General features: G+C 58.4%; 204 protein-coding genes and 1 tRNA gene (2 of these 205 only partly in view). 85 read left to right on the top strand and 120 right to left on the bottom strand.

Annotated features, from left to right (window positions below):
* Both ACKPCU_RS09850 and ACKPCU_RS09845 read left to right on the top strand, forming a co-directional pair.
* A protein-coding gene (locus tag ACKPCU_RS09850) for a methyl-accepting chemotaxis protein (RefSeq protein ID WP_321346290.1) crosses the window boundary here: on the top strand, positions 1 to 1,291 show its 3' portion. The gene continues 671 nt to the left of window position 1, outside the view; 1,291 of the gene's 1,962 nt are visible here — the last part of the coding sequence; the start codon falls outside the window, past its left edge; its stop codon occupies positions 1,289 to 1,291.
* A gap of 227 nt (positions 1,292 to 1,518) precedes the next feature.
* The gene (locus ACKPCU_RS09845; protein WP_321346288.1) at positions 1,519 to 2,847 is read left to right on the top strand and encodes a sensor domain-containing protein; all 1,329 of its coding nucleotides are present in this window, start codon (positions 1,519 to 1,521) and stop codon (positions 2,845 to 2,847) included.
* Here ACKPCU_RS09845 and ACKPCU_RS09840 read toward each other — a convergent pair.
* The 6 genes from ACKPCU_RS09840 to ACKPCU_RS09815 form a co-directional block, all read right to left on the bottom strand.
* Positions 2,817 to 4,010 carry an alpha/beta hydrolase gene (locus tag ACKPCU_RS09840; protein ID WP_321346286.1) on the bottom strand — a complete coding sequence of 398 codons (1,194 nt, stop codon included), beginning with the start codon at positions 4,008 to 4,010 and terminating at the stop codon, positions 2,817 to 2,819. The two genes, ACKPCU_RS09845 and ACKPCU_RS09840, sit on opposite strands and share 31 nt — an antisense overlap.
* Before the next feature lie 151 nt (positions 4,011 to 4,161).
* Complete coding sequence (locus tag ACKPCU_RS09835; protein ID WP_321346284.1) at positions 4,162 to 5,316, bottom strand: J domain-containing protein; 1,155 nt, start codon at positions 5,314 to 5,316, stop codon at positions 4,162 to 4,164.
* Entirely contained in the window at positions 5,313 to 7,013 is a 1,701-nt protein-coding gene (locus ACKPCU_RS09830; protein WP_104739669.1) for an Hsp70 family protein, read from the bottom strand. Before ACKPCU_RS09830 ends, ACKPCU_RS09835 begins: the two co-directional genes overlap by 4 nt.
* A gap of 160 nt (positions 7,014 to 7,173) precedes the next feature.
* Positions 7,174 to 8,574 carry an ethanolamine permease gene (gene eat, locus ACKPCU_RS09825; RefSeq protein ID WP_321346280.1) on the bottom strand — a complete coding sequence of 467 codons (1,401 nt, stop codon included), beginning with the start codon at positions 8,572 to 8,574 and terminating at the stop codon, positions 7,174 to 7,176.
* Positions 8,575 to 8,621: 47 nt separating this feature from the next.
* Entirely contained in the window at positions 8,622 to 9,467 is an 846-nt protein-coding gene (gene eutC, locus ACKPCU_RS09820) for an ethanolamine ammonia-lyase subunit EutC (protein ID WP_321346278.1), read from the bottom strand.
* A complete protein-coding gene (locus tag ACKPCU_RS09815; protein WP_321346276.1) occupies positions 9,464 to 10,870 on the bottom strand; it encodes an ethanolamine ammonia-lyase subunit EutB in 1,407 nt (468 codons plus the stop codon). Before ACKPCU_RS09815 ends, eutC begins: the two co-directional genes overlap by 4 nt.
* Before the next feature lie 210 nt (positions 10,871 to 11,080).
* On the opposite strand from ACKPCU_RS09815, the gene ACKPCU_RS09810 reads away from it, so the two are divergent.
* Positions 11,081 to 12,025 (top strand): helix-turn-helix domain-containing protein, encoded by a 945-nt coding sequence (locus tag ACKPCU_RS09810; protein ID WP_321346273.1) that lies wholly within the window; start codon positions 11,081 to 11,083, stop codon positions 12,023 to 12,025.
* A 1-nt stretch (position 12,026) separates the two neighbouring features.
* Here the strand turns inward: ACKPCU_RS09810 and ACKPCU_RS09805 are convergent, their stop codons facing one another.
* From ACKPCU_RS09805 to ACKPCU_RS09700, 22 genes are all read right to left on the bottom strand, one after another.
* Positions 12,027 to 12,464: a hypothetical protein gene (locus tag ACKPCU_RS09805; RefSeq protein ID WP_321346271.1), complete on the bottom strand. Its 438-nt coding sequence runs from the start codon at positions 12,462 to 12,464 to the stop codon at positions 12,027 to 12,029.
* A gap of 63 nt (positions 12,465 to 12,527) precedes the next feature.
* Positions 12,528 to 12,986 carry a GNAT family N-acetyltransferase gene (locus ACKPCU_RS09800; RefSeq protein ID WP_321346269.1) on the bottom strand — a complete coding sequence of 153 codons (459 nt, stop codon included), beginning with the start codon at positions 12,984 to 12,986 and terminating at the stop codon, positions 12,528 to 12,530.
* Between the two features lie 107 nt (positions 12,987 to 13,093).
* Positions 13,094 to 13,624 (bottom strand): hypothetical protein, encoded by a 531-nt coding sequence (locus ACKPCU_RS09795; RefSeq protein WP_321346267.1) that lies wholly within the window; start codon positions 13,622 to 13,624, stop codon positions 13,094 to 13,096.
* The gene (locus ACKPCU_RS09790; protein WP_321346265.1) at positions 13,615 to 13,908 is read right to left on the bottom strand and encodes a hypothetical protein; all 294 of its coding nucleotides are present in this window, start codon (positions 13,906 to 13,908) and stop codon (positions 13,615 to 13,617) included. The genes ACKPCU_RS09795 and ACKPCU_RS09790 overlap by 10 nt, the downstream gene beginning before the upstream one ends.
* Before the next feature lie 558 nt (positions 13,909 to 14,466).
* Positions 14,467 to 14,979 (bottom strand): hypothetical protein, encoded by a 513-nt coding sequence (locus ACKPCU_RS09785; protein WP_321346263.1) that lies wholly within the window; start codon positions 14,977 to 14,979, stop codon positions 14,467 to 14,469.
* An 18-nt stretch (positions 14,980 to 14,997) separates the two neighbouring features.
* Positions 14,998 to 15,558, bottom strand: coding sequence for a hypothetical protein (locus tag ACKPCU_RS09780; protein WP_321346261.1), 561 nt, complete (start codon positions 15,556 to 15,558; stop codon positions 14,998 to 15,000).
* A 94-nt stretch (positions 15,559 to 15,652) separates the two neighbouring features.
* On the bottom strand, positions 15,653 to 16,636 hold the full coding sequence (locus ACKPCU_RS09775; protein ID WP_321346259.1) for a hypothetical protein: 984 nt from the start codon (positions 16,634 to 16,636) through the stop codon (positions 15,653 to 15,655).
* 143 nt (positions 16,637 to 16,779) lie between these two features.
* A complete protein-coding gene (locus ACKPCU_RS09770) occupies positions 16,780 to 17,187 on the bottom strand; it encodes a hypothetical protein (protein ID WP_321346257.1) in 408 nt (135 codons plus the stop codon).
* 107 nt (positions 17,188 to 17,294) lie between these two features.
* A complete protein-coding gene (locus ACKPCU_RS09765; RefSeq protein WP_321346255.1) occupies positions 17,295 to 17,603 on the bottom strand; it encodes a hypothetical protein in 309 nt (102 codons plus the stop codon).
* Positions 17,604 to 17,698: 95 nt separating this feature from the next.
* Positions 17,699 to 18,115, bottom strand: coding sequence for a hypothetical protein (locus tag ACKPCU_RS09760; protein ID WP_321346253.1), 417 nt, complete (start codon positions 18,113 to 18,115; stop codon positions 17,699 to 17,701).
* 89 nt (positions 18,116 to 18,204) lie between these two features.
* On the bottom strand, positions 18,205 to 18,942 hold the full coding sequence (locus ACKPCU_RS09755; RefSeq protein ID WP_321346251.1) for an SDR family NAD(P)-dependent oxidoreductase: 738 nt from the start codon (positions 18,940 to 18,942) through the stop codon (positions 18,205 to 18,207).
* 93 nt (positions 18,943 to 19,035) lie between these two features.
* Positions 19,036 to 19,866, bottom strand: a complete 831-nt coding sequence (locus ACKPCU_RS09750) for a restriction endonuclease (protein ID WP_321346249.1) — start codon at positions 19,864 to 19,866, stop codon at positions 19,036 to 19,038.
* Between the two features lie 457 nt (positions 19,867 to 20,323).
* The gene (locus ACKPCU_RS09745) at positions 20,324 to 20,545 is read right to left on the bottom strand and encodes a hypothetical protein (RefSeq protein ID WP_321346247.1); all 222 of its coding nucleotides are present in this window, start codon (positions 20,543 to 20,545) and stop codon (positions 20,324 to 20,326) included.
* A gap of 107 nt (positions 20,546 to 20,652) precedes the next feature.
* Complete coding sequence (locus ACKPCU_RS09740; protein WP_321346245.1) at positions 20,653 to 21,153, bottom strand: hypothetical protein; 501 nt, start codon at positions 21,151 to 21,153, stop codon at positions 20,653 to 20,655.
* 519 nt (positions 21,154 to 21,672) lie between these two features.
* Positions 21,673 to 22,071 carry a hypothetical protein gene (locus ACKPCU_RS09735; protein ID WP_321346242.1) on the bottom strand — a complete coding sequence of 133 codons (399 nt, stop codon included), beginning with the start codon at positions 22,069 to 22,071 and terminating at the stop codon, positions 21,673 to 21,675.
* A gap of 205 nt (positions 22,072 to 22,276) precedes the next feature.
* On the bottom strand, positions 22,277 to 22,756 hold the full coding sequence (locus tag ACKPCU_RS09730; protein ID WP_321346240.1) for a GNAT family N-acetyltransferase: 480 nt from the start codon (positions 22,754 to 22,756) through the stop codon (positions 22,277 to 22,279).
* A 73-nt stretch (positions 22,757 to 22,829) separates the two neighbouring features.
* The gene (locus ACKPCU_RS09725) at positions 22,830 to 23,339 is read right to left on the bottom strand and encodes a DUF6653 family protein (protein ID WP_321346239.1); all 510 of its coding nucleotides are present in this window, start codon (positions 23,337 to 23,339) and stop codon (positions 22,830 to 22,832) included.
* A gap of 186 nt (positions 23,340 to 23,525) precedes the next feature.
* A complete protein-coding gene (locus ACKPCU_RS09720; protein ID WP_321346238.1) occupies positions 23,526 to 24,032 on the bottom strand; it encodes a TFIIB-type zinc ribbon-containing protein in 507 nt (168 codons plus the stop codon).
* A 159-nt stretch (positions 24,033 to 24,191) separates the two neighbouring features.
* The gene (locus tag ACKPCU_RS09715) at positions 24,192 to 26,045 is read right to left on the bottom strand and encodes a M48 family metalloprotease (protein WP_321346236.1); all 1,854 of its coding nucleotides are present in this window, start codon (positions 26,043 to 26,045) and stop codon (positions 24,192 to 24,194) included.
* Positions 26,046 to 26,211: 166 nt separating this feature from the next.
* The gene (locus ACKPCU_RS09710; RefSeq protein ID WP_321346235.1) at positions 26,212 to 26,481 is read right to left on the bottom strand and encodes a hypothetical protein; all 270 of its coding nucleotides are present in this window, start codon (positions 26,479 to 26,481) and stop codon (positions 26,212 to 26,214) included.
* Positions 26,482 to 26,556: 75 nt separating this feature from the next.
* Positions 26,557 to 27,183 (bottom strand): glutathione S-transferase family protein, encoded by a 627-nt coding sequence (locus ACKPCU_RS09705; protein ID WP_321346233.1) that lies wholly within the window; start codon positions 27,181 to 27,183, stop codon positions 26,557 to 26,559.
* A gap of 504 nt (positions 27,184 to 27,687) precedes the next feature.
* Entirely contained in the window at positions 27,688 to 28,002 is a 315-nt protein-coding gene (locus tag ACKPCU_RS09700; RefSeq protein ID WP_321346231.1) for a cupin domain-containing protein, read from the bottom strand.
* 281 nt (positions 28,003 to 28,283) lie between these two features.
* On the opposite strand from ACKPCU_RS09700, the gene ACKPCU_RS09695 reads away from it, so the two are divergent.
* Together ACKPCU_RS09695 and ACKPCU_RS09690 are read left to right on the top strand one after the other, a co-directional pair.
* Positions 28,284 to 28,616 (top strand): IS110 family transposase, encoded by a 333-nt coding sequence (locus tag ACKPCU_RS09695; protein ID WP_407651739.1) that lies wholly within the window; start codon positions 28,284 to 28,286, stop codon positions 28,614 to 28,616.
* A gap of 24 nt (positions 28,617 to 28,640) precedes the next feature.
* Positions 28,641 to 28,868 (top strand): transposase, encoded by a 228-nt coding sequence (locus ACKPCU_RS09690; RefSeq protein ID WP_407651737.1) that lies wholly within the window; start codon positions 28,641 to 28,643, stop codon positions 28,866 to 28,868.
* A 157-nt stretch (positions 28,869 to 29,025) separates the two neighbouring features.
* On the opposite strand, the gene ACKPCU_RS09685 is transcribed toward ACKPCU_RS09690, so the two are convergent.
* The 18 genes from ACKPCU_RS09685 to ACKPCU_RS09600 form a co-directional block, all read right to left on the bottom strand.
* Positions 29,026 to 29,172 (bottom strand): hypothetical protein, encoded by a 147-nt coding sequence (locus tag ACKPCU_RS09685; protein ID WP_321346227.1) that lies wholly within the window; start codon positions 29,170 to 29,172, stop codon positions 29,026 to 29,028.
* A gap of 235 nt (positions 29,173 to 29,407) precedes the next feature.
* Positions 29,408 to 29,782: a hypothetical protein gene (locus tag ACKPCU_RS09680; protein ID WP_321346225.1), complete on the bottom strand. Its 375-nt coding sequence runs from the start codon at positions 29,780 to 29,782 to the stop codon at positions 29,408 to 29,410.
* On the bottom strand, positions 29,779 to 30,603 hold the full coding sequence (locus ACKPCU_RS09675) for a hypothetical protein (protein WP_321346223.1): 825 nt from the start codon (positions 30,601 to 30,603) through the stop codon (positions 29,779 to 29,781). The genes ACKPCU_RS09680 and ACKPCU_RS09675 overlap by 4 nt, the downstream gene beginning before the upstream one ends.
* Before the next feature lie 1,724 nt (positions 30,604 to 32,327).
* Positions 32,328 to 32,615 carry a hypothetical protein gene (locus ACKPCU_RS09670; protein WP_321346222.1) on the bottom strand — a complete coding sequence of 96 codons (288 nt, stop codon included), beginning with the start codon at positions 32,613 to 32,615 and terminating at the stop codon, positions 32,328 to 32,330.
* A gap of 80 nt (positions 32,616 to 32,695) precedes the next feature.
* The gene (locus ACKPCU_RS09665) at positions 32,696 to 33,064 is read right to left on the bottom strand and encodes a hypothetical protein (RefSeq protein ID WP_321346219.1); all 369 of its coding nucleotides are present in this window, start codon (positions 33,062 to 33,064) and stop codon (positions 32,696 to 32,698) included.
* A gap of 90 nt (positions 33,065 to 33,154) precedes the next feature.
* Positions 33,155 to 34,306 (bottom strand): DUF3800 domain-containing protein, encoded by a 1,152-nt coding sequence (locus ACKPCU_RS09660; RefSeq protein WP_321346217.1) that lies wholly within the window; start codon positions 34,304 to 34,306, stop codon positions 33,155 to 33,157.
* Positions 34,307 to 34,452: 146 nt separating this feature from the next.
* Complete coding sequence (locus tag ACKPCU_RS09655; RefSeq protein ID WP_321346215.1) at positions 34,453 to 34,905, bottom strand: hypothetical protein; 453 nt, start codon at positions 34,903 to 34,905, stop codon at positions 34,453 to 34,455.
* 185 nt (positions 34,906 to 35,090) lie between these two features.
* Positions 35,091 to 35,549: a hypothetical protein gene (locus ACKPCU_RS09650; RefSeq protein ID WP_321346213.1), complete on the bottom strand. Its 459-nt coding sequence runs from the start codon at positions 35,547 to 35,549 to the stop codon at positions 35,091 to 35,093.
* A 62-nt stretch (positions 35,550 to 35,611) separates the two neighbouring features.
* Positions 35,612 to 35,977: a hypothetical protein gene (locus ACKPCU_RS09645; protein WP_104738289.1), complete on the bottom strand. Its 366-nt coding sequence runs from the start codon at positions 35,975 to 35,977 to the stop codon at positions 35,612 to 35,614.
* 37 nt (positions 35,978 to 36,014) lie between these two features.
* Positions 36,015 to 36,386 carry a VOC family protein gene (locus ACKPCU_RS09640; protein ID WP_321346211.1) on the bottom strand — a complete coding sequence of 124 codons (372 nt, stop codon included), beginning with the start codon at positions 36,384 to 36,386 and terminating at the stop codon, positions 36,015 to 36,017.
* Positions 36,383 to 36,931, bottom strand: coding sequence for an isochorismatase family protein (locus ACKPCU_RS09635; protein ID WP_321346209.1), 549 nt, complete (start codon positions 36,929 to 36,931; stop codon positions 36,383 to 36,385). The genes ACKPCU_RS09640 and ACKPCU_RS09635 overlap by 4 nt, the downstream gene beginning before the upstream one ends.
* 289 nt (positions 36,932 to 37,220) lie before the next feature.
* Positions 37,221 to 37,772, bottom strand: coding sequence for an NADAR family protein (locus ACKPCU_RS09630; protein WP_321346207.1), 552 nt, complete (start codon positions 37,770 to 37,772; stop codon positions 37,221 to 37,223).
* Between the two features lie 48 nt (positions 37,773 to 37,820).
* Positions 37,821 to 38,306 carry a hypothetical protein gene (locus ACKPCU_RS09625; protein WP_321346205.1) on the bottom strand — a complete coding sequence of 162 codons (486 nt, stop codon included), beginning with the start codon at positions 38,304 to 38,306 and terminating at the stop codon, positions 37,821 to 37,823.
* 26 nt (positions 38,307 to 38,332) lie between these two features.
* Positions 38,333 to 39,031 carry a class I SAM-dependent methyltransferase gene (locus ACKPCU_RS09620; RefSeq protein ID WP_321346203.1) on the bottom strand — a complete coding sequence of 233 codons (699 nt, stop codon included), beginning with the start codon at positions 39,029 to 39,031 and terminating at the stop codon, positions 38,333 to 38,335.
* Between the two features lie 82 nt (positions 39,032 to 39,113).
* Complete coding sequence (locus ACKPCU_RS09615; protein WP_321346201.1) at positions 39,114 to 41,111, bottom strand: methyl-accepting chemotaxis protein; 1,998 nt, start codon at positions 41,109 to 41,111, stop codon at positions 39,114 to 39,116.
* A gap of 185 nt (positions 41,112 to 41,296) precedes the next feature.
* Complete coding sequence (locus ACKPCU_RS09610) at positions 41,297 to 41,929, bottom strand: FMN-binding negative transcriptional regulator (RefSeq protein WP_321346199.1); 633 nt, start codon at positions 41,927 to 41,929, stop codon at positions 41,297 to 41,299.
* 3 nt (positions 41,930 to 41,932) lie between these two features.
* A complete protein-coding gene (locus tag ACKPCU_RS09605; protein ID WP_104738281.1) occupies positions 41,933 to 42,193 on the bottom strand; it encodes a hypothetical protein in 261 nt (86 codons plus the stop codon).
* 6 nt (positions 42,194 to 42,199) lie between these two features.
* Positions 42,200 to 42,607: a GFA family protein gene (locus ACKPCU_RS09600; RefSeq protein WP_321346197.1), complete on the bottom strand. Its 408-nt coding sequence runs from the start codon at positions 42,605 to 42,607 to the stop codon at positions 42,200 to 42,202.
* Positions 42,608 to 42,771: 164 nt separating this feature from the next.
* On the opposite strand from ACKPCU_RS09600, the gene ACKPCU_RS09595 reads away from it, so the two are divergent.
* From ACKPCU_RS09595 to ACKPCU_RS09570, 6 genes are all read left to right on the top strand, one after another.
* Complete coding sequence (locus ACKPCU_RS09595) at positions 42,772 to 43,392, top strand: hypothetical protein (protein WP_104738279.1); 621 nt, start codon at positions 42,772 to 42,774, stop codon at positions 43,390 to 43,392.
* Entirely contained in the window at positions 43,382 to 44,110 is a 729-nt protein-coding gene (locus ACKPCU_RS09590) for a hypothetical protein (protein WP_321346193.1), read from the top strand. Before ACKPCU_RS09595 ends, ACKPCU_RS09590 begins: the two co-directional genes overlap by 11 nt.
* A gap of 108 nt (positions 44,111 to 44,218) precedes the next feature.
* Positions 44,219 to 44,797: an LOG family protein gene (locus tag ACKPCU_RS09585; protein WP_321346191.1), complete on the top strand. Its 579-nt coding sequence runs from the start codon at positions 44,219 to 44,221 to the stop codon at positions 44,795 to 44,797.
* Between the two features lie 109 nt (positions 44,798 to 44,906).
* Positions 44,907 to 45,950, top strand: coding sequence for a hypothetical protein (locus ACKPCU_RS09580; RefSeq protein ID WP_321346190.1), 1,044 nt, complete (start codon positions 44,907 to 44,909; stop codon positions 45,948 to 45,950).
* A gap of 77 nt (positions 45,951 to 46,027) precedes the next feature.
* Positions 46,028 to 46,870 (top strand): AraC family transcriptional regulator, encoded by an 843-nt coding sequence (locus ACKPCU_RS09575; RefSeq protein ID WP_321346189.1) that lies wholly within the window; start codon positions 46,028 to 46,030, stop codon positions 46,868 to 46,870.
* 47 nt (positions 46,871 to 46,917) lie between these two features.
* Complete coding sequence (locus ACKPCU_RS09570; protein ID WP_104738275.1) at positions 46,918 to 47,505, top strand: LysE family translocator; 588 nt, start codon at positions 46,918 to 46,920, stop codon at positions 47,503 to 47,505.
* On the opposite strand, the gene ACKPCU_RS09565 is transcribed toward ACKPCU_RS09570, so the two are convergent.
* A complete protein-coding gene (locus ACKPCU_RS09565) occupies positions 47,447 to 47,764 on the bottom strand; it encodes an ORF6N domain-containing protein (RefSeq protein WP_104738274.1) in 318 nt (105 codons plus the stop codon). The two genes, ACKPCU_RS09570 and ACKPCU_RS09565, sit on opposite strands and share 59 nt — an antisense overlap.
* A gap of 194 nt (positions 47,765 to 47,958) precedes the next feature.
* Between ACKPCU_RS09565 and ACKPCU_RS09560 the strand changes: the two genes are divergently transcribed.
* Positions 47,959 to 48,171, top strand: a complete 213-nt coding sequence (locus ACKPCU_RS09560; RefSeq protein ID WP_321346186.1) for a hypothetical protein — start codon at positions 47,959 to 47,961, stop codon at positions 48,169 to 48,171.
* 6 nt (positions 48,172 to 48,177) lie between these two features.
* Here ACKPCU_RS09560 and ACKPCU_RS09555 read toward each other — a convergent pair whose 3' ends face one another.
* Both ACKPCU_RS09555 and algB read right to left on the bottom strand, forming a co-directional pair.
* Positions 48,178 to 49,953: an ATP-binding protein gene (locus ACKPCU_RS09555; RefSeq protein WP_321346184.1), complete on the bottom strand. Its 1,776-nt coding sequence runs from the start codon at positions 49,951 to 49,953 to the stop codon at positions 48,178 to 48,180.
* Positions 49,950 to 51,296: a sigma-54-dependent response regulator transcription factor AlgB gene (gene algB / locus ACKPCU_RS09550; protein WP_321351810.1), complete on the bottom strand. Its 1,347-nt coding sequence runs from the start codon at positions 51,294 to 51,296 to the stop codon at positions 49,950 to 49,952. Before algB ends, ACKPCU_RS09555 begins: the two co-directional genes overlap by 4 nt.
* A gap of 230 nt (positions 51,297 to 51,526) precedes the next feature.
* On the opposite strand from algB, the gene ACKPCU_RS09545 reads away from it, so the two are divergent.
* The 4 genes from ACKPCU_RS09545 to ACKPCU_RS09530 all read left to right on the top strand — a co-directional run bounded on the left by ACKPCU_RS09545 (position 51,527) and on the right by ACKPCU_RS09530 (position 53,642).
* Positions 51,527 to 51,937, top strand: a complete 411-nt coding sequence (locus ACKPCU_RS09545; RefSeq protein WP_321346182.1) for a BON domain-containing protein — start codon at positions 51,527 to 51,529, stop codon at positions 51,935 to 51,937.
* A gap of 152 nt (positions 51,938 to 52,089) precedes the next feature.
* Positions 52,090 to 52,263: a DUF1328 domain-containing protein gene (locus ACKPCU_RS09540; protein WP_104738269.1), complete on the top strand. Its 174-nt coding sequence runs from the start codon at positions 52,090 to 52,092 to the stop codon at positions 52,261 to 52,263.
* A complete protein-coding gene (locus ACKPCU_RS09535; RefSeq protein ID WP_321346180.1) occupies positions 52,263 to 52,694 on the top strand; it encodes a GNAT family N-acetyltransferase in 432 nt (143 codons plus the stop codon). Before ACKPCU_RS09540 ends, ACKPCU_RS09535 begins: the two co-directional genes overlap by 1 nt.
* Before the next feature lie 231 nt (positions 52,695 to 52,925).
* The gene (locus ACKPCU_RS09530) at positions 52,926 to 53,642 is read left to right on the top strand and encodes a TorF family putative porin (RefSeq protein WP_104738267.1); all 717 of its coding nucleotides are present in this window, start codon (positions 52,926 to 52,928) and stop codon (positions 53,640 to 53,642) included.
* Positions 53,643 to 53,811: 169 nt separating this feature from the next.
* Here ACKPCU_RS09530 and dcd read toward each other — a convergent pair whose 3' ends face one another.
* From dcd to ACKPCU_RS09515, 3 genes are all read right to left on the bottom strand, one after another.
* Complete coding sequence (dcd, locus tag ACKPCU_RS09525; protein WP_104738266.1) at positions 53,812 to 54,378, bottom strand: dCTP deaminase; 567 nt, start codon at positions 54,376 to 54,378, stop codon at positions 53,812 to 53,814.
* A 78-nt stretch (positions 54,379 to 54,456) separates the two neighbouring features.
* Positions 54,457 to 55,548: an iron-sulfur cluster carrier protein ApbC gene (apbC, locus tag ACKPCU_RS09520; RefSeq protein WP_321351702.1), complete on the bottom strand. Its 1,092-nt coding sequence runs from the start codon at positions 55,546 to 55,548 to the stop codon at positions 54,457 to 54,459.
* A 134-nt stretch (positions 55,549 to 55,682) separates the two neighbouring features.
* Positions 55,683 to 56,837, bottom strand: coding sequence for a TRAP transporter substrate-binding protein (locus tag ACKPCU_RS09515; RefSeq protein WP_104738264.1), 1,155 nt, complete (start codon positions 56,835 to 56,837; stop codon positions 55,683 to 55,685).
* A 237-nt stretch (positions 56,838 to 57,074) separates the two neighbouring features.
* Between ACKPCU_RS09515 and ACKPCU_RS09510 the strand changes: the two genes are divergently transcribed.
* The 3 genes from ACKPCU_RS09510 (at position 57,075) to ACKPCU_RS09500 (ending at position 60,847) form a co-directional block, all read left to right on the top strand.
* On the top strand, positions 57,075 to 57,668 hold the full coding sequence (locus ACKPCU_RS09510; RefSeq protein WP_321351699.1) for a TRAP transporter small permease: 594 nt from the start codon (positions 57,075 to 57,077) through the stop codon (positions 57,666 to 57,668).
* A 22-nt stretch (positions 57,669 to 57,690) separates the two neighbouring features.
* A complete protein-coding gene (locus tag ACKPCU_RS09505) occupies positions 57,691 to 58,971 on the top strand; it encodes a TRAP transporter large permease (protein ID WP_104738262.1) in 1,281 nt (426 codons plus the stop codon).
* 169 nt (positions 58,972 to 59,140) lie between these two features.
* Complete coding sequence (locus ACKPCU_RS09500) at positions 59,141 to 60,847, top strand: methyl-accepting chemotaxis protein (RefSeq protein WP_321351696.1); 1,707 nt, start codon at positions 59,141 to 59,143, stop codon at positions 60,845 to 60,847.
* Positions 60,848 to 60,901: 54 nt separating this feature from the next.
* Here ACKPCU_RS09500 and ACKPCU_RS09495 read toward each other — a convergent pair whose 3' ends face one another.
* Positions 60,902 to 61,519 (bottom strand): alpha/beta fold hydrolase, encoded by a 618-nt coding sequence (locus ACKPCU_RS09495; RefSeq protein ID WP_321351695.1) that lies wholly within the window; start codon positions 61,517 to 61,519, stop codon positions 60,902 to 60,904.
* Positions 61,520 to 61,860: 341 nt separating this feature from the next.
* Here ACKPCU_RS09495 and ccoN point away from each other — a divergent pair, with 341 nt between their 5' ends.
* The 13 genes from ccoN to ACKPCU_RS09430 all read left to right on the top strand — a co-directional run bounded on the left by ccoN (position 61,861) and on the right by ACKPCU_RS09430 (position 73,547).
* Positions 61,861 to 63,288 (top strand): cytochrome-c oxidase, cbb3-type subunit I, encoded by a 1,428-nt coding sequence (gene ccoN / locus ACKPCU_RS09490; RefSeq protein ID WP_321351694.1) that lies wholly within the window; start codon positions 61,861 to 61,863, stop codon positions 63,286 to 63,288.
* A gap of 11 nt (positions 63,289 to 63,299) precedes the next feature.
* The gene (gene ccoO, locus ACKPCU_RS09485) at positions 63,300 to 63,908 is read left to right on the top strand and encodes a cytochrome-c oxidase, cbb3-type subunit II (RefSeq protein ID WP_321351693.1); all 609 of its coding nucleotides are present in this window, start codon (positions 63,300 to 63,302) and stop codon (positions 63,906 to 63,908) included.
* 6 nt (positions 63,909 to 63,914) lie between these two features.
* Positions 63,915 to 64,106: a cbb3-type cytochrome oxidase subunit 3 gene (locus ACKPCU_RS09480; protein ID WP_104738257.1), complete on the top strand. Its 192-nt coding sequence runs from the start codon at positions 63,915 to 63,917 to the stop codon at positions 64,104 to 64,106.
* Positions 64,103 to 64,993 (top strand): cytochrome-c oxidase, cbb3-type subunit III, encoded by an 891-nt coding sequence (gene ccoP, locus ACKPCU_RS09475; RefSeq protein WP_321351690.1) that lies wholly within the window; start codon positions 64,103 to 64,105, stop codon positions 64,991 to 64,993. Before ACKPCU_RS09480 ends, ccoP begins: the two co-directional genes overlap by 4 nt.
* Positions 64,994 to 65,199: 206 nt before the next feature.
* Positions 65,200 to 66,609, top strand: a complete 1,410-nt coding sequence (ccoG, locus tag ACKPCU_RS09470; protein WP_321351688.1) for a cytochrome c oxidase accessory protein CcoG — start codon at positions 65,200 to 65,202, stop codon at positions 66,607 to 66,609.
* A gap of 17 nt (positions 66,610 to 66,626) precedes the next feature.
* Positions 66,627 to 67,145: a FixH family protein gene (locus tag ACKPCU_RS09465; RefSeq protein WP_321351686.1), complete on the top strand. Its 519-nt coding sequence runs from the start codon at positions 66,627 to 66,629 to the stop codon at positions 67,143 to 67,145.
* 3 nt (positions 67,146 to 67,148) lie between these two features.
* Complete coding sequence (locus tag ACKPCU_RS09460; protein ID WP_321351684.1) at positions 67,149 to 69,602, top strand: heavy metal translocating P-type ATPase; 2,454 nt, start codon at positions 67,149 to 67,151, stop codon at positions 69,600 to 69,602.
* A complete protein-coding gene (gene ccoS / locus ACKPCU_RS09455; protein ID WP_321351682.1) occupies positions 69,599 to 69,808 on the top strand; it encodes a cbb3-type cytochrome oxidase assembly protein CcoS in 210 nt (69 codons plus the stop codon). Before ACKPCU_RS09460 ends, ccoS begins: the two co-directional genes overlap by 4 nt.
* Entirely contained in the window at positions 69,805 to 70,533 is a 729-nt protein-coding gene (locus ACKPCU_RS09450) for a sulfite exporter TauE/SafE family protein (RefSeq protein ID WP_321351680.1), read from the top strand. The genes ccoS and ACKPCU_RS09450 overlap by 4 nt, the downstream gene beginning before the upstream one ends.
* An 85-nt stretch (positions 70,534 to 70,618) precedes the next feature.
* Positions 70,619 to 71,350: a fumarate/nitrate reduction transcriptional regulator Fnr gene (fnr, locus tag ACKPCU_RS09445; protein ID WP_321351678.1), complete on the top strand. Its 732-nt coding sequence runs from the start codon at positions 70,619 to 70,621 to the stop codon at positions 71,348 to 71,350.
* Between the two features lie 16 nt (positions 71,351 to 71,366).
* Positions 71,367 to 71,915, top strand: a complete 549-nt coding sequence (locus ACKPCU_RS09440; protein WP_104738249.1) for an adenine phosphoribosyltransferase — start codon at positions 71,367 to 71,369, stop codon at positions 71,913 to 71,915.
* Positions 71,916 to 71,957: 42 nt separating this feature from the next.
* Positions 71,958 to 72,785 (top strand): ion transporter, encoded by an 828-nt coding sequence (locus ACKPCU_RS09435; protein WP_104738248.1) that lies wholly within the window; start codon positions 71,958 to 71,960, stop codon positions 72,783 to 72,785.
* 123 nt (positions 72,786 to 72,908) lie between these two features.
* Positions 72,909 to 73,547 (top strand): response regulator, encoded by a 639-nt coding sequence (locus ACKPCU_RS09430; protein ID WP_104738247.1) that lies wholly within the window; start codon positions 72,909 to 72,911, stop codon positions 73,545 to 73,547.
* Here ACKPCU_RS09430 and ACKPCU_RS09425 read toward each other — a convergent pair whose 3' ends face one another.
* The gene (locus ACKPCU_RS09425; RefSeq protein WP_321351674.1) at positions 73,548 to 75,353 is read right to left on the bottom strand and encodes a hybrid sensor histidine kinase/response regulator; all 1,806 of its coding nucleotides are present in this window, start codon (positions 75,351 to 75,353) and stop codon (positions 73,548 to 73,550) included.
* A 155-nt stretch (positions 75,354 to 75,508) separates the two neighbouring features.
* On the opposite strand from ACKPCU_RS09425, the gene ACKPCU_RS09420 reads away from it, so the two are divergent.
* Positions 75,509 to 76,060 (top strand): hypothetical protein, encoded by a 552-nt coding sequence (locus tag ACKPCU_RS09420; RefSeq protein ID WP_321351672.1) that lies wholly within the window; start codon positions 75,509 to 75,511, stop codon positions 76,058 to 76,060.
* 126 nt (positions 76,061 to 76,186) lie between these two features.
* Positions 76,187 to 77,221, top strand: coding sequence for an NADP-dependent oxidoreductase (locus tag ACKPCU_RS09415; RefSeq protein ID WP_321351670.1), 1,035 nt, complete (start codon positions 76,187 to 76,189; stop codon positions 77,219 to 77,221).
* A 19-nt stretch (positions 77,222 to 77,240) separates the two neighbouring features.
* On the opposite strand, the gene glpD is transcribed toward ACKPCU_RS09415, so the two are convergent.
* A complete protein-coding gene (gene glpD, locus ACKPCU_RS09410) occupies positions 77,241 to 78,791 on the bottom strand; it encodes a glycerol-3-phosphate dehydrogenase (RefSeq protein WP_321351668.1) in 1,551 nt (516 codons plus the stop codon).
* Between the two features lie 205 nt (positions 78,792 to 78,996).
* On the opposite strand from glpD, the gene ybaK reads away from it, so the two are divergent.
* From ybaK to ACKPCU_RS09395, 3 genes are all read left to right on the top strand, one after another.
* The gene (gene ybaK / locus ACKPCU_RS09405) at positions 78,997 to 79,467 is read left to right on the top strand and encodes a Cys-tRNA(Pro) deacylase (RefSeq protein ID WP_321351666.1); all 471 of its coding nucleotides are present in this window, start codon (positions 78,997 to 78,999) and stop codon (positions 79,465 to 79,467) included.
* 36 nt (positions 79,468 to 79,503) lie between these two features.
* Positions 79,504 to 80,985 carry a glycerol kinase GlpK gene (gene glpK / locus ACKPCU_RS09400; protein ID WP_104738241.1) on the top strand — a complete coding sequence of 494 codons (1,482 nt, stop codon included), beginning with the start codon at positions 79,504 to 79,506 and terminating at the stop codon, positions 80,983 to 80,985.
* A gap of 309 nt (positions 80,986 to 81,294) precedes the next feature.
* Positions 81,295 to 82,266 (top strand): IS110 family RNA-guided transposase, encoded by a 972-nt coding sequence (locus ACKPCU_RS09395; RefSeq protein WP_321351663.1) that lies wholly within the window; start codon positions 81,295 to 81,297, stop codon positions 82,264 to 82,266.
* Between the two features lie 145 nt (positions 82,267 to 82,411).
* On the opposite strand, the gene efeO is transcribed toward ACKPCU_RS09395, so the two are convergent.
* The 6 genes from efeO to moaB form a co-directional block, all read right to left on the bottom strand.
* Positions 82,412 to 83,245 carry an iron uptake system protein EfeO gene (gene efeO / locus ACKPCU_RS09390; protein ID WP_321351660.1) on the bottom strand — a complete coding sequence of 278 codons (834 nt, stop codon included), beginning with the start codon at positions 83,243 to 83,245 and terminating at the stop codon, positions 82,412 to 82,414.
* Positions 83,246 to 83,278: 33 nt separating this feature from the next.
* Positions 83,279 to 84,595 (bottom strand): iron uptake transporter deferrochelatase/peroxidase subunit, encoded by a 1,317-nt coding sequence (efeB, locus tag ACKPCU_RS09385; RefSeq protein WP_321351658.1) that lies wholly within the window; start codon positions 84,593 to 84,595, stop codon positions 83,279 to 83,281.
* A 21-nt stretch (positions 84,596 to 84,616) separates the two neighbouring features.
* Positions 84,617 to 85,744, bottom strand: coding sequence for a cupredoxin domain-containing protein (locus tag ACKPCU_RS09380; RefSeq protein ID WP_321351656.1), 1,128 nt, complete (start codon positions 85,742 to 85,744; stop codon positions 84,617 to 84,619).
* 37 nt (positions 85,745 to 85,781) lie between these two features.
* Complete coding sequence (gene efeU / locus ACKPCU_RS09375) at positions 85,782 to 86,624, bottom strand: iron uptake transporter permease EfeU (RefSeq protein ID WP_321351655.1); 843 nt, start codon at positions 86,622 to 86,624, stop codon at positions 85,782 to 85,784.
* Between the two features lie 293 nt (positions 86,625 to 86,917).
* The gene (locus tag ACKPCU_RS09370) at positions 86,918 to 88,126 is read right to left on the bottom strand and encodes a molybdopterin molybdotransferase MoeA (RefSeq protein WP_321351653.1); all 1,209 of its coding nucleotides are present in this window, start codon (positions 88,124 to 88,126) and stop codon (positions 86,918 to 86,920) included.
* On the bottom strand, positions 88,123 to 88,662 hold the full coding sequence (gene moaB / locus ACKPCU_RS09365) for a molybdenum cofactor biosynthesis protein B (RefSeq protein WP_104738237.1): 540 nt from the start codon (positions 88,660 to 88,662) through the stop codon (positions 88,123 to 88,125). Before moaB ends, ACKPCU_RS09370 begins: the two co-directional genes overlap by 4 nt.
* A gap of 112 nt (positions 88,663 to 88,774) precedes the next feature.
* On the opposite strand from moaB, the gene mobA reads away from it, so the two are divergent.
* On the top strand, positions 88,775 to 89,350 hold the full coding sequence (gene mobA, locus ACKPCU_RS09360; protein WP_407651844.1) for a molybdenum cofactor guanylyltransferase MobA: 576 nt from the start codon (positions 88,775 to 88,777) through the stop codon (positions 89,348 to 89,350).
* Between the two features lie 76 nt (positions 89,351 to 89,426).
* Positions 89,427 to 89,503 (top strand) — tRNA-Pro (locus tag ACKPCU_RS09355).
* 128 nt (positions 89,504 to 89,631) lie between these two features.
* Here ACKPCU_RS09355 and acnA read toward each other — a convergent pair.
* Positions 89,632 to 92,361, bottom strand: a complete 2,730-nt coding sequence (gene acnA, locus ACKPCU_RS09350) for an aconitate hydratase AcnA (protein ID WP_321351649.1) — start codon at positions 92,359 to 92,361, stop codon at positions 89,632 to 89,634.
* Positions 92,362 to 92,683: 322 nt separating this feature from the next.
* On the opposite strand from acnA, the gene ACKPCU_RS09345 reads away from it, so the two are divergent.
* The 3 genes from ACKPCU_RS09345 (at position 92,684) to galE (ending at position 97,331) form a co-directional block, all read left to right on the top strand.
* On the top strand, positions 92,684 to 94,243 hold the full coding sequence (locus tag ACKPCU_RS09345; protein ID WP_321351647.1) for a methyl-accepting chemotaxis protein: 1,560 nt from the start codon (positions 92,684 to 92,686) through the stop codon (positions 94,241 to 94,243).
* Between the two features lie 180 nt (positions 94,244 to 94,423).
* Positions 94,424 to 96,250 (top strand): glutamine--fructose-6-phosphate transaminase (isomerizing), encoded by a 1,827-nt coding sequence (glmS, locus tag ACKPCU_RS09340; RefSeq protein WP_321351646.1) that lies wholly within the window; start codon positions 94,424 to 94,426, stop codon positions 96,248 to 96,250.
* Between the two features lie 55 nt (positions 96,251 to 96,305).
* Positions 96,306 to 97,331 carry a UDP-glucose 4-epimerase GalE gene (gene galE / locus ACKPCU_RS09335; RefSeq protein ID WP_321351644.1) on the top strand — a complete coding sequence of 342 codons (1,026 nt, stop codon included), beginning with the start codon at positions 96,306 to 96,308 and terminating at the stop codon, positions 97,329 to 97,331.
* A 75-nt stretch (positions 97,332 to 97,406) separates the two neighbouring features.
* On the opposite strand, the gene ACKPCU_RS09330 is transcribed toward galE, so the two are convergent.
* The 21 genes from ACKPCU_RS09330 to ACKPCU_RS09230 all read right to left on the bottom strand — a co-directional run bounded on the left by ACKPCU_RS09330 (position 97,407) and on the right by ACKPCU_RS09230 (position 121,825).
* A complete protein-coding gene (locus tag ACKPCU_RS09330) occupies positions 97,407 to 99,410 on the bottom strand; it encodes a nucleoside-diphosphate sugar epimerase/dehydratase (RefSeq protein ID WP_321351642.1) in 2,004 nt (667 codons plus the stop codon).
* 182 nt (positions 99,411 to 99,592) lie between these two features.
* Positions 99,593 to 101,242, bottom strand: coding sequence for a glucose-6-phosphate isomerase (gene pgi / locus ACKPCU_RS09325; protein ID WP_321351640.1), 1,650 nt, complete (start codon positions 101,240 to 101,242; stop codon positions 99,593 to 99,595).
* Between the two features lies 1 nt (position 101,243).
* Positions 101,244 to 102,539, bottom strand: coding sequence for a UDP-glucose dehydrogenase family protein (locus ACKPCU_RS09320; protein WP_321351638.1), 1,296 nt, complete (start codon positions 102,537 to 102,539; stop codon positions 101,244 to 101,246).
* Between the two features lie 24 nt (positions 102,540 to 102,563).
* On the bottom strand, positions 102,564 to 103,445 hold the full coding sequence (gene galU / locus ACKPCU_RS09315) for a UTP--glucose-1-phosphate uridylyltransferase GalU (RefSeq protein ID WP_229744391.1): 882 nt from the start codon (positions 103,443 to 103,445) through the stop codon (positions 102,564 to 102,566).
* A 168-nt stretch (positions 103,446 to 103,613) separates the two neighbouring features.
* Positions 103,614 to 104,789 (bottom strand): DegT/DnrJ/EryC1/StrS family aminotransferase, encoded by a 1,176-nt coding sequence (locus ACKPCU_RS09310; RefSeq protein ID WP_321351636.1) that lies wholly within the window; start codon positions 104,787 to 104,789, stop codon positions 103,614 to 103,616.
* Positions 104,790 to 104,848: 59 nt separating this feature from the next.
* Complete coding sequence (locus tag ACKPCU_RS09305) at positions 104,849 to 105,466, bottom strand: acetyltransferase (protein ID WP_321351634.1); 618 nt, start codon at positions 105,464 to 105,466, stop codon at positions 104,849 to 104,851.
* On the bottom strand, positions 105,463 to 106,059 hold the full coding sequence (locus ACKPCU_RS09300) for a sugar transferase (RefSeq protein ID WP_321351632.1): 597 nt from the start codon (positions 106,057 to 106,059) through the stop codon (positions 105,463 to 105,465). Before ACKPCU_RS09300 ends, ACKPCU_RS09305 begins: the two co-directional genes overlap by 4 nt.
* Positions 106,056 to 107,186, bottom strand: a complete 1,131-nt coding sequence (locus tag ACKPCU_RS09295; RefSeq protein ID WP_321351630.1) for a glycosyltransferase family 4 protein — start codon at positions 107,184 to 107,186, stop codon at positions 106,056 to 106,058. Before ACKPCU_RS09295 ends, ACKPCU_RS09300 begins: the two co-directional genes overlap by 4 nt.
* Positions 107,187 to 107,188: 2 nt before the next feature.
* Complete coding sequence (locus ACKPCU_RS09290) at positions 107,189 to 108,343, bottom strand: hypothetical protein (RefSeq protein WP_321351628.1); 1,155 nt, start codon at positions 108,341 to 108,343, stop codon at positions 107,189 to 107,191.
* Positions 108,344 to 108,363: 20 nt separating this feature from the next.
* A complete protein-coding gene (locus tag ACKPCU_RS09285; RefSeq protein ID WP_321351626.1) occupies positions 108,364 to 109,461 on the bottom strand; it encodes a glycosyltransferase in 1,098 nt (365 codons plus the stop codon).
* A gap of 2 nt (positions 109,462 to 109,463) precedes the next feature.
* Entirely contained in the window at positions 109,464 to 110,645 is a 1,182-nt protein-coding gene (locus ACKPCU_RS09280; RefSeq protein WP_321351623.1) for a glycosyltransferase family 4 protein, read from the bottom strand.
* Positions 110,635 to 110,811 carry a DapH/DapD/GlmU-related protein gene (locus ACKPCU_RS09275; protein ID WP_407651843.1) on the bottom strand — a complete coding sequence of 59 codons (177 nt, stop codon included), beginning with the start codon at positions 110,809 to 110,811 and terminating at the stop codon, positions 110,635 to 110,637. Before ACKPCU_RS09275 ends, ACKPCU_RS09280 begins: the two co-directional genes overlap by 11 nt.
* A gap of 388 nt (positions 110,812 to 111,199) precedes the next feature.
* A complete protein-coding gene (locus ACKPCU_RS09270; RefSeq protein WP_321351622.1) occupies positions 111,200 to 111,715 on the bottom strand; it encodes an acyltransferase in 516 nt (171 codons plus the stop codon).
* 9 nt (positions 111,716 to 111,724) lie between these two features.
* Entirely contained in the window at positions 111,725 to 113,077 is a 1,353-nt protein-coding gene (locus ACKPCU_RS09265; protein WP_321351620.1) for a lipopolysaccharide biosynthesis protein, read from the bottom strand.
* On the bottom strand, positions 113,068 to 114,168 hold the full coding sequence (locus tag ACKPCU_RS09260; RefSeq protein WP_321351618.1) for a DegT/DnrJ/EryC1/StrS family aminotransferase: 1,101 nt from the start codon (positions 114,166 to 114,168) through the stop codon (positions 113,068 to 113,070). The genes ACKPCU_RS09265 and ACKPCU_RS09260 overlap by 10 nt, the downstream gene beginning before the upstream one ends.
* Entirely contained in the window at positions 114,165 to 114,752 is a 588-nt protein-coding gene (locus tag ACKPCU_RS09255; protein WP_321351616.1) for an acyltransferase, read from the bottom strand. The genes ACKPCU_RS09260 and ACKPCU_RS09255 overlap by 4 nt, the downstream gene beginning before the upstream one ends.
* Positions 114,749 to 115,699 (bottom strand): Gfo/Idh/MocA family oxidoreductase, encoded by a 951-nt coding sequence (locus ACKPCU_RS09250; protein ID WP_321351614.1) that lies wholly within the window; start codon positions 115,697 to 115,699, stop codon positions 114,749 to 114,751. Before ACKPCU_RS09250 ends, ACKPCU_RS09255 begins: the two co-directional genes overlap by 4 nt.
* A gap of 29 nt (positions 115,700 to 115,728) precedes the next feature.
* Positions 115,729 to 116,751 (bottom strand): NAD-dependent epimerase/dehydratase family protein, encoded by a 1,023-nt coding sequence (locus ACKPCU_RS09245; RefSeq protein WP_321351611.1) that lies wholly within the window; start codon positions 116,749 to 116,751, stop codon positions 115,729 to 115,731.
* Between the two features lie 78 nt (positions 116,752 to 116,829).
* Positions 116,830 to 118,107: a Vi polysaccharide biosynthesis UDP-N-acetylglucosamine C-6 dehydrogenase TviB gene (tviB, locus tag ACKPCU_RS09240; protein WP_321351609.1), complete on the bottom strand. Its 1,278-nt coding sequence runs from the start codon at positions 118,105 to 118,107 to the stop codon at positions 116,830 to 116,832.
* 92 nt (positions 118,108 to 118,199) lie between these two features.
* The gene (gene glmS / locus ACKPCU_RS09235; protein ID WP_321351605.1) at positions 118,200 to 120,029 is read right to left on the bottom strand and encodes a glutamine--fructose-6-phosphate transaminase (isomerizing); all 1,830 of its coding nucleotides are present in this window, start codon (positions 120,027 to 120,029) and stop codon (positions 118,200 to 118,202) included.
* 359 nt (positions 120,030 to 120,388) lie between these two features.
* Positions 120,389 to 121,825, bottom strand: coding sequence for an MBL fold metallo-hydrolase (locus ACKPCU_RS09230; protein WP_321351603.1), 1,437 nt, complete (start codon positions 121,823 to 121,825; stop codon positions 120,389 to 120,391).
* Positions 121,826 to 122,222: 397 nt separating this feature from the next.
* Here ACKPCU_RS09230 and ACKPCU_RS09225 point away from each other — a divergent pair, with 397 nt between their 5' ends.
* From ACKPCU_RS09225 to cysQ, 10 genes are all read left to right on the top strand, one after another.
* The gene (locus ACKPCU_RS09225; protein ID WP_321351601.1) at positions 122,223 to 122,657 is read left to right on the top strand and encodes a low molecular weight protein-tyrosine-phosphatase; all 435 of its coding nucleotides are present in this window, start codon (positions 122,223 to 122,225) and stop codon (positions 122,655 to 122,657) included.
* Between the two features lie 46 nt (positions 122,658 to 122,703).
* Positions 122,704 to 124,926, top strand: coding sequence for a polysaccharide biosynthesis tyrosine autokinase (locus ACKPCU_RS09220; RefSeq protein WP_321351600.1), 2,223 nt, complete (start codon positions 122,704 to 122,706; stop codon positions 124,924 to 124,926).
* An 80-nt stretch (positions 124,927 to 125,006) separates the two neighbouring features.
* The gene (locus ACKPCU_RS09215) at positions 125,007 to 125,321 is read left to right on the top strand and encodes a hypothetical protein (protein WP_321351598.1); all 315 of its coding nucleotides are present in this window, start codon (positions 125,007 to 125,009) and stop codon (positions 125,319 to 125,321) included.
* 95 nt (positions 125,322 to 125,416) lie between these two features.
* Positions 125,417 to 126,535: a polysaccharide biosynthesis/export family protein gene (locus tag ACKPCU_RS09210; RefSeq protein ID WP_321351596.1), complete on the top strand. Its 1,119-nt coding sequence runs from the start codon at positions 125,417 to 125,419 to the stop codon at positions 126,533 to 126,535.
* An 11-nt stretch (positions 126,536 to 126,546) separates the two neighbouring features.
* Entirely contained in the window at positions 126,547 to 127,203 is a 657-nt protein-coding gene (locus tag ACKPCU_RS09205) for a YjbF family lipoprotein (RefSeq protein ID WP_321351594.1), read from the top strand.
* 53 nt (positions 127,204 to 127,256) lie between these two features.
* Positions 127,257 to 127,976: a capsule biosynthesis GfcC family protein gene (locus tag ACKPCU_RS09200; protein WP_321351593.1), complete on the top strand. Its 720-nt coding sequence runs from the start codon at positions 127,257 to 127,259 to the stop codon at positions 127,974 to 127,976.
* A 22-nt stretch (positions 127,977 to 127,998) separates the two neighbouring features.
* The gene (locus ACKPCU_RS09195; RefSeq protein ID WP_321351808.1) at positions 127,999 to 130,092 is read left to right on the top strand and encodes a YjbH domain-containing protein; all 2,094 of its coding nucleotides are present in this window, start codon (positions 127,999 to 128,001) and stop codon (positions 130,090 to 130,092) included.
* Positions 130,093 to 130,094: 2 nt separating this feature from the next.
* Positions 130,095 to 130,484 (top strand): VanZ family protein, encoded by a 390-nt coding sequence (locus tag ACKPCU_RS09190; RefSeq protein ID WP_321351591.1) that lies wholly within the window; start codon positions 130,095 to 130,097, stop codon positions 130,482 to 130,484.
* Positions 130,485 to 130,611: 127 nt separating this feature from the next.
* The gene (locus ACKPCU_RS09185; RefSeq protein WP_321351589.1) at positions 130,612 to 131,241 is read left to right on the top strand and encodes a transposase; all 630 of its coding nucleotides are present in this window, start codon (positions 130,612 to 130,614) and stop codon (positions 131,239 to 131,241) included.
* Between the two features lie 63 nt (positions 131,242 to 131,304).
* A complete protein-coding gene (cysQ, locus tag ACKPCU_RS09180; RefSeq protein WP_321351587.1) occupies positions 131,305 to 132,084 on the top strand; it encodes a 3'(2'),5'-bisphosphate nucleotidase CysQ in 780 nt (259 codons plus the stop codon).
* A 132-nt stretch (positions 132,085 to 132,216) separates the two neighbouring features.
* Here cysQ and grxD read toward each other — a convergent pair whose 3' ends face one another.
* Together grxD and ACKPCU_RS09170 are read right to left on the bottom strand one after the other, a co-directional pair.
* Positions 132,217 to 132,537 (bottom strand): Grx4 family monothiol glutaredoxin, encoded by a 321-nt coding sequence (grxD, locus tag ACKPCU_RS09175; protein ID WP_104738205.1) that lies wholly within the window; start codon positions 132,535 to 132,537, stop codon positions 132,217 to 132,219.
* 69 nt (positions 132,538 to 132,606) lie between these two features.
* Positions 132,607 to 134,700, bottom strand: coding sequence for a molybdopterin oxidoreductase family protein (locus tag ACKPCU_RS09170; protein WP_321351583.1), 2,094 nt, complete (start codon positions 134,698 to 134,700; stop codon positions 132,607 to 132,609).
* A gap of 264 nt (positions 134,701 to 134,964) precedes the next feature.
* Here ACKPCU_RS09170 and argF point away from each other — a divergent pair, with 264 nt between their 5' ends.
* Positions 134,965 to 135,870, top strand: coding sequence for an ornithine carbamoyltransferase (gene argF, locus ACKPCU_RS09165; RefSeq protein ID WP_321351581.1), 906 nt, complete (start codon positions 134,965 to 134,967; stop codon positions 135,868 to 135,870).
* A gap of 6 nt (positions 135,871 to 135,876) precedes the next feature.
* Positions 135,877 to 136,983: an ABC transporter ATP-binding protein gene (locus tag ACKPCU_RS09160; RefSeq protein WP_321351580.1), complete on the top strand. Its 1,107-nt coding sequence runs from the start codon at positions 135,877 to 135,879 to the stop codon at positions 136,981 to 136,983.
* A gap of 96 nt (positions 136,984 to 137,079) precedes the next feature.
* On the opposite strand, the gene ACKPCU_RS09155 is transcribed toward ACKPCU_RS09160, so the two are convergent.
* Complete coding sequence (locus ACKPCU_RS09155; RefSeq protein WP_321351578.1) at positions 137,080 to 138,312, bottom strand: serine hydrolase domain-containing protein; 1,233 nt, start codon at positions 138,310 to 138,312, stop codon at positions 137,080 to 137,082.
* Between the two features lie 179 nt (positions 138,313 to 138,491).
* On the opposite strand from ACKPCU_RS09155, the gene msrB reads away from it, so the two are divergent.
* The 3 genes from msrB (at position 138,492) to ACKPCU_RS09140 (ending at position 140,166) form a co-directional block, all read left to right on the top strand.
* The gene (gene msrB / locus ACKPCU_RS09150) at positions 138,492 to 139,013 is read left to right on the top strand and encodes a peptide-methionine (R)-S-oxide reductase MsrB (RefSeq protein WP_321351577.1); all 522 of its coding nucleotides are present in this window, start codon (positions 138,492 to 138,494) and stop codon (positions 139,011 to 139,013) included.
* Positions 139,010 to 139,612: a peptide-methionine (S)-S-oxide reductase MsrA gene (msrA, locus tag ACKPCU_RS09145; RefSeq protein ID WP_321351575.1), complete on the top strand. Its 603-nt coding sequence runs from the start codon at positions 139,010 to 139,012 to the stop codon at positions 139,610 to 139,612. Before msrB ends, msrA begins: the two co-directional genes overlap by 4 nt.
* 74 nt (positions 139,613 to 139,686) lie before the next feature.
* Entirely contained in the window at positions 139,687 to 140,166 is a 480-nt protein-coding gene (locus tag ACKPCU_RS09140) for an FKBP-type peptidyl-prolyl cis-trans isomerase (RefSeq protein WP_321351573.1), read from the top strand.
* 133 nt (positions 140,167 to 140,299) lie between these two features.
* Here the strand turns inward: ACKPCU_RS09140 and ACKPCU_RS09135 are convergent, their stop codons facing one another.
* Positions 140,300 to 142,177, bottom strand: a complete 1,878-nt coding sequence (locus ACKPCU_RS09135) for an MFS transporter (RefSeq protein ID WP_321351571.1) — start codon at positions 142,175 to 142,177, stop codon at positions 140,300 to 140,302.
* Positions 142,178 to 142,318: 141 nt separating this feature from the next.
* A complete protein-coding gene (locus ACKPCU_RS09130; RefSeq protein ID WP_321351569.1) occupies positions 142,319 to 143,770 on the bottom strand; it encodes an MFS transporter in 1,452 nt (483 codons plus the stop codon).
* A 358-nt stretch (positions 143,771 to 144,128) separates the two neighbouring features.
* Between ACKPCU_RS09130 and ACKPCU_RS09125 the strand changes: the two genes are divergently transcribed.
* The 5 genes from ACKPCU_RS09125 to ACKPCU_RS09105 all read left to right on the top strand — a co-directional run bounded on the left by ACKPCU_RS09125 (position 144,129) and on the right by ACKPCU_RS09105 (position 147,996).
* On the top strand, positions 144,129 to 145,358 hold the full coding sequence (locus ACKPCU_RS09125; protein ID WP_321351567.1) for a YbfB/YjiJ family MFS transporter: 1,230 nt from the start codon (positions 144,129 to 144,131) through the stop codon (positions 145,356 to 145,358).
* A gap of 11 nt (positions 145,359 to 145,369) precedes the next feature.
* Entirely contained in the window at positions 145,370 to 145,837 is a 468-nt protein-coding gene (locus tag ACKPCU_RS09120) for an anti-virulence regulator CigR family protein (protein ID WP_321351565.1), read from the top strand.
* 182 nt (positions 145,838 to 146,019) lie between these two features.
* Entirely contained in the window at positions 146,020 to 146,229 is a 210-nt protein-coding gene (locus ACKPCU_RS09115; protein WP_104738195.1) for a bacterioferritin-associated ferredoxin, read from the top strand.
* Positions 146,230 to 146,349: 120 nt separating this feature from the next.
* Complete coding sequence (gene bfr, locus ACKPCU_RS09110; protein ID WP_104738194.1) at positions 146,350 to 146,817, top strand: bacterioferritin; 468 nt, start codon at positions 146,350 to 146,352, stop codon at positions 146,815 to 146,817.
* Positions 146,818 to 146,940: 123 nt separating this feature from the next.
* The gene (locus tag ACKPCU_RS09105; protein ID WP_321351562.1) at positions 146,941 to 147,996 is read left to right on the top strand and encodes an NAD(P)-dependent alcohol dehydrogenase; all 1,056 of its coding nucleotides are present in this window, start codon (positions 146,941 to 146,943) and stop codon (positions 147,994 to 147,996) included.
* 52 nt (positions 147,997 to 148,048) lie between these two features.
* Here the strand turns inward: ACKPCU_RS09105 and pyrF are convergent, their stop codons facing one another.
* From pyrF to ACKPCU_RS09045, 12 genes are all read right to left on the bottom strand, one after another.
* Positions 148,049 to 148,744, bottom strand: a complete 696-nt coding sequence (pyrF, locus tag ACKPCU_RS09100; protein WP_321351560.1) for an orotidine-5'-phosphate decarboxylase — start codon at positions 148,742 to 148,744, stop codon at positions 148,049 to 148,051.
* Between the two features lie 38 nt (positions 148,745 to 148,782).
* Entirely contained in the window at positions 148,783 to 149,952 is a 1,170-nt protein-coding gene (gene lapB, locus ACKPCU_RS09095; protein ID WP_321351559.1) for a lipopolysaccharide assembly protein LapB, read from the bottom strand.
* 4 nt (positions 149,953 to 149,956) lie between these two features.
* On the bottom strand, positions 149,957 to 150,238 hold the full coding sequence (locus ACKPCU_RS09090; protein ID WP_170063041.1) for a lipopolysaccharide assembly protein LapA domain-containing protein: 282 nt from the start codon (positions 150,236 to 150,238) through the stop codon (positions 149,957 to 149,959).
* Positions 150,239 to 150,325: 87 nt separating this feature from the next.
* On the bottom strand, positions 150,326 to 150,619 hold the full coding sequence (gene ihfB / locus ACKPCU_RS09085; RefSeq protein WP_088273773.1) for an integration host factor subunit beta: 294 nt from the start codon (positions 150,617 to 150,619) through the stop codon (positions 150,326 to 150,328).
* 371 nt (positions 150,620 to 150,990) lie between these two features.
* Entirely contained in the window at positions 150,991 to 152,673 is a 1,683-nt protein-coding gene (gene rpsA / locus ACKPCU_RS09080; RefSeq protein WP_104738189.1) for a 30S ribosomal protein S1, read from the bottom strand.
* Between the two features lie 155 nt (positions 152,674 to 152,828).
* Positions 152,829 to 153,518: a (d)CMP kinase gene (cmk, locus tag ACKPCU_RS09075; RefSeq protein WP_321351807.1), complete on the bottom strand. Its 690-nt coding sequence runs from the start codon at positions 153,516 to 153,518 to the stop codon at positions 152,829 to 152,831.
* Positions 153,518 to 155,761, bottom strand: a complete 2,244-nt coding sequence (locus ACKPCU_RS09070) for a bifunctional prephenate dehydrogenase/3-phosphoshikimate 1-carboxyvinyltransferase (protein WP_407651842.1) — start codon at positions 155,759 to 155,761, stop codon at positions 153,518 to 153,520. The genes cmk and ACKPCU_RS09070 overlap by 1 nt, the downstream gene beginning before the upstream one ends.
* Positions 155,754 to 156,866 (bottom strand): histidinol-phosphate transaminase, encoded by a 1,113-nt coding sequence (hisC, locus tag ACKPCU_RS09065; RefSeq protein ID WP_321351553.1) that lies wholly within the window; start codon positions 156,864 to 156,866, stop codon positions 155,754 to 155,756. The genes ACKPCU_RS09070 and hisC overlap by 8 nt, the downstream gene beginning before the upstream one ends.
* A gap of 91 nt (positions 156,867 to 156,957) precedes the next feature.
* Complete coding sequence (gene pheA / locus ACKPCU_RS09060; RefSeq protein WP_104738186.1) at positions 156,958 to 158,055, bottom strand: prephenate dehydratase; 1,098 nt, start codon at positions 158,053 to 158,055, stop codon at positions 156,958 to 156,960.
* Between the two features lie 5 nt (positions 158,056 to 158,060).
* Positions 158,061 to 159,146 (bottom strand): 3-phosphoserine/phosphohydroxythreonine transaminase, encoded by a 1,086-nt coding sequence (gene serC, locus ACKPCU_RS09055; RefSeq protein WP_104738185.1) that lies wholly within the window; start codon positions 159,144 to 159,146, stop codon positions 158,061 to 158,063.
* Positions 159,147 to 159,148: 2 nt separating this feature from the next.
* Positions 159,149 to 161,908: a DNA gyrase subunit A gene (gene gyrA / locus ACKPCU_RS09050; protein WP_104738184.1), complete on the bottom strand. Its 2,760-nt coding sequence runs from the start codon at positions 161,906 to 161,908 to the stop codon at positions 159,149 to 159,151.
* A gap of 197 nt (positions 161,909 to 162,105) precedes the next feature.
* A complete protein-coding gene (locus ACKPCU_RS09045) occupies positions 162,106 to 163,161 on the bottom strand; it encodes a translation initiation factor eIF-2B alpha/beta/delta subunit family protein (protein ID WP_321351550.1) in 1,056 nt (351 codons plus the stop codon).
* Between the two features lie 115 nt (positions 163,162 to 163,276).
* Here ACKPCU_RS09045 and ACKPCU_RS09040 point away from each other — a divergent pair, with 115 nt between their 5' ends.
* The 5 genes from ACKPCU_RS09040 (at position 163,277) to ACKPCU_RS09020 (ending at position 167,835) form a co-directional block, all read left to right on the top strand.
* The gene (locus tag ACKPCU_RS09040) at positions 163,277 to 164,617 is read left to right on the top strand and encodes a TRZ/ATZ family hydrolase (protein WP_321351548.1); all 1,341 of its coding nucleotides are present in this window, start codon (positions 163,277 to 163,279) and stop codon (positions 164,615 to 164,617) included.
* Positions 164,607 to 165,314, top strand: coding sequence for a bifunctional 2-polyprenyl-6-hydroxyphenol methylase/3-demethylubiquinol 3-O-methyltransferase UbiG (ubiG, locus tag ACKPCU_RS09035; protein WP_104738182.1), 708 nt, complete (start codon positions 164,607 to 164,609; stop codon positions 165,312 to 165,314). Before ACKPCU_RS09040 ends, ubiG begins: the two co-directional genes overlap by 11 nt.
* Positions 165,314 to 165,994, top strand: a complete 681-nt coding sequence (locus ACKPCU_RS09030; RefSeq protein WP_321351546.1) for an HAD family hydrolase — start codon at positions 165,314 to 165,316, stop codon at positions 165,992 to 165,994. The genes ubiG and ACKPCU_RS09030 overlap by 1 nt, the downstream gene beginning before the upstream one ends.
* Positions 165,987 to 166,727 carry a YciK family oxidoreductase gene (locus tag ACKPCU_RS09025; RefSeq protein WP_321351544.1) on the top strand — a complete coding sequence of 247 codons (741 nt, stop codon included), beginning with the start codon at positions 165,987 to 165,989 and terminating at the stop codon, positions 166,725 to 166,727. Before ACKPCU_RS09030 ends, ACKPCU_RS09025 begins: the two co-directional genes overlap by 8 nt.
* 184 nt (positions 166,728 to 166,911) lie before the next feature.
* On the top strand, positions 166,912 to 167,835 hold the full coding sequence (locus ACKPCU_RS09020) for a GGDEF domain-containing protein (RefSeq protein WP_321351542.1): 924 nt from the start codon (positions 166,912 to 166,914) through the stop codon (positions 167,833 to 167,835).
* Between the two features lie 36 nt (positions 167,836 to 167,871).
* Here ACKPCU_RS09020 and ACKPCU_RS09015 read toward each other — a convergent pair whose 3' ends face one another.
* The 9 genes from ACKPCU_RS09015 to ACKPCU_RS08975 all read right to left on the bottom strand — a co-directional run bounded on the left by ACKPCU_RS09015 (position 167,872) and on the right by ACKPCU_RS08975 (position 193,903).
* Complete coding sequence (locus tag ACKPCU_RS09015) at positions 167,872 to 168,606, bottom strand: SapC family protein (protein ID WP_321351540.1); 735 nt, start codon at positions 168,604 to 168,606, stop codon at positions 167,872 to 167,874.
* A 58-nt stretch (positions 168,607 to 168,664) separates the two neighbouring features.
* On the bottom strand, positions 168,665 to 170,281 hold the full coding sequence (locus tag ACKPCU_RS09010; RefSeq protein ID WP_321351538.1) for a ShlB/FhaC/HecB family hemolysin secretion/activation protein: 1,617 nt from the start codon (positions 170,279 to 170,281) through the stop codon (positions 168,665 to 168,667).
* Between the two features lie 44 nt (positions 170,282 to 170,325).
* The gene (locus tag ACKPCU_RS09005; protein ID WP_321351536.1) at positions 170,326 to 188,232 is read right to left on the bottom strand and encodes a leukotoxin LktA family filamentous adhesin; all 17,907 of its coding nucleotides are present in this window, start codon (positions 188,230 to 188,232) and stop codon (positions 170,326 to 170,328) included.
* A gap of 164 nt (positions 188,233 to 188,396) precedes the next feature.
* On the bottom strand, positions 188,397 to 189,299 hold the full coding sequence (gene rluB, locus ACKPCU_RS09000; RefSeq protein WP_104738175.1) for a 23S rRNA pseudouridine(2605) synthase RluB: 903 nt from the start codon (positions 189,297 to 189,299) through the stop codon (positions 188,397 to 188,399).
* 65 nt (positions 189,300 to 189,364) lie between these two features.
* Positions 189,365 to 190,210: an SMC-Scp complex subunit ScpB gene (scpB, locus tag ACKPCU_RS08995; RefSeq protein ID WP_321351535.1), complete on the bottom strand. Its 846-nt coding sequence runs from the start codon at positions 190,208 to 190,210 to the stop codon at positions 189,365 to 189,367.
* Positions 190,191 to 191,066: a segregation and condensation protein A gene (locus ACKPCU_RS08990; protein ID WP_104738294.1), complete on the bottom strand. Its 876-nt coding sequence runs from the start codon at positions 191,064 to 191,066 to the stop codon at positions 190,191 to 190,193. The genes scpB and ACKPCU_RS08990 overlap by 20 nt, the downstream gene beginning before the upstream one ends.
* 3 nt (positions 191,067 to 191,069) lie before the next feature.
* A complete protein-coding gene (locus tag ACKPCU_RS08985) occupies positions 191,070 to 192,248 on the bottom strand; it encodes a tryptophan--tRNA ligase (RefSeq protein WP_229744396.1) in 1,179 nt (392 codons plus the stop codon).
* A 125-nt stretch (positions 192,249 to 192,373) separates the two neighbouring features.
* Positions 192,374 to 193,018: an L-threonylcarbamoyladenylate synthase gene (locus ACKPCU_RS08980; protein ID WP_104738172.1), complete on the bottom strand. Its 645-nt coding sequence runs from the start codon at positions 193,016 to 193,018 to the stop codon at positions 192,374 to 192,376.
* A 30-nt stretch (positions 193,019 to 193,048) separates the two neighbouring features.
* The gene (locus ACKPCU_RS08975; RefSeq protein WP_321351530.1) at positions 193,049 to 193,903 is read right to left on the bottom strand and encodes a PHP domain-containing protein; all 855 of its coding nucleotides are present in this window, start codon (positions 193,901 to 193,903) and stop codon (positions 193,049 to 193,051) included.
* 162 nt (positions 193,904 to 194,065) lie between these two features.
* Between ACKPCU_RS08975 and ACKPCU_RS08970 the strand changes: the two genes are divergently transcribed.
* The 5 genes from ACKPCU_RS08970 to ACKPCU_RS08950 all read left to right on the top strand — a co-directional run bounded on the left by ACKPCU_RS08970 (position 194,066) and on the right by ACKPCU_RS08950 (position 197,288).
* Positions 194,066 to 194,368, top strand: coding sequence for a YciI family protein (locus ACKPCU_RS08970; RefSeq protein WP_104738170.1), 303 nt, complete (start codon positions 194,066 to 194,068; stop codon positions 194,366 to 194,368).
* 15 nt (positions 194,369 to 194,383) lie between these two features.
* Positions 194,384 to 194,788, top strand: a complete 405-nt coding sequence (locus tag ACKPCU_RS08965) for a hypothetical protein (RefSeq protein ID WP_321351526.1) — start codon at positions 194,384 to 194,386, stop codon at positions 194,786 to 194,788.
* On the top strand, positions 194,785 to 195,465 hold the full coding sequence (locus ACKPCU_RS08960) for a response regulator transcription factor (protein WP_104738293.1): 681 nt from the start codon (positions 194,785 to 194,787) through the stop codon (positions 195,463 to 195,465). The genes ACKPCU_RS08965 and ACKPCU_RS08960 overlap by 4 nt, the downstream gene beginning before the upstream one ends.
* A 103-nt stretch (positions 195,466 to 195,568) precedes the next feature.
* Positions 195,569 to 195,934: a Spy/CpxP family protein refolding chaperone gene (locus tag ACKPCU_RS08955; RefSeq protein WP_321351524.1), complete on the top strand. Its 366-nt coding sequence runs from the start codon at positions 195,569 to 195,571 to the stop codon at positions 195,932 to 195,934.
* Positions 195,935 to 195,956: 22 nt separating this feature from the next.
* Positions 195,957 to 197,288, top strand: coding sequence for a HAMP domain-containing sensor histidine kinase (locus tag ACKPCU_RS08950; RefSeq protein WP_321351522.1), 1,332 nt, complete (start codon positions 195,957 to 195,959; stop codon positions 197,286 to 197,288).
* 1 nt (position 197,289) lies between these two features.
* On the opposite strand, the gene ACKPCU_RS08945 is transcribed toward ACKPCU_RS08950, so the two are convergent.
* Together ACKPCU_RS08945 and ACKPCU_RS08940 are read right to left on the bottom strand one after the other, a co-directional pair.
* Positions 197,290 to 197,856, bottom strand: coding sequence for a nitroreductase family protein (locus ACKPCU_RS08945; protein WP_321351519.1), 567 nt, complete (start codon positions 197,854 to 197,856; stop codon positions 197,290 to 197,292).
* Between the two features lie 5 nt (positions 197,857 to 197,861).
* Positions 197,862 to 198,893: an AraC family transcriptional regulator gene (locus tag ACKPCU_RS08940; protein WP_104738165.1), complete on the bottom strand. Its 1,032-nt coding sequence runs from the start codon at positions 198,891 to 198,893 to the stop codon at positions 197,862 to 197,864.
* A gap of 205 nt (positions 198,894 to 199,098) precedes the next feature.
* On the opposite strand from ACKPCU_RS08940, the gene ACKPCU_RS08935 reads away from it, so the two are divergent.
* From ACKPCU_RS08935 to ACKPCU_RS08925, 3 genes are all read left to right on the top strand, one after another.
* A complete protein-coding gene (locus ACKPCU_RS08935; RefSeq protein WP_321351804.1) occupies positions 199,099 to 199,425 on the top strand; it encodes an Mpo1-like protein in 327 nt (108 codons plus the stop codon).
* 106 nt (positions 199,426 to 199,531) lie between these two features.
* The gene (locus ACKPCU_RS08930; protein ID WP_104738163.1) at positions 199,532 to 200,101 is read left to right on the top strand and encodes an HD domain-containing protein; all 570 of its coding nucleotides are present in this window, start codon (positions 199,532 to 199,534) and stop codon (positions 200,099 to 200,101) included.
* 110 nt (positions 200,102 to 200,211) lie between these two features.
* Positions 200,212 to 201,591, top strand: coding sequence for an adenylate/guanylate cyclase domain-containing protein (locus ACKPCU_RS08925; protein ID WP_321351516.1), 1,380 nt, complete (start codon positions 200,212 to 200,214; stop codon positions 201,589 to 201,591).
* Positions 201,592 to 201,597: 6 nt separating this feature from the next.
* Here ACKPCU_RS08925 and ACKPCU_RS08920 read toward each other — a convergent pair whose 3' ends face one another.
* Positions 201,598 to 202,416, bottom strand: coding sequence for a UDP-2,3-diacylglucosamine diphosphatase (locus ACKPCU_RS08920; protein WP_321351514.1), 819 nt, complete (start codon positions 202,414 to 202,416; stop codon positions 201,598 to 201,600).
* Between the two features lie 162 nt (positions 202,417 to 202,578).
* Between ACKPCU_RS08920 and ACKPCU_RS08915 the strand changes: the two genes are divergently transcribed.
* Positions 202,579 to 204,756: a patatin-like phospholipase family protein gene (locus tag ACKPCU_RS08915; protein WP_321351512.1), complete on the top strand. Its 2,178-nt coding sequence runs from the start codon at positions 202,579 to 202,581 to the stop codon at positions 204,754 to 204,756.
* 11 nt (positions 204,757 to 204,767) lie between these two features.
* Here ACKPCU_RS08915 and recQ read toward each other — a convergent pair whose 3' ends face one another.
* Complete coding sequence (gene recQ, locus ACKPCU_RS08910) at positions 204,768 to 206,897, bottom strand: DNA helicase RecQ (protein WP_321351510.1); 2,130 nt, start codon at positions 206,895 to 206,897, stop codon at positions 204,768 to 204,770.
* A 120-nt stretch (positions 206,898 to 207,017) separates the two neighbouring features.
* On the opposite strand from recQ, the gene ACKPCU_RS08905 reads away from it, so the two are divergent.
* From ACKPCU_RS08905 to ACKPCU_RS08895, 3 genes are all read left to right on the top strand, one after another.
* Positions 207,018 to 207,605 (top strand): YecA/YgfB family protein, encoded by a 588-nt coding sequence (locus ACKPCU_RS08905; protein ID WP_104738158.1) that lies wholly within the window; start codon positions 207,018 to 207,020, stop codon positions 207,603 to 207,605.
* A gap of 102 nt (positions 207,606 to 207,707) precedes the next feature.
* The gene (locus ACKPCU_RS08900) at positions 207,708 to 208,376 is read left to right on the top strand and encodes a transglutaminase-like cysteine peptidase (RefSeq protein ID WP_407651841.1); all 669 of its coding nucleotides are present in this window, start codon (positions 207,708 to 207,710) and stop codon (positions 208,374 to 208,376) included.
* Positions 208,377 to 208,393: 17 nt separating this feature from the next.
* Complete coding sequence (locus ACKPCU_RS08895) at positions 208,394 to 210,349, top strand: bifunctional diguanylate cyclase/phosphodiesterase (RefSeq protein WP_321351507.1); 1,956 nt, start codon at positions 208,394 to 208,396, stop codon at positions 210,347 to 210,349.
* Positions 210,350 to 210,427: 78 nt separating this feature from the next.
* Here the strand turns inward: ACKPCU_RS08895 and ACKPCU_RS08890 are convergent, their stop codons facing one another.
* A complete protein-coding gene (locus ACKPCU_RS08890; protein WP_104738156.1) occupies positions 210,428 to 210,766 on the bottom strand; it encodes a tryptophan synthase subunit beta like protein in 339 nt (112 codons plus the stop codon).
* 102 nt (positions 210,767 to 210,868) lie between these two features.
* Positions 210,869 to 217,030, bottom strand: coding sequence for a retention module-containing protein (locus tag ACKPCU_RS08885; protein WP_321351504.1), 6,162 nt, complete (start codon positions 217,028 to 217,030; stop codon positions 210,869 to 210,871).
* 416 nt (positions 217,031 to 217,446) lie between these two features.
* Here ACKPCU_RS08885 and ACKPCU_RS08880 point away from each other — a divergent pair, with 416 nt between their 5' ends.
* From ACKPCU_RS08880 to ACKPCU_RS08870, 3 genes are read left to right on the top strand one after another with little or no spacing between them, the layout of a single operon-like run.
* Positions 217,447 to 218,805: a TolC family outer membrane protein gene (locus tag ACKPCU_RS08880; protein WP_104739833.1), complete on the top strand. Its 1,359-nt coding sequence runs from the start codon at positions 217,447 to 217,449 to the stop codon at positions 218,803 to 218,805.
* A gap of 22 nt (positions 218,806 to 218,827) precedes the next feature.
* Entirely contained in the window at positions 218,828 to 221,005 is a 2,178-nt protein-coding gene (locus ACKPCU_RS08875; RefSeq protein WP_321351800.1) for a type I secretion system permease/ATPase, read from the top strand.
* Positions 220,989 to 222,359 (top strand): HlyD family type I secretion periplasmic adaptor subunit, encoded by a 1,371-nt coding sequence (locus ACKPCU_RS08870; protein ID WP_321351500.1) that lies wholly within the window; start codon positions 220,989 to 220,991, stop codon positions 222,357 to 222,359. Before ACKPCU_RS08875 ends, ACKPCU_RS08870 begins: the two co-directional genes overlap by 17 nt.
* Before the next feature lie 6 nt (positions 222,360 to 222,365).
* On the opposite strand, the gene ACKPCU_RS08865 is transcribed toward ACKPCU_RS08870, so the two are convergent.
* The 5 genes from ACKPCU_RS08865 to ACKPCU_RS08845 form a co-directional block, all read right to left on the bottom strand.
* Positions 222,366 to 222,989, bottom strand: coding sequence for a DsbA family protein (locus ACKPCU_RS08865; RefSeq protein WP_321351498.1), 624 nt, complete (start codon positions 222,987 to 222,989; stop codon positions 222,366 to 222,368).
* 20 nt (positions 222,990 to 223,009) lie between these two features.
* The gene (trhO, locus tag ACKPCU_RS08860) at positions 223,010 to 223,960 is read right to left on the bottom strand and encodes an oxygen-dependent tRNA uridine(34) hydroxylase TrhO (protein ID WP_104739830.1); all 951 of its coding nucleotides are present in this window, start codon (positions 223,958 to 223,960) and stop codon (positions 223,010 to 223,012) included.
* A gap of 126 nt (positions 223,961 to 224,086) precedes the next feature.
* Positions 224,087 to 224,398 (bottom strand): BolA family protein, encoded by a 312-nt coding sequence (locus tag ACKPCU_RS08855; RefSeq protein ID WP_321351494.1) that lies wholly within the window; start codon positions 224,396 to 224,398, stop codon positions 224,087 to 224,089.
* Positions 224,399 to 224,444: 46 nt separating this feature from the next.
* Positions 224,445 to 225,425, bottom strand: coding sequence for a DMT family transporter (locus ACKPCU_RS08850; RefSeq protein ID WP_104739828.1), 981 nt, complete (start codon positions 225,423 to 225,425; stop codon positions 224,445 to 224,447).
* Between the two features lie 102 nt (positions 225,426 to 225,527).
* The gene (locus ACKPCU_RS08845) at positions 225,528 to 226,478 is read right to left on the bottom strand and encodes an HPP family protein (protein ID WP_170063117.1); all 951 of its coding nucleotides are present in this window, start codon (positions 226,476 to 226,478) and stop codon (positions 225,528 to 225,530) included.
* Positions 226,479 to 226,592: 114 nt separating this feature from the next.
* On the opposite strand from ACKPCU_RS08845, the gene ACKPCU_RS08840 reads away from it, so the two are divergent.
* From ACKPCU_RS08840 to ACKPCU_RS08830, 3 genes are all read left to right on the top strand, one after another.
* Entirely contained in the window at positions 226,593 to 226,943 is a 351-nt protein-coding gene (locus ACKPCU_RS08840; RefSeq protein ID WP_321351490.1) for a 4a-hydroxytetrahydrobiopterin dehydratase, read from the top strand.
* A 399-nt stretch (positions 226,944 to 227,342) separates the two neighbouring features.
* Positions 227,343 to 229,313 carry a bifunctional tRNA (5-methylaminomethyl-2-thiouridine)(34)-methyltransferase MnmC2/FAD-dependent 5-carboxymethylaminomethyl-2-thiouridine(34) oxidoreductase MnmC1 gene (gene mnmC / locus ACKPCU_RS08835; protein WP_321351798.1) on the top strand — a complete coding sequence of 657 codons (1,971 nt, stop codon included), beginning with the start codon at positions 227,343 to 227,345 and terminating at the stop codon, positions 229,311 to 229,313.
* A gap of 117 nt (positions 229,314 to 229,430) precedes the next feature.
* A protein-coding gene (locus ACKPCU_RS08830; RefSeq protein WP_321351488.1) for a hybrid sensor histidine kinase/response regulator crosses the window boundary here: on the top strand, positions 229,431 to 230,686 show its 5' end (the start). The gene runs 1,471 nt beyond the window's last position; 1,256 of the gene's 2,727 nt are visible here — the first part of the coding sequence; it begins with the start codon at positions 229,431 to 229,433; the stop codon falls past the right edge of the window.

Here is a 230,686-nt window from a genome sequence, read left to right as displayed (position 1 = left end):
GAAAACCGAACTCGAAGAGATAATGCAGCTACCTGTCTCACAGCAAGTGGCAAGCCGGCAGCGCCTTGCCGTCGAAACACCAATTGGTGAGGCCCTTGGTATGAAGCCTCAGGACTGGTTCAAACTGTCGACCGAGCGGATTGATCTGATGGGGCGGATCGAGGAGGAGCTTGGCCAGCAGGTAAATCAACTGGCAGTTCAAGACCACAAGGCCGCACTCCGAAATGTCTGGCTGGCGGTGGCAGCCCTGCTGGTGGTCATTATCGCCGTGGCGTCACTGACTTATCTGATCATTCGCAATATCAATTCAGGCGTCAGTGACCTCAATGACACCCTGATCGCACTCGCCGGGCGCGACCTCACCGCACAATCGCGTTACCAAGGCAGCGACGAGTTTGGCAAGATCGCGGCCAACCTCAACAACGTGGTACAGCACATCAGGGACGTGATCCAGGACATAGGCAGCGCCGCGACGCAGGTAGCGACAGCGGCTGAGCAAAGCTCATCTGTCGCCATGCAAACCAGCCAGAACGTCGCCCAGCAGCGCCAGGGTACTGACCAGGTTGCCACTGCTATCAACCAGATGAGCGCGACGGTACGCGATGTCGCCTGCAGCACGACAGAAGCAGCCGAAATGTCGCGGCAGGTTAACGATACAACCGCGCAAGGCAAGGCGGAGATTGTGAACACGGTCCGGCTGGTACAGGGGCTGTCCTCGCAGGCCGCCGAGACTGCCCAGCTGATTCAGGAACTGAAGAAAGAGAGCGACGCCATTTCCTCGGTCATCGACGTGATCCGTGGCGTCGCCGAGCAGACCAATCTGCTGGCGCTCAATGCCGCTATCGAAGCGGCTCGGGCAGGTGATCAGGGACGCGGTTTCGCAGTGGTCGCCGATGAGGTACGGCAACTGGCGCAAAAAACCCAAGAGTCCACTGTCAGCATTCAGCACATGATCAGTAACCTGCAAAGCGGATCTGATCGCGCAGCCAACTCCATGAGGGAAACCCTGAGCAAAGCCGAATCGGGTGCCAGTAACGTAGTCAAGGCTGGCGATTTGCTGGAAACCATCGCTGAAGGGATCGCCAGCATCAGCGATCGCAACATTCAGGTCGCGTCTGCCGCTGAGGAGCAAAGCCTCGTATCAGAAGAGATCAACCGGAATGTCAACGACATAAACGATCTGGTGATACAGGTCAGCGCAGGTGCAGAGCAGACAGCGAGCACCAGCCGTGAGCTGGCACGGCTGGCAGCTCAGCAACAGCAGCTGGTGAGCCGCTTCAAAATCGCCTGACGGGTAATCAGCACAGGTTGCATTGGTCATGCCGTTGATATTGCCTATGCAGCCCGTGACTCTCGTGCGAGACCGCACGCCGCCCGTGGCGAGGCAGCCTCAGACGGTGCCTGGTAGGCGCAGGCACATATTATTGGTCGGTCCCTGTCGGGGCTCCGCGTTCAGGATCGAAAAAAACATCAGCGCACGGTAGCAGGCCAAGGCACTCTGCCACTATATTGAGCGGCATGATCCCAGCTCCCCCGATTCCCCACGACAAGCTATTGGATTTGCTGCTGGATGTCGTCTGCGTCGTAAACAAGGAGGGACGCTTTTTATCCGTTAGCGCAGCCAGCGAACGGGTGTTTGGCTATACGCCGGAAGAACTGATTGGCCGCACGACCTTCGAGTTGATGCACCCGGATGATCGGGAGGCCACCCGGCAGATCGTCGAACGCATTACCGCCGGCCAGCCCTCGGGCGACCACGAAAACCGCTACGTCCACAAACAGGGCCATATTGTCTACATCATGTGGTCAACCCAATGGTTCGAGGCTGAACAGGTGCGCGTTGGCGTCGCCCGTGACATCACGGCACGGAAACAGGCCGAGGCCAGACAGGCCGCAGTGTATGCGGTGTCGGCAGCAGCGCACTCGGCAGAGACGCTGCCCGCACTCTACCAGCGCATGCACTGCCTGATAGCCCAGCAGCTGCCAGTCCAGGCCTTTTCAGTTGCACTCTATGATGCTGAGCATGATCAACTGAGCTTTCCATACCATGCTGGGGACGGTCTGACGGCGCCTCGGCCTGCTCCACTTGCCGCTTATCCGTCATTAGCGCGAACGATTCGCTCATATCCACAGTCCACCGCCAAGCCGGAAAAAAGCGGGCAATCGCATCAACTCTGCGTACTGCTGCTGCACGACGGTACCCCCATCGGCGCACTCACCATACGAAGTCGGCGGAGTAATCCAGACTTCAGCGCACGAGACACCGAGTTTCTGAATTTTGTCGCCAGTCAACTGGCCACGGCCATCAACCGGCACCGCGCCCACGAAAAACTCTCCTTCCTCGCCCAGCACGACCAACTGACGCAGTTGCCCAATCGCGCGCTGTTCATGGATCGCCTGCAGGGCGCCCTGATGCGCGCACAGCGCGGTGGCGGGCAACTGGCTGTGCTGTATCTCGACCTGGACAGCTTCAAGCAGATCAATGACACCTACGGCCATGCCGTTGGCGACCACCTGCTGCAACAGGTTGCAGTCAGGTTGCGCCAGAGCGTGCGCGAGTCCGACAGCTGCGGCCGTCTGGGTGGCGATGAGTTTGCAGTCTTGCTCGACAGCATTCGGCAACGGCAGGACGCCGCCAGCGTGGCGAAAAAGATCCTCAGCAATCTAGGGTCGCCCTTCCTGATTGAAGGGCATTCCCTGACCTGCACACCCAGCGTCGGCATCGCGGTCTACCCCGAGCACGGCCAAAGCGAACGCCAGCTGATGCATCATGCCGACAACGCGATGTTCGCAGCCAAGCGCAACGGCGGCGCCGGTTACGCCTTTTTCCCGAATGACCCAGCCTGACTCGCGAGGAAGCCTAGCAGTTTCTCAGCGACTACCGCAGGCTGCTCCTGCTCCACCCAGTGCCCCGCTCCGGCAACCAGATCGACGCTGCGCATGTCGGTGCACACACGGCGCTGCATCAGCTCCAGCGCGCCGGGGCTCTGATAGGTACCCCAGTCACTTGCACCGGAAATAAAACAAGATGGCACCGTAATCTGCCGCCCCGCAAACAGCAGCATCTCCGCCTGCGCGGCGGCCGAGCCCAGCGAGCGATAGCACTGCAGCCCACCCTGCAAGCCAGTGTCAGCAAAGATAGCCGCATAGACAGCCAGTTCAGCGTCGCTCAGCCAGTTGCAGGCCTCAACCTGCGCCTGCGACGGCATCTCAGCGGCAACCGTTTCGGCGATAGTCCTGCCCTGCTCCATGATGTAATAAGTCGGCATGTTAGCCAGATCTTCAGCGCTGGCGGACGCCAAAGGCGCGGGCTGATTGCCCGCCCAGTCAGCGCTCTTCATGTGAAAATAGGCGCGCAGAAAGTCGTGCAGTCCCTGCTCACACGCCAGCATGTGCGCATTGGCATCGGGCTGGCAGAAATAACGCTGGTAATGCAGCCGCGGCGGGGTGAGCGCGGCCAGATCAGCGTGCAGCTGCGCAGCCGCATACGCTCCGTTCTGCCCATCAAAGCGGTAACTGACAGGCCCAGGATAGGGTGCACTCATCAATGCCACCGAGCGGAACACGTCCGGACGCGTCAGTGCGCAAGTGCCAGCAACCGGCGAACCTATATCGTGGCCGACCACCGCCGCAACCGCGTCATAGCCCAGCGCAAACACCAGCCCCAGCGCGTCGCGCACCAGATTGAGAAACCCGTACTGGCTGATGTCGCCGTCGTAACGCGCATCACCGCCTTCGGTCATGCCGTAGCCACGCTGATCGGGAGCCACCACGTGGTATCCGGCTCTCGCCAGCGGCAACATCACCTTACGCCAACTGAACGCCAGCTCCGGAAAGCCATGCAGCAACAGCACGCATTCTCGCCCGGGCTGTTCATAGCCAGCCTCGAGGATGTGGACGTTCAAACCATTGCCGTTGTTAATCTGGCGGGAGCGAATACCTGGCGGCAACTGTGCCAGCATCGCGGCGCGGGCAGCATCGCTGACCGCGCGGGCATTGAATTCGGGCATGGCGCTTCTTCTTGTTTTAGTCGTTATGAAGGCGAGGAAAGCCTCAACCTAGCGAGCCCGCCCAGACATGGCAACCGTCAGGCAGACAGGGTGAACCAAGCGAATTTAACGACATTGGCAAAATGAATTGAGCCCAAGGCAAGTTACCAACTCACACGAGCAGCGCCGCCAAGACTGCAGCGCTGAAAATCGCCAGCATGCCCCAAGTCAGGGACGGCGTCATGCTCATGAAAAAACGCCGCGACCGCTGCAAGCCAGTGTGACGGAAGCCCCCACGAAACAACGTGTTTACCGCTATGACGAGTGGATCAACAAAGGGGGTCCGGGGGTTGCTGTTGCTCCAGCCTTTTTCCGGACTACCAAAAGCATAAAAAAGGTAAACAAATGGCAAGAAGATGCCGATGATCAGTACCAGAACAACGTTACTGCCGGAGTCGGCTATGCGCTTGCAGTAAGCATTCACCAGAACGTACACCAGCATCAGCGTCAACCCTGTACCCAACGCAGTAAAACGGTCTCTGGGCAAAATCCAGAAACCGGCTAATCCAATCAACCACACGATGGCGCCCGTGAGAGCCAGGCCGACAAAAAACTCGGTACGGCTCAAACGCCCGCCCGTGGCGAACATGGCCTTGAAGAACCATTTCCATCCGGTTCGGGGTGGTGTGCTGACAATACTGTTGCGAGCAGCCGCCAACAGCAAACAGAACCTCTGCATTGACTCTTCCGACACGGGCAAGGTGATGCACTGATCCTGAGTCCAGTGGAAACTGTCGTCCAATAGCACAAGCACATCTGCGGGCAGCGGTTGCTGCTGCTTATCTGAGAACAATTGAATCAGTGCAGGCAGCAGCAAGGCTCCGTGACGCAATCGAATATCCAGATTAGAGAGCTCCGGGGTACCTAAAAGCGCTTGCCAGTTACCCAGGTCGTTGCGTCTCTGGGCGTCTTGCAGCAGGTCCTGAAATGCCTCGGCCAGCGTCTGCATTCGCCGGGCAAAGGCTTCGTTCTCAGCAATCGCAAGGCGCTCCTGATCGACCTTTGCCTGCTGCCGGACATCGGGCGCTGGCGGCACGACGGGCTGTTCTGATGCGTTGTTTTCTTCGCTGATCGGAAGGCGCGAGTGGACATTGATCGGGGCTGCCCTGGCGGTGAGCCCTTGCGCCGTTTCGTAAGCCTCACGCAACGCCATGAATTGCTCCGGATGCTCTTCCGGATGCACCTCTTTCAGCTGCCTCGCATAGGCACGCTTGATGGTCCGCAGATCACTGTAGGGTTCGACGCCGAGCGTCTCCCAGCAGCTCACCAGCGCCCCCTGCTGGCCCGCAGCTCTGCCAGACGCTGCTCGACCAGCCCACGCGCGTCGGCGCAACGCTGCAGATCCTGTGAGTCCATTGCGGCTTCAAAGTACTGAATCAACTCCTCCAGATAGTTACGCTCATCACCGAGCGCCTCCGCCCACATCCGCTCGGCCTCTCCCATCAAGGTAATATTGGCGCTGTCTTCCCGTGGGTGAAACTTGAGCTTCTCCATATCCTTGAGCAACTTGGCCAGGGTTTGCTCGTCAATTTCGCTGGTCGTGTTCTGGATCACCAGGCTGCTGCGCATGCCTGTGCTAACGACCCCTGCCTGCACTTCCAGCACACCGTTGATGTCGTAGGTGAAACGCACATCGACGGCCTCCTCACCCGCCCTGGCGCCGGGCACCTGGACTATCAGCTCGCCAATTTTTACGTTGTTGCGCACCATCCGCTGCTCACCTTGATACACCGACAGATTAACCACACGCTGGTTGTCGGCAACCGTGTAGAAGCGGTCCATGCGGCTAGTCGGGATCACCGTATTGCGCGGGATAATCACACTGAAGAAGCCTGAAGAGCGCTGGTCGCCCACCTCTTTAGACACCTCGATGCCCAATGAGAACGGACAGACGTCTGTCAGCACCGTATCGCGCAAACTGGCGTTACGCTCTTTAAGTGCGGCCTGAACGGCGGCCCCCATAGCGACCACCAGGTCAGGATCGATGGTTGTCGCGGGAATGCGGCCGAACAGGCGGCCCACATGACTGCGCACAACAGGCATACGGGTTGCGCCGCCGACCAGAATGACCTCGTCAAAATCCTCGCGGTTCATACCGGCGTCCAGCACCGCCCGTTCTACTGGTCCGCGAATCCGATCGAGCAATACGCTGCACGCCTGCACAAAAGCCTCACGGGTGAACACCAGGCGGTGCTCCTTGCCTCCCAGGCTGACGACCAACGGCACTTCTTGCTGATCGGCCAGCGCCTTCTTGGCCTCATCACAGACACGATACAAATGCGCCCGCTCTTCCCTGCTGAGCGCCTGACGCTCATAGCCGATCTGCTCACATACGGCACCCAGCATCGCTGCGGTAAAGTCTTCACCGCCAAGAAAGCTGTCGCCGCTGGTGGCGTGCACTTCGAGCAGGTCTTCGAACTTTTCGAGAATGGAAACGTCGAGCGTACCGCCACCCAGATCGATGACAATGAAACGGCATTCTTCTTCATTCTCCTGAATGCCGTATGCCAACGCGGCGGCCGTCGGCTCGTTGATCAACCGTTCCACCTTCAGACCCGCCAGACGGGCGGCGTTCAAAGTGGCAGTGCGCTGGTGGTTATTGAAGTAGGCAGGGACGCTGATGATTGCCTCGTCTACCGACTCTCCAAGATAGACTTCGGCATCGGCCTTCAGCTGTTTGAGCACCAGCGCGGAGAGCTCCTCGGCGCTGAACTGGCGTTTGCCCAGAGTCGCCTTTTCGCTGGTCCCCATAAGGCGCTTGAATTGAGCGGCGGTCTGCTCCGGATGGGTGACCAGCCTGTCTTTGGCGGCGCGACCAACCATGACCATGCCGTTGTCATCAACGCTGACCACCGACGGAGTCAACAGCTCGCCAAGCGCATTGGGAATAATGATGCTCTTGTCGTCACGCCAGACACTAACCAAGCTGTTTGTGGTACCCAGATCTATCCCTACAACGGCCATGCCCCAATTCCTTCTGTTGGCGTTTTTTGGGGCCAGTATATACAGAGCGCTTGCAGCAGGAACAGAGCCTGAATATGCCTTGGCCGGCATCGCCGCCCTGACAGAAACACACACAAAAACCGCCCGAAGGCGGCCTTTGCGGTCCCACTCCGAGCTGTTATCAGGCAGCAGCCAGATCCGATTCAGCCTCAGCCAGCATGGCAAACTCTTCGTCGGCCGACTTGGCAACCAGATGCTTGCGGCTGTATCCGAAGTAGTACGCAGCGCCGATCACGAACAGCCCCATGGTGAAGAAAAACGCGCGCGGGTCGAAGGCATACACGCCGGTCAGTGCAATCAGTGACAGCACCAGCGCGATACCCGAGGTCACCACACCGCCCGGAGTTTTGTACGGGCGTGGCAGCTCAGGCTGTTTAACACGCAGCAGGATGTGACTGAGCGCCATCAGTGCGTAAGACACGGTCGCACCGACAACCGCCATCGCCAGCATCAGATCACCCTCACCGCTCAGCGAGGCGATAAAGCCGAAGATACCCGGCACAATCAGCGCACGTGCTGGCACCTTGCGCTCGGTGGTCAGCGACAGCGACTTGGGCAAATAACCGGCGCGTGACAGGGCGAATACCAGACGGCTGTAGCCGTAGATGATCGAGAAGAACGAGGCGACCAGACCTGCCAGACCCAGTACGTTGACCAGTGTAGCCAGACTGGCGTTACCGGTTGCGTTCAGCGCATCCACCAGCGGTACCGCGCTTTCGCCCATGGCTTGCGCCCCGGCGGCGCCGGGCACCAGCACCACAACCATCAAGGCAGTAAACAGCAGAAAGACCATGGCACCGATGATGCCCTTGGGCACGTCCTTGCCCGGGTCCTTGGCTTCTTCAGCCGCCAGCGGCACGCCTTCGACAGCCAGGAACAGCCACATGGCAAACGGCAGCGCCGCCCACACACCGTACCAGCCCAGCGGCAGCAGCTCGCTGGCACCGTTGGCGTCGGTCATGGCGATGTCGAACAGGTTGTTGATGTCAAAGTGCATCACCAGCGCCACGCCGGTGGCAACGATGGCGAATACCGCCAGACCGCTGATCACCATCATTACCTTTAACGCTTCACCCACACCCGCCAGGTGAATGCCGACGAATACCAGATAGAAGATTGCGTAGACCCACGGACCGTTGAAGCCGAGCAGCGCTTCCACCGCCGAACCAATGAAGATAACGATGGCCGCCGGCGCCAGCGCATATTCAATCAGCACCGCCAGACCGGTTAGAAAGCCACCGGTAGGCCCCATCGCCTGCCGGGCAAAGCTGTAACCACCACCCGCAGCCGGAATGGCCGCCGACATTTCCGCCAGCGACAGCACCAGGGTCAGATACATCAACCCCATGAGCACTGCGGCAATCGCAAAGCCTGCCCAGCCCGCCTGCGCGATGCCGAAGTTCCAGCCGGCAAAATCGCCGGAAATAACATAAGAGACGCCAAGCCCGGCGAGCAGAATCCAGCCCGCAGTCCCGCGCTTGAGTTGCCGTTTGGCAAGGTACGCCTGATGGTCGTTAGACATGAGAGATCCTCAGTAGTGTTGCAGATGTGAATGACGCCTCCCCGACGTCACTCGGAAACCAGAAAATTGCGACCGCTGCCGCCGTATTCGATAACCGCGTCTTCGGTGCGATCCTTGAGGTTGACCCCCGAGAGCTTCAACCGCTGCGCCTCACGCAACAGATACAACGCCCGTTTGGCCCCCTCGACATGCGGCAGCCCCGCCGGCCGCACGTTGGAAATACAGTTGCGTGATGCATCGGTCAGCCCCGGTTTGGGTGACCAGGTCAAGTAAAGGCCAAGACTGTCCGGCGAACTCAGACCTGGACGCTCACCAATCAGCAGCAATACCGCGCGCGCGTTCAACAACGCGCCCACGTCATCACCAACGGCCACGCGGCCCTGCTCAACGATGGTCAGCGGCGCCAGTGAGCACTCCGGCAACTCGCCGGCCAACAGCCCCATAAAACGCTGCAGAAACGGCACTGCGTTCTGCGCAATTGCGCGGGATGACAGGCCGTCCACAATCACGATGGCCAGATCGCTCGGCTTGTCGCAGCCCAGTTCGACCAATTGCTCGCGTGAGGCATCGTCCAGCAGGCGCCCCAGATCCGGGCGCTGCAGATAGGTCATGCGATCAGTCGCCTGACTGTGCAGGCGCATCGGCTCACCCAGCGCAGCCAACTGCGGGTCAGCAGCCAGCTCACTACAGAGGGCGTCGATATCCAGCGGCAGATGCACCGCATCACGGGCCTGCGCGTGGGACAGCTGAAACGCCAGCAGCTCGCTGGTCGGTAGGCTGATCCCTGCGCGCCCCAGACCGATACGCGCATCGGTAAATTCGCGCAGCCGACGCCAGGGGTTCTCGACCACCGCACCCGGCTGGTTGCGGGTTTTGTCATTTGACGAACTCATGCTCTGCCTCCCGGCAACGCCTTGAGTGAGCGGGCAAAGGGCTCAGGCAGTGCGTCGTGCAGAATGTGGCGGTCGGCATCGCGCATGATCTGCATGCGGGTCAGCCACTGTTCGAACTCCGGCGACGGCTTCAGCCCCAGCGCACGGCGCGCATACAGCGCGTCATGAAATGAAGTGGTCTGGTAATTGAGCATGATGTCGTCCGAGCCGGGGATGCCCATCACGAAGGAGCAGCCTGCCACGCCCAGCAGGGTCAGCAGGTTGTCCATGTCGTTCTGATCGGCTTCGGCGTGGTTGGTATAGCAGACGTCGCAGCCCATCGGCACGCCGAGCAGCTTGGCGCAGAAGTGATCTTCCAGCCCGGCGCGGATAATTTCCTTGCCGTCAAACAGGTACTCCGGACCAATAAAGCCGACTACGGTATTGACCAGCAGCGGCTGGAACTTTCGCGCCACGGCATAAGCGCGGGCCTCGCAGGTCTGCTGATCCAGTCCATGATGGGCATTCGCCGACAGCGCGCTGCCCTGCCCTGTCTCGAAATACATCACGTTGTTGCCAACGGTACCGCGTTGCAAACTCAAGGCCGCCTGCTGCGCCTCGGCTAGAGTTGCCAGGTTGAAACCAAAGCTGCTGTTGGTCGCCTCGGTTCCGCCAATCGACTGGAACACCAGATCAACCGGCGCCCCGGCCTCGATGCACTCGATGGTATTGGTCACGTGAGTCAGCACGCAGGATTGGGTCGGGATCTCGTATTTTTCGATCACCTCGCCCATCAGCTTCATCAATTTGATCGCCTGCGCCACGTTATCGGTAGCAGGGTTGATACCAATCACCGCATCACCGTTACCGTAGAGCAGCCCATCGAGAATGCTGGCGGCGATGCCATTCACATCATCAGTCGGGTGATTCGGCTGCAAACGGGTCGACAATCTGCCCGGCAAACCGATGGTGTTGCGGAACGCGGTGGTCACATGACACTTCTTGGCGACCAAAATCAGATCCTGATTACGCATGATCTTGCTCACCGCCGCGGCCATCTCCGGCGTCACACCCGCACGAATCGATTGCAGCACCTCCGGGGTCGCGTGGTCGCTCAGCAGCCAGTTGCGAAAGTCCCCGACGGTCAGGTGCGATATGGGCGCAAACGCCGCCGGGTCGTGCTCGTCGATAATCAGCCGGGTGATTTCGTCCGCTTCATAGGGCACCAGCGCCTCGTTCAGAAAGGTCTTCAGTGGTACCTCGGCCAGCGCCATCTGCGCGACCGCGCGCTCCTCGGCAGACAGCGCGATAACGCCAGCCAGCCGATCGCCGGAGCGCTGCGGCGTGGCCTTGGCCATCAGCTCGGCCAGATCGCGGAAGCCGAACGTTCGGCTGCCCAGCGTGTAACGGTAAGAATGCGTCATCGTGTTACCTCAGGCATGCAAATTGCTGCGAATGTCGCGCAAGATGCGCGAAGCAGCGACAGATGCCTGAAATACAAGCCATACCCGTTCCAGCGGACTATCAAGATTTGGCAAAAGTGAATAAGGCAGCCGATTTACGCCCTTCGTGCCATATTCCGCCCGCAAATCCTGCGCTAGGATGCCGTCAATCGAACACGCGAGCGCTCGTCAATGCAGCCCATAACGGAGCACAACGCACCAGCAAGGAGCACACGTGAGGCACAGGACGCCGACGAACACGCCCACAACCTGACCAACTGGCAGCAGGAATACGACCAGTTGGGCGGCGGATGCTTCTATGGGCGAATAGATGAAGTCGCTCTGGACGGCTGCCAGCTGTTCAAGGAGCACACCAACCGCTCCCTGCGGCAGCAATGCAACGTTTGGAAAGACGCACTCTGGCTGGGTATTCCCGCCCACGCTGCGGACTGCCGCATCAACGGCCTAGAGGTCGGCAGCGATCAACTGATGTGCCGCCCCGGTAGCCGCGACTTCGAGTTAATGACGCCAGATGCCTTCGACATCTACGGCATCGTCATCAAGGAAGAGATGTTACTGCGCGCCGCCGAACGTGAAGAACGCACGCTGGACCTGCAATCACTCGAACACAGCCCGCGCCTGACCGTACCGCAGGAGCAGCTCGACCAAGTCCGCGGCCTGCTGGAGCAGGTGCTCTACCGCGGCGCCCTCGGGCTCGACAGCGAACACCAGCAACAACTCGCCAGCCAGGCCCTGCTGGAACTGGTCGCCAATGCCGCCCAACCGTCAGCAGCGCCCAGCTACGCGCATCGGCGCAAGGTAGTCGAACAGGTCAAAACCTATCTGGCCGATCACCCGGACGCACCGCTCAGCATCCCCGAACTCTGCGAGCGCGTACACGTCAGCCGTCGCACCCTGCAATACAGCTTCGAAAGCATCCTCGGCATCAGCCCGCTACAGTTCCTGCGCAGCGCCCGCCTCAACCGCGTTCGCCGCGCCCTCAGCGACCCGCAACAAACCAGCCCCATCGCCGTCATCGCGGCAGACAGCGGCTTCTGGCACCCGGGGCAGTTTGCGCGGGATTACAAAGCGTTGTTTGGTGAGAATCCGTCGGAGACGGTGAAGCGGAGTCAGTAGCTCAAACGCCTCCGCTCAGCGCCATACTCAACGCAGCACGACGCCTTCGCGCCATGCAGTAGAACGTGAAAGCAGTAATTCCGAGCATGGGCAGGCCCGTCACTGCGGCGCTAATCCAGAGATAATCCAGTGCGCCAAGCAACGAAACCGGCTCAACCTCCATCACATAAGGGATGACTCCCAATAGACCGGCAAAGATTGCTCCAAGCGCGACACTGAAAAGGTAGGCAACCAACACCCAAGCGTACGCCATCACCACGCCGCGCAAGCGAATTAACGCCAAACCATAGATTACCGACGTCAACCCCGCCCCAATAAACACAGCAATCAACGCATTGCCGTCGATGCTGGACCACGCACCTGTGGACAAACACCAGAGCATACCTAAGCAGCAGGCAATAGATGCACAGACCGTTAAACCAAGATTAAAGCGACACATCAAGCATCCTTTCGACTCTGTCCATTAAAAACGTACCTCGACCATCTGAGCCGCGGCGCGCTTCTACAACCTGCTGTTCCTCGCCACCATAAATACTTCATCAGCGGAATACAGATCACTGATAGTCGCAACCACTTCCGCTCCCAATGCGTCGCTGTATAGCTTCTGCGCATGATTATCGGCCCGGGTGTTAACGATAATGTGCTTCAACGTCAAACCCTGCTGCGCCAACGCTGCCTTCACCAGCGGCAACGACCGATCAATCAACGCCCGACCAATCCCCTCACCATGCCGCGCCGGCAGCACCGCGATCTGGTCCAGCTCCAGCACCACCTGATCGCGGAACCCGCTTTTCTGCGCCCAAAGGATGTAACCCACAATCCTGCGCTCAACCTCTGCGACGTAGCAGAGAAAGCGTGGATAGGCGTTAAGCGTTGTGGTGAGCCATTCGGCCGATAATTTTTGACGAACAAAGGCGAGGCGATGTACCTGAGCTGCTGAGTTGATGTCTCCCAGAGCCATGGAGCGAATAAACGTGCATGCGCCATTCGTACTACACATATTCAGTGCCCCTTTCGCTGCGAAACCTCACGCGCCAAAACATCGGTTAAACGCTTTATGCACGTCTGCTATTCACAAGGCACCCCAACCGGGTCACCACCATTGATGTCCTCGCCCCAAAATCGGACCGAGTAACTGCCTATTTCTCGTTTTACGATGTAACTTTTTCCCGCTTCAGAGTCCATCAGCAGACAGCCGTACGCGCGCCAGTTCCTGTATGCCAACTGAACAACAACTTTATGAACCCCAGGAGTAACAGACAAAGTCTCTGGATAAAATTCGTTGCGCCTAATATCGAAAAGATCCTCATCATCCAAAGAAACAAAATACATTCGATAGTCAAGCCCGGAAAAGATGCCATGTGACCGATCTGTATCAGCAATAATGACAGAGTGACTAGAGCGATCCAGCTCATTCACCCCCATTTGGACATGATTAGTCGACGCACACCCCGCCAACAAAGCAAGCAACAAAAAACTCAAAAAAATCTTCATAAATCCCATCTCACTTAACGTCATAATTAAAAGAAGAACATCAAAAACCACACACCAAGCAACCGCCGGCGCCGAGCAAAATTCATCCACCGTCTCTATAAGCAAGCTTGCGAGCCGTCTTGCCATATCGCTAAATATTGCGTAGGAGCTCTTCCTGTTTTTTTTATCTTGAAAAGCGCAACTGCCTCCCACACACAAGCAAGCCCGCCAACTACGAGCATCGCATAGCAATTATGCAGATCATTGAGAATTGGGTGAAAGCCACCACCCTCACCAAGGGAAACGCCATACATTCCAAGGCCCACTAAGATTGCGCCTGGCACACCTATGACTTGAGTCATAAGGCGATTTCGCTTCAGCTGCCGCCACTCGTCTTCATGATTGATCACTGCATATTCCTTGCATTAGTACATAACGCCATAAACTACGGGACGACTTATAGCAGCGGAGCGGCAGAAAGGCCGTCCCAGCCCCGCAGGGGCGACAACAGCCGCCTCTTAAATGCTTAACCATGCCGCTACGACCAATAGTGAGGTACCAGGAAGAGCCACAATAATGGGCATCCAATAATGATAGAAACACCCCTCGGGCATAGCATCCTGCCATACGAAGGACACACCTGCGGCAAACCATGCTAATGGAGTAGCAATGATTAAAGCCAATAAAACAGCGCCCAAACTAAGAGCTGCCAGAAAAGCTCCTCCATTCCCCATTCCAGGAGCCAGCAAGACGAGGTTTGAAGCGACAAATACCGCCGCCCCTGCTAGGACGAACACTGCCCACAGAAGACTAATTCTATATATCACTAGCACCAAACTCTCCAAAGATGGGCATTTAACGCCTTTGTAACAGGCGTTTTTTGTATAGTGTAGTTTTGCGGCATAGTGGCGAAGCCACCGCAAAACGGAGCGTAGCAAAAAATGTCCTGCTTACAAACTTGTTAGGCATTAGACGCTCATTATTCCGTCAAACCAATTATTTCTTCTTTCCTCCCAGTGGACAGGGAGCATTTTTATAGTTTTCATCTCGGATTTATCACCATAAATCACTTCGAAGGTAATTGAAAACTCACTATAACCACTGGTTACGCCTTTGATTAAGCCCGCCACCCCTACAGATTTTTCTTTGCGCCCCTTGTAATACGTTGGCTCCGTAAATTCATCAACATTCAAATCATAAGTACTCCAGCCTTTAGCTACGCCGGAAATCTCATGAACATTGATTCTGACTTTTTCACCCTCCAATCCATCGGTTAGTAGCACAACCCTAAATGTAAATGGTTCGGAAAGCTCCGTAATTTCCGGGTCTTTGCTTATTTTAACCCACCGCCCGGATGAGTAGCTCACAGCTAACAGTCCAGCCTCTAATTCAACCTCTACATCTTTGTATGAGTGCATCTTGTACAAGTGCGTACAACCGGATACAAAAATTACGATGCTTAATAGTAGTAATTTCTTCATGATGTGCCTAACGCCGCGCTAAGGGACGCCGCTTTGCGGCGCCCCACTACTTAAGCGCCTTTTTATGCGGCGCTTTATCGGGATGGTATTTTTAGATATGACGATGGATGTCCAATCTAAGCAGTCCTTTAACGCGTTAAATTCTCTAAGGTCTATATGCCGCCCCTTGAGCTCGCGCTGGCAGTCCGCGATGTATTCACTTACAGCTTTTAATATTCCATCATTGGTTTCTTCTCTAATTTCTTTCTCAGCAGCTAGTTTGTGGGTCTTGTATTCAAATTGTTTCTTTCTAGTTCTGACTTTGCGCTTCGGAATCGTGCCCCAATATTCGCCTCGGACTTGGGTGCCCATGAAGTAGAGTTTTATATATCCCATTATTTCATTAAATTCCCAGGCACCTCCATATGAGTCGCGATGGCTGCTTTGCCATCCAGTAACTAGGTCTGGATTACTCTGACGAAAATCATCGGTCCAAACTGCTGAGCATTGTTTTTCAAAGTCGGCCTCCATTGCTGAATAGTATTTTTCTTCGCCTAGTCGGTATACAGGAAGCAAAAAGAAATAGTTATCGAAGACCATGACTCTCCTCAGCCGCATAACGCCCGCATTTGCGGCTGGTTTGGAGCGCAGCGGAAAACCAGTCCGACAACATGCGCTTGTTATAACGGTACATTTACTTACCTTGATTCTTGGCTTCCGACCTCATAGCTTTAGCAAAATGAGTCATAGTTTCTAGCGCTTCTTTTGCAAAACTGACATCGCCACTTTTTAGTAGGTACGTTTCTGGCCACTTTATTTCTTCTTCTAGAATTTTTAACATCGCTTGATATTTGGCCTCTTCACTCCCTTCACTGCCACTTAAACTCTTGATGGCGAGATAGGACATCATGTATTTATCAAATATGGATTTCACTTTGATGTGATAGGTAGATGTATCTACAAAATGACGATACTGCTTTAAAAACCAGGCAGCGAGAAACTCAATAAATATAAAAAGAAGTGAGCAAGAAATTATTCCGTAAATATACTGCTCTTGAAATTCTGTCAGCCAAGCCAAAATTTGCCATGCGATAATAGATGAAATGAAGAAGGTTATTCCACCCTTTGAATAAGCTGTTCCCTTGTCAAGAAGTATGGATGCTTTTTTATCTGATGTATGTGCTTGCTCTAATAGTACTCGACGAATTTCATTAAAGTAATCTTCAAATGAATCATACATACTCTCCTGATCTATCGCTTTAGCCTCAATCATTTTTGACACTATATCTTCAACCCCTTCTGGGGAAAGGCCGTCTGATTTGGCCTTTAACGAATTCAGCTCATTAAGAATTCTCTTTTGAAACTTATACTCTTCACTACCCCTGCTTTCATCAACGTCTACAAATCGATCCTCTCGCCTCAAACGCTTTACCCTGTTCATTTCTGAAAATGCCATTGTAACGCCGATAAAAGCGACCAATACCCCAAGAGTCGTAGGCCCAAACTCTTTAAACAAAGCTGTAATATCCGATTGAGTTTTCAACAAAAACGGAATGCCTATACCTGCATAAATAAGAATTGCACCAAAAATAAACTTGGTGCTAAACATTAATTTAAAGATTTCAGGCCTTTCTACGCTTTCACGATAATCTCGTTCTTCTTCTTTTGTTTCTGTCACCGTAGTTTCCTTGAAGAGTTATAACGCCGTGGTCAGTGGGCCAGCGTAGTGGAGTATTTTTTATGGTAAAAAGAGCGAAGCTATACCATAAAAAATGCGGAGCGTAGCTGGCTCCACTGCACCACCTTGTTAGGCACTGACGCCTAGATTGATAGGAACAAGTTCGCGTAACCTGAGTTTTCATTCAGGAAATCGCGCAAGCCTTCCAAATACTGCCTCAGTGGCTCCTCAGGAGCACCATGAAATTCTTCAATTTCTGACCACCTGCCAATTACTTCAGATATTTCATCATCATTCAGATTCTTAATCTTATCCTGAAGCGCTTCAGGGAAAGACAAAATGAAGGATTCCCCTTCCGGTGGATGAACAGGCTGAAACCCTTTCATTAGCTCCTTATATGAAGAGACACCTAGAAATTCACCAAGCTGGGATAGCGGGATCATGTCGATATTTTTGGCGTTAAACCACTTGCCGTATAAATACGGATCTTCACTATTTACCACTTCCTCAGGGTCATTTCCTTCGAGGAATACTACATCTGAAATCGGCACTGATCTCTCCTTTTATGTACGCCTAACGCCCGGCTTTGGGGCGGGCTTGTAGCCGCAAAGCGGCGGAAAGGCCGTCCTAGCCCCGAAGGGGCGACAACAGCCGGTTGTTAGTTTGCTGTAAGGTCTGTACAAAGTACCCAGCCAAATCGAAGATCCGTTGTTCTGACATAGCAGGCCCAATAATCCTTGCCATAGGTGTCATAAAGTACAGCCACATCTCGCCCATGATCTATCGTGCCGACTACCTCTAGTGGAACGCGCTCATTGCGCCCACCATATGCCGCCGACCTCTCAGATTTATGATATTCCAAAACATGATTAGTTGACGCTTTCCATCCATACCCCCACACCATGTACGCGGCAACAATGCCAAATAAAAGCGTGATAAAAGCCATAGCTAGCAGAAAAATCTTCATGGATAGTTGGCTCTGAAAACTAACGCTTTGCATAAGCGGCGCCCGACTAGGGCGTCCGGTGGAGGCCGCAGGCCGGAACAGATTTAATGCACTTGTTAGGAGGCAGGTCTATTAAATTCATCGTGCGTCCACCACTTTAGCTCATGAACTTTTTCAGTAGATCCGAGGACCCGATCCATACGCTGCTGCAACTCTTCGATCCGGTTCTTGGTTGGGATTTTTTTCCAGAGCTTTCGCACAAACTCCTTGTGAGGCTCTATAAAACACAAAAACCCGTTTGGATATTCTTCGTAATTTCCCACGCCTATCCAAAGACTAAAAGCTGGATTTTCAATAGGAATTACCCAGCCCCAATCCTCAGGTATCGGCTCCTCGACAGGTTCACCCTCATTCTTGAGTCCCTCAAATAAAAAATCAGCCAGCCGTTTTCCGTAACGGCCCGGGTTTATCTCTTCAAACTCTGTTTCAAGAGGCGGGAATTCAGCCGATTGAAATTCAACGTGGGTCAGCACTGCTACCTCCTAACGCCTTGCACAGCGGCGCGAGGTACGAGCGTCCGGCGCCGCAGGCGCGAACTGCTGCAATTTGTTAGATGCTTTCTTCACGTTAAATTTAACCCACCATCTGAAAGCACGATTTCACCAGTTAAATAGGAGCTGTTGATTAACATGCCTGCGACATAAGCAATTTCCTCCGGTTCTGCACCCCGTTTCATAGGAGCTTTGGTTGCCCAAAGTTCTCGGGCCGCTTCCCAGTCTTTGCTCATGGGCGTATGAACTAAACCTGGGGCTATAGCGTTGACTCTAATGTCAGGCCCTAGATTCAAAGCCAGGAGTTTAGTCATATGGTTGAGCGCAGCCTTAGTTACTGAATAAGGAATTGATGCTCCTTTGGGGCGTACGCCTGCATGCGAACTGATATTAAGAATGCAGCTAGTAGCCCCCTCAGAGGAAGAGTTTTTCAATAAATGCTCAGCTTCTGAAATCAGTGTCCATGGAGAAATCACATTAACCTCATGGAGCATTCGCCATATTGCAGGGGTGGCAGCCTTTAGGTCTGAATGGTCAATAACCTCTGTTAATGCTGCGTTATTTACTAAAACATCTAGGCGTCCGTATTTGGAGGAAATTTTCTCAATTAGGCTTTTCGATTCAGCCTGACTTGATAAGTCAGCTTGAAAATAAGAAGCGCCTTCATGCTGTGATGCTAAGCGCTGGCCGACGTCTACAGATGAACGTGAATGAAAAACGACGGAAAAGCCTTCCGAAGCAAGTCTGTTGGCAATAGCTTTGCCTATTCCTGATGTAGAACCTGTAACTAATGCGACTCTATTTTTCATTTATCTCAGTCTTGTGTATATGTTTGGTGATCGGATATCTAACAGTTGAGTGGACCGACGGCTTCATCATTGCATATCAGTGACTTCTTCATATCACCACTCCATGCTCAAGCCGATCGATTGAAAAAATATTTTAAAACAATAGGTTACTGCCAACCCTGCAACACCCGCTGTAATAGCGTGACGTCCACATTTTGTGCATTCAATAAACCTGTATGGCATGTCGATCTGCATTCCATCGCGGTTGGAAAGCGGCTCGGCTGGTGCCTGGGGCTGTGGTTCTGCTTGGCGTCGTTCGGGTACTGCTACTGGGGTGGTCGGATTTTGGCGGACCATCAAGCGCTTGAGACCTGCGCCGTCGATCAGCTGGATATTGCGCCCCTCGGCGGCCATGGCGCCGAAGAATTCGCGTACCACCGGCACGCCGACTTTCAAAGAGCGCCAGTGTTTGCATTGCACCAGGTATTTTTCGTTGTGCTTGCGCAGGATCAGATCTACGCCGCCATCCGGGCCGTTGCCGCCGGTTTCGGTGATGCTGTAGCCCTGTTTGCGGAAGGCTTCGCCGATCAGCTGTTCAAACTGCTGCCAGCTGAGGCCGTCGATGGTTCTGGCCGGTTGGGTGGCGGGTTTGACACTGTCGAATAGGTGCTTGCGTTTGCGGCGTGCGGCAATCGAGCCGATGGCACCGAGGAGGCAGCAGAACGGGATCAGGTAGTGGCCAAACATGGCGAGGGTACGCCACAGCTGCGCGGTGAGGATGCCCCCCATGTCGCCCGGTTTGAGCGCGGCGGGTGGTGCAGGTGCGGTGGCAACGGGGTGCAGAATCAGCCAGCTAACCAGCGCGATCAGCAAGCTCGTCCACCACGGCAGGTGGGACAGAACGACGATGAAATCTTCGACAGCAGAGGTACGTTTGCGCGCCATCCTTGGGCTCCTGAAACTGGCTCAATGCCATATAGCGACGTTAATCCCATCATCGCGTCAGGTAAAGCAGCTTTTCCTAAGCAGCGACCATGACAGCGCTTAGCGATTGGCCGCTTCGACCAGCAAGCGTTTGATTCTCGGTTGCAGAAACCAGATGCCAATTGCGATGAACATGAACATCATCGTTGCTCCACCCCGAGAACGCTGATGCCCCAGCGCAGCCGCCTCGCATGCAACCAACGTTTGCGCAACATGTGCGCTGGTTAGATACAGCAAGGGAAAAAAGGAGTCGGTAGGTACGAGGCCATGCCGACTTCCGCCTCAGTAGGCAGGTGCTACTTTATTCTCGGCTGCAGAAACCAGGTGTCGGTTGGTGTAAAAAACCAACACTGGTATTGTCCAAAACATAGGCTAGCGATGTCTACTGGGGCGGGGGTAGTCCACTATCACAAGACAATTACGGCGCAGAGCTAATCCCGCCTGTCAGCCAAAACAACCCTCCAAATGCAAGAAGAGTGAATAGTGGTCCACGCATACTTTCCTCATAAATTGAGTAAACCAATTGCGATATTGGTGGAAACAGGAAATTCAAAACTGCGCACAGCAGAGATACTTGAACACCTTTAGCCACAGACCAGATCCACGCAGCAGTCATTCCCAAAAACAAAACAACTTCCATATCAAAATTCCTTATATAAATACAATTTTCTTACCAAAAAAAAATACATATCCGCAGCAAGCCTATAATGACTATGCTTATCATTTAGCCATACGTTTTGTTATATTTTACCGACTGTTGCCGACACGAAAAGATCGCAGCAGCAACGGCAAAGGCTTACCACAAAAATGAGGCGGGTACAGCAAAGGCAACAGGATAAAACGAACGAGCCCGACAACTCGGTCTTGAGGAGAATGTGCACACGATTGTGCTGTCAAAGAAGAAAACATCCGCGCCATCCTTGGGCCTATTAAAAGTGGCTCATTGCCACTCTCGAAAAATAACCGCTTCACAGTTCCAGGTAAAGCGAAAATTTCTATCAAGCTAAACCAGCCGAACTCCCCGAACGCAGGCCAATACAGGTAGTCGCCAGCACGCATAATGAAGCCTACGGAATCAAAGGGATTCGTACCGGCAACTTCAGGGAAAAGCACGACGATGAATACGTCGGCATGGTAGCTGAAAACGTAGTACCCAACTGCCGTACCAGCCAAGGCACAGTCCACCAGTAAAGCCAGCGAAAGCTGGCCTTGATTGAGAGCGCAATTAACGCGGGGCCAATCCTTCATCTGCCCTCACAGTCGAGCACAGACCAGCGCAAAGGCTGGCTTAATCGCCTTGTTGGCAAAGCAGCTTTTCGCTCAACTCTTTTTGACGCAGTGTTCCGCCGATACCTGAAGCTCGTGCTTCAATCTCGCTGCATGGTTACCCACCAACTGTTGACAGGAGAGTGATGCCGGCGACTGTTCAGGAACACGAGCGCAAAAGGCTTCGGCAATCACGTTTTCCTTACGCAAATCAATCAGTCGGGCTTTGACACTGTAGATGACACGGTAGTTGTTCCAATCGGAGGGGAAGTATCCAAAGCTCCAGTTGATAGCCTGACATCGAGGGCGAAACCCTAGTTGGCATGTGTCGCAGACAGATAGTCGATATCATCATCGCTGCTCGGAACCGACGACGGCACAAGACTCATGCTTCGACGCGTCGCCAGTTGTGCGGCGATTTCTTCACCGATAAAAGCCGCAGAGTCTTCTACGTTGTGCTTTCGAATGATCTCGTTTCCTAAGCAGCGACCATGACAGCGCCTAGCGATGAGCCGCTTCGACCAGCAAACGTTTGATCCTCGGCTGCAGAAACCAGATGCCAATTGCGATGAACATGAACATCATCGTTGCTCCACCCCGAGAACGCTGATGCCACAGCGCAGCCGCCTCGCATGCAACCAGCTTTTGCGCAACATGCGCGCTGGTCAGATACAGCAAGGGAAAAAACAGCGCGATGAAGGCGAACCATGCAGTCCATGTCTCAGCGGCTTGCCCATTTGGGATGAATACGAGGATGACGAGTAACGCTACCAGCATCGCGACAAACCGATTTTCAGTGCCACTGGATCGAAATCCACAGTGCCGTCCCAGATCCACATTCAACTGATATAACCACGCCAGCTGCAGGGCGTTAGAAAAATCGGCAAGAACTGTAACCACCGCGTGTCCTGCAGGCGTTCCACCCACAACCATATCAGCGAGCCACCAAACACCGAAAAACAGAAAAAACAACGTCCAAGCGGATGCGCGATACAGCTGCCTTAACCCCACAGAACCACCCTCGTTCTAGTCAGCAATATCGCCGATCGCGGTTTTCAATATACTTTCGCGCCCTTGGTAGCAGACTGCCGGGCAGCGTTGTCCCCTACAAAGGCGTATTTCTCGCCACCATAAACACCTCATCAGCAGAATACAGATCACTGATGGTGGCGACGACCGCAGCCCCAAACGCATCGCGGTAAAGACGCTGCGCGTGGTTGTCGGCACGGGTACTAACGACAATGTGCTTCAACGTCGAGCCCTGCTGCGCAAGCGCTGCTTTGACCATCGGCAGCGACTGATCGATCAACGCCCGGCCCACTCCCTGACCGTGCAGATCGGGCAGCACCGCAATCTGATCAAGCTCCAGCACGACCTGATCCCGAAACCCGCTCTTCTGCGCCCAAAGAATGTAGCCCACCACCTTGCCCTGCTCTTCTGCAAGGTAACAGAGAAAACGCGGGTGGGCGTTGAGCGTTGCGGTCAGCCATTCAATAGAGAGCTTCTGGCGGGCAAAGGCTGAACGGTGGACAACGGCGGTAGCAGAGAGGTCAGCTGGAAGCATGGCGCGAATCTTAATATCCATTCACATGTTTCCAGTTCAGGCGAACGCACAACCTACCAACCCGCTGCGACGAGGGAGGCTTAACGTTCATACGTCAATATTCCCACTTCCGATACTCTTCGGTTTCTGACTTCATTGACTCATAGAGCCAGACCATGCGATCCAGGTACCAGCTTTTCCCAAGGTACGCCAAAGCGACCCCGAGTACGGCCCCCCAAACCGAATAGTAGACAACTGCCCAGATGGAAAGGACCATCCCCGTCGCCGAAATAAAATTGAGGATGCTGTATAGGTAAGTGACGTGAATATCCGGGATAGGCACTTTATCCCTATTGAGATAAACCCTCTCCCCCAACACTGATTTGGATGCCCAGTTTTTTGTTGATTTGGGTTTACTAAAAAAAATGGGATTAAAGAACATCCACGAAATGGCGAGCAGACCTGGAATCAAACACCACCAGCCAATCCAGATACGACTCCAGAAAGCGAGAACGATCAAAGGCAAGACAGAGTATCTTGTATACACGCTCCAGGGGTTGGCGTGCTTCATCCAATTTTCATCAGTTAACAAAAAGAAGCTTGCCACTTTTCTTTCGAGTGTCACCTTGGCCCTCACCAGTCTCCAATAACGCTACGATCCCTGCTCCCAATAAAACGTACCAGCAGGTAAAGAACATACACCCACAAAACCCAAATTCACTGAGAGGATAGGCCCCCTGGATCGCCGGTCAATAGCAACAGCTTGCGGATAACTGACAGCCGTGTGGTTGGCTACCAGAAATCCCCGTGCTCACTCAATCGATAGAAAATGCAGTATCTGTGCCCGGTTCGCCGTTGAAGCCAACCATTTCTTCACATCTACAGCCTTTTCTGCGTCAGCATGACCAACCAGCCGTGTGAGCCTTTCAACACGATCCAGTTCGGTTCGCTCCATGCGAACCCGCCGCTGCCACTGATCAGAAAAAACAGCCGGCAGCTTCTGGGCCAGCTCGAGCGCCTTTAGGGTGCTCCATTCTCCACCGTCCAGCCAGGCTTCATCGCAGTTGCCACACAGATCAAGCCGCGTGCCCACTGAGCCGGCAATTGAATACTTGGTCATGATCCGGCTGCATTTTGGGCAACACAGTGCCGCCTTTGCGTCCTGCTCATCGGATAGCTCATTGGTAGTCTGTTCGGGAGATGGCAGCGTCGCCCTCTCTGCCCAGTCACGGTAGTACAACAAAGAAAGAAGCGCTCCATCACACGCCGAACACCCCATCGCAGGCAGCCCCTCTTCCAGCTTTGCGGGCTTGAGCACCTCATTTCTACACTTTGGACAATGCACTCGACCTCCAAATTTTATGACATTTAGTTCAGCAGCCAGGGCAGAATGAGTGCTGGCAGCGTTATGCTGCTCTGCCAGCCAACTCAACTCCCACTTAGCACAACCGCTATAACAGACCGCGCCCAATCCATCTCAAAGTACTTTCGTCCCACGCTTCCAGAAGAACTTGCGGCCGAAACGGTAGTTGTCGCCTTCCACGTTCAGAACAAACACTTCGCCCGGCAGGGAAACGGTATCCACAATGCGTTGAGCAAGCGCCTTGGTCCTTTTGCGATTGCGCAGCCCCCACCACGGCGTGCAGCAGTAGCCGAGAACATAAAGCGGGTGCTCGGGAAAAGCCTCCAGCCGTTTGCGCAAGAGATAAACCCGAGTCAGCCCACGAATACCCTTCAGTTGCGCACGTAGCGTCGCGAGCTGTTCAGCATCCAGCCCATGCGGATCAAACTTGTCCTTCAAGGTAATCTGCGCACGCTCGGCTTGCGCGCATTGAAGCAGGTGGTGGCGCTCAACAAGCTTCGCGTGCCATTCGTGGGCCTGCTGCTCCTGCCCAATGCCCCAATAGTAGTCACGAAGCAGTTCGTATCCGTTAAGCCGTGCGTCGTCATCCAGTTCGATAGCCCGCTTAACCAGCGCCACGCCGTCAGGGTCGTTCCGCTGCAGCAACCGCGCGCCCAAGGCATAACAAGCTACGGGATGATCAGGCGAGGCTTTCTGCAGCGCGCGAAACATTGGCAGTGCCGCATCGGCGCCGTCGCCAAACTCCTCGGTCAGGCACGCATGTTCATACTGCTGCTGATCCGTCAGTTCAACGCCACTGGCAATCTCCGCCGCCAACTCGGCCAAGCGCGCACGCCCTTTTTCGGCAGTCTGGTAGCGCTCCTCCCAGGCAGGCAGGATGCTCTGCTCCCAGCGTGAATCAAGCTCCCCGGTCACAACCGAAAGCGAGTCCCCCAGCAACTTTTCCGCCCTGTCCTGCTCGGCAGGCAAACTCAGCTGTGGTGCTTGATCAAGCGCTTTCAGGCGGTCAGCAAGCGCCGGATGCGTATCTTCCGAACTGGTTTTTCGGTCAAGGGCTAGCGACACCCACTCCTGAACGGGTTGATCTTCCAGCCCCACAGAAACCTTGTCGGCAAGGCTGCCATACGGGGCAAAAGCAGGACGCGGCAAGTCGCTGGCACTCCGGTGGATATCGGCCCAATAGCGCTCATCCAGATAGCGACCAACAACGTTAACCGCCGTCAGCGCTTCAGCGATGGAAGAAGGCGATGTCAGGCGCGCTGCCGCAGCATCGGCCTCATATTCGTTCGCCCGAGCCAGCGGAAACGAATACGCCGTGAAATAAGGCACGTACCAATTGAAAAAGCGGCGAAACAGAAAGGTGCCAAAACGACCTTCGGAGGTAAGCGAGGACATCAGCGTATGCCAACTGAGACGCAGCCGGTAGATCCAGTTGGAAACCCGGCCGTGGCCGCCAGCCAGATGGCCAAATTCATGGGCAAGCACGGCCCTGAATTGCTCCACACTGAGGGTTTTCATCAACGGTAGGCCAATCACAAGATAGTTGCGATGCCAGCCGAAGATCCCCAATCGCGGCGTCTGTACTACGCAGGCATTGAAGTCATGTGTCACTAGCACCCGGTGAAACCGGGGCGCCTTAAGGCGTCTACGCAGATCATCGATCATCGCAAACAGAGCGGGGGCTTCTTTCCGGGTCAGCCGTCGCCCCTCTGGCGCCTCAAGTTTCACCCAGAGTGCCTTGAGCACTGCCCAGATGAGAATAAGCAACGGAATTGCCAGCTTCAGGCCGATACCTTTGAGGGCCGCCAACGACAGCAAGGTCATCAGCAGCAACCCAATCAACATAAAGGTAATGTAGCCATATCCCAGCAGCGCCAGCAGCAGCACGCGCATCTTGTACAGCAAAGGGCGGCGCACCGCCTGACTTTCAAGGCGCGCAACCAGCGCGTCAAACTCGTCGTTGGTCATGTCCATTGACACCGTTTTGTTGTTCCGACAGCAAAGATACCGGTAACTGACTGGCTGAGAAAACTACCTTTTCCCGCGAGTCGGAGTAAAGCAAGGCATAGCAGTGGCTCCGCTGGTACAGCACATCGAGCGTAGCGGTGTCCTGGCGGCGGGCTACAGCGCCTGGTTAAACCCGCTCACTCAGTGCCAGCTCATTGCCACCGTTTTCGTACTGAGTACCACACCAACCCGCGACGTCACCGTCAACCTTGATCCCTCTAACCTTGCAGCCAGCCGTCATATCCACATCTACCTTAGAGGCAATCCAGGCCTCTAAGGTAGCCTCATCAAATGCGTCGTGAGAAACAAGATGCTTGCGAACCCTTTCCTTGTTCACAACGTCAAGCAGCTGCGAACGATTCAGCTCCTGAAAGGCGATGTACTCAACACCACTCATAACTTAGCCCTAGTCATAATCTAGCTCCCGCAACTGCAGCATATGAGAGGTGCTGCGAGTCATCTCTCTGACAGCCTACGGGGGCGTTGCGGCACTCCAGTGATCAATAGTGATGTGCCGTGGCTGTTCACGCACTCGTTGCAGCCATGCGACTACTGCCGGGTACTGCGACAACTCAAAGCCGCCCTCTCCTGCTACATGCGTGTATGCATAGAGAGCGATATCTGCGATGGAGTAACGCTCACTGACGAAAAAAGTATGACTCGCCAGATGCTGATTCATTACAGCCAGGGCCTGATTTCCTGCACGCTGCTTTTGCGTCAGTAACTCCGTATTGAAAGGCGTATCATCCAGGATCCCGGTCTTCAGCCAAAACCGAGGCGTTGCAATATTTGGCTCGTGACTGTACTGCTCAAAAAACAGCCACTGCATTACCTGTGCTTGCGTATACCGTTCTGCTGGCCAATATTCAGTACCTTGTGAAAGGAAGTACAGAATGGCATTGGACTCTGCTAAATGACTACCGTCATCGAGCTCAAGAACGGGAATACGGCCATTCAGGTTTTTCTGCAAAAATGCCTCTGTCCTGGACTCGCCGCGGAGAATGTCGATGGGGATGTACTGATAGGAAAGGCCAAGGTGTGAGAGTAGGAGCCTCACCTTGTAGCCATTACCAGACATTGGATCGTCGTAGAGTTTCATGCATTCACCTTCCTAGCGCTCTAGTCGCCAAGGCTCGCATCAGTCACCGAGATCCGGTCTGACGGATCTCGCTAACCGATATCCAGCGACAGGCAGCCACACAGCAGCTAAAGCACAGAGCTGAAAATAGGCCAAACGGTAAGGATGAGCCCATCCTCCTGTATACCCGACATTGAAAGCCAGCCACACAATGAATAGGCCGGATGTACAGATCGCCGCCATCAGCGCCCTGCCTGGACACCGCAACACAGCGATGCCCTCCAATGCCGACAATAGCGCGAACGCGGCAGTGGACACACTCAAGGTTAACCCCCAGGAATACCCGCCCTGGTATTCCCTGCCGACGCCTTCTGCGACCAGGTGCCCAATATGATAAGCCGCAACCAGAATAGCTACCCTGATCATTGGTTGCAGCAAAAGCAGATAAAGTGCTTGCTTCATAAGCACATTGAGCAACGCTGGCCGTGTGCCGCCGCGCATTGTGCGGCGGAATGGGTACGTTCGTTATGCATCGGACTTAAACCAAAACTCGATCTCATCCGTTTCAACGTCAAACTTCGCCGCATGCTCTACGTTCGCCGGCACGTGATACCACTCACCAACCCCAAATTTTTGCACGTTATCACCAATGATAAGAACCAGCTGCCCTTTAGTAATTACGCCGTAATTATCTGTTTCGTGCTCATGAGGAGGTATATCTGTTCCAGCAGGATACGAAGCGAACAGCACATCACAATTTTCCGCTTCCAATTTGAATGCATCAAATCTACCGTCAAATAACGGGAGCCGCCTGATTTTATCTGGATAATCTCCTGCCATGTCTAAACTCCTTGAAATATATAAGGCTCACCGCGCAGGCGAGCAACCTGTTGCGAGTCCATCGTCTTAGGCGCGCGTCGTAGGCGCGTTGTACTGGCGCGTGTTAACCCCCATTGCGCATTGGCTGGTAATAATTATCGAGTCAACAATGCTCTGGAAGAACAAAGTACCCGATCAGCGTATACTCCGCACCTTCTAGTAGCGGCTTGTTTCTTTGATGCCGTATCTGTCTCAGGATATTCCTGGTCTAGGCCTGCAGTCAGGCCGGTCTACCCATCATTGTGGTCAATCCGATCAGCGTGCGGCGCTATGCCCAGGCTATCGGTGTGCTGGCAAAAACTGATCGCATTGACGCCCAGATCATTGCCAAATATGCCGCTACGCTGAAGCCAGAATTCAAGCCTATACCGGATAAAACTTCTCAAAAAGTCAAAGATCTATTGGCGAGGCGCAGCCAACTCATGGAAATGTCTACCATGGAGAATAACCGCCTGCAGATCTTGCCAAAATCACTTCACAAGTCCATCAATAGTCTACTCAAAGCGCTCCAGCCCCAGATCAAACCCATCACCAAGCAGATCGAGCAGGAAGTCGCCAAGGTCGATCATTGGTAAAGCAAAACAGACATCCTGACCAGCGTGCCAGGCGTTGGCAAAGTCCTGACGTTTACGCTCCTGAGTGAGCTTCCAGAGCTTGGTAAGCTTAACCGGCGAGAAATAGCTGCCCTGGTCGGTGTTGCACCCATCAACCGCGATAGCGGCAAGCTGACGGGCAAGCGTCGGATCCCTGGCGGCCGTCATGACAGTGATATTCATGGCCATGATGTCAGCTATCCAATGCAACCCGGTATTCAAGCAGTTCTATGAGCACCTAAAAGCTCAAGGAAAACTTCCCAAAGTCGCGCTGACTGCCTGCATGCGCAAAATGATTGTGATACTCAATACTATGGTGAAAAACCAAGAACCGTGGCGTGAAAAAACAGCCTGATTTGAGGCATTGACACCACAGTCACTTGTTAAATGCTTACCGCAAATAAACTTTTGCGCCCAATGCAGCTTGCTCTTTTTGTTGCAAAGTGATTAACACGCCTATTGCCTGATTTTCAGCAAAACACTTTGTAAAATAGTCAAAACCGATTATTTCGGTTGCTGCAATTTCACCATTCGGCAACTCCAGCTCCAATTGCTAATTTGACAAAAAAGCAATTTTTGGCACCAAGCAATTCCCTACAAGCACTAAGCCCTTTTTCTCAACAAAGAAGCTGTCTTCCAATGCAAATATATGTGTATTATCCATTTCTGATAACATTTAACACTGTCATAATTTGCAGCCTTGGAGTAGAGGATTTTGTGCTATTTTAAAGCACAAAAGGCGCAACGCAAAAGCTGCCAGATTGACGGCCTTGTTAAATTGCATTTGATTTGCACTTTTGAGCAACGGTTATTCCAATCACCACGATGCCCAAAATGACACTAAGCCCACCAAACAGAGCCATTACAACAGCAAGTGGAACGGTATACCGCAAAAGCAGTTCTTTTGACCTAATTAAATATACTCCAAGAACACCAGCTGATGTGGCGATTAGACAATTAACAAACACCAACCCGGCATATATCCAAAAAGAGTCTTCCGGGGTAGAAAAGGCATCCGCTGTCTGTTTAAGAGCTCCAACATTGTTGATCAACTGAAATACAATATGGACAGCAAAAGCGACTACGGCAGCTCCTATTACTCTCTTTATTGGCACAGTGCCTCCGTTGCTATTTAACTCCGCGTTCACCGGCTTGTCCGGTGCAACGCATTGTTAGGGCTTGATTTAATTAGCCAAAGAGCAGCTACTATTGAAATAACCAATGTTAAGCCAGCGGATAGACCAAAATAATTAATGTATTGCTCAGGCAACCCAAATATAAACGGCAGCATTAGCATACCGGGAACCAAGAGCACTGGACCAAACATGGACATTGGTATGGGTATTGGGAACAGCAACAAAGAAGAGGCACCTGCTAAAATGCAACGCCTCGCACTATAGCTTTTGGATATATAGGTGGTTAGTCTTCTTAACGCGAGCCAGCCTGGGAATAGTATGACAACCCCATAGATAATGAAACTCAGAGCAGCAAGTGCCGCATACTTGACTTTTTCTCGAAACGGCGGCAGTGGATTCTGCTGATTGAATTCTTCGGGACTGACAACAGGGCGAGAAGCTTTAATGTCATCGCGCGTTTCCGAAAGATGTACCAACCCTCGATCAGAAAACTCTCTCTCTAATTGGTAATATAGGCCAATTCCTTCTTCAGAAAATTGACGCTTATCATGCTCATAGAAACTTAAGCGGATATAGCCTAAATTATTCGTCTGATAAAGAACCCCATAAAACACTTCAAAATTGCCTTTGACATATCTTCGTTCTTGCTTTTTTTCAGTCAATCTATCTTGCTCTAGAATTGGCTCCCAAGCTTTCCAATCATTCATTTGCAAGTTAAATCCTAGTGATATAAGAGCCTGATCAATATTTTCGAGCGCAATCAGCCTTTGCTTATCGATTGATGCATCAATCTTATAATTTGCGTGAGGTACCGTGATACTCTTTGTGGCCATGACACAACCCTGCAAAATAAGGCTACAGATTATGATCAAAACATACTTATTTAGCACGTAGCCTCCGTAGCCCTAACGCCCAAAGCACCAACGCCGAAACAGCGCAGCGGTTTCGGCGTCCGAGTGGCTTGACTTGTTACGTGGTGACGTTGCGATCTCTAGCGTGAATTTATTCATTGGTGAGAAACTGAATCTCATTAGCCGGCAAAGTGACCATGTTTGACTCAAAACCGAAGCCATAAATATAGCCGCTAATCTTGAAGCATAGGTCCCGTGGACTAGACCTCAGATCGTATTTTTTATAGAAAACAGCACCATCTCGTTTCGGACGGCCATATATCTCTTGATCTTGGGAAAATGACATCGGCACTAACGCGTAATAGGTGTATTTACCCTCTCCCTCAGCCGTTGAGAAAGAAGAAAAATCGATCTGCTCGGTTTCGATTCGTCGAGAGTACAAGCTGGAAATTTTCGTGAAAAGACCGCTGTTGAACATTGGCGTACTTTGGTCCTCACAAAATCGAACATCGTAGTTCAATGGACAATCATGCTCTTGGACATACTGTATGAGGTCCGTGTTGGTTGCTAGGCCAACGATGAGAAACTCATCGATAATCCACGAATCGTGAGGCGGTACGTCCGTAATTTGCTCTATTTTCTTTCTAGAAGTAATCGAAACCTCGGATAGTATTAAGTCTTGAGGCGTGCTTGCCACGCATCCGGCTATCAACGAGCAAATTACCATAAAGCACAATTTGTAGTTTCGACAATTCAACGAATTAACCTCACCACGTAACGCCCGGTGCAGCGGGCAAATTGAAGCGAGGAACGAGCGGAAATTTGATCCGCCTGCCACCGCTTGTTATGAAAACCCATATACTACCCCGGCCACTACACAAAGACCGCTAACCACCCCAATAGCTCGATGAAACCGCATGAGCTTTGGCCTGCGCCATTTCAAGAAAGCCAAGTAAGAACCAAGCCAACCAACAAGCCCTAATATGCCGAAGTTGACCAAAATTGCGGCAAATCCCTGAACTTCATATGCATTCCCAAACTTATCTCCGTAAACAGCTCTACCAGTAAGCAAGTTGTCGAATGTCAGGAATACCAGAAGACCTACCACGAAGAGGATAGGAACCATTCCAGCAAGATATACGAAGTTAGGTCGTTTACTCATATTCATAACGCCGCGCTAAATGGCTTATTTGAGTTGGCAGCTTTTTTGCCGAAGGCGGAAAAGATGACAGCTTAAATAAATCCACTTTCAGCGCCTTGTTATACCCTTGCCTCGACTATACCACGAACTATTTGCTGAGGAAGCATTGCCGGTACGACGTTAAAACCCAGTATAAAAATGCGCCTATACAGCCTAACGCTTCGATAATTATTAGGGTGATTTTGCTTTTGTATAAAAATTTTGTTTGCCTGCCAAATTGTCGACTTGCCATGCCAAGATTTAATACCTTCTGCCAAGCACTTCTGAAAGTATTTAAACTTATCATCCGTGAATCTGAGGTTATACCAAGTTTTTTGGAAAGAAAGGCCAAAGTTGTAAGAGATGTCGATTTTCACCTCGACTTCATCATCATCTCTTCTGCTTATGTTAAGGCCTACACCCGAACCTTTCATACAACCCTTGATAATTTAATTAGGTATAACGCCGCAAGCAGCGGCGAGCGTTAGCGAGTCCAGCACCGTAGGTGCGATGCTGCCTTGCCTTGTTAAATTTTGTTCCACTCGACATTTAGCGGAACACTAAATTTTGTTTTCTTTGTATCTGCGCATTTTTCAATATCACCATACTGAAGAAAACGCGTACCACCAAAGAACTCTGAAAGAGGCTCGCCTTTCTCAGCGAATTGGGCTGGAGGAAAGTCTACACTAATCTCTTCCAGAGTTAATCCACACCGTTTCATTAACTCCAAGGCATCATTTTCAGTAATGAGCTGAGGATTTCCGATGGTTCCATAAGACCAACCGATAAAACCGTTATATACAAAGTATTCCATCGCTTGCCTATAAATTTAACGCCGCCAGTAGGGGCTGGAGCACGCAGTGCGGAAGCCCCTCTGGCTGGCCTTGTTAAGTTTTATTGCTGCTCGGTGCCCCATGACACACTTACCGTTGGTTTCAATTGCAGAATAAGAGGATGAAGAGTCGTGCCTTCATTAAACTCCACTATCATTTTTTCAGACTCAGCCGTTGCCTCAAACTCAATTTTCTGAATATGGTTGACAGACAAGCGTACCAATTGCTCCTCGCCATTCAGGACTAACAAATCCATATCGCCGTAGCCTGGGCTAATTGTACATTCAACACGAAGACCATTTCGGACGGTAGTGTACGCCGCTGTGTTATAGCACCACGGGACATCACTATCCGTCATTTTCGGCTCGCACTCAAAAAAGCCAACAAACTCGTATTCTTCTGGATATTCTCTCTTCTGCTCGGTAGTCATTTTTGTAACTTAACGCCTTGATCTGCGGCCGCAGCGAAGCGGAGGTCCGGTGGAGGCAACGCAGTTGCCGGAACGAACAGCATCAACTTGTTATATTTGTGCACTCACGAGACTTGCTTTGTGCTCGTCAATGGGAACAATCACTCTATGCAAGAAAAGGTGACACTCTTCGACTGAAGCATCAAGTAATTTTTGAAACAGTACCAAATTATTTTTTTGAAGCGGGTTAAGAGTGGAAGTGAAACTTTCAGCTTCATCGATATCAGAATACTCTAGAAAGTCAAAGTAGATCTTAATGAAGCCTGCGATGACATCTGAAATTTGAACCATGTAGTTCTCTGGCTTATCAGAATCTACAAATACGTATCTGATATTCCTTAACTGATCATCGTGTACACTAGCCTCTGCAATTTTGGGCTCTACCTTATCCTCATTATCCAAAATATGATCTGAACTTGGAAAGTTCTTTAACCTATTTAAATAGAACACTGAAAAGTCATCAATAAGGATGTCTTTTTCGAAGTCAAAGACAAGCTCAAACTCTACTCTTTCACTATATCGCTTGATGCACTTTGCAAATAGCTGTCTTAAATACTCTAGCATTTGATAATCCAGCTCGTCTTCAGCTTGCTCACTATGCAAAAGGTTCATCTTAGAAACAAGATGCTCATGCACAGATACTAAGAAGGCTAGTGAGTCACTCTTCTCTATATTCGGATAGTTAAAGCTCGTCATTATTGACAAAAATTCTTCTTTGTTAATTTTTATCAATCGATATAGACAATCTTTGTATACAAACTGATGTGTTAAATCAGCCGGATCACCCGTACACACAACCAAGTCTTCAATGATGTCTAAGAATGACCAATATGTAGTATTGATCATTTCATAGTGAATGTAGATATTCTTCGAAAGAAGGTGCTCAAACAGAGTTTTGAATCTCTTACTACCAAGCGCGTAACGAAAAGCTTCTGCTGGAGTGTACTTTGCCTTTATTTTTACCATTTGTGAGAATTTTAACTCTTCCTTGCCAGTTGCTTGAAGACAAAGCTTTTCTTTAAGTAAATCAAATTCAATGTCTTCACTGTCGGGTCCTAACGCAGCGCCGGCAAGAACAAAAATCGGAGATGAACTTTGATTAGGATCGTTATCAATGTTGTACGAGTCTCCAGCTAAAACTAACCTTCTAATGTTGTTCGATTCGTCATAGTAGATCTCATACTTTTTGTCGCTAAATTCCATTTCTAGTATTACTCTTGATTAATTTACTCACGTACCGGCTAACAGTTGAGTGGACCGACGGCTTCATCATTGCATATCAGTGACTTCTTCATATCACCACTCCATGCTCAAGCCGGTCGGCTGAAAAAATATTTTAAAACAATGGGTTACTGCCAACCCTGCAACACCCGCTGTAATAGCGTGACGTCCACATTTTGTGCTTTCAATAAACCTGCATAGCATGTCGGTCTACATATAATCGGGTTAAGTATAGAACTGCTGCAGCCACTATCCGCTAATGCATTGGAAGAGCCTCGCTGACAAAAAGCTGCGCCTGGATGTCTGAGTTTTCTCTGGAATACTGCCACGATGATCGCGTCGAACAGGCGCAGGCAATGAACTGAATATTGAAAAATGGAGGAGATGGTATGCACGACGCTGCCCGCCGCCCCATCACAGCGCGCGCCGGCATCAGCCTTGATGTGACGTTTACCGAGCGTTGCTGCGAGAGCTTGCCTGAATGCTCCACTAACCGAGGCAACCAACAAACCGCTGGCCCCGGGCAGACAGGAGAGAATCGTTACGAACTCGTTTGCAGTGTCAGTAGGTCTGCGCTCCATCCTTGGGCTCCTGAGACAGGCTTATTGCCATACCACGACATTAATCCCATCACCGTTGCAGGTAAAGCCGCTGTGCCACTTGAAGCGGCGGCCCTGACATCAGAGGTTACTGCGCCGGGTAGCGCATATCGCTGAATTGCTCGTGCTCTGTGGCCTCAACACGCGGTAATGAGAGCATTACCTTGTCAGTCGCTTGCATCCATCAACGCGGCCGCGGCAGTGCTTCGTGCGATAGCCTGATTGAGCTGCTCGACGCAGCGCTCTCGCGCATGCAGCAGTGGTGCGTCGTTGACTGATAACAGCGCTGCGCGGCGGGCTGTCAGCTCGTTGGCCTGTAGCTGATACTCGTCCACAAAGTCCGGACCAAGCGCAACGATGTTGGTGCAAGCAGCGCCGCGGTTATATTCAACCAACTGAGCAAGGAATACTCCGGGATAAGCCTGAGCGACTTCCCCCAGGGTTTCGTTAATCCATTCCGCCACTGCACCATCGGCGTCTGCATACAGGCTGAACAGCGTGGCCGTTGCATTGGCGTCGCCGCCAAGTGCAGGCTTCCGCGCAGCAGCTACGTCCTGTTCGGTGACGGCAGCCCACACAGGGGCGCAGAATGCCGCTAGGAGGACGAAGCAGATTGGTGTTTTCATGTGTTTACCTTCTTCTCGACTGACATTGCCGAGCTGGCGGTTTATTTGCCATGACGCTGTTGTCAGATGGTGTTCTTAAGCTCAACGGGGACCGACTTCTCTGCCACCCGCCACAACCGAACCCCGTCGACGATCATGGTCCACTCACCATCGACCTCATGGGGCGGTTCACTTACCTCAAACCGGGTGGTCATGAACAGCACGCCGACCACAAAGTCGTCGCCATCAAACCCCTGCATCGGCCCCGTGATGGAGGTGCTCCCGCCCCCTTTCAGGCGCTGGTAGGCCACGGAACCGTCGGTCAGGATCAGCAGGCTCATCTCCTTGCTGCGCCATTCACCAACATAATCCAGCCGGTTTTCCGGTACTGGCTCGGCGCAGCCAACCAGCATTACGGCCAGGGCGATAACCAACAGCCAATTTTTCATTACAGGTCTCCGTTGCGTTCAGGGCGCGGGGTACAGATTACCGATTGACTGCCGAGCGCGCTTCCGACCAGACCGCAAATTCATTGCCGCTGGGCTCGATGAAGTGAAAGCGACAACCGCCGGGGAACTCGAAAATCGGTCTAACCACCTCCCCGCCGCAGGCAACCACCTTGTTCAGAGTGGAGGTCAGATCTGCGCTGTAGAACACCAGCAGCGCGCCGCCGCTGTCTGCGCGATTACAGGTATCTGCCTTGAAGAACCCGCCGTCCAGGCCTTGGCCGGAAAATGCCGTGTATTCGGGGCCGTAGTCTATGAAGGTCCAGCCAAACGCGGAGGAGAAAAAGCGCTTGGTGGCCTCCAGATCCTTCGCCCCCAACTCCACATAGTTCAGTTTTTCATGCTCATTCATGATTCGACAGTCTCCTGATGGGGGGCACCCTGAGTCAGCGCCCGGGTGGAGGTCAGCCCGATATTGGGGTGCTTGAATAACGTGAAACTGTGGTGCGCGATAATCGAGCGAGCATCAAGATGGGGTTTGTCATGGGTGGTATGGGCGTCTTCCACCAGACTCACCTGATAGCCACGACTCGCCGCGCTGAACGCGGTCCTGTCAATACAGAAGTCGCTTGCGTAACCGCAAATAATCAGGTGTTCGATACTCTCTTCCGCTAGCCGGTCGGCAAGGTCGGTGCCCTGAAATGCGTCCGGAGTTTGCTTCCGTATATTGATCCGTTGCTCGGCATCAGTCAGGCCAGCGTACAGTTGCCAGGCAGGGCTATCAGGCTCAAGCATCCCGGGTATTTGATGCTGGATCAGCACGGTTTTCAGCCCCTGCGCGTTGGCATGTCGGACCAGTGCATTGATATTATGGATGACGGCATCGGACTGGAACGGCGGATTGGCCGAACCAAATACCCCACTCTGCACGTCCACTACCAATAGTGCGGACTTCATACCAATTCCCTTTAATAATCGTGCATTAGCTCAAGCTCGGGCGGGTGCCGGGCCAAGAAGAGCGCGAACAGCTGGCAGCAAACCGGGCGCATCGGTAACTGCGCTTGAATCTGCCATTGCCTGCAAAGCCTAATGGATGGCGCTCTAGGTCAACAGTTACAGTTCCGAGCAAATTGTCACTGGCCATCTGCCTGGATTGCCCTTCCCATGGTGCTCCCTCAGCGGCCGGCACCGCTCGGCTTCGCCATTTGCCCGACCTGACTCAAGTTCGCTGGCTACGGCCAGGCCGCTATGACCTGCGCAGCCGTTCACGTACTTCCATCAAGGCAAAACCGAGCAAATTGAGCCCCTTCCAACTGTTGGGGTTTTCCGCCGCGGCGGCATCCTGCGCCAGACCGATGCCCCAGATCCGATCCACTGGACTAGCTTCAACCAGCACCCTGTCTTCGGTGCCCAGCAAAAAAGCCTTCAGCTCGGGATTCTGGGAAAACTTGGCCATATTGGCATCAATCACAATCTCGAATCTGGCCTCTTCCCAGCGATGCTGATCAAATCCGACCACCTCGCGGCCGACGGCTTTCGCCTTTGCCGGATTGCCGGCAGCCAGAACCCGCTCGCACGCAGCGCCATCAGCAAACAGACGCGCCTTCTGGTACATCATGTAATGCTCAGCGGTAAGGAACGACTGCCCATCAACCTCAAACCCGGCGTCATACCACTGGCTGAAGCAGCTTTTGGTGACCTCGCTGCCCTTTTCCTGATGCCCCCAGAAAAAGACGTACTTGACCTTGTTGCCGTGATTGACCCAATCGATAAGCTGCGCTGTGTTTCTGATATTCACTGCTGTTCCACTGTCTGTTTGCCATCCCATGCGCGCCGCCGCAGGTGTTCAGTCAGCCGCACGCAGAACATAAACGGTTGTGCCGTGACGTTCCTTGCTCGACACCGCAAAACGACCACGCAGATGGATGACAACAATCCCGGTCCCGCCGGAGCTGTATTGGTAGAGGGTTTCCGGGCCGGTTTCCAGCACCAGCCGATATTGCTCACAGTCAAGCGCAGACAGGGTCTGATAGGCCGGCAACGCCAGAGGCAGGCCGTTAACCTTGCCACCAATGAGGGCGTCAATATCGACCTTGCACTGTGCCTGTACCCTCTGGTTCTCGGCGCGAGACATGCTGGCGTCAAGGTAGGTATCCACGTCCACCGTTCGGCCATCGTTGCGCTGCAAGAAGCTGATCAGACCAGTTCCGGCATTGCTTGCGGTGAGGTAGATGTTTTCGGTCAGCCGCTCGGGAAGCGGCTGATTCCAGTAGCTGCTGGCACAGCCACTGAGCAGCAGCAAAGCGAACCAGCCCGCTATCAGTCTAGTCATGATCACACCTCCGCTAGCACAGCCACTCACAGTCGGCGGGTCGCAGCCCATGCCTGAATCATTCCCGCCTGATGGAAAACGACGGGAGTCGAAAACCCGCCAGCACTGATGATCGACTCTACCTCTGCCGCTGGCAACACCGCCACATCGTTGCTGTAAACCTGCTGCATGTTATGCAGAGTATCGGCAGTAACCGGCTCGGCAGACATCGCCTGCGCCCATAATGCAATCAGGCGCCGCTGCTGCTCCGGGTCGGCACAGCCAGTAAGGTCTGCATTAGCGAGTAGTCCGCCCGGTTTAAGGCGCCGGGCAATCTGCTGAAAGAAATCCGTGCGGGCGTGACGATCGAGAATGAACTGCGATACCAGAAAGCTGGTCGCCGCATCGAAGCGCGGGTCGTCGGTTAACGAGTCGAGATAGCCATGATGAAAGGTACAACGATCAGCAACGCCCAACCGCTCTGCATTCAGCTGACATTGCTCAAGCATCGCGCCAGCCGGTTCCACCGCGGTAAATCGCAAGCTCGGATGGGCGATGGCCAGGTGCAACAGCTCCTGGCCAGTACCCGCGCCGACGCACAACACATTGGCGTTAACCGGCAGCGGGAAGAACACCGCCTCAAGAAGAAAGTGCAACGCATCACGAATGGGAGCCATGTGCGCCCACTGCTGATCGTATCCGGCAGCCTGCCGGTCAAAGAGTTCACGGAGTGCCTTGTCGTCCATGGTGAGTCCTGATGCCGAGTGGTCACGAGCGCGTGAGGCGCTCTTTTTAACCACCATACAGCAGCTGTCAACCCGCCACGCGCTAGACCCTGAATCCCTGCGCCAAAGCCTGCAACTCACCGGCCAGCTGCGCCTGACTGTCAGTCACCTGGGAAATTTCCCGCGAGCCGCTAAGGGTCTGCAGCGAGGTTTCCCGCACCGAACTCATGCTGCGCGAGATATCGCGTGTTACCGCCACCTGCTGTTCAGCAGCAGCGGCGATCTGTGAAGACATACCAGAAATGCGGTCAACATCCTGCAGAATAGCGGCCAGGGTGTCTTCCAGTTTCGCGGCTTCGTCGGCACTGAGGTTGGCGAGCTTGTGGCTATCGGTTACCGCGCCGCGAACGCTGTCGGTGATGTCCCGGAAACCACTGATCATGCTTTCGATTTCAACGGTGGAGTCGTGGGTCTGCCGTGCCAGGTTACGCACCTCATCGGCAACCACGGCAAAGCCGCGGCCGTGCTCACCCGCCCTGGCCGCTTCAATCGCTGCGTTGAGCGCCAGCAAGTTGGTCTGATCAGCCACCGCCTTGATCACGTCGATAACCCGAGTCATGGACTCACTGCTCGTTTGCAGCCGCTCCATCTGGCCGTTGACCTGTTCGATGGCATTCGCCAGATGACGAATGCGGCCAACACTCTCCTGCACAACCCGTCGGCCGGCTTCATTGCGGGCGGACGCGTGCTGCGCTGCCTCAGCCACCTGCTGGGTATTACGCGAGATCTCTTCCGAGGTGCTGGACATCTCCTCCGCTGCCGCCGCCACCTGATCGACCAGCGTCTGCTGATGGCCTACCTGATCGGAGTTCTGACTGGCCGTTGCGCGGGTCTGCTCCGAGGCGGAGGCCAGCCGGACGCTGGTTTCGTCAATCTGGCTGAGCGCTCCGGAGAAGGTCTCGATCAGGCCATTCAGCGCCGTGCCAATCAGCCCCATCTCGTCCTTTGAGCAAACCCGGGTACGCACCGACAGGTCCTTGCGCTCCATCACCTGACGAAAATCACCAAGCAATTGGTTCACCTGACTGGATACGCCCATGATGATCAGCAAAGCCAGCAACAGCACCGAGCCAATGACCACGCAACCAATAATCGCCGCACGACGCAGCTGCGACCGGGCACCACTCAAGACCAGCTCGGTCCCGCGCTCCATATCCGCAGCCAATTGCTGCTTGACCTGATAGACACCGTCACCCGCCTGGCTGGCGCTATCGAACCACTCAATGTTGGCCATGCCGAGAAAACCGTACTCGGAGCCAATCAGCCGGCTGCGCAATGCGGCAAAGGCAGCGTTTTCAGGCCGCTGCTGCAAGGCTTCCAGCTGGCCCTGCAGGGTCGGGCCAATCAGATCCGCCGCCGAATCAAGCAACGCCTGACTGCGTGCACCGGCAGCACTGACCTTGCTCACCAACGTCAGCGATACAGTGCCCTCACTCAGAACCTGCGCCCCGGCGGCCATTTCACGTGCGCCCCACTCGGTCGCTTCGGTTAGCGCCAGAAAAGCCCCCATCATGCGCGTCAGACGCGGTTCGTTGGAGTGCAGCAGAATCTCGGGAATCAGCGCGATCAAGCGCTCGACCGCAGTGGTATAGACTTGATAGGACTGGTCCGCATCAACGTCTTCGTTGATCACACGCTCACGCAATGGTGCCAGCATATCCAGTGCCTCGTTAATCAAGCCCAGCTGCGCGGCCACAACCGTGCGCTCGCGTCCTTCCAGCGCGGCCATGGCAGAGCGCAGCTCGGCGAGGCTGGCATCCGTCGCCGCGCGCTGCCCTTCCAGTCGCTCGACCACCCGGCCATCGGCACCACCGCTGGCGATGAACAGCGCCGTCAGGCCACGCTCCTTCTGCAGGTTTTCCAACGCAGGGTCGGCGGTCAGCACCAGATCGAACAAGGCCTGAGAAGACTCGGTGCTCTTCAGATGCGTGTAGCGATCAGCGACGGTGGAGCCGGAAAAATACAACGTACCCGCCAACGCAGGCAGGATGAGCAACAGTAATTTACCGCGCATGGACAGATTACGGAGCATGGACAACATGATGGCGGACCCTGAGGAAAACCTGACTGAATGGGCAGATGTCTCAGCAAGAAGAGTGCCATTACTTTGCCACGCAGTTACCGGCCCTGACCGCCACAAACGGCTCTATTGCGCACCAGTTCAGGGCTAACGTGCCGCTTTTCGAGCCAAAAAGGGCTTCCTGACTCACTCGCCAATCGCAGGCGTCAGGGTGTTGATTTGCCCATCGCCCTGGCCAAATCGTGACGCCCGCCAGTTGCAAGCGCCGCTGCGGCACCGGCCACATCCTCCGGCGTCTTGTTTTGGCTCAGCTTGAACTTGCCGATCAGCCGCTCAATCTCGATTTCGATTCCGACGATGGCCGCCAGCATCTGGTTGATGTACTCAGGGCTGGAGTCAGTCATTTTCCAGGGGCGTTGCTGCCCAGAGGCCGCTTCATGCTCGCGGGTCAGCCGCGCGACCACACCACGGACATAACGCTCGTCGTCACGCAGGCGGATACGGCCATGCGCGTGCACCACCTGATAGTTCCAGGTAGGCACCTGACGATGCGACGCCTGTTTGCTCGGGTACCAGTTGGGCGAAATATAAGCCTGCGGCCCCTGAAAGATGACCAGCACGCTCATACCGTCGACGATCTGCTCGACCAGCGGGTTCGCCCGCGCCAGATGCGCCTGCAACGTGCCGTGCTCGCCCTGCTCGGCCAGTAATTCGAAAGGAATGTGATTGGCGTCCAGCCCGCTCGGCCCACAGGTCACCAGCGCGCCAAGCGGATTGGCATTGATCAGCGCGTGAAGTTCTGCGCTGCGGGTCTCGGCAAAGTGAGCGGGCAAGTACATGGGCTATTCCAGTGACATCCAGGTAGACAGATTCTGGTCCAGATAATACAGCGACAGTGCCAACACTAACCAAAACACCATACCAGCCGCACTCTCCAGCCAACCGCGATAAATGTGCGGCTTGAACCAATGCGGTGGCCACAGGCAACGCAACAGCCAGCGCCCCGGTATGCGCAGGCTGATATCCAGCACCGCGCCGGCCTCCAGCATCAACCGTCCGAGCAATAGTAGCCCGCGCGCCAGGGCTTCCAGCAACTCAAGCATGGCCCATCACTCCGCCGCAGGCGCCCGTCCAGCAAAGCATGGCAGATCATCGTTGATCTCGAACCAGTTGGCCTTGTGTGCGGTGAAAAAGTGCGCCTGCATTCTGCTCTCCAGCTCACCATCCAGTATCCCGGCACGCACCCTCAGCACGCCCGGAACCTGCTCGTGGCAGCTATAGATCGGTGAGCCGCAGCGGTCGCAAAAACAGCGCTGCTTACCCGGTGACGAGCTATAGCTTCTGAGCAACTCAGCACCTTCCTGCAGCCGAAAGTGCGCCTCAGCTACGGGAATATTGGTGGCGAAAGCGGTGCCCTGTGCCTTGCGGCATTGGCTACAGTGGCAGACCTGAATCGGTGCCAGCGGTTGATCAATCTCAAAACGAATACCACCACACAGGCAACTTCCGGTAATCATGGCGACTCCTTGCTGTTGTTCAGCTATCGGATAGCAGCTAAGGGCTCCGCCCTCCCTCTTTTCCACATCAGGCCAGCGCAAGCAAAAAATTACCCTCCAGAGGCTAATATTGAAAAATTAGCATTTAAAGGCTAACGTCAGCACAGATGACCCAGAGGCCTCTTATGACCATTGCAGCCGTACTCACCGGCGATCTGATCGACTCTCAAGGTGTCGAGAATACGCAGGAATACATCAATCAGCTACGAAAGGTACTGGAGCAGTTGCTTGACGTCTGTACCTTTAGCCATGAGATTTACCGCGGCGACGGCTTCCAACTGACACTCGAAACAGCCACTGACGCCATGCGCTGCGCACTGCTGCTGCGGGCAGCCCTGATTGCCGCCAGCCCCGAGCACGCGCGCTACGATGCACGCATAGCCATCGGCATAGGCCCCGCGCCGGAAGGCAACCGCTACGGGGAAGCCTTTGTCCTGTCGGGTCAGGGGCTCGACAGCATGAAAAAGGAAACGCTTGGCCTGTTCACTCACGATGCTACCCTGCTCGACCGCGCCGAGCTGCCGACCGCGTTTGTCGCCCGCATCATTGATCAGTGGACGCGGGTAGAGGCCGAAACCTGGTGGCTGCACGCAACCACCAACACCAGTCAAAAAGCGCTGGCCGAGCAGGTCGGCAAGTCCCAGGTCACCGTGCATAAGGCGCTGCAACGCGCCGAAGCACCGCTGATCGACCGCTACCTTACCCGCAGCCGCGAATGGATTCAGGAACTCACCGATGGCCGATAACGTACTGCTGCCGCTGATGCTGGTGCTGCACATGCTGAGTAGCCTCTGGGCCAGCGCCCGGCCACTGCCGGAGCAGGCAACCAGGACACAGCACCGGGCATGGTTGATGCTCAAGGCATTGCCGCTGGCCGTGGCGACGGCTGTTCTGCTGCTGTCGCAGAGTCTGACAACCGCGCTGCTGGCCTTCGTTATCGTACTGGTCAGCCAGTTGATTCTGGAACATCAACGCATCACCAGGCCGCCACGTTTTGCAACCAGCCTGCTGCTGGGCCAGATACTGCCAATCGCCGTCCTGGTTTTACTCTGGAGCGGTGCAACCGGTCGCTGGGACGCACTGGTAGAGGGCGCCTCAGCGCTGCTTCAGCCAGACGTGCTGATAGTGCTGCTGGCAGCACTGTTTCTCCTGCATCCCACCTCAACGCTGATCGCCTTGATTCTGACCCCGTGGCTCAACCACAGCGACCTGCAGGATGAGCGCTCGCTGAAACAGGCAGGCCGACTGATCGGTTTTCTGGAGCGTATGCTGATCTTTGCCTTTGTGGTTATGGGGCAGTGGTCTGCTATCGGCTTTCTGCTCGCAGCCAAAAGCATCATGCGCTTCAACGATACCCGCCAGGCCAAACGGCCGGTGTCCGAGTATGTCCTGCTGGGGACGCTCCTCAGTTTCGGTTTCAGCATCGCCGCCGGGCTGGCAACACGCGTGCTTATCACCAGTTAGCCGCACCAGACTAATCTGGAAAAATTAGCCTCGCGGGGGTAAGATCGACAGCCCTCACGACGCTCTTGCATTGAGCGTTCCCCGCCCCTCAGCTCATCAGGAGAGCCCATGCGTCTGTGCGTTTTCTGCGGGTCCAGCCCCGGTAACAACCCCGAGTATCTTACCGCCGCCCAACAGCTCGGCACCGCGCTAGCCAACGCCGGTATTGGCCTGGTCTATGGTGGTGCTCAGGTCGGTCTGATGGGTGCCGTTGCCGACGCTGCACTGGCCGCTGGCGGAGAGGTGACCGGCGTGATCCCGCGTCATCTGGTTGAACGCGAACTCGCCCACGAAGGCCTGACCACCCTGCACGAAGTCGGCTCCATGCACGAGCGCAAGGCCATGATGGCCGACCTGTCGGACGGCTTTATCGCCCTGCCCGGCGGCGTCGGCACCTTTGAAGAACTGTTCGAAGTCTGGACCTGGGGCCAACTCGGCCACCACCAGAAACCCTGCGCCCTGTTCAACGCCGCCGGTTACTACGACAAGCTGATCGAGTTCCTCAACCACGCCGTCACCGAAGGCTTCATGCGCCAGCCCTACCGCGACATGCTGATCGTTGACGGCGAAGTAAACACCCTGCTCGACAAGGTCCGCAGCTATACCCCGCCAAGCGTGTCCAAATGGGTTAAGGCGGAACAACGCTGAGCAAGGGAAAGGTAACCTGACGCACAGAGCGGCGGCAGGTTGCCTGGCTGAATGAGCACCGCTCCGGCTATGATGCATCCAGACCCGACTCATCAGCATGGATGCATGTATGACCCCATGGAGCGAACAGCCGCCAAGCCCTGATTTTATAGACCTCACGCTTGAGCGTCTGCCGCCTCTGCTGCGCAAGCACTCGACTCTGCTACTCAAGGTCATGCCGCCACTTCTTGGCTTCCTCCTGTTCCTGCAGTACTTCTATAGAAACCAGTTTTACCCCAGCTTTGACCTATTTCAGTTCTCTTCGCTGCTGCTGGCCGCCGCGTGTGTAGGCGTACTGATTGTCGGCTACGTCGTAATACTGCTGACGTTACCTGGCGTTGTGCTCTTTCACGGGTACGTGAACAACCAACAGGTCAAGAGCGGTATTCAGCAAAACCTGCCCAAAGCAGATAGAGCAAGACAGAACAAGGTAATGGAGCTCGCAGCACTGGCCTATTTCGGCCCGTTCGTGACAACGGGCCTGCTTTTCTGGCCAGCCGTGTACTGGTTTCCGGGACACGCTGTGAAGCTGATGATTGCCACAAGCGTCCTCGCCTGTGCGCCTTATGGCCTGCTCATCGCCCTGAGATTCAAGCTACCCAAGCGGACCACCCTGAAGTTCGTATGGACAGTGTTTTTTGCCGCCATGCTATTTATTGGTTTGACCTTTCAGGTACTCAAAGGCAGTGCAGAAGCCTTGGACCGACTACCTCCGTGGTTAATGCTGGCAGCAACGGTCCTCTTGATCTGTGTACTGGCAGCCATCGCCAGCATTTCTGCCATAGCGCATTTTGCTGGCTGGAACGCCAGCCTGCTCTTCGGCACCTTTTTCGGCATCCTGATTTGCGGTTACAGCGGCCTGTTGACGAGCCTGCCGGAAACCGTGGTCAGGGCCGTCGGGCTAGGCGCATACGAAGCCAAGTCAGTCGAGCTGGATTCAGCCTTCTGCGATACCGGGCTAGGCGTAACCAGCGAACAGCGCTGCCGACTGGAATCGCCCACTATCGTCTGGTCTCTTGGCGAAACACTGGTCGTGCGCACGGCTGGCGATGAATCGGTGCAACTACAGATCCCCAGTCATCTGGTGAAAGCCATCGTTCAGAAAGCAAACTGAACCTGTGCACAAATCTTCCAGACACCCGCAAACACTGCGTTATGCTGCACTGACACCCGTCACCCGAAGCCGTGCGCATGAAGACCAGCAACTGGATCGATCTCAAGCAGGATGCCGATACCGGTATTGAGACGATTCGTGCCCATTTCGAGGGCCACGCCTACGATCCGCACTGGCACGACAGCTATCTGGTCGGCTACACCGAGCAGGGCGTGCAGCGCTTTAATTGCGGACACCAGCGTTACGACAGTGTGCCGGGCAAGGTCATTCTGATCGAGCCGGGCGAGGTGCATGACGGCGAGGCAGCGAGCGAAGACGGCTTCACCTATTCCATGCTGTATCTGGATCCAGGCTGGATGGAGCGCGAACTACGCGGGCTGTTTGCCGATGCACCCGAGCACTGTGTGCCGGGCATGAGCATGACCGTAGCGCAGTCGCCAGAGCTGATCTTTGCCATCGCCAGTACCTTTCAGACTCTGCACCAACATGAGCTGCGCATCGTCCGGCAGACCGCCCTGGACTATCTGCTCAGCCAGCTGTCCGCGCACACCCATTGGCGCAAGCGCACCGAAGCGGACCCACGCATGCCGCAAGTCGCGTTGCGCGCCCGGGACTATCTGCACGCTCACCTGCACGAAGATGTTGGCCTGAATGAGCTAGCGATGGTGACTGGCGTGGATCGCTTTCGCCTGAACCGCGCCTTCAAGGCCGCATTCGGCATCGCTCCGCACGCCTATCTTGTTCAGCTGCGACTGGCGCAAGCCCGTCGGCAACTGGCAGCGGGCAAGGCGCCCGCCAATGTCGCTGTCGGGCTGGGCTTTGCCGATCAGAGCCACCTTGGTCGCTGGTTCAAACGCGCCTACGGCTTGACGCCTGCCCACTATCAGCAGCACTGCACAGGCCTTCCAGACCGACGTTGAGACGCACGGCAGACTGACTCTCGAATCCACCTTCGGGAGACCCCGCCTTGAGCCCCCTGTTGCCCTTTCTTGTATTTGCTTTCGTCGCTTCCATCACCCCCGGCCCGACCAATCTGCTGGCGATGAGCAGTAGCGCGCGCTTCGGCCTGCGCGCCAGTCTGCCAATCGTGTTCGGCGGTTGCCTGGCATCGGCAGGTCTGGTACTCGCAGTCGGCCTGGGAGCCGGCGTAACCCTGCTGACTAGACCGGAGATCGCCGCGGTGCTGGGCTGGGCTGGAGCGCTCTGGCTAAGCTGGCTTGGCTGGAAAATCGCCAGCGCCGAGATCGCACAGGACCCAGACGCGGTAACGGATAAACCGCTCGGCGCTGGCGCAGCCGCGCTGATGCAGGTAATCAACCCCAAACCCTGGACGGTTGCGTTGGCGGTCGTGGGCGTATTCATGAGCACCTCCGGCGCTCCGGCCTGGCTGCTCGCTCTGCTGTTCCTGCTGATGGCTATTCCCTGCATGCTGCTCTGGGCATGGCTGGGTCTGAAGACTAGGCACTGGCTGCATTCAGCTGTTGCGATGCGCCGCTTCAATCTGCTGATGGGGGTGCTGCTGGCGGGGTCTGGCTGGTTTGGTCTGCTCGGCTGAGTGCAATCATGCGCTCATAACCCGAGCGGGTCAGCAGCACCAGATTGACGGTAGTGGCGTAGATCTGCCCGCTCGCCTTGAGGCTGTCAATCAGCGCCTTGTGCTCGTCGGCAGCCAGGTAGAAGAAGTCCTGCCCCTCCTGCAGCTGAGCTTCACAACGGCGAAAAACCCGAAAGCTGGTGCCTTTGGGCGCCTTGTTCAGCTCATCAAGCTGGCGAAGACTGAGGGTGTCTGCGTTGGCAAACTGAATAGGCTGCATGTTCACTGTCTGTAGCGGAGGTTAGCCCGGCATTCTGCCAAAACACCGGCTGCGGCCATAGCCATTTCCCGCCGCAGATGTGCCAACACGGCCAGAGAGAGCAGCGCGGAGTATCACGGCAGCACAGCAACAAGGACTTATAGCAGCGTATGCAAGCAGCTATACTCGCCGCCCCAGCCTCCGGAGAGCCGCAAATGAGCGAGCAAAACGATCACAGCCTGAGCGATGAAAACACGGAATCGGTCGGCGCAACGAAACCGACCGGCCTCGGCGCGCTCTTCGCCGCAGCGAGCAAGCAAAACGGCAAAGCGGCATCGCCGCAGCAAGGCAAGGCCGGCTTCGATCCGCATACCAAGCGGGTACACATGCCACCGCGCGGCACTCGTCGCTCCATGGGCAAGCGCTAGGCTGGCCTAGAGCGGCAGCGTGAAATAGAACTGTGCACCCGCCCCAGGGCGGGACTGTACGCCGATGTGGCCACCGTGCAGCTGCACCACCTCCTTGCACAGTGCCAGGCCCAGGCCGGCACCGCCCTTTTTGCTACCGACCTGGACAAAGGGTTCAAATACCCGTACCTGCTGGCTGTAGGCAATACCTTCACCGTCATCGACTACGTTGAACAACACCCGCTCGCCCTGACGCTGTATTCGCACCACCACCTGCCCACCACTGTTGCTATGGCGTAAGGCATTGCCGATCAGGTTATCCAGCACCCGCTCGATCTGCAGTCGGTCGAGCCGCGCATGGGGCACCTCTTCCCCGGCCTCCAGCACCAAGGATATGTCTCGCTCCTCAGCCTGTGCCTGAAAACGCGCGACTGCGGCAGAGGCCAGCTCGACCGGATTGCAGGGTTCGAGCTCCAGTTTCTGCAGGCCATTTTGGTAGCGCGAAAAGTTGAGCAGGTCATTGATCAGGTCTACCAGCCTGCGCATTTCCTCGTCTACCGTATCGAGCAGGTCCCGCTCGCGGCTGCCCTCGGCAAACTGCAACCGCTCTTGCAGCAGAGCGAATGCCATGTGCATGCCGGTAACCGGGGTGCGCAGCTCATGCGATGCCCTCAGCACAAACTCGCGCCGTACCCGCTCGAACGCCCGTTGCTCGGTGACGTCGCGCAGTACCATAACCGCACCCTGGACCCAGCTGTCGGTACGCACGACCGGCGTCAGGCTGTAATCCAGCAGACGAATTTCACCAGCCACCTCGACCGCCAGATCCTCCTGCTCACTGCCAAAGGCATTCCCGGCCAGCACTTCACGCACCTGCTCGTCCAGCTCAGGATGCCCCATTGCCTGGCCAAGCGTCTGCCCCAGCTCACGTGAGTCCCAGTCGAGTTGGCGCCGGGCTACCGGGTTGAAGTGATCAACATCGCCCTGCTGATCGAGGATCAGCAGGCCGTCATCAATGCTGTCGAGCACCGCCTGCAGCCGCCGCTGCTCGGCCTGGAGGGCTTCCAGGTCACTGTTCTTGAACTGACGCAGGGCTTCAGCCATGGCACCAAAACGGCGACTCAAGGCGCTAATCTCGTTGACCGGCGATAGCGGCAGCGTGACGCTGAAGTCCCCCCGCCCGATCTTGTCTGCGGCCTGCGCCAGCGCCTCGATAGGCCGTCCAAAGCGCTGAGCAATGCTATGCGCAGTCAACAACCCCAGCAGCAGCACTGCCATCCCGATCAAGCTAAGCAAGCCCGCGATCAGCCAGGCGCGCTGGTGGGCGGTCGTTTCTGCCTCTTCCACGTACGCCAGATAGCGGTACTGCACTTCGTTGATCCGGTCGCGCATCGCCGCCACGCTGCGGCTGAAACTGTCATCGGCCAACAGGTCGCGACGCATGCTGCGCGGACGCTGAAGAACATTGTCATACACCGCATAGGCACGACCAATCTCGGCTACCGCCCGACGGTCCTCATCTGTCGTAGCCTGGTCACCGGCCTCAGCCAGCCATTCCTTGAACTGCTGATCCGAGGCTTGCAGCGCATCGCGATCCAGCTGCTCGGACAACAACAGCGTGACCTGCTTGCCTATCTCCTGCCGCATGCCGAGTGAGGCTTTGAGAATGCCGATATTGCTGCCGACACTGTAGGTTTGCGACTGGGTCAGGCTCAGCACCCCGAACAGCCCCACCAGCAGGCCGACCAACGCCACGGTCAGCAGCGCGCTGCTGCTGAGAAACAACTGAGTCCGCAACTTCATAAGCCAAGCTGCTTACGCTTGCGATACAAGGTAGAGGCATCGATGCCAAGCGTGCGCGCCGCCTGATCCAGCGTTGCGCTGGAGGCCAGCACAGCGGCAATGTGCGCCCGTTCAAGCTCACTCAGACTGAGATTGGCTCCGACCCGCGGCGCTGCGTTGTCGGGGTCCGGCTCGCCCAGCCCCAGATGTCCGGCACCAACCAGCTCATCGGCACAGATGATACTGACGCGCTCGATGACGTTGCGCAGCTCGCGGATATTACCGGGCCAGTCATGGTTCAGCAGCGCTTCTCTGGCATCGTCGCTGAACCCTTTGGCCGGACGGGCGTATTCCTTGACGAAGCGTGCGAGGAAGCGTTCAGCCAGGTCAATCACATCGTCTCGCCGCTCGCGCAGCGGGGGCAAGGTGAGCGTGATCACATTCAGCCGGTAGAGCAGATCTTCCCGGAACAGCCCTTCCTTGGCCATATCGGCAAGGTCCAGGTTAGTCGCTGCCAGGATTCGCACATCCGCTTGCCGGGTCACCGGATCCCCTACCCGCTCGTACTCCTTGTCCTGAATAAAGCGCAGTAGCTTAGGCTGCAAGGTCAGCGGAAAATCACCAATTTCGTCCAGAAACAGGGTGCCGCCGTCGGCCTGACTGACCCGTCCCAGCGTGCTCTCGCTGGCGCCGGTGAAAGCGCCCTTGCTGTGCCCAAACAGCTCGCTTTCCATCAATTCGGTGGTAAGCGAGGGACAATTGATGGTCACACAATCGCGCTTATGACGACCGCTCCAGCCGTGGATCAAACGGGCCAGCTCACCCTTGCCGGTGCCCGACTCGCCCAGGATCAGGATATTAGCGTCAGTGCCCGCTACCTGGCGTGCGGTCTCGAGTACCGCCATCATCGCCGGGCTGCGGGACTCCGGTGCCACCCGGGTCTGCTCAACGGCCTGCTCGAGACTTTCCAGACGCGCTTCCATCTGACGCACCTCCAGCTGCTTGGCGGCCGCCATCCGGAGCTGGTCCGGGCTGCAGGGTTTGACCAGATAATCGGAAGCACCGGCCTGCATGGCATCTACCGCCGTATCAACGGCCGAGTGCGCAGTCACAATGACCACCCGCATCCAGGGGGCCTGCACGCGCATCCGCGCCATTACATCAAGGCCGCTCTCCTCGCCAAGGCGCAGGTCCAGAAAGCACAGGTCAAAAACCTGCCCCTGCAGCACCGCCTCCGCCTGCGCACCACTGCTGGCGGTAGCAACCTGATAGCCTTCATCCTCCAGGCAATAACGGAAGGTGCGCAAAATGGCTGGCTCATCATCAACCAGCAGAATTCGTCCGTTGCCTTGGCTCGCTTCCATCTTGTCTTTAACTCCAGTCATCCGCCCACGCCTCATGCAAATTGCACGACAACTTTAAAGCAATCATGCAATGCGCATTACCCGCATCATTACAAAAACACATAAGCCATTGATTTAATTGAAATAAAATATCAAACAATTACGGCACAATGCTTGCTCTATCTGTACTGACTTCAGCGAAGTTCGCCACAAGCGACACTCGATAAGGACATTCAACGGAGATAGATGACATGCACAGCGCCATACCCCCAGCCTTGCTTGCCCTGTCCACCAGCCTGCTCTCAAGCCTGGTATTCGGCACCCCCGTTTCAACCGGCCCGTACAGCATGGAGCAGAGTCACCCGGCGATAGTTCAATCACACGACGACGCCAGCATCACCCGCGCGCTGGAGTCACGCCTAGCCTGGCAGGGTAACACGCGAGGCATCCAGATAAGGGTCAGCTGCAACAAAGGCGTCGTAACGCTGAGCGGCACCGTGCTCAACAACAACGACTTCCGCGTCGCCACCGAGACCGCCCTGCACACTCCCGGAGTGCGAAGCGTTGATACCAGCTCCCTGCGTATCGGCAGCGCGCAACCGGTGAACAACCGAGCCCCCCTGCCAGCGGCGTTGGTCGCCAAGGGCCGTCTGAGTCTGTAAATCCGCACGCCACGACCCTGCCAGAGGAAATCAACATGAGCACACCACACAAATCCGCGATCTATTTTCATATAATCGAAACAACCCAGGCAGGCGCACTGGACGCCGGACCGCTTCAAGCCATCAGTGTCAACACACCAAGGAGATCCCCCATGTACAACTGGGCTATCACCTTCACCATCATCGCTCTATCCGCAGCGGTATTTGCCTTCGGCGGCTTTGATCAGGACTACGCCAGTGCCGCCAAGTTGCTGGTCCCCGTATTCCTGGGCCTGGCGGCTGTCAGCATCCTGCTGGGCAAGCGCGGCAGGCAGCGGGAACGCTAGTGCCTGGAGACGATCCACCACGGCAGCCGCTGATCACCCGCCTGCCAGCCGAACAACTGCCGTTGGTAAACCGCCTTTACCGGCAATACCAGCGCGGCATGAAAGCGCGCGGCGACCAGCACGTGTGGGTCGCCAGGAACCCGCAGATCACTGCCAGTCTATGCCTTCAGCCAATCGAACAGTGCTGGTGGCTAACCGGTTTGCTGGTCGCTCCCGGTGAACGTGGCAAGCGCCTGGCCAGCCAACTGCTGCAAACCGTCAGAGCGCACTATCAGAACGACATATGGCTGTTCTGCAATCCGGCCCTTGCGCCGCTCTACTCCCTCAATGGTTTCCAGTCCAGCGACATGGCGCCAGCGCCGCTGCGCGACCGTCTGGCCCGCTATCAACGCAGCAAATCGCTTATCGCCATGGTGAATCCGGGCCGGTAAACCCCTTTCCTGAAAAGCTGGCACAGTGATTGCCACAGAATGCGACACAATGGCAAAACACCCGCACCAATAACGCGCACCGCCTCTATCCCGCCTCATCGACAACTGATCAAACTTTCACCAAACCAACCCCAAGCAATTGATTTAAGAAGAAAATTATTTTTTGGCAAGCAAAATGCTATAGGACCTATGCCAACGCACTTAAATCAAAAACCTACGGGGTAATACGTGATGATGAAGAAACTCGCAGTTGCCGTTGCTACCGCCAGCACACTGTCTTTTGCCAACATGGCTCACGCTGAAGAATTCGATACCGCCATTGGCAAAATTGACTCCAGCATGACCGTCACGCTGGCTACCGATTACATCTGGCGTGGTCAGTCTCAAACTGACGGCGCCGGCGCGATCCAGGGCAGCCTGGACTTCGCACACGAAAGCGGCCTGTACATCGGCGCCTGGGCATCCAACATCGACGGCGACGACTTTGGCGGCTCCAGCGTTGAGATCGACTATTACGCCGGTTACGGCGGAAACATCACCGACGACATCAGCTACGACCTGCAGTGGGCTACCTACACGTACCCGAAAAACAGCTCCATCGACGTTGAAGAAGCCCTGGCCAGCCTGAGCCTGTATGGCTTCACCGTCGGCGCCAAGTACGCCTACGATCCGTCCAGCGCGCTGTACACCTACGTCGGTTACGACTTCGCCCTGCCTTACGACATCGGCCTGGGCCTGCACTACGGCCTGACTGACACCAAAGACCCGCTGGATGGCGTTGATGGTGACGAGAAGTACGCTGACTGGGCCGTTACCCTGGGTAAAACCGCACTGGGTCTGGACTGGGCTGTCATGTACAGCGACACCGACCTGGGTAGCGACTGCGCCTACTCCGATTCCGACTCTTGCGATGCCAACGTCACCCTGTCGGTTTCCAAGTCGCTGTAAGAGCACCATCTGAAAACGGGCGCCCTGCTCCGGGGTTCCCGTCAGCTAACGCAGTACCTTGCGCCGGTTCGCAGCCTGTTCCACGGCAGGCATGCAAACCGGCTCTTTTTTGCCTGAATCACAAGCACAAAAAAACCGGCCCATGGCCGGTTTTTCCTTCCCTGTGCAATCAGGCGCGCGGCAGAGTTACACCGCGCTGGCCCTGGTACTTGCCACCGCGGTCGCGGTAGGACACTTCGCAGGGCTCGTCCGATTCAAAGAACAGCATCTGCGCCACACCTTCGTTGGCATAGATCTTCGCCGGCAGGTTGGTGGTGTTGGAGAACTCCAACGTCACGTGACCTTCCCATTCCGGTTCCAGCGGCGTGACGTTGACGATGATGCCGCAACGCGCGTAGGTACTCTTGCCCAGGCAGATGGTCAGCACATTGCGCGGAATACGGAAGTACTCGACAGTACGCGCCAGCGCGAAGGAGTTCGGCGGAATAATGCAGACATCGCTCTGGATATCGACGAAGCTCTTGTCATCAAAGTTCTTCGGATCAACCACAGCCGAGTGGATGTTGGTGAACACCTTGAACTCATTGGCACAGCGGACATCGTAGCCATAGCTCGATACACCGTAGGAAATCACCCGATCGCCTTCCGCACCGCGTATCTGGCGCTCGACAAAGGGCTCGATCATCCCGTGTTCCTGGGACATGGTACGGATCCAACGGTCGGATTTGATGCTCATGGCGTGTCCTGAAATAGGCGGTGCGAAAAAAGACTCTGCATGTTACCGGGTTATACCCGCCGACAAAAGTCCGGAGATTCAGTCGTCGCTGATACTGATTTCCGGCATCTGTGCGGCGTTCGCCAACTCGACGATACGTGCGGCAGCATGGCGTGCCATATCCTGGTAGACCATGCTGATCTGGCACTCCGGTTCGGCAATGACAGTCGGCTTGCCGCCATCGGCCTGCTCACGAATCATCATCGACAACGGCATCGAACCCAACAACTCCACGCCATAGTCCGCCGCCAACCGCTCGCCACCGCCCTCGCCGAACAGGTGCTCGGCATGACCGCAGTTGGAGCAGATGTGAATGGCCATATTCTCGACCACACCCAGCACCGGAATATTAACCTTCTCGAACATGCCGATGCCCTTACGGGCGTCGAGCAGCGCCAGGTCCTGCGGGGTGGTGACGATCACCGCGCCGGTCACCGGTACCTTCTGCGCCAGCGTCAGCTGGATATCTCCGGTACCCGGCGGCATGTCGACTACCAGATAGTCCAGCTCATCCCAGGCGGTCTGGGTCAGCAGCTGCATCAGCGCGCCCGACACCATCGGCCCGCGCCATACCACCGGCGTGTTGTCGTCAACCAGAAACGCCATCGACATCACTTGCAGGCCATGCGCGCGCGGCGGCACAAACCACTTGCCATCGTGCACCTCCGGACGGGTCCCTTCCGGTAGCCCCAGCATCAGCCCCATGCTCGGACCATAGATGTCGGCATCCAGCACGCCCACCTTGGCACCTTCGCGCGCCAGCGCCAGCGCCAGGTTGGCTGCGGTCGTAGACTTGCCGACACCGCCCTTGCCAGAGGCAACAGCGATGATGTTCTTGACCTTCTCCAGCGCCGGCACCTGACCCTGCACGTTGCCAGCCTGAACGTCACAGCGCACGCTGACCTTCGCTGCAGTCACGCCGTCAATACTCTCGACCGCCATCTGCATCATTTGGGCGATACCACCGATCAAACTACCCGCGGCATAACCCAGCACCAGCTCGGCCTCGACCCGACCACCATCAATATCCAGCCGGCGCAAACACCCGGCGCTCAGCAAGTCGGTGCGAAGGTAAGGATCCTGATATTGAGCGAGGGCCTGCTCAACAGCGGCGCGATCAAGCGTAGTCATGGCGATATCCCGGAAGGACTGGAGGAAACAGGCCGCTATGCTACTGGCTCATCTGTCACGATGAAAGGGTACAGGGCCAAACGCAACGCGGCCCGACCGGTTTCCCGGACGGGCCGCGCATCACTGCCGATTGCTCAGGCAGCGTCTTTCAATGGCTCTTCTGCGGCAGAATCGGCTTCACTCTGAGCCGGTTGCTCGGCTTCTTTGCCCGCCGAGGCAGCCTCGACCTGCTCAATCAAGGTGTTCATCAGACGGGTACCCCGCTCGCCCACCATCTCGGCAAACACATCGCGCACCGGCAAACTGCGCTCGCGAAATACCTCGCGCTCCTCGGGCGTCAGGTAAACCAGTTCGATGTCACTGTTCTCGGTGATGATGTCCAGGCGTTCGGTGTTCAGCCGCGTCTGCACTTCATGAATCCACGGCACCAGCTCAACGACCGCATCATCAATGATGTCCTTGCGCTCTTCGGTCAGGCCGTCATACCAGTCGCTGTTGGCCATGAAGGTGGCGATAAACTGCGCCTGATTGGCAAAGATCAGATAGTCCTGAACCTTGTAGAAGTCCATCTCCTGATGGGCAAATACGGGCTGGATATTGCCGTCCAGTTGGCCCAGCTGCATGCCACTGAACAACTCACCGTATTCCATGGTAGTCGGATCGGCACCGTAGGCGCTGTAAGTCTCGCGCAGCAGGCGGTTGTCCATGGTGCGGATAGCCATACCGTCGAAATCAGCCGGTGACCTGACAGCCTTATTGGCACTCCAGACCTGCCAGCCCTCAGGGACAATGGCCAGCGGCTGCAAGCCGCGGTCACGATAGGAGGCAACCAGATCGTCGTTTTTGCGGAACTCGGGAGCGTTGAGAATTTCCGTGTTGGTCTTTTCGTCATCGGTCAGCACAAAGTTCAGGCTGAACAGCTGCGACTCGGGCACCGTGCCGCCGAGAAAGCCGGAGCCGAAAGCAAACTGGACCGCGCCAGACTGAACCTGATCATAGATGTCGGTCAAACCACCGAGCTGACCGTAGGGGTAAAGTTTGACCTCAACCGCCCCGCCGGTTTTCTGTTTGATCAGCTCTGCAAACTTGGCCCCGTACTCATACTGCACGCTGCCCTCAATCTCTTCCAGAGCGAAACCCCAGGTTTCGGTTTCCACTTCTTCCACTTGGGCAATAGTGCTCTGCTCCGGTGCCGCCGTGCTGCTGTCACCAGCAACAGGTTCTTCCTCGGAACCGCAGGCAGCCAGCAAGACAGCAGCCGCTGCAAGACATCCATTACGCAAATTCATGGAACACTCCTTTTCAATTGTTCTGGATTCCTGTCAGACCCTAACACAGCAAACGCACATGTTCACGTCGTGCAAAGACGATTCATATGCGCTAAGGTCAAAAAAGGAGAGCAAATTCACCATCTGAATCGAATGTGACCAATACGTCCATTTGCACACAGAAGTCGGCGCCTAACTCCCGGAGTTAGCCTTTTCGGTCACAATTTGACCGTTAGCGCCGCGAAAAGGAACAAACCGATGTCCCGACCTGCCGACAGCTCGGCAAACCGTCGTCCCGCTTCCGCTGTACTGCGCCTGCTCGAGGGCGTTGACCGCCTGACCGAATGGCTGGAAAAGGGCATTCTTGGCGCCAGCGTACTGTTTCTGGCGGGCCTGCTGATCATCCACGTACTGGGCCGCCAGTTGCTCGGCAACGGCGTCACCGGCCAGGTGGAACTGACCCAGATGAGCCTGGTTATCATGACCTTCGCCGGCCTTGGTTACGCCGTCCGCCGGGCTCGCCATATCAGCATGTCGGCTTTCTTCGACCAGCTCAGCGGTCTGCCGCGCAAGGTAATGCTGATCATCATTAGTCTCGGCACCGCGGCGCTGATGTTCTACCTGGCCTGGTATGCCGGCGAATACGTAGCCACCATGGCAGAACGGGGTCGAACCTCATCGGCCTTGCAAATCCCGTTGTGGATTCCCTATCTCGCCGCGCCTATCGGCCTGGCCTTGGCCGGTATCCAGTTTTGCCTGACCGCCGTACGCAACCTCACCTCACGCGATACCTATCGCTCCTTCACCGAGAAAGACGAGTATCTGGCCGCGCCCGACGACGGCACTCTCTGAACCGCACCGACACGGACCTCCCATGCTGACCCTAACCCTGATAACCATGATCACGCTGCTGGCCCTGGGTTTTCCGATGATGGTGCCGTTGCTGGTCGCGGCACTGATGCTGCTGTTTTTGGTGATCGGGCTGGGCAATGTCGAACTGCTGATGGGGCAGATGATTAGCGGCGTCCAATCCTGGGCGCTCGCCGCCGTCCCGCTGTTCATCTTCGCCGCCGATCTCATGACCCGAGGGCACACCGCGAATCGCTTGCTGGACCTGGTTCAGAGCTTTGTCGGCCACCTGCGCGGCGGGCTACCAATCACCACCGCAGCCAGCTGTACCCTGTTCGGCGCGGTCTCCGGCTCCACCCAGGCTACGGTCGTCGCGATGGGTGGGCCAATGCGGCCGAAACTGCTGGAAAAGGGCTACTCCGATACCTTCACCCTGGCACTGATCATCAATGCCAGCGACATCGCGCTGCTGATCCCGCCGAGTATCGGCATGATCATCTACGGCGTTATCTCTGGCTCCTCGATCGGCGACCTGTTTATCGCCGGGATCATTCCGGGCCTGCTGATTCTGCTGCTGTTTTCCATCTACTGCTGGATTGCCTCAATTCGCATGGGTATCGCCCCGGAGCCGCGCAGCGACTGGGCGACCCGACTGACCGCACTAAAGAAAGCGTTGCTGCCGCTGGGCTTTCCTCTGGTGGTGGTTGGCGGCATCTATGGCGGCATCTTCAGCCCGACCGAGGCAGCGGCCATCGCTGTGCTGTATGCACTGGTGTTGGAGGTCGTGGTGTTGCGTGCGGTCAAGCTGACCGAGCTGTGGGACGTCGCGCTTTCCACCGGGCTGATTACTGCTGTGGTTTTCATTCTGGTCGCAGCCGGCAACGCCTTTACCTACGCCATTTCCTTCGCCGGGATTCCCCAGGCCATCCTGGAACCGGTGATTGCCAGCATTGGCGACAGCCCCACTCTGGTACTCGGGCTGATTGCGATTTCATTCTTCATCGGTTGCATGTTTGTCGACCCGATTGTGGTGATCCTGATCCTGACCCCGCTGTTCAAGCCCGCCGTGGAAGCCGCCGGCCTCGACCCGGTGCATGTGGGTGTCATTGTCACCCTGCAAGCCGCCATCGGCTCCGCAACCCCGCCGTTCGGCTGCGATATCTTCACCGCCATGGCGATCTTCCGCCGTCCCTACTTTGAGGTTATTCGCGGAACGCCTCCTTTTATTCTCATTCTGTTGCTGGCAACCGCTCTGCTGGTGCTATTTCCACAGCTGTCGCTGTGGCTGCCTTCGCTGGCCAAATAGGCCGCAAAGAAATATGTCGCTAACAATGGCATAAATGCCCTATCGCAAATGGGAAACGGCGCCGATATGCTGGCAAGCAGACAGCAGGGAAGCGCGTAAAAAACCACTGCGAAAGCCTTCCTTGTCACTGCCGAGATAACAACTAATACCAGGCAGCCACGGAGGCCGCATGATATCCGAACAACAAAGCAACGCCCTTGCGGACACCCCCGCATCCAGCTTAACCAGCGGACGTCTGACCCTCAGCGGCCTGCTTGCGTGCGAAGCTTTTTTCTTTGCTGCGGTCCTTGCCAGCACGTCTGGCGTGCTGTTCTGGGTCGCAGCGGCGATGATCCTGCCGACCTTGGCATTTACCTGGCAGGGGCTGGCGCGCCAGCGCAGCAGCAGCGGCCTTGCCCAACTCTTTACCCGCATCAACAGCAGCCAAATCGACCTTCGGCTCAACCCCCAGCAGCTCGAACAGGACGACGCCAGCCAAACCTTTGCGCAGCTGAATAATCGCCTGCGCGGCGTGATTATCGAGCTGCAGCACAACAGCCTGGCCACCGCCCTCGCCTCGGCCAATAGCCGGCTACTGTCAGAGCAGGCGGCGCGGGACGCCCAGGTCCAGCAACAACTGTCCGAATTGATCTTCCAGGCCAGCGAGCAGACCACCAGCGCATTGCAGGATATTTCCCACCGAGCCAGTGGCGTCACCGAAGTGAACGCACGCAACCTCGACGTCGCCCGCGAGTCGCGCGTGCAGATGAATGACGCGCGTACGCAGATGCAGCGCATCGGCGACGTCATGAGTGGCTTCAAGGACAACGTCAGCGCACTGAATACCACATCCAGCCGTATTCGCGAGATCCTGACCACCGTGCAGGACTTTTCCGCACAGACCAACATGCTCGCGCTCAACGCTGCCATTGAGGCGGCGCGTGCCGGAGAGCAAGGCCGCGGCTTTGCCGTTGTTGCCGACGAGGTCCGTAACCTGTCAATCAAGGTAGGCAGCGCGGCTGACCAGATCAGTCAGCTTATGGAAGAGATGTCCAGCGCCATGGCCGGCGCTGACCAGCAAACCCAGGGCATGCAGGAACAGGCGGCATCAGCAGGCGTCGCGGTCAGCAGCGCCGCCGATCAGTTCGACGCCATGGTCGACGACTTCCAGCGCGCCAACGATGACCTGCTGGTGGTCAGCAGCGCGCTGGAAGAGCTGACCGCTACGAATGCCGAGACGCTCAAGCATGGGGGTGAAATTCGCGATTTGAGTATCACCATCAGCCAGCATATGGAGTCCAGCCTCAGCCAGGCCGACTCGTTGCGTGACAACACCAACCTGACGCTGCGCTCGCTGGCCGGGTTCCGGCTCGGTGAAGGCCATATGGAGGCGGTAACCGAACTGTTGATGGCGCGCCGGCACGAAATCGAATCGCAGCTGGATCAGATTGCAGCAACAGGCGTTGATCTGTTCGATCAGAACTACTCCCCCATCCCAAACACCAATCCTCCGAAACACGACGTGCGCTGGGCAGATGCCTTCATCGAGCGCATTCGGCCACTGCTGGATGAGTGGGACAAGGGCGGCAAGGACGGCATTGTCTATATGGCCGCCGTGAACGAAAAAGGCTACCTGCCGACCAGTCGCAGCGCCTCGTCACAGCCGCCTACCGGAGACCCGCGCATCGACGCCGCACGCAGCAACTACAAGCGCTTTGCTGTCGCCAGCGAGAGCGACCTGCGGGTGATGAGCAGTTGCACCTATCTGAACCTGGGGACCTTCGTGCTACCCGGCACCAGCACCGTGATTTTCGTGCTTTACGTTCCCTTGTTCGTCAAGGGCCGCCGCTGGGGCACCATGTCAGCTGCGGTAATGCCGGCAGCGCTTGGCGTGTAACCTTGCCAGCAAGCCTCAGGAGCAGACGCAGTGGGACGGCGACCCGGCCGCGCCTCAAATGCCGCGCATAAACCCGGCCGCCACCTCGGCGGCCTCCGTTATCAGCCCTTGCTGGGTCAACCCGCTGGCCTTGAGCGGCTTGAAGTCGTGCTCACCGCTTTGCAGCCAGTGCAAACGCAACGCGGGGTCCAGCGCATAGCCAGCCACCTCATCCGGCTTGCCAAACGGGTCGCGGGTACCCTGCACTATCAACCCGCGGCAACCCAGCTCCTGCAGATGATCAATACGGGTGCGCTCCGGCTTGCCCGGCGGATGAAATGGATAGCCGAAACACACAAAGCCACTGGCGCCGATCTCGGCAGCCAGCATGCTGGCGACCCGCCCGCCCATCGACTTGCCTCCGACATAGAAAGGAGCATCAATCCGACCCGCCTGATCACGAAACGCAGACTGCAGCACCGGCATCGGATTCGGTGGACGCTTGCGCCCGGTTTCCCGCCGCTCGGCCATATAAGGAAACTCGAAGCGCAGCACCCGCACGTGACGCGCAGCCAGCGCCGCCGCGAGCAAATCCATGAACGGGCTATCCATCGGGGCGCCCGCGCCATGAGCCAGCAACAGCTGTGCTAACGGAGCGCCAGTTGGTTCATCAACAAGAAATGAAACGCTCATACCTTCCTTTTATATGTATGCACTGAAACAGTGCGACACCTTGTCACACACTGGCGGCACCTGCCAGCTTCACTTCTCGGCAATAGCTGGCTAGGCTCAAGAGCGAGGCACGGTCTGCCGCCAATGGCAGAACTGCGCAGCGCCCTGTGCGAGTCATTCGGGGGCATACGGCAGCCAGCAAAGAGCAGCTGGGTGCCGGTTTTAGCTACCGCAACCGACCAGCCCAGAGGCTCTGCAAGGCACCGCAGCACTGACCTATGTCATTGCAATGAGCACGGGCTTTCCTCATACTTGCCAACGCTTTAATACCCATAAACCAACTGCTATCCGTGGAATCTCGCATGAGCACAGCTACCACTCCGACAGCCTATAACTATAAGGTGGTACGCCAGTTCGCCGTCATGACGGTGGTCTGGGGTATCGTGGGCATGGCCATGGGCGTCTTCATTGCGTCCCAACTGGTCTGGCCCGAACTGAATTTTGGCTTGCCGTGGACTACCTTCGGACGTTTGCGTCCGTTGCACACTAACGCGGTCATCTTCGCCTTCGGCGGATGTGCCCTGTTTGCCACTTCCTACTACGTGGTACAACGTACCTCGCAGGCCCGCCTGGTCTCTGATGGCCTGGCAGCCTTTACGTTCTGGGGCTGGCAAACAGTCATCGTGCTCGCCGCCGTTACCTTGCCGATGGGTCTGACCTCCACCAAGGAATACGCCGAGCTGGAATGGCCGATCGACATCCTGATTGCTGTCGTCTGGGTCAGCTATGCTCTGGTGTTCTTTGGCACCATCATGAAGCGCAAGATGAAGCACATCTATGTAGGTAACTGGTTCTTCGGTGGTTTTATCATCACCGTTGCCGTCCTGCACATCGTCAACAGCATGGCGATTCCGGTCAGCCTGACCAAATCGTACTCGCTGTATGCCGGTGCAACCGACGCCATGGTTCAGTGGTGGTACGGCCACAACGCGGTTGGTTTCTTCCTGACTGCCGGCTTCCTGGGCATGATGTACTACTTCGTTCCCAAGCAGGCAGAGCGTCCGATCTACTCGTATCGCCTGTCCATCGTGCACTTCTGGGCGCTGATCGCGATCTACATCTGGGCCGGTCCGCACCACCTGCACTACACCGCTCTGCCTGACTGGGCTCAGTCCCTGGGCATGGTCATGTCCCTGATTCTGCTGGCACCCTCCTGGGGCGGTATGATCAACGGCATGATGACCCTGTCCGGCGCCTGGCACAAACTGCGCACCGACCCGATCCTGCGCTTCCTGGTTGTGGCTTTGGCGTTCTACGGCATGTCCACCTTTGAAGGCCCGATGATGGCCATCAAAACCGTCAACGCGCTGTCGCACTACACCGACTGGACCATTGGTCACGTACACGCCGGTGCACTGGGTTGGGTTGCCATGATCTCCATTGGCTCGCTGTATCACCTGATCCCGAAAGTGTTCGGCCGTGAAGCCATGTACAGCACCGCGCTGATCAACACCCACTTCTGGCTGGCGACCATCGGTACCGTACTGTACATCGTCTCCATGTGGGTCAACGGCATCACCCAGGGTCTGATGTGGCGCGCAGTGAACGTAGACGGCACACCGACTTACTCCTTCGTTGAAGCACTGGAAGCAAGCCACTACGGCTTCATCGTCCGCGCAATCGGCGGTGCCTTCTTCCTGATTGGCATGCTGCTGATGGCCTACAACGTATGGCGTACCGTGCGCCACAGCAAAGCGGCCAACCTCGAAGCCGCCGCACAGACTGCCTGAGGGACGCGTTAATGAAACTGCATGAAACAGTAGAAAAAAACCTTGGTCTGATGGTCGTCCTGATCGTCATTGCGATCAGCTTCGGCGGCCTGGTGCAGATCGTCCCGCTGTTCTTCCAGCCGGAAACCACCGAACCGGTTGAGGGCCTGCGCCCTTACACCGCGGTTGAACTGGAAGGTCGCGACATCTACATCCGTGAAGGCTGCGTTGGCTGCCACTCGCAGATGATCCGTCCGTTCCGTGCCGAGACCGAGCGTTATGGTCATTACTCTGTTGCCGGTGAAAGCGTCTGGGAACACCCCTTCCTGTGGGGCTCCAAGCGTACCGGTCCGGACCTGGCTCGTGTCGGCGGTCGTTACTCCGACGACTGGCACCGCGCTCACCTGATCAAACCTCAGGATGTAGTGCCGGAATCCAAAATGCCTGCATTCCCCTGGCTTCAGGAAGGCGTACTTGATGGCAAGTACACCGCCAAGAAGATGGAAGTGCTGCGCAGCATGGGTGTTCCCTATACCGACGAAGACATCGCCGGTGCCAAGGAAGCCGTTCAGGGTGTATCCGAAATGGATGCTCTGATCGCCTACCTGCAGCACCTCGGCACTGTCCTGTCGGATCGGTAAGCCACCATGGATAACAGCACTCTCCAGGGTCTCGGCACCGTCTTCGCCATGGTGGCCTTCATCGGCGTCGTGATTTGGGCCTACAGCTCATACAAGAAGAAGGACTTCGACGAAGCCGCTCAGCTGCCGTTTGCCGACGACGACGTGCAAGAGACCTCGGACGAGCAGCACAAAGATGCTAGGAGTAACAAGCAATGACTAATTTCTGGAGCGGGTACATTGTCATTCTGACCCTGACCTGCCTTGGCCTGATCCTCTGGCTGCTGCTGGCCACCCGCAAAACCCAGCGTCCCGGCCCGACTAACGAGACCCTGGGCCACAGCTTTGACGGTATTGAGGAGTACGATAACCCCCTGCCCCGCTGGTGGTTCATGCTCTTCATCCTGACCATGGTCTTCTCTGCGGTCTATCTGTTCCTGTTCCCAGGCCTGGGCAAATGGCCGGGCTACCTGAACTGGACTCAGGTTGGCCAGTACGAGGCTGAAGTTGCCAGAGCTGAAGAGCGCTTTGCGCCGATCTTTGCCAAATACACGGCCATGCCGGTAGAAGACGTCGCGAAAATCCCGGAAGCGGTTGCCATCGGCCAACGTCTGTTTGCCACCAACTGCTCGGTCTGCCACGGCTCTGACGCCCGCGGCGCGTTCGGCTTCCCGAACCTGACCGACAACGACTGGCTGTATGGCGGTGACCCGGAGACCATCAAGACTACCCTGCGTGGCGGCCGTCAGGCTGCGATGCCGGCCTGGCTGGCGGTCATCGGCGAAGATGGTGTCCGCAATGTCGCTGGCTACGTCCGCAGCCTGTCTGGTCTGGAAACCGAAGGTGTCGACCTGGCAGCAGGCAAGACTATCTACACCAACACCTGTGCGGTCTGCCACGGCCCCGAGGGCAAGGGCAACCAGCAACTGGGGGCGCCGAACCTGAGCGACGACATCTGGCTGTACGGTTCCAGCAACCTGCAAGTCCAGCAGACTATCCGCTACGGTCGTAACGGTCACATGCCGAGTCAGGCACACCTGGGCGAGGACAAGATTCACATGCTCGCCTCCTACGTTTACAGCCTGTCCCACAAAGACGCGCAGTAACACGCAGGGTGTTCTGACAGTAAAACGGGGAGACTAGGTCTCCCCGTTTTACTTTATGACCTAGGTCAATAGACCCTGCACGCGACTACCGGTCGCATTGTTCTACTGGCCCAAGAGGTCTATTTTCTGTACTGAAGGCAAAGTCTGTCCCTACGTGAGGCCAGTCTGCCTAGCCATCCTACCTGCCTGATAGGGTTAGCCTGACCATGAGCAAGATCCCTCTCGAAGATGTGACTCCCAAGGTCGAAACCATCGACCTGTATGCCAAACGCAACAAGATTCAGACCCGCTCCTACAAGGGCCTGTTCAAGAACATTCGGCTGCTTGGTGTAGCCTTCCTGTTTCTGCTTTACTTCGGCACCGTCTGGCTGCCGTGGGGCGACCGCCAGGCCGTGCTGTGGGACTTGCCAGCGCGCCAGTTCCATATCTTCAGCGCAACCTTCCAGCCGGAAGACTTCTTCCTGCTGTCGTTTCTACTGATCATCTGCGCCTTCGGCCTGTTTTTTATTACCGTGTTCGCTGGCCGCGTTTGGTGCGGCTATACCTGCCCGCAGACCGTGTGGACCTGGATTTTCATGTGGGCCGAGCGCGTAACCGAAGGTGAGCGCAACGCCAGACTCAAGCTCGACAACGCCCCCATGAGCGCCAACAAGCTCCTGCGCAAGGCGGCCAAGCACAGCATCTGGCTGGCGGTATCACTGATCACCGCGATTACCTTCGTCGGCTATTTCACGCCTATTCGCGGGCTGTTCGTCGACATCTTCACCCTGCAGATCGCCGGCTGGGCACTGTTCTGGGTATTTTTCTTTACCGCCGCGACCTACATCAACGCTGGCTGGCTGCGTGAGCAAGTGTGCATCTACATGTGCCCCTACGCCCGCTTCCAGAGCGTCATGTTTGATGCCGACACCCTGATCGTTTCCTACGACACCAAACGCGGTGAGCCACGCGGCGCACGCAAGAAAGGGGTCGATCCGGCAGAAGTTGGCAAGGGTGACTGCATCGATTGCCAGGTCTGTGTCCAGGTCTGCCCTACCGGCATCGACATTCGTGAAGGCCTGCAGTACGAGTGCATCGGCTGTGCTGCCTGCGTCGACGCCTGTGATGAAATCATGGACAAGATGGAATACCCGCGCGGCTTGATTCGCTATACCACCGAGCACGCACTTGAAGGCAAGCACACCCATTGGCTGCGCCCTCGCCTGATCGGTTACGGTACCGCTCTGGTGGCCATGATCTGCCTGTTCATCATCACTGTGGGCAACCTCAGCCAGGTGTCGCTGGATATTGAACGCGACCGCAACGTTCTGTATCGAGAAACCAGTGCTGGTGATGTCGAGAACGTGTACATTGTCAAAGTTTTCAACAAGGCACAGACCGAGCGAACCTATCAGATCGAAGTGGCTGGGCATCCGGGCCTGAAACTGGAACTGCCCGACAACCGTCTCACCGTAGCCCCTAGCCACAAGCTGGAGCTGCCTCTGAACGTGCAGATGGATCCGGCCGAGCTGGGTGGTGCGACCAACATCCCGATCACCTTCAAAGTGACCGCAACTGATGATGAGGACGTGCGCGCCGAAGCCGAAAGCCGCTTTATGGCACCGCAGGTTCGCTGATGACCACAGGACCAAGCATGACGCAGCACCTCAACTCAACCTCACCCTGGTATAAGCAGTTCTGGGCATGGTTTGTTATTGCCATCCTTGGTTTTGCGGTGCTCATTGGTATTGGCCTGCTGATGGTCGCGACCCTCAATCCTGACAGTCTGGTTCGCGACAATTACTACAGTGAAGGCAAGGCCATCAACATGTACCTGGACCAGGACCACAATGCCAGCAGGCTGGGCATTGTGGCTGGCTTCAGTATTGACGATGTGACCGGCGATATCAGCCTGCAGCTCGGTGGCGAGCTGCAGGCGCTGCCAAGCAGTCTCAAACTCGATCTGATCTCGCCGACCCACGCCTCCCGCGACCGCAGCATCGTGTTGCGCCAGATTCAGGGCAACACCTACACCGGCCAGCTGGAAAACCGTATCGAAGGGCGTCGTTACATCGAACTGGGTGACCCGGACAACTCAGGCGACGATGGATGGCGCCTGACCGGTGAACTGCATCTGGCCAAGGGAAAGCAATACCAGCTGACTGCAAAGTAAGGCATGTCCCACCCCACCCCCTGCTACCACTGCGGCGAGCCGGTTCCCACCGGCGCGCCCTGGCACGTTACCGTGTTCGGCGAATCGCGGCCGATGTGCTGCCCCGGCTGTCAGGCAGTGGCCGAAGCCATCTGCAGCGCGGGTCTCGAATCCTACTACCGTCACCGTACCGAAACCTCGGCCAACCCCGAGGCCATGCCACGTGCATTGCAGGAAGAACTGGAGCTGTACGATCGGGACGACGTACAGCAGCGCTTCACCCGACGTGAAGGTGAAGAGCAACAGGCCATACTGCTGGTCGAAGGCATCAGCTGTGCAGCCTGCGGCTGGCTAATCGAACGCCACCTGCGTGCCCAGCCCGGGGTCAGTGACGCTGCCCTGAACATGGGCAACCAACGCCTCACCCTGCGCTGGCAAGAGGACCAGACCCGGCTGTCGACGCTGCTCAAAACGCTGCGCAAAATTGGCTACGCTGCCCACCCCTACGAGCCGGACAAGGCCTCGGAGCAGATCGCTGCCGAGAACCGTCGTTACCTGCGTCGTCTGGGACTGGCAGGCCTGCTGTTTATGCAGGTAATGATGGCGACCATGGCTCTGTCCGAGGAATTCAACCAGGACGTCACCGAACGCATGGCCGACCTGCTGCGCTGGGCCAGCCTGCTGATGACCACACCCGTGGTGTTTTACAGCTGTGCGCCCTTCTTCCAGGGTGCCTGGCGCGACCTGCGCAACCGGCGCCTTAGCATGGACGTTTCTGTCTCGCTGGCGATTGGCGGTGCCTATCTGGCCGGTATCTACGCCACCCTGATCGGTAGCGGCGAGGTCTACTTCGACTCGGTCACCATGTTTGCCCTGTTCCTGCTTGCCGGGCGCTACCTTGAGCGGCGGGCTCGACAGCGTACGGTCGAAAGCACCGCCAAACTGGTCAACCTGCTGCCGCCCAGCGCCGTGCGCATAGATGCCGACGGCAACAGCCAGCGCATCATGTTGGATGAGCTGCGCTGCGGTGACGTGGTGGAAGTCAAACCGGGGGAAAGCATCCCCGCCGACGGCACCATCATCAGCGGCCAAAGCAGCCTTGATGAGTCCGCGCTGTCCGGCGAGTACCTGCCGATCGCCAAAGCAGCCGGCGATACCGTCACCGCCGGCACACTCAATGTGGAAGGCCCGCTGCGCCTGCGCATCGAGGCGCTGGGCGAGGAGACGCGGCTGTCCGCTATCGTTCGTCTGCTGGAACGTGCCCAGTCCGACAAACCGCGACTCGGCCGTCTGGCTGATGACGTTGCCCAGTACTTCCTGCTGGCCGTGCTGCTCGCCGCCGTGGTGGTCGGCAGCGCATGGTGGTGGGCGGCCGATCTGCACACGGCTTTCTGGATCGTTCTGGCGATGCTGGTTGCCACCTGCCCCTGCGCGCTGTCACTGGCCACGCCCACCGCGCTGACCACCGCCACCGGTAGCCTGCACAAGCTGGGGCTGCTGATCACCCGCGGCCACGTGCTCGAAGGGCTGCCACAGATCCAGACGGTCATTCTGGATAAGACCGGCACCCTGACCGAAGGCCGCATGACACTCGAGCAGGTGCTGCCCTTGGCCGGGGTCAATGCGGATCAGGCCCTGCGCTGGGCGCAGATGCTCGAAAGCCACTCAGAGCACCCCATCGCCCGCGCATTCGGCCGCAGCAGCGCCCAGGCACAGCAATGCAACAACGTGCCCGGCCAGGGGCTGGAAGGCAAATGCGACGGCCAGATGCTACGCATCGGCAAGCCCGATTTCGCCATGGCGCTGTCCGGCCAGGCTGAACCCGAGCGCCCTGCTGGAGACGGCCAATGGCTGCTGCTCGCCGGCGAACAGGGACCGCTGTGCTGGTTTGCTCTCAATGACCGGCTGCGCAGCGACGCTGGCGAGCTGATTGACGGACTGCGCGCCCGCGGCCTGAAAATCGTCCTGCTGTCCGGCGACCATCAACGGGTCGTCGATCGCGTCGCCCGCACGCTTGGCATCAAGCTGGCCATCGGCAACGCCAGCCCGGACGACAAGCTGGCCTTCATCCAGGCGCGCCAGGCCGCCGGAGAAAAGGTGATGATGCTCGGTGATGGCGTCAACGATGTCCCGGTACTGGCCAGTGCCGATATCTCGGTAGCCATGGGCAACGCATCTGATCTGGCCAAGACCAACGCCGACGCAGTGCTGCTCGGCAGCCATCTGAGCGCCCTGCTGCAGGCCATGACCATTGCCCGCAAGACCCGAGCGATCATGATTGAGAACCTCGGCTGGGCTACCCTGTATAATCTCGTCGTGCTGCCGCTGGCCGCATTCGGTCTGGTTACCCCAGCGCTCGCCGCCCTCGGCATGTCACTCAGCTCGCTGCTGGTCGTACTCAACGCCCTGCGACTGACTCGCGTCGGCCATCCCGCCAGCAGCCAAGCCGCCAGCCATCTACCGGAGGCAAGCGCATGACCGTTCTTTACATCCTGGTGCCCATTGCCATCGTGCTGGTAATTATCGCTATCTGGGTCTTCAACTGGGCGGTTAACAATGGTCAGTACGACGACCTCGACAGCCCGGCTCACAGTATTCTGTTCGATGATGACGACCCGGCCCACCTCGCCGCTCAGAAGCGCGAAGACAACGCCGAGCATGACGACAGCGATCAAACAAAATGAGTGAACTACTTGTTGCCCAGCTACTGACCGCGCTGGCTCTGGGCCTGCTCGGTGGCGGGCACTGCATTGGCATGTGCGGCGGACTGATGGGCGCCCTGACCATGGCCATCCCACCGGAGCAACGCCGTGGCTGGCCGCTCTGGCGTCTGCTGCTGGCCTATAACGCCGGCCGCATCGCCAGTTACACCCTCGCCGGTGCGCTGATTGGCAGCCTGGGCTGGGCACTGCATGGCGCCGGACTGGACGTACTGCTGCGCGGCATCGCAGGCCTGATGATGATCGCCATGGGCCTGTATCTGGCCAACTGGTGGTCCGGCCTGACCCGGATCGAAGGGGTCGGGCGCGGCCTGTGGCGCCATATCGAACCGCACGCCCGTCGCCTGCTGCCGGTACAGCGCCCGCGTCAGGCACTGCTACTGGGTGCACTCTGGGGCTGGCTGCCGTGCGGTCTGGTCTACAGTACATTGATCTGGAGCAGCAGCCACGGCGATGCCGTGACATCAGCGTTGTTGATGTTGGCGTTTGGCCTCGGTACGCTGCCGACGCTGCTCGCCACAGGCGCCGCTGCCGAGCGCCTGACCACACTGTTGCGGCGCCGCAGCCTGCGCGTCAGCGCTGCGCTACTGGTTATTCTGTTCGGCATCTGGACACTGCCCGGTCCACACCAGAAATGGTTGATGCAGCACCTGAGCCTGCCGTCGCAATCGCACCAGTCACACCCGTGAAAACCTGTTGCAACACTCCCGGGCGTGGCAGCTCTGCCTCGCATGTTGTACGCTTTGCTCATTGACACACGGAGCCGTCACCGTCATGACCGATGCAATCAAACTCAAAGCGCTTCCTGAAGCGCACTGCAAGGACTGCAGCCTCGCGGCCATGTGCCTGCCGTTGGCACTACAGGATCAAGAGCTCGACACCCTGGACAGTATCGTCAAGCGTGGCCGCCCACTGCGCAAGGGGGAAGTGCTGTTTCGTCAGGGCGACTCCTTTGACTCGCTTTATGCACTGCGCGCAGGCACAGTCAAGACCTTCACCGTGGACGATGCAGGGATCGAGCAGATCACCGGCTTCCATCTGGCCAGCGAGCTGATCGGCCTGTCCGGCATGGACGGTGAGCGCCAGCCAGTCACCGCTGTCGCACTGGAAACCACTTCGGTATGCGAGATTCCCTTCGAGCGCCTGGACGACCTCACCGCCACCATGCCGACGCTGCGCCGTCAGGTCATGCGCTTGATGAGCCGGGAAATCCGCGATGATCAGCAGATGATGATGCTACTGTCGAAGAAGACCGCCGACGAGCGTATCGCCACTCTGCTGATCAACCTGTCGGCGCGTTTCCGTGCTCGTGGCTATTCGGCCCTCTCGTTCCGTCTGGCAATGTCACGCAACGACATCGGCAACTACCTTGGCCTGGCGGTCGAGACCGTGTCTCGCGTCTTTACCCGCTTCCAGCAGCAGGGACTGATTGCCGCCGACGGCAAGGAAGTACAGATTCTCGACCACGGCGAGTTGTGTGCGGTGGCCGGCGGCCAACTCGACTGACCTTCAGGACCCAGCGATGATCTTTGACGAATACGCCATCAAGTCCCTGATCCGACCAGTGCCCGGCTTTCCCAAGGAAGGCGTAACCTTTCGCGACATCACGCCACTGTTCCAGTCACCCAAAGGGCTGCGCATGGTGGCGGACAGCCTGATCCAGCGCTATATCGACAGCCCGGTGACCCACATCGGCGCGATCGATGCCCGCGGTTTTCTGATTGGCTCGATTCTCGCCTACGAACTGAACCGTCCGCTGGTGCTGTTCCGCAAGGCCGGCAAGCTGCCTGCTGATACCATCAGCGCCGGTTACGCCACCGAATACGGCGAAGCCACCCTGCAAATGCACCGTGACGCTCTCACCGGTGGCGAGCAGGTGCTGCTGCTGGATGACCTGATCGCTACCGGCGGTACCTTCCTCGCTGCAGCCAGTCTGGTTCGTCAATGCGGCGCCGATGTCTATGAGGCCGCCGCTATCATCGACCTGCCGGACCTCGGCGGTTCTCAGGTCATGCAAGACAGCGGCATTCCGACCTACACACTCTGCGCATTTGCAGAGAACGAGCACTGAGGCCCGCCCCGCGGGCCGTTATCTCCTCTCCCGAAGAGCACCATGAACACAACCCTGGAACTCAACGCGCACTGGCGCGAGCGTCTTGCCGCCTGGCTGGAACGCCCCCGTTTTCAATACTTCATCACCGCGCTGATCCTGATCAACGCGGTCATTCTCGGACTGGAAACGGCGCCCTCGGTGATGCAACGCTGGGGCGGCATGCTACGACTGCTCGATCACCTGATCCTCGGCTGTTTCGTCATCGAGATCGGCCTGCGTTTCATCGCCCACGGCTGGCGCCTGCTGCGCGACCCTTGGGGTCTGTTCGACACCCTGGTGATTGCCATCGCGCTGGTACCGGCCAGCGGACCGTTGGCGGTGCTGCGTGCCCTGCGGGTATTGCGGGTGCTGCGGCTGATTTCCATCGTGCCGAGCATGAAGGTGGTGGTGCAATCGCTGCTATCGTCGCTGCCCGGCATGGGTAGCATCGTCGCGCTGCTGGGGCTGATCTTCTACGTCGCCGCAGTCATTGCCACGCAACTGTTTGGCGAAGCATTTCCCGAATGGTTCGGCACCCTAGGCGATAGCCTGTACACCCTGTTCCAAGTCATGACCCTGGAGAGCTGGTCGATGGGCATCGTGCGGCCGGTAATGGAGGAATTTCCCTACGCCTGGCTGTACTTCATTCCCTTCATCCTGATCGCTACCTTCATGATGCTGAACCTGTTCATTGCTGTCATCGTCGATGCAATCCAGCACCAACGTGAGGCCAACACTGCCGCCGATGCGGCGGCCGAACCGGCCAGCCCACAGGCACTGCTCAGTGAGCTGCAGGCCTTGCGCAGCGAGCTGCAGGAACTGCGCAAACAGCTGCCCCCACGCGACTGAGTCACCCCCTTGCATGCCCGGGGTGGTACTCACTGCGGGCTTTGCATATCATCAAGCGGCAAACAATAACAAACGTCGCCATTTCCACCGGACAATCGGCGGCACTCGAGTCGAGGACGACCTATGAGCAGCTTGCCGCCCGATACCCGGCTTTTGCTGATTGACGACCACCAGATCTACCTGGATGGCCTCACATTGACCCTTGGTTCACTCTGCGAAGGGGTGCAGCTCGACCACGCTCGCAACGCCGCCGAGGCCATGCAGAGCGTTCGCGAACACCCCTACGACCTGATCCTGCTCGATCTGCAGCTACCCGACAGCAGCGGTCTGGCGCTAATGCAAAAACTCCGCGCCGCCGACGCCATGGTCCCGATCGCCATCCTCACTGCCAGCAACAGCCCCAGCGATCTGGAAACAGCCCTGCAGATGGGTGCCGCTGGCTTCATCAGCAAGACGACCGATGGCAAAACCTTGCTGGATGCGGTTACCCAACTGCTATACGGCGCCCAGATCGTGATTGGCGACGCCACCATGGCCGTCGACCGTCAGAGCAACGCGCGCGAAGTGGGCATTACCCCACGGCAACTGGAAATTCTTGACCTGCTGGCCGAGGGCCTGCCCAACAAGGTGATCTGCCAGCGCCTGTCGCTATCGGAAGACACCGTCAAAACCCACCTCAAGGCGCTGTTTGCCTCCCTCAACAGCCACAACCGTACCGAGTGTGTCAGCCATGCCCGCAAGCTGGGCCTGGTCAGCTTCTGATCAACTGCCCGACACCGCGCGGGTGGCATGCACGAGCATATCGTTGACAACCCGGCGCAGCCGCGCCGGCAATACCGGTTTGTACAGCAGCTGCAGGTCTGCCAGCCGTGCGGCCTCGACCAATTCCTCTGCGGTATCGGCTGTTACCAGCGCGGCCGGCCCACCAAAGATGCCGCGCTCACGCAGCTGTCGAATCAACTCGAGGCCATTGAGCTCGCCCTCCAGTCGAAAATCACTGAGCAGTACATCCACACTCGCGGTGTCCAGCCTGGCCAGCGCCTCATCGGCGCTCGCGAATGCCCAGACCACGCAGCCCCAGCTGGATAGCAACGACTGCATTGCCTCACGGCTCACCCGATCATTCTCAATCAATGCCACCTGCCCCTTCAGGCTGGGTACCACCGCCTGACGCAGCTCTTCTGGCTGGTTCTGCCATTCGCCGACCGGCACCTCTACCCAGAAGCATGCCCCCTCGCCCAGACGCGACTGGACCCCCGAGGGATACTCCAGCAAGTGCAGTATCTGTCGACAAATGCTCAGTCCAAGGCCCACACCTTTGTCGAGCGTGCGCGCCGGATTGCGCAGTTGGGTGAACTCTTCAAAGATCCGCTCCTGGTCGGCTTCAGCCAGCCCGCACCCGTCATCCACCACAGCGATACGCAGGCGCTCCTGGTTGCGGGTAACTTCGATCCGGACCAGCGTCGCCTCGGCGTGCAGCAGAGCATTGTTCAGATAGTTGCGCAGCAACCGTTCCAGCAGCAGCGTATCGCTGTGAACCGCCAGATAAGGTGGACAGGAAACCTCAAGGCGAATGCCGCGGCGTTGCGCGTAGCTATCGAGGCTGGCGACAAGCCGCTGCAGCCAGGGGGCAAGATTGAACGAACGTAACTGCGGTCGGACCATACCAACACTCAGCCGCGATATATCCAGCAGCGAATTCAGCATCGCCTGCAACAGCTGGGTCGAGTCGCTCAACCGCCCAACCGTGCGTTGTACCTCGCCACTGAGTGGCTGCTCCTGCAGATGCTGAATGAACAGCAGCATCGCATGCAGCGGCTGACGCAGATCGTGACTGGCGGTTGCCAGGAAGTGCGTCTTGCTCTGACTTTCGCGCTCGGCGCGGCGCCGGGCCGCTTCAAGCAACTGCTCATTGAGGTAGGCACGGCGCTGCATGTATTCATACAAATAGGTGCCCAGTGAGCCCATGACCGCAAAGTTGGACAGAAATATCCCGTCGGATATCCTCATCGCCGGCGGCGCATCGATCAGGTTCTCAGCAAACAGATAGCACAGCACAATCACCCAGGACCCCAGCACCGCCTGACGCATTGGCAGTGCCAGCAGAAACATCCCTGACAGCAGTACCAGATACAACCCATCGTGGGTCACCCGAATCGGCACCTGCGCCGCGCGAGCCATGGTAATGACCATCACCACCATTAGACCCGCGCAGATATACCCCATGGTCGCGACCGCAAACGCGCGGCGTGGCGGCACCCGCCCCGGCCGGTTGGCATACCAGATGGCGAAACAGATCACCGCCAGACCAACCCCACGAATACTCAGGGTGTAGTGCGCCAGCTCGGGCGGCAGATAGACATGGTCCAGCCACATGAACAGCAGCATAAAGAAGACCGATGATAGCGCCACCACAACCACCCGACTCGCCATTTTGGCGTGCAGGTAATATTGAAACGCATCCTCGATCGGCTTGCTGAAGCGCAGTTGCTTCAGCCCCTGCTCTTCGGCCAGAAAGGCGGGCTCGTCGATAGGGCTGGTACTGCTCCGGTGTGGCGGTTCCTGCATGGTTCAAGGCCCATTGTTGTTATGGATACAGCTGTTATGACGAGCTGTTATATGCGGCGCGCCGCAGCATTCAAAATAATTTAAAAACAATGCATTACCAGATAAAACTACAACTACGCTTTAAAACATGACGGTAACCTACAGGACGTAAACCGATGTCCGCCATTGCAGCGCAATCCACCCCGAAACAGCCCGAACCGACTCCTTCCTTCAGTCTTGTCCAGCTGGGTGACAGCGCCAGCTTGCAGCAGGGGATCATCCAGCCGACCCTCGACTACCTCGGAGTGAGCTGTCAACGCACGACCCAACTGCTCCTCGGCACCCTGCTCTGCACGGCACGTCTGGCACCTGGCAAGCGGGCCGCCCAGGCCATCGGCCCCTACGGCATCAGCGCCCAGCTGCACATCCACCTGTGGGACGATTACCTGGCACTGCAACCGGAGCTAGCCAGTCAGATACGTGGCCTAGCCAGTCAGCACTGCTTCTTGCGCGATCCCCACGCCGAGCTGGGTTACAACCTCGCCTACGCCACTGCCATCGCCTGGCTGGTCTATCACAGCCAGCAACTGCAACTGCCCAACCGCTCGGATCCAGCTAGCCTAGCGCGAATCTGGGAGGCCTCCTACCCCCATCGGGGTGGTCAGGCGAGCGACTTCCTCTATGCTTGGCGCCAAGCCTTTCGCCGACGTCCGCGGGCGCTCAGTTGAGCCATCTATGGCACTGCATCAAGCAGGTCGGGGTCAGCTTGACCCGGGTCCGATCAGAGGAGCATTGTGCCCGACACGCCCGTCAACAGACGGATTCGGCATCCACCTGGTCAAAGGAAAACAACAATGCCCCAGACAGCTAACGTCAATCGCCAGATCCTGCTCGCCTCCCGCCCGGTCGGCGCACCGACCGCTGCCAACTTCCAACTGGTTGAAACCCCGGTCCCCACACCTGGCCCCGGCCAGATGCTGCTGCGCAACCGCTGGATGTCACTCGACCCTTACATGCGTGGGCGCATGAGCGACGCCAAATCCTACGCGGATCCGGTGCCGGTTGGCGGCGTGATGACCTGTGGCACGGTCAGTGAGGTCATCGCTTCCGAACTGGACGGCTACAAGGCTGGCGACCTGGTCATGTGCTTTGCCTCCGGCTGGCAGGACTACACCCTGTCCGACGGCAGCATGGTGTTCCGTCTTGATCCGAACATGGCTGAACCGTCGCTGGCACTCGGCGTGCTGGGCATGCCCGGTTTCACCGGCTACATGGGTCTGACCGACATCGGCCAGCCCAAGCCGGGCGAAACCGTGGTGGTCGGTGCCGCCACCGGCCCGGTCGGCACCGTGGTAGGTCAGGTGGCCAAGCTGATGGGCTGCCGTGCAGTCGGCGTCGCCGGTGGCGCCGAGAAGTGCGAATACGCAGTAAAGGAACTGGGCTTTGACGCCTGCATCGACCACAAGGACCCAGCGCTGGCCGAGAAGCTGGCGGCCTCCTGCCCGGATGGCATTGACGTGTATTTCGAAAACGTCGGCGGCAAGGTGTTCGACGCGGTCATGCCGCTGCTCAACGCCCACGCCCGTATCCCGCTCTGCGGCCTGATCGCCCAGTACAACATGACCTCGCTGCCGGACGGCCCGGACCGCATGCCGCAACTGATGCGCCTGATGCTGAGCCAGCGCATCCGCATGCAGGGCTTCATCATCTTCGACAACTACGGCCACTGCTACCCGGACTTCCTCAAGGCGATGACGCCCTGGGTGGCCGAAGGCAAGGTACGCGTCAAGGAAGACCGCGTGGAAGGCCTGGAGAACGCACCCGAGGCATTCATGGGCCTGCTCGAAGGCAAGAACTTCGGCAAGCTGGTGGTCAAGATCGCCGACTGATCAGCCCGCTCTGCCCGTCTCAGGACGGGCAGACTTCCCGTTCGGCCATGTTGAGCTCCTGCAGATAAGCCGCCAGTCGTGCCTGCTGGTCCGCGCTGAGGTGCAAGCCCAGTTTGCTGCGCCGCCAAAGCAGCGTTTCGGCATCCCGCGCCCACTCGCGCTCACGCAGGTATTTCACCTCGCGCTCGGTCAGCCCGGCGCCAAAGTCCTCGCCCATGTCCGGCGCACAGCGCATACCCCGCAAGAAGATCCGACTCAGAGTGCCGTAGCTGCGCACGTAACGGGCAATCTGCGCCTCATCCAGCCAGCGATACTCGGCGCGCAGTTCGGCGTGCAGGCTGGTCTGTGACGCGAAATCTCCGCCGATCAGGGCATACTCAGCCGTCCAGGCCTTGCCAGCCTGGGGGAACCAGCGGGCAAGCTGATCCATCGCGTTTTCCGCCAGCCGCCGGTAGGTTGTCAACTTGCCGCCAAACACAGCGAGCAGCGGCGCCTGCCCCACTTCCCCCTCCAGCGTCAGACTGTAGTCGCGGCTCACTTCGGAGGGCTTGGCCGTGTCGGTGCTGATCAAAGGTCGTACACCAGCAAAGCTGTGCACCACATCCTCAGCACGCAACTGGCGCTTGAAGTGGGCATTGACCACGCTGATCAAGTAGTCGACCTCAGACGCATCCGGCTTGACCACCGACGGATCGCCCTGAAAATCGACGTCGGTCGTTCCGATCAGCGAAAACGCGCCCTCGTAAGGCAGAACAAACACAATGCGCTTGTCTTCGTTCTGCAGAATGTAAGCTTCCTGGCCTCGATGAATCTGCGGCACCACGATATGGCTGCCCTTGACCAGCCGCACGCCGTGCGGCGAGCGCTGCTCGATCACCCGCTCCATCACCCGCGCAGCCCAGGGACCAGACGCATTGACCAGTGCGCGAGCGGTGACCTGCTGAGTCTCGCCATCGGGCCCGACCAGATCTATATCCCAGAGATCACTGCGGCGACGCGCCGACTCACAGCGAGTGTGCAGCCGGATATCAGCGCCCAGACTGGCGGCCTGCACCGCATTCAACGCAACCAGCCGCGAATCGTCAGCCCAGCAGTCGGAATACTCGAAGGCGTGACTGATCACCGGATTGAGAATGCCCTGCCCGTTCAACTCCAGCGCTTTTGAGCGCGGCAAACTGATTCCCCGGTGCAGATGATCGTAGAGAAACAACCCCGCGCGCAGCATCCAACGCGGGCGCAGGTGCGGCCGATGCGGCAGTACAAAGCGCAGCGGCCAGATCAGGTGCGGTGCCTTGGCCATCAGCACCTCGCGCTCACCCAGCGCCTCGCGGACCAAACGAAAATCGAACTGTTCGAGATAACGCAGCCCTCCGTGCACCAGCTTGCTGCTGGCAGAGGAGGTATGAGCGGCCAGGTCATGCTGCTCGCAAAGCAGCACAGACAACCCGCGTCCGGCTGCATCCACCGCAATACCAGTGCCATTGATGCCCCCGCCGATCACGACCAGGTCTATCACTCTGGCAGTTTTGTCAGGCACAGCCTGACGCTCGTCCGGATGGGGTGGCAACATGATGGTTCCTCAACAATGGGCGGTGCGCAGCGAGCCCCAGTGTGCAACGGGCACTGTGTCAGCGACAAGACACGCCGTGTGACCGCTCACGCAGTCCGCGCAGCCTCTTGGCCGTTGCCCTCGCCCGGTTTACCCTTGGAGCCTTATCGTAGCGGCGCGGGCGCAAAACCGAAACGCGCCTTGCCCTGAACAGTACGGACCCGACATGACACCCGCCACCAAACTGCTCGACAAAGCCAAGGTCGTCTACCAACTACACCGCTATAGCCACGACCCTCAGGCCGCGTCCTACGGCACGGAGGCCGCCGACAAACTGGGACTGGAACACGGCCGCGTCTTCAAGACCCTGCTCGCCGCCACCGAAACCGGTGAGCTACTGGTCGCGGTGGTCCCGGTATCGGACAAGCTGAACCTCAAGGCGTTAGCGGCGGCTGCAGGCGTAAAGAAAGTCGCCATGGCCGATCCCGCTGCGGCGCAGCGCAGCACCGGCTATCTGGTTGGCGGTATCAGCCCGCTGGGGCAGAAAAAGCGTCTACGCACCTTTATCGACGCCTCCGCCAGCCAATGGCCAACGATGTTTATCAGCGGCGGTCGACGGGGGCTCGAAATCGAGCTGACCGCCAGCGACCTGCAAGCCCAGACCCGCGCTCAACTCTGCGAGCTGTGCCGCGACTGAGTTTTCACAACAAGATCAAGAACAGGACACATCCCCATGGCCAAGCCAATCCTCGCCATCGACCAGGGCACCACCAGCAGCCGTGCCATTCTGTTTAGCGCCGACGGGCGCCCGGAACACGTCGCCCAGCAGGAATTCGCCCAGCACTTCCCCAAAGACGGCTGGGTGGAGCACGATGGTGAGGAAATCTGGCGCTCGACTGTCGCCGTCTGCCACGAAGTGCTGGCCAAGGCCGGGCTGGACGCAGGAGAGATCGCCGGGATCGGCATTACCAACCAGCGCGAAACCACGCTGGTCTGGGACGCAGCGACTGGCGAGCTGCTCTACCGTGCCATCGTCTGGCAGGACCGTCGCACCGCCAGCTACTGCGCCGAACTGAAGGCCGCCGGCCACGAAGCGATGGTCAGCGAACGTACCGGCCTGCTGATCGACCCCTACTTCTCCGCGACCAAGCTGCGCTGGATTCTCGACAATGTCGAAGGCGCCCGTGCCCGCGCCGAGCACGGTGAACTGCGTTTTGGCACCGTCGACTGCTTCCTGCTCTGGCGCCTGACCGGCGGCAAGGTCCACCGCACCGACGCCACCAACGCCTCACGCACCATGCTGTTCAATATCCACACCCAGCAGTGGGATGAAGACCTGCTGCAATTGCTCGACATCCCCGCCAGCCTGCTGCCCGAGGTCATGGACAGCGCAGCCGACTTTGGCCAGACCGCGCCCGAGGTACTTGGCGCCAGCATCCCGGTTTGCGGCATCGCCGGTGACCAGCAGGCCGCCCTGATTGGCCAGGCCTGCTTCCAGCCAGGCATGGTCAAGAGCACCTACGGCACCGGCTGCTTCATGGTAATGAACACCGGCAACACGCCGATTCGCTCGCAGAATCGCCTGCTGACCACGGTCGGTTATCGCCTGAACGGTCAGACCAGTTACGCGCTGGAGGGCAGTATTTTCGTTGCCGGAGCCGCCATCCAGTGGCTGCGCGACGGTCTCAAGCTGATCCAGCACGCGGGCGAAACCGAAGCCCTCGCCCGCCAGGCTGGCGAGCACACCGGTGTCTATCTGGTGCCCGCCTTTACCGGCCTTGGCGCCCCCTACTGGGACCCGACCGCACGCGGCGCCATCTTCGGCCTGACCCGCGATACCGGCATCGCCCAGATCGTCGCCGCCGGCCTGCAATCGGTCTGTTTCCAGACCCGCGACCTGCTCGAAGCCATGCAGGCCGACGGCGCGCAGAGCACCGCCGCCTTGCGCGTGGATGGCGGCATGGTGATCAACAACTGGGTGGTACAGGAACTGGCCAATATCCTCGGCGTCACCGTCGACCGCCCCCAGGTTACCGAAACCACCGCGCTGGGTGCCGCCTACCTGGCAGGCCTGCAGCTCGGCATTTTCAAAAACCTCGACGATATCGCCACCCACTGGGCTTGCGAGCGCACCTTCGCGCCCGAGATGGCAGAAACCCAGCGCGACGCACTGTATGAAGGGTGGCTGGATGCGATTCGGCGGGTGCGGGAATAAGAACGCCGCATACTACGCCCCGACGCAACGATCGGCGCAAGGTACACCCGCTCGGGCACAGCATGCTGTGCCCCTTGTATGTTGACTGTGGTCCCTGTGACCATGGTCCCCGACTGATCATCGGGCGGCAGGTGACAGGCCGGTGTGCCCCTGAAGCCTCAAGAGCTTGGTTCGTAGATGGGCCGTCACCTGCCAACACACTCAGACAGTTCGAACGGTATCTGGTGCCGGTGCTGAGCGCCTGAGCACGTATTCGCAAGGTAGAACAGAGTGTGGTGACGATCGCCTGTCAACAGAGCCGGAGGCTCCATGACCTGCGTTATCGGAATCGACATTGCCAAGCACACCTTCGACATCGCCAAGCCGCTGGAGCGCGATAAATACCGCACCAAAGCCAAACTGGCGAACTCCCCCGAAGGCTTCAAGCAATTTGACCAATGGTTAGAGAAGCATGCTGAGCCACATTGCTGGGTGCTGATGGAGGCAACGAGCGTGTACCACGAAGCGCTGGCGACGCATCTGCATCAGCAGGGCTATCAGGTCTGTGTCATCAACCCTGCACGCATCGCCAAATATGCGCAAAGCGAGCTGCGCCGGGTTAAAACAGACAAGACCGACGCCAAATTGATCGCCCGCTACGCACAGCGCCATCTGGAAGAACTGCGTCCTTGGGAGCCCGAGCCAGAGAGCATCCGTCAGCTACGCGGCCTGGTGCGTCGGCTTGCCGACCTGAAGGAGTTGGCGCAGATGGAGCGCAACCGTCTGGACGTTAGCGCAGAATCAGCCCAAGCCTCTACCCGTATTCATCTGGAGCACTTGGACGGGCAGATCGCCTTAATCAACACCGCTATCAACGACCACATCGACAATGACCCGGACCTACGAGAGCAAAAGCGGCTAATGAAGAGCATTGATGGTGTCAGTGATGGCACCACCGCCACACTGCTGGCAGAGCTGGGCAGCCCCCTGCGATTCGACAGCGCAAGGCAGCTGGCAGCGTTCTGTGGTCTGACTCCGCGTTTGCAGGAATCTGGGATATACCGAGGCAAGTCGACCATCTCACGCACCGGGTCAGGCCGATTGCGCGCAGCGCTATACATGCCAGCGCTGTCGGCGATGGCCTACAACCCGGTCATCAAAGCGATGAAAGTGAGGCTGGCTGAACGCGGTAAAGCTGGTCGGTTGGCCGTCTGCGCGGCCATGCGTAAGCTGCTGCCCATCATCTACGGCGTACTGAAATCAGGCCAGCCGTTCGACCCGATCAGAGCACTTGCACGCTGATCGGGAAGACGGTATCTACGCAAGGATCGGCGTGACACACACCGTAGGGGCACGGCACGCCGTGCCCGTGGTGATGATTGCACACCCTTCTACACCCCGAAGAACCCGCGCAGTCCGCTCGGGCTCAGCATGCTGTGCTCGGGGGTTAATTCAGACCCAACAACCCGCGCAAGGTCGACAGCTCTTCCGCCAGTACCGTGACCGGCCCAACCAACGCACGGCGATCACGCTCGCTGACCTTGTCGTAGGACTCAAAGCCGCTGCTGGCATCACCCTCGATCAGATAGTAATGCGCCAGGGTGTTTTCGATGGCGGTGAAGTTCTCTTCAATACGCGCAACAAAAGCGGGGTCTTCCTGCGCTGCCAGCGGTTTAACCAGTTCGAAGATCTTCTTCGAGCCGTCCAGGTTGCCCTGGAAGTCCCACAGGTCGGTGTGACTGTAGCGATCCTCTTCACCGGAGACCTTGGTCGCGGCGACCTCTTCCATCAGCGCGGCAGCGCCACCCACCACTTTCTCCGGCGGGAAAGTCAGGTCCTGCACACTCTGCTCCAGAGTCTCGACATCACTCATCAGGCGCTCGGCATAGTCGCCCAGGCCAGCGGTGCTGTGCTCGTGAAACAGGCCGTACTCCAAACGGTGAAAACCAGTGAAGGTCGGGTCCTGCACGCCATGCTCGTAGTCGTCTTCACGGGCGTCGATGCTGGCATCCAGATCGGCAAACAGTTCAGCAATTGGTTCGATGCGCTCGTAGTAAACGCGGGTCGGTGCGTACAGCTGCTGGGCACGCTGCAGTTCGCCGGCCTTGATGGCATCGGTGAACTCACGGGTGTGGCTGCTGAACTGCTCCAGGTTGTCGAGCACGTAAAGCTTGTAGTCGGTAATCGGATTGACCAGATCCTGCGGTGCCACAGCGGCCTGTGCCTGCATGGCAACCAGCCCGAAGGCAGCGGCGGTAATGACGGTGCGAAGGTTAAACATTGTCCTGCTCCTGAATAGACGTATTAAGGCCAATCACGAATGGCGCTGGCTGGCAGCCAGCATGCTGCTGCCGAGGTAGTCCCCGGCTTGTACGCCCGGCAGCGTGAAGAAGTAGCCGCCGCCCACGGGCTTGATGTATTCCTCCAGCGGCTCACCGTCCAAGCGCTTCTGAACGGTAATGAAACCGGCCTCCAGGTCCGCCTGATAGGCAATGAACAGCAAGCCCATATCCAGCTGGCCGTTGGCTTCAACGCCGTTGGAGTAGTTAAACGGTCGACGCAGAATCAGGTTGCGCTCACTGCCGTGGGTGCGCGGGTTGGCCAGACGGATATGCGAGTCCAGTGGCGTCACCTTGCCGTCGGGGTCGTTGTTGTAGACCGGCAGATCGTGTTCGATGCCACCGTGCATGGGCGCGCCGCTATCGCGACGACGACCAAAGATGGCTTCCTGCTCCTGCAGCGGTGTGCGGTCCCAGCGTTCGACGAAGTTGCGGATGATGCGCACGGCCTGATAGCTGCCGTTGCGTGCCCATTCGGGCTCCTGGTTGCTGTCATCGACCCACACCACCTTCTGCATCAGGCCGCTGTTGTCTGCCGGCGGGTTGGCGGTGCCATCGCGGAAACCAAGGTAGTTGCGCGCACTCTCGGTCGAGCCGTCGGAGCGCGGCGCCATGACCGGCACCGTGCCTTCCTGCTTCCAGCGCAACATCAGCATGCCGGGGGTATTCTTGATGATGTCGCGCAGGGCGTGAATGGTGGTGCCCTCGGTGTTGGCGCAGAACTGCAGGGAAATATCACCGTGGCAACGATCGGCATCCAGCGCATCGTTGGAGAACGCGACCATGCGCTGCAGGTGACGGGGTTTGACCCCTTCCAGTCCAAAGCGGTCATCAAACAGCGAGGCCCCAACCGACAGCGTGATGGTCAGCCCGTCCGGGTCGATGCTGGGGCCGAGGATGCCGGAATCCACCGGAGGGTAGCGCGGGTCGCGCTGCTCATAGGTGCCGCCCTGTGTCAGAAAAGCAATGCGCTCGGTCAGCGTGCGCAGCAGGCGCTCCAGCCCGGCTTGGTCTGTCGCCAGCACATCAAAGCTGGCCAGCATGCCGACCGCCGGACGCGGGGTGGTAATGCCCTGCTGCTGTGCCCCGAAGAACGGATGGGCCTGGTGGGTTGCCGAGCTGGACGGCGCATCGGTTACTTCCGCTGTACGCGGCTGCTGACTGGCCAACGCACCGCCACTCATGGCCGTCGCAGCAGCACCGATACCTGCAGCGCCCAGACCTTGCAGAAAGCGGCGACGATTAAGGCCCGAGAACGGGCAGCCCGGTGAAAGGTCATCACGATCACTCATAAATACTCCCGATGCGGAATGTCAGTAGGCGCTGGCCAACAACGCGTTAACGCTGGCCAACTGGTCGGCCAACTGCTGGCTGGCCTGCAATAGGGTTTGGGTATCAGCGTCGGGCACCTGCTCGGCCAGTGACGCATTGGCCGTCTGCAGGGCCTCAGACTCCTGCGGGTGCGCCTGCTGTAGAACCGGAAGCAGCAGCGATACGACCTTGTCGATACCTGCCTGCAAGCCCTGCAGATCACTGCGCGCCCTGCGGCTGAGCTGCTCGCTGTTCTGCTGTTGGTCATGCCAGGCCTGCAACACCCGACCGGCGCCATTGGCCAGTTGGGAGGCCGGCACACCCTGGGCACTCAAACGTGACCGCAGAGCGCCCACATCGGCGCTCAGTTGCTTGACCACCGGCAGCAACCCGGCAGTGCTTTGCTGCTCGAAAAGGCCATAAGCCAGGCGTTCAAAGCCGCGAAAATCGGCATCCTGTTCGCGCTCGGCGAAGTACTCGGCGCGGGCATTCAGGCGCTGATCCAGATCGCTGAACAGCCCCACCGCCAGCGCCATGTGCTGATCGATTGCGCGGGCCTGCAGCCAGGCTTGCTGCGCCGCATCCAGGTTGTCGTCGGCAATTTGCTGCTGCAGGTCACCCACCGCACGCGCCAGCGCACGGCCTTCCAGCGTCAGATAGACGCGGTACTCAGCCAACGGGCCGATCAGTGCGCGTGCGGACAGATCGGCGGCAACGGTCTGCCCGGCGACCGCCGTCACAGTCAGCGTCCCGCGCGGATTACTGAGCAGGCCACAGGTCATCTGGTATTCACCGGGCAGCAACGTCGCTGTCAGTTGCTGATGCAGGCCGGGAGCGATGTTCTCCCGCTCCTCCAGCACCATCACGCCATCGAGAATTTCCCACTCGATCGCACGCTTACTCTCGTTGATCACGGTAAAGCGTTGAGCACCGGCAGGCACGGTAAGCGTGTTCGGCGTACAACCACTGGCGTCAATGGTGATCTGGTGGGTATCAGCCGTGTCGGTTGCCGACTTCGAACCCAGCGACAAATAGAAAATACCCAGCGCGCCGAGCATCAGCACGGCAGCACCAGCCATGCCAGCCCGCAACGCAAGCGGCGACGGAGCAGAAGCAGAAGGATCAGACATCAGGACACTCGCAGGCAGTGTTGGACAGGTGTAAAACTCAACCACCAACCCGCGCTGCGGCAGGTCTAGCGATCTGCGCAGTACCGGGTCGGAAGAAGAAAAACAGGGTGATCAGCAAGAAGCCGAGATAGGCGACGACTTCACTGACACTGGGCGCAGGCTGATAGCCGAAAATACCGGCAAACAGGCTGCCCAACGGGGTGTCCAGCGGCAGCCATTCGCTCAGATCGAAGACAATGCGTTGGCCGTGATTCCACAGGCCCGCCTCGTGCAATGCGCGCACCGCACCCGAGAACAAACCAGCAGCCACCAGCAAAATGAACAGGCCGGTGCCACGGAAAAAGTGCTTCAGATTCAAGCGCAGGCTGCCCCGATAGAACGCCCAACCAGCCAGCACCGAGCATAGAACGCCGAGCAGCGCCCCCAGCGGCGCGCCGGTGCCCCGCCCCTGCTGAAACACGGCCAACAGGAAGAACACCGATTCAAGCCCCTCACGGGCAACCGCCAGAAAGACCATGCCGATCAACGCCCAGGTTTGCCCCTGGCCAGCCTGAAACGCTTGGTCCAGTGCGCCAGTCAGCTCACTGCGCAGCCCCTGCGACGCGCGCCGCATCCAGAACACCATCCAGGTCAGCACGCCCACCGCAATCAGGCCAACCGCCGCTTCGAACATTTCCTGCTGACGCTGGGGAAACTCGGCGCTGACAAACTGCAAGGCTGCGCCGCCAAGCAAGGCCAGCGTCACAGCCAGAAAAATGCCAGTCCAGATGACCGGCATCCATGCGGCGCGCCCGGTCTGACGGAGGTAGCTGGCAATGATGCCGACAATCAGCGCAGCCTCGAGACCTTCGCGCAGCATAATCAGAAATGGAACAAGCATGAAAATCAGCCGCAATTGAGAATGAATTTGAATACGGCCAAATCATACCTGTAACAAAATATGTAAAACACTATTTCAGCGTATCCAAATCGGAAACGCTGATTTTCATCTAAAGCATCAAGGAATATCTCAAGGTCAGCCGCGGGCAAGCCGCCGGACGGGCAGCGGCTTGGGCCTTGGTGGAGTGCGGTCTGTCAGACCCGGGAAGGTAGAACGATGGGGCGACCGACAAGCGTTTGCCCAGACATATGGCCGAATGAGAACTCAGCCATAGCAGGAACTCGGGCTGCGGCTCAGCCGAGCAGGCCCGAGAACGGCAGAAACGCGACCAGATCGCCGGGGCTGAAGGTTTGCCCGGCTGGCACCCGTAACAGGCCGCTGGCGCGACTGGCGCTGCTGAGCACACCGGAGCTTTGATTGCCCGACAGCATTACGCGGCCGTCTTCGACATGCGCACGCAGGTACTCCTCACGACTGCCAGCGCGGCTCCAGGCGAACCCGGCAGGCAAGGTATAGGCAGGCGCGGCCACCTCTGCTGCGCCAAGGCGGGTCAACAGATAGGGACGCACCAGCAGCAAAAACGTGACCAGCGTCGCCGCCGGATTTCCGGGCAGACCGAGCACGGGCACACCTGCGTAGTGACCCAGCGTGAACGGCTTGCCCGGCTTGATCGCCAGCTTCCACAGAGCGACCTCACCGGCCTCGCGCAACGCCTGACCGAGACAGTCCGCCTCGCCGACCGACACCCCGCCGGAAGTAATAATCACATCAACCTGCCTGGCCAACTGCTGCAAACGATCACGGGTCGAGGCTAGGTCATCCGGCAGAATACCGGCGTCGACCACAGTCTGCCCCATGCCCTGCAACAAGCCGATCAAGGTAAAGCGGTTGCTGTTGTAGATCTGCCCGGGGCTCAGCGGCTGCCCCGGCTCGACCAGCTCGTCACCGGTTGACAACACCGCCACGCGCAGAGGCGTGCGGACCCCGACCTGATCTATCCCTACCGAGGCAATTACCCCCAGATCCTGCGGTCTCAGCCGGGTTCCGGCAGCCAGCAACGGCTGACCGGCAACGACGTCCTGCGCTTGGCGTCGGACGTTGTCGCCAGCAGCCACCGGTTCCAGCAGGCGCACCCGGCCATCCGCCAGCAGCTCGGCATTCTCCTGCATCTGCACGGCATTGGCGCCAGCAGGCAAGGGCGCACCGGTAAAGATACGCGCACAGGTGCCGGGCTGCAGCGCCGCCGGAGCAACCCCGGCGGTGATGCGCTGACTGACCGGCAGGCCATCAGCCATCGCCTGCGCCAGATCGGCCTCGGCCAGCGCATAACCGTCCATCGCACTGTTGTCCCAGGGCGGTACGTCGATAGCAGAACAGACCGGCTCGGCCAGAATCTGACCGAGCGCATCGGTCAGCGGCAACGCCCGCACGGGCTGCTGTTGATGGGCGGCCGCGCTGGCGAGCAGCCGCTGCAGGGCCTCGGCAACCGGCATCAGACTCATGCGCGGCGACCGTCCTGATCCGGGTTGCCCAGATGCTGCACGAAGTTGCACGGGCGGGTACGACTGTCCAGCTGGGTTTCGAGAATCCGCGTCCAGGCGGTACGGCAGGCGTTGGATGAGCCCGGCATGCAGACCACCAGCGTACGGTTGGCCAAGCCAGCCAGCGCACGGGACTGCAGCGTGGAAGTGCCGATGTCTTCGTAAGACACCTGACGGAACAGCTCACCAAAGCCATCGACCTGCTTGTCCAGCAGCGGCGCGATGGCCTCAGGGGTGCTGTCACGCCCGGTAAAGCCGGTGCCACCAGTGATCAACACGACCTCAACTGCCGGGTCTGCGATCCAGGCCGACACCCGTGCGCGCATCTGGTAACGGTCGTCGGGCAGCAGTTGACGATCAGCCAGACGATGGCCGGCAGCGGTCAGGCTGTCCGCCAGCAACTGGCCAGAGGTGTCGGTTTCCAGGGTACGGGTGTCGCTGACGGTCAGCACGGCGATGCCAAGGGCGGCAAAGGGAGTATCAGATGAGCAGCTCATGGATGGATTCCTTGCGTTCGGATAAAGCCGGACGGCAATCAGCAGAGGCGCCGCTTTCGTCCGCTACAGGCCCGGTGTTATAACACAGACCACACCAGCCAGAGCATTGAACATGTCAGCGTCACCCCGTATCAGCGCCCTGCTGCTGGCCGGCGGCCGGGGCCGCCGCGTCGGCGGTGCAGACAAGGGCCTGCTCGCCTACCGCGGCGCCCCTATCAGCGCTCATCTGAGCGCGCTGTTGCGCAGCGTGGCCGATGAGCTGCTAATCAGTTGCAACCGCAACGCCGAGCAATACCGGCAATGGGCTGACAGGCTCGTGACCGACAGCAGCACGGACTACCCCGGCCCGTTGGCCGGCATTCTGAGCGGCCTGCGCGAGGCGCGCGGCGAGCAGCTTTTGGTGCTGCCCTGTGACATGCCGCTGATCGATCAAGCCTTGCTTGAGCAGCTGCTTGACCAAGCCGACCCTGACCGACCGGTGTTTTTTCGCACCGGTGAACAACCCCAGCCACTGCCCTGCCTGATCCCACGCCGGCTGCTACCGGCGCTGGAAAACGCCTGGTTGCAGGGGGTGCGCAGCCCGTTGCGCTGGTTGCGGACAATGGACGCGATCTGCCTCGATCTGGCCGCCGACGAGCCACGCCTGACCAGCGCCAATACCCCTATTCTGTGGCAGGCGCTGCAGTAACCCTGTGATAAACAGTCGATTTTTTTTCGTTTGCCTCTTGTGCGATGACAAACTTTAGGTAAAATGCCGCCCACAACGGAGCGTAGCGCAGCCTGGTAGCGCGTCTCGTTCGGGACGAGAAGGTCGCTGGTTCGATTCCAGTCGCTCCGACCAACAGCAAAACCCCTAACTCATTGAGTCAGGGGTTTTTCTTTTTCTGCCGTCCAAGATCTGTTGCCGCTCCACCTTGCCTGGCCGAAGAAGGGTCTCCGGCAGGCAAGTGAACGGAACGGCGACAGGCTCTAATCAAGCATCTCACGCAACACGTGGTGCAGAATGCCGCCCGCCTTGAAGTAAGCGATCTCGTTGACGGTATCGATTCGGCAGAGCATCTCGAAGCTCACGCTTTGACCATCGTCTCCGGTTGCTTCCACCGTCAGCCGCTGCCCCGGCTTGAGGTCATCGCTGATACCCGTGATTTCGATTTGTTCGTGCCCGGTCAAGCCCAGCTCAGCCACGCTTTGACCATCCACAAACTGCAGCGGCAACACCCCCATACCGACCAGATTGGAACGGTGGATGCGCTCGAAGCTCTCGGCCAGAACGGCCTTCACACCCAGCAGGTTGGTGCCCTTGGCCGCCCAATCCCGGCTTGAACCGGTGCCGTACTCCTTGCCGGCCAACACCACCAGCGGCGTGCCATCCTGCTGATAGCGCATGGCGGCATCATAGATCGACATCCGCTCACCGGAAGGCACATGAATGGTCTCACCGCCCTCCTCGCCACCGAGCATCCGATTGCGGATACGGATGTTGGCGAAGGTGCCGCGCATCATCACTTCGTGGTTACCGCGCCGCGAGCCGTAGGAGTTGAAGTCGGCCGGCTCCACGCCCAGCGATTGCAGATATTCACCTGCCGGCGAGCTTGCCTTGATATTGCCGGCCGGCGAAATGTGGTCCGTGGTAATCGAATCGCCGAATACCGCCAGCACCCGCGCGCCGGTAACCGGCTGCAGGGGTTCCAGTGGCTCGTCGATGGCATCAAAGTACGGCGGATTTTTCACGTAGGTCGAGGCATCATCCCAGGCATAGGTCTTGCCCTCGCTGACGCTGATCGAGCGCCAGTGATCATCACCGGTAAACACGTCGGCATAGCGGGTCCGGAACATCTCATCTTCGACCAGCGCCACTGCCTCGGCGATCTCGCTATTGGTCGGCCAGATGTCCTTGAGAAACACCGGGCGGTTATCCTGATCCAGACCAAGCGGCTCGTCACGCAGGTTGATTCGGGTGTTGCCGGCCAGCGCGTAGGCCACCACCAGCGGCGGCGACGCCAGCCAGTTGGCCTTGACCTGCGGATGCACCCGCCCTTCGAAGTTACGGTTGCCGGACAGCACCGCCGACACGGCCAGATCGTGTTCACTGACAGCCCGCGCCACCTCGTCGGGCAGCGGCCCGGAGTTGCCGATACAGGTGGTGCAGCCATAGCCCACCAGATTGAATCCGAGCGCATCGAGGCTCTCGGTCAGACCGGCCTTATTCAGATAGTCGGTCACCACCTTGGAGCCCGGCGCAAGTGACGACTTGACCCAAGGCTTGCGCTGCAGCCCCCGCTCCAAAGCCTTCTTCGCCAGCAGACCGGCAGCCATCATCACACTCGGATTGGAGGTATTGGTACAGGAGGTAATCGCAGCGATCACCACCGCGCCGTGGTCCAGCGCGTACTCCTTGCCATCCAGCTGCACCGTGGCATGGGCATTCGGGCCGCCGACGGCGGTACCGGCACCGCCTTCACTTTCCAGCCGTGCCTGCTCGGTATCCGCCGGTGCGAGCTGCAGCGCCAGCAGTGCATCGAAGGCCTCAGGTACATCCGGCAGCGCCACCCGGTCCTGCGGTCGACGCGGACCGGCCAGGCTCGCCTCCACGGTACTCATGTCCAGGTGCAGGCTATCGGTAAACGCCGGCTCGTCGCCCGGTTCGCGCCACAGTCCCTGCGCCTTGCAATAGGCTTCTACCCGCTGCACCACCGCATCAGGGCGGCCACTGAGGCGCAGATAGCGCAGGGTCTCGTCATCCACCGGGAAGAAGCCGCAGGTCGCACCATACTCCGGGGCCATGTTGGCAATGGTCGCCCGATCCGCCAGCGGCAGGTCGGCCAGACCGTCACCGTAGAATTCAACAAACTTGCCGACCACGCCCTTGCTGCGCAACATCTGAGTAACGGTCAGCACCAGATCGGTAGCGGTGATGCCCTCACGCAAGCGGCCGGTCAGTTTGAAACCGATCACTTCCGGGATCAGCATCGAAACCGGCTGCCCGAGCATGGCCGCCTCGGCCTCGATACCGCCGACGCCCCAGCCCAGTACGCCCAGCCCGTTGATCATGGTGGTGTGCGAGTCGGTGCCGACCAGGGTATCAGGCCAGGCCCACTGCTCACCGTCCACCTCAGCGGCCCAAACGGTCTGGGCCAGGTACTCCAGATTCACTTGGTGGCAGATGCCGGTGCCCGGCGGCACCACGCGAAAGTTCTGAAAAGCCTTCTGCCCCCAACGCAGGAATGCGTAACGCTCACCGTTACGCTGCATCTCGATCTCCACGTTGTCATGAAAGGCCGAGTCGCTGGCAAAGCGGTCAACCATCACCGAGTGGTCGATGACCAGATCGACCGGCGACAGCGGATTGATCTGCTCCGGATCGCCACCAGCCCGCGCAACCGCATCACGCATGGCGGCCAAATCCACGACCGCCGGCACCCCGGTAAAGTCCTGCATCAACACCCGCGCCGGACGGTACTGAATTTCACGGTCGGATCGACGCTGCTCCAGCCACTGATTTACGGCGCGAATATCATCCAGCGTGACCGTCTCGCCGTCTTCATTACGCAGCAGATTCTCCAGCAGCACCTTGAGCGACTTGGGCAGGTGCTCGATACCATTCAGTTCGGCTGCTGCACGCTTGAGCGAGTGGTACTGATAGCGCTCTCCCGAGACATCCAATGTGTCAAGCGTACTTAGACTATTGGCTAGGGTCATGCGATAAACCTCCTTGCGCGGGCTCTAGGCCTGCATGGATTGCTATAATCTGAGGCAAGATTCTGCGAGGCCTCTAGTATCTGGCCTGCAAGGATGGCAGGAAGTTCCGGTAAATGCTGAAACCTGCAGGTCGCCGGAACCACTCCCACCATTCAGCAACCGCTCACACGGCTCCACTCACACTCCCCGACGGCAGACTGAAACCGTCCTGCGGAGGAGACAAAGTCGAGGCCTACAGCCATTGCCATCGCTGCCGATATAGCAGTTTAGACAATAGTCAGCCCGATATGTCTCACGGGCAGACATTCAAGGACATTCACCGATGCGTAACAACCAGCCCGTAACCCAGCGTGAACGTACCTTTGCGGCGGACGAGCGACTCATATCCACGACCAACCTCAAGGGCGTCATCACCTACTGCAATGACATTTTCATTGAAATCAGCGGCTTTACCCGCGACGAGCTGATCGGCACCTCGCACAACCTGGTCCGTCATCCAGACGTACCGCCAGCGGTTTTCGCGCACATGTGGGCTGATATCAAGGCCGGCAAGGCCTGGATGGGGATCGTCAAAAACCGCTGCAAGAACGGCGATCATTACTGGGTCAATGCCTTCGTCACCCCCATCTGGGAGAACGGCCAGATCACCGGTTACGAGTCGGTCCGCACCAAACCCACGGCCGGGCAGATTGAACGGGCATCAACGCTCTACCAACGCCTCTCACGTGGCGGCAAGGCGGTGCAGAGTGACGTCGCCGGTCTGGGCATGCAGATCCTGCCGTCCGCACTGGCAATGGCGGCTAGCGGCGCTGCAGGCGTGCTGTTCGGCTGGCCCGGCGCAGCTGTCGCGGGCCTGCTCGGTGTGCCCGCCGGGTATCTCATGAAAGCCAGCCTTGAGCAGCGTCTGCAGCGTATTGTGCACTCGGCCGGCAACAGTATCAGTGACCCGTTGCTGGCCCAGATGTTTACCCCCTTCCGCGGCGCGATGGGCCAACTGGAAATGGCCATTCTCAGCCAGCAGGCACGCCTTACGACCTGCCTCGCCCGGGTAGCAGACAGCGCTGACAGCCTGAAGCTGCAGGCCCATGAAGCCAGCGACATCGCTCGCCAAAGCAGTGAGGGGCTGGCCCAACAGCGCGCCGAAACAGATCAGGTGGCGACTGCCATCAACCAGATGGCTGCGGCGACGCTGGAGGTATCGGGCAACGTCCAGAACGCCGCAGACGCAACCCACGACGCAGCGCAACTGGCCATACAAGGCAAACAGTTGGCCAGCAACGCCCGTATCGCCATCGAGAACCTATCCGGCGCGGTTGAGTCAGCCAGCACCGTCACCAACAAGCTGGCATCAGACGCCCGTGAAATCGGCACCGTCGTCGACGTCATCAAAGGAATCGCCGAACAGACCAACCTGCTGGCTCTGAATGCCGCTATCGAGGCAGCACGCGCAGGCGAGCAGGGACGCGGCTTTGCCGTCGTTGCCGACGAGGTGCGCGCCCTCGCCAGCCGGACAGCCGAAGCCACCGAACAGATCCATGGTCTGATCTCCAACCTGCAACATGCAGCCAAGAGCACGGTAGATACCATGCAGGCTGGCAACGAACAGGCCGAGCGCGGTGTTGCTCAGGTCATCGAAGCAGACGAAGCGCTCGAAGGCATTCGTCAGGCCATCGAACGGATCAACGAAATGGCCGGCCAAATCGCCAGCGCCGCCGAGGAGCAAAGCAGCGTTGCCGAAGAGATCAACCGCAACGTCACCAGCATCGCCTCGCTGGCAGACAGCACGGCGGGCCAGGCCAGCCGCAGCGCCGAGCTCAGTGGCGAACTGGCGACCACCGCCCAGCGCCAGGTCGACCTGGTTGACCGTTTTAACCGCCGTTGACCGGTAACCACTTCCCGAGAAGGTCGAGCATCAGCTCGACCCACAGGCCGCACCAGACGCGCTTCGCCGGGCCAAGCCCCAGAGCTCTCGACAACCTTGTCCTGCCGCCCCTGAGGGTTACCCACCCGCGGGGCGACAGTGCTAAACTGCCGCCTTTGCCTGTGAAACAAGGACACATCCATGTGCGGAATCGTCGGCGCAACCGCCCAGCGCGACATCACCCCCATCCTGCTTGAAGGCCTGCGCCGTCTTGAGTACCGCGGCTACGACTCGGCCGGCGTTGCAATCATCGACAGCGCCGGCGCAATTCAACGCGTCCGCGCCGTCGGCAAGGTCGTAGAGCTGGAAAACGCACTGCAGGCCACACCGGTCAGTGGTCACCTTGGCATCGCCCACACCCGCTGGGCCACACACGGCAAACCGTCAGAACACAACGCCCACCCGCACCTGTCCAACGGACTGGCGATCGTCCACAACGGCATCATCGAAAATCATGCTCCGCTGCGCAAACAGCTGCAGGATCTGGGCTACAGCTTTACGTCCGAAACCGATACCGAAGTCGTCGCCCACCTGCTGGCGCACCACTTTGCCGAAACCGGCGACATGCTCAGCGCGTTCCGCAACACTCTGGGCGAGATTCACGGGGCCTATGCGCTGGCGGTGGTCCATGAATCCGAGCCCGGCACCCTGTACTGCTCACGCATGGGCAGCCCGCTGGTGATCGGAGAAGGCAGCGGCGAACACTACCTGGCCTCCGACCCGCTGGCGCTGCTGCAGGTAACCGACCGCTTCCGCTACCTGGAAGAAGGCGACTACGCCCGCGTTACTCTGGACACCTGCGACATCTGGGACCACGCTGGCAATACTGCCGACCGCCCGGTAGTTCGCTATGAGCACGCCGCCCACAGTCTGGACAAGGGCGAATACCGCCACTTCATGCTCAAGGAAATCTTTGAGCAGCCACAAGCCATCAGCGACACCCTGGCTGGCACCCTTGGCGACGACCACGTGCTGACCGCCATCCTCGGCCCCGAAGCGGAAACCCGACTGGCCGACATCGCCAACATCCACATCGTTGCCTGTGGCACCAGTTACCATGCTGGACTGGTCGCCCGCTACTGGATCGAAGAACAGGCCGGCATTCCCTGCCAGGTCGAAGTCGCCAGCGAATACCGCTACCGCAGCGTTGTAGTGCCGGCCAACACCCTGCTGATCACCATCTCCCAGTCAGGTGAGACCGCAGACACCCTGGCCGCACTGCGTTACGCCAAGGATCAGGGCTACCTCGCAACCCTCGCCATCTGCAACGTCGCTGGCAGCTCGCTGGTACGTGAGGCCGACTGGCGTTTGCTCACGCATGCGGGTCCGGAAATTGGCGTGGCCTCAACCAAGGCCTTCACCACTCAACTGGTGTCACTGCTGTGGCTGACCACGGCCCTCGCCCAGACCCACGGCCGCAGCCAATTTGTTGCCCGTAACGTCAACGCCCTGCGCACGCTGCCTGCCCTGGTGGAACAGGTGCTTGGGCTGGAACCGGCGATTGTTGCGTTGGCCGAGCAGTTTGCCAACAAACACCATGCGCTGTTCCTTGGCCGCGGTCCGCACTACCCCATCGCGATGGAAGGTGCCCTCAAACTCAAGGAAATCTCCTACATCCACGCCGAGGCCTACGCTGCCGGGGAGTTGAAGCACGGCCCGCTGGCCCTGGTGGACGAAGACATGCCCGTGGTTTCGGTCGCACCCAGCGACAGCCTGCTGGAAAAACTCAAGTCCAACCTGGAAGAAGTGCGCGCCCGTGGCGGCCAGTTGATCAACTTTGCCTGCGAAACCATCGAGCAAAGTACCGACCCCGAAGTACGCGACGTCAGCCTGCCGTGGGTCGAAGACTGCGTCTCACCGATTATCTACACCCTGCCCCTGCAACTGCTGAGCTACCACGTTGCACTGGTCAAGGGCACCGATGTCGACAAACCACGAAACCTGGCAAAATCGGTTACCGTCGAGTAACCACCGCTCAAGGCAGGTGTGCGGCTACCGCGGCACACCCTAAGGGAGCCACCCCATGAACACCGACGCAGCAACCATACTGGTGACCGGCGGTGCCGGATACATCGGTTCACACACATGCCTGCGCCTGCTGGAATGCGGCTACCAGGTCATCGTGCTGGATAACTTCAGCAACAGCTCCCCTGAAGCGCTCCGCCGGGTGCAAAACCTCACCGGCAAGACGCTCGACATCATCACCGGCGACGTCAACGACGGCAGCCTGCTGGACGACCTGTTTGCCAGCAACCCGGTTGACGCGGTCATTCACTTTGCTGGCTTCAAGGCCGTCGGCGAATCCGTGGCCGAGCCACTGATGTATTACCACAACAACGTCACCGGCGCGGTTTCGCTACTGCAGGCCATGCAGCGATCCACCGTGCGTAATCTGGTATTCAGCTCGTCAGCCACCGTCTATGGCGACCCAGCCTGCCTGCCGATCACTGAAGACTTCCCGACCAGCGCGACCAACCCGTACGGCCGGTCAAAGCTGATGATCGAAGAAATACTGGGGGATCTTTACCGGAGCGACAGCAGTTGGAACCTCGCCCTGCTCCGCTACTTCAACCCGGTCGGCGCCCACCCCAGCGGACAGATTGGCGAAGATCCGGCCGGCATCCCCAACAACCTGCTGCCGTACATCGCCCAGGTCGCAGTAGGCCGACGTGAGCACCTCAGCGTGTTTGGTGGTGATTACGACACCCACGATGGCACCGGCGTACGTGACTACATCCACGTGATGGACCTGGCCGAAGGGCACGTCAAGGCGCTGCAGTGGTTAACGCGCAAACAGGGCCTTGCCGCCTTCAACCTCGGCACCGGCATCGGCTACTCCGTACTGGACATGCTGCACGCGTTCGAGCGCGCCTGTGGCAAGCCCCTGGCGTATCAAGTGGTTGCACGCCGCCCCGGTGATGTCGGCAGTTGCTACGCCGACCCGTCACTGGCCGCCCGCGAGCTAGGCTGGCAAGCCGAACGGGACGTCGACGCCATGTGCGCCGACGCTTGGCACTGGCAACAGCAGAATCCCGACGGCTACCGCTGACCCGCCCCTCCGCTTGCGAATGCCGCACAAACAAAAAGGCCGGGCAGCAGCCCGGCCTCTTCAAGGCAGTGATTGTCAGCTCTGAATAATGCGCTGCCCATGAATCAGATCGACGATGCCGTTAGTCGGCTGGTAACCGTTAACGGTGTCCAGCAGCAGTGCCCGGACATCGTCATACGCATCCGTTTTCACCGCCTGATTCATACGGATCAGCACCTCATACAGCGTCGGCCAATCGACAAACTCTTCATTTGCCCGATGGATTTTCGGGTGCGCCGTGCGCTCCGGATTGTCACCGATCAGCAGTTCTTCATACAGCTTCTCGCCCGGTCGCAGTCCGGTAAAGGTAATGGCGATATCGCCGTTGGGATCAACCTCATCACGCACCGTCAGGCCTGACAGCATCACCATCTTGTGCGCCAGCTCGACGATCCGCACCGGCTCACCCATATCCAGTACGAAGACATCCCCCCCCTTCCCCATCGAGCCAGCTTGAACCACCAGCTGCGCCGCTTCAGGAATGGTCATGAAATAACGGGTAATGTCAGGATGGGTCACGGTAATCGGGCCACCGCGCTTGATCTGCGAGCGGAACAACGGAATAACCGAGCCCGACGACCCCAGCACATTGCCGAATCGAACCATGGTAAAGCGCGTCCGGTTGACCACCCGCACGCCACTGTCATCGCCCCACAGATTCGGTGCCGACTCAGCACTGAGCGCCTGCAACACCATCTCCGCCAGGCGCTTGGTTGCCCCCATCACATTGGTCGGTCGAACCGCCTTGTCGGTCGAGATGAGCACACAGTTCTGCACACCGCAGCGAATGGCAGCCTGTGCCACCTTCAGCGTACCGAACACGTTATTCATGATGCCTTCGGCAACGTTGTGTTCGACCATCGGCACATGCTTGTAGGCCGCCGCGTGATAGACGGTATCGACCTTCCAAGCCGCCATCGCGTCGACCAGACGACCGCTGTTGCGCACCGAACCCAGAATCGGGATCAGGTCGATCGGCAATTTCTGCGCCTTGATCCAGCCTTGCAGTTCGGTGTGAATGGCGTAAAGACCAAACTCGTTGTGTTCAAACAGCACCAGTTTGGACGGCCCGGCGTTGACAATCTGACGACACAACTCGCTGCCGATGGAGCCACCTGCGCCCGTCACCAGCACCACCTTGTCGCGAATACAGAAATCCATCAGCTCCTCGACCGGCTCGACCGGATCCCGGCCCAGCAGGTCGGCAATATCGACCTCCTGCAGATCGTCCACTTTGACCTTGCCACTGGCAATGTCCATGATCCCCGGGATACTGCGCACATGAACCTGGAAGCCAGCCAGGCGGAAGAGAATCTGCTGTCGTGTTGCTCGGGTGGCAGACGGAATAGCCAGCAGCACTTCCTTGATGTCGGCTTCGGCGATCAATTTGGCAATGTGCTCAGACGGGTACACCGGCAGGCCGCCAATCACCCGTCCGGCCAGACTCGGGTCATCATCAATGAACGCCTTGGGTTTATACATGCGACCAAGCCGCAGCGAGGCCAGTAGCTGATTGCCCGCCGCGCCAGCGCCAAAAATGGCGACCGGCACACCCACTTCCTGCTCAGCCACGGCTTGATCAGGGCCAGGTGCCGCACCCATTAGCCAGTCACCCATGAAGTACTCGCGGGCCGCCAGCCGCAGACCACCAATCAGCAACAGCGAAAGCCACCAGTAAGAAACCATCGCCGAACGCGGAAACAGCACATCCCAGCCGCTATCGCGCCCCGCCAGCACCACCATGACCAGTGCTAGAAACGACAGCGTCACCGACTTGAAAATACACAACAGCGCCTGGCTGCCGAAGTACCGCATCACCGCACGGTACATTCCCATGCGGATGTAGATAGGCAAGGCCAGCGCAGGGGCCAACACAAACAACCAACGCTGTTCAGGCGTGGGAACTACCCAACCGGTTTCACCACCAAGACGCAGGTAAAGAGCAAGCCAGAGCGACAACCAGATCAGAATCAGGTCGGCAAAAATCTGAATTGAGCGCTTTTGCGCATGGCTCAACCCAATCAGTCTTTCCTTGAGCATCTTGCTCTCCAACTCAACAGAACGGACGCGATTATACGCAACACGACAGAGCCACCTTCCAGTACAGTTCCTGCCGAAGTTGCATAACGCGTGCAGATCATCAGCATACGCCCGGTCAGGCAGGGCTACAAACAGGAATTACTCTCATTAATCAGAGCCGCTTCATTGCTACAGCCGGAGCATCAGGCAGACTCACCCAGAATCCGAGCCAGTAACCCCGCGCTGGAGGCATCCGCGCCCGGCAGTTCGGCCAGCTCACCACGCAGGCAGGCCAGGGCATCCACTGCGATACGCTTGCCCATCTCCACGCCCCACTGGTCAAACGGGTTGATTTCCCAGATCACCGACTGCACAAACACCTTGTGTTCATACAGAGCAATCAGCGCACCCAGGCTATGGGGCGTCAGTTCATCCAGCAACAGGGTCGAACTGGGCTGATTACCGCGATAACGGCGGTTGCGTGGCAACGATGCGGCGTCTTTCACTGCGCCGTCACCCAGCGCCAACAGACGGGACTGGGCCAGACAGTTTGCCAGCGCCAGTTCGTGCTGAGCCAACAGTTCAGCGGTCGCCCCACCATGCTGCGCCTCGCGATAGCGCCGCGCAGGAACGATAAAATCACAGGTCACAGGTTCGGTGCCCTGATGCAGCAGTTGATAGAACGCATGCTGGGCATTCGGACCGATGGTGCCCCAGACAATCGGGCAGGTCGCATAATCAATGCTCTCACCAGCCAGGTTCACCGACTTGCCGTTGGACTCCATCTCAAGTTGCTCAAGGTAATTGGGCAACTCCTTAAGCCTGCCGTCATAGGGCAACACCGCATGCGCGTTAATACCCAGCATATTGGTGTTCCACACGCCGATAAGCCCGAGCAGCACCGGCAGGTTGTCGGCCCAGGGGGCCTGACGAAAGTGCTCATCCATCGCGTGCGCACCAGCCAACAGCTCACGAAACGCCGGCATGCCGATAGACAGCGCAATCGGCAAGCCAATGGCGGACCAGAGCGAGAACCGCCCACCGACCCAGTCCCACAGCGCCAGCTGGTTGGCGGGGGCGATGCCCCACTCGCTCATGCGCTCTGCCGCCGCCGACACACCGATGAAGTGACAGTCGAGCAAGCCGGGCAAAGCCCCCAGCTCACGTTCGAGCCAGCCACGCGCAGTTGCCGCATTGCTCAGGGTATCAATGGTGGAAAAGGACTTGGACGAGATGATAAACAGCGTCGCATGCGGGTTGAGGCCACCCAGCAACTGCGACACCTGGCTACCATCCATTGTCGAGGCAAAGTGCACATGCAGCGGCGATGCGGTAGACGGCCGCCAGTCAGCCAATGCCTCCGTTACCATCAGCGGCCCGAGGTCAGAGCCTCCGACGCCGATATTCACCACATCGGTAATGACCTCGCCGGTCACGCCACGCCACTGACCACTGCGGACCTTCTGAACAATGCCGTCCATCCGCTGCAGTTCAGCCTGAATCTGCAGGTTTATATCCTCACCGGCGACCAGGCACGTTCGCTCAGACGGCAAGCGCAACGCCCAGTGCATAGCCGCGCGCCCTTCGCTCGGGTTAACTGCGGCGCCAGCAAACAGCGCAGCCATGCGTTCTGCCAGCCCTTGCTCAGCCGCCAGATCAAATAACAGCGGCAGCGTCGCCTCAACGACCCGCTGCTTGGAGAAGTCAAACAGGATCGAGTCGAACGCTCGATGCAGCCGCACAAAGCGTTGCGCATCACCGGCAAACAGATCAGCCAGATGCGCGCCTCGCACCTCCTGCGCATGCGCTACCAGCGCTCGCCAGGAGGCCTTCTCAGTCAGAGGACTACTCATGTCATCGCCGTCCTATGCCGTAGTATGCGAAACCGTTCTGCTTCATGAATTCCGGATCCCAGACGTTGCGGCCATCGAGCAGCAACGGTGTTGCCATCAGCTCGTGCAGACGTGTCAGATCCGGGCTCCAATATGCCTTCCACTCGGTCACCAGCATCAACGCATCAGCCCCCGCGACCGCCGCATACGGGTCCTGGTGGAGCACCAGATCTTCACGCTCACCAGCCCATTGCGCCAGAGAGCCAAGCGCACGTGGATCATGCACGTGCACCTCAACCCCCTGCGCCCACAACGCCTCAATCAACTTGAGCGCCGGCGCATTGTTGATGCGCGACGATTCAGGCTTGAACGCGATGCCCCACAACGCCACCTTGCGGCCACGCAGGTTGGTGCCGTAGTGACGCCACAGCTTGCGAAAGAGCACCTCTTTCTGGCGCTCGTTGATGTTCAACACCTCGTCGAGCAGTTGGGCAGCCATACCGCTGCCCTGCAGTGTCGAGGCCAGACTCATCACATCGCGAGAGAAACTCAGGCCGCCAAAGCCGCAGCCCGGATACAGGTAGGCGTCACCAATCCGCCGGTCAGCGCCCATCCCCTGCCGTACCTGTTCAATATCCACGTCCAGGCTGTCAGCCAGATTGGCCATATCGTTCATATAGCTCAGGCGGGTAGCGAGCATGCCGGTAATCGCCAGTTTGGTGAACTCTGCTTCACGCGGCCGCATCGGCATGATGGCATCGCGGCGGCGATTGAACGGCCGCAGCAGCTCGGTCACCAGCTGCCGGGCCCAGTTGGCGTCAGCGCCAAGCAGCCAACTGTCGGCGCGCATGAAGCTCTGCAGCGCATTACCTTCGATCAGCAGGTCCGGCAGACTAACTACGGCTCCCGGATCAGCAACCGGAGCCTCGCATTCCAGCAACGCCTGTTGCAGCAGCTCGCTGCTGCCGACCGCAAAGGTTGACTGATTAACCACCAACCAGCGGCGAGTGCAGCGCTCGGGCAACGCCCCAATCAGCGCCTGCGCCTCAGCCGGCATGTCAGGGTTCAGGGCCAGCCAGATCACACCGCCCGGCACCTGCGGAGCAGCCTCAAGCGAGGTCAGCAGCAGCCGGCCCGCCTCTTGCTGCTCGGTCATCAAATCCGCCAGACCGGGCTCGCGAAAGGGGCATTCGCCGCGCATCAACTGCTCGGCATGTGCCCCTTCTGGCAGGTGCAGAAGCACCTGATTACCGGTCGAAGCCAGCGCCGTCGCACTGACCAGCGCACAAAGCGTATCGCCGTAAACATCAACCTGCATGGTGCCTGTCCTCAGCCCGTACGCTCATGGCGCGTAGCGAGCCAATAGTCCTTTGAAATCCGCACCCAGCTCCGGGTGCTGCAGGCCGTAGGCCAACGTTGCCTCCAGATACCCCAGCTTGCTGCCACAGTCGAAGGAGCGCCCGCGCATACGGTAGGCCTCGGCACCGCTCTGCTGCATCAGGGCCGCAATCGCATCGGTCAGCTGGATCTCGCCACCTGCGCCTGGCGCAGTCGCTGCCAGCAGATCAAAGATCGTGCCCGGCAAAACATAGCGCCCGACAATGGCCAAATTGGATGGAGCCGCCTCGCGGGCTGGCTTCTCGACCACCTGTTGCATCACAGCCTGCTTACCCTGATGCAGTTCAACGCCGCCCAGATCAACCACACCATACTGGTGCACTCGTTCCCAGGGCACCGGCTCAACCATTACCTGCGCCTTGCCTGTCTCGCCAAACCGTGTGGTCATCGCGGCAAGGTCAGACAACCCGCCCACCTGCTCAACCAGCACATCCGGCAACAGCACCGCGAAAGGCGCATCGCCCACCACCGGCCGTGCACAAGCCACCGCATGTCCCAGGCCCAGCGCACGCCCCTGACGCACCGCCGTCACCTTTAGCTCCGGCGGCGCAATCTCGCGCAGAACCTTGAGCAACGCGTCTTTGCTGCGCCGTGCCAGCTCGGCCTCAAGCTCGTAGTTGACGTCAAAGTGATCTTCAATGGCCTTCTTGCTGGCATGGGTCACCAGCACGATCTCGTTGATACCCGCAGCCAGCGCTTCCTCAACCACATACTGCACCACGGGCTTGTCCACCACGGTGACCATTTCCTTCGGAATCGCCTTGCTGGCCGGCAAAAAGCGTGTGCCCAGCCCGGCAACGGGTAAAACTGCCTTGGTAACCTTCACAGCAACTCCTGATCGTTCATGTTCATTCAGGATAGCGGCCAGCAGTGCAACGGCACACAACGCCACCCATTCGTAACGTCAACCAAGCAAAATCGGCACCATCCCATTGCCAGCAGCCCACCGCAATCCGCGTTATGCGCCTCTGCGACGGGCTCTACAGCCTAGTGATCAGCAACCCGCCTCGGCAAGCACCGCCCGGATTACTGCACAGGTTTTGGTCATTTCGGCCTCGGTCAGTGTCGGGTGCACCAGAAACATCAGGCTGGTCTCGCCAAGCTCGCGGGCCACCGGCAAACGCTCGGACGGCCGCCAGCCGGTACCGTCAAATGCCTTCTCCAGATACACCTCGGAACAGGACCCCTGAAAACAGGGCACGCCCCCTGCCACAATCGCCTCAATAATGCGGTCACGCGTCCAGCCAGCGGCCAACTTCTCAGGCACCACTTGCACGTAACACTTGTAATGGGCATGAACGCAGTCGTCAGGGAATGTTGGCACACGCACAACAGCAAAACCGCGGCAGGTATCCCAGATCCGCTCGGCATGGCGTGTACGCGCAGCGGTCCAGTCGGCCATACGGCGCAATTGAATACGCCCAATCACCGCCTGCAACTCGGTCATGCGCCAGTTGGTGCCAAAGCTCTCATGCAGCCAGCGAAACCCTGGCGGATGCTGACGCTCGTATACGGCCTCCCAGCTCTTGCCGTGATCCTTGTAGGACCACATGCGGGACCACAACTCGCGATCGTTGGTCGTCACCATGCCGCCCTCGCCGCCCGTCGTCATAATCTTGTCCTGGCAGAAAGACCAGCACCCCACATGACCGATCGAGCCCACCGAACGCCCTTTGTAACGTGCACCGTGCGCCTGCGCGCAGTCTTCAATCACAAACAGCGAGTGCGTGTCTGCCAGGGCCATGATCGGGTCCATATCACAGGGCCAACCGGCCAGATGCACACAGATGATGGCTCTGGTGCGCTCAGTCAGCACTGCTTCAATGGTCTCGGCGGTGATGTTTTGCGAGTCAGGATCCACATCCGCGAACACGGGTACGGCACCGGCCGTCACGATGCTGGATGCCGATGCCAGGAAGGTACGCGGCGTAACAATCACCTCGTCACCCGGCCCAATGCCCAGCCCCTTCAGCGCGAGGTCCAGCGCCAGAGTGCCGTTGGACAGGGCAATCGCATGAGTGCAGTCAGCCCAGGCAGCAAACTCTTTCTCGAATTCACGCCCCTCCTGTCCTGTCCAGTAATTGACCTTGTTGGACAAAAGCACTGCGTGAACCGCGTCGGCTTCTTCTGTGGTAAACGACGGCCAGGGAGAAAACGGGGTGTTAAGCATGGTAGAAAGCCCTTAAAAGACAGGCCGAGCAGCCGTTACTGCGCGGCAAAAATAGCGAATTAACGAGGCCGCGCTGGCACGCCTACCAGGATCAATCCGTCAGCAGCATCGGCCACAACGGCGGCACCCGCGCCGACAACGACATCACTGCCGATCCGCACCAACTGTCGAACACTGGCGCCAATGCCAACCCAGCTTCTGGCCGCGACAACAACGCCCCCAGCCAGATTTGCTCCGGGGCTGATATGTACCCCATCGCCAAGCACACAGTCATGGTCAACGGTGGCCCCCGTATTGACGATGACCCCCTGACCAAGTTCACTGTCAGCGTTAATTACCGCACCCGCGAAAATGACTGAACCAGCGCCGATACGCACATACCGGCTGATATGAGCCGAAGGATGCTGCAAGACAGGCACATGCGCCCCGGCATCCAGTAGCTGTTGGAGTTTGGTCAAACGGATAACGTTGTTGCCGATCCCCACAAGCACACCCTGAAACTCGGCAAGGCGTTCAATCAGTTCTTTAGTGCCGCCGATGACCGGCCAATGACTGTTGGCCGCCAGCTCTGGCCAGAGGTCATCAAAGAAACTGACCTGATCCCAGCCGCAGACCTCAGCACAATCGGCAATCACCTTCCCGTGGCCGCTGGCACCCAGCACCGCAAGGTGTTTCACGAGTCGCTCCCAGTGAATTTCGACATGGTTGCCTCGCCTTCCGCACTGATGCCATCGCGCACCAGCACCTTTTTAACGGTCAGAAACAGCACCTTGATATCCAGCCATAGCGACTGGTTATCCACGTACCAGACATCCAGCTTGAATTTTTCTTCCCAGCTCAGCGCATTGCGACCATTCACCTGCGCCCAACCGGTCACACCCGGCCGCACCTCATGCCGCCGAGCCTGCTCGGCTGAATACAGAGGCAAATACTCCATCAACAGCGGTCGCGGCCCCACCAGACTCATATCGCCTTTGAGTACGTTCCACAATTCCGGCAACTCATCCAGACTGGAAGAACGCAAAAACTGGCCGAAGGGCGTCAAACGCTCTGCATCAGGCAGCGGATTACCGGCAGCATCCAGAGCATCTTTCATGGTGCGAAACTTGATCATCTCGAACGGCTTGCCATTCAAGCCGGGGCGCACCTGTCGAAATAACACAGGTGAGCCCATCTTGCGGCTGATTTGCCAAGCGACATACCCGATAACCGGAGCCAGCAACAACAATGCACAACCCGCCGCAACAATATCGAATGCGCGCTTGATCATTGAATCCCCATTTCCTTGAGCATGACCGCATTTACCTTGTGCACGTCATACTTCTCGACGGCAATTTCACGCGACCGTTTACCCATCCGAGCAGCAAGCTCAGGATCCTCGATAAACCGAGTCATCGCCTCAACCAGCGCATCAACCGACTTCACAGGCACCAGAAAACCGTTCTCGCCATCAATGACCGTTTCGCGGCAGCCTGGCGCGTCGGTCGTAATGATCGCCCGACCCATTGCCATAGCCTCAAGAACTGTGCGAGGAGTGCCTTCCCTGTAGGAGGGAAGAACATACACTGAAGCTTCAGCTATAGCGGGGCGAACATCGGCAAGCTTACCAAGGTACTCGACGGCTCCTGTCTCAACCCACGACTTAAGTTCACTCGACGCTATGGCGTCCGGGTTTTGATCAATCCAACCGACAAGCGTAAACTTAACGCTGGGGTACCGCTCCCTTACCTGCATCGCGGCTTTGACATACTCACGACACCCTTTGTCCCCTAAAAGCCGAGCGATCAATAAAAAAGATGGCTGAACCGGCAAGGGAGACAAGGGGTATTCGTTCAGGTCTACTCCCGAGCCATTTACAACACAAGTTTTTATATCAGCAGGCAATATTCGATTTCCCCGAAAAAGACTTTCATCATCTGCATTTTGAAAGAACACAACTTCATTGCGAGAAAGAGAGATCCTGTATAAACAAAAAACCAAGGACTTCAAAAACTTGCGAAATCCACGAGCCTTACCGGTAAAGGCGTAACCGAGACCAGTAATTAGAGAAAAGCGCCCCTTAACGCCCAGCAACCAAGCAGCAAGCGAACCATAAACAACAGGCTTTACGGTGTAACCTAAAACATAATCTGCTTTTATACGTCTAATCAGGAAAACCAAAGAGAAGAACGTCTGAAAATCCAAAAATGGATTCATCCCCGTACGCTGAAGGGGTACCTCATGAAGCCTTGCGCCCAACAAAGAAACAGAGTTAGAAAAGTCATCATTTAGGCCTAAGACGGGTGCAGCAACATGTACCTCACAGCCAGCTGAAACCAGCTCACTTATTAATGCCCCTCGAAACTTAACTAAAGATTCAGGGAAACTGGCCACTATCAAAAAAACTGAATTTTCCATAATCATCCCCTAGACACATCGAGAGATCTTTTTCGACGCACTTCACTAAGCGCAGAAATAAAGAGATATATCAAAACGGGCACAAACATCCACTTCTGCCGGAGAGCTATACCTAAATTAGCCGTAGTGAGAGACAAAATCACCCAGGCAGCCATTGAGTACAACCACATAAACACAGAGTCGCCGGCAACACGTACGTGTTTTTTAAAGCAAGCCCAACCACCCCACAATACCAAACAGAGCAAGAGCGTGTTATCTAAGGCGGCAGCAAGAGAGAAAACCGAGTTCACCTCAAAAATAGCAGGCCGGAAAATATAGCTTATCAACTTTGCGGGAAAGTTCATTGAGCTGATATCAACACTACTTCCCCCTCCCAGGTTTTCATTCTGCCTACTAGAAATATAATCAGAAATCCCCCCCAACCCTACTTCCTGACCGACGCCTGCGTACTTTAGAGCAAACGGAACCATCACAGCCGCAGCACTTACTGCCAAAACACCAAAAACAAATCGGCGTGCCAAACTGAGCCTATTTGACAACAGATAAGATGCAGATGCCGCAAGAACAAGCAAGCCAGCCATATGAGGCCGAACAAAAAACATACATAACACAGAAAAGAAAAATAAAGGCATACGTTTAGAGAAATCTAACGCTGCCCAAACACTCAAGCACACAGCCATAAAGGAAACAGCATCTTTACCTATACCAGAGGACCAAAAACTAACTGACGGAAGAAATACGATAAAACTAGAAATAATACGAAGGGTCCGGCCAGCGTTCAGGGTCGCCTGTTTCAACGCGGCATCGAAAGCTAGAAGCCCCACACATCCAATCAAATTAAAAACAAGAGAAACGCCTAATATTGACAGGGGTATAACATAAGAAACAACAGATATAAAAAAATCCACACTCGAGGTCCCAACACCAGCCTCACTTAGCCCCGCAGCACCGCGACGAAAATACCCAATAGCATCGCCACCGTTCTCTAATACATACCACAAATAAAGGAAACAGAAAGCAGTATGCCAAGCATATAGAAAAGAGGCCCTAGCATAGGAAACGGAAAAGCCTCTTGACACAAAAAAAATAAGAAAAAAGCCACCAATAAAAACAAAAACTGATGACAAAATAGAAGACACCGAATATATATCTGACATACGTCACCGGCAAATTTGCTTCAAAAATTATGCAACAGCGTAGAATAAACTCTAAAATACGAGTCAACCATAAACTCATTCCTAAAAAACAAGGCACGACGACGAGCCTCAATTGAGAGCCTCTCTTGGTTCTGCCTAAACCTCTCTATTAATTCCCTAATTGCCGAAACCCAAGCTGCTTTGCCTCCAGCAGGATCAACTAACACTGCGAACTTACCATTCCCCACTACTTCCCTGAGCCCTGATACATCAGATATCACTAAAGGCAGGCCTGTAGACATACCTTCTACGGCCGTTAACCCAAAACCCTCCCATACAGAAGGAATCAGCTGAATATCCCCACCGTGTAGAGCTTTCTCAACGTCGTCAGTCCACCCCATAAGGTGTACTTTCCCCTGCAACCCAGAATGAACGATCAGTCTCTCCAGACTTTCCCGATAAGCTCCCTCCCCAAAAATACTATAACTGCTGAACTCAGCAGAAATATCAGCCAGGGCCTCAATTGCTAGTTGAAACCCTTTGTGGGGATTCAAAGAACCGATAGAAACAAACGAGGGCAAACGGGAAGCGTCTAGCTTTCTAGCCCTGTACTCATAAATATCCGCGCCATTCAGAATCAAGAATAGCTTGGTATCAAACTTCGGGCCAATCCAACTCAGGAGCGACTGCCGAACACCTTCGCTAATGCATACAACCCGATCAAATCTAGAATACACCAACCGATCAAAAAAACGGAAAACCCAATATTTCCGTCTTGAATTATAAGTACTATGCTCAGTGTAAACCAACCTTACAGGTAAAAACAAAGAGGCAAAGAAAACGTAGTATAACCCCCATGTTAAGTGCGCATGAACAATCAGCCCACCTGCCCCCATGCGGGATTTTATAAACTTACGGAGAGCAAAAATAATGAGTGGATTCTTATAAGAAACGCCTAGAGAGTGCTCAAAACCCAGCAAGTCATCCTCGGAATTTGCAGAAAAATACAGGGTTTCACAGCAAACACTTTTCGACTGCATCGCCCTGGTCAAAGTACGAACGACGCGTTCAGCTCCACCACCCGAAGAAGACGGAATAACATTTAAAACCCGGCCAACATCACCAACTACCTTTCGCACGACTAGGCACCCTTGTTGATCAAGTTATAAAAACGATTCACGTGCGCCCGAATATCGAAATCTAGACTTCGCTCCCGACATAGCCTTCCTTTTCTAAAAACCTGAGCCCTATCAGAACAAGCATCGATATACGCTGAGGTTAGACCACCCACAGAACCTTGAGGAACCATCCAGGCGACTTCGGGACTTAAAATAGGCGTAAAAATGGAATTATCCCAAGCGATGATCGCTTTCCCCGCGGCCATTTGTTCTATTAGCGCATTAGAGACTCCGCCACCACCTATATCATCGTTCAGCAGGGTGAGGGCGACACAGCAATCTATATCCTCAAGGAAATTTGGCAAACTACGATTATCCATCGCCCCATGATATTTCAAGAGACCTTTATCCTGAAGGTCAAGTACAGCCTCCTTACTTTTCACATCCCCATCACCCACCACATGAAACTCTACGTTCGCGAACTCATCGACATTAATCTCTTGCATCCTCCTTATGGAAGACAGGAACTCCGAAATCCCCTTAACTGAAGATAGCCTACCGATGAAAGCAATTCTAAATCTTTCTGACTCAGAACCATCTACAGAAAGCCAGCGAGAAAGATTAGTTGAGTTATGCACAACAGAAACATCAAGCCCAGCTTGCCTATAAAAGGCAGCTGTATCATCGCCATTTGCCACCACGAGATTGAAAAAACGCTTATATAAAAAACACTCAAGCTTCAAAAGCATTCGCCTAGCAAAAGGACCAAACCTATACCCTTTCTCTTTCGTATAAATTGTCCTCAACCATATAATTTTTTTTGATCTAGAACGACCTCGAAAAAGGAAAGAAGAAAACGCAACAGGAATCGCTTCATTTAGTCCCCCAACCGCTATCACAACATCGTAGGCCAGAGGTTCTTTTATCGATAAACACATACCTCTAGTAAGGTATGAAACCGCAAAACGAATAGGAGTTGGAAACACAGAAAACAATTTACCGTACTGCCTAATAGCGCCCACCAACCCGCCTCCCCCGCAGCCAAAATCATCCAGCAACGAATTTTCAGCGAGCTGCAACACAGAGAAATCATAGGTATCAGCACATTCCCTAGCTTGCAGTTCTTCAAGATAATTGAGCAACCAAGTCTCCCGACCTCCACCCGACTTATTTAATGAAGACATCATCACCAGTTCAATTTTCACGCACTACCTCTCTGGCTGGCACACCCACCAGTGTAGAGTTGGGACCAAAGCTTCTGTTCACTACTGCATTGGCACCAATAGTGCAGCTCTTCCCCAAAGTAACAGGACCAAATATTTTTGCGCCCGGACCGATATAGCAACCACTACCGATACTAGGACTGAGCATGCTCGCCTCTAAAATCGAATAAAACCCAGCTTTCCCACCTATATTCACACCCGCATGAAGCCTACAGTTTCGCCCTACTCTAGCGTGCGGTGAAACCACAATAGTTCCATAATGGACAATGCAAAGACCAGGGCCGAATACGTTTGGAGGTATAGAAAAACCCAATCGAATAGAAACTCTTCTAAAGTAAAAGGAGAACAAAACGCGGGCAAACTTACTTCCAGAGTTTACCAGATACTCATAGACTCTAAGCGCAATTTGAAATCTAACTATCGGATTCCAAAACGAGACCGCTCTTCGCGCCCTAAAATCCAGCAAAATAAAAACTCTCAACCGAGAAAAACTCGTAACTCGCCTCGCACCCACACTTTGGCGTCTATCTTCCATACTATACCCGCCTTTTGTATTTTATTATTTTCGCAGGCACGCCGCCAACGACAGCGAGTGAGGGAACATCTTTAGTAACAACAGCACCAGCTGCCACTGTCACGCCATCGCCAATAGAAACTCCAGGCAAAATTATACAACGAGCACCAAGCCAAACATCATCACCTATAGTGACCGGCGCGATATTTAAGCCTTGTCCAAAATAGGTGCCACATTGCTCAGACCATATATGATTAGATGTATATATAATTACATCAGCCCCCATAAGCACCCGAGAACCAAGCACCACTTTGCCTTCGCAGCTTATCAAGCTACCCGTACCTAGTCCAGAATCAGAACCAACGCAAAAATTATCCGGACGATTGATAACCACACCGCTTCTAATTAGGCAACGACTACCAACTCCTTTTGCAATTTTTCCCAAAACCCTAACCCTAAGCCGGTTAAAAATTGCGCCCTTTGAACTGCCGGGAAAATATGACAGAATTTTAAATAACTTATTATAGAAAACCTTCATTTACCCTCCTCAAGCCCCCGCCCAAAAAGACAGCACCACTATCCCACCACCTATGGCAAGCAGAGAAAGCGCAGCCCCCAAAAAGCAACTTTTCATCAATTCAAGAAGTTGAATATTAGCAACATCAGCGACGGCATAAAAATACAACACATAAAACATAAAACTACTTACCGCATAAACCTCAGACAGAAACCCTACTGCTAACTCTCCCACAACAACAATAGGGAGACAACGCAGCACTAGCCCACTAACTTGTAGCACTAACGCATAACGCTGCCTATTACGCACATTGAAAACCATATAAACTGGCGAGGTTATAAATTGCAAAACAAACCATGGCAGCATCCATACCATCAACTCTCCCACTCGCCCCCACTCACTCCCTAGCACTACAGGCAAGATGAGTTTTGCAACAACGCCCCCCGTGACCAATAAAGGACCACCGATAAGGAGTAGCTTACCTATTAGCTTTGTAGTAAACCCCTCCAATTCGCCGCGCGCATCTGCCTTTGAAGCCTCAGCTAAAAACACCTGCGCCACCGCATTACCGACCAACAACACCGGTGCGGCCATTATTTTCAACGCCAGCGCTAAACAACCAAGCTCAGCGCTATCTGCGTAGACGGCTATAATCAGGATAGGTAATTGTAAAGACGTAGCACTAAAGAGTGCTTCTAGTGCCGAGTATTTAGGAAAATTACTATATTCAGCCGCCGCATCCCTAAGGCCGACATAACTAATCAAAGGGGCATGCGTCTTTATATCCAGGTAACATCGCTTTACTAGGTAAAAAACACCCCCTGCCTGAGTTAGGACCAACCCCAAAACTAGCCCTACACCACCTAGCCCAGCAAAACCACTAACTACTTGAGCTGTAACGCCAGAAAGCGACTGAGTTACTCTTGTTCTTGAAATATCGCCAAAGTTCTTTTTCCTTGTAGACCAAAATTGCAAAGAGCGATACCCGCCTATAAAAATCATTCCAACCGACAACAAAGACCAAATAGCCCAGAACTGTCGCGCATCAATCACGTCATCATAGAATTGAATAAATATAAAAAAAATCGCAGAAAAAAAAAGGGACAAGATGACACAAGAAAATAAAGCCAAACATAAAAGCTCAAAACCGGCCTTGTCTTCCGCCGGAATTGGTATGGCCACTTCAAATCTGAGACATGCCACAGAAGACGTTATGGCGACTATAGCGCCAACCAATGCCAAAACAGCAAAATCCGATGGAGTATAAAGGCGCGTCAGAAGTGGTATAAACAATAGGGATACAAATTGGGCAAAAGCGGTTCCACCTGCAACTAATATTACATTTCTTTTAAACCCTCCAACCCCTTCCCCTTTCAACGACATCTTTCCCTCAACGCATTTTCCAAAGCACAAATCACACGCCCCATCACCTCATCCTTCATGTAAGGACATATCGGCAAGCTAATGACTTCATCAGCAGCCATATCCCCCTGCGGTAGCAATGCATGCGGATCCGAAACTGCCGGCTGGCGATTGAGAGGCAAAGGATAGTGCACTGCCGTCGGAACACCTGATTCTCGTAAGGCTGCTTGAAAGCTGTCACGTTCCTGAACTCGGATGGTGTATTGTGCCCAGGCGCTAACGCTTCTTGGTGCTACTTCCGGAGTGGTAATTCCAAGATCTCGCAAGCGTTTCGAATACACATCAGCAACTCCTTGCCGCGCTGCGATCTCGTCGTCCAAAATTGCTAGTTTAGGCAGCAGAATTGCAGCTTGGAGTGTATCGAGTCGTGAGTTCACGCCGACGCGCACATGGTAATATCTGCGCTCCTGGCCGTGTCTTGCAATCTGCCGAATTACCTTCGCCAGCTCAGAATCAGACGTAAAGACCGCACCTCCGTCACCGTAGCACCCCAAGGGCTTGGACGGAAAGAAGCTGGTGCAGCCGATAGTCGTCAGATTGCCAGACTTCAGCCCCTTATAGGTTGCACCAAAACTCTGCGCACCATCTTCTATCACCGCTATACCGTACCTTATTGCAATAGCATTGATCGCATCATAATCAGCGGGCTGGCCATAAAGAGATACCGGAATGATCGCCTTGGTTCGCGAAGTGATCGCGTCTTCAATTAACGCTGGATCAACGTTATATGTGACCGGGTCGATATCGACATAAACAGGTTTTGCGCCTAGCACAGATGCGGCTTCCGCCGTCGCGATGTATGAAAAGCTGGGGGTAATCACCTCGTCGCCGGGGCCAACCCCAAGCGCCATCAGTGCTATCTGAAGCGCATCAGTACCATTTGCGACGGTGATGCAATACTTCGCACCACAATACGCTGCGAGCCTTTCTTCAAGCTCAGCAACCTCAGGCCCAAGAATGTACTGGCCATGAGCAAGGACTCGGCTAATGCCAGCTTCGATTTCGGTGCGCAGCCTGTCTTGCTGTGCGGCCAAGTCCACAAACGGGATCATGCGCACGCCTCCATCCGAGTAACACAACTATCTGACAAGACATACCGATCACCGGTATGAGGGCAAGTAGTTTCAGCTTCCCCGGAAAGCGGTAGGCTGAGACGCTCACCATAGGCGCTCATCCAGCCTATCTGCCGAGCCGGCACGCCAACCATAAGAGCAAAATCCGCTACATCGCGCTGAACCACTGCACCGGCTCCAACAAAAGCAAAGGCGCCGATTGTCACCCCACAGATAATGGTGCAATTGGCGCCAAGCGTGGCGCCAGATTTTACTAAGGTATCGCGGTATTCGCTTTTGCGTTCAATCAGCGAACGAGGATTATAGACGTTAGTAAACACCATAGACGGGCCGCAGAAAACGCCCTCTTCAAGCGTTACATTGTCGTAGACCGAGACGTTATTCTGAATTTTGCAGCGATCACCAATAACGACTCTATTGCCGACGAACACATTCTGGCCAAGGGACACACTCTTACCAATTCGCGCACCGCCACAAACATGCACAAAATGCCAAATACGGCAGCCTTCGCCAATCTCCGCGCCTTCATCAACAATAGCGCTTGGGTGGGCCTGGTAACTCATTTTTTCACCTTCAAAACAAAGGGGTGTTGATCTCCACCGCTCTGGAGTGTGGCATTGCGTATATTCGAAACCGTCTCGATAGCAACACGGTTCTCCTCCAGCCCGAAGCCGCGGCCGGCAATAATCTCCTCGTAGCTTCGGGTATGTAGATCAGTAAACCCTGATGAGAACTCGATCTCCTGTTGGTCCACTGTGATCGAGCGGAAGGTACGTTGACCATGTTCACGGACTTGCGCAGGAACGTCGTTGATGTCGATCGACAAAAACCAGCGTACGCGAGCGCGCTCATATTCGAGATATCCAGAGGCACGGGTGTCCTCAGAGAGATGAACTTTAATATCTTGCAACCGGCCAAACAGGAAGTGCAGCATATCAAAGAAGTGGACGCCGATATTGGTCGCTATACCGCCAGATTTCTTTTCGTCACCCTTCCAGCTTTGCAGGTACCAGTGACCGCGAGAGGTTATATAGGTCAGGTCGACCTCATGCTTTTTCTCCTTGCGCTCGGTCAAGATTCGATCTTGCAACGCACAAATAGCCGGATGCAGGCGCAACTGCAAAATGGTATTGACCTTACGCCCGGTATCTCGCTCGATATCAATGAGCCCATCAATATTCCAGGGATTCAATACTAGAGGCTTCTCACAAATTGCATCCGCACCTGAACGCAAAGCAAAGCGCATGTGAGAGTCGTGCAAATAATTTGGCGAACATATCGAAACATAATCTACTTTTTTCTCACTACCCGAACGCCGCAAACGATCCAAGTGTCTATCAAAACGCTCAAACTCAGTAAAAAAGTCCGCATCCGGAAAATGGCTATCAATGATTCCCACCGAATCATTTGGGTCCAAGGCTGCGACCAGTTCATTGCCAGTCGCCTTGATCGCCTGCATGTGACGCGGTGCGATATAACCAGCGGCACCAATTAACGCAAACTTCTTCATTTTAATTACCCCGAAACTCATGCTAAAAATTAATTAGCAGAAACGTACCAAGCGATTGCTTTTCTTAGGCCATCCCTTACAACAAAAACCGGATCATACCCAAGTTCAATTCTTGCCTTTTCTATACTTGCCTGAGAGTGCCTAACATCCCCCGCCCTGAACTCGGCATACCGTAGATTGACAACGACTTTAAGCCCCTGATCGTGCAAAGCTGCTTCTATCTCTGAAACAAGCTCATTCAAGCTTGTCCTGTCTCCAACAGCAACATTATAAACCGATGAAGCTGCTGTTTTTTCTCCAACTATCGCAGCAAGCAAATTGGCTTGGATCACATTTTCCACATAGCAGAAATCACGACTTGTTTCACCATCACCATTAATCTGAACTTCCTCGCCCTTAATTATTGCGGATATCCATTTCGGAATCACCGCAGCATAGGCCCCATCAGGGTCCTGGCGCTTGCCAAATACATTGAAGTAACGCAGCCCGATGGTGTTGAAGCCGTAGGTTTTGGCGAATACGTCGGCATACAGCTCGTTCACGTACTTGGTCACTGCATAAGGCGACAACGGCTTTCCAATAACGCCTTCTACCTTGGGCAATCCTGGATGGTCGCCGTAGGTGGAGCTGCTTGCTGCATAGGTAAAACTGTCTACCTTGGCGTCGCGGGCGGCGACCAACATATTCAAGAAACCGTCGATGTTGGTGGCGTTAGTGGTGATCGGATCATTGATGGAGCGCGGTACCGAGCCAAGCGCGGCTTGGTGCAGGACGTAGTTCACGCCTTCACACACCTTGCGGCAGTCATCCAGGTTGCGGATGTCCCCTTCGATAAGGCGGAAGCGCGCCCATTGATCCGCAGTCACCAGGCTTTGCACTTCGTCCAGGTTGTGCTGGTGACCGGTGGCAAAGTTATCCAGGCCAATGACGGTCTGATCCAGTTTGAGCAGGGTTTCCAGCAGGTTGGAGCCGATAAATCCGGCGACACCGGTGACGAGCCAGACTTTCGGATCTTTGGGCAAAGATTGCTGCAGTTCTTCATAGCGGGTCATGGTGTGGTTCCGTAAAAACGATTAAGCCAGCTCGATCATTGAGCGAACCGGCCTTTGAATTCAGCTAAAAGGTAGCGCTTACAGGCGCAGGTCAGATTGACCCTCTGGCAGCACGTACTTGAGGTCGTAGAGCACATGCTGTGCCTTGCCCAACTGGCGGAAATCCTGCTCGCTCATGGCCGCAAACTGCTGGTGCGCAACCGCCAGCACAACGCCGTCGTAGGCCCCGGGCTGAGGCTTGGCAATCGGGCTAATGCCGTACTCGTGCTGCGCCTCTTCTGCCGATACCCAGGGGTCGTACACATCGACCGCGATACCGTACTCGGCCAGTTCGCGCACGATATCGATCACCTTGGTGTTGCGCAGGTCAGGGCAGTTTTCTTTGAAGGTAAAGCCCATAATCAGCACACGAGCCCCCTCGACATGAATACGCTTTTTCAGCATGCCCTTGACCAGTTGGGATGCGACGTAAGCTCCCATGCTGTCGTTAAGACGGCGGCCAGCCAGAATGATCTCGGGGTGATAGCCAATGGCTTGCGCTTTGTGGGTGAGGTAATACGGGTCCACGCCGATGCAGTGACCGCCTACCAGACCGGGGCGGAACGGCAGAAAGTTCCATTTGGTTCCGGCTGCCTGAAGTACCGCTTCGGTATCAATGCCCATTTTGTTGAAGATCACCGCCAGCTCGTTGATCAGAGCAATGTTCAGGTCGCGCTGGGTGTTTTCGATCACCTTGGCCGCTTCTGCCACCTTGATGCTGGTGGCCTTGTGCGTGCCAGCCGTGATCACCTGGTTATAAAGCGCATCAATCAGGTCTGCCACCTCGGGGGTAGAACCCGACGTGACCTTCTTGATGGTGGTAACCCGGTGTTGTTTATCACCCGGGTTGATGCGTTCCGGGCTGTAACCGGCAAAAAAGTCTTTATTGAAGGTCAAACCCGACACCCGCTCAAGGACGGGAATACACTCCTCCTCGGTCGCTCCTGGGTAGACGGTAGACTCGTAGACGACGATATCGCCCCGTTTGAGGGTCTTACCGATAGTCTCAGATGCCTTGCGCAGTGGCGTTAGATCCGGTTGCTTGTGCTCATCGATAGGCGTCGGCACGGTGACAATATAGACGTTGGCACCTTCAAGGTCGGCTGTGTCAGCTGTGTACGAAAGGTGCGCAGCCTCCTGCAGTTCCTGATCAGAGACTTCCAGCGTGCTGTCATGGCCTGCGCGCAGCGCATCGATACGCGCCTGGTTGATATCAAAGCCAATAACCGGGCGCTGTTTACCAAACTCGACCGCGAGCGGCAAACCAACGTAGCCGAGGCCAATGATCGCGAGTTTGATGTCTTCCAGTTTGTGCATGCTGTTATCCGTATTGCGTTGACTATATATAGAAGAAGAGTCGATGCACCGTTGGCTGCACCCACACTGGCGCGACCAACGGTGCAATTGAATTACTCCACCGTGACCGATTTGGCCAGATTCCGAGGCTTATCCACATCGGTGCCCTTGATCAGGGCGACATGGTAACTGAGTAGCTGTAACGGGATGGTATACAGAACCGGAGAAACAGTTTCGTACACCCAGGGCATACCGATATGGGTGATGCCCTCGCCTTCATCCAGCACTGCGCGTTCGCAGGCGAAGTTGATCAGCTGGCCGCCGCGGGCTCGCACTTCCTGCAGATTGGATTTGAGCTTTTCCAGCAGGCTGTCGCTGGGCGCAACACTGACCACCGGCATGTCCTCATCTACCAGCGCCAACGGGCCATGCTTCAGCTCGCCGGCCGCGTAGGCTTCGGCATGAATATAGGAGATTTCCTTGAGCTTGAGGGCACCTTCCATCGCAATCGGATAGTGGCAACCACGCCCGAGAAACAGCGCATGATGCTTGGCCTGAAACTGTTCGGCCAGTTGCGCAATCGCAGGGTCGAGCTCCAGCACCTCACGAATGCGCGCAGGCAAGCTGCGCAGGGCGCGAACGTTCGCCGCAATCATCTCTGGGGCACGGTCGCGAACCTGGGCCAACGCAGTGGTGAGCCAGAGCAATGCCGTCAACTGAGTGGTGAAGGCTTTGGTAGAGGCAACGCCAATCTCTGGCCCTGCGTGGGTCAGCAGCCGCCAGTCTGCCTCTCGTACCAGCGAGCTGCCGGGCACGTTACAGATAGCCAGCGTACCCAGGTAGCGCTGCTCGCGCGCGTAGCGCATGGCGGCCAGGGTGTCAGCCGTCTCGCCAGACTGGGAGATGGCAATCAGCAAGGTACCTTCCGGCACGCATACCTGCCGATAGCGATACTCACTGGCCACTTCAACCTGACATGGCAGGCCGGTCTGCTCTTCCAGCCAATAGCGCGCCACCAGGCCTGCGTGATAACTGGTGCCGCAAGCAACGATATGAATGTTACGGATATCCGCCAGCTTGCCTTCCGCGCCGGGCCCAAGCGCAGCGGTGAGCACATGATCTTCCGCCAGCAAACCGTCGAGGGTGTCGGCGATAGCGCCCGGCTGCTCATGAATTTCCTTGAGCATGAAGTGCGGGTACTCGCCTTTGTCCATGCTCAGCGCAGCATGTTGATATTGCTGTGCCGCATAGTGAACCGGCTGGTTCTGTCGGTTCCATATCTGGCAGTCGTTTAGGCTCAGGCGGGCGTGCTCGCCTTCCTGCATATAGATGAAGCGGTCCGTCACCTGCAGCAGCGCCAGCGGGTCGGAGCCGATAAAGTGCTCACCGCTGCCCACACCAATGACCAGCGGGCTGCCCATGCGGGCACAATACAGGGTGTCGGGTTCATCCTGATGAATGATGCCAAGGGCAAAGGCGCCATGCAGTTCAGAGAGCGTGCAGCGCAGCGCACTGAGCATATCCTGTTGGCGGCTGTAATGATGCCCAAGCAGGTGCGCGACCACCTCGGTATCGGTCTCCGAGGCAAAGACATATCCGAGCTCCTGCAGGCGCAGGCGCAAGGGCTGATGATTCTCGATGATGCCGTTATGCACCACCGCCAGACGGTCAGACAAATGCGGGTGGGCATTTTTCTCAGTCGCCTTACCGTGCGTCGCCCAACGGGTATGGGCGATGCCCAGCGACCCGCTGAGCGCAGAGTACTGGAGCTGTTGCTCAAGCTCAGCCACCTTGCCGACCGAGCGGACACGCTCAACGAGACCAGGCAGGCCGACGACAGCGACACCCGCAGAGTCATAACCACGGTATTCCAGCCGGCGCAGCCCTTCGAGCAAAATGGGCGTTACATTTCGAGAGGCGATGCCACCAACGATTCCACACATACCATCAATATTCCTTTTGCACGACTCGCGCCCCCTGCGGGGCAGTAGTCATCGGCCGTTCGAGCAAGGCACCGCCGCTTGGTTCAGCTGCAACGATCAAACAGCGCAGACAAAACCTGAAAACCACGACTGGCTCACACCCGAAAACCGGCTGAACACGTCTAGCATGCGTCTTTAACAGCTAAAAACAGATGGCTCTTAGATGGCTCTTCGCCACCCACCATAAGCAAAAGCCCGGGGATGATACCGAGCCGAAGAAAGGGCAGGCAAGCAACTTTTTGACGCAGTCATACGCCGGAATTCTAACAATCAGGTTCGGCGCTACGGCAATAATGCAAATGCACTAATTGAGCGTTTTTTTACGACAAGCGCTCCCCGCCGCGCTCCTGCCCGGCGACCACAATCTCTGTCTGCCAGCCACGCGCCTGGATGGCCGTCCGCAGCGTGTCTGCCAATACCGACTTGGCCTGCTGATCACCATGCACCAGCACGACCCTGCCAGCACCACCGGCAATGCCTGTGGCAAACTCAACCAGCCCCGCCTGATCGGCGTGGGCAGAGTACCCGCCTAACGAATGCACCCCCGCCCGAATGAAATAACGCTGCCCTTCCAGCTCCACATAGCCACCCTGCTCCCCATATTTCTGAATGGCATGGCCGGGCGTCCCTTTGGCCTGATAACCAACAAACAACACGTTGTGTCGCGGCTCGCCCAGCATGGATTTCAGGTAATTGACTACGCGCCCCGCGTTACACATGCCACTGCCGGTGATGACCACCGCTGGCTGCAGGGTGGTGGCCAGACGGTTGACCATGCGCTGGTGCTGGGCATGGGTTTCGACCTTGAGCAACTGCTCGAAACCCAAAGGGCGTCGACCGCTCTCGGCTCGCTCACGGGCCTGCGCACTCCAGCTCTCGCGCAGCTCCCGATAAAGCGCCGTAAAGCGCCCTGCCAGAGGAGCGTCGAGGATGACAGGGATGCGTCGCCAAGCCGGCGCGTCGTGCATGATGCCCTCCAGCTCGTACAACAGTTCCTGCGTACGACCAATACTGAAAGCAGGCACAATGACGGTACCGCCGTCGGCCAGCGCCCGCTCCAGCACCCCTTGCAGGCGCGCCCGACGGCTATGTCGGTCTTCGTGCAGGCGATCCCCGTAGGTGCTCTCCAGCACCAGCAGGTCGGCAGATTCAGGCGCATGGGGCGGGTCCAGCAATGGCGCACCAGCAGCGCCGAGATCCCCCGAGAACACCACCCGTCGCCTGCGTTGCTCCGTCGGGTACCACAGGTCGAGCTCAACGTAGGCCGAGCCGAGAATATGCCCAGCAGGCTGAAATCGAACCCGACAGTGAATATCCTCGCGGATAAGTATCGGCACCCAGCATCCATAGGGGTGGCCGAGCAACTGACTCTTGACCGCGCCCACATACTGCGATGCGAGGGCCGCATCTGGCCGCACTCCAACCTTGAAGGCATCTTCAAGCACCACCGGCAACAACACAGCAGATGCCTCAGTGGCATGAATCTGCTGCCGAAAGCCCGCCGCGAGTAGCCAGGGTAAGCGTCCAACGTGGTCAACATGCACATGCGTCACCAGCAAGGCATGCACGGTGTCGAGTGCAAATTCGATAGCCAGCCGGTCCTGCCCTGCGCCACCACCAGAGGCTTCAGCCCCCTGGAACAGCCCGCAATCAATCAACAAACTGTCGGTCTCGGTCATCCACAACTGGTGACAAGACCCGGTGACACCATCAACCGCGCCATGATGCTGCACCCACGGATAGCGCTCAGCACGCATTAGCAAACTCCCTTTGCCCGTTTTTGGGGCCACAGCGTACGCCAGCAGATCAATCACAAGGGTGAACCAGTCCGCATCCAGCGGCGCAAGTCGACCATTGGCGCAGATTGCGTTCGTCGCCACCTGAATACCCAACAAACGCAGCAACCTGCGGCCACCTCCCTTCTGAACACCGCGCATACCGGGCGTTCATGCTGGATGTGCAGTCACGCAAACGATCACGGCGGCCCTTCGCCCGCTCTGGCGAGCAGGATCAATGGCGTCAGATTTACAGCATTGGCAGTTTCCATCCGCGCTGCAGCTGCTATCATGCCCACCAAACCGGGTGGGCGATGGCGGCGTCAGGACGCCACCCAAGCAATGACGCCTCGAGTATTGGCAAAGGCTTGCGAACCGCATGATCAAGAAAATTCTGGTTGTCTGCGTCGGCAATATCTGCCGCAGCCCCACGGCAGAGGCGCTGTTGCAGCGCAAACTGGCCAGCAAGGGCATTGCCGTCAGCTCGGCTGGCTTGGGCGCGCTGGTTGGCAAGCCGGTAGACAGCTCTGCAGCCCAGGTCATGGCGGCAGCGGGCCTTGCCTTGCCGGACCACCAGGCTCGTCAGTTGACGCCTGCCATGCTGCACGAGGCAGACCTGATCCTGGCCATGGAGTCGCGCCACCTGCAGAAGATTCACAGCCTGGCCCCCGAGGCGCGCGGCAAAGCGCTGTTGCTGGGCAAGTGGCTGGACAATGCAGAGGTGCCCGACCCCTACCGCCAGCAGTTGCCCGCATTCGAACACGTATTCAAGATTATGGATAAAGCGACTGATGCCTGGTTGCGCTATCTTTAAACGCTCCACACCCTTAGCCTCACTCTGTCACGGAACCTGATTGTTGATGCAGAACAGCACCCCCGCCGCACCAAACAGCCAAGATGAGATCGACCTGCTGGCCCTGCTAGGTGCGCTTATCGATCACAAGCTGACTATCATTATCTGCACGCTGGGCTTTGCCTTTGCAGGCATTGCCTATGCGCTGCTCGCGACTCCGATTTACCGGGCCGACGCAGTCATCCAGATAGAGGAAAAGTCAGGCGGCCTGGGCGGGCTGCTGGGCGACGCTGGCGCAGCCGACATGTTTGCCGGCACCAGCGCGGCAGCGACCGAAATCGAGCTGTTGAAGTCACGCAAGGTGATCGGTCAAACCGTTGAGAACCTCAAACTCGACGTGGTGGCAGAGCCCAAGCTCATGCCGGTAATTGGTTCGTTCTTCTATCGTCGCTATACGCCGACCGAGCAACAGCCGGTTGCATCGCCACTGCTGGGTATGAATAGCTACGCCTGGGGCGGTGAAGCGCTCGAGGTATTCCAGCTGGAGGTGCCTGGCGCCTACGAGGGCAAACAGCTCATTTTGCGCGCTGGTGAGCAAGGCCAGTTCTCGCTGCTCAATGACGACAACGAGCTGCTGGTGCAGGGGCAAGTCGGCACGCAGATAGAAGAGCACGGCTTCCGCATCCAGATTGCCCGGCTGACGGCTAACCCGGGCACCGAATTCCTGCTGATCAAGCGCAACAGTCTAAGTACCACGCTGAAGTACCAACGCGATATTGCAGTCAGCGAGAAAGGTCGAGATTCCGGCATTCTGCTGCTGAACCTTGAAAGCCCGCATCCAGCTGCCGCCGCTCGCATCCTCGACGAAGTCAGCCGTCTGTATGTGCTGCAGAACGTCGAACGCAAGTCCGCAGAAGCTCAGCAGAGCCTGGACTTTCTGAAAGACCAGCTGCCTACCGTCCGCCGCCAACTGGAAGCCGCCGAGCAGGCACTGAATACGTACCAAGCAAAATCCGGCTCGGTAGACATTACGCTCGAGACCCAGGCAGTCCTGGATCAAGTGGTGGAGCTGGACACCTCCATCTCCGAACTGCAACTCAAACGCTCGGAAATGGAACGCCGTTTTACCCGCCAGCACCCTAGCTACCAAGCCCTGATGGAACAGCTGAACCAGTTGAACAGCCGTCGCAAGCAGTTGGTTGACCGCGTCGGCGACCTGCCTGCCACCCAGCAAGAGCTGCTGCGCCTGTCGCGCGACGTTAAGGTCAGCACCGAAATCTACACCGCCATGCTCAACACCTCGCAGGAGCTGGATGTGGTGCGTGCAGGCACCGTCGGCAATGTCCGCATTATCGATAACGCCGTGGTCGATACCAGCCAGCCGGTCAAACCGAAGAAAGCCCTGATCGTGGCTCTCGCCACGCTGCTTGGGGCCATGCTGGGCGTTGCCATCGCGCTGCTGCGCCATGCGCTCAACCGCGGCATCGAAAACCCGGAGCTGCTCGAACAGATCGGCCTGCCAGTCTATGCCTCTGTGCCGTTCAGCAAGGATCAGCAACAGATCGAACGCAACGCCAAGGGCAAAACGGTCTCCCACAATTCGCAATTGCTGGCCGCCACCAACCCGGCAGACCTGTCGATTGAAGCATTGCGCAGCCTGCGCACCAGCCTGCATTTCGCCATGATGGAAGCACGCAACAACGTGCTGATGATCTCCGGCCCGAGCCCGAGCGTAGGCAAGTCGTTTATTTCGACCAATTTGGCCGCCATCGTCGCCCAGGCAGGGCAGAAAGTGGTGCTGATCGACGGCGATATGCGCAAGGGCTACGCCCACAAGCTAATGAGCCTGCCGGCCGAACCGGGCTTGTCCAATCTGCTGGTCAGCACACACACACTGGCGGATGTGCTGCACAAGAGCGAGGTGCCGAACCTGCACTTCATCCCCCGTGGCATGATTCCGCCGAATCCGTCAGAGCTGCTGATGCACGTGAACTTTGAATCACTGCTGAAACAACTGAGTGGTATGTATGACCTAGTGATTGTCGATACTCCGCCGATTTTGGCCGTGACTGACGCTGCACTGGTCGGCCGCTTGGCTGGCACCAGCCTGATTGTGTCCCGCTTTGGCCTGAACCCAGTAAAAGAAGTGGAACAAACCCTGCAACGCTTCCGCAATAACGGTGTCGAAATTAAAGGTGCTATCTTCAATGCAGTAGAGAAGAAGGCCTCCGCCTACGGCTACGGCAATTACGGCTATTATCAGTACGAATATAAATCTGACCGCAAGTAACACAATCGGCCCTTCCATTAAGGGAGTGCTTGCGTATAATCGGGCAAAACCTACCATTTAAGGTACAGGGAGTTATTGACATGAAGAAACAAACTATTGCTATCGTTGCCAGCACCCTGCTGCTGGCGTCTGGAGTGTCCTTTGGCATGTCCCTTGGTAATGACGCTGACCACTCGAATATTGTTGAATCCCCAGCTCCAGGCCAAGAAAACGGTATAAACCGTGTAGGGGAGATCCCCTCTGCCCCCACCACTGTTGGCCAGGCTAGAGGCGGTCTCACCAAAGGCAAAATAGCCGTTATTGGTGCTGCTGCTGCGGGCGCAGGCGCCGCACTTAGCCAAGGCGGTAGCGGAGGTGGTAACACTGGTACTACTGGCACTACCGGTACCAACTAAGCATCGGCCTTCGAGCCACTCGAAGCCATCTGAACGCTCCTATCAGATGGCTTTTTTGTTATCTCCCGTTAACAATGCGAATAAGATCAAAACCTATGAATCGCCTTCCTCTCGCTGCACTGAGCCTCTCAGCCCTGTTTCTGCAAGCCTGCATGTTCTCCCCCGGCATGCACATGGATACGGACCGGTTGCTGACCGAAGACTCTGCCGAGGAAAGCTTGGTTCAAATGGTACAGATCACCCCCAAGGTGTTGATTCAGGAGCAGGCCGTACAGCCTAATCGCACGGTTCCAGCCGCACTGCTTGATTACGCGCCGGACAACTATCGCCTTGGCCCGAACGACGGTCTGTTCATTACCGTCTGGGATCACCCGGAACTGACCGTGCCGGGCGGCCAGCAACAGGCTACCGAAGCCAACGCCCGTGTTGTGCGGGACGATGGCACGCTCTTCTATCCGTTTATTGGCAGCGTGCAGGTCGCCGGCATGACCCAGGAAGAGCTGCGCAAGGTCATTACCCAGCGCCTGTCGCGCTATATTGAACAGCCTCAGGTCGACATCAATATCATTGGCTATAACAGCCAAAAGGTCACCCTGAGCGGGGCCTTTATGCAGCCCGGTTTCCGTTCCATTACCTCGCAGCCACTCACATTATTGCAGGCGGTTGGCGAGGCCGGCATCGATAGCAAGCGCGCTGACCTGTCGCACTTGAGCCTGATCCGTGACGGGCAGATATACACCCTCGACTATGACTACCTCACCAGCCACCCGAGTGAGGTGGGTAGCATCTACCTCAAGGCTGGCGACAAGCTCCATATGGGCCTGAACGATGCCCGCAAGGTATTCGTTATGGGTGAAGTAGCGCGCCCAGCTGCGCTGTCCTACAGCACCAGTCGCATGACACTCAGCGAAGTGCTGGCCACCGTCGGCGGCCCCTCACCGGCGACCTCCAGCGGCCGCGAAGTCTACGTCATCCGTGGCGTGGAGAACCTGGAAACCGAGAAAGCCACCATTTTCCAGCTCAACGCCCAATCGCCGTCAGCATTCATCCTGGCTGACCAGTTTGAAATGCGCCCACAGGACGTTGTGTTCGTTGGTGCAGCGGGTATCACCCGCTGGAACCGCTTTGTCAGCCAGCTGTTCCCCAGCGCCAACATTCTTGGTACCGCCGTTCGGGTGGGCAGTGACTACGATGATCTGCGTAACGACAACTGAAAGGCCTGACCGTGAGCCCTTTTCTGCGTTCAGGCTTACTGCTGCTTGCTGCCTTGCCCTTGGCGGCCTGCAATTCGCTGACGGCTGACTCGGTAGCCACCTTCCAGGTTTTGGCTGACGGTAAACTCAACCGCATCTCGCCTGAGCAAATCAACAATCCCGAGGCTGATACGCTGTTTATCGCGGCTGGCCGCGCAGAAGGTTTGTACGTTGCCCCCGCAGGCAGCAGCGGTGTTGTCCAGTGGTACGGCCTGACCGAGCAGCTCGAAACCCAATACGGACGAATCACCCAACTGGTGGGCTTGGAAACGGACGTTAACGCACCTCTGAACCAGGACGACCCCTTTGTGCAGGGACTGCTTACCGTCGCCGACGGCACCGAAGTGGTGCGCTCGGTCGATCTGCCGCTGACCTACCAGACCGGCCTGCAGCAGATCGCGACCTACTATCGCGGCCCGCTTGAGCAGTTCGCCTCGGAACCCGGGCAGCCATACCAACGCATCGACGAGCATGTGCGCATGCCCGATCTCGACTTCGAGACAACCAACTATTACTGGGTTGCCCCCGCGACGGGCAGAGTGCGCCGCAGCATTCAGCAACCCGCCCCCGGAATGCTGACTATGGATATGCTGTTTAGCTATCAGCCAGCCCAGGGTGAACAGCCTTGAAACGTCATCTGATTACCGCACTCCTGGCCGGCGTTCTGTGTACCGGACCAGTCATGGCTCAAGAGCTGCTGATTGAAGGCGCCGTCGCCTCTCCCGGACGTTACCTTTGGCGCGATGATCTGCGCCTGCTTGACCTGACAACGACCGTCAAGCCAACGGCGGATGCCTGGCCGCTCGGTGCCGCACTGCTACGCCAAAGCGCGCGCCAAGAGCAACGCAAACTCAAGGCCGGTGTGCTTTTTGACCTTCACACGGCGCGTGTTAACGCAGGCCGTGTAGAGGATCCATCGCTGACCGCACTGCTCGAGCGCCAGCTGCAGCAGGTAACTCGAATAGTTACCACCGGCCGTATCAAAGCCGAGATGAACCCGTTGAAGCAACGATTGCTTGCGTACAACCCGCTGCTGGAGCCTGGCGACCATATTGTGTACCCAACCCGGTCATCCACCATCCGTCTGACCGGTGCGGTAATTGAGGAATGCGTAACGGCGTTTGTCCCGGCACAGCCCGCAGCCGCCTACCTGGACAGCTGCCCACGTCACTGGGCTGCTGACCGTGACTATGTCTATCTGATTCAGCCCGATAGCACGGTGCAGCGACTCGGCGTCGCGTCCTGGAACAGCGACGATGGCTGGCTGGCGACAGGCGGTACGCTTTACGTACCCTTTCATCCCGCCCTGTTTGGTGAGAGCGGCAATGATTTCAACGATGAAATGGCAGCACTGCTTGCAACCCAGTACACCGGCCTAGAGGCGACTGCCGCAGATGAGTAAAACGCTTCTTCGCCTGGTTACCATGTCCGCGCTGCCGTTGGTGGCCGCTAGCGCCTCCTGCGCTCTGGCCGACGAGAATCCGCGCTACCGCGCCACCCAGCACAATTATGGCGGCGTTGGCTTACTGCAGACGCCCACTGCCCGAATGGCACCAGAGGGCGAATTCAGCTTTACCGCAAACCACACCTCGCCTTACACCCGCTACAGCATTTCGGTACAGCCACTGCCCTGGCTGGAAAGCACCATCCGCTACATTGATGTAAATAACATCAGTTACGGTAGCGAAGGTTTCAGCAACCAGAGCCTGAAAGACAAGGCAATCGACGCCAAGTTTCGACTCTGGCAAGAAAGCCGCTGGCTGCCTCAAGTGGCCCTCGGCTTCAGGGACGTTGGTGGTACCGGGCTGTTCTCCAGCGAATTTGTCGTCGCCAACAAGCGCTTCTACGACCTTGACTTCAGCTTGGGTGTGGCCTGGGGTTATATCGGCAACAGGGGCGATTTCGGCAACCCGCTGTCGGTCATCAGTGACAGCTTCAATGATCGCGCCACAAACGACGACCCGGGCGGTACGTTGAACACTAGCAGCTACTTCAGCGGCCGCCCCGGCATTTTTGGCGGCGTGGAATACCAGACACCCTGGGATGACCTGCGGCTGAAAGTGGAACTTGATGGCAACGATTACAAATCCGAGCCTTTTCAGAACAACCAGGAGCAGGACTCCCCCATCAACGTGGGCGTTCTGTACAGCCTGGCTGACTGGGCAGATGTCACTGTGGGCTGGGAGCGCGGCAATACCGCCATGTTCGGTATCACGATGCACACCAACCTGCGGACAATACAACGCCCACCAAAAGTGCTCGATCCCGAGCCAGAAGCTCGCCGTGCACTACCGGCTGGCGTAAGAGGCGCTAACGTCGATTGGGCCAATATCAGCGATCGTTTGAGCGCTAATGCGGGCATCAAGGTTGAAAGCATCGCGGTCAAGGATGATGAAGTCATCATTACCGGCGAACAGACCACCTACCGAAGCGACGCCGAAGGTATGAGCCGTGCAGCCCGGGTGCTGGATAACAGCCTAGGTGAAGGCACGTACGACTGGTATACGCTGGTACACAAGCCCTATGGCATGGCGTTGAATCAAACCAGCGTCAACGCAGAAACCCTGCGCCAGTATGAGCAGTTTGAAGCCGATCAGCGTGCCTTGCGCTATCACATGGTCAACGCCGTTCCGTCGAGACAGGAAACCGAAGAGGTCTATGCTGAAGAGCTTGACCGGTTCAACGCAGGCCTGGCGCTCGGCTATCGTCAGAACGTCGGCGGCCCAGACAATTTCATCCTGTACCAGTTCCTGTTGCGCGCCAATGCCCAGTTCTATTTTGACCGTAACAAGTGGCTCGACGGCACCGTGGGCATTAACCTGCTCAACAACTATGACCAGTTCGAATACGACGGCCCGAGTAACCTGCCGCGCGTACGGACCGATCTGCGCCAGTACCTCACTACCTCAGACGTACAGCTAAACCGGCTGCAGTACACGCAGACCGAACAGATCAACCGCGACTGGTTCGGCATGGCCTACGCGGGTCTGCTGGAAGACATGTACGGCGGCCTGGGCGGTGAAGTGCTGTATCGGCCGCACGGCGTCGACTGGGCGGTCGGTGTCGACGTCAACTGGGTCAAGCAGCGTGGCTACGCACAGGAATTCAGTTTCCGCGACTATTCGACGCTGACCGGCCACATCACTGGTTACCTGCGAACCGGCTTCCACGACGTCTTGATCAAGGGCAGCGTCGGACGTTATCTGGCGGGTGACATCGGCGGCACCATCGACCTGTCTCGACGCTTCCGCAACGGCGTTGTAATGGGCGGCTGGGCGACCATGACCGACGTCTCCAAGGAAGAGTTCGGCGAGGGTAGTTTCGACAAGGGTGTTTACATTCAAATACCGTTCGATGTGTTCTTCCTTGGCTCAACCAAGTCCGTCGCCAACCTGGCCTGGAACCCGTTGACCCGGGACGGTGGCGCCAAGCTCTGGCGCAACTATGAGCTGTACCAGCTGACCGAGGAACGGGATCTGGATCTGTTCGACAACAGCTTCCAGAACCTGTCGCGTTGATCATGAGGCAGCTCATTGAGCGCCTGATGGCGCGCTACAGCCTGTGGTTCAAGCTCGCCTTCTTTGCCCTGCTGGCACTCGGGCTGTATCTGGGCATGAGCCCCAGCCCGCCACCAACCGCGTACAGCTGGCAGGCCTCCGGCTACCACGCCGGCGGCATCTTTGCCCTGACGGTGCTCAGCTTCGCCGCCTTCCCTCGCTGGCGCTGGTGGTTTCGAGCGATCTTCATGACACTTGTTGGCGCCGCTGTGGAACTGGTTCAATCCCTGCACCCTACCCGCTCCCCGGATTGGGGAGACGTCATGGCGAACAGCTGTGGGTTGCTGGTGGGCCTACTGCTGATCGCCTGCTACACGCTACTGATCCGACGCCAAAGGCCTGTTGAAGGTTAGCCACCTCACCCGTTTGGGCTAGCATTGAGCCAAAAATCCAATTTGTTTCACATTTGGCGAATACGGCCAAATGACATCATTCTTCCTGCTGTTAAGGTTCCTGATGGAACAACGACAAGGAAGATCAATGTCCCGAGACAACTTCACCCCCAGCGTTAATCGCGCCGACGTATGGAAAGGCTGGGAGCGACAGCCCAGCGTCTCAGAACGCCCCATTCCTTACGATGTGCAGCTGATCACCCTGAAGCTGGCTGATGCGCTACCACAATGCACTCAACGGGCAATCAGCAAGGAAATTCGCGACTACCCCCAGGCCCAACGCGCCCTGCAGAGACGCCAGCGCCTCGAGGAGGTGCTGCAGCAAGGTGAGGGTTGCTGTCTGTTGAGGCATCCACGCATGGCCGCCGAGCTGATCGACGCGCTTGAGCAACATAACCGCAAGCGCTACAAACTGATTGCGTGGTGCATCATGCCGAACCACGCACATGTCCTGCTTGAGCCGACCTACTCCATGCCGCGCATCGTGCAGGCCTGGAAAACCGCCACCACGCGCTGGATGCTACTGCACAAGGACGAGCTGCAACTGAAGACACCTGGGCGCATGTTGTGGATGCGCGACTACTGGGATCGCTATATCCCTGAGCCGCGCGACCTGGCACCCACCATACAGCAGATCCACAACAGCCCTGTGACCGCTGGCTTGTGCAACCAACCGGATGAATGGCGATGGTCCAGTTTGCCCGCCAAGGCACACTGAACGAAGCGACGGCTCCGCGCTTGATGGTATCCTGCAGGGCCAACATCCCAATCAGGAAGCAGCATGCAGGCAGCAGAACAACGGAAACTACTGAACGCCCTGATCCCTGTTTGCCGGGCGGCCGGCGAGTTGATTCTCGACATCTACCACAGCGACTTTGAGGTGCGCGGCAAAGCCGACGCGTCCCCGGTCACCGAAGCCGACGAGAAGGCCGAAGCCATTATCCTCAGCGAGCTGGCGAAACTAACCTGCAACTTCCCGGTGGTGGCGGAAGAAGCCTGCGCTGCCGGTATTGTTCCTGAAATCGGCGATTGCTTCTGGCTGGTAGACCCGTTGGATGGTACGCGCGAGTTCGTCAACCGCAACGGCGAGTTCACGGTCAACATCGCTCTGATCGAGCACGGCCGCCCCATACTGGGGGTCGTACTGGCTCCGGCACTCGGCGAGTTGTATGCCGGCTCGCTAGCCGATGGTGCCTTCTTTGAAAGCGTCACCGGCCGCGAGCCGATTCATGTACGGACGCCCGGCGAGCAAGGACTGGACGTACTGGCCAGTCGATCGCATGGTGACGAGCAGGCGCTGAAGCAGCTGTTGTCCGGCCGAAAAATACACAAGCTGGTCAATGCAGGATCGTCGCTCAAGCTATGTCTGATTGCCGCTGGCAAGGCTGACATTTACCCCCGCCAAGGTCGAACCATGGAGTGGGATATTGCCGCCGGCCATGCCGTGCTGGCCGCCGCTGGCGGGCAGGTACAAACCTTCGACGGCGGGCCATTGCGGTACGGCAAGCCCGGCTTTGAAAACCCGCACTTTGTCGCCAGCGGCGCGGAGCCGTTCTTCTGATTGACCAGGGCCCGTGGGAGAACGGTGGTGGCCATCGGTACGGAGCGCACGCCGGAACACCGACATTTCGCGGTGAATAAAAAACGCCCGAGGCCACAGGCCGTCGGGCGTTTCAGTATTGCGCGATACGGATCAGGCAGCGGGCTGAGCAGCCTTGACCATACCTTGCAGTTCGCCGGATTCATGCAGCTCGAGAATGATGTCACTGCCACCGACCAGTTCACCATTGATCCACAGCTGGGGGAATGTCGGCCAGTTGGCATAACCCGGCAGGTTCGCACGGATGTCCGGATTCTGCAGGATATCCACGTAGGCGAACTTCTCACCACAAGCCATCAGTGCTTGCACGGCGCGGGCAGAGAAGCCGCACTGCGGAGCATTCGGCGCGCCTTTCATGTAGATCAGCACCGGGTTGCTGGCGATCTGTTCTTTGATGGTATCGATGATATCCATGGTATTCCTCATAACGTAAAGGGCATTCGAACGCGTTGCTGACCGGGCATTCTACAGCAAAGCGCCCGCTTATGCTGCCACCACCTCAACCCGCAGACCGTTGAGCGCGGCATTACCGGTCACCGGATCGAGGAAGCGCTCATCGGTCAGGTCGTTGACGCTGACACCCGCATGCTGCTCGGCAATATCCATTTGAATACCGGGCCGGTTGTGCCCCCAACCGTGGGGCAGACTAACCACGCCCGGTGCCATTTCATCACTGGCGCAGACCGCCACCTGCACCTCGCCCACCCGCGAGCGCACGGTCACCTGCTGCCCATCCTGCAGATTGCGCGCGGTCAGGTCGTCCGGATGCATCAGCAACTGGTCACGCGGCTTACCCTTCACCAAACGCTGATAGTTGTGCATCCAGGAGTTATTGCTGCGCACATGGCGACGGCCAATCAGGCGCAATTCACCAGCGGCGGGTGCCAGTTCTGCCAGCTCGGCGGCAACCCGCTGCAGATCCTGCAGCATGGCGGGCTGAGCCAGTTCAATGCGCCGGCTCTCGGTCTGAATTCGGCGCAACAGGTTGGGCTGCAGCGGGCCAAGATCGATACCGTGCGGGTTTTCCTTGAGTACATTCAGCGACAGGCGGTCGCCATAGGGGCCGGCACGCACCGCCATATCGACCAGTTCATGCGGTGGCTGTGTCGGCCGCGCCGGCTGCCCGGTCGCAGCGGCAAACGCCTTGCCAAGACCGACAAAAATCTCCCAGTCGTGCAGTGCGCCCTCGGGCTTGCTCAACACCGGCTGGTTATAGCGGGTGACGTTGCGAACAGCGAAGTTGTTGAATGTGATGTCGTAGTGATCGTGTTCCAGTGATGCGGTGGGCGGCAGAATGACGTCGGCGTGGCGGGTGGTTTCATTGATATAGAGGTCCACACTGACCATGAACTCCAGACTCTCCAGCGCGGCATCAAGCTGACGACCGTTGGGCGTGGACAGCACAGGGTTACCCGCCGAGGTGACCAACGCGCGGATCTGCCCCTCGCCCGGAGTCAGAATTTCCTCGGCCAACGCGGCGACCGGCAGCTCGCCATTGAATTCCGGCAGCCCGGAGACCCGCGAGCGCCACTTGTCGAAATGGCCGGGGCGCCGGGCCGATGCCACCTCAAACGCAGGCTCCGGAAACAGTGAACCGCCGGGCACATCCACATTGCCGGTGACCAGGTTGATGACCTGAATCAGCCACTGGCAGAGGGTGCCGTAACGCTGTACCGACACGCCCATGCGGCCATAGCAAACCGCGCGCTCGGCGCCAGCAAAGTCTCGTGCCAACTGGCGGATCTGTTCGGCTGGAATGCCGCACGCCGGAGCCATCCGCTCGGCGGTGAACTCGGCAACCGCATCGCGCACCTCTGCCAGCCCGGCAGTGCTTTCCAGCACCGGGCTCTGGCGGGTCAACTGCTCGCTGAACAGGGTGTTGAGCAAGCCAAGCAGCAAGGCAACGTCGGTACCCGGCTGAATGAACAGGTGCTCACTGGCAATGGCAGCCGTTTCGCTGCGGCGCGGATCGACCACCACCAGCTTGCCACCCCGCCCTTGCAGTGCCTTGATGCGCTTGGTCACGTCTGGCACGGTCATAATGCTGCCATTGGAGGCCAGCGGGTTCGCGCCGAGCATCAGGAAGTAATCGGTGTGGTCAATATCCGGGATCGGGATCATCAACATGTGGCCATAGAGCCAGAGCGACACCAGATGGTGCGGCAGTTGATCAACCGAGGTGGCCGAGTAGCGTTGGCGGGTGTGCAGTTGCCCCAGGAAGTAGTTGCCATGGGTCATGGAGCCGTAGTTATGCACATTCGGGTTGCCCATGTAGACGCCCACGGCGTTATTGCCATGCTTTTGCTGGATCGCCGCCAGACGCTCTGTCACCAGTGCAAACGCCTCGTCCCAGCTGATCTCCTCCCAGCGCTCGTCAACCCGCTTCACCGGCTGGCGCAGGCGCTGCGGATCATCCTGAATATCCTGCAGGGCAATCGCCTTCGGGCAGATGTGGCCGCGGCTGAAAGGGTCTTGCGGGTCACCCTTGATTGAGAGAATGCGGTCACCTTCGGTCTCAATCGCCAGGCCGCAGATGGCCTCGCACAGGTGGCAGGCGCGGTAGTGGGTCACGGACATGTCATTCACCAGGCAGGTATTATTATGATCAACCATTCTAGGGGCTGTTGCGGCTGGCTCGCCACCGCGCTGCACGCGGCAGAATACGGGTCTATTCAGCGACTGAATCTGCCGCGCAGACCGCTTTATTTGCCTTTGCCCGGAATTTCCCTATAAGATCCCCGCTTCTCTTTATTTGCTGTGGCTGATACCAGGCCGTCAGGTCGTGGTACGGGTCACTGTTTCCGGTCGCCGGGCGGCCGAGGTAACTCAGGTAGTACACATATGACTACACGGCACTTTCTATCGCTGATGGACTGCTCCGAAGCAGAACTCATTGGCCTGATCAAACGTGGCATCGAACTCAAGTCACTGCATCGCCAGGGCGTGGTGTACGAGCCGCTGAAAAACCGCGTACTGGGGATGATCTTCGAAAAGGCCTCTACCCGTACCCGCGTCTCCTTCGAAGCCGGCATGATTCATCTGGGTGGCCAGGCCATCTTCCTGTCTCCGCGTGACACCCAGTTGGGCCGTGGCGAGCCGATCGAAGACAGTGCCCGTGTGCTGTCCAGCATGTGCGATGCGATCATGATCCGCACCTTCGCCCACGAGACACTGGAAACCTTTGCCCAGTACTCCAAGGTGCCGATCATCAATGGTCTGAGCGACGACCTGCATCCTTGCCAGTTGCTCGCCGACATGCAGACCTATCTGGAGCACCGCGGCCCGATCAAGGGCAAGACCGTGGCCTGGATTGGCGATGGCAACAACATGTGCAACACCTTTATTCAGGCTGCCATCCAGTTTGACTTCCAGCTTCGCGTCGCCTGCCCGGAAGGCTATGAGCCGTCGGCGCAGTTCCTCGAACAGGCCGGTGACCGCGTAACCGTGATGCGCGATCCGATGGAAGCCGTTTCCGGTGCCCATCTGGTCAATACCGATGTCTGGGCGTCCATGGGCCAGGAAGACGAAGCAGAAGCACGCCTGAAGCAGTTCGCGCCCTATCAGGTCACGCCAGCCATGCTTGATGCGGCCGATGAGTCCGTATTATTCATGCACTGCCTGCCGGCCCACCGTGGCGAGGAAGTCAGCGCCGAGCTGATGGACGATCCGCGCAGCGTTGTCTGGGATCAGGCCGAAAACCGCCTGCACGCTCAAAAGGCGCTGGTCGAATTCCTGCTGGTTGAGTGAGACGGTATGTCCAGCCCGGTACTAGAGCTGAACAACCTCAAATGCGGCTACGGCCAGCAGCTGATCGTCAACGACCTGAACATTCGTCTGCGCGAAGGCGACATCGGCTGTCTGCTGGGTCCCTCCGGTTGCGGTAAAACCACGACCCTGCGCGCTATCGCCGGATTTGAACCCATTACCGGCGGCGAAATCCTGCTCGACGGCAAGGCCCTGAGCACCCCAACCCTGCGCATTGCCCCCGAGCAGCGGCAGATTGGCATGGTCTTTCAGGACTATGCACTGTTCCCGCATCTGACCGTCGCCGAGAATGTGGGCTTTGGTATTCACAAGAGTCCGGAGCGTAAACGGGTCGTTGAAGAGCTGCTCGCTCTGGTCAAGCTGGACAAGCTGGGCTCGCGCTACCCGCATGAGCTGTCCGGCGGTCAACAGCAACGTGTTGCGCTGGCTCGGGCCATGGCTCCCAACCCGCGTCTGTTGCTGCTGGATGAACCCTTCTCCAACCTGGACGGCGAACTGCGCCGCCGGCTCTCGGCCGAAGTGCGCGACATTCTCAAGTCACGCGGTATCAGCGCCATGCTGGTGACCCATGATCAGGCCGAGGCCTTTGCCGTGTGCGATCACGTCGGCGTGCTGAAGGACGGCCAACTGCAGCAGTGGGACACCCCGTATAACCTCTACCACGAACCGGCGACGCCCTTTGTTGCCAGCTTCATCGGTCAGGGCTACTTCATTCGTGGGCAACTGCTCTCCAGCGACACCGTGCAGACCGAGCTGGGAGTGATTCACGGTAATCGCGCCTATCAGTTGCCCGTCGGCGGCGCGGTCGATGTGCTGTTGCGGCCGGATGACCTGGTGGGAGACGCTCACAGTGAGCTGCGTGCGAGGGTTATTGATCGTACCTTCCAGGGCGCGACCATCCTCTACCGCATGCAACTGCAGACCGGCACCCAGCTGGAAGCCCTGTTTCCAAGCCACGCCGATCATCAGCCCGGCGACGAGGTCGGGCTGCGGGTTGCAGCGGAGCATCTGGTGGTGTTTCCTGCCCAGGGCAGCGTCAATCTGCACGCCCAGCTACCGCTGGAGCAGGTACTGGATACCGGTCGCTCTGCCTGACCGTTTCGCTACGGTCGCCCTACCCTAGCGCAGGGGCACGGCATGCCGTGCCCGCACTCGCCACACCTGCTACCCCCGGGCCATTGGAGCCCCGGATCAGGGCTCCACTGGCCCGTAAAGCGCACGACTTGCCTTGCCGTGAATCATCCGTGACAGGCGATAGTCGGTGTTCTGCATCATGCCGATCACAATCGCTTGGTTATTCGGATCAATCCAGCACCACGCGCCTTGAATCCCCCACCACCAGAACGTGCCTTCGGGCAAGTAACCCGCAGCGGGCGAGTCGTTGACCACCGCCACGTTTAGGCCAAACTGGTTACCGGGAAAGAACGGGCCAATATTGTCCACACCTTCCGGCAGCTGGTTCTGACGCATCAACTCGACCGTTTCCGGCTTGAGAATCCGCACCCCGTCCAGCTCACCACCGGCCAGCAACATGCGCGCGAACCGCAGGTAGTCGTCCAGCGACGAGATCAGCCCGCCGCCGCCATTGAGAAACCGCGGCTTGCTGAGGAACGGTGTATTTGGCAGGGGCGCGAGTGAGCCATCTTCCTGTGGCTTGTAGGACAGTGCCAAGCGCTCAGCCTTATCCGCCGGCGCATAAAAGTCGGTATCGACCATCTTCAGCGGATCGAACAGGCGCTCCTGCAGATAGGCGTCAAACGACTTACCCGACAGCACCTCAACCAGATAGGCCTGGATATCGACCGAGATGCTGTAATTCCATACGGTGCCCGGTTGATATAGCAACGGAATGTGCTGCAGCTTGGCCATCATGTCGGCAAAGGTGGAATCGCGGTTCTGAATATCCGCCTTGACGTACAGCTGATCGACCTGGGTATTGCCGAAGCGGCCGTAGGTGAAGCCACCAGTGTGGGTCATCAGTTCGCGAATGGTTACCGGGTGCGCTGCCGGCTCGGTCTCGGGCATCCCGTCGGGCCCGTCGGCAACCGCAACCCGGAGGTTCTGCAGCTCGGGGATATACTTGCCAACGGGATCATCCAGTTCAAAACGACCCTCGTCGTAGAGTGTCAGCAGCGCAGTGCCGGTCACCAGCTTGGTCAACGAGAAAATCTTGTACAGGCTGTCAGGCGTCAGTGGCTTGCTCTGCTCCCGGTCGGCAAATCCGTATTGGCCACGCTGTACCACCTCACCGTTCTGGTAGACCAGCGTTGCAATACCAGCGATGCGGCCCTGCTGAACTTCCTGCGCCATGGCTGCGCCAAAAGCATCCAGCCGTTGTTGGGTAAAGGTGTGCGGTGTGCTGTCTACCCAGCTGCCAGCAACCAGGCCGCTGGTAAGCAAAGCGCCTACCAGCCATGTACGCATTCGGGAACCGATCATTATTGTTCTACCCTGTTAATGTGATTGGCCTGAATAGCCTATCCGGCCCGGGACAAAACGCCAAGCTGTCTCAGCCACAATCACTTCGAATGATCATTCAGGCTCGATGTAACAAATGCCCCTGTCAGGCGTCAGATAGCTGAACTCACAGAACAGGAACGACCATGAAACGCCGCACCCTGCTTTCCGGCCTGCTGGCCGCACCGGCATTGCCCCTGTTGACCACCAACGTCCAGGCTGCCGATGCCTTCCATGAATCGACAGTGCAAGCGCTGAATACCGACCCGGACTACTGGCGCGACAAGGTCTCGGAGGCCGCCTGGAAGGTTCTGTTCGAGGAAGATACTGAACGTCCACGCAGCAGCCCGTTGGACAAGCTGTACGAGGACGGCACCTATGTCTGCGCCGCTTGCCATCTGCCGCTGTTCTCATCCGAACACAAGTTTGACAGCGGAACCGGCTGGCCCAGCTTCACCCAGCCGATTGCCGGCCACATGGGCACCAAACAGGATTACGCACTGATCTGGCCGCGCACCGAGTACCACTGCGGGCGCTGCGGCGGGCATCAGGGCCACGTCTTCAACGACGGTCCGCCACCGCGCGGCGAGCGCTGGTGCAACAACGGTGTGGCCCTTAAGTTCATTGCCGCCGGCGAGCCAATGCCGGCCCTGCGAGGTGACGCATGATCCGCTCAATACTGCTTGGTCTGCTGCTGATTGCGCCGGTCAGTTTTGCCAATGAGGCGATTACCGAAGGGCCTGCCGGCACGGAAATGGCGGTGTTCTCAGGGGGCTGTTTCTGGTGCACCGAGTCGGATTTCGACAAGATGCCGGGCGTCGTCGAGACCATTTCAGGCTACACCGGCGGCGATGCCAGCAGCGCCAACTACCAGCAAGTGTCTGCTGGCGGGACCGGCCATATCGAATCGGTGGCGGTGTTCTTCGACCCGAGCAAAACCAGCTACGCAACACTGGTTGAAGCGTTCTGGAAAACCATTGACCCAATCACCCCGAATGCACAGTTCTGCGACCACGGCATGCAGTACCGCAGCGCGATGTACTACGCCAATGACGAGCAAAAAGCGCTGCTGGAAGCCTCGCGCGATGCGCTGGAGCGCTCCGGCCGCTTCGAGCAGCCGATCGCCACGCTGATTCTGCCGCGTCAGCCCTTCTACCCCGCCGAGGAGTACCACCAGGACTACTACCACAAGAATCCGCTGCGCTATAACTTCTACCGCACCACCTGCGGCCGTGATTCGCGCCTGGAGGAACTCTGGGGCGACTGAACCGCGGATGGAAATATGCTGCGCGAGTCTGGATAATGGCGGCCTTTGATCACTCAACCCAAACGGATTGAACCATGCAGATTGCCGAGAAAACCGTTGTCCAGTTTCACTACGACCTGTCCGATGCGGATGGCCCGATTGAATCCTCTCGCGAGCACGAACCGGTGCTCTACCTGCATGGTCAGGCGGGCCTGATCGATGGTCTGCTGGAAGCCATGGAAGGTCGCAGCGCTGGCGAGAGTTTCACCGTCACCATCCCGCCGGAAAAGGCTTACGGCCAGCCGCACGAGAACGCCCTGCAAAAAGTGCAGGCCAAGTACCTGCAAGGTGCAAAAAAGTGGAAGCCGGGCATGATCGCCGTGCTGCAGACCGAGCAAGGCCCGCGTCAGGTTGTGGTGGTCAAGCCGGGATTGTCGCAGGTAGTGGTTGATACCAATCACCCGCTCGCAGGCCGCGAGCTGACCTTCAACGTCGAGATCCTCGACGTCCGCGCTGCAACCGAAGAAGAGCTGGCTCACGGTCACGCCCACGGCGTGGGCGGTCATCACCACTGATCACCAGCCGCAGGGGCGCGACATGTCGCGTCCGCTGCTCAGCCGCATGGTGAGTTATCAACCAAGTGCGGCAGTCAAGCCGGACGCAGCATGCTGCGTCCCTACACTGGCCTAGCTTTAATAGCTAACAGATTCAGCGGCGATCACCGCGCAGCGTCAGCACCTGCTGATGCAGGCTGTCCGGCAGGGCAGCTTCCGGCGCCACCGGCTCGCCTGCGACCAACCCGACCCGTGACCAGAAGCGGCGGAAGAACCCCTTGTTCGGGTCACGGCTGAAGAAGCTGCCCCACAACCCCTGCAATGCCATCGGGATGACCGGTACCGGGTCGTTTTCCAGAATACGCGTGATACCGGCACGAAACGCATCCATCTCGCCATCCGCTGTCAGCTTGCCCTCCGGGAAGATACAGACCACCTCGCCCGCCCGCAGATACTCGGAAATACGCTTGAAGGCGGCCTCATACACCGCCTCGTCTTCCTGACGACCAGCAATCGGGACCGTACCGGCGGTGCGGAAAACAAAGTTGAGCACCGGCAATTGGTAAATCTTGTAATACATGACAAAGCGTACGGGGCGGCGCACTGCGCCGCCAATCAGCAATGCGTCCACAAACGACACGTGGTTGCAGACCAGCACACAGGCTCCCTCATCCGGAATCGCTTCCAGATTACGGTGCTCAACCCGGTACATAGAGTGGCCCAGCAGCCAGATGAGAAAACGCATGCTGAACTCGGGCACCACCTTGAAGATGTAGCCGTTGACCAGCAGGTTAAGCAGCGAAATGGTCAGGAACAGGGTCGGGATCGACAGCTCCAGCACACTGAGCATGACGATCGCGAGAATCGCCGAGCACACCATCAACAACGCGTTGAGAATATTGTTGGCGGCGATAACGCGTGCGCGCTCGTCCTCATGACTGCGCGACTGAATCAGCGCATACAGCGGCACGATGTAGAAGCCACCAAACACACCCAACCCGAGAATACTGCCCATCACGCCCCAGGCGCCCGGCTGCTTGAGCAATTCTATCCAGTCATAGGGTGAAGCGCCGACGGCAATGCTGCCTGACATGCTCCAGATAAGCAGGCCGAAGACGCTCAACCCAAACGAGCCGAACGGCACCAGACCAATCTCGACCTTGTGCCCGGACAACCGTTCGCACAGCACCGAGCCCAGCGCGATACCAACCGAGAAGACGGTCAGAATCAGCGTCACCACGCTTTCATCACCGTGCAGGTAGTCCTTGGCAAAACCGGGGATCTGCGTCAGATAGGTTGCGCCGAGGAACCAGAACCAGGAGTTGCCGAGAATCGAGCGCGACACCGAGGGAACCTGCTCTTTCAGACCCAGCCGCAGAATGGCCCAGGACTGACGGAAGATGTTCCAGTCAATGGCCAGGTTCGGCAGGCCGGCGCTGGACGCAGGGATTCGGCACGCAGCCAGATAGCCACCAATGGCCACCAGTACCACCGAACCGCCCACCAGCGCGGCCCAGCCCCCAGAGGCCATCAGGATGCCTGCGCAGAGTGTACCGCCCAGAATCGCCAGAAAGGTGCCCATCTCGACCAGCGCATTGCCGCCGACCAGCTCGTCCTCTGCCAGCGCCTGCGGCAGGATCGAATACTTGACCGGACCGAACAGCGCCGACTGCGTGCCCATCGCGAATAGCACCACCAGCAACAGCGGCAGACTACCGAGCCAGAGGCCAAGCGCCCCCAGCAACATGATGCCGACCTCGCCCAGCTTGATACGCCGGATCAGCATGTCCTTGTCGAACTTCTCGCCAAACTGCCCGCCCAGCGCCGAAAACAGAAAGAACGGCAGGATAAACAGCAAGGCACTGAGATTGATCAGCAGATCGCGGTCGGTATTGAAGCTGAGCTTGAACAGGATCGCCAGAATCAGCGCCTGTTTAAACAGGTTGTCGTTAAAGGCGCCAAGCAACTGGCTGATGAAGAAAGGGAGAAACCGTTTGCTGCCGAGCAAACGAAACTGCGAGTGTTCCGACATGATCCTGCGATCCTTCCGATCAGATTTGCGGCGTATCGGGTGATATAAAATGACCACCCGGATCCTATTCAGGACGCCAGCATACCCAATGTCGGCACATCCGCGCGCGGAATGTGCCGACAAAATCGGTAATAACGCAGCTCAGCGCGACGCGGCAGTAACACTCAGGCGGGCTTCGCGACGCACCACCCAACCGTGGATGCGCTCCTGCCGCTCCGCCGTCAACGGATAGCGCCAGGCAATGACAAACGCCGTCATGTACAGCAGCACCGGCCCCAGAATATAGAGCACCCGAAGCGACAACAGCTGCTCGGCGCTGTGTTCAACCGCCTTGGCATCAAAGCCAACCAGCGACAGCAGCCCAAGCGACAACCCGAGACCAAGCGCCATCGCTGCCTTTTGCGCCATGCCGCTGATGGCGAAGAACAGGCCGGTCCGATGCTCACGACTGCGGGCGGTATCCAGGTCGACGATATCGGCCAGCATCGATAGCGGCAAAAACTGGAACGCGGCAAAGCAGAAGCCCTTGATCGCAAACAGCACAGCAAAGGGAGCCAGCTGCCCTGCGCCGAGGAAGAACATGCCAAGGATACTGGTACTGGAAATGGCCAGCGCAGCACAGAATGCGCGGTGCTTGCCAATGCGTTTGCCCACATGCAGCCAGAACGGAATACCGAGAATACCGATACCGAAATACAGCAGATACATCAGACCAATCTGGGCCTGGATCTGAATTACGTGCTGCATGAAAAACACCGACAGCGCGTTGCGGAAGGCTTCACCGGTGACCACAACCAGCAGCATCAGAATCATCCGCTTGAACGGGCCGTTGTTCTTCATGACCCGCAGCCCTTTCTTCCAGTCAGTCCGCTCAGCCGATTGCGGCGGCGCTTCCTTGACCGCCCCCACCACCCAGAACACGGTCAGCGGCAACAGAATCAGCAGCATCCAGGCCATGACGGCGAGAATCGGACCGTAGCCGATACCCAGCTGACCATCCTTGCCGAACAGCAATACCGCTGTCTCCATCAGCCAGCCGTCGGTTTGACCCGCCTGATAACGTGCGCCCAACGCCTGCACCAGCGCCGGTGCCAGCGCCGCCAGAAACAGCCCGATCAGCACAAACCCCTCGCGGGAAGCCACCACACGACTGCGCTGGTGGTACTGGTTGGACAGCTCTGCCCCCCACGCGCCATACGGCAGGGTCACCATGGTCCAACCTAGGTACATCAGCACCGTCCACAACAGCAGATGACCAATCCCCGTCCCGTCCGGTGGCATAAAGATCATCACCGTTCCCGCCAGCATCAGCGGCACCCCCATCACCAGCCAGGGCTTGCGACGACCAAAGCGCGTGCGCCAGCGATCGCTCAGGGTCCCGATCAGCGGGTCAGTGACAACGTCAGATAGTCGGGCGATGACCAGCACCAGCGCCATCAGCGCCATATTCAAGCCCACTTCCTGGGCATAAAACGGGGGAAGGTAGACCACCAGAGGGTAGCCGATGATGGCCAACGGCATGCCGATGGACCCGTGGAGCAAAATCGTTGAGCGCTTCAGAACGCCATTTGCATCGCTATTGGACTGCGACATACCACTCTCCAGAGAATCGTACGAGCAAGGCTCGCTTTCTTATATTTGTCTTCTCGTGCATACCGGACATCGCGGAAATGGCCGTGTACGTTTGTATACTCTATACCGCAGAGTAATCCCACCGCACTACTCTCAGTCCCGTCCGGCGAACCCAACTTCATGCAATATGTTTCAGCCGCTGGTATGCTCCGGCCGCACCCGACAGGCCGGAGTGCAGGAATCACAAGGCCTGCAGAAGAACAGGGGCTATCTTTAGTAGCGCATCAGCGATGGATATACCCCCTATTCGCCGCGATGATGGCGCTGCCAACAACCGCAGGGCACCAGGTGCTTCAGCGACTGAACGGGAGACTGGCCGATGCCGAGCCGCGCACCATCCACTCAGCAAGCCGTGCTTGCTGCCGCAGCTCTGCTGCTGGTTGTTCATGGCCTCGGCAGGTTCATCTTTACCCCGCTGCTGCCTCTGCTGGTCAGTGATGGACAGTTCAGCACCGGGCAAGGCGCATCACTGGCAACCTGGAACTACATTGGCTACCTGCTGGGGGCACTGATTGCCATTCGCTGGCATCGTCCCTCGCAGATTCATCGGAGCGTACCGCTGGCACTGGCAGTACATTGCCTCTCGCTGATTGGCCTGAGCCTAACCAACGACCTGCCCAGCATCACCGCTCTGCGGCTGGCGAACGGCATTAGCAATGGTCTGGTATTTGTCATGGTGCCAGCGCTGGTGATGGAGTGGCTGGCTGCCCGCCAACGCATCAATCTAAGCGGCCTGATCTATCTGGGGGTAGGCGCAGGATTGCTGATTTCTGGCCTGCTGGCCAATCCGCCCGGGCTGAGCCTGACGACGGCAGAGCGTTGGTGGCCCGCGGCTCTGCTCAGTCTGCCGCTGGCAGCCTGGGGCGGCTGGGTCATGCTGCGGCTAGAGCCAGAAGCGACACGGCGCACGCACGCCAGCCCTCAGGCAGGCCGCCACTCGCCGCTGCTGGATAAACAGACTCGCCCGCTGTTCTGGGCCTACGCTGGCGCCGGACTGGGCTACATCCTGCCGATGACCTTCCTGCCAATGATTGCCAGTATTCAACTCGGTAACGCCCACCCGATGGTGCATCAGAGCTGGCTGATCGTCGCATGCGCGACCCTGCCCGCCGCGTGGCTATGGAACCACCTGGGACAACGCTTTGGCGATCAGCGCGCATTGTTGCTCAACTATGCGCTGCAACTGGCCAGCGTCGTTTTTGCTCTGCTGTTGTCCGGCGTGTGGGGCGTTGTGCTGTGCTCACTGCTGATGGGTAGCAGCTTCCTTGGCGCGGTGCTGCTGACTCAGCGGTTAGGCCGCAATCTACAACCACACCAGGGCCCGAGGCTGTCCGCAGCACTGATCGCACTCTACAGCGTTACGCAACTGATCGGCCCCTGGCTTGCCCACGAATGGCTGAACCGCGGTGGCACCTTGCCGGAAACGCTGTGGCTCGGCGCCGGCGCGCTGGTATGGAGCCTGTTCTGGACCTGGCGCACACCGTCCGCAGGCGGACAATCAGGAACCCACGACGCAAGCCAGGCTCCAAGAAAGACCAACATTGCATAAAGGACAGGTCCATGCGCCTGCAGACAACTCCCCTACTCGTTGCCGGCCTGCTGGCAATGGTGATTGCCAGCCCGTCTCAGGCCAGGCAGGACGAGCACGGCAACGGCAACAACGGTCACTCGTCGCATCAGAACGACTATCGCGATGATCATGATCGTGACCGAAGCCGGTATGAGGAACGGGGTCGCGACCGCGACGTCCGCCCCTATGATCGAATTGAAGAAGATCTGATCCGCCGTATCTTCCGCGACCACCGCGACCTGGTACAGCGCGGTGACAGCCTGCCGCCCGGCATTCGCAAGAACCTGGCGCGCGGCAAACCGCTGCCACCGGGCATTGCCAGACAGCTGGACCCGCGCCTGGAGAGCCGCCTGCCCCATTACGACGGCTACGAGTGGCGCCAGATCGACGATGATGTGGTACTCGCCAATGTCACTACCGGGATCATTGAATCCATCATCTACAACGTCCTCGACTGACCCGTCACAGGCGGGCCACTCGGCCCGCCCTTCCTGGCCATCCGGCTTGCACGCTTGCGTCGACCGGGCCCACTGCCACGCCATCAATCGTACAAATAGATTGATGCTATTTCCTTTGACAATCATTCTCATTCGAATTAGCATGCACCTATTGTCAGCCAAGGCTGTTCAGGAGCGATTGTATGTACGTTTGTCTCTGCAAAGGTGTAACCGACAACCAGATTAAGGACGCCATCGCTGGCGGAGCCTGCTCGATGCGTGATCTGCGCAACGATCTGGACGTAGGCACCCAATGCGGCAAGTGTGCGCGCGATTGCAAGTCACTACTGAGTGAAACACTCACCTCCCAGGCCTCAGCTGGCATGGCTGCAGGTCAATTCGTCGCCGCTTGATGGCGACTCTCATTATCGCCTGATAATCATTTTTAACTCTTTTCTTTTCAAATACTTAGATTTGACAAGCCGATAGCAGCAGCCCAAACTTGGCGACTGAACAGTCCAGAGGGCAGCGCTATGAAAGGCGATAAGAAAGTCATCCAGCACCTGAATACCGTGCTCAGTTTCGAACTGATTGCAATTAATCAGTACTTTCTGCACGCACGTATGCTGCAGGACTGGGGCCTGGAAAAACTGGGCGACAAGGAATATCACGAGTCAATTCACGTGATGAAGCACGCTGATCGGCTGATCAAACGCATTCTCTTCCTTGAAGGCCTTCCCAATCTGCAGGATCTCGGCAAGCTGAAGATCGGGGAAAACACCAAGGAAATCCTCGACTGCGATCTCAAACTGCAAATGCAGGCCCTCCCCGCCCTGAAAGAAGCAATTGCCTTCTGCGAGACGGCGGGTGACTACGGTAGCCGGGAGGTCTGCGAAGACATCCTTGAGGCAGAAGAAGAGCATGTTGACTGGCTGGAAACCCAGTTGAGCCTGATCGAAGCCGTCGGCCTGGAAAATTACCAGCAGTCGCAAATCAGCTGATTGTCCTTGCAGCGGCACCCTTGGTATCCAGAGGTGCCGCCTCCCCTTGACCCCGGTCAACGTATCCCCCACCCATTGCGCTATCGTTAAGACTCCACCTCACTGCCTGGTTCAGGAGGAGTCATGAGTAACATGCGCGCGGCCGTGTTCGTCGAACCCGGACGCATTGAGCTACAGCACCGTCCCATTCCCCAGATTGGCCCGACTGACGCTTTGCTTCGCGTTACCACAACGACCATCTGCGGCACCGACGTACACATCCTAAAAGGCGAGTATCCGGTAAAGCCGGGGTTGATTGTCGGCCATGAGCCGGTCGGCATCATTGAAAAGCTGGGTAGCGCCGTTACCGGCTACGAGGTCGGCCAACGGGTCATAGCAGGCGCGATTACCCCGTGTGGTCAGTGCCATCCCTGCCTGGACGGCCACTCAAGCCAGTGCGGTGGACAAGCCATGGGGGGCTGGCAATTAGGCAACAGCATCGACGGCTGTCAGGCAGAGTACGTTCGCATTCCCAATGCCCAGGCCAACCTTACGCCAATTCCCGATGGGCTGGACGATGAGCAGGTATTGATGTGCCCAGACATCATGAGCACCGGCTTTGGCGGCGCTGAAAGCGGTCACATTCGGATCGGCGATACCGTAGTGGTGTTTGCCCAGGGCCCGATCGGCCTCTGTGCTACGGCGGGCGCCAAGCTGATGGGCGCCACCCGCATCATCGTAGTGGATGGCATCCCTGAACGACTGGACGTGGCCCGCAGACTCGGTGCCGACATTACCATCAACTTCCGCGACGAAGACCCGTTACTGCGCATACAGGAAATCACCGGAGGAGCCGGGGTCGACGTGGCTATTGAGGCTCTGGGCACACAACAGACCTTTGAGTCCTGCCTGCGCGCGCTGAAACCGGGAGGCACGCTCTCAAGCCTTGGCGTCTATTCAGGGAAGCTCTCCATGCCGCTTGATGCCATCGCCGCAGGCTTGGGCAACCACAAGATCATCACTACCCTGTGTCCTGGCGGCAAGGAACGCATGCGCCGCCTGATGGCAGTCGTGGCCTCTGGCCGCGTCGACCTGACACCCATGGTCACCCACCGCTTCGCCCTTGACGACATCGTTGAGGCATACGAGCTGTTCAGTCACCAACGTGATGGCGTGCTAAAGGTTGCGATTACACCCTGAAACGCAAAAAAGGCCGGGGATCTACCCGGCCTTTTCTTTCCTCTCGCCCGAATCAGAGCGTCGCGAGAATACCATCCAGTGCCGTGCACGGGTCATCGGCGCGGGTGATCGGCCGACCAACGACCAAATAACTGCTCCCGTTTTCCATCGCCTGAGCCGGCGTCACGATGCGCTTCTGATCGTCAGCGGCGCTGTCTGCCAGGCGAATACCCGGCGTCACCAGCAGAAAGTCGTCGCCCAGCGCCCCGCGCAATGCCTTGGCTTCACGGGCAGAACACACCACACCATCAAGGCCGCAATCCTGAGTCAGTCGAGCCAGCCGCTGAACCTGAACCATCGGCTCAATGTCGACGCCAACCTCCTGCAGGTCTTCATGCTCCAGGCTGGTCAGAATCGTCACGGCTGTCAGCAACGGCCGTTTACCACCACGGCGCTCGAGTATATCGCGGCAGGCCTCCATCATCCGGCGCCCTCCGCTCGCGTGCACATTGACCATCCATACGCCCAACTCTGCGGCAGCACGTACGGCACTGGCAGTGGTATTGGGGATATCGTGAAACTTGAGGTCCAGAAAAACTTCAAACCCCTTGTTCTGAAGCGACTCGACAACAGCTGGCCCGGCACTGGTAAACAGCTCCTTGCCTACCTTCACGCGACATTTCCCGGGATCCAGCGCCTGGGCCAATTCCAACGCGGCGTTCGCCTCGGGAAAATCAAGGGCGACAATAATGGGGCTGGTAGTAGGCATAAAATGCATCCTGTTAACAAAAACGTTTCAAGCGGACCTCAGGTCAGCTCATGGCCTCTTAGCGGCTTGACGGTAGACCATCCCTGGCAGCTGGGGCATTGCCAGTAGACTTTGTTACCGGTAAACCCACAGTGCTCACAGCGATATTGCGGGCGACTGCGCTGAAGCGTTTCCAGCAACCGCCGGGGGGCCGATACCACTGTTTCACTGGCACCCTCGTCGCCCAATTTGAGCAATCCCAGCACGCCGGCTAACGAGGGCTGCTGCTGAAGGTGCTTCAGCAGAAACTGCTCGGCAACCTCACTGCCAAGCTCGCGGCGCATATGTTGCGCCCTGGCCAGCAGTATCTTGACTGGCGGCGGATTCGCACGCCCAAGCGCCTGGTCGAGATAGTCAGCCAAATTCAGCGCGCCATTATCCGCACAGCGCTCAGCCAACGCTAGCACCTCTGGCACAAAGTCCGGCGAATTATTGGCAATCCGGTGCAATAATGCAGGTAATGCCTTCTGATTACCCGCATGCTCCTCAAGCTCGGCCAGCAAAATAAGTGCCCGAACGCAATGATCATCGACCCTGAGCGCAGCCTCCAGCCAACTGCGCGCCTGGTTCAGCTCACGCTGAGCCAGCGCCGCGACAGCCATTTCACAGTAATAGTGCGCGAGCGTCACCGCGAACCGGGGCTGTTCGCGCAACAGACGGCGGCCGATTTCGATTGCCCGCTGCCACTCGTGCTGCTGCTCGTACACCGTCACTAGATCAACCAGCGCTTCTGCCCGCAGCGACGAACTGGAACCAGCCAGCTCTTCGAGCAACCGCTCTGCCCGCTGATGCATGCCAACAGCAAGATAGTCTCTGGCCAGCTCCAGTTGAACACGATCAGCCTGGGGAGCAGTCAAATTCGGACGTGCAAGCAAATTCTGATGCACCTTGATCGCTCGCTCGACATCACCGCGCTGGCAGAACAGCTTACCAATCGCAATATGCGTTTCGACGGTTTCCGGGTTGACCTCTAGGGCACGAATGAAGGTTTCAATTGCCTCATCCGGCTGCTCGTTCAAGAGATAGTTCAGGCCGATAAAGTACTGGCGATCCAGGGCACTGCCATGGGGTTTCAACATGAAGCCGACCTTGATCGCCTCCCTGCGACCCAGGAACCAGCCTATGGCAAGGGCCAGTACAAACAGGCCCAGGAACATCAGTTCCTGCATGAGATCAGCCTTTGACAGCCTGGGTGCGCAGCTTGTCAATTTCCTTGCGATAACGGTTCAACTCATTGCTCTGAACCATCAATTTCAAACGCAGACGCGTGGTGATAAGCCAGCCTACGAAGACGCCGAGAACACTGCCAAGAATGAACGCCAGCACGATATATATGGAGAGAGGCCAGGCAGGAGACTGCATTTCAAGAAACTGCAGTGAGGTGGTTTGCTGATTTTCCAGCATGAAATCCATGGTCGCCAGTGCTACCAGCAGGAAAACCAGGATCAGCAACACGCGCTTTAACCACAGCATGTGAGACGACTCCGCATCCGTTGAGTGTCTGCGAAGTATAACCCAGGGTATCGATGGCGAGGTATGGGATCAGGCGTTTTCGAGTGACTCGTTCACCCGATCACGCAACTCCTTCCCCGGCTTGAAGTGCGGCACGAACTTGCCGTCCAGCTCAACCGAGTCGCCAGTCTTGGGGTTACGACCGACACGGGGTGCCCGGTAATGCAGCGAGAAACTGCCGAAGCCGCGAATCTCAATACGCTCACCGGTCGCCAGCGCCTGCGACATATGCTCCAGCATCGTTTTGATTGCCAACTCAACATCTTTTGCCGACAACTGCCCCTGCTGTTCGACAATGCGCTCGATCAACTCCGACTTGGTCATGGTTTTCCCTTTCTTATCAAGCGAGTAGACTCGTTTTATAAGGTTTTACCATGCTTGACTAGGTTTGAACAGCCTGTTAAGCGAAGCGCCTGCGCGCTTCGCAGCCGCAAGCCGCAAGCCGCAAGCCGCAAGCCGCAAGCCGCAAGCCGCAAGCCGCAAGCGTAATCAGGATGTGTTGCCTTGCCGGGCTATCAAGTCTTTTCTATAAGCCTTGTCACGTATTCATAATCCTCAGAGAATCCGCGCAACTGGCAACCCCACAGGTTTTACTTGCAGCTTAGGGCTTGAAGCTTACAGCTGTGCCCGCCCCGCCCAGCGAACGGGCACAAAAAAGGGCGACCGAAGTCGCCCTTTTTTACAGCTGGATAGGCTTAGTTGCCCTTGCCTTCCATCTGCTGCTTGATCAGATCACCAATGGTGGTCGGACCAGCGGCCAACATTTCCTGCTTACGCAGGTCCTGCATGGCTTCTTTCTCGTCTTCAACGTCTTTCGCCTTGATGGACAGGCTAATGACGCGGCTCTTACGGTCAACACCAATGATCTTGGCTTCGACTTCATCGCCAACGTTCAGGACGTTGCGAGCATCTTCGATACGGTCACGGCTGATTTCGGAGGCTTTCAGAGTGCCTTCGATGTCATCGGCCAGGGTGATTACAGCGCCCTTGGCGTCAACTTCCTTGACGGTACCGGTGATGATGCTGCCCTTCTCGTTCAGAGAAACGAAGTTGGAGAACGGATCATCTTCCAGTTGCTTGACGCCCAGGGAGATGCGCTCACGCTCCGGATCAACAGACAGGATGACAGTCTCGATCTCGTCGCCTTTCTTGAAGCGACGGACAGCTTCTTCGCCTGCTTCGTTCCAGGAGATGTCCGACAGGTGAACCAGACCGTCGATGCCGCCGTCCAGGCCGATGAAGATACCGAAGTCGGTGATGGACTTGATGGAACCGGAGATCTTGTCGCCCTTGTTGAACTTGCTGGAGAACTCTTCCCACGGGTTCATCTTGCACTGCTTGATGCCCAGGGAGATACGACGACGGTCTTCGTCGATGTCCAGAACCATAACTTCCACTTCGTCGCCGACCTGTACGACCTTGGACGGGTGGATGTTCTTGTTGGTCCAATCCATTTCGGACACGTGAACCAGACCTTCAACGCCTTCTTCCAGCTCAGCGAAGCAGCCGTAGTCAGTCAGATTGGTGACCTTGGCGGTAACGCGAGTACCTTCCGGATAGCGACCGGTGATGGCGACCCACGGATCTTCACCCAGTTGCTTCAGACCCAGGGAAACGCGGTTACGCTCACGGTCGAACTTCAGGACCTTGACGTCAATCTCGTCACCAACGTTGACGATCTCGGACGGATGCTTGATACGCTTCCACGCCATGTCGGTGATGTGCAGCAGGCCATCGACGCCGCCCAGGTCGACGAACGCACCGTAATCGGTGAGGTTCTTGACGATACCCTTGACGACTTGACCTTCCTGCAGGGTTTCCAGCAGGGCTTCGCGCTCGGCGGAGTTCTCGGCTTCCAGAACTGCACGACGGGAAACGACAACGTTGTTGCGCTTCTGGTCCAGTTTGATGACCTTGAATTCCAGTTCCTTGTTTTCCAGGTGGGTGGTGTCACGTACGGGACGTACGTCAACCAGCGAGCCCGGCAGGAACGCACGGATGGTGTTGACGTCGACGGTAAAGCCACCTTTGACCTTGCCGTTGATGACGCCCTTGACGACTTCTTCTGCAGCGAAAGCAGCTTCGAGGACTTTCCACGATTCGGCGCGCTTGGCCTTTTCGCGGGACAGTTTAGTTTCACCGAAACCGTCTTCAACGGCATCCAGTGCAACGTGTACCTCATCACCCACTTCGATGGTCAGTTCGCCCTGCTCGTCCAGGAACTGATCGCGCGGGATGACACCCTCTGATTTCAGACCGGCGTGAACGGTGACCCAGTCGGAGTCGATGTCCACAACGATACCAGTGATGATGGAGCCCGGCTCCATATCAAGGGTTTTTAGGCTTTCTTCAAAAAGTTCGGCAAAGCTTTCGCTCATTTGGAATCCTGTAAGTAAGTATTTTAGGGCAGCTACCGCAGAGCCGTTTTAAAGCGCGCTTTGCAGCTACTGTCCCGCCACGCCACCAGCTTGCGTGGGTTGATTATCTCAATGTTCTTTCCGGTGACGCTGGTTGACCGGAAAGTACAGACTGATCAGCCCAGCAGATCGCGCTCGCGCGCCATCGCATGAACTGTTTCAAGTACTTCTTCGATGCCCATCTGCGTGGAGTCGATCTGAACGGCATCCCCCGCTGGCTTGAGCGGAGCAACGCTGCGATTCATATCTCGCTCGTCACGCGCGACGATCTCATCTAGAAGACTCGCCAGATTAGCAGTTTCGCCCTTTTCGAGCAACTGCCGGTGACGACGTGACGCGCGTTCCTGCGCGCTGGCCGTCAGATACACCTTCAACTGGGCATCGGCGAATACCACCGTCCCCATGTCACGTCCGTCGGCAACCAGACCGGGCTTTTCACGGAATGCGCGCTGGCGCTGCAGCAGCGCATCGCGGACGGCCGGCAGCGCCGCAACCTGAGAGGCACCAGCACCAACCGCTTCGGTACGAATAGCCCGGCTGACGTCTTCACCTTCCAAAATTATCTGCTGCTCACGACCGTCTTCAGCGGCGACAAACTGCACATCCAGGTGCGCAGCCAACGCCTCAAGCGCCGCTTCGTTGGTCAGATCAACCCCATGATTGCGGGCGGCAAATGCCAGCAGACGATACAGCGCCCCCGAGTCGAGCAGGTTCCAGCCCAGCCGACGGGCTAGCAGACCGGCAATGGTCCCCTTGCCTGAGCCGCCGGGGCCGTCGATGGTAATGACGGGGGCCTGTTGATCAATCACGCGTTTTCCTCCAGTTGGACTTTCATGCCGACTGACTGCGCCAGTTCGACAAAGCCCGGGAACGACGTTGCCACGTTGGCGCAGTCTTTAATATGAATGTCACCGGTGGCACGCAGCGCAGCAACCGAGAACGACATGGCGATGCGGTGGTCACCGTGGCTTTCAACAGTGCCGCCGCCAATCGGACCGCCGTCGATGACAATGCCGTCCGGTGTCGGCTCGGCCTTGACGCCCAGCGCCTGCAGGCCATCGGCCATAACCTGAATACGATCAGATTCCTTGACCCGCAGCTCTTCTGCATCACGCAGAATGGTGCGCCCTTCGGCGCAGGCGGCAGCAACAAACAGCACCGGGAATTCATCAATGGCCAGCGGCACCTGATCCACCGGAATGTCGATTCCCTTGAGTGGCGCATAGCGAACACGGATGTCCGCAACCGGCTCGCCCCCGACTTCGCGCTCGTTCAGCAGTTCCAGATTGCCACCCATCTCACGCAGGATATTGATGATACCGATACGCGTCGGGTTGATGCCGACATGTTCCAGAGTCAGATCAGCACCTTCACAGATGCTGGCGGCGACCATAAAGAATGCCGCGGAGGAAATGTCGGCCGGCACGTCGATACGGCAGGCGGTCAGGGTGTGGCCAGACTCGATGGTAACCGTGTCGCCATCCACCTTGACCGGATAGCCGAAGCCCTTGAGCATGCGCTCGGTGTGATCGCGAGTCGGTGCCGGCTCGCTCACGGAAGTCGTGCCGGAGGCATACAAACCGGCGAGCAGGATGCAGGATTTGACCTGCGCACTGGCCATCGGCATCTGATAATCCATGCCCATCATGCGACTGCCGCCCTTGATGCGCAGCGGCGGACGGCCTTCGTCACCGGTTTCAATCTGGGCACCCATCTCACGCAGCGGCTTGGCCACCCGCCCCATCGGACGCTTGGACAGAGACGCATCACCGGTGAGCACAGTGTCGAACTCCTGACCAGCAAGCAGCCCCGACAGCAGGCGCATGGAGGTACCGGAGTTACCCAGATACAGCGAACCCGGCGGAGACTTGAGGCCGTGCAAGCCAACACCATTGATGGTGACCCGACCATGATGTGGACCTTCGATGACTACCCCCATGTCACGGAACGCCTGCAGCGTAGCCAGGCTGTCTTCACCTTCGAGGAAACCTTCTACCTCGGTTACCCCCTCGGCCAGCGAGCCAAGCATGATGGAGCGATGGGAGATGGATTTGTCGCCCGGCACGCGAATGCGCCCGGTCACCTGCCCGCCAGGGCGCGCGATGAAATTGAATTCGTTAGTCTGCATAGGTTCCATGTAAGCCCTGCGGGCCAAAATAGTACTGAAATGCTCTCGCGCCGACTTGGCTCGGGTAAACACACCGAGCAGCGTATTGGCATCGCGGGTTTCCACCGCTTCACGCAGCCGACCCAGATCCTGAGTAAAGGCATCCAGGCTGCGAAGCACCGCATCCCGGTTAGCCAGAAACACATCGCGCCACATCACCGGATCGCTTGCGGCAATGCGGGTAAAGTCCCGGAAACCACCGGCCGCATAACGGAAAATTTCAAGATTCTCGTTACGCGATGCCAGGGTGTCGACCAGCGAAAAGGCCAGCAAATGCGGCAAATGACTGGTGGCTGCCAGGACTTCGTCATGGTCGGCCAGTGACATTTGCTCCACATCGGCGCCCAGCGCCTGCCAGCACTGTCGAACCCGCTCAACAGCGTCTTTTGCGGTCTGCTCGAGCGGCGTCAAAATAACCTTATGATGGCGAAACAGGTCTGCACGCGCCGCTTCAACACCACTTTTCTCTGAACCGGCGATCGGATGCCCCGGCACGAAGTTGGCAGGCACCTGTCCAAAAACCTCTTCTACCGCCAGCGCAACCGCACCCTTGGTACTTCCCACATCGGTCATTACCGACTGACCGAGATCCATCGCAGCCAACTGGGCCAGCACCGCGCGCATGCCGAGTACGGGAACAGCGAGCATGATCAGGTCAGCACCGGCAACGGCCTCAGCCAGATCGGCAGTGGCCTTATCGACGACACCTAGCGGCACCGCCTGGCGACGCGCCACCGGGTCAAGATCACAGCCGACCACCTCGGCGCACAGACCGCTCTCGCGCATACCCTTGGCAAAGGAGCCACCAATCAGACCCAGACCAATAACCGCAAGACGACCGATTTTCGGCGACCCCTGTGACAACGCGATTACATTAGACACGCGCCAGCACCTGCTTGAGAGCATCCAGAAAACGCTGGTTCTCTGTCGGCAGGCCGATGGTCACCCGCAGGTGATTTGGCATGCCGTAATTGGCAACCGGGCGCACGATCACGCCCTCACGCAGCAGCCCCTGGAATACCGGAGCGGCTTCACGCCCGAGATCAATGGCCAGGAAATTGCCCCGCGACGGGATCCAGCTCAGCCCCATGGCCAGGCAACCATCCTCCAGTTGCTGCATGCCCTGACGGTTGATGCGGCGACTTTCAATCAGATAGGCCTCATCTTCCAACGCAGCCAACGCAGCAGCCAGCGCAAGGCTGTTGACGTTGAATGGCTGACGCACCCGATTCAGCGCGTCGGCAATCGCCGGCGCGGACAGGCCGTAGCCCACCCGCAGCGCTGCCAGACCGTAGGCCTTGGAAAAGGTACGCGAGACCAGCAGGTTACCGTAGCGGGCCAGATAATCGACGCCGTTGGGCACGTCGTCGGTTTCAACGTACTCGGTGTAGGCCTCGTCCAGCACCACGATCACGTTCTCGGGGACGCGATCCAGAAACGCTTCCAGTGCCTCACGCTCAATCCAGGTACCGGTTGGGTTGTTCGGATTGGCAATAAAGACGATGCGGGTAGCCGGCGTTATCGCTGCCGCCATGGCATCCAGATCATGCCCCCAGTCCTTTGCCGGCACTGGTACTGCCTTGGCACCCACCGCCTGAGTGACAATCGGGTAGACCGCGAACGCGTGATCGCTGAACACCACCTCATGCTCGGGCCCGACGAAAGCGCGGGTGACCAGTTCAAGAATGTCGTTCGAGCCGTTGCCAAGGGTGATACCAGCGGTATCCACGCCCAACTTTGCGGCCAGCGCCTGCTTGAGCGCAAAGCCGTTGCCATCGGGATAGCGGGTCAGCTCCGGCAAAGCGGCAGCAATAGCGTCACGGACGGCCGGGCTCGGGCCAAGCGGGTTCTCGTTACTGGCCAGCTTGACGATATCCTGCGGGCGCAGACCAAACTCACGCGCCAGCTCTTCCACCGGCTTGCCCGGCACGTAAGGGGACAGCTTCTGCACGCCTGGACGCGCCAGGCCAAGAAAATCACAACTCATAACACAAGCCTCAAGCTACAAGCGGCAAGCTTCAAGTCACACCAAGCCGCAGTTGCTTGCAGCTTGCGGCTTGCAGCTCGTCGCTGATGATTTAGAGCACCGCCTTCGGATACGACCCCAGCACCTTGAGCGCTACCGATTCGTCGTTGATCTTCTCCAGCACATCCCTGATCAGCGGGTCGTGCTGATGGCCGAAGAAGTCGATGAAGAAGACATAGGTCCACTTGCCGCTGCGCGACGGGCGGGTTTCGATGCGACTGAGATCAATACCATTGGAGTGGAACGGCTGCAGCAGATGATGCAGAGCACCCGGCTTGTTACGCATGGAAACGATGATCGATGTCTTGTCGTCACCAGTCGGCGGAACCTGCTGGTTACCGATGATCAAAAAGCGCGTGGAATTGTCCGGGCGATCTTCGATCTTTTCAGCCAGACGGGTAAGACCATAGAGGTCAGCAGCCATATCACCGGCAATCGCTGCCGAGTTCCACTCACCCTTGACCCGGCGCGCCGCGTCAGCATTGCTGGAAACCGCAATGCGCTCTACGTTGGGGTAGTGGGCATCCAGCCACTTGCGGCACTGCGCCAGCGACTGAGCGTGGGAATAGACCCGGGAAATCTTGTCGGTCTTGGTGTTCTCACCCACCAGCAGATGGTGGTGAATGCGCAGCTCGACTTCGCCACAGATCACCAGATCGTGCTCCAGGAAGCTGTCCAGCGTATGGTTGATCGCGCCCTCGGTGGAGTTCTCCACCGGCACCACACCAAACTGGACGGCACCAGCGGCAACTTCACGGAAGATTTCGTCGATTGCTGCCATCGGTACGCTGACGACCGAATGGCCAAAATGTTTCAGTGCTGCGGCCTGGGTAAAGGTGCCTTCCGGACCGAGGTAAGCCACCCGTAGCGGCTCTTCCAGTGCCAGGCAGGCAGACATGATTTCACGGAACAGACGCGCCACTTCCTCGTTATCGAGCGGGCCCTTGTTCAGCTCCATGATGTGCTTCAGCACCCATGCCTCGCGCTCCGGACGATAGAACACCGGCTTCACACCCGGTTCCAGCGCCTTCTGCTTGACGTGAGCAACAGTCTGCGCGCAAGTCGCTCGCTCGCTGATCAGGTCAAGAATCTTTTCGTCAATGGTGTCGATGCGCTTACGCAGCGCCTTCAACTGATCTTCATCGGACATGAGTATCAACCGTGCTGCTTTTCGAACTCGGCCATGTAGGCCACCAAAGCGTCAACCGCCGCTTGCGGCACCGCGTTATAGATGGAGGCACGCATGCCACCCACCGAGCGGTGACCCTTCAGGTTCAGCAGGCCGCGCTCTTCGGCCCCCGCCAGGAAGGGTTTGTCGAGACGGTCATCGGCCAGGCGGAACGGAATGTTCATCCAGGAACGATCGGCCACGTTGATCGGGTTGGTGTACAGCTCGCTGGCATCAATCGCCGAATACAAAGCTTTCTGCTTGGCATCGTTGACGCGCTTGACCACCTCAAGACCGCCCTGCTCCTTCAACCACTGGAAGATCAGGCCAGACAGGTACCAGGCAAAGGTCGGCGGCGTGTTGTACATCGAGTCGTTCTTCGCTGCGACCGCGTAATCGAGCATGGTCGGGCAGCTGGCACGGGCACGCCCCAGCAGGTCTTCACGCGCAATGACAACTACCAGACCGCTTGGGCCAATGTTCTTTTGCGCGCCGGCGTAGATCATGCCGAACTGCGAGACATCTACAGGACGGGAGAGAATGCTCGAAGACATGTCCGCTACCAGCGGCACCTCACCGGTCTGCGGTACCCAGTTAAATTCCAGACCACCAATGGTCTCGTTCGGGCAGTAGTGCACATAGGCCGCATCCGCAGACAACTGCCACTCGTTCTGACCGGGAATCGCAAAGTAGTCGTAATTTTTTGCGCTGCCGGCAACGTTGACGCTGCCATAGCGCGAGGCTTCTTCAATCGCCTTGCGGGACCAGATACCGGTATCGATGTAGTCAGCGCTGCCACCGTCCGGCATCAAATTCAGCGGGATCTGGGCAAACTGCTGACTGGCACCGCCCTGCAGGAACAGGACCTTGTAGTTGTCAGGAATGGACATCAGGTCGCGCAGGTCCTGTTCGGCCTGCTGGGCGACGGCAACAAACTCATCACTGCGGTGACTCATTTCCATGATCGACAGGCCTTTGCCCTGCCAGTCAAGCAGCTCGGCCTGAGCCCGCTGCAGCACCGCTTCCGGCAACGCGGCTGGCCCAGCACAGAAATTGAACAGACGCTTACTCACGATTACTCCTGATCATCCACGGGTTGCTGCTCGTCACTTTCCGGAAGCTGGGCATCACCTTCTGCGGCGGCTTCCTCTTCCAGCTCAATATCGTCTTCCGACGGTTCCTGCACACGCTCCAGCCCCACCAGCTTCTCTTCTGTCGCCAGGCGAATCAGCATTACGCCCTGGGTGTTGCGCGACAGGCTGGACACTTCGCTGACCCGGGTGCGCACCAGTGTGCCCTGGTCGGAAATCAGCATAATTTCCTCACCGTCCACTACCTGTACGGCACCGACCAGCGCACCGTTGCGCTCGTTGGACACCATCGCGATCACGCCCTGGCCACCACGGCCGCGACGCGGGAATTCCTCCAGCACGGTGCGTTTGCCGTACCCCCGTTCGGAGGCGGTCAGAATCTGCGCCTGTGGCTCGGGAATCAGCATGGAGATCAGACGCTGGCCAGTCGGCAGACGCATGCCGCGTACGCCGCGCGCAGTGCGCCCCATGGTGCGCACATGGCGTTCCTTGAAACGAATGACCTTGCCGCCGTCGGAGAACAGCATGATGTCGCGCGAACCATCGGTAATGGCCGCGGCGATCAGGGTGTCACCCTCCTCCAGGCGCAGCGCAATCAGACCGTTGCTGCGCGGACGACTGAACTGCACCAGCGGGGTCTTTTTCACCGTGCCGCGAGCAGTCGCCATAAAGATGTAAGCGCCGGTCGGCTCGTCATTCTCGTCATCATCACCGTCAGCCTCGGCGTCAGCTTCAGCCTCAACCTCGACGGCTTCGCCTTCGATCACGCCGGCGTCGTCGTCCAGCTCGTCGCCCTCTTCGGCACTCTGCTGCTGCAGGGCTTCGAGATCGATTTGCAGCATCGCGGTAATCCACTCACCCTCTTCCAGCGGCAACAGATTGACCAGCGGACGCCCCCGCGCAGTACGCGAGGCTTCAGGGATTTCGTAGGTCTTCAGCCAGTAGACCTTGCCGCGGCTGGAGAACAGCAGCAGCGTGGCATGACTATTGGCAACCAGCAGGTGTTCGACGTAATCCTCGTCCTTAACCCCGGTTGCGGCCTTGCCACGACCACCGCGGCGCTGTGCCTGATAATCGGTCAACGGCTGACTCTTGGCATAGCCACCATGGGAGATGGTGACCACACGCTCCTCTTCGGTAATCAGGTCAGCGATGGTCAGGTCCATCCGCGAGGCGACGATTTCGGTACGGCGTGCGTCACCGAAGGCGGCTTTGACCTGTTCCAGCTCCTCGACGATCACTTCCATCAGGCGCTCGTGACTATTGAGAATGCGCAGCAACTCGCCGATCTGCTCAAGAATCTGCTGGTACTCGGTGAGCAGTTTTTCATGCTCCAGGCCGGTCAGGCGATGCAGACGCATATCCAGAATCGCCTGCGCCTGCTCGGCGGACAGGTAGTACTGACCATCGCGCAGCCCGAACTCCTCACCCAGCCCGTCAGGACGACAGGATTCAGCACCGGCACGCTCAACCATCTCGATCACGGTACCCGGCGCCCAGGCAGCAGCGAGCAGGCGCTCCTTGGCCTCGGCCGGGGTCGGCGACTGCTTGATCAGCTCGATCACCGGATCGATATTGGACAGCGCAACCGCCTGACCTTCAAGGATGTGACCACGCTCACGGGCCTTGCGCAGCTCATAGACGGTGCGACGGGTAACCACCTCACGGCGGTGGCGTACGAAGGCTTCCAGCAGCTCCTTGAGGTTCAGGATCTTCGGCTGGCCGTCGAGCAGGCCGACCACGTTGATGCCGAATACACTCTGCATCTGGGTCTGGGCATAGAGGTTGTTGAGGATAACCTCAGGCACTTCGCCACGACGCAGCTCAATCACCACGCGGATACCGTCCTTGTCGGACTCATCGCGCAGCTCGGTAATACCCTCAAGCTTCTTCTCTTTTACCAGCTCGGCGATCTTCTCGATCAGACGCGCCTTGTTGAGCTGATAGGGCAATTCGGAGATGACAATCTGCTGGCGACCGCCAACCTTGTCGATATCTTCAATATGGCAGCGCGCCCGCACGTAAATGCGGCCACGGCCGGTGCGGTAGGCTTCAACGATACCAGCGCGACCGTTGATGATGCCGGCGGTCGGAAAATCAGGGCCCGGAATGAATTCCATCAGCTCGTCGATGCTGATGTCGGGATTACTGATCACAGCCAGACAGCCGTTGATCACTTCGGTCAGGTTGTGCGGCGGAATGTTGGTCGCCATACCGACAGCGATACCACTGGAACCGTTGACCAGCAGGTGCGGAATCTTGGTCGGCAGAACGTCAGGAATTTGTTCCTTGCCGTCGTAGTTAGGTACCCAGTCGACGGTTTCTTTGTCCAGATCAGCCAGCAGTTCATGGGTCAGCTTGGCCATCCGCACTTCGGTGTAACGCATTGCGGCAGCATTATCGCCGTCAATGGAACCGAAGTTGCCCTGACCGTCGACCAGCGGATAACGCATGGAGAAGTCCTGCGCCATACGCACGATGGTGTCGTACACGGCAGAGTCGCCGTGCGGGTGGTACTTACCGATTACGTCACCAACAACACGGGCCGACTTCAGGTACGGCTTGTTCCAGTCATTACCCAGCTCACTCATCGCATACAGGACGCGACGGTGTACCGGCTTGAGACCGTCGCGCACATCCGGCAGCGCACGACCGACGATTACGCTCATCGCGTAATCCAGGTAGGACTGCTTCAGTTCGTCTTCGATATTGACTGGAAGGATTTCTTTGGCCAGTTCACCCATGAAACGGCATTCCTTTTATTGTCGGCAACCCATTGATGCCAAAAGCATTAGTCACATGCGCAAGGAGGACGAACACGCCGACCAACCCTCACCGCGGGCCAAGGCCCGCAGCGGGACGCGTCCCGCCCGATCAAAGCGACAGAGGATACCACAGACAAGGCGCTGGCGGGAGCACGAAGCACACCCGCCACACAGCCTCAGTGGAGCTGGCGAACGCTCATCAGGCTGGCTACTTTTCGCTCGTCAGGCTGCTCGATAATGCCCTTTTCGGTGACAATCGCATCAATCAGCTCAACCGGCGTAACCTCTAGCGGAGACGACTCGCCACCACCACCGGTCAATGACCCGCTGCCAAGCTGATCCGGGCCAAGGTCGTCCGCATCCGCCAGTGACATATCGATGGTTGCAGTAGACGCGACGACCATAAAACGCAGCCCGTGATGCATAGCCAGAATCGCCAGCATGTAGCTGCCCAGCGGGCCGATAACATCGCCGTTGGCAGCAATGCGCTCGGCACCGACCAGCACCCAGGTGACCCCGTCGTGTTTCATCAGCCGCCCGGCCTCGACATCGGCATGCAGCGCCGCCGGCGCGCCGCTGCGCAGCAACTCGGACAACCCCAGCGAAGCGCTCGGCAGCAACGATCGCCCCTCGTTGACCAGCACCTCCCCGACCAGCCCGGCCGCGCTGGCGGTGCGGGCGACCCCATAGGTGGTGCCGCCACCACCACCGGACAGATCACCGCCGTAGCCGTGCAACATGACCCGGTGCACCGGCGCCTGGTGCCGGCGCAGCAGTTGAACACCCAGCTTGGCCATTGTCTGGTTGGCCTCCCGGTCGGCTGCCTGAATAGCCTGAGCCGCCTGCAACAGGCGCACAGCCATGTCATCAGTTGGACTGGTGCTGGCAATGGTTTGCCGCATGATGCCGAGCGCCCAGTGCAGGTTAGCCGCCATGGGCTGTACCGCCGCCAGCTCGTCCAGCAACGGCTGCAGGGCTGTCAGCCAGTTTGCGGGAGGCACTGGCCTTCGGGCCGCCAGCGCCAGCGCATAGGCCGCCGCAATCCCCAACGCTGCAGCTCCGCAGACCACGCCATCACGCATGGCAGCCAGCACCTGTGCCGGATTGCCGCACTCAATCGCCACCACCTGATCAGGCAGCACCCGTTGGTCCAGCAGCCTGACTTTGCCTTCCGCCAGCCATACCAGCCCTTGCAGCGGCTGATCAGCCGCCATCGTATCCACATGCAACATGAGCGAACCCCCTATTCCGGCACTGTCATTCGTTGCGAACCACAGCTACTTTCACGCTGCATTTGCGCACCACCAGCAGGTATACTTGCCGACCATGATGCAAGGTGAACTGAACATGACCACGCTGCCCCGTGAGCTCGATCTACTGATCGTGCCACGCTGGATCGTGCCCGTTGTCCCGCACGGCCAGGTACTTGAAAATCATGCCCTGGCAGTCCATCAGGGGCGCATCGTCGGCATTGTGCCGGTGGCCTCCGCCAACGCGTTAACCCCACGCGAGCGGCGCGACCTGCCAAACCATGTGCTCATTCCCGGCCTGATCAACGCCCATGGCCACGCAGCGATGACGCTGTTCCGCGGCCTGGCCGACGACCTGCCACTGATGACATGGCTGACAGACCATATATGGCCCGCAGAAGGCCGCTGGGTCAACGCCGATTTTGTCCGTCTGGGTACTGAGCTGGCGATTGCCGAGATGCTGCGCGGCGGTACGACCTGTTTTTCCGACATGTATTTCTTCCCTGATGTCGCCGCTGCCGCAGCAGCCGACGCCGGCATACGCGCCCAGCTCTGCTTCCCTGTGATCGACAACCCGATTCCAGGGGCACGTGACGCGGCCGAGGCCGTCGCCAAGGGGCTGCGCCTGCGTGACGAGATGCGCCACAACGCCTTGATCAGCGTCGCCTTTGGTCCACACGCACCGTACACCGTGGGCGACGAGACGCTCGGCCGTATTCGTACCCTCGCCGACGAGCTGGATATGCCGATTCAGATGCATATTCACGAGACTGCCGGTGAAGTTGCCGACGCCGTTGCACAGACCGGCATGCGTCCACTGCAGCGACTCCAGCAGTTGGGCCTGCTTGGCCCTCGCCTGCAGGCCGTGCATGCAACCGAGATCAACGACGAAGACCTCGCACTGCTGGTCGAATACGGCGTGCAACTGATCCACTGCCCCGAATCAAACCTGAAACTGGCCAGCGGCATGATGCCGGTTCAGCGTCTGCTGGATAGCGGCCTCAACGTCGCCCTGGGCACCGACGGTGCTGCCAGCAACAATGACCTGGATATGCTCGGCGAAATGCGTACTGCGGCCATGCTGGCAAAAATCGTCAGCGGCGCACCAACGGCGCTGGATGCCCATAGCGCATTACACATGGCCACGCTCGCCGGGGCACGGGCCCTGGGGCTCGACGAGGAAACTGGCTCTATCGAAGTCGGCAAGGCGGCCGACGTTACCGCCGTTAACCTGTCCGGGCTGGCCCAGCAACCGCTCTACCACCCCGTTTCGCAGCTGCTCTACACCTGCAACGCCAGCCAGGTAAGCGATGTCTGGGTGGCTGGCCGCAGCAAACTGCGTGACGGCCAACTGATTGGAATAGATACGCAATCCATTCTCCAGCAGGCCCGCAGCCTGGCTGAACTCATTGCCAAAGGGGATACCCATGAGTCTTAACGTCGACCGCGCCGAAATCGCCAAGTTTGAAGCGCTGGCAAGCCGCTGGTGGGACCGCAACAGCGAATTCAAACCGCTGCACGAAATCAACCCGCTGCGCACCAACTGGATCGACGAGCGCGTCGGTCTGGCGGGCAAGAAGGTGCTGGACGTTGGTTGTGGCGGCGGCATTCTGGCGGAAGCCATGGCCCAGCGCGGCGCCCAGGTCACCGGTATCGACATGGGCGAAGCGCCACTGGCCGTTGCCCGCCTGCATCAATTGGAGTCTGGCGTCAGCGTCGAGTACGACCAGAGCACCGCCGAAGAATACGCCGAGCAGCATGCCGGCACCTTTGATGTGGTCACCTGCCTGGAGATGCTTGAGCACGTACCTGACCCGGGTTCGGTCATCCGCGCCTGCGCTCGCCTGGTCAAGCCCGGCGGCCAGGTATTCTTCTCGACCATCAACCGCAACCCCAAGTCATTCCTGTTTGCGATCGTCGGTGCTGAATACGTTCTGCGCATGCTGCCGCGTGGCACACACGAATTCGCCAAGTTCATCCGCCCGGCGGAACTCGGCCGCTGGATTCGCGACGCCGAGCTGGACCTGCACGACATCACTGGCCTGACCTTCAATCCGCTAACCCGCACCTACAAGCTGGAAGCCGATGTCGACGTCAACTACATGGTCTACTGCCAGCGCGGGATCGACGCCTGATGCTTAGCGGCGTTCTATTCGACCTTGACGGCACCCTGCTGGACACCGTGGAAGACTTCATGGCGGTGATTGACAGCATGCTTGACGAGCACCAGCGCCCACGGGTTGCACCCGAGCTGGTCCGTGCTCAGGTCTCAGACGGTTCGATCGGCATGCTCTCAGTGGCCTTTGCTACGCGCCCCGGTGAGCCCGGCTTTGACGCCCTGCGCGACGAGTTTCTGACCCGCTACGAACGCGCCCTCGCCGTGCATACCCGACCGTTCCCCGGCATCATGCCGCTGCTCGACTGGCTGGATACCGAAGGCCTGCCTTGGGGCGTGGTCACCAACAAGTTGAGCCGTTTCAGCATCCCACTGATGGAACAGATTGGCCTGTCCGAGCGTTGCGGCAGTCTGGTCTGTCCCGATCAGGTCAGCCAGGGCAAACCGCACCCGGAAGCTGTATTCAAAGCCTGCGCAGAGCTTGGTATCAGCCCGCAGCAGTGCGTCTTCGTGGGTGACCACCTGCGCGACATCCAAGCTGGCCGCGCCGCCGGAATGGACACCATTGCAGCCCTCTACGGCTACCTGCCAGCGGAAGAAGACCACACCGCCTGGCAAGCAACCCACAGTGTTTACACCGCCACCGACCTGCAGCCTTGGCTCCTTGGCCGGCGCAATCTGGAGACAATTGATGTTTGACTACACCGCCCCGGCCAACCTGCTCGAAGGCCGCGTTATTCTGATCACCGGCGCTGGCGATGGTATTGGTCGCGCCTGTGCCCTGAGCTGCGCCGCACACGGCGCCACCGTCGTTTTGGTAGGCCGCACCCAGAGCAAGCTTGAAGAGGTCTACGACGCCATCGAAGCCGCAGGCCACCCGCAGCCGGCGCTATGCCCCCTCAACCTGGAAACCGCCACAGAGAAGGACTACGAAGACCTCGCCGACCAGCTGTTTGACGCCTTCGGCCACCTGGACGGGCTAGTGCACAACGCGGCAGAGCTCGGCCCACGCACGCTGCTCGACAGTGTCAAGACCGAGGCCTGGATGCGGGTCATGCAGGTCAACGTCAACGCGCCCTTCCTGCTGACCAAGACGATGATGCCACTACTTCGCGCCGCCAGTGACGCATCCGTGGTACTGCTTTCCTCCAGCGTCGGTCGCAAGGGTCGTGCCTACTGGGGACCCTATGCAATCAGCAAGTTCGCTGTTGAAGGCATGATGCAAGTCCTCGCCGATGAGCAGGATGGCACCAGCAACATCCGCGTCAACAGCCTGAATCCGGGAGCAACCCGCACCCGCATGCGTGCCCGGGCCTACCCCAACGAACCCGTGGAGACCAACCCCGAGCCGGAGGCCATCATGCCTGCATTTCTTTACCTGCTTGGTCCCGATAGCCGTGAATGCAATGGTCAGGCCTTGAACGCCCAGTAAGGCGACATTTTGACGAAGCCTTGCCGCCGCCCGTCAGCCAGTCGACTGAGGGCGGCATTTTTTTGCCGTTATCGCCGCAAAAAATCACGACAAATAACACAACATACTGATTTAATTGACTTTATTATAATGGCACATTGATTGCTTTGATGCCTGTATCAGCAAATTAGCGGACACAGCCAACATGCCAGTTCAGGGAAATACCATCGACTTCGACTCGGCGCGCGTAAAGCTAGGCCATAGCAGTACCCAGCAGCGCCGTAACGGCAAGCCGGCCGCCACATTTCAGAACACCCAGCGAAATCTGATGCAGAACCTGCAGACCAGTCTCGAGCTTGATCGGGTACTCCAGGTATTCTTTTCTGCGCTACAAGACCTGTTGCTGATCGACAGCCTGGAATACCGCCATACCAGCGTGACTACACCGCTCCTTTTCGGGCAGCCTGGACTGCACCGCTGCAGCTATCGCATGTCCCATGCCGGCAACTATCTGGGCGAGCTTCAGCTGAGCCGGCAGACGCGCTTCGCAGAGGATGAACTGCTCAGCATCGAAGGGCTGCTGGCTACCCTGATGTTTCCGCTACGAAACGCCCTGCTCTATCGAGAGGCGCTGGCGTGCGCCCTGAACGATACCCTGACCGGCGCTGGCAACCGCCTGGCACTGAACCAAAACCTGGAACGCGACATCCGGAGCAGCAAACGCAGCGGGCAGCCGCTGTCGCTGATGGTGCTTGACGTTGATCACTTCAAGAGCGTCAACGACCGCTATGGTCACGCCTACGGCGACGAAGCCCTGAAGGCAATGGTTGACTGCGTTACCGCCACACTGCGCAACGTTGACTGTCTGTACCGCCTCGGCGGCGAAGAGTTTGTCGTGTTGCTGAACAATACTGACGCCGAAGCCTGCCATCTGGTGGCGGAGCGAATTCGTCAGTCGATTGAAGAACTCCAGTTCCAGATTGATGGCCAGCCTCTGCCCATGACAGCCAGCCTTGGCCATGCCACTCTGCGTTCACAGGACGACGCACGCAGCCTGCTGGACCGCGCCGACCAGCGCATGTACCAGGCCAAACGCAACGGTCGTAATCAGGTGATTGGGACGGAATAACAAGAACGGGAGCAGCGAACGCTGCTCCCGGGTGACTCAGTGAGTCTGCGCCGGTTTGTTGGCAAGATAATCTTCGAACAACAGGTTCGCGTTACCCAGTGACATCAGGTGCGCGTAGACCCAACCGAGGAAGCCCGCCTTGTTCAGCGCCAGCACCTGCTCGTCGGCAAGCGCCAGGAAGCGCTCCTCGTCCACCGCGTGGAAATCCTTGAGGACGAAGCTTTCACCGCTTGCATGGGTCAGCTTCAAGGTACGCGGTACCAACAGATCCATTTCACGCAGCATTGCCACGAACTGACGTGTGCGCTGCATCTCGGCGGTAAAGTTCTGCAGGAACTGAATCATTTCATCGAGATAAGCACTGTTTTCACCGGTTTCGGCAAACAGTTCACGACCTTCCTCTTCATTCCAGCCCGCGTAAGCCTCGTCGAAGCAAACGGTGAATTCATCGTTTTCAGACTGCGCCAGCACAAAGGGATAACGGCGAATAAAGGCCGGAACATAGGTATTTGAGCGCCACTGTCCGGAGTCACCGACAAAGCTGTTCAATCCCTGTTTAAGACCCATCAACGCAATCGGACTGAGCCCATCGCCTTCACCGATAAACACAATCGGATAACTGCGCGCCGCCTGGAAAAACTCGAGCCCGGCGAGCGGCACAATATGCGTCCCTGCGGCGAACTCGCAACCCTTGTCGGTTTTCAACTTGAGCGCTTTGTGCTGATCGCGGTTGAGCGCCTTGATTTCCTTGTAAAGCAACAACGTTGACATCCTTCTACTCCCTGTCCGGACTCTGGTCCGGTTGTTTCGTTTTTCCCAATGCCCGAGCCTATCGGAAAACCAGCTGCAGCAATACCTGTCCGCTGTCCTGATCGGGCACTACGTCCTTGAATGCACCTGCAACCACCAGGCTTGCAGAAATCCTGTCGTTCCACCAGCGACTGTTGACACCAGCACCACCGCTGATCAGATCCACATCTTCGTCGCCCAACTCCATGGCTCGGCCGTAATCCATAAACACAAACGGCTGCCAGCGCTGACTGAGATGCCAGTAACCCTCCACACTAAGGTTCACCCCCCATGGTGCGGTAATGACACCCGGCTCATAACCGCGCTGGGCGCTGATACCACCAAACTGCTTGTGCAAGGCTGACGGCAATTCTTCCTGACGAGTCGCATACTGCCAGCCGGCCTTGCCTACCAGCTCGTACTCCTCACCGAGTTGTCGTGAGGAGTAAAGATCGCCGGTGAGGATAGTGAAGTTGCCACTCTCTCCAGTCAGGGCGTTATCTGGCGAGGCCTGACGAATGCGCTGCTCGTAGCGGGTGTACCAGGGCGCCGCCCGGTACTCGAACTGGCCCTTGACGAACACTTCCTGAATATCCACCTCACTCAGGGTAACGCCCTCCAGCGTCGTCTCCGAGGTCTGGAAGGTATACCCGAGTCCGCCCAGAAGCAGCCAACGATCAGACAGCCACCATGGCTGGTCGAAGCCCAGGCCATAGTTGCTGGAGTCCCCTTCAATATTGAGATCCGCCAGCGGCCCGCGTTTGATCTCCATGGTATTGGCTCCCGCCTCAATCCAGGCAAACCCGTTGCTGCGGGTAACCGGGCGGGTATAGCGCAAATTCATGTACTGGCTGCCACGCGTTCCAACCAGCACTGCGCTGATGTTGTCGGCTGCGCCGGTCGGCGAGAACCAGTTGAAGGTACCACCAAGCTGCTCGTAGCCGGTGCCTTCACTGCCGTAGTTGTTGGCAAACAGAGACCAGGAAAAACGCTTCGGTTCAAAGCGCTCCAGGTCAACCCGAGTAGTACCAAAGCGTTCGCCGGGCGCCAGACCTGCGGAAAGCTGCGGCCCCTGACTGGTGGCATTGAAGCGCCGAATCGCCTCGATCAGCATCGGACTATTAAGCGTTTCCCCCTCCGTGAGGCTCAAGCGTTCACGGTAGAAGCTCTCGTCAACAGCCTGCGCCTCACCACTGAAGACCACGCTATCAAGCTTGGCTTCCACTAATACGACGCGCAACTGCCCGTCTTCCAGCGACTGCGGTGGGATGATCGCCCGTGCCGTCAGTTGGCCACTGTCGGCGTAGCGCTGATTCACCTCACGGATCATCGCGTTCAGGTCGGCAAAGGTAATCTCGCGGCCAACGTAGCGGCCAGCTATCGCCTTCAGTTCATCCTGCGACAGGAACACCGACTGGTTGAAGCTGATACCACTTAGCACGAAAGGCGGGCTGTCGGCAGGCAGTGCATCGCCCTGCTCAGGCTGCTCACCCGGGATGGCCGGCACTTCGATTCGACGCGCTCGTTCCTCTATCTCCTGCTGACGCCGCTGAGCATCGATCTGCTCGCGCTGCAAACTGGGATTGACCTGCCCGGCGCTGACGCCACCAGGCAGAACCACCTGAGCCTGGGCAACACAGGGCAACAACGCAGCCACTGCCAGCATCCATACTCGCTTACTGTTCCTTGCCTGCGTTGTCATCAGATATCCCACCGTTCCTCGTCATCATTGTTGGTTGAACCCTGTGGCCACTGCAGATTAACCGGACCCATCTGCCCGGGAACCTGAACCTGCTTGCTCGGCGCCGGCGGAATACCGGCAGCCTGATTCATCAACTGCCCCAGACGCAGCGCCATCAGATCGGGCGTCAGCATCGCCTGGGCGTAACGCGCAGCCGTAATGCCCTGATAGTCAACGCCGCCGTCCTGGTGGCCTTCGGCGAAGTTCGGCACGCGCACCAGATGAGTCGCGGCGCGGTGCAGCACGTAGGCGTTGGTGTAGCTGGTAACATCGGTCTGGTAGAGCCAGAATCCCTTGTCCAGCTCATACAACTGAACATCGGCTGCCGGGCGGTATACAGGAGACAAGTTATCCGCTATCAGCAGTACCTGCGGCGTCGACAAACGTAGATAGTCTGCGTTACGAATGTCATCGAAGCCGGCACTCGATGCGCTGGTTTCGAAATCGGTGTAGACCATATCCAGCAGCGATGTCAGTACGGCGTTGGCCTGCAGCCTGGTTACGAAGCGATCACCCGCTGCGCCGTCATTGTTCAGGCCTTCAACCCGCAGCAGCAACGCGCCAGTGCCGGTATGGGTGCCATCCAACTGAACGTCCTGGGCGTGCAGATCCGCAGACTCACCCAGTTGGGCGTCCGCCACCTTGATCGCAGCACCAGCCCAAAGGCTTGCTGTCGGCGTCGTTACCTGCTGCAGCTCAATGACCGCTGGCGTGGCAACACCGCCACGCCAGCCGGCGTTGGCCGTCAGGCCGCCGTCAGCAACCACTTGGGTACCACGGGTATCGAGCAGGCTATCAAGCAGCACCTGACCGCCAGCCAGCAACCGCTGGAAGCTGATTTCCTCGTCAGCTTCCCAGTGCTGATTTCCTTCGCTACGGCTGGTATCGGTTACCCGAATAAAGCCGCCTGACAGCAGGTCAATATCAGCTCCCGCAGTGAGATTGTCGAGGCTGATGCCATCGGCCTGTGCGCTGACTGAGCCGCCAGCGGTCAGCTCCGGTACACTGAACAGGCCACCAGCGAGTACATCCACGTTGCCGCCCGCGTCGATTCGCTCACCCACAGTTACCGCGCCTGCGGCCTGCAAGTCGACGTTGCCACCCGCCTCGATCACTTCACCGACATTGATGAAGCCATCCGTGATGACTGTGACGTCTCGTCCTGCGCGCATGCCCAGCAGGTCCACATCACCACCGATCTGGAAGAAGATGTCCCGGCCGGCCTCGGCATAACCGCTGACATTCAGATTGCCACCCAAGCCTATAGTCAGGTCCCGACCGGCCGACAACGAAAGCCGCTCAGCCGAATAGCTGTCCATGGTTAGGTCGCCACCGGCGATGATGCCGATATCCCGCAGCGCAATCACCTGCCGCGCATAGATGTCGTTGACTGCACGCATCTGCACGTCCGAGGTGTAGCTTTGCGCACGCCCCAAGCTCAGGTTGTTACCGGAGATATACAGCTGATCTTCTGCGGCCAGATTACCGCCGATGACATCGCCATCAGCCTCGACTGTCAGATCATCACCGCTATACAGGTGATCCGGCACCAGCTCGGCATCATTGGTGACCGGGCTGCCAAAGCGGATGTCGCCGGCAGATCCAGCAAGGGTAGTCAGCGTCATGTTCTGACCCGCACGCGCCAGCCCCAGCGTCAGGTCGCCATTAGCCGTCATGTCGATGGTGTTCAGGGCCTCAGCCTGCGCGACCACCAGGTTGCCGCCGGCAACCTGAATAGCACCAGCCGGTGTCGCCAACGCACCTGCTGTCAGATCTCCAGCCGCATTCAGGCTGATGCCAGCACTGGTACTGGTAATGTCGCCCAAGAGCGCGGAGCCAACCTGATAGGACACATCGCTGCCAGCCTGCGCATTGCCACCATTGACGTGCCCGCTGGCTTGCAGATCGAGCTCGCCGTCCACCAACAAAGAGGTGTAACTATTAATAACGTCGGTCGCACCTTGCTGACGAATCAGCGCATTGCCCCCTACCTCAACAGTGCCAAGGCGCCAGCTGCTGGAGGTGAGCAGATCCAGGTGATCACTGACGGACAGCTGGTCCACTCCAACTTGGGTCAGATCAAATCGTGCGTCGCCATTGCGCGCAGTCAATGTGCCGACTTCCAAGTGCGCACCGGCAAACTCGACACCAAGCCCGGCGTCTAGATTCGTCACGGTCAGAACACCGGCGATGTCGCCAGAGACACCCGCACCCGCAGCAATCTGATCCAGCGTCACATCGCCAGCAGTACGCAGCCACTGATTACCCGCCAGGCTGACCAGATCGCCGCCACTCACCGGACCAAAGATGCTCAGATAAAGGTCGCCGTTATCACTGCGCGCACTGACCTGATCACCGGCAACACGCAGATAGCGGCTGGACGCACCGATATCACCTTGGGCATTCAGGTCCAGCGCCCCAGCGGCAGACCACATCAGCGCATCGGCATTTTGCTCGATAGTCGCAGCGGTCAGACTGATACCCGCTGCGGCATTATCGGCTGTCAGATTACCCAGCGACAACTGGTTGCCTGCCTGGCCGATAATGCCGCCAGCAGCCTGAATATCAGTGCCGACATCAGCCAGCCAGTTATTCTGCACGTCCACTGCCAGAGCGCCGAGCTGCCAATCGCCGGTTTGCTGCAGGTTGTAGATATTGGCCAGATCAAGACGACCAGTCACCTGCAGATCATTGAAGCGCAGCGCTCCCGGCGTCGACGCAAGACCCTGGATACCGCCCAGCCAAGCATTGCCTCCGACGTCCAGATTGACCAGATCACCCGGATTGGAGGAGATGTTCAGGCGCTCCCCGTCGCGGCCAATATCGCCGCTGACAGTCAGATTGACATCGCCGCCGGCCAGGTGCTCGACTTCCTGCCAGACGCCGCCGAAGCTGTTGTCCTTGACGAACAGACTACCATTGTCGACCTGCAGGCGGATGCCCTGGCGGCCCAGCAGGTAGTCAACGGTCAGATCACCGTCATGCACCAGATTCAGACTCTGCGCACGTGCTGTCAGTGTGCCCAGCGCCTTGAGGTACAGGGCCTGATCCGCGGCGCCAATGGTTCCGCCCGCATCCAGCAAAATGTCGTTGCCGTTGATGACCAGGTTGTTGCCATTGGCGCTGGTAATGCTGCCGTCAGTCTTCAGCTCAATGCGATCGCCCGAAACACCGTAGAGGTTGAAGTCGGTGGTACCGCCTAGGAACACGTCAGCGTCAGCCTGCACGCTGATGCTGCCACGGGCGGCGATATCGACGTCTTCACGCTGAATGATCCGGATGATGTCCGGGTTGTCGGAATCGATGATGATGTCATCCGCTTCAGCGCCGGCCAGCGCCGCACGCTGTTCAGTGGTCAACCCGGCAAAACCGGCAGACAGATCAATTACGACATCCTCTGCCAGGGTACTGCCAACTGCATTGGCATTCAGGATAACGTTACGGGCATCGATGTTGAGGCCTTCCACCTTGCCTGCACCGGCACCACCCTCGCCACGCAGCAGACCGCGGGAGATGGAATACAGCAGTTGCTCAGTGCTCCAGCTTGAGCCCTGCGAAACGCCATCCAACTCTGCCGCACTCAAAACATAGTTGAATCCGGCGTTGTAGCTCTGGCCGCCAAACTCGGTGTGCAGACTTTGATACTCGGAAGCCATGTCAGCCTTGTAATCAGCCAGTTGCTGATCGTTCCAGCCGTAAACGTCGCGAAGCTGAGCTTCCTGAGCCGAGTTCAACGTCGGCTGGAAGTCCGGATCGTAGTCATCCGCAACCAGATCACCACCCTCAAGTCGCAAATTACGCAACTGCCAGTAGCGGCTGTAGCGGGCATTACCGGCATTGACCAGTGCCGTCTTTTGCTGCTCGAGTGCCTCTTCGGCGCCGTCACCGCTAAGCTGCATCTCTTCCCATAGGGCAACCAGCTCATCCAGCGAACGCAAATCAAAGGTGTCATTGGCGTTGCCGTCGAGCAGATCACCATCGGTAACGCTGATGGATGCATCACCGCCGGCCACCACCTGATTCACCAGCAGATCACCGGCGACTTCTTCCATCGCCACATCACCCACGGCCGACGCGGTAAAGAGTGCCGGGCTGGACGGCGCTGCGGATAGCCCTGCGGTGTTGTCGGTGTTGATTTTCAGCGCCGCGCCAAGCGCACCAAGCGAGCCTTGGGTGCTGGTCAGGTTAATCGCATGGCCACTGATCACCGTGCCGCCATTGGCAGTCACATTGCCCTGTGCAGACAGATTGATATCGCCAAAGCGCGTGCTCAGATCAGCCAGGTTGACGCCACCGTTCAGCGTCTGCAGGTAGACGTTACCACTCTGGTTGATTGCGCTCAGCGAGCCACCGGACATCTGCACATTCAGCGCCTGTGCCTCAGAACCGATACCTGCCTTGGTCCGCAGGCTGAGGTCCTTGGCAGCAACAACATACTCTTCGGACGCCTGAGTCAGGTTATTCGCATCAATACTGGTGGTGCCGGTCTCGTTGAAGATCGAGCCTGCCAGCACAACGTCGCCATTCGCGGTCAGCGTAACTCGGCCAGTGTCGTTGCCGATAAAACTGATACTGATCGGCAAGTCAGCACGGACAGTCTTGCGGACGATTTCCTTCTTGCCGCTGGTGACGGTTTCACGCTCGTGATACCGGGTGATCTGACACCAGATGAAGTGCTTGGCACAGGACGTCCAGTGCTCCTTGAAGGAAATCGGCGTATCGGTGTTGACGGTACTGCTCTCGTCCATCACCTCGCCCGCCGACAGACTGGAACCACCGGAGGTCAGGTAGTTGCCCATGTAATCGGCGCCGGGGATAAATGTCGGCGGCCCTTCGCGGCTCTCGACCAGCTTTTCGTAATCCCACTCACCGGTCTTGATCAGGCTCCAGAACTTGTCAACATAACGCTCGTACACCTGCGTTTGCGTGTAGTCCTGGCCCGTCAGCCATACGTAGCTGCGTCCTTCACGCACGGCGTAGCTGGTATCGCGGGTGCTGTCATAGGTTGCCACACGGTAGGCATCGGTGGTTGCCACCTCATTGCTCAACCCGCGATAGACCTGGATGTCATCCCCTACCCGCTGGTAGATAGTCGAGGTAACCGTGTCGTTACCCTTGAACTCACCGCTGTAGTTGATGTCGTTGATCCGCAGCGTACCCTCGACACCTGACCCAAGGTCGATGCCAGATATTTGCAGGGTGCGGCTGCTGTTGTTGACCACATTGACGCGGCTGTAGCCGTCCAAGACGTTGATCTGACCATTGCCCGTGCTGAGAATATGGCCAGTCAGCTCCATGTAGCCACCGCCGACTTCTACCGCGTCCAGCACGATATTGCCGGTCTGGAAGTCATAGCTGTAACCAACAGTACCCGTACGGGCATCACTCGGGCGCAACTGGTAATAGCGTTCGCCAGTACCCTTGGTGAACGCCGAAGACGCCTTGAGGAAATCGCTGCTGGTGAAATCCGCCTCGTTGATCACTACTGACCAGTCGGCAACCCCGCTTTGCAGCAGGCCATTGATATTCAGGTACTGAGCGCTGATGGCAACATTGTTGCCGGCCACAGTACCGGTCCCCGCAACCGGGCCATCCAGATAACCGTCAGTGACGTTGGAGCTCGGGTCACCGCCCACATGGTAGAACGGCGTCGACGAATTGAGGATGAAGTCACGACCCGCGCTGACACTGATGCTTTGTGCCCGAACCTCGCCGTTGATGTTGACGCTGCCGTAACTGGCAGTCAGCGACACGTTACCGCGCAGGTTACGAATGGCCCCGGTGACGAACAGATCCGGCGCAGGCTGCTTCAAGGTCAGTCCATTACCGAGGTCATAACTGCCGCCAGTCGACGGGTTGTAGCTGTTGATGATGGTAATCTGCGGTGCAGGCGAATTGGCCGCAACCAGAATCTCACCAAATCCGGCACTCGCGCCGCCCAGGTTCGCGTTGGTGATATCTGCGTTGTTCTCCATTGATGCGCCGTTAAAGCGCAGCAGGCCGCCCTCGCGATTGGGGATTTCCAGATCGGTGATGCTGAGGAATGCTGCGCTCTTGTTGGTGATCTCGATGCTGGCATCACCCGGTGCACGCAGATTACCGCTGCCGGTCAGCGTGTCGCCCCGAACCAGAATGTTGCCCGGGCGCGCAATAATCGGGTCAACCTCCAGAATCTGGATAGCGATATCACGCGGCAAGGTATCGAAGTTGAGGTCGCCCTCACCTTCAATGACACCGCCCATCTCCAGATACAGCTGAGTCATGCGCTGGCGCAGCAGGCGCAACTCGGCCTCAATCGCCAGCCGATCCGGTTCAGACAGGCCGTAGTCACGCAGCTGTTTGTTCAACTGCTCCTCACGCGCACTCAACACCTGCACGTACTCGCCGGTCTTCAGCTCGTAGGTAATGCCATCACTGACCTCACCCACCACCACCGATACGGTTTCGTTGGTGGTATCAAAGTCCAGGTCGTTAATTTCCAGCACCTGGTGGTTGAAAATACCGCTGTAGACATTGCCATCAGCAACAACATTGGAGCTGTGGCTGTTCTCGGTGTAGTCGTAATTGATGTCGAAGGACACTTCCCCGGCACCGACCAGCTTGCCAAGACCATTCACGACAGCCGCCGCCGCCTCACGGTAGAGGTCCTTGCCTACGCCCTTACCGGTCAGGTTGCCATAGCCCTGTTCGGCGTAGGCGTAGACATCGGCCACGCTCTCCACCAGCGCTCCGCTGGCGATAGTGATGTCCTGATCGCGCTGATAGATTGCGCGCGCCACCGGATCGTTGTTAACCGGGAAAGCAGTGTTGTTCCAGAGGTCCGTGCGAGCTACCAGCGTTGCCGAATTGGCCTGCCCGGACGCATCGGCACCGGCAAGCAGCTTAACGTCACCGTAAGCGCGCAGGTGCGCACCACTTTGAATATCAACCGCATGCTGGGCGTTGACCCGAGCCAGACTGTAGCCTTCAGCCGCGCCAGCCAGGCCGTATGCCTTAGTGTTGGCACGCGCATCGATATCCGACACAGTGGAGCTGGCCAGCGTCATGGCACCTACGCTGTAGACATCAGCCCCGCTGCCGATCACGACAGACGCATCAGCCTGCTCGACATCCACACGCGACTCCGCGCGGGTTACGGCAATCGCGCCACCGGCGTCCAGCTTGACCTTATCCCGGGCATAAAAATCATTCTTCGCCAGAATCACCAACGCGCCCGGATTACGCCAATCACCATCTACCCGCAGATTTGCATTGTTACCAACCAGCGCTTCGGTGATGAAGCGCACGGTAGTAATGCTCTTGGCCGCCGGCAGATCCACCACGCCACCGGACCCGGAGGTCACGTTGTAATTACTGTTTTCGGACTTGACCAGTTTACCGAGGGCTGACTGGCTGTAGTCACCAACGCTCAGCGCAGAACCGCTCATCAACCGGCTGCGTACCTGCGCATCAACCGTATTGGTAGCGTATGCACCGCTGGCACCAACCAGACCCGCATTGGTGCTGTCGACAAAGGCGTTGATGTAACTGGTATGCGTAGCGTCCAGTGTTGCGCTGTCGGCCTGCAGTAGCCCGCCGCCAGCCCCCTGAGCCAGCCAGTTGGCCTCGGTAACGCCATCATCCCAAGTCTTGGCCTGCACCGCTGCGCCGCTGACCAAACCACCCTGACCCGCCACACTGCTGGCCTCTGAGTCGTTGGTTGCCGAAGCGGCCACACGCAGTGCTGCCAGATCACCGGAAAATGCGCTATTGATATTGGCGTTGGTGGTATTGGTCGAACCTGCCTCGGCGATGTTGGCGCCGATGCTCAGCAGGCCGACAGTCACGCCGCTGGTATTGGCGCGCTGACGACTCTCAGTAGACGCCGCCAGCGTCCAGTTTGCACCTTGGCCGCCCGCGCTCAACCCTACGAGTTGGCTGCCGACCTCGCCAGTCACCGTGCTGCTGGTGTTATTCACCGCTCGAGCCACAACCGCGTTGACTGACAACCCCAGGCCACCGGCAACGCCGACACCGTGCGCGTAGACCGAATTGGCCGAGCCATTACGCTCGATTGCCGCCCCGACGCTGCCTTCGTGTGCACTCAACTTGCTGCCGCTGGCCAACGTAACGTCGGCCTCCGCCTCGGCGTTGGCCAGCAGAACGGTGCCACCCATGGCCACCGCTCCACCCACCGCGACACCCAGCCCTTCAGCCTCGAGCTGCGGCGTTGCCGTCGCCGTCAGAGACAGGCTGTCGGCCGCCGTAAGCTGTGCGTCCTGGCCAACGCTGATGCGCGCCTTGCTGGCATCGTGCGCCGTGGCGACAGTCGCCTGAACCCCGGCAAGCAACCCGCCCGAGGCGCCCTGCGCCTTCACCGTGCTGCTGCCCTCGGAGCTGGCCGCCAGCGTGATGTCATCAGCAGCCGAAAGCTCCGCATCATCATCGACTGAGACACTGACATCACTGTTGCGCTCGCCAAAGGCCACGACGATACCGGCGGCACCAGCAGCGCCAAACTGACCACCCAGCACGCTTACGTCCAGGCCCAGCGCATCAGTTGCACTGGTCTGCAGACCGGTCGTGTTCAGGTCACCCCCAAGGCGGCTGGAGACGGTATTGTCCATCACGGCAACGCCAACACCGGCACCCAGACCAACACCAAAACCGGCAGAAGCGGTAACTGCGTCGATAACAACCGCGTTCTTGTCGCTGTAGAGGTTGACGGTTTCAGCTGCGACATCAAGTTGATCACTGGTCAAAGACAACGGATCAACCTCTGCGCTGACCCGCGCATTCGACAGGGTAAAGCTGGCAGCGGCACCGACCGCTGCGGTACCCGACAACTGGGCCGAACCACTGAGGTTGTAGGTATACAGTGCGTCGGTTGCCCGGACATTCACATCGCCCAGCGCATCTACCGTGCCCTGACTGATGCGGGCGACTGTTTCGTGCCTGTAGCTAGTGCCGTCCTGCAAGCGGTCACCGGTGCTGCCGATTTGCCCTTGCTGATTGACCCAGTCAGTCTCGCTGCTGTTCTTGCGAGTGACGACGTCGTACTCACCAGTAGTGCTGTTGTATTCGGTAGTCTTGTAATCGATCTCTGCGGTTTGGCGGGACGTCATCTTATCAACCATGGACAGGCTGCCAGCGCCGTCCTTGTCCAGCTCGTCCATCGCGTCTACGTCATCGGTCTTCGCTGCGCCGGAACCCAGCACAATAACGCCGATACTACCGCCTAGAGCGGCGCTGCCGCCGATACCGCCAGTGACGGTATACAGCTGAACATCGCTTTCACGCAGAGCCGTCAAATCAAAATCCCCGGACAACCAGAGATTGCTATCCAGCAACTGTGCACGGGTCGCGTTGTTCGCAACCAGCACGTTGGCGCTGGCACCAAGCGAAACCCCACCCACCGCTGCAGAACCGGCATTGCTCAGGGCATTCAGACGATCAGTCGCAGATACGGTCAGGTTACCCGCGCGATCGGTAGAACTACCCAGATCAAGGCGCCCGGCGCCCGCTTCGGTTTGATTCTCGATCACCATGACATTGACCGAGCCCGCGGCGCCAACACCACCGCCAGACACGCTGACGCTATTGGCCAGCACGCGTGTCAGGCTGTTAGCCTCAATGCTGACGTCACCCTTAGTGGTGACTTTGGTGCGACCTTCACTGGAGCCGCCCTGAGCACCAATCCAGGCACGCACCACGCTGCGGTTGTAGCCGACGGCCACCCCCGCGCCCGCACCCACAACGCCGCCACTGGCGGTATCTGCGCTCGGCGCCATACTGTTGATCGCGTCGGCCGAGACCGTCAGGCTGCCAACAGTGAGATCACTTTCCTGGTCAACCAGCGCTTCAGTGGTGCCTTCAAGCACCAGCACACTGGCGCTGCCGGAGATACCGGCAAGTGCGCCAGAGGCGCTGATTACAATATTGCTGGCGGAGTTGGTGGCGCTGGCATCAACATCCATCGCGCCGCGGCTGGTGACCTTGGCGCTGCGCACCCGCGCGGTGACGTCTCGACTGATGGTGCCGGTATCCGCAGTCACCGCCAGCGCGGCAGAGCCGAGCGATAACGCCGCGTTGAGCACACCACCGAAGCTGTAGCTGTGGCTGGCGGCCCCCACGCTGACCTGCTGGTCGGCGGCCGCATTGGTATTGCTCTGGTTGATCTGGGCATCATCAATCGCAGCCAGTGTGGCACCACCCAGTACCTGGGTATTGCTCACACCGCCAACCGAGGCGCTGGCAACTGGCACCAGAGAGACGGCAGCACTAACGCTGGTCTGGCCGGTCTGCTGCAGCGAGGTGGCTCTTACCGCGACCCCTTTGATCAGCTCGGAGCCGGTCTGCAGATTGAGCACAGGATTGAACTGTTCAGCATCAGCCCAGGCTTCGGTGTCCGGCGCGTTATCCACTTCGCCGTTATCCACCGAAACGCCGGCACCCAGCGCCAGCGCGGTCACCTCGGTTGCAGCGTCACGAATCGCAGCCTCTGTTTCGCTCTGCAACACATTGATCGTCACCAGACCGGAAACGGCGGCGTTGCCGCTGCCGGCCACGACCCCGGCGTAGGAGTTGATGATGTCACCATTAAACGCCGTCACCGCGACATTGTTCTGCGCCAGCACACCAGCGCCACCGTCAATCAGTGCACGCGCTCGGGTATCAAGAATACTGGTTGAAACCCCACCATTAAGGGCAGTGGTACCGGAGAAGCCGCCGGAAACAGACATCGTTTTGATCTGCGCGTCAGACTGCGCCTGTACCCCCAGATCGTTCAGTGCAAAACCGCCGTCCGTATGTCGGCCAGAAACGCTGGCCTCAATATCGTTGTTGATACGGTTGACCGCCGTAGCAACACCCACTGCGACACTACCGGCGGCGGCAACACCACCAGAAAGTGAGTTGATACTGGACTCATCACGCGCCTTGACCAGCATCAGGTCTGCGTCACCGCCACTGTTGAGTACCCGCGCATAGGTGCGCGCATCGATATTGTTAGTCGTGTTGGAGAAAGCGACAGCAGTAGTCCCTGCTCCGGCGCCGCTGAGCGCCAGTGTATCGATGTTGGCCCGGGTAAGCGCCTCAACCCGAGCATCCGCGCCGGTAGCCAGATCCAGCGAGCTGTCGCTGATCCAGGCCTGACGTACCTGGGTCACGGTGCTGACCGCAACCGCACCGGCCCCTGCGCCCGCACCGGCACCCTGAACGTTACCTGCCAGCGTCTTGATATCGACTTGGCCCTCGGTCACCTCGACGGTGAGTGCGGTAGCGCCTTCGATGTCACTGTCTTCAATGCTGGCGGACTCTTCGCCATCAACCACGTTAACCGCGATAGAGGCACCTACAGCCGCGGTACCGGCACCGCCGCCACCCAATGCAGCAGAGCGAATCAACGCGTCACCGCCACTGGCCAAATTAAGTGTCCCGGACAATGACAGCGCAGACTCGTCTATTCGCGCTATCCGTTTGGCCAGAATGACGTTATTGACGTTGGCCGCGCCGACAGCGGTGCCACCGGCACCATTGATGACCGCGCCGAGGCCCCAGATGGTGCGCGAGCCCTCTGCTGCCGAGAGGGACAGATTGCTGACAGAGGTCAGCTCACTGGACAGAATCTCGGCGCGTTCTTCACCATCGAGAATGTTGGTTGTGGTCGCCCCGTTGACCGCGACAGTGCCCGCTCCGCCACCGGCAATGGCGATGGAATAGATCGCCTGCTCTACGCCGCTCTTCAGGCTTGCATCAGCAAAACCATGGATGACGCTGCTGTTCTGAACCAGCGCACTGCGGTCTGCCGCAATGCGGTTCACCGACGCTGCCAGACCAACGGCCGCTGTACCACCGCCGGTTACCGAGCCTGCCAACGAGGCAATAGTCAGACCGGCCCCGGCGCTGGCATCCAGAGACAGGCTCTGGTCGCTGCCAGTGGCGTTGACGGTACTGCCTGAGATGCTGACTTCATCATTGCCATTGATGTTATTAGCGGCAAAGGACCCGCCCACACCCGCTGTTCCGCCACCGGCAGCATCAATACCGATGCTCCAGATTTCGCCGTCCAGCGCCGATTCAAGGCTTGCATCACCACTCAGGTTGACCGTGCTATCGGTCAGTTTCGCTGCGCGCTCGGCGTCGATCAGGTTGACGGCGACGCCGGCACCAACACCAGCGGTACCGCCGCCTGCTGCCAGATTGAAGGCCAGCGACCAGATGCTGGCGCCCAGATTGGGTTGGCTGGCAGAAATGGTCAGGTTACGTGCGGTCATCAGCGCAGAGCTGAGTTCGGCTGTGGTGGTGTCGGCGATACGATTGTAGGTCATCGCCGCACCCACCCCGGAGCCGCTCGCCGATACCGCCCCCGACAGCGCCGCGGTGATAATCCGGCTCTGCTGAGCGGCGTTGAGGGTGGCATCGCCGGTCAGTTCATAGCTGCCGCCGGTGACATTCGCGCTCGCGCTTTGCTGCATGTCGTTGATGCTGAACGCCGCACCAACAGCGGCAGTGTTGGTACTGCCAGAGATGCTGCCCGCAAGTGAGTAGAAACCACCGGTTTTCAGTGCCTGCACCGTCAGGTCATCAGCCTTGAGGGTACGGCCGGTCATGTCCAGCTCAGCGGAGACGTTACCTCGGCCGATCAGCGCGGTAGCGGAACCCGCAACCGAGACATTGGAAGCAACCGCCGCGCCGATGCTGCCCGCCAGCACGTCGGTTTCGTTGCGAGCCGTGATACCCAGATCGCCAGTCAGATCAATATCGGTATTGGCAACGCTGGCGCTGTAATCACTGCCGTTGTAGACCACGCCAATGGCGCCACCCACTGCGGTCTTGCCGCTGGTGCCGGCGACACTGCCGGCGATGGCGAGCACCGCTTCGCCGGCAATATCGCCACTGTCGAACAGGTTGCGCGTGGTGGTATCGGCGGTACTGGCAGACTCGTCGGTATTGGTATCAATACCGTCTTCACTGAACAGTTCGTCGTTGGTTTCTGACTCGACCTCGATCTGCGAGGTAGCATTGCTGCCGGTCATGTCCAGACCGGTTTCACTCAGCGTAGTGTCGGCGCTGGCGTCATAGTTGAAGATATCGTTCAGCGCATCACCACCGGGAACGCTGGCGGCGGCGACGGTTACGTCTGCCCCGGTCAGTGACGAATCGCCGTTGTCGGTCTTGTCGACGTTCGCCTTGACCTTGTTGTTCATCACCACAACAAACAACGAGCCAGCGCCTGAACCACTCTGCTGACCCGTGCTCGCGGCAACCGCCAGGGCGCCAGCCAGCACTCGAGAGGCGCTGTTAGCCTTGACCTCGAAACTGTCGAAGTCGCTCGCCGAGCTGCCGAGCCATTCGGCTTGAAGCTCATTGCCCATGATGGCAAGCACCATAGAGCCACCTGCGCTCCCGCCCTTTTCCTTGCTTACGGCAAAGGAGCCACCGCCCAGCAGTGAGCGGGAACGGTCATAGGCATTAACGGCGATGGTGCCTGGCGCAGCGCCGCGCTGCTCAACCTCACTATCGATGACGGCTGCCCGCGTTGTATTGTTGAATACCCCGGCGGAGCCGGACAGTGCGACAGCAACATTGCTCTCACCACCAGCGGCGACTGCCAAGCCAAGCCCCATGGCAATCTGGTCGCCACCGCTGGCGGCCTGGATTTTGAGCAGATCATTATCATGCAGGACGGTATCCTGCATCAGCGCCTCGGTAACGTTGTTGAGCTGGTTGTAGGCAACCGCACCGGCGAGGGCTGCACTGTGCTGACTCTTGTCACCACCGGACAACGTCAGTGCGCCAGCACCAGAACCACTGAACTGGTGCGTCTGATTAAGCGACAGAACATTGACCTTGCTGCCATCACTATCGCGCGGATCCAGTACGATGTTGCCAAGGTGGGCGCGGTTCTTCTGGCCTGACACGTTGATGCTGCCTGAAGCTGCCGCTGCCAGGCTTAGACCTTCCTTGGTGGTGCCATCACTGCCGTCGCTGCTGCTATCACCATTGAATGCGGTCTGCAGCTTGCCCCAATACTCGCTGATCTTGTCCATCGCCGCTTCACCGGTGGAAACGGCCTTGTCCTTAGCGTTCTGCACTTCGCCGGTAATCAGCGCCAGCCCGTTGGTCAGCGACGTCTTGATCGCCTCACCCAAGCTGCCAGCCTGCTCCTGTGAGCCGGCATCGGCATTGCCGCTCTGGCTGGCCACCTCTTCCTGTTGTTCCTGCTCCTGTTCCGAGCGTGCCAGCGCACCAGCAATCGAGAAGGCCCCGCTCTGGCCGGAACTCTGCGCACTGAGGGTCAGGTCATTAACCAGCCAGCTGCCTTTGCTGCTGTCGTCCAGACCGGCGGACAGATAGTCAGGGCGCCAGCCGACGTTATCGCCAACCAGCGCATAAACGTCGGTATTCACCACATTGACGGCGACACCAACACCCACCCCGGTATTCTCCGAGGCGGCAATGGCGCCAGCAGCGCTCCACAGGCCAAGCTGGTGCTCTGCTTCGATGTTGACCGTGTCAGCCGTTACGTCGGTGCTGCTATGGATCGAACTATGTACGGCACTGTCGACCACGCTGACAACCACTGAGCCGTTGCCTGCAACGCTCGCGCCCTTGCCCGCGGACGGGCTGACGGCAATGAGAAGCTCGTCCTGCAGCGCGCCCACGTTTACAGCGTCGGCCGTCAGGCTGCCATTGGCCCCGATACCGGCAATCGCCTGATTGTCGGTAATCTGGATATTGAGCCCCGCGCCCACCGCACCGCCATCCTCACTGGTGGTGCCGAACAGTCCGTCGAAGTTGCCCGAAATGACAAGTTGCTCTAACTGATTATCTGCCGTCACCTGCAACGGAGCGGACCATTCCCAACCCAGCGTGCGCAGGGCTTCGCGGCGTGCTTCCAGCGCCGTGGTGCTATCGAGTTCTGGCAGTATTGCCGCCAGCAGACTTGACCAGGCCGCATCGTCGGTCGAGGTAGCAGTGAGATTGACGTTGTCCCCGGCCCAAGCCTGGGTATCGATGCGGTTCTGCAGAATCGACAACGAGCCCGCCATACCGAGCTTGTCTGCTTCGCCAGTCGAATTCGCGTATTGGGTAGCGATCTTGCCGATGACCGCCTGCGGACCTTCGCTCAGCAGCTTGAGGTTGGCATAGACCTGCTTGAGCGAACTCCAGCGATCCAGGCCAAGCAGCCCGATGGGCTGATCAAATCGGGCACCAACGCCGATACGGCCGGCGGTCACCTGAGTCCCGTCGCCAATAATCGCGTGGGTTTGCTGATCCAGTTCGGTGTAGACGGCAGCAACGCTCAGCGATACTTCAGCACCATCGGTACTACCGTCATCGCGCTTGGCGGACGCGTTGACCGTACTCTCGGCAGCGTTGTGAAGGCTTTTCTGCTGCTGCCAGGCCTGAACTGCCAGGTCGCCACTGATATCGATAACCGGTGCACTGCTGCCACCACCGAGTACCGACTTAACGCTGTGGTCGGCCAAGGTCACATCAATTGCCGAGGCCAGGCGGAACTGGCTGTCGGTTGCCGGCTTGGACCCACCCTCTTCCTTCGACTCAGGCTTGATGCCAAAAAGACCCTTGAGGCTATTGCCCAGGTAATCGGTAACGGGTTTGGCTACCTGTTCGCTGGCTTTTTCCTTGAGCTTGTCGAGATAGCCGGGTTCGGAGGCGCCGGCCGATACGGAAACGGATGTAATCTGTTTGTAGACCACATTGGCGGCGTTGACATTAAGATTACGCGCACCGGAGAGATCGGCGCTGAATTCCGCATAGGTATCGCTGTTGAACAGCGATACCCCAACAGCGGGTCCGCCGGTTGCCCCTTCGCCACTGGCCTTGAAGCTGACGCTGTTCTCCAGCTCCTGCTCCGTCAGGGCAAGCACGCTGACATCGCGCCCAACGCTCAGATTGACGCCATCGGCTACCACGGCACGGGTGCTGATATCGCTCATCGCCATACCGAAGCCAAGCCCCATGGTCTTCAGCGCACTGCCGCCGCCATCCACACTGTTTTCCGCAGCGGCGGTAACTGACAGGCTGTTGTCGCTGTGCGCGACTACCGTGAGATCTTGCCCTACGTTGAGCGTGGCACCGTCGTTAATAGCCACTTCGGTCAAGCCGGAAATCTGGCCGTAAGCGGCATCGAAGCCGAACGGAATTTTCTTGCCGAGAACCGGAATACTCCAGGTGGAGCTGGAAACATTGCGCGAGGTGGATGCCCAGGCAGTCAGGTCTTCGGAAGTATCGATGTTGGCGGTGGAGCCAATATCAACAACCGCATCGGCCTTGGCGATGTAGGCCGAAAGGTTCGGCACAAGCAGGGTCAGCTCGGTGAAGTTGGTGGGTGTTTCGAGAAAGGCATTGGTGTCTGTGGTGCCAGCATACGCCTTGATAGGATCAGCCAACGTATCAAGCACGTTCGCCCAGCTTTCCGCCTCGGTCCAACCGTTATCCGATGCCAGTTGGGCGATGTCGTTCTTGAGGTCGTACTTGCTGAGCAGCATACCGAGAATATCTCGGGCAACCCCGGCACGCGCATCAGCTGTGATGGTAACGTTGCGCCCGGTGATACTGCCGTCCACGTCAATCCGGGCGCTGGCTTCAGCGTACCCTGCCATCTGCCGATTAAGGCCATAGGCATCCAGAGTGACATCTCCGGCATTGGCACCGGTGGCATGGCCAGCATCCAGCTCTGCATTTTCACCAATGATGATCTCAGCCTTGCCGAGATTGGCCGACAACCATGGATTGGCCTGACGCTCAATACCATTCTTCAGCTCATCCAGAGTCTGCGCTTCGGCATCCTCGTCACAGAAGGTGCAGCTGATATCACTCAACGCATTGAGGGCAATATCACCCGAACTGCCAGCACCGGTAGCGCGGGTGACGACCCGAGCATTGTCACTGAGCGTAATCGACGGCGACTCGATGGTGACATCGCCACCATCCTGGTCATTCTGACCGACAGCGCTGATCAACGCGTTACCATTCAATTCCAACGATTTGCGCGCAGCAACCTGCACCTGCGCACCCGAGTCGTCGGCCATTAGTGCAGCAAGCTCGCCGGCGAGCTCAACGTTATCGGTTGCGGTGATGACAATCCCGCCATCGCCACGAACAACACCATCACCAATGGTCAAACCCTCGGTGTTTACCGTGCTGTTGAAGACCTCGCGGGCAACGTCAGTACCTGCTTGCAGCTTTGCGGTCGCCTCAACCAGCACTGACGCACCATGCAGATTGATCGAACCGTTGGTATTGACCATGCCCTGGATGACAATGGCATTACTGCCGTCGCTGGCCAGTTCTGCGCTCGGCAGCTCGCCAGCAGCGAGCTTGGCAACGTACTCATCAGCCTGATCCCCGGTCACCGCGCCATCGACGGCAGCAATCCGGTGCAACTCGTTCATAGTCGCGGTATTGGGGGTCGTAACAGTGAGGCTGCCGACGTTGACGACGCCACTGGCGCCGACGACAAAACCATGCGGATCAGCAAAGATGATATTGCCGCCGACCTTGCCACCCTTGAGGCCGTTGAGGGTGCCGTTAATGACTGCGCGCGAATCATGCACCAGGTTGACCAGGTTATTGGCACCACCCGGGACGTGGAGGTTAACCGTGTTGCCGGCATCGACGGTGAAATTGCTGAAGGAGTTGAACCCCGTCTGGCCTCTCACCGTAGCGGTCGTGATATCGGTATTAACCCCATTGGTGACAATCGACGTATTGGTCGATCCGCCAGCACCGGCATACACGATGATGTCGTTGGCTAGCGTCCAGCCAGGCATCATGCCCGAGGCAAGCATCAAAGCTGTCAGTGGATGGTGCTTGAAAACCCGGCTGGTTACCCGGTTCTTGCCTGCTTTCTTTACCATGCTTCCTGCGCCGCGCATGTCAACCTCGCTGTCGACGGAAATGATGATTTCGCAGGCTATCAACATGCAGGGGCAGGAACAATTAAAACCGTCGAAAATACCTCAAAAGTGTTAGAGCACCCTCAAATGTGACAATTCATTGTCACATTGATTAAAGTCCGACGTCACCGCGAACGTGTCGGCTTGCGACCGCCGCGTGGCTGACGGGCCTGGTGCATAGACGGCTTGCGCGCCAGACGCTGCAGCTTTTCCTTGTCACTGGTCTTCATCGCCGGCAGCGCAATCGGCTCCAGACCAACCTCCATGCTCAGCGCGTCCAGCTCGTTCTGTTTCAGCTCGCGCCAGCGACCAACGGGCAACTCAGCCCCCAGAAAGACCGGCCCGAAGCGCACGCGCTTGAGGCGGTTGACGCGCACACCTTGCGACTCCCACAGACGGCGGACCTCGCGGTTGCGGCCCTCCATCAGGCAGACGTGAAACCAGCGGTTAATACCCTCACCGCCAGAAGAAACAATGTCGGTGAACTTGGCCGGACCGTCTTCCAACATAACGCCTTCCTTCAGACGCTCGATCATCTCGTCATCCACCTCACCCATGACACGCACCGCGTACTCGCGGTCCATCTGCCAGGATGGATGCATCAGCCGGTTCGCCAGCTCGCCATCAGTGGTGAACAGCAACAATCCGCTGGTGTTGATATCGAGGCGACCGACGTTAATCCAGCGGCCATGTTTAAGGCGCGGCAGACGATCAAAAACGGTGGGGCGCCCCTCCGGATCATCGCGCGTACAGACCTCGCCCTCGGGTTTGTTATAGAGCATTACGCGGCGCACGACTTCGGAGCTGAGATCGCGGCGCAAGGGACGTTCGTCAACACTGATCTGATCCATGCTGTCAACGCGGCAGCCCAGCTCGGCGCGCTGACCATTCACGCTGACGCGACCGGCGGCAATCCAGCCTTCCACTTCGCGGCGCGAGCCTAGCCCCATGCGGGCCAGAACTTTCTGCAGTTTTTCACCAGCGGCGGGGGCCGCCGGGCTGTCGTTTACTTCAAATTCGTCGGTCATTGGAGCACCTCCCGGTGTAGATAAAAGCCGAGCAGGATAACACTGACACCTGTGTGCCAGCTATATCAGTTCAAAGGCTCTTCGTCGGAATCATCTGTCTGATCCGGCCCATCGGTCGCCGGCGTGTCCGAAACCGGCATGTCCGAGACCGGCATGTCCGAAACCGGCATGTCCGAAACCGGCATATCATCAAAATCACTCTTGAGATTGGCTTCCATCGCATTGAGTTCATCAAGCAGATTGCGAAAACCGATCTGCCCCTCTTCCGAATCGAGCGGCTTGAGCGGCTCCACCGGCAGCCAGGGCTGGTCAACGGCCGCCTCAGTCTGGTCCGACTGCTCTCCCTCAGCAGACAGCGCCAGCTCGGGCTCCAGGTCCAACTCGTCCATTTCGCGCACCGCCGCCAGCGGCGGCAACTCGTTCAGACTGCGCAAATTAAAGTAGTCGAGAAACTGCCGGGTAGTGGCGTACATCGCAGGGCGACCGGGCACATCACGATGACCGACAATACGCACCCACTCGCGGTCGAGCAGGGTTTTGACAATCTGGGTACTGACCGCCACGCCACGGATATCTTCGATCTCACCCCGGGTGACCGGCTGACGATAGGCGATTAACGACAGCGTCTCCAGCAGAGCGCGGGAATAACGTTGCGGGCGCTCCTCCCAAAGCCGAGCTACCCAGGGCCCATAGGCTTCGCGCACCTGCAGGCGCCAGCCGCTGGCCACCTCGCGCAGCTCGATCGCGCGACCCTCGTAGCTGGCGGCAATCTTTTCCAGCGCCTTGCGCATATCGTCAAAGCCGGGCATCCGGTCTTCATCAAAGAGTTCGCGCAGGCGGTCGATCGACAAAGCGCGACCAGCAGCCAGCAAGGCGGCTTCAATGATGTGCTCAATCGGCGGCTGACTCATCCTCTCCCCTCGCTTTGACGTGAATGGGTGCAAGCGGCTCGCTCTGCACCAGATCAACCAATTGCTCCTTAACCAGCTCCAGCACCGCCATAAAGGTGACAACCACGCCAAGCTTGCCCTCACTGGCGTTGAACAGACTGACAAAGGGCACAAACTGACCTGACTTCAAACGGTCCAACACCTCAGCCATCCGCTCGCGGGTAGACAGCGCCTCGCGGGTGACCTGGTGGCTCTCAAACATCTCTGCCCGCCGCAACACTTCCGACAATGACAGCAGCAACTCTTGCATGCTGACGTCGGGGTGGGCGCGCCGGCTCGGCAACTCACCGACCTCCACCCGCGCAGCCCAGGTCTCGCGCCCCATGCGCGGCAGTGCGTCGATATCTTCGGCCGCCTTCTTGAAACGTTCGTACTCCTGCAGTCGGCGAATCAGCTCGGCCCGCGGGTCTCCCTCATCCTCTTCCATTTCTTCCGGACGAGGCAGCAGCAGGCGGGACTTGATCTCGGCGAGCATCGCCGCCATCACCAGATACTCGGCCGCCAGCTCCAGCCGCACCGCCTTCATCAACTCGACGTAGGACATGTATTGGCGGGTGATTTCAGCGACGGGGATATCAAGAATGTCGATGTTCTGCTTGCGAATCAGGTACAGCAGCAGATCCAACGGCCCCTCGAAAGCTTCGAGAAAGACCTCGAGGGCCTCAGGGGGAATGTAGAGGTCCTGCGGGACTTCCGTGTAGGCCTCGCCATAAACGACGGCCAGCGGCAGCTCCTGCTGCCGGCCTATGCCGCGGGAGCGATCCACCGCGGCTTCGGCGTCTGGGCTGACCTCAGCGTCCTGCGTTGGGTCAGCCATCATTCACTGCCGGTACTGCAGGCCCATGGCCTGGCGCACTTCGATCAAGGTGTCACGAGCAGCATCACGTGCGCGCTCAGTTCCTTCGTTGAGGATCACCCGAACCGCATCGGGGTTGGCCTCGTACTCGGCTGCCCGCTGTTGCATGGGCTCGAGTTCGGCGCTGATGGCATCAATGACCGGCTTCTTACAATCGATACAGCCAATACCCGCACTGCGGCAACCTTCCTGCACCCAGTCATGGGTGGCCTTGTCGGTATAGACCTGATGCAGCTGGAACACCGGACATTTGGCCGGATCACCCGGATCGTTGCGGCGCACCCGAGCAGGGTCGGTCGGCATGCGACGAACCTTTTCCGACACCTCGTCGGTGGTGTCACGCAGGGTGATAGTGTTGCCGTACGACTTGGACATTTTCTGACCGTCCAGCCCAGGCATCTTGGAATCAGGTGTCAGCAGTGCCTGCGGCTCAGGCAAAATGACCTTGCCGCCACCTTCCAGGTAACCAAACAGACGTTCCTGGTCACCCAGAGTGATGTTCTGCTGCTCTTTCAGCAGCGCACGGGCGGTTTCCAGCGCCTCGCCATCGCCCTGCTCCTGATACGCCTTGCGTAGCGAGGAATACAGCTTGGCGGCCTTCTTGCCCATCTTCTTGATAGCAGCCTCGGCCTTCTCTTCAAAGCCGACTTCCTTGCCGTACAAGTGATTGAAGCGGCGTGCCACCTCGCGGGTAATCTCGACGTGCGCGACCTGGTCAGCCCCAACCGGCACCTGACCGGCGCGGTAAATCAGAATATCGGCGCTCTGCAACAGCGGATAGCCAAGGAAGCCGTAGGTGGCCAGATCGCGATCCTTGAGCTTTTCCTGCTGATCCTTGTAGGTCGGCACGCGCTCCAGCCAGCTGACCGGAGTGACCATCGACAGCAGCAGATGCAACTCAGCGTGCTCGGGCACCTGCGACTGGATAAATATGGTTGACGAGGTACCGCTGACGCCAGCGGCAAGCCAGTCGATCAGCATGTCCCAGACGTTCTGTTCGATGCTCTGCGGATCTTCATAGTGGGTGGTCAGCGCGTGCCAGTCAGCAGCGAAGAAAAAACACTCGTACTCGTGTTGTAGCTTCACCCAGTTTTTCAGCACGCCGTGATAGTGGCCCAGATGCAAACGCCCGGTAGGACGCATGCCTGACAGAACCCGGCGCTGCGAATCGACAGAACTCAAGGGGAACTCCTGAAAAAGACGTATTGTGATATTTGCTCAGCGGCGATTATACCGATAATGCGCAAAGCGTCAGCGCCCGGCGCCAATCAATCAAGAATTTCATCACGGCTGAGGCCGAATGGCTCGGGGTCGCCCCGCCCTTCGCGCAGCAGCTCTGCCTCGCCATCGAGCAGGCTGATCACAGTGGTCGGCTCTACGGTGCAGGCGCCGCCATCGATGATCAGATCAACCAGTTTGCCCAGCCGATCCCGAATCTGTTCCGGGTCGGTTAGCGGCAGCGGGTCGTCCGGCAGAATCAGGGTCACACTCAGCAACGGCTCGCCCAGCGCTTCGAGCAGATCCAGCGTAATCTGGTGATCCGGTACGCGCAGACCGATAGTTCGGCGCTTGGGATGCAGCAACAGCCGCGGTACTTCACTGGTGGCATTCAGAATGAAGGTATAGGGACCGGGCGTAGTGGCTTTCAGCAAACGGAAGGTGGTGTTGTCGACCTTGGCGTAGACACCCAGCTCGGACAAGTCCCGACAGACCAGTGTGAAATTGTGCTTGTCATCCAGCTGACGCAGCCGGCGAATGCGCTCCAGCGCAGCCTTGTTGCCCAACTGACAACCCAGCGCGTAGGCCGAGTCAGTCGGATAGGCGACTACCCCACCCTGGCGGATGATATCGGCGGCCTGACGAATCAGGCGGACCTGCGGATTGTGCGGATGAATCTGAAAGAACTGGCTCATGTGCCCTCGCGAGGCTGTTTTAACTGCAGTTTAGCTGGAGAACAGCCGATTCTCCCATACCGGTTCACAATCGACCGGCATGGCTGTCATCTGACCGAGTGAGGTCCAGGGGGAATCAGGGCTGTGAAAGTCACTGCCGCAGCTGGCAAGAAAACCAAACTCGACCGCCAGCTTGCCCAGATAGGCGACCTGATCAACTGGCTGTTTGCCGTTGACCACTTCAATCCCGCGTCCGCCGGCACTGGCGAATTCGCGCAGCAGCGCACGCAGCTTACTGCGGGTAAGGCCGTAATGCCACGGGTGAGCAATGACCGCCATGCCGCCAGCAGCGCGAAGCTGCTCGACAACCTCCACAACAGTTGGCCAATGCTGGCGAATGTCGCCGAGCTTGCCGGCACCCAGCCACTTGCGGAACGCCTCACCGTGATCGCGTACGTGCCCGGCCTGCACCATCCATTCGGCAAAGTGTGGGCGCCCCGGAGGCTGCGACACATCGCCACCGGCAGCCTGCTGCACCGCGACGGCACCCTCGAACCCGCCGGGCATGCGCTTGCCTGCCAACCGTTCACCAATCTGCCGGGCGCGACTCCAGCGCCCTTCCCTGACATTGGCCAGAGCGTCGGTGAGCGCAGGCGCTGTCGGGTCAAAACCATAACCGAGAATATGCAGGGTATGGCCGAACCACTGGGCCGACATCTCTACTCCGCTAACCCAGCGCACACCCAGCTGCCTGGCGGTGGCGGCGGCCTGCTCCAAACCGTCGATGCAGTCATGATCGGTCAACGCAACCAGATCGATCCCTGCCTCTTTCACTCGCTGCATCAGAACGTCGGGCCCCAGGCTGCCATCAGACGCGGTGCTATGCATGTGCAGATCAACAATCACGGGAACTCTCCTGGCGGGTTGCTTGACGCGGCGGCGGGGCTTTCGCCTATTATGCCGCCTAAGCACTGACAACCCCAAGCAGACCGCAGCAAGCGAACCAGAACAGGCTCTGCCGGTAGACAACCAAACGCGTCTGCGTACATTTCACTGCAAGGAACCCACATGTTCTACGCCATCATGGCCACCGACGTACCCGATAGCCTCGCTGCTCGCCTCGCCGCCCGCCCGGACCACCTTGCCCGACTGCAAGTCCTGCAGGACCAGGGCAGACTGCTGCTGGCCGGACCGCTGCCAGCGGTAGACAGCAACGATCCGGGCAGTGCCGGCTTTACCGGCAGCCTGGTGGTGGCCGAGTTTGCCTCACTGGAGGATGCGCAAAGTTGGGCCAACGCAGACCCTTATGTCGCCGCAGGCGTCTACCAGCACGTCACCATCAAACCCTTCAAGCGTGTCTTCCCGGCCTGATCAAGGATGCAGCCCATGTTAAGACCCATTACCCTAGCGCTGCTGTTGTGCGGACTGGTCGGCACCGCTTCCGCCCAGACCGCGGACAACACACCCAGCGAGACACCAACCGAAACCGCCGCCAGTCAGCAGGACGTCGGCACCCTTCAGGCCGAGCTGGCCAAGGTTGAAGCCGAGCGCCAGCGACTTGCCGATCAGCTGGCCGCCGGCGACGGATCGGATGCCCTGACCCAGCTGCAGGACGAAAACCAGCAACTGCGCAACGAAAACCAGGCCGCGCGGCTGGAAGCGCAATCGCGCCTGATGGCCCAGCAGCAGCGCTGGTTCATGGTTGGCGGTCTGACCGTCGCGCTGAGCCTGCTGGCCGGCTTCATGCTGGCGAAGATAGGCCGGTCGAAGCGCCGCGAATGGCTGAACTGACCCCGGTCCTGATCATCGACGACGATCAGGAGCTCTGCGACCTGCTGCGTGACTGGCTGGCGACCGAAGGCTTCGCCCTGAGCTGCTATCACGACGGTCCCGGCGGACTGCAGGCTGCCCGCACAGACAGCTACGCTGCCATTATTCTAGACGTCATGCTGCCCGGCATGAATGGGCTGGAAATCTTGCGTGAGCTGCGCCAAAGCTGCCAGACACCGCTACTGATGCTCAGCGCCCGCGGCGAGCCAGTTGACCGCATTCTGGGACTCGAACTCGGCGCCGACGACTACCTAGCCAAGCCCTGCGATCCGCGCGAGCTGGTCGCCAGGCTGCGCGCCCTGCTGCGGCGCAGCCAGCCTGCCCAGGACGGCGCCAGTGACATGCTGATGCATGCCGGACTGCGCCTGGACGGCGGCAACCTGATGGCCTGGCTGGACGACGAGCCCCTGCAGCTTACCCAGAGCGAAGCACTGATCCTGCGTGCCCTGATGACAAGGCCGGCTCAGGTGGTAGACCGCCAAACACTGTCACGCGAGGCGCTGGGCAAACCGCTGGGCAACTATGATCGCAGCCTGGACATGCACATCAGCAATCTGCGCCGCAAACTGGGTCCACATCCGGACGGGCGCCCCCGCATTCAGTCCATCCGCGGTCGCGGCTATCTGCTGGGCAGCTGATTTACACAATCTTTACCCAGTGCAGGCCGCTGCTGACAAAGCGATCGCTAGACTCTGCAGGTAATGAGCGGATTCCCCGGTCAGACACCCACGGAGAACGACCATGAAAAAGACCCTGCTTGCCGCTACCCTGCTGCTGACCACCAGTCTGTCTGCCGGCCTGATGGCCGCGCCCACAACGGATGGCATGCCTGCGCAGCCCCGTGACGGCTCAATGTACCAGCGAGGCTTCGACCGTATGGCCGAAGAACTCTCACTGACCGATGAACAAAAAGCTCAACTGAGCCAGATTCGCGCGCAAGAACGCGAAAAGTTCCAGACCCTGCGCGCAGAAAGCAAAGCACGCTTTGAAGCGGTTCTGACCGCAGAGCAGCGCCAGCGAATGGAAGAACTGCGCGCGCAACGTCGCGAGTTCATGCAGGAGCGCCGGGACAACCGCCCGCCACGCGGCGAACCCTGCAACCGTTGAACCCTGACCAAGAGACCGCCGCATGCGCCTGTTCTGGAAAGTATTTGCCGTACTCTGGCTCGCGACCTTGCTGGTCGGCGGCTCAGGCTTTCTGGTCAGCCGCGCGCTGCAACAGGATTGGTTGCTACTGCAGTTGAACCCCGAGCTGCGCGACTTTGCCGCGCAGCTCGCAACCGTATACGAGCAGGACGGCCCGACCGCAGCCCAACAGTGGCTCGAGCAACAACGCCGTGAAAGCCGCCTGCGTGCCCGCCTGTTTGATGCCGCCGGCGACAGCTTGCTACCGGGCACTCTGACGCGCCTGCCGCGCTTTCAAGTCGAGCCGTCACCAGCACGGCCGGAGCCACCACCGCAGCCACCCGGGCATGGCCGCCTGTTTCAGTTGGCCTGGAGCACTGATCACGCCAGCTACATCATCGCCCTCCACGTTCCTGCGCCAACGTTGTGGCGCAGCCAGCGTACGCCATTCACCCTGCTGCTCAATATCGGCCTGGCGGTCGTGGTGCTGGCCCTACTGAGCCTGCTGCTTAGCCGCTATCTGACCCGTCCGCTGGGCCAGCTGGGCGCTGCGGCCCAATCACTCGCCAGGGGCGAGTTCAACGCTCAGAGCCTGCAAAAAACCACCGCTCGCCGCGACGAGCTTGGCGAACTGGCCCGCCGCTTCGAAAGCATGGCCGACCAGGTCCAGTCGCTACTCGACAGCCAACAGCAACTGCTGCGTGATGTATCCCACGAGCTGCGCTCACCGCTAGCGCGGCTGCGCGTCGGACTGGCGCTGGGCAGCCAGCAGAACCTGCCGCAGGATGATCCACTGTGGCAGCGCCTGGATCGCGAGTGCGACCGTCTGGATCAACTGATTGACGGCATACTGACCCTCAGCCGACTGGACACCCGGCGCGAACCGGCAACCGCATTCGACCTCGACGCAATGATTGCCGAGGTGGTGGAGGATGCCCGTTTCAGCGCAGCCGATCTTGCCCTTGAACTGAGCGGAGAAACCGGCGTACAGCTGCATGGCTGGCCCGACCAATTGGCCGCCGCCATCGATAACCTGCTGCGCAATGCAGTGCGCTTCAGCCCGGACAACGGCGAGATTCAGATCAGCCTGCGCCGCACTGCGGCGCAGGCCCTGATTCAGATCGACGACCAGGGGCCGGGCGTGGCGGATGAATGGCTGGACAAGCTGAGCGAACCCTTCGTCAGGGTGCCGGGCCAAAGCGCAGACAGCGGTTACGGACTGGGGCTCACCATCGCCCGCCGGGCCATTGCGCGACATGGCGGCAGCCTGTCCTTCTCACACAATCCGGCGGGTGGCCTGCGGGTCGACATCAGCCTGCCGACGACACGCCGCTGAATCAGCTCTCTGCTGGCCAGCGGCTGAAGAACTCGTTGACGTCCAGCGTCGGCACTGCCTTACGCGCACCAGCCGGATGGCCAACATAGAGAAACGCCAGAATATGTTCGTTCTCATCCAGCGCGAGACCGCGACGCACAACCGGGTGATAGGCCAGCGCGCCGGTACGCCAGACAGCCCCCAACCCCATCGCGTGTGCCGCCAGCAGCATATTGCCAACCGCGACACCACAGGCCAGATCCTGCTCAATCACCGGCACCTTGGGGTGATCCTGATGACGACTGATAGCCACAATCATCAACGGCGCCCGCAACGGCAACCCCTGGTAGCGTGCCAGGGTATCGGCTGACAGGTCCGGCGTGTCCGCCAGCGCGGCCTGCCCAAACACCTCGCCCAGGGCGTCCAGCCCCTCACCCTCGATGACCATAAACCGCCAAGGGCGCATATAGGCATGATCCGGCGCGCGCAGGGCAGCACGAAACATCGCCTGCTGCTGCTCGGCAGTGGGTGCAGGGCCCACGAGGCGCGGCACGGAAACCCGCTCATGCAGCAGGGTCAGGGCATCCACGGGTGTCATTCCTCCTCGGACTGGTCTTGCAATACCTGCTCACGATATTGACCCGGCGGCAGGCCGAACCAACGTTTGAAGGCACGAAAGAAATTGCTTGGATCGGCAAAGCCCAGCATGCAGGCAATCTCGAACAACGTCAGTTGGGGTTGACCCAGATACTGCAACGCCAGTTCCCGCCGGGTACGCTCAAGCAGTTGCTGAAAGCTGACACCCTCCTCCTGCAAGCGGCGCTGCAAGGTACGCGTGCTCATATTCATGGCACTGGCAACGGTTTGCCGCTTGGGTTCACCTTGAGGCAGCAGGCGGCAGAGCACCTGACGGGTCTGGTGTGTCACCGGGTCGGATTCGAAGCGGGCAAGAAAATCGCCGGCGAAGCGGTCATGCAACTTGGCCAGACTGTCGTTGGCCGTTGCCAGGGGCGCTTCCATCAACTGCCGCGACATTAACAATGAATAGGCTGGCGCATCGAATTCCAGCGGGCACTCGAACAACGCACGATAGGGAGCGACATCCTGCGGCTCCGACCGGGCGAAGGTGGCCTTGATCGGCACTATCGGATCAGCCGTCATCCAGCGGCAGAACGCCAGCGCATAGGCCATGGCCGCCTCAACGCTCTGCAGGGCCGCCGGCAGGCGGTCACCATGAATGGCAAACTGCAGTCGACAGGTATCCGGCTCAATCTGCATCATCATGTCGGACGACTCACCGATCAGCCGCTGGTAGCGGACCACTCGACCAAAGCCTTCACGCAGGCTGCGACTCGACATCAGCGAGTAGCCAACCACACTGAAATGCCCCGGCCGCAGCACCCTGGCCATATTCAGTCCGATAGCCGGATTGCCGCTGCGCTCCACCGCCAGATGCCAGACCCGGGTCATGCTGTCCTGACTGATCCGGGCATCCGGGTCGGTCAGCACGTCGGTATCCAGACCCAGCTCCCGAAATAATGCGGCGATATCCAGCCCGTCGACGGCCAACGCGTGACCGATGGCCGAAACCCAACCTGCTGATGTGGTCCGTGATGCGCGCTCCATGATCTCTCGTTGCTGTGTGCTGATTCCGGTGAACTGGTTTTTATGTCCGGCGGCTGATCATAGACTAAAGTTGAAGGGAAGAAAAAACCTGCGCACCGCCACTTGGCCGCCAGAGCCATACCCGCGACCAGAAGCAATGACTAAGCTGACTCTGCGCGCCATAAGGCCAGCGCCCACTGTTCCGCTCACCTGCCGAGACGCCATCATGCCCGAGTCGACTTCCTCCGCCCCCGGCCCCTTCCGCAACTTCGCTGAATTCTACCCCTATTACCTCAGCGAGCACCGCAACGATACCTGTCGGCGGCTGCATTATGCGGGCAGCAGCATGGTGATCGCACTGCTGATCTACAGCCTGCTCAGCGGCAACCTCTGGTGGTTGCTGGCCCTGCCCGTCGCCGGCTACGGTTTCGCCTGGGTTGGTCACTTCTTTTTTGAACACAACAAACCGGCCACCTTCACCCACCCCTTTTATAGCCTGCTGGGGGACTGGGTCATGCTGCGCGACGCGATGACTGGGCGCATCCGCTTCTGAGGGGGTGAATCACGTGAATGTCAGCACAGCGACAGTCAGTGCCAGCCATCACCTCTATGATGCCTCGTAGCCTGACCCCAAAACAGATAACAAGAGGAGATCCATCATGGGTGAGCAACACGCTACGTTCCGTGCCATGCAGGAGGGAACAGCCGAAGACTGGAGCATCATCTCCGAACACTTCCGTCCGTTCGCCAAGAAGCTGCCCGACCGCATCCTTGCCCACCTGAGTCTGCTCGACGGCGACTACGGCGGATTCCCGATCGACCGGCTGGAACATTCGATTCAGACCGCTACCCGCGCCCACCGTGATGGTCGGGACGAAGAATATGTGGTGTGCGCGCTGCTGCACGATATTGGCGACACCCTGGGCAGCTACAATCACCCGGACATTGCTGCCGCCATTCTCAAGCCCTTCGTAAGCCCGGAAAACCTCTGGATGGTTGAGAAGCACGGCATCTTCCAGGGCTACTACTTCTTCCATCACCTGGGCATGGATCGTCATTTGCGCGACCAGTTCAAGGATCATCCTCTGTATCAGTACACCGCCGAGTTCTGTGCCAAGTACGATGCGCCGGCCTTTGATCCGGACTACGAAAGCGAGCCGCTGGAGTTCTTCGAACCGATGCTACGCCGCGTATTCGCCAAGCCGCGCAACTCCATCTACAAGCTCTAGTCAATATCAGCCTGTCCGCACGGCATTGTCCGCCGTGCGGATTAGGGCCTATCATGCTCAGTCATGGACACCCGCTCGGTGCTCTTTCCTGGCCACGGAATTGACTGAACATGATCACCGACACCCGCGCAACGCCTGTCAAACCGCCGCTCGATGGTTACTATTCCCGCGTCATCGCTTATCTTGGCGTCGCCCTGACCTTCAGTGCCCTACTGGTCGAGCGGGGTCACCAGTTGCCCTATCTCGCCACCATTCTCTATGCCTTGCTGTACCCGCAACTCGCGCAAGTGCTTGGTCGGCGGCTGCCACAGGATAAACCCGTTTCCCCGCGCCTGGCCCTGCTTGGTCTTGATGCCTTCCACACTGGCGCGTTTATTGCTCTGATTGGCTTCAGCGTAGTTCCGAGCCTGATGTTTTTGCTGCTGATGGGCGTCGCCTGTCTGATCGCCGGCGGCTCGACCTACCTGATTGCCGGCAGCCTGCTGACGATCGCCGGAACACTGCTCGGCGCGGCCGCTTTTCAGCCGCAAATCGCGCTGGCCAGTTCCCCGCTGGTTGCCTTGGTCAGCCTGATCAACGGCGGCGTGTTCCTTTTGGTCATGGCTGCCTTCGTGCACAAGCAGAGCCACAACCTGGAGCAAACGCGCCAAAAGCTACAGCGTGAACAGGAAAAAACCGCGCGGCTCGCCGCCAACGTTTCCAAATACCTATCACCACAGGTTTGGGAATCGATTTTCTCCGGTAAGCGTAGTGCACGACTGGAAACCCGACGCAAAAAGCTGACCGTATTTTTCTCAGACATTCGCGGTTTTACCGAGCTGGCCGAAGAGCTTGAGGCCGAGGCGCTCACCGATCTGCTGAACAACTACCTGGACGAGATGTCGCGCATTGCCCTGCAATACGGCGGCACCATCGACAAGTTTGTCGGTGACTGCGTAATGGTGTTCTTTGGTGACCCCAACACCCGCGGCGCCAAACAGGACGCCGAAGCCGCCGTATCCATGGCCATCGCCATGCGCAAGCATATGAAGGTACTACGACAGCAGTGGCGCAGCCGTGGCATAACCAAGCCGCTGGAGATTCGCATGGGCCTGAGCACGGGCTACTGCACGGTTGGCAACTTCGGCACCGCAACCCGCATGGACTACACCATCATCGGCCGGGAAGTTAACCTAGCCAGCCGCCTCGAAGGCGCAGCCGATGCGGGCGAGATTCTGATCTCGCACGAGACCTATTCACTGGTGAAGGAGCTGATCATGTGCCGTGACAAGGGCCAGATCAGCGTCAAGGGCTTCTCTCGACCAGTACAGATCTATGAAGTAGTCGGCCTGCGCCGCGAGCTGGGTGCGGCACCGACCTTTGTTGAACACGAGTTGACCGGATTCTCGATGTATCTGGACACCAACCACGTACGCAACTACGACAAAGAGCAGATCATCAAGGCGCTTGAACAGGCCGCCCGCAAACTGCGCGACAAGGTCATCGTCTAGGGCAGCTCAGACCACGCTGCCCTCGAGTGCGTCATCGACCGGCTGCAAGGCAGCTGCCGTCGCCTCATTCCAGCGATACAGCTCGATCCGGCCATCCTGGTGCTCGATCAGCGCGGTGCAGGACTCGACCCAGTCCCCGCAGTTGAGGTAGTCGATACCGCTGACTTGGCGGATTTCTGCGTGGTGGATGTGTCCGCAGACAACGCCTTCCAGGCCGCGCTTATTGCACTCATGTGCCAGCGCCTCCTCAAACTCGCTGATGAAATTGACCGCCTTTTTCACCCGGTGCTTCAGATAACCGGACAGCGACCAATAGCCAAGCCCGAAGCGGTTGCGCCAGTGATTGAGCCAGCGATTGAGAACCAGGCTGAACTCGTAGGCATGATCCCCCAGAAACGCCAGCCAGCGGTGACAACGGGTAATCACATCAAACTGGTCACCATGAATAACCAGCAGTCGGCGCCCGTCCTGACAGTGGTGCACAGCCTCATCTACCAGCTCGATATTGCCCAGCAGTAGCGTGGAATAGCGCCGCAGGAACTCATCGTGGTTACCCGTGACATACACCACCCGTGTACCGCGCTTGCTCATGGTCAGAATGCGGCGCAGCACATTGGTGTGCGCCTGCGGCCAGTAGATCCCCTTGCGCAGACGCCAGCCATCGATGATGTCGCCTACCAGATAGAGCTGATCACATTCGTAAGATTTGAGGAAAGCCGCCAACTTGTCAGCCTGACAACCACGGGTACCCAAGTGCAAATCCGAGATCCAAAGGGTTCTGACTCGCTGTTTCTGCTCCGCTGGCAACGACACTGCTGTGTTCATGCGCCTGTCTCCTCGGGAAGTTGCCTTCACGCTACTGGCAGGCAGTGACCGGATTGTGTCACCCAAATGACAGCAACATGACAGCGCGACAGCACCGCAGAACCGCTCACCTTCGTATACAATGGCCAGCCTTAGTCGAACGCCCTCGTCCGGAACAACACCATGTTCAAACGCCTGCTGCCTCTGCTGTTGCTGATTGTGTCCAGCTGGACCCTGGCTGAACCTCTGCGTACAGGCCTGGTCCTGTCAGGGGGTGGCGCCCGGGGCCTGGCTCACATTGGCGTACTCAAGCAACTGGAGCAGATGAATATTCCGATCCACGCCATTGCCGGTACCAGCATGGGCGCGGTCATCGGCGGTTTGTACGCATCCGGCTACAGCGCCGACGAACTGGAGAAACTGGCACTTAGCCTGGACTGGCAGAACACCTTGGGCGACTCCCCAAGGCGGGAGGACATTCCCTATCGACGCAAGCAGGACGACCGCGACTTTCTGGTCAAACAGCGTCTGAGTTTCAACAATGGCGTCCTGAGTTTTCCACTTGGCCTGATGCAGGGCCAGAACATGGGCGTGGTGCTGGAAAGCCTGCTGGTCCACACCAATGAGATCGACGACTTCGACAAGCTGCCAATTCCATTCCGCGCAGTAGCCACCGACATCGCGACCGGTGAAGCCGTGGTGTTCGACCACGGTCATCTCCCGCTGGCGATCCGCGCCAGCCTGGCGCTGCCCGGATTCTTCGCCCCGGTTGAGGTCGATGGCCGCCTGCTGGTTGATGGCGTACTGAGCAAGAACGTTCCGATCGACGTCGCCCGCGCCATGGGCGTTGACCGGGTCATCGTGGTCGATATTGGCACTCCGCTGAAGTCTGCCAGCGAGTTGACCTCGGTGCTCGACATCATGGATCAGACGACCACCCTGCTCACCCGCACCAACACAGAGAAGCAGCTTGCCACCCTGACCGATCGCGACCTGCTGCTGCAGCCGGCGCTTGGCAATATGGGGTTCAGCAGCTTCGCCGAAACGCAGCAAGCAATTGATGCTGGTGCCCGCAGCCTCGCGGAAGCCAATGGCGTGCTGGCCTTCGTCGCCCCGGATGACGGCTCCAGCGGCGGCAACCTGGCTAGCAGCCGGCCGCAACGCCAAGCCATCATCCATGCGATTGAGGTCGACAATAGCGGCAAGGTAGCAGACGAGGTGGTGCTCAGCATGATTCGCCAGCCGATTGGTGAGCCGTTGAACCTCGCCCGCCTGCAGACGGACATGGGCACCATCTATGGGACCGACTACTTCAGCCGCGTCACCTACGAAGTCGTGCATGACAGCGGCCGCAACACCCTGCTGGTCCATACCGCCGGGCGCCGCACCGGCACTGACTACCTGCGCCTGGGCCTGAATCTGGTGGACGACTTCGAGGGCGACAGCCAGTACAACCTCGGTGCCAGTTTCCGCGTCAATGGCCTTAATCCGCTGGGCGCTGAATGGCTCACGCGCCTTCAGGTTGGCTCGGATCAGGAGCTGTATACCGAATTTTATCAGCCGCTGGACTATGGCTCTCGTTACTTTCTCGCGCCCTTCATCGATGCCGAGGCGCGCAATATCGACGTGATCGACGACGATGACCCGATCGTTGCCTACCGCCAGAAACGCTATGGTGCCGGCCTGAATCTGGGTCGCCAGATCGCCAACAGCGGCGAGGTGCGTTTCGGCCTGTCGCGCTACCGCGGAAATTCACGGGTGCGCATCGGCGACCCTGATCTGCCATCAATCGACTTCAACGAAGCGTTCTACTCCATCGAAATCGACCGCGACACGCTGGACGATGTGAACTTCCCGCACTCCGGCGAGGAAGCCCGCCTCAGTTGGCGTCAATCCGAGCCAGACCTGGGCGCGGACGAGCGCTACCAGCAGATCGAGTTCAAGGCAAACAAGGCATTTGGCTTTGGTCCAAACAGCCTTCAGGTCGGCGGTTTCATCGGCCGGACAGACAGTGACGTGAACGTAGCCCAAAGCAGCTTCAGCCTCGGTGGGCCAGGCTGGTTTTCCGGTTTCCGTCAGGATGGGCTGGCTGGCCAGAATTATCAGCTTGGCCGCCTGGTCTACTACCGCCGATTGACTCCCAGCTACTTCGATACCCTGAGCCTGCCGCTCTATCTTGGCGCAAGTCTGGAATATGGTCGGGTATACAACCGCGACGACGCCGGCTTTGATACCGGTTACTTCAGCGCGGGCAGCCTGCTGCTGGGCATGGATACGCTGGTTGGTCCGCTATTCTTCGGCCTTGGGGTCAACGAAGAGGGGCACGAAGCCCTGTACATGAAGCTCGGTCAGACCTTCTGAGGGCGCGCGCTTCAGCCGCTGATCTCCAGTACCAAAGCGGCTCGGATGCAATGCAGTACACCCTCATCAACCTGCTCGTCCAGCTCACGCGCAAGCGTTCGGACGCCCGGCAGATCGTCGCCATCATGATTGAGAAAAGCGTCCTGCAATCGCTCCAGCTGGACCGGGCCGATATCAACGGCCTGCTCCAGCGTCAGGTTGCCGGTGGTAATCGCCTGCGCCAGTTGGCCGTAGACCTTTCGCAGTGGCTGACCAAGCTGAACCGCCGCCTGCTCTGCGCTCATGCCGGCGCGCACCAGCGCAATCGCTTCGTGGGCATCGCGCTGCTCCTGGGCCTGTGCCGCGGAGCCGTTGCCGTCGAGCACCTGCAAAAAATCAGCGCCGTAGCGCTCCAACTTGTGCGAGCCGACGCCGCTGACCAGCGCCATATCCTGCAGGGTCGCAGGCCGCTGGCGTAGCATGTCGACCAACGTGTTGTCGGTAAAGATGACGTAGGGCGGCACACCGTGGGCATCGGCCAGTTGCTTACGCAGGGTCCGCAAGGCTTCCCAAAGCGCGCGATCAGCCTCGGCAATAACGGGCTTGTTGCTGCCCCGGCTACCCCAGGCTGCCGGCTTGCTGACATCGCGGCGCAGCTGCAAGCTCTCCTCACCACGCAGCAGCGGACGACACCGCTCGCTCAGGCGCAGGCTGCCATAACCGTCGAGATCCACCTCAACCAGTGCACGGGCAATCAACTGGCGGAATACCGAGCGCCACTCGTTCTCGCCCAAAGACTTGCCAATGCCGTAGGTCGATAGATGCTGATGACCGGCGCTGCGGATCTTTTCATTGTCACGCCCAAGCAGAATATCGATCAGGTGACCCACACCGTAGCGCTGACCGCTGCGATAGATGGTCGACAGCGCCATCCGGGCTGGCTCACTGCCGTCCCAGGTCACGACCGGCTCCTGACAGTTGTCGCAGTTACCGCAGGGCTGTTCGAGCGTCTCGCCAAAGTAGCCCAGCAGCGTCTGCCGGCGACAGGTGGTCAGCTCACAGAGCGCAAGCATGGCATCGAGCTTGTGCCGTTCAATCCGTTTGTGGCGTTCATCGCCTTCCGAGCTGGCCATGATCTGGTTCAGCATCAGCACATCCTGCAGGCCGTAGGCCATCCAGGCGTCCGCGGCCAAACCATCGCGCCCCGCCCGCCCAGTCTCCTGATAGTAGGCTTCCACGCTCTTGGGCAGATCAAGATGGGCAACGAAACGCACGTTGGATTTGTCGATCCCCATACCGAACGCGATAGTCGCCACCATCACCAGCCCCTCCTCATTAAGGAAGCGCTTCTGGTGCGTTGACCGCAGCTCCGGCGGCAAGCCAGCATGGTAAGGCAAGGCCGGCCAGCCCTGCTCGCACAGCCAGGCGGCGGTTTCCTCCACCTTCTTGCGCGACAGGCAATAAACAATACCGGCATCGCCCTTGTGCTCGCGCAGAAAGCCCAGCAATTGCTGACGTGGCTTGTCCTTGGGCACGATGCGGTAAAAGATGTTGGGGCGATCAAAACCGGAGACAAAACAGGCCGCTTGCTCCAGCTTCAGTCGTTGAGCCATCTCCTCACGGGTACGCTCATCCGCCGTGGCGGTAAGCGCCATGCGGGGCACGCCGGGGAACAGCTCCGCCAACTGTCCCAGCTGCAGGTATTCGGGACGAAAATCATGGCCCCATTGGGAGACACAGTGGGCTTCGTCAATCGCAAACAGCGCAATAGGCAGCGACTGCAGAAAATTCAGAGTACGGGGTTTGAGCAGCCGCTCCGGGGCGAGATAAAGAAACTGAAGCTCACCGGCACGCATCTGCCGGGCCACCTCGCGCTGGGCATCTTCACTCAGCGTCGAGTTGAGCGCTGCCGCCTTAAGGCCCAGCTCATTCAGCGTCGCCACCTGATCATCCATCAAGGCAATCAGCGGTGAAACTACCACCGTCAAACCCTCGCGCAGCAAACCCGGCACCTGATAGCACAGCGACTTGCCGCCACCGGTTGGCATCAACACCAACGCGTCGCCACCGCAGGCGACCTGATCAATGATGTCGGCTTGCTGACCACGGAACTCGCCGTAGCCAAACACGTTCTTCAGTTGCTGCAGTGCTTGCTCGCGCATGGGTCTCCTCACCAGATCTGATTCCGTTGATGGGCAGAATCAGCGGCCGCAGAGTATAACGCCTTTGGCAATTGCCCGGGGCATGCGTAAAATGCCCGGACAACCAAAGAGAGGTGTCCCATGTCCTTCAATGATCAACTCCAGCGCCTGCAAGCTTTTCTGGACGCCGATGACCTGCACGACGAAGCGCTGGACTACATGGCCGCCTGTGGCTATCTGACCGCGTTGGCCATCAGCCCGGAAGCCGTTGCTGATGATGAAATGCTGGCAGAGCTGTTCGCCGAAACCCCGAACTACGAAAGCGACGAACAGCAGCAAGCCATTGTCAGTACCCTGCTGGAGCTGAAAGCACGTATCGCCCGCGAGCTGGCCAGTGATGAAGATCTTGAACTGCCCTGCGAGCTGAGCCTCGGTGACGAGCCTGACTACTCTGATCTGCGCAGTTGGTGCATCGGCTTCATGGAAGGCGTATTCCTGCGTGAAGAAGCCTGGTTCAGCGGTGATGAGGAGTTGGTAAGCGAGCTGTTGCTGCCGGTCATGGTCGGCTCCGGACTGTTTGCTGATCAACCGGAGTTTGCCGAGATCGACAAAGACCCGGATATGGTTGAGGACATGGCAGAGCATATTCCCCAGGTGCTGACACAGCTGTTCCTGCTGTTCCACGCGCCGGAGGAGAAACCCCGTCCTGCGCTGCTGAAGCGCTCCTGATCCACTGACAGAGGCAGCGGCGCGTGGCAGCATGACTAACTGCGCGCACTTGCCTACACTGGGTGGCATTACCTCGGCTGATCCCGCCGGAATGCCATCACAGTGAACATATCCTTGCGCTCATGGTCCCTGCTACCTGCCTGCCTGCTGCTGGTCGCCCTATCGGCCATCGGCTGGGACTATGAGCATATCTTCGCCCGCATCAACACCCTCTACAACCCGGACATGCAGGCCCAGTGGCGGCTGCAGGAATGGCGCACACTGCTGGACGACAGCCAGACCCTGAACGACCAGCAGAAGCTGGAAGCCGTCAACGACTTCTTCAACCAGCGCCTGCGCTTCAGCGACGATATCAGCATCTGGGGCGAGGTCGACTACTGGGCCTCTCCGGCAGAGTCCATGGTCAAGGGTGCCGCCGACTGTGAAGACTACTCTATCGCCAAATACTTCAGCCTGCGCCGCGCCGGCATCCCCAACGACCAGTTGCGCCTGACCTACGTCAAGGCGCTCGAACTGAACCAGGCGCATATGGTGCTGACGTACTATGCAACGCCCGACAGCGAACCGCTGGTGCTCGACAATCTGACCGACCGCATCCTGCCTGCCTCACACCGCAACGACCTGCTGCCAGTTTACAGTTTCAACGCGGAAGGCCTGTGGCTGGCTGGCCGTGGCAACAGCCAAACCGGCTCGGCCAAGCAGCTTTCACGCTGGCAGGACCTGCTGAAAAAGATGCAGAACGAGGGCTTCGATGACCTCGCGCTACCCTGAGTAAAGAGGAACCAACCATGTCACTGGTCAAACAGCTCATCCTCGCCATCTGCCTGTTCCTGCTGATCGCCTTCAGCGGCAGCTTTCTGGTCAGCCTGGAGAGCTCACGCAATCAGCTGCAGACTCAGCTACGCTCGCACGCGCAGGACGCAGCAACGGCGCTCGGTTTGTCCCTCACGCCCCACGTGCAGGATCCAGCCATGATTGAGCTGATGGTGAGCTCGATCTTTGACAGCGGCTACTTTGCCCGAATCCGCGTCTATGCGGTCAGCGATGGCCAGGTCATCGTCGAGCGGGTTCGCAGCCTTGATGAGACCAAGGCACCGGAATGGTTCGTCAGGCTGGTCAATCTGCAGGAGCAAACCGGGGATGCCATTATCATGAACGGCTGGCAGCAATTTGCCCGCGTTGAAGTCGTCAGCCATCCACAGTTCGCCCTGAACAAACTCTGGGACAGCGCCCTGGGCACGCTAGCCTGGCTGGTAGTCTGTGGTCTGTTCAGCGCCCTGCTTGGCGCCCTGCTGCTGAAACGCCAACTGATGCCCCTGATGTCGATGGCCGACCAGGCCGAAGCCATCACCCGTCGCGAATACCGCACCCTGCCGCGTATTCCACGCACGCCTGAACTCAAGCACGTAGTCATGGCAATGAACCAGATGGTCGGCAAGCTGAAAACGCTGTTTGAAGAGGAAGCAGCCCAAACTGAGCACTATCGCCGACAGGCATACCATGATGCATTGACTGACCTGCCAAACCGATTGTCGTTCGACCACACGCTGGCCGCAGCCCTCACCTCCACCGAGAGCCTGGAAGGCCACCTGCTGGGCCTGCGGATCAGCGACCTCAACAAGATCAACCAGCAGCTTGGCGGCGCCCGGACCGACGCGCTGCTAAAAAGCATTGGCACTCAGCTCAAGGCGCTGCAGGAGGCCCACCCAAGCTGGCTGTGCTGCCGCTCGCGGGGCGGCGAGTTCCTGATCCTTGCGCCCGGCAGCAACCTCGAAAGCGTGCAGGCGGTGACCGAGCAACTCGCCATTCAGACCGCAGCCCTGGAAGCACTGACAGAACTGCACGAGCAGCAGCCGCTGGAGTTCGGCATAGCCGGGTACCGCATCGGTGACGATAGCAAGCAATTGCTTGGACGCGTTGATCAGGCAATGACCGAATCCAGCCTCAGCGGCACCAGTATCAAACCCGGCTACAGACCCGCCAGCGAAGATGACCAGACGCTCAACAATGCGCACGAATGGCGCAGCCTGCTGGAACAAGCCCTCAAGGACTTTCAGTTCACGCTGCACTTTCAGCCGGTGTTGCAAGGAGCTGACCTCAAACAGCTTCTGCACCAGAAGCTGCTGGTGCGGATGCGCAGCGCAGATGGCCAACTGATGATGGCCGGTCAGTTCCTGCCTTGGGTCGAGCGCCTTGGGCTTTCAGCCGCCTTTGACCGCTGCATGGTCGGGCTGGCGCTGTCTCACTTGCAACGTCACCCGGGCCCGCTGGCTCTCAGCATCACCAATGACACCCTGCACAGCGCCGAGAACCGCAAGCAAATTCGCCAACTGCTCGAGCAGCACCGTAACGAGGCTGCCCACCTGACCCTGGAAGTCGACGCGCGCTACCTGCAAAACTGCGACGACCTCGCCAGCCTTGCTCAGGATCTGCGCCCGCTGTCAGTGCAATTGGGCTTGCAGCATTTCGGTCGCCAGCTCAGCCTGATCGGCGAACTCGCGCTGATTGGTCTAAGTTACCTGAAAATCGAGAGCAGCTTCATTCGCGATCTGGACACCGAAAGCGACAAGCACCTCTATCTGGAAGCCCTGGTACGCACCGCGCAGCGCATTGACCTACTGCTGGTTGCCGAGCAGGTGCAGAGCCAGGGAGAGATTGCTGCGCTGAAGGCGGCAGGGATTGAAGCCATGCAGGGCCGGGCATTAGCTGAGCCCGGCGAGTGGAAAACCGAGGGTAACACTTAGCCTCAACCCCGCTGGCGGGCCAAAGCGCCTTGCCTTTGCCCTCACAGGCATCGGCAGGGGGCTGGCAGAACAGCCTGTCTAGATCAGTACGTCAACTTCATCCTGATCAATCAAACTGCTCAATTCACTGAGTTTCGCCCGCTCCGCAGACCGGCTATTGAGTTTGGCGACCGCCGCTCCCGGCAGGTCAGTAATACGGATAACACCACGCTGCAATAGCACCTCGATAAGATCCTCCAGCACCCGGATCATATCGGTATCGCTTCCCTGCAACCGCTGCAGGCTCTCTTTCAGCGAGCGCTCCTGCTGCCACTCCAGTAGCTCCGCAGCATCATCCGCGATCCACTCGGTACAGCCAGTCACCGCCTCGCTGGAAACCACAGCAATCATGCCTGCGGGATCACGTTTAACGTACATTGATCAGTCCCCTTCTGCCGAAGGCTGAGTTAATGAAAAGACTATAGAACAAGGGCCGGCACCGGTCACCCGGTGTCGGCCCTTGAATCAGGCTGCGGCAACCTAAACGATCAGACTGGGATCGGGGTCTGCCAACATATTGCTGATATCGACTGGATTGAGGCCCTTGACCACAATCACCTGATCGGCACCACTGCCAATATCACCCGAGCTGCTGATATTGAGTTGCGCGCTGGCCACACCATCAACCGAGATGCTACTTACCTGCAAGTAGTCGGCGATATCGGCGACGTCGATCCCTCCCAGCAGAGAGCTCAGATCAAGCACATCGGTCCCGAGGGAGAAATCCATAACCAGGTCGGTTGCGGGGGTGCCAACGGTACCGGCATCACCGCTCTGCCACACAAAGGTGTCAGCGCCAAGGCCGCCGTACATGACATCATTGCCCTGGCCGCCAATCAGCACGTCATCGCCGGCACCGGCCATCAACAGATCATTGCCTGCGCCGCCGTAAATAGTGTCAGCGCCCCCTTCATTCGTGGTTTGGTCATAGAAGTTCAGCGGATTGGCTCGCAACAGCGCGATGACCTCCTCAGTGCTCGGTGCATGACCCAAGGTATCGGTCAGGTAGTCAACCACCCCCTGATAGCCCATACCGGCGTATGCACCTCCCAAGCTGTCCGAGCTGACGGTGTCGCCATAGATGATGTCATCGCCGGCAGTACCGACCAAGGTGTCATCCCCGACCTTCGGCACAACGGTCACGCTGCTGTCCAGAGCCAGCTCCAGATCCTCTGCGGTATTGACGTTATCAACCTGGCCAACCGCGCCGTTAATCCAGCCACCATCAACCCAGATCCACTGATTACCAGTGGAGTTTGTGTTGTCGAAATACTGAAGGTAGTCCGTATTGATGTCGTCACCGATACCAATCGCATTGACCTTGACACCATAGGACTGACCAACCAAGGAAGCCATGGCGCCAACCGCATCGGCCATATCGTAATATTGCGTGCTGCTGCCACTGCCTCCATCGCTTGGGTTACCGTAATTGTTCAAGTGGAACGTCGGATTCCCGTCTGTCAGGAACAGCGCCAGGTTTTCAAAGTCCGGCGTGCCCGGAGTCTGGGCGTCGAACCAGCTCTTGGCGGCGCGTAGGGCGGCTTCGTAGTTGGTACCGCCCATATCGGTGTAACCTGAGTAAGCAGTCAGGCCCGCAATCACCAGCAGCAAAGCATTGACTTGCGCCGGGCTATTCAGTGAGTAGGTAGCTTCCTGCCCAACATCGCCCCCGAAGGTTATCAGGCGCACATTTACTGCCCCGCCATGCGAACCCAGGTCGTTCACCAGCTTGGTGAGCGATTGTTGCATCAACTCCAGGCGGCTCAGCCCTCCTGTACCGGAGTTATCATCCATGCTCGCGGACAGGTCGACCATCAGCGCGATATTGTAATCCTCCGGCACGACCACACTATAGGAGCCCTCAACATCACCGATAATGATGTCATCCCCCCGTCCACCATTAAGCGTGTCATCCTCGGCAGTACCGACGATGAGCTGATCAACTGCCGGGGAGCTGACATCCACACCGAACTGGGCATCGTCCGTGTCGCCATCGGCATCGACAATCTCGACCCCGAAGTCCAAATGGGTGTCTTCCGGAAGTAGCGCAGTCTCGATATCCATCGATGTCAGACGAATCTCATCACCATTGGTGCTGTCGAAACCGCCCTCATGCTTGATAGTAATGGCATAAAAACCATCAATATTAAGGTCGTCAGCACTGACCACGATCGTCGGCGAGGTGTCCGTCAGGGCGATGTCATTCAATGTGGCTATCACATCACCGTTTTCATTCAGCACATCGATGCTGATTTTGGCGTCGTCACCTGAACCGTTGAAATTGAAGGTCAGGGTTGCCATGTCGACCATCTTGTTCGCGTCGGCCGCTGGCAACGTAGCGGTGCCGGTGGCATCGAAAAACGCGAGCGTCAGGGTCTCGTCCTTGGAGAACAGGTTGTTGTCAGAACCAATGCCCTGATTGCCCCAGTTCACCTCGTCGGTGCTGCCGTTTTTGGTCGCGGTGAAGCGAATATCGGTCTCTCCACCATAGTTATTGATCACCTGCGACGCCCAAAGGGTATTGGCGATCCCGCCGTTGGCAGTGGTAAATAGCACGCCTTCCGAACCGGTTGGCTTGGGAGTAACCAGATCAAACTCGTAGGTGCCATCCACCTTCATGAACAGAGTGAAATAGGTGTAGCTATCTGCGCCGTCGGCATAACTTACGGTCAGCAGCTCGCCCTGATACTCGCCCGCGTTATAGATATCCTCGCGCACGGCGGTGAAGTCATCGCCGAGGCCGGCAGCATCGAAACTCAGATTAATGCCACTTTCCAAGTCTGCTGCAACGTCCGACAGCCCATCGGCACCAGCGCTGTAGGACCAGTTACCAACGGTGACGCCAGCTTCATTGGAGGTGGTCATGTCGTCTACCGCAGAGATCAGCGGCGCCGTGTCGTACACTCGGATACTGACCAGGGTCGGCTCTGCGGTATTGATGCCATCCGTAGCAGAGTAATAGAAGCTGTCAGTCAGATACGGATCAGCAAGCGGATGATCAAGCACCGGCGCTTGATAGGTGAACTCACCGTTGGCATAAACCGTAACGGTGCCACCCAGCACGGTAGTCAAAACGGCGCCACCAACGCCCACTGCGGTGCCGCCAGTGCCATCGGCATTATTGGAAACGCTCGACACGCTAAGACCCGCCGGGTCATTGAACAATACGCCATTGATCGAGCCATCAGCGCCAGTATCCAGAGCGTCACCCTCGATGACTTGGTACTGATCCGATGCTCCGCCCAAGAAGATTTCATTGTCTTCGATCAGACCGCTAACGGTGGTGGTGCTACCCAGATCCGCGCCACTGGCCGAGGTCAGGGTCATGCTCAGATCTTCATAGCTGCCCACACCGCCTTCGAACAGGCTGTCATCAAAGGTCGGGATGGTGATCTGGCCAGTCGTGCTGCCCGCCGGAATGACCACGCTGCCGCTGTAAACGATCGGCGAGGTCAGGTCACCGGCTTCGGCGCTGCCATTCAGGGTCATCGACCAGTTGACGGTCACGTCCTCATCCGACGTACCGCTCATGGTGATACCAAACACCAGATCGCCGCCTTCAACCACCTGCGCGCCGACACCCTGGACGTCGTCGAGGTTGACGACCGGGGTGCCTTCGTTGTCTTCGATCAGACCGCTAACGGTGGTGGTAGCGCCCAGATCCGCGCCACTGGCCGAGGTCAGGGTCATGCTCAGATCTTCATAGCTGCCCACACCGCCTTCGAACAGGCTGTCATCAAAGGTCGGGATGGTGATCTGGCCGGTGGTGCTGCCCGCCGGAATCACCACGCTGCCGCTGTAAACGATCGGCGAGGTCAGGTCACCAGCTTCGGCGCTGCCATTCAGGGTCATCGACCAGTTGACGGTCACGTCCTCATCCGACGTACCGCTCATGGTGATGCCAAACACCAGATCGCCACCTTCGACAATCTGTGCACCGACGCCTTGCACTTCGTCGAGGTTGACGACCGGAGTGCCTTCGTTGTCTTCGATCAGACCGCTAACGGTGGTGGTGGCGCCCAGATCCGCGCCGCTGGCCGAGGTCAGGGTCATGCTCAGATCTTCATAGCTGCCCACACCGCCTTCGAACAGGCTGTCATCAAAGGTCGGGATGGTGATCTGGCCGGTGGTGCTGCCCGCCGGAATCACCACGCTGCCGCTGTAAACGATCGGCGAGGTCAGGTCACCGGCTTCGGCGCTGCCATTCAGGGTCATCGACCAGTTGACGGTCACGTCCTCATCCGACGTACCGCTCATGGTGATACCAAACACCAGATCGCCGCCTTCAACCACCTGCGCGCCGACACCCTGGACGTCGTCGAGGTTGACGACCGGGGTGCCTTCGTTGTCTTCGATCAGACCGCTAACGGTGGTGGTAGCGCCCAGATCCGCGCCACTGGCCGAGGTCAGGGTCATGCTCAGATCTTCATAGCTGCCCACACCGCCTTCGAACAGGCTGTCATCAAAGGTCGGGATGGTGATCTGGCCGGTGGTGCTGCCCGCCGGAATCACCACGCTGCCGCTGTAAACGATCGGCGAGGTCAGGTCACCGGCTTCGGCGCTGCCATTCAGGGTCATCGACCAGTTGACGGTCACGTCCTCATCCGACGTACCGCTCATGGTGATACCAAACACCAGATCACCGCCTTCAACCACCTGCGCGCCGACGCCCTGGACGTCGTCGAGGTTGACGACCGGGGTGCCTTCGTTGTCTTCGATCAGACCGCTAACGGTGGTGGTAGCGCCCAGATCCGCGCCGCTGGCCGAGGTCAGGGTCATGCTCAGATCTTCATAGCTGCCCACACCGCCTTCGAACAGGCTGTCATCAAAGGTCGGGATGGTGATCTGGCCAGTCGTGCTGCCCGCCGGAATGACCACGCTGCCGCTGTAAACGATCGGCGAGGTCAGGTCACCGGCTTCGGCGCTGCCATTCAGGGTCATCGACCAGTTGACGGTCACGTCCTCATCCGACGTACCGCTCATGGTGATACCAAACACCAGATCGCCGCCTTCAACCACCTGCGCGCCGACACCCTGGACGTCGTCGAGGTTGACGACCGGGGTGCCTTCGTTGTCTTCGATCAGACCGCTAACGGTGGTGGTAGCGCCCAGATCCGCGCCACTGGCCGAGGTCAGGGTCATGCTCAGATCTTCATAGCTGCCCACACCGCCTTCGAACAGGCTGTCATCAAAGGTCGGGATGGTGATCTGGCCAGTCGTGCTGCCCGCCGGAATGACCACGCTGCCGCTGTAAACGATCGGCGAGGTCAGGTCACCGGCTTCGGCGCTGCCATTCAGGGTCATCGACCAGTTGACGGTCACGTCCTCATCCGACGTACCGCTCATGGTGATACCAAACACCAGATCGCCGCCTTCAACCACCTGCGCGCCGACACCCTGGACGTCGTCGAGGTTGACGACCGGGGTGCCTTCGTTGTCTTCGATCAGACCGCTAACGGTGGTGGTAGCGCCCAGATCCGCGCCACTGGCCGAGGTCAGGGTCATGCTCAGATCTTCATAGCTGCCCACACCGCCTTCGAACAGGCTGTCATCAAAGGTCGGGATGGTGATCTGACCGGTGGTGCTGCCCGCCGGAATCACCACACTGCCGCTGTAAACGATCGGCGAGGTCAGGTCACCGGCTTCGGCGCTGCCGTTCAGGGTCATCGACCAGTTGACGGTCACGTCCTCATCCGACGTACCGCTCATGGTGATACCAAACACCAGATCACCGCCTTCAACCACCTGCGCGCCCACACCCTGGACGTCGTCGAGGTTGACGACCGGAGTGCCTTCGTTGTCTTCGATCAGACCAACAGCAGAGACATCACCAGGAGCGGCCGCGACAACATCGGTGATGGACACAACCAAGTCTTCGAAAGTACCGGGGCCACCTTCGAAAACATCGTCATCGAAGGTCGGAATCGAGAGGACATAGCTGGTGTCACCAGCTGGAATAGTTACCGTACCGGTCAACACGGCGCCACCGGGCAGATCACTGGCGCTGGCAGACCCCAGAGTTACCGTCCAGGTGAAGGTTACCGGTACCTCACTGGGTGCAGACAGGGAAACCAGAAAATCAAGCGTGCCACCTTCTACAGCCTGAGCACCGCCGATATCGCCTCCGGGCTCAACCGGGGTAATGCTGATCACCGGCGCGCCGTCTTCCGGCAGGAACAGATCTTCCTCGTTGGGAATCTCCAAAGGAGCGGAGGCCAGTGGCCCGGTATCCAGCCCGACGTCTGGTGTTACCCGTAGATCAAGTCGATCAAGCAGAACAAAGGAATGGCCACCCCCCTGCCCACCAGCACCCGCCGCGCCGGCAGCAGCCGGACCGGCTGCGGTGGCTTCAAGCAATTGGGTAGGGTCAACACCGGCGGCGATCGCAGCCTGAATGGCTGCGACATCGATGTCTTCTGCACTGCCCGACCCCGTGTCGTCGGCTACCAGAAAGGAGGAGTCGCGACCCAAATCGAGCTCACGGCCATCACTGAGCTGAAGGGTGACGCTGCCCTGCTCGCCGGTAAAAACCTGTTCGCCAGCCATAACGCGATCGCCTTCGACCAGCAAGCGCTTTTCCCCGCTGGGAGTAACAACCACAACCTGACCAACAACCTGAGTAACTTTTGCGCTGGTAGCCATTTTCATGACTCCTTTCATTTCATGTGGACAACAGCCCCGGGGACACCGTCACTGGATGACACCCGAGAACCCTCGGCTTCCCTTCACCTACCCTCAACGCCGGCTCCGCTAGACTTCCCCTGACGAGACAGCCACCCTACGACGCACGAGCAACAACAACTAATTGGCGATAAAATAACAAAATAATTTATTCGTCAATTTGATGACTATGTGCAAATATACTAAACCTTCAGGGAACACGCTCTTACTGTTTTAGATGCTTTGGCAATATGAGCGCAGGACGCGACTCCAATTTGGTATCAAAACAACATCACAGAGACCACTCTCCAGTTAAAAAGCCTGACTAGACTTGAGAGCAAGCGTGAAACCTGTCGTCCACCAAAAAAACATAACCGGCACAACATCAAGGAGGATCTATGAAATCCTTAACCCCGTGGCAGTTCCTTGCGCTGCCGCTGACTCTGTCCGTGTCTCTAGCCGTTTCGGCGCAGTCGCTGCCCGAGGCCATGCAGACAGCCATCGACAACCATCCTGAGCTGCGTGCCTCTGCCAGCAGCCGACTTTCAGCGGAAGAAAACCTCAAGGGAGCACGGGCAGGATATTACCCAACGGTTGATCTGACCGGCGGCTACGGGCGTGAAGGTACCGATAGCCCCTCTACGCGCGCTGCCGGCAATCACTGGGAAAAACTGAACCGTGGTGAGGGCGCCCTTCGCCTCGGCCAGATGCTGTTCGACGGATTCGCCACCGCCAACGAGGTAGGTCGCAACGTCGCCACCGTCAACTCCCGCGCCTATCGCGTGCTGAGCACGGCGGAGCAGATCGGCCTTGCCACCGCTGACGCCTACCACCAGGTGCTGATGCGACGCGAAATGGTGCGCCTGGCTGAAGAGAACATGCGCAGCCATGAACGTGTTCACGATCAGATTCGTCTGCGCAGTGAGCGCGGCGTCGGCCGCAACGCCGACTTGGATCAGGCCGAAGCCCGACTTGCCCTGGCACGCAACAACCTCGTCACCGAGCAAGCCAATCTGGCCGACGCCGAAGCGGTCTACTACAGTGTCGTTAGCCAACCCCCGGGCGACCTGACACTACCTGCGCCGATTACCGGCATGCTTCCCGAGTCGGTTGAAGCAGCACTGCAGGACATTCCCAATAACCCCTTCATCAAGACCGCCGAAGCCGATCGCACCGCAGCCGAGCGCCAGTACGAGGCTGCAAAGTCGCCCTTCTACCCACGCTTTGACCTGGAGTTGTCGCGCAATTTCGACAACAACCTGGACGGCACTGACGGCCACTACAACGAATGGCAGGCCATGGTCCGGATGCGCTACAACCTGTTTAGCGGCGGTCGAGACAAGGCCCAAATGGAATCCAGCGCACACCAGATCAACGAAGCCATCGAGATTCGCAACAACGCCTACCGCCAGTTGAGTGAAGAACTGCGCCTGGCCTGGAATGCGATGGACAGCGCCCGCAAACAAGTTCCCATTGCTCAGCAGTATGTCGATCACACGGTTCGCGTTCGCCAGGCTTACCGCTCACAGTTCAACATTGGCGAGCGTACCCTGCTTGACCTGCTGGACAGCGAGAACGAACTGTTTACGGCGCAGCGCCGTCTGACCGAAACCCGATTTGCCGAGTATCTGGCGCAATATCGCCTGCTGGCGGTCGCCGGTGAACTGCTGCGCAGCCAGTCGGTAGTCCCGCCAGCTGAATCCATGGCTCTGAGCGACTCAGGTTCTCCGTACTCCGATTTGCCAACAGGTCAATAACATTTTGACAGCGCCTGATGTACTGACGGGGCCGAAAGGCCCCGAACAGGGGGCGAACAGCAACGCAGGGGGTGACCCTCGTAGCCGTTTCGATGATCCACTGCTCGACGCACTGCTGATCCTCTGCACCTGCTTGCAGGTGAAGACCAGTCGCGGCGTGCTTGCCGCTGGCCTGCCCTTGCAGGAGCAGCGGCTTACCCCTGAACTGCTGCCACGCGCAGCAGCCCGAGCCAACCTCCAGGGGCGTATTCTCGACCGCCCGCTGGATCAAATCGACGACATTGCCTTGCCCGCCTTGCTGTTCCTGAAGGACGGCCGCAATGTGGTACTGGAGTCATGGCAAGGCGCAGATAAAGCCCGCCTGCTCACCAGCGAGTCGGCAGGCGGCGCCAAGTTAATTGAGCGCTCCAAACTCGCAGAGCTGTACACCGGTCGCGCGTTTTTTGCCCAACCGCGGCACCGCTATGAGATGCAACTGGAATCGCCGTTACCGCGCACCAAGCACTGGTTCAAGGATACCCTGCGCTTATCGCGTCGCCTGTATGCCGACTCCATGGTGGCCAGCTTTTTGATCAACCTGATCGCGTTGATGACGCCGTTGTTCGTCATGAACGTCTATGATCGCGTCGTCCCCAATCAGGCCACCACCACACTCTGGGTACTGGCGATTGGCATCTCCCTGGCGCTACTGTTCGACCTGATATTGCGCACCCTGCGCAGCTATTTTCTGGATCTGGCCGGCAAGAAAACCGACCTTATTCTGTCAGCGACGCTATTCGAACGTATTCTCGGCATGAACCTCAAGGCGCGTCCGACGCGAGTCGGCAGCTTCGCCCAGAACATTCATGAATTCCAGAGCTTGCGCGACTTTCTGACCTCGCTCACGCTGACCAGCGTAATCGATGTCCCATTTTCGCTGCTGATTCTGCTGGTGATCGGTTTCATTGGCGGGCCTTTGGTAGCCATCCCTTTGCTGGCCTTCCCCTTAACGCTTCTGCTTGGCTGGATCATCCAAGGCCCGCTGGCTCGCTGCATCGACCAGACCCTGCATCTGGCGAGCGAACGACAGGCCATGCTGATTGAAACGCTGGGCGGTATTGATCTGCTGAAAGTGAACTGCGCCGAGAGCGAGCGACAGCGTCAATGGGAATCCACCGTTGGCGCCCTGGGCCGGCTGGAAATGAAGGCTCGTAAATTATCGACCCTGGCGGTCAACGGCACCATGTTCCTGCAGCAGCTCGCAGGCATTGGCATGATCGTCGCTGGCGTCTATCTGATTGGTGATGGCGCGATCAGCATGGGCGGACTGATTGCCTGCTACCTGCTGAACAGCCGGGCGCTGGCACCGCTGTCCCAGGTTTCCAGTCTCCTGACCCGTTACCAGCAAGCCCGGCTGACCATCGGCACCACCGACAGCATGATGAGCATGCCGCAGGAGCGCCAGCCGCATGCCATTCCCACCCAGCGCCGCCAGTTGCATGGCGCTATCGAAGCGCGGGACGTCTGTTTCACCTACCCGGAACAACAATACCCGGCACTGCAGAACCTGAACCTGCGGATCATGCCCGGCGAGCACGTCGGCATCATCGGCCGCAGCGGTTCAGGCAAAAGCACGCTGGAAAAGCTGTTGCTGAACCTCTACCAGCCCGACAGCGGGCATCTGCTGGTGGACGGCGTCGATATCCAACAACTGGAAGTGGCAGACCTGCGCCACAACATTGGCTATGTGCCGCAGGATATCCAGCTGTTCAACGGTACCCTGCGCGACAACCTGACACTGGGTGCCCGCTATGTCGATGACGAGCGCCTGCAGCAAGTCGCCGACATGGCCGGAGTAAGTGACTTCGCACGCCTCCATCCGCTCGGTCTGAACCTGCAAGTGGGTGAGCGCGGCATGAATCTGTCGGGCGGCCAACGCCAGGCCGTCGCCGTTGCCCGCGCACTGCTGCTGGACCCGCCGTTACTGGTGCTCGATGAGCCGACCAGCGCCATGGATAACAGCAGCGAAGAGCGCCTCAAGCGCCAACTGCAACCCATTCTGAAAAATCGAACGCTGCTGCTGGTTACGCATCGAGCTTCTATGTTGTCACTGGTAAAACGCCTGATTGTAATTGACGGCGGCAAGATCGTCGCCGATGGCCCCAAGGATCAGGTACTCGAAGCCTTGCGCAAAGGACACGTCAATGTCGCACGCAGCTAAGCCTACCCTGCAGCTGAATGGCGGCGCTGTTCCCGGCAAACCCGCTGCGGCCACCGACACGCCCCTGCCGGATCTCACTCACGCCATCCTTGAGGACTCCCCGAAGTCGGCGCGACTGATGCTCTGGGCATTGGTTGCATTCCTGCTGACAGGGTTGCTTTGGGCGCACTTCGCCAAGGTCGAGGAGTTGACCCGCGGACTGGGCAAGGCCATTCCGCCCGGGAAACTGCAGCGGGTACAGAACCTCGAAGGCGGCATCGTTGCCGAAATTTTGGTCCGCGAAGGCCAAATAGTGGAAAAAGGCACGCCGCTGCTGCGTCTGGATGACACCCGCTTTGCGTCCAATGTGCAGGAAACCCGCGCAGAACAGCTGGGCAAACAGGCGGCAATGGCCCGCCTGACCGCCGAGGCCGAAGGTGGTGAACTGGTCATGCCGGAAGAGGTACTGCGTGAAGCGCCCGAGCTGGCCGAGGCAGAAGTTGCCTTGTACCAGTCCCGCCAGCGCCGACTGGCCGACGAGCTGGCAATTCTCGATGAACAGCGACGTCAGCGTGAACAGGAACTGAACGAGCTGCGCTCGAAACAGCGTCAGTTCAGCAACAGCCTGGGCCTGCTGCGCCGAGAGATTAATATGTCCGCCCCACTGGTGAAGGACGGTGCTATCTCCGAGGTAGAAGTGCTTCGTCTGCGCCGGGCCGAAGTCGAAACCCGGGGCAACCTCGACGGCACAACTCTGGCGATACCCAGAGCAGAATCCGCGCTACGCGAGGTCGAACGCAAAGCCGAGGAAGCACAGAACCGTTTCCGCAGCGAAGCTTTCGAAGAGCTGAACCAGACTCGCATCGACCTGCAGAAGACTTCTGCCTCAGGACTGGCGCTGGAGGACCGGGTGCGTCGGACCCTGGTGACCTCCCCTGTCCACGGCATTGTCCAGCAGTTGCTGGTCAATACGATCGGCGGTGTTATCCAGCCGGGTAGTGATCTGGTCGAAATTATCCCGCTGGACGACACCCTGCTGTTCGAAGCCCGCATCCGCCCACAGGACATCGCCTTCCTCCACCCCGGGCAGGAAGCGATGATCAAGATCACAGCCTACGATTACACGATCTACGGTGGACTCAAGGGCGAGCTGGAACACATCAGCGCCGATACCGTCACCGATGAAAACGGCGACAGTTTCTATCTGATTCGCCTGCGTACGGACCAGAATCACCTGGGCACAGACGAAAAACCCTTGTTGATCATTCCCGGCATGGTTGCCAGCGTCGACATCATCACCGGCCGCAAGAGCATTCTCAGCTACCTGCTCAAGCCAGTGCTGCGCGCCAGAGCAGAAGCCCTGCGCGAACGTTGAGGAACATCAGGCTGCTGCAGCTACCCAGCGCTGCAGCAGCGCCAGCACCTCGCCAGGAACACGGAAGCCGTTACACAGCAGCGCAAGCTGGCCCTTACGTTCGGCGAACAAAATGGGCAGCTCGGCAAACCCGCGATCAGCCACCCAGTTCCAGTCCTGTTCCAGTTGCTGCCGGGTTTCCGGGTGGTCAAAACGGGCAGCAAAAAGCGCCTCGTCATAACCAATGTCAGCAGCGATCTGCATCAGCACTGCGGGCTGGGTGATATCCAACCCCCGTGCGTAGAAAGCGTGCTGAACGGCCCGCGCAAATGGCCAGGCCAGACACTCATCCAGGTTACGCGCCGCAATCAGGGCTCGACTCGCCGGACCCACGTTAAAAACCAGCGAGTCGGGCAACGCATGAGGGTCGGAGAAAGGCTGCCCACTCAGTGCCGCAACCGCCTGCCAATGATCAGCCAGCGCCTGACGCGAGGCGTTGTCCAATGGGGTATCCAGGTGGGCGCGCAGGCTACCGGCCATCAGATGGACCGGTAACTCAGGGAATTCAGCACGAATGGAGTCAAGCAGCGGCGCTAATCCCCAGCACCATGAACACATCGGGTCCATCACGTAGATCAGGCGCTGCTGCATGCGGTACTCCGTATCTGTTATCAGCGGTCAACCTTGGCGTTGGGTGACGCCAGCAACGGGGACATGCCGATTGGATGCGGCCGGTTCTGCGCTTTCGCCAGCTGAATCTGGCGCTGACGCTCCTCGGCACGCTGACGCGTCTTCTCCGGCAGGCTGTCGTAACAATGGGGGCAGCTGATGCCTTCTTCGTATTGCGGCGAAGCCTTGTCGTCTGCCGAGACAGGGTGGCGACAGGCGTGGCACTGATCGAATGAGCCCGGTGCCAGATCATGGCGCACGGTTACCCGGTTGTCGAACACAAAGCACTCGCCATTCCACATCGACTCTTCAGCAGGTACGTCCTCAAAGTACTTTAGGATGCCGCCCTTGAGATGGAATACCTCGCCAAAGCCCTCTTCCAGCATGTAGCTTGAGGCCTTTTCACAGCGAATGCCCCCGGTACAGAACATTGCCACCTTTTTGTGACGTTTCGGATCAAAGTGCTCGCGCACATACTCGGGAAATTCACGGAAGGTCTTGGTCTGCGGATCAATAGCACCTTCGAACGTGCCGATTGAGACTTCGTAGTCGTTGCGGGTATCGATCAGCAGTACTTCCGGATCGCTGATCAGCGCGTTCCAGTCCTTGGCCTCAACATAGGTGCCGACCTTGCTGGTCGGCGAAATACCGGGCACGCCGAGGGTCACAATCTCTTTCTTCAGCTTGACCTTGGTGCGATAGAACGGCATCTCCTCGCAGTAGGACTCTTTGTAGTCCAGGTCGGCGAGTCGGGCATCGGAGCGCAGCCAGTCCAGCACGCGATCCATACCGTCACGTGGTCCGGCGACAGTGCCGTTGATACCTTCAAGCGCCAGCAGCAAGGTACCTTTGACGCCGTTGGCGACCATGGTGTCGAGCAGCGGCTGACGGAGAGCTTCGTAGTCGTCCAGCTGGACGAACTTGTAGAGTGCCACAACAACAATTGCAGACATGCTTACCTCAGTGTTCAGTGGGCGCCCGCGTAAAGGGCGTACTTTTTGAAGGGCCGCATTCTAGCAAAGCCGCTGACGACAACAAACCGCCGGCGGGCGGACGGGTGAACGAAGCGGCAACGGCCCCTAGTCGGCCTTGCTGCCACCCAGGCAATTCGGCGAAGCCGGTGCCTGCTGTCGTTGCTGCCACTCCGCTGGGGTATAGGTGTGCAAGGCCAGCGCGTGAATTTTCTGCATCAGCCCACCAAGGGTAGCGTAGACCGCCTGGTGACGCTTAACCGAATTGAGGCCAGCAAAGCGCTCGCTGACCACCACCGCCTTGAAATGAGACTCCGAGCCGGGCGGCACACTGTGCATGTGGCTCTCGTTGACCAGTTCCAGATGAGTTGGGTTGAGTGCCTGCAGTGCCTGTTCAAGTGCTTGCTGGACGACGGCCATGGTCACCTCCTGAAAAACGGGACGCTATTGTAGCGCAACAAGCCGATCAGGAACCGGCCGGCGGTGGCGTCAGCGCCAGCCTGCGCAAGCGCCGCTGCCGCAGGTTGTTGATCAAACTCGGTGCCAGCGCAATCAGGGCAGAACCGGACACCACCATCAGCGCACCGAGATAAGCCAGGCTGTTGAGGATTTCCGGCTCAATCACACCCGGCCAGAGCATCGCTCCGAGGGCCACCAGCGAGAAGGTAAACAAGGGCGTGGTGGTCACCGTTGCGCTCACCCGAGACGCCTCCCAGTGGGCAAGTGCCTCAGCGAACGCGCCATATGCCACCAGGGTATTGAGACAACACCCCAACAACAGCCAACCTTGCACCGGACTCAAGGAGAGCAGTTGAGAAGGTGTCGTCAGCGGCCATATCAACACCGCGCAGGACAGATAGATCACCATCATCACCGACACCGACGACCAGACCGTCAGCAACTGCTTCTGCGCCAGACCATACAGCGCCCAGCTGAAAGCTGAAGCAATCGCAATCAGGATCCCCACGGTGTAGCCACTCATCTGTGTCATCAACTCAACCAGACGCTGATTGAAGAACAGAGCAAACCCCGGCAGCAACACCGCCAGCCCCAGTAACTGGCCAAGACCAAAGCGTTCGCGGAATAACAGCATGCTGCCCAGCATCAGCATCACGGGTGCGGTCTGAATAATCAGTTGCATGGTGCCGGCAGACAGCCGATTGAGCGCCATCATGTAAAGCACATAGTTGAACGCAAGCCCCAGTACCGCGACCACCAGCAAGCCCCGGTTACGCGACGACAGACTGCGAATCGATGGCAGTCGACGCTTAGCAGCCAGCCAGGCGAACAGCACCAGACCGGCACTCAGCAGTCGGTACCACGTCACGGTATAAGGATCCATGACATTGAGGACTTCCTTCAGCATGATCGGCAGCACGCCCCAGAGCAGGGTGGTAGTCAACGCCAACAGGAATCCGTAAAGCCAGCGGCCGGACGACACATGCATGAAGCACACTCGGAAAGCATAAGGAGAGAGTTTTATTTTAGGAAACCACCCGAATTCGAAACAGAGACAGTTGCAGCCAGCTTCAGCAGCAAACTGTACCGGTCACGGCTCCACTGATGCTTTACTGTCATCGGTGACCCGATGCCACTGCCGCCCCTGCTCATCCGGCGCAACCTGATAGCGCGCCCAGCGAACAAACTCGCTGACTCGGCAGATACCGTTGCCGCCCTCGCCGGCACCCTTGATGATTCGATACCGCACGCGCCCGGCTCGGCCGGGCCGGCTAACAACTTGAAGGACTTCACGCACCGACCAGTTACGCCCTGGCAGGCCATTGCTGTAATAACCACCGGCAACCAGGTCACCGGCACTGACCCCCTTGCTCTGCGCATTGGTATTGGCCAGCTCGACCAGCCTCAACAGGTCGTTGAAGTCGATATCCATATAGGCGTTCATCTGCTTCAGCGCGTGCTCGAAATCCTCCGGGGCAATGCCCGGCGCACGGCCGACCGGGTGACGAGTCAATGGCAACGGATAGCGACGACTGGTAAAAAGGCTGTTGAAGAGCACGGCAAACAGCACTATGACGAGCACATCCAGCAGAATCGGGTAGAGCACGAAGTTGTATCCTGCCTCGGCAATCTGCGGCCCACCCAGCACCACGATCATTGCCGTTGCACTGCCCGGCGGATGCAGACAACGGGCGTACATCATGATGATGACGCTGCCGCCTACCGCCAGCGCTGCGAGCCAGAAACCGGCCGGCAACCACTGAATACACGCCACCCCAAAGGCCGCCGACAGGACATGTCCGCCAATCACTGACCAGGGTTGCGACAGCGTACCGTGGGGCATGGCAAACACCAGCACCGCACTGGCCCCCATCGAGCCGGTCACCCAGAGGGCTCCCTCTGCCGCCATTACCAGATGGGTTACCCAATACAGCAGAATCAACGCCAGCGTCGTACCCAGCGCTGAAATCAGTTTTTCCTGATGGGTGGTACTGTCCGGACGCCAACCGAGAAATCTGAGCCCCCGGCGCAACCACCGCACGCGAATCACCTGTTTATATCCCCCGTCCATACGCGTCTGCCAGATGAATGATAGCGCGTTACGCCCGCGAACGAACTGCTATGCTGAAATCGACCTGAACCACTGGAGATGGCGATGAATGAACTGGCCGACCGAGCACTGGAGTCCGGGCACCAGAACAGTGTACTGGTAGAGGAGCAGATCCAGGACTTACTGACGACCTTGCCTGACTGGGAGCTGAACTGCGTTGAGGGCATACACCGGATAGAGCGGGTCTACCCGTTTGACGATTTCGTCACCGCGCTGGCATTCAGCAACCGGGTCGCCGCCCTGGCCGAGGAGCACGACCACCACCCCGCCCTACTGCTGGAATGGGGGCGCGTCACAGCCAGCTGGTGGACGCATTCTCTCGGCGGAGTCCACCTTAACGACCTGATAATGGCCGCCAGGACCGAGCGTCTTTACCAAAACCCATCCCACAGCTGATTGTGATTGGCGACATCACTGATTCCATTAGTAGCCAATTTGTCTAACCAGATCACACTACGACTCTGAAGGCAGTATCATCCCGTGCTATAACAAAAACAGGCGGGTGATACCCCATCGCTACAGCGATCTACCGCCACGGCCTCTCGTCCGACCAGACCATGCGCCGCACGGTGCCCACAAGGCACCCTTATACATAAAAATAAGAAGGCCTATGCCATGAAATCGTTACTCAAACCCAAATGGTCCACCGTTGCGCTGGTGGTTTTGGCTACCTGGCTGCTGCTGATTCTGCCCAATATGGGGTAACACCAGCCAGCACTGTACAATGCCCGGGAATCTTCAGTACCCGGAGCCCGCGTGAGCGCACCTACAATTGAATCCGCCGACCTGGTCTGGATGGATGGCGATCAACCCTTCTCCAGTCGCTTTGACGACGTCTACTTTTCCCGCGAAAGTGGCCTGGATGAAACCCGACACGTCTTCCTGACCCACAACCGACTCGAACAGCGCTGGACAGCACTGTCCGCTGGCGAGCACTTCTGCATTGCAGAAACCGGCTTCGGTACCGGGCTTAACTTCCTCGCCGCCTGGCAGTTGTGGCAGGCCTGCGCTCCTGTCGACACCTTCCTGCACTTTGTCAGCACCGAAAAATACCCCCTTTCTCGCACGGACCTGCAGCGCGCACTGGCGATCTGGCCAGAGCTAGGCCCATTCAGTGCGGAGTTGCTCTCGCAATACCAGGATCTGACACCCGGCTGGCAGCACTTCTCTTTCGCCGGCGGACGGGTCACCCTGACGCTACTGATAGGTGATCTGTTCGACACCCTGCCGCAGCTGGATGCAGCGGTTGATGCCTGGTTTCTCGATGGCTTCGCCCCAGCGCGCAACCCGGATATGTGGCAGCCGGCGCTGTATCAGCGCATGGCTGAGCTTTCGCGGCCAGGAGCCACCGTTGCCACCTTTACCAGCGTCGGAGACGTGCGCCGCGGGTTGATTGCCGCCGGCTTTGCAATGCAGAAGGTAAAAGGCTTCGGGCGCAAACGCGAGATGCTCTGCGGGCAACTGGAGCAGGCGCCCGCCTCCCGCTGGCAGGCCCCATGGTACGCCCGCCCAAACACGACCACCGAGCGCAGCGCCATTGTTGTCGGAGCAGGTCTGGCTGGCTGCAGCACGGCCCATTCGCTGGCTCGTCGCGGCTGGCAGGTTACGGTTCTGGAGCGCTTGCCCGAGATCGCCGGGGCCGCCTCCGGTAACCCGCAGGGCATCCTGTATTGCAAGCTGTCGCCTCACCACCCTCCGCTGTCCCGGTTCATCCAAAGCAGCTACCAGTACAGCCTGCGGCTGCTGCAGCGGGAACTTGAACCGGGCGAAGGACGCTGGCAGGCCTGTGGCGTGCTGCAACTTGGCAGTGACGAGAAGGAACTGCGCCGCCAGCAGGGACTGGCCGATCAAGGCTATCCGCACAGCTTCCTGTACGCGGTTAACGCTGCAGAGGCCAGCGCCCTGGCCGGCGTTAAGGTCGAGCGATCCGGATTGTTCTTCCCCGGTGGAGGCTGGGTAAGCCCGCCTGCGCTGTGCCGCCGCCTGCTTGAACACCCCAATATCCAGGTCCGCACTACAACCACGATTGCCGAACTGCGCCGGGATGACGACCAGTGGCAGCTGCTGGACGAGAACGGCAACCAGCTCGCCACCAGTGGTACCGTTATTATCTGCGGCGCCCATGAAACAGCTCGGTTTGCGCAAACCAGGCATCTCGCGCTGAAACCCATCCGCGGCCAGATTACCCACTTGCCAGCCGACAACGACAGCAGCCGACTGAAGACGGTTCTCTGCGCCGATGGCTATGTCTCTCCCGCCAGGCAGGGCCAGCACCATCTAGGAGCCAGTTTCCGGTTCGATCGACTTGACCTTGTGCCAAGCGACGAGGAAAACCAGCACAACCTGGAGCTATTGCTGGGACTGTCTCCTGAGCTGCACCAGCATTTCAGCAGCACGCCGCCGCTGGGAGCCCGGGTCGGCTTGCGCTGCACCGCTCCCGACTACCTGCCGCTGCTGGGCCCAGTGCTCAAACCGGACAGTTTTTTGCAGCAATACGCAGTACTCGGCAAGGACGCCTCGCAGCAACCAGACGAGCAAGCACCCTGGCAGCCCGGTCTGTATGTAAACACCGCGCACGGCTCGCGAGGCATGATCAGCGCGCCATTAAGCGGTGAATTGCTCGCGGCCTGGCTAAATAACGAGCCACTGCCTCTGCCCCGAGACCTCAGCGAAGCGGTCCACCCCTCACGATTCCTGCTGCGTCAGTTGGTGCGCGGGAAGCAAACCAGCCGTCATAAACCAGGACCCGCTGGGCAGCGACAATAAAAGCCTTGTGCTAGCATTCTGATAGACCTGACCATAACAACAATAGATTACGACTGAGGTCGTCGAGCCGAGTGCCCCTGTATGCGTTTCTGCCACGTTTTCATGCTGTGCTGGCTCGTGCTGGGATTTGCAACCGGGACGCAGGCCAACACCGAACCATCCCACAACCAGCAGGCTGTCGGGGTTGACATCAGCGAGTCGCGCGAGCGCCTCAGTCTGGGTCCGAACCTGCTGATTCTGGAAGACCCGCAAGGCAGCCTGACGCTCCAGCAACTGTTGCGCAGCCACAGCCTCTATCCCTGGCGCGCGATCACCGGCGAACATGTCAACGAAGGCAAAGACCATTCGATCTGGTGGGTTCAATTTGCGCTGACCAACAACCGGCAAACACCCATCGAGGGCGTCGTCGAAATTGACTACGCGCTCCTCGATAACCTGACCCTGTATCAGATACAGCCGGACGGCCCGCCACTGGTCCAACAGGGTGGTGATCATCTGCCACAGAACGAGCGCGCCGTAGCAGTGCGCAACCACTGGTTCCCGGTATCACTGCCACCAGGAACCAGCCGTTTTTACCTGCGCGTAGATACCACCAGCACCGTATTTCTGCCGATTTACTTCGCTGACTGGGCAACCAGCAGTGCCCAGCTTGAAAGCAGCATGCTGGCGGCTGGACTGTTCTACGGCATTCTGCTGGGGCTGTTTGCCTATAACCTGTTCTTGCAGATATCCCTGCGCGAGGCAACCTACGCCTGGTACCTGACCCACATCCTCAATATTATGCTGTTCATGGCCTGTTTCGATGGCCTGCTTTGGAAATGGGTCACGATCAGCATTCCTATCCAGACCCTGTGCATCTACACCCTAATGTTTCTGCACTGTGCCGTATCAACCCAATTCAGCCGACACTATCTGCACACCCGCGAGCAGTTTCCGCGGCTGGACAGAGTGCTGCGCTGCAAGATTGTCATTGTGCTCGCCGCCATGGCGATCATCCCGCTGTTCAGCATTGACCTGTACAACAACATGGCCAGCCTGTTTGTGCTGGTCAGCTCGATGATCTTGCTGGGAACCGGTATTTACGTCTGGCGCAAAGGCTTTCGCTACGGCTCCTACTACACCCTTGCCTGGGGCTTTCTGCTCTGTGCTCTAATCGTCTCCACCGCCGGCTCGCTGGGCTTTGAGCTGCTCGGTGCCAGCTACGGCACGCACTGGGTCAAGTTCGGCATGTGCGCGGAAATGATCATCCTCTCGCTGGGCCTGGCCGACCGTATCAATGCCTTGAAGGAAGCTCGCTATAAAGCCGACGAGGCTGCTCGCCAGGCGCGTCTTGAGACCTTGGCACAGAGCCGCTTTCTGGCCCGCATGAGCCA

The sequence above is a fragment of the Halopseudomonas oceani genome (assembly GCF_963677335.1).
GTDB lineage: Bacteria > Pseudomonadota > Gammaproteobacteria > Pseudomonadales > Pseudomonadaceae > Halopseudomonas > Halopseudomonas oceani.
The sequence above is the reverse complement of the archived record's forward strand: the minus strand, read 5'-3'. Positions and strand labels throughout refer to the sequence as shown.

What these genes read in the sequence shown, in the direction of transcription:
- ACKPCU_RS09845 (WP_321346288.1), top strand. Translation starts at nt 1,519, where the DNA reads ATGATCCCAGCTCCCCCGATTCCCCACGACAAGCTATTGGATTTGCTG.
- ACKPCU_RS09840 (WP_321346286.1), bottom strand. Translation starts at nt 4,010, where the DNA reads ATGCCCGAATTCAATGCCCGCGCGGTCAGCGATGCTGCCCGCGCCGCG.
- ACKPCU_RS09830 (WP_104739669.1), bottom strand. Translation starts at nt 7,013, where the DNA reads ATGGCCGTTGTAGGGATAGATCTGGGTACCACAAACAGCTTGGTTAGT.
- eat (WP_321346280.1), bottom strand. Translation starts at nt 8,574, where the DNA reads ATGTCTAACGACCATCAGGCGTACCTTGCCAAACGGCAACTCAAGCGC.
- eutC (WP_321346278.1), bottom strand. Translation starts at nt 9,467, where the DNA reads ATGAGTTCGTCAAATGACAAAACCCGCAACCAGCCGGGTGCGGTGGTC.
- ACKPCU_RS09815 (WP_321346276.1), bottom strand. Translation starts at nt 10,870, where the DNA reads ATGACGCATTCTTACCGTTACACGCTGGGCAGCCGAACGTTCGGCTTC.
- ACKPCU_RS09810 (WP_321346273.1), top strand. Translation starts at nt 11,081, where the DNA reads ATGCAGCCCATAACGGAGCACAACGCACCAGCAAGGAGCACACGTGAG.
- ACKPCU_RS09805 (WP_321346271.1), bottom strand. Translation starts at nt 12,464, where the DNA reads ATGTGTCGCTTTAATCTTGGTTTAACGGTCTGTGCATCTATTGCCTGC.
- ACKPCU_RS09800 (WP_321346269.1), bottom strand. Translation starts at nt 12,986, where the DNA reads ATGGCTCTGGGAGACATCAACTCAGCAGCTCAGGTACATCGCCTCGCC.
- ACKPCU_RS09785 (WP_321346263.1), bottom strand. Translation starts at nt 14,979, where the DNA reads ATGAAGAAATTACTACTATTAAGCATCGTAATTTTTGTATCCGGTTGT.
- ACKPCU_RS09780 (WP_321346261.1), bottom strand. Translation starts at nt 15,558, where the DNA reads ATGGTCTTCGATAACTATTTCTTTTTGCTTCCTGTATACCGACTAGGC.
- ACKPCU_RS09765 (WP_321346255.1), bottom strand. Translation starts at nt 17,603, where the DNA reads ATGAAGATTTTTCTGCTAGCTATGGCTTTTATCACGCTTTTATTTGGC.
- ACKPCU_RS09755 (WP_321346251.1), bottom strand. Translation starts at nt 18,942, where the DNA reads ATGAAAAATAGAGTCGCATTAGTTACAGGTTCTACATCAGGAATAGGC.
- ACKPCU_RS09750 (WP_321346249.1), bottom strand. Translation starts at nt 19,866, where the DNA reads ATGGCGCGCAAACGTACCTCTGCTGTCGAAGATTTCATCGTCGTTCTG.
- ACKPCU_RS09745 (WP_321346247.1), bottom strand. Translation starts at nt 20,545, where the DNA reads ATGGAAGTTGTTTTGTTTTTGGGAATGACTGCTGCGTGGATCTGGTCT.
- ACKPCU_RS09740 (WP_321346245.1), bottom strand. Translation starts at nt 21,153, where the DNA reads ATGAAGGATTGGCCCCGCGTTAATTGCGCTCTCAATCAAGGCCAGCTT.
- ACKPCU_RS09730 (WP_321346240.1), bottom strand. Translation starts at nt 22,756, where the DNA reads ATGGATATTAAGATTCGCGCCATGCTTCCAGCTGACCTCTCTGCTACC.
- ACKPCU_RS09715 (WP_321346236.1), bottom strand. Translation starts at nt 26,045, where the DNA reads ATGACCAACGACGAGTTTGACGCGCTGGTTGCGCGCCTTGAAAGTCAG.
- ACKPCU_RS09710 (WP_321346235.1), bottom strand. Translation starts at nt 26,481, where the DNA reads ATGAGTGGTGTTGAGTACATCGCCTTTCAGGAGCTGAATCGTTCGCAG.
- ACKPCU_RS09705 (WP_321346233.1), bottom strand. Translation starts at nt 27,183, where the DNA reads ATGAAACTCTACGACGATCCAATGTCTGGTAATGGCTACAAGGTGAGG.
- ACKPCU_RS09700 (WP_321346231.1), bottom strand. Translation starts at nt 28,002, where the DNA reads ATGGCAGGAGATTATCCAGATAAAATCAGGCGGCTCCCGTTATTTGAC.
- ACKPCU_RS09675 (WP_321346223.1), bottom strand. Translation starts at nt 30,603, where the DNA reads ATGGCCACAAAGAGTATCACGGTACCTCACGCAAATTATAAGATTGAT.
- ACKPCU_RS09670 (WP_321346222.1), bottom strand. Translation starts at nt 32,615, where the DNA reads ATGGAATACTTTGTATATAACGGTTTTATCGGTTGGTCTTATGGAACC.
- ACKPCU_RS09665 (WP_321346219.1), bottom strand. Translation starts at nt 33,064, where the DNA reads ATGACTACCGAGCAGAAGAGAGAATATCCAGAAGAATACGAGTTTGTT.
- ACKPCU_RS09660 (WP_321346217.1), bottom strand. Translation starts at nt 34,306, where the DNA reads ATGGAATTTAGCGACAAAAAGTATGAGATCTACTATGACGAATCGAAC.
- ACKPCU_RS09655 (WP_321346215.1), bottom strand. Translation starts at nt 34,905, where the DNA reads ATGGAGCGCAGACCTACTGACACTGCAAACGAGTTCGTAACGATTCTC.
- ACKPCU_RS09650 (WP_321346213.1), bottom strand. Translation starts at nt 35,549, where the DNA reads ATGAAAACACCAATCTGCTTCGTCCTCCTAGCGGCATTCTGCGCCCCT.
- ACKPCU_RS09645 (WP_104738289.1), bottom strand. Translation starts at nt 35,977, where the DNA reads ATGAAAAATTGGCTGTTGGTTATCGCCCTGGCCGTAATGCTGGTTGGC.
- ACKPCU_RS09640 (WP_321346211.1), bottom strand. Translation starts at nt 36,386, where the DNA reads ATGAATGAGCATGAAAAACTGAACTATGTGGAGTTGGGGGCGAAGGAT.
- ACKPCU_RS09635 (WP_321346209.1), bottom strand. Translation starts at nt 36,931, where the DNA reads ATGAAGTCCGCACTATTGGTAGTGGACGTGCAGAGTGGGGTATTTGGT.
- ACKPCU_RS09625 (WP_321346205.1), bottom strand. Translation starts at nt 38,306, where the DNA reads ATGACTAGACTGATAGCGGGCTGGTTCGCTTTGCTGCTGCTCAGTGGC.
- ACKPCU_RS09620 (WP_321346203.1), bottom strand. Translation starts at nt 39,031, where the DNA reads ATGGACGACAAGGCACTCCGTGAACTCTTTGACCGGCAGGCTGCCGGA.
- ACKPCU_RS09615 (WP_321346201.1), bottom strand. Translation starts at nt 41,111, where the DNA reads ATGTTGTCCATGCTCCGTAATCTGTCCATGCGCGGTAAATTACTGTTG.
- ACKPCU_RS09610 (WP_321346199.1), bottom strand. Translation starts at nt 41,929, where the DNA reads ATGTACTTGCCCGCTCACTTTGCCGAGACCCGCAGCGCAGAACTTCAC.
- ACKPCU_RS09605 (WP_104738281.1), bottom strand. Translation starts at nt 42,193, where the DNA reads ATGCTTGAGTTGCTGGAAGCCCTGGCGCGCGGGCTACTATTGCTCGGA.
- ACKPCU_RS09600 (WP_321346197.1), bottom strand. Translation starts at nt 42,607, where the DNA reads ATGATTACCGGAAGTTGCCTGTGTGGTGGTATTCGTTTTGAGATTGAT.
- ACKPCU_RS09595 (WP_104738279.1), top strand. Translation starts at nt 42,772, where the DNA reads ATGACCATTGCAGCCGTACTCACCGGCGATCTGATCGACTCTCAAGGT.
- ACKPCU_RS09590 (WP_321346193.1), top strand. Translation starts at nt 43,382, where the DNA reads ATGGCCGATAACGTACTGCTGCCGCTGATGCTGGTGCTGCACATGCTG.
- ACKPCU_RS09585 (WP_321346191.1), top strand. Translation starts at nt 44,219, where the DNA reads ATGCGTCTGTGCGTTTTCTGCGGGTCCAGCCCCGGTAACAACCCCGAG.
- ACKPCU_RS09580 (WP_321346190.1), top strand. Translation starts at nt 44,907, where the DNA reads ATGACCCCATGGAGCGAACAGCCGCCAAGCCCTGATTTTATAGACCTC.
- ACKPCU_RS09575 (WP_321346189.1), top strand. Translation starts at nt 46,028, where the DNA reads ATGAAGACCAGCAACTGGATCGATCTCAAGCAGGATGCCGATACCGGT.
- ACKPCU_RS09565 (WP_104738274.1), bottom strand. Translation starts at nt 47,764, where the DNA reads ATGCAGCCTATTCAGTTTGCCAACGCAGACACCCTCAGTCTTCGCCAG.
- ACKPCU_RS09560 (WP_321346186.1), top strand. Translation starts at nt 47,959, where the DNA reads ATGAGCGAGCAAAACGATCACAGCCTGAGCGATGAAAACACGGAATCG.
- ACKPCU_RS09555 (WP_321346184.1), bottom strand. Translation starts at nt 49,953, where the DNA reads ATGAAGTTGCGGACTCAGTTGTTTCTCAGCAGCAGCGCGCTGCTGACC.
- algB (WP_321351810.1), bottom strand. Translation starts at nt 51,296, where the DNA reads ATGGAAGCGAGCCAAGGCAACGGACGAATTCTGCTGGTTGATGATGAG.
- ACKPCU_RS09545 (WP_321346182.1), top strand. Translation starts at nt 51,527, where the DNA reads ATGCACAGCGCCATACCCCCAGCCTTGCTTGCCCTGTCCACCAGCCTG.
- ACKPCU_RS09540 (WP_104738269.1), top strand. Translation starts at nt 52,090, where the DNA reads ATGTACAACTGGGCTATCACCTTCACCATCATCGCTCTATCCGCAGCG.
- ACKPCU_RS09530 (WP_104738267.1), top strand. Translation starts at nt 52,926, where the DNA reads ATGATGAAGAAACTCGCAGTTGCCGTTGCTACCGCCAGCACACTGTCT.
- dcd (WP_104738266.1), bottom strand. Translation starts at nt 54,378, where the DNA reads ATGAGCATCAAATCCGACCGTTGGATCCGTACCATGTCCCAGGAACAC.
- apbC (WP_321351702.1), bottom strand. Translation starts at nt 55,548, where the DNA reads ATGACTACGCTTGATCGCGCCGCTGTTGAGCAGGCCCTCGCTCAATAT.
- ACKPCU_RS09515 (WP_104738264.1), bottom strand. Translation starts at nt 56,837, where the DNA reads ATGAATTTGCGTAATGGATGTCTTGCAGCGGCTGCTGTCTTGCTGGCT.
- ACKPCU_RS09510 (WP_321351699.1), top strand. Translation starts at nt 57,075, where the DNA reads ATGTCCCGACCTGCCGACAGCTCGGCAAACCGTCGTCCCGCTTCCGCT.
- ACKPCU_RS09505 (WP_104738262.1), top strand. Translation starts at nt 57,691, where the DNA reads ATGCTGACCCTAACCCTGATAACCATGATCACGCTGCTGGCCCTGGGT.
- ACKPCU_RS09500 (WP_321351696.1), top strand. Translation starts at nt 59,141, where the DNA reads ATGATATCCGAACAACAAAGCAACGCCCTTGCGGACACCCCCGCATCC.
- ACKPCU_RS09495 (WP_321351695.1), bottom strand. Translation starts at nt 61,519, where the DNA reads ATGAGCGTTTCATTTCTTGTTGATGAACCAACTGGCGCTCCGTTAGCA.
- ccoN (WP_321351694.1), top strand. Translation starts at nt 61,861, where the DNA reads ATGAGCACAGCTACCACTCCGACAGCCTATAACTATAAGGTGGTACGC.
- ccoO (WP_321351693.1), top strand. Translation starts at nt 63,300, where the DNA reads ATGAAACTGCATGAAACAGTAGAAAAAAACCTTGGTCTGATGGTCGTC.
- ACKPCU_RS09480 (WP_104738257.1), top strand. Translation starts at nt 63,915, where the DNA reads ATGGATAACAGCACTCTCCAGGGTCTCGGCACCGTCTTCGCCATGGTG.
- ccoP (WP_321351690.1), top strand. Translation starts at nt 64,103, where the DNA reads ATGACTAATTTCTGGAGCGGGTACATTGTCATTCTGACCCTGACCTGC.
- ccoG (WP_321351688.1), top strand. Translation starts at nt 65,200, where the DNA reads ATGAGCAAGATCCCTCTCGAAGATGTGACTCCCAAGGTCGAAACCATC.
- ACKPCU_RS09465 (WP_321351686.1), top strand. Translation starts at nt 66,627, where the DNA reads ATGACGCAGCACCTCAACTCAACCTCACCCTGGTATAAGCAGTTCTGG.
- ACKPCU_RS09460 (WP_321351684.1), top strand. Translation starts at nt 67,149, where the DNA reads ATGTCCCACCCCACCCCCTGCTACCACTGCGGCGAGCCGGTTCCCACC.
- ccoS (WP_321351682.1), top strand. Translation starts at nt 69,599, where the DNA reads ATGACCGTTCTTTACATCCTGGTGCCCATTGCCATCGTGCTGGTAATT.
- ACKPCU_RS09450 (WP_321351680.1), top strand. Translation starts at nt 69,805, where the DNA reads ATGAGTGAACTACTTGTTGCCCAGCTACTGACCGCGCTGGCTCTGGGC.
- fnr (WP_321351678.1), top strand. Translation starts at nt 70,619, where the DNA reads ATGACCGATGCAATCAAACTCAAAGCGCTTCCTGAAGCGCACTGCAAG.
- ACKPCU_RS09440 (WP_104738249.1), top strand. Translation starts at nt 71,367, where the DNA reads ATGATCTTTGACGAATACGCCATCAAGTCCCTGATCCGACCAGTGCCC.
- ACKPCU_RS09435 (WP_104738248.1), top strand. Translation starts at nt 71,958, where the DNA reads ATGAACACAACCCTGGAACTCAACGCGCACTGGCGCGAGCGTCTTGCC.
- ACKPCU_RS09430 (WP_104738247.1), top strand. Translation starts at nt 72,909, where the DNA reads ATGAGCAGCTTGCCGCCCGATACCCGGCTTTTGCTGATTGACGACCAC.
- ACKPCU_RS09425 (WP_321351674.1), bottom strand. Translation starts at nt 75,353, where the DNA reads ATGCAGGAACCGCCACACCGGAGCAGTACCAGCCCTATCGACGAGCCC.
- ACKPCU_RS09420 (WP_321351672.1), top strand. Translation starts at nt 75,509, where the DNA reads ATGTCCGCCATTGCAGCGCAATCCACCCCGAAACAGCCCGAACCGACT.
- ACKPCU_RS09415 (WP_321351670.1), top strand. Translation starts at nt 76,187, where the DNA reads ATGCCCCAGACAGCTAACGTCAATCGCCAGATCCTGCTCGCCTCCCGC.
- glpD (WP_321351668.1), bottom strand. Translation starts at nt 78,791, where the DNA reads ATGTTGCCACCCCATCCGGACGAGCGTCAGGCTGTGCCTGACAAAACT.
- ybaK (WP_321351666.1), top strand. Translation starts at nt 78,997, where the DNA reads ATGACACCCGCCACCAAACTGCTCGACAAAGCCAAGGTCGTCTACCAA.
- glpK (WP_104738241.1), top strand. Translation starts at nt 79,504, where the DNA reads ATGGCCAAGCCAATCCTCGCCATCGACCAGGGCACCACCAGCAGCCGT.
- ACKPCU_RS09395 (WP_321351663.1), top strand. Translation starts at nt 81,295, where the DNA reads ATGACCTGCGTTATCGGAATCGACATTGCCAAGCACACCTTCGACATC.
- efeO (WP_321351660.1), bottom strand. Translation starts at nt 83,245, where the DNA reads ATGTTTAACCTTCGCACCGTCATTACCGCCGCTGCCTTCGGGCTGGTT.
- efeB (WP_321351658.1), bottom strand. Translation starts at nt 84,595, where the DNA reads ATGAGTGATCGTGATGACCTTTCACCGGGCTGCCCGTTCTCGGGCCTT.
- ACKPCU_RS09380 (WP_321351656.1), bottom strand. Translation starts at nt 85,744, where the DNA reads ATGTCTGATCCTTCTGCTTCTGCTCCGTCGCCGCTTGCGTTGCGGGCT.
- efeU (WP_321351655.1), bottom strand. Translation starts at nt 86,624, where the DNA reads ATGCTTGTTCCATTTCTGATTATGCTGCGCGAAGGTCTCGAGGCTGCG.
- ACKPCU_RS09370 (WP_321351653.1), bottom strand. Translation starts at nt 88,126, where the DNA reads ATGAGTCTGATGCCGGTTGCCGAGGCCCTGCAGCGGCTGCTCGCCAGC.
- moaB (WP_104738237.1), bottom strand. Translation starts at nt 88,662, where the DNA reads ATGAGCTGCTCATCTGATACTCCCTTTGCCGCCCTTGGCATCGCCGTG.
- mobA (WP_407651844.1), top strand. Translation starts at nt 88,775, where the DNA reads ATGTCAGCGTCACCCCGTATCAGCGCCCTGCTGCTGGCCGGCGGCCGG.
- acnA (WP_321351649.1), bottom strand. Translation starts at nt 92,361, where the DNA reads ATGACCCTAGCCAATAGTCTAAGTACGCTTGACACATTGGATGTCTCG.
- ACKPCU_RS09345 (WP_321351647.1), top strand. Translation starts at nt 92,684, where the DNA reads ATGCGTAACAACCAGCCCGTAACCCAGCGTGAACGTACCTTTGCGGCG.
- glmS (WP_321351646.1), top strand. Translation starts at nt 94,424, where the DNA reads ATGTGCGGAATCGTCGGCGCAACCGCCCAGCGCGACATCACCCCCATC.
- galE (WP_321351644.1), top strand. Translation starts at nt 96,306, where the DNA reads ATGAACACCGACGCAGCAACCATACTGGTGACCGGCGGTGCCGGATAC.
- ACKPCU_RS09330 (WP_321351642.1), bottom strand. Translation starts at nt 99,410, where the DNA reads ATGCTCAAGGAAAGACTGATTGGGTTGAGCCATGCGCAAAAGCGCTCA.
- pgi (WP_321351640.1), bottom strand. Translation starts at nt 101,242, where the DNA reads ATGAGTAGTCCTCTGACTGAGAAGGCCTCCTGGCGAGCGCTGGTAGCG.
- ACKPCU_RS09320 (WP_321351638.1), bottom strand. Translation starts at nt 102,539, where the DNA reads ATGCAGGTTGATGTTTACGGCGATACGCTTTGTGCGCTGGTCAGTGCG.
- ACKPCU_RS09310 (WP_321351636.1), bottom strand. Translation starts at nt 104,789, where the DNA reads ATGCTTAACACCCCGTTTTCTCCCTGGCCGTCGTTTACCACAGAAGAA.
- ACKPCU_RS09300 (WP_321351632.1), bottom strand. Translation starts at nt 106,059, where the DNA reads ATGATCAAGCGCGCATTCGATATTGTTGCGGCGGGTTGTGCATTGTTG.
- ACKPCU_RS09295 (WP_321351630.1), bottom strand. Translation starts at nt 107,186, where the DNA reads ATGGAAAATTCAGTTTTTTTGATAGTGGCCAGTTTCCCTGAATCTTTA.
- ACKPCU_RS09290 (WP_321351628.1), bottom strand. Translation starts at nt 108,343, where the DNA reads ATGTCAGATATATATTCGGTGTCTTCTATTTTGTCATCAGTTTTTGTT.
- ACKPCU_RS09275 (WP_407651843.1), bottom strand. Translation starts at nt 110,811, where the DNA reads ATGCTCAGTCCTAGTATCGGTAGTGGTTGCTATATCGGTCCGGGCGCA.
- ACKPCU_RS09270 (WP_321351622.1), bottom strand. Translation starts at nt 111,715, where the DNA reads ATGAAGGTTTTCTATAATAAGTTATTTAAAATTCTGTCATATTTTCCC.
- ACKPCU_RS09265 (WP_321351620.1), bottom strand. Translation starts at nt 113,077, where the DNA reads ATGTCGTTGAAAGGGGAAGGGGTTGGAGGGTTTAAAAGAAATGTAATA.
- ACKPCU_RS09260 (WP_321351618.1), bottom strand. Translation starts at nt 114,168, where the DNA reads ATGATCCCGTTTGTGGACTTGGCCGCACAGCAAGACAGGCTGCGCACC.
- ACKPCU_RS09255 (WP_321351616.1), bottom strand. Translation starts at nt 114,752, where the DNA reads ATGAGTTACCAGGCCCACCCAAGCGCTATTGTTGATGAAGGCGCGGAG.
- ACKPCU_RS09250 (WP_321351614.1), bottom strand. Translation starts at nt 115,699, where the DNA reads ATGAAGAAGTTTGCGTTAATTGGTGCCGCTGGTTATATCGCACCGCGT.
- ACKPCU_RS09245 (WP_321351611.1), bottom strand. Translation starts at nt 116,751, where the DNA reads ATGACCCGCTATGAAGAACTGCAGCAATCTTTGCCCAAAGATCCGAAA.
- tviB (WP_321351609.1), bottom strand. Translation starts at nt 118,107, where the DNA reads ATGCACAAACTGGAAGACATCAAACTCGCGATCATTGGCCTCGGCTAC.
- glmS (WP_321351605.1), bottom strand. Translation starts at nt 120,029, where the DNA reads ATGTGTGGAATCGTTGGTGGCATCGCCTCTCGAAATGTAACGCCCATT.
- ACKPCU_RS09230 (WP_321351603.1), bottom strand. Translation starts at nt 121,825, where the DNA reads ATGCGTGCTGAGCGCTATCCGTGGGTGCAGCATCATGGCGCGGTTGAT.
- ACKPCU_RS09225 (WP_321351601.1), top strand. Translation starts at nt 122,223, where the DNA reads ATGATCAAGAAAATTCTGGTTGTCTGCGTCGGCAATATCTGCCGCAGC.
- ACKPCU_RS09220 (WP_321351600.1), top strand. Translation starts at nt 122,704, where the DNA reads ATGCAGAACAGCACCCCCGCCGCACCAAACAGCCAAGATGAGATCGAC.
- ACKPCU_RS09215 (WP_321351598.1), top strand. Translation starts at nt 125,007, where the DNA reads ATGAAGAAACAAACTATTGCTATCGTTGCCAGCACCCTGCTGCTGGCG.
- ACKPCU_RS09210 (WP_321351596.1), top strand. Translation starts at nt 125,417, where the DNA reads ATGAATCGCCTTCCTCTCGCTGCACTGAGCCTCTCAGCCCTGTTTCTG.
- ACKPCU_RS09200 (WP_321351593.1), top strand. Translation starts at nt 127,257, where the DNA reads ATGGCTCAAGAGCTGCTGATTGAAGGCGCCGTCGCCTCTCCCGGACGT.
- ACKPCU_RS09195 (WP_321351808.1), top strand. Translation starts at nt 127,999, where the DNA reads ATGTCCGCGCTGCCGTTGGTGGCCGCTAGCGCCTCCTGCGCTCTGGCC.
- ACKPCU_RS09190 (WP_321351591.1), top strand. Translation starts at nt 130,095, where the DNA reads ATGAGGCAGCTCATTGAGCGCCTGATGGCGCGCTACAGCCTGTGGTTC.
- ACKPCU_RS09185 (WP_321351589.1), top strand. Translation starts at nt 130,612, where the DNA reads ATGTCCCGAGACAACTTCACCCCCAGCGTTAATCGCGCCGACGTATGG.
- cysQ (WP_321351587.1), top strand. Translation starts at nt 131,305, where the DNA reads ATGCAGGCAGCAGAACAACGGAAACTACTGAACGCCCTGATCCCTGTT.
- grxD (WP_104738205.1), bottom strand. Translation starts at nt 132,537, where the DNA reads ATGGATATCATCGATACCATCAAAGAACAGATCGCCAGCAACCCGGTG.
- ACKPCU_RS09170 (WP_321351583.1), bottom strand. Translation starts at nt 134,700, where the DNA reads ATGTCCGTGACCCACTACCGCGCCTGCCACCTGTGCGAGGCCATCTGC.
- argF (WP_321351581.1), top strand. Translation starts at nt 134,965, where the DNA reads ATGACTACACGGCACTTTCTATCGCTGATGGACTGCTCCGAAGCAGAA.
- ACKPCU_RS09160 (WP_321351580.1), top strand. Translation starts at nt 135,877, where the DNA reads ATGTCCAGCCCGGTACTAGAGCTGAACAACCTCAAATGCGGCTACGGC.
- ACKPCU_RS09155 (WP_321351578.1), bottom strand. Translation starts at nt 138,312, where the DNA reads ATGCGTACATGGCTGGTAGGCGCTTTGCTTACCAGCGGCCTGGTTGCT.
- msrB (WP_321351577.1), top strand. Translation starts at nt 138,492, where the DNA reads ATGAAACGCCGCACCCTGCTTTCCGGCCTGCTGGCCGCACCGGCATTG.
- msrA (WP_321351575.1), top strand. Translation starts at nt 139,010, where the DNA reads ATGATCCGCTCAATACTGCTTGGTCTGCTGCTGATTGCGCCGGTCAGT.
- ACKPCU_RS09140 (WP_321351573.1), top strand. Translation starts at nt 139,687, where the DNA reads ATGCAGATTGCCGAGAAAACCGTTGTCCAGTTTCACTACGACCTGTCC.
- ACKPCU_RS09135 (WP_321351571.1), bottom strand. Translation starts at nt 142,177, where the DNA reads ATGTCGGAACACTCGCAGTTTCGTTTGCTCGGCAGCAAACGGTTTCTC.
- ACKPCU_RS09130 (WP_321351569.1), bottom strand. Translation starts at nt 143,770, where the DNA reads ATGTCGCAGTCCAATAGCGATGCAAATGGCGTTCTGAAGCGCTCAACG.
- ACKPCU_RS09125 (WP_321351567.1), top strand. Translation starts at nt 144,129, where the DNA reads ATGCCGAGCCGCGCACCATCCACTCAGCAAGCCGTGCTTGCTGCCGCA.
- ACKPCU_RS09120 (WP_321351565.1), top strand. Translation starts at nt 145,370, where the DNA reads ATGCGCCTGCAGACAACTCCCCTACTCGTTGCCGGCCTGCTGGCAATG.
- ACKPCU_RS09115 (WP_104738195.1), top strand. Translation starts at nt 146,020, where the DNA reads ATGTACGTTTGTCTCTGCAAAGGTGTAACCGACAACCAGATTAAGGAC.
- bfr (WP_104738194.1), top strand. Translation starts at nt 146,350, where the DNA reads ATGAAAGGCGATAAGAAAGTCATCCAGCACCTGAATACCGTGCTCAGT.
- ACKPCU_RS09105 (WP_321351562.1), top strand. Translation starts at nt 146,941, where the DNA reads ATGAGTAACATGCGCGCGGCCGTGTTCGTCGAACCCGGACGCATTGAG.
- pyrF (WP_321351560.1), bottom strand. Translation starts at nt 148,744, where the DNA reads ATGCCTACTACCAGCCCCATTATTGTCGCCCTTGATTTTCCCGAGGCG.
- lapB (WP_321351559.1), bottom strand. Translation starts at nt 149,952, where the DNA reads ATGCAGGAACTGATGTTCCTGGGCCTGTTTGTACTGGCCCTTGCCATA.
- ihfB (WP_088273773.1), bottom strand. Translation starts at nt 150,619, where the DNA reads ATGACCAAGTCGGAGTTGATCGAGCGCATTGTCGAACAGCAGGGGCAG.
- rpsA (WP_104738189.1), bottom strand. Translation starts at nt 152,673, where the DNA reads ATGAGCGAAAGCTTTGCCGAACTTTTTGAAGAAAGCCTAAAAACCCTT.
- hisC (WP_321351553.1), bottom strand. Translation starts at nt 156,866, where the DNA reads ATGAGTTGTGATTTTCTTGGCCTGGCGCGTCCAGGCGTGCAGAAGCTG.
- pheA (WP_104738186.1), bottom strand. Translation starts at nt 158,055, where the DNA reads ATGTCCGATGAAGATCAGTTGAAGGCGCTGCGTAAGCGCATCGACACC.
- gyrA (WP_104738184.1), bottom strand. Translation starts at nt 161,908, where the DNA reads ATGGGTGAACTGGCCAAAGAAATCCTTCCAGTCAATATCGAAGACGAA.
- ACKPCU_RS09045 (WP_321351550.1), bottom strand. Translation starts at nt 163,161, where the DNA reads ATGTTGCATGTGGATACGATGGCGGCTGATCAGCCGCTGCAAGGGCTG.
- ACKPCU_RS09040 (WP_321351548.1), top strand. Translation starts at nt 163,277, where the DNA reads ATGACCACGCTGCCCCGTGAGCTCGATCTACTGATCGTGCCACGCTGG.
- ubiG (WP_104738182.1), top strand. Translation starts at nt 164,607, where the DNA reads ATGAGTCTTAACGTCGACCGCGCCGAAATCGCCAAGTTTGAAGCGCTG.
- ACKPCU_RS09030 (WP_321351546.1), top strand. Translation starts at nt 165,314, where the DNA reads ATGCTTAGCGGCGTTCTATTCGACCTTGACGGCACCCTGCTGGACACC.
- ACKPCU_RS09025 (WP_321351544.1), top strand. Translation starts at nt 165,987, where the DNA reads ATGTTTGACTACACCGCCCCGGCCAACCTGCTCGAAGGCCGCGTTATT.
- ACKPCU_RS09020 (WP_321351542.1), top strand. Translation starts at nt 166,912, where the DNA reads ATGCCAGTTCAGGGAAATACCATCGACTTCGACTCGGCGCGCGTAAAG.
- ACKPCU_RS09015 (WP_321351540.1), bottom strand. Translation starts at nt 168,606, where the DNA reads ATGTCAACGTTGTTGCTTTACAAGGAAATCAAGGCGCTCAACCGCGAT.
- ACKPCU_RS09005 (WP_321351536.1), bottom strand. Translation starts at nt 188,232, where the DNA reads ATGGTAAAGAAAGCAGGCAAGAACCGGGTAACCAGCCGGGTTTTCAAG.
- rluB (WP_104738175.1), bottom strand. Translation starts at nt 189,299, where the DNA reads ATGACCGACGAATTTGAAGTAAACGACAGCCCGGCGGCCCCCGCCGCT.
- scpB (WP_321351535.1), bottom strand. Translation starts at nt 190,210, where the DNA reads ATGAGTCAGCCGCCGATTGAGCACATCATTGAAGCCGCCTTGCTGGCT.
- ACKPCU_RS08990 (WP_104738294.1), bottom strand. Translation starts at nt 191,066, where the DNA reads ATGGCTGACCCAACGCAGGACGCTGAGGTCAGCCCAGACGCCGAAGCC.
- ACKPCU_RS08985 (WP_229744396.1), bottom strand. Translation starts at nt 192,248, where the DNA reads ATGCGTCCTACCGGGCGTTTGCATCTGGGCCACTATCACGGCGTGCTG.
- ACKPCU_RS08980 (WP_104738172.1), bottom strand. Translation starts at nt 193,018, where the DNA reads ATGAGCCAGTTCTTTCAGATTCATCCGCACAATCCGCAGGTCCGCCTG.
- ACKPCU_RS08970 (WP_104738170.1), top strand. Translation starts at nt 194,066, where the DNA reads ATGTTCTACGCCATCATGGCCACCGACGTACCCGATAGCCTCGCTGCT.
- ACKPCU_RS08965 (WP_321351526.1), top strand. Translation starts at nt 194,384, where the DNA reads ATGTTAAGACCCATTACCCTAGCGCTGCTGTTGTGCGGACTGGTCGGC.
- ACKPCU_RS08955 (WP_321351524.1), top strand. Translation starts at nt 195,569, where the DNA reads ATGAAAAAGACCCTGCTTGCCGCTACCCTGCTGCTGACCACCAGTCTG.
- ACKPCU_RS08950 (WP_321351522.1), top strand. Translation starts at nt 195,957, where the DNA reads ATGCGCCTGTTCTGGAAAGTATTTGCCGTACTCTGGCTCGCGACCTTG.
- ACKPCU_RS08940 (WP_104738165.1), bottom strand. Translation starts at nt 198,893, where the DNA reads ATGGAGCGCGCATCACGGACCACATCAGCAGGTTGGGTTTCGGCCATC.
- ACKPCU_RS08935 (WP_321351804.1), top strand. Translation starts at nt 199,099, where the DNA reads ATGCCCGAGTCGACTTCCTCCGCCCCCGGCCCCTTCCGCAACTTCGCT.
- ACKPCU_RS08930 (WP_104738163.1), top strand. Translation starts at nt 199,532, where the DNA reads ATGGGTGAGCAACACGCTACGTTCCGTGCCATGCAGGAGGGAACAGCC.
- ACKPCU_RS08925 (WP_321351516.1), top strand. Translation starts at nt 200,212, where the DNA reads ATGATCACCGACACCCGCGCAACGCCTGTCAAACCGCCGCTCGATGGT.
- ACKPCU_RS08920 (WP_321351514.1), bottom strand. Translation starts at nt 202,416, where the DNA reads ATGAACACAGCAGTGTCGTTGCCAGCGGAGCAGAAACAGCGAGTCAGA.
- ACKPCU_RS08915 (WP_321351512.1), top strand. Translation starts at nt 202,579, where the DNA reads ATGTTCAAACGCCTGCTGCCTCTGCTGTTGCTGATTGTGTCCAGCTGG.
- recQ (WP_321351510.1), bottom strand. Translation starts at nt 206,897, where the DNA reads ATGCGCGAGCAAGCACTGCAGCAACTGAAGAACGTGTTTGGCTACGGC.
- ACKPCU_RS08905 (WP_104738158.1), top strand. Translation starts at nt 207,018, where the DNA reads ATGTCCTTCAATGATCAACTCCAGCGCCTGCAAGCTTTTCTGGACGCC.
- ACKPCU_RS08895 (WP_321351507.1), top strand. Translation starts at nt 208,394, where the DNA reads ATGTCACTGGTCAAACAGCTCATCCTCGCCATCTGCCTGTTCCTGCTG.
- ACKPCU_RS08890 (WP_104738156.1), bottom strand. Translation starts at nt 210,766, where the DNA reads ATGTACGTTAAACGTGATCCCGCAGGCATGATTGCTGTGGTTTCCAGC.
- ACKPCU_RS08885 (WP_321351504.1), bottom strand. Translation starts at nt 217,030, where the DNA reads ATGGCTACCAGCGCAAAAGTTACTCAGGTTGTTGGTCAGGTTGTGGTT.
- ACKPCU_RS08880 (WP_104739833.1), top strand. Translation starts at nt 217,447, where the DNA reads ATGAAATCCTTAACCCCGTGGCAGTTCCTTGCGCTGCCGCTGACTCTG.
- ACKPCU_RS08870 (WP_321351500.1), top strand. Translation starts at nt 220,989, where the DNA reads ATGTCGCACGCAGCTAAGCCTACCCTGCAGCTGAATGGCGGCGCTGTT.
- ACKPCU_RS08865 (WP_321351498.1), bottom strand. Translation starts at nt 222,989, where the DNA reads ATGCAGCAGCGCCTGATCTACGTGATGGACCCGATGTGTTCATGGTGC.
- trhO (WP_104739830.1), bottom strand. Translation starts at nt 223,960, where the DNA reads ATGTCTGCAATTGTTGTTGTGGCACTCTACAAGTTCGTCCAGCTGGAC.
- ACKPCU_RS08855 (WP_321351494.1), bottom strand. Translation starts at nt 224,398, where the DNA reads ATGGCCGTCGTCCAGCAAGCACTTGAACAGGCACTGCAGGCACTCAAC.
- ACKPCU_RS08850 (WP_104739828.1), bottom strand. Translation starts at nt 225,425, where the DNA reads ATGCATGTGTCGTCCGGCCGCTGGCTTTACGGATTCCTGTTGGCGTTG.
- ACKPCU_RS08840 (WP_321351490.1), top strand. Translation starts at nt 226,593, where the DNA reads ATGAATGAACTGGCCGACCGAGCACTGGAGTCCGGGCACCAGAACAGT.
- mnmC (WP_321351798.1), top strand. Translation starts at nt 227,343, where the DNA reads ATGGATGGCGATCAACCCTTCTCCAGTCGCTTTGACGACGTCTACTTT.